This is a genomic window from Kibdelosporangium banguiense (genome assembly GCF_017876405.1).
Taxonomy (GTDB): domain Bacteria; phylum Actinomycetota; class Actinomycetes; order Mycobacteriales; family Pseudonocardiaceae; genus Kibdelosporangium; species Kibdelosporangium banguiense.
The window spans coordinates 1,256,092-1,484,694 of record NZ_JAGINW010000001.1 but is presented as its reverse complement, the minus strand read 5'-3'; the positions used below and the strand labels follow the sequence as shown (position 1 = coordinate 1,484,694).

212 protein-coding genes, 4 tRNA genes, 1 pseudogene and 1 riboswitch (2 of these 218 cut by a window edge) are annotated in these 228,603 nt (G+C 66.7%); of the genes and pseudogenes, 119 read left to right on the top strand and 98 right to left on the bottom strand.

The genetic code is table 11. The features are described 5' to 3' along the window. From JOF56_RS07030 to JOF56_RS07015, 4 genes are all read right to left on the bottom strand, one after another. A protein-coding gene (locus tag JOF56_RS07030) for an MFS transporter (protein WP_209635650.1) crosses the window boundary here: on the bottom strand, nt 1-92 show its beginning. It extends 1,024 nt beyond the left edge of the window; 92 of the gene's 1,116 nt are visible here — the first part of the coding sequence; the start codon lies at nt 90-92; the stop codon falls past the left edge of the window. 816 nt (nt 93-908) lie between these two features. Next, the gene (locus JOF56_RS07025) at nt 909-1,334 is read right to left on the bottom strand and encodes a hypothetical protein (protein ID WP_209635648.1); all 426 of its coding nucleotides are present in this window, start codon (nt 1,332-1,334) and stop codon (nt 909-911) included. Between the two features lie 489 nt (nt 1,335-1,823). Next, a tRNA-Arg gene (locus JOF56_RS07020) sits at nt 1,824-1,896 on the bottom strand. Nucleotides 1,897-1,974: 78 nt separating this feature from the next. Beyond that, nucleotides 1,975-5,202, bottom strand: a complete 3,228-nt coding sequence (locus tag JOF56_RS07015) for a penicillin acylase family protein (RefSeq protein WP_209635646.1) — start codon at nt 5,200-5,202, stop codon at nt 1,975-1,977. 223 nt (nt 5,203-5,425) lie between these two features. On the opposite strand from JOF56_RS07015, the gene JOF56_RS07010 reads away from it, so the two are divergent. Beyond that, complete coding sequence (locus JOF56_RS07010; RefSeq protein WP_209635645.1) at nt 5,426-6,073, top strand: response regulator; 648 nt, start codon at nt 5,426-5,428, stop codon at nt 6,071-6,073. On the opposite strand, the gene JOF56_RS07005 is transcribed toward JOF56_RS07010, so the two are convergent. From JOF56_RS07005 to rpmB, 3 genes are all read right to left on the bottom strand, one after another. Continuing rightward, nucleotides 6,074-7,600: a GGDEF domain-containing protein gene (locus JOF56_RS07005; RefSeq protein WP_307854960.1), complete on the bottom strand. Its 1,527-nt coding sequence runs from the start codon at nt 7,598-7,600 to the stop codon at nt 6,074-6,076. Nucleotides 7,601-7,780: 180 nt separating this feature from the next. After that, nucleotides 7,781-7,945, bottom strand: a complete 165-nt coding sequence (rpmG, locus tag JOF56_RS07000) for a 50S ribosomal protein L33 (protein WP_209635643.1) — start codon at nt 7,943-7,945, stop codon at nt 7,781-7,783. Beyond that, on the bottom strand, nt 7,945-8,181 hold the full coding sequence (gene rpmB / locus JOF56_RS06995) for a 50S ribosomal protein L28 (RefSeq protein WP_209635641.1): 237 nt from the start codon (nt 8,179-8,181) through the stop codon (nt 7,945-7,947). Before rpmB ends, rpmG begins: the two co-directional genes overlap by 1 nt. A gap of 64 nt (nt 8,182-8,245) precedes the next feature. Between rpmB and mrf the strand changes: the two genes are divergently transcribed. Then, nucleotides 8,246-9,370: a ribosome hibernation factor-recruiting GTPase MRF gene (gene mrf, locus JOF56_RS06990; RefSeq protein WP_209635639.1), complete on the top strand. Its 1,125-nt coding sequence runs from the start codon at nt 8,246-8,248 to the stop codon at nt 9,368-9,370. On the opposite strand, the gene JOF56_RS06985 is transcribed toward mrf, so the two are convergent. Then, on the bottom strand, nt 9,360-10,004 hold the full coding sequence (locus JOF56_RS06985) for a histidine phosphatase family protein (RefSeq protein ID WP_209635637.1): 645 nt from the start codon (nt 10,002-10,004) through the stop codon (nt 9,360-9,362). The two genes, mrf and JOF56_RS06985, sit on opposite strands and share 11 nt — an antisense overlap. A 15-nt stretch (nt 10,005-10,019) precedes the next feature. Continuing rightward, nucleotides 10,020-11,003 (bottom strand): SGNH/GDSL hydrolase family protein, encoded by a 984-nt coding sequence (locus JOF56_RS06980; protein ID WP_209648064.1) that lies wholly within the window; start codon nt 11,001-11,003, stop codon nt 10,020-10,022. 68 nt (nt 11,004-11,071) lie between these two features. On the opposite strand from JOF56_RS06980, the gene JOF56_RS06975 reads away from it, so the two are divergent. The 7 genes from JOF56_RS06975 to JOF56_RS06945 all read left to right on the top strand — a co-directional run bounded on the left by JOF56_RS06975 (nt 11,072) and on the right by JOF56_RS06945 (nt 18,480). After that, nucleotides 11,072-11,683: a trimeric intracellular cation channel family protein gene (locus JOF56_RS06975; protein ID WP_209635635.1), complete on the top strand. Its 612-nt coding sequence runs from the start codon at nt 11,072-11,074 to the stop codon at nt 11,681-11,683. 48 nt (nt 11,684-11,731) lie between these two features. After that, a complete protein-coding gene (locus JOF56_RS06970) occupies nt 11,732-12,430 on the top strand; it encodes a response regulator transcription factor (protein WP_209635632.1) in 699 nt (232 codons plus the stop codon). 71 nt (nt 12,431-12,501) lie between these two features. After that, entirely contained in the window at nt 12,502-13,824 is a 1,323-nt protein-coding gene (locus tag JOF56_RS06965) for a sensor histidine kinase (RefSeq protein WP_209635630.1), read from the top strand. A 19-nt stretch (nt 13,825-13,843) separates the two neighbouring features. Further along, nucleotides 13,844-15,565, top strand: a complete 1,722-nt coding sequence (locus tag JOF56_RS06960; RefSeq protein ID WP_209635628.1) for a hypothetical protein — start codon at nt 13,844-13,846, stop codon at nt 15,563-15,565. Nucleotides 15,566-15,702: 137 nt separating this feature from the next. Continuing rightward, nucleotides 15,703-16,665, top strand: a complete 963-nt coding sequence (locus JOF56_RS06955) for an ATP-binding cassette domain-containing protein (protein WP_209635626.1) — start codon at nt 15,703-15,705, stop codon at nt 16,663-16,665. Continuing rightward, nucleotides 16,662-17,465: an ABC transporter permease gene (locus JOF56_RS06950; protein WP_209635624.1), complete on the top strand. Its 804-nt coding sequence runs from the start codon at nt 16,662-16,664 to the stop codon at nt 17,463-17,465. The genes JOF56_RS06955 and JOF56_RS06950 overlap by 4 nt, the downstream gene beginning before the upstream one ends. 70 nt (nt 17,466-17,535) lie before the next feature. Continuing rightward, nucleotides 17,536-18,480, top strand: a complete 945-nt coding sequence (locus JOF56_RS06945; RefSeq protein ID WP_209635622.1) for a serine hydrolase — start codon at nt 17,536-17,538, stop codon at nt 18,478-18,480. Here JOF56_RS06945 and JOF56_RS06940 read toward each other — a convergent pair. The 4 genes from JOF56_RS06940 to JOF56_RS06925 are packed head-to-tail and all read right to left on the bottom strand — an operon-like array spanning nt 18,465 to nt 22,969. After that, the gene (locus JOF56_RS06940; protein WP_209635620.1) at nt 18,465-19,787 is read right to left on the bottom strand and encodes a glycoside hydrolase family 36 protein; all 1,323 of its coding nucleotides are present in this window, start codon (nt 19,785-19,787) and stop codon (nt 18,465-18,467) included. The two genes, JOF56_RS06945 and JOF56_RS06940, sit on opposite strands and share 16 nt — an antisense overlap. A gap of 5 nt (nt 19,788-19,792) precedes the next feature. After that, the gene (locus JOF56_RS06935) at nt 19,793-20,713 is read right to left on the bottom strand and encodes a carbohydrate ABC transporter permease (RefSeq protein ID WP_307854959.1); all 921 of its coding nucleotides are present in this window, start codon (nt 20,711-20,713) and stop codon (nt 19,793-19,795) included. Next, on the bottom strand, nt 20,710-21,663 hold the full coding sequence (locus tag JOF56_RS06930) for a carbohydrate ABC transporter permease (protein ID WP_209635618.1): 954 nt from the start codon (nt 21,661-21,663) through the stop codon (nt 20,710-20,712). Before JOF56_RS06930 ends, JOF56_RS06935 begins: the two co-directional genes overlap by 4 nt. Before the next feature lie 4 nt (nt 21,664-21,667). After that, nucleotides 21,668-22,969, bottom strand: coding sequence for an ABC transporter substrate-binding protein (locus JOF56_RS06925; protein ID WP_209635616.1), 1,302 nt, complete (start codon nt 22,967-22,969; stop codon nt 21,668-21,670). A 259-nt stretch (nt 22,970-23,228) separates the two neighbouring features. On the opposite strand from JOF56_RS06925, the gene JOF56_RS06920 reads away from it, so the two are divergent. From JOF56_RS06920 to JOF56_RS06910, 3 genes are read left to right on the top strand one after another with little or no spacing between them, the layout of a single operon-like run. Next, on the top strand, nt 23,229-24,062 hold the full coding sequence (locus JOF56_RS06920) for a DeoR/GlpR family DNA-binding transcription regulator (RefSeq protein ID WP_245378176.1): 834 nt from the start codon (nt 23,229-23,231) through the stop codon (nt 24,060-24,062). After that, complete coding sequence (gene galT, locus JOF56_RS06915) at nt 24,059-25,156, top strand: galactose-1-phosphate uridylyltransferase (RefSeq protein WP_209635614.1); 1,098 nt, start codon at nt 24,059-24,061, stop codon at nt 25,154-25,156. Before JOF56_RS06920 ends, galT begins: the two co-directional genes overlap by 4 nt. 57 nt (nt 25,157-25,213) lie before the next feature. Next, nucleotides 25,214-26,602: a S1C family serine protease gene (locus JOF56_RS06910; protein WP_209635612.1), complete on the top strand. Its 1,389-nt coding sequence runs from the start codon at nt 25,214-25,216 to the stop codon at nt 26,600-26,602. Between the two features lie 243 nt (nt 26,603-26,845). On the opposite strand, the gene JOF56_RS06905 is transcribed toward JOF56_RS06910, so the two are convergent. The 3 genes from JOF56_RS06905 to JOF56_RS06895 all read right to left on the bottom strand — a co-directional run bounded on the left by JOF56_RS06905 (nt 26,846) and on the right by JOF56_RS06895 (nt 28,207). After that, on the bottom strand, nt 26,846-26,995 hold the full coding sequence (locus JOF56_RS06905; protein WP_209635610.1) for a hypothetical protein: 150 nt from the start codon (nt 26,993-26,995) through the stop codon (nt 26,846-26,848). Continuing rightward, nucleotides 26,980-27,480 (bottom strand): MogA/MoaB family molybdenum cofactor biosynthesis protein, encoded by a 501-nt coding sequence (locus JOF56_RS06900; RefSeq protein WP_209635608.1) that lies wholly within the window; start codon nt 27,478-27,480, stop codon nt 26,980-26,982. The genes JOF56_RS06905 and JOF56_RS06900 overlap by 16 nt, the downstream gene beginning before the upstream one ends. Before the next feature lie 88 nt (nt 27,481-27,568). Further along, nucleotides 27,569-28,207: a TetR/AcrR family transcriptional regulator gene (locus tag JOF56_RS06895; RefSeq protein WP_307854958.1), complete on the bottom strand. Its 639-nt coding sequence runs from the start codon at nt 28,205-28,207 to the stop codon at nt 27,569-27,571. Between the two features lie 144 nt (nt 28,208-28,351). On the opposite strand from JOF56_RS06895, the gene JOF56_RS06890 reads away from it, so the two are divergent. Together JOF56_RS06890 and mscL are read left to right on the top strand one after the other, a co-directional pair. Continuing rightward, nucleotides 28,352-28,948 carry an SAF domain-containing protein gene (locus JOF56_RS06890; protein ID WP_209635606.1) on the top strand — a complete coding sequence of 199 codons (597 nt, stop codon included), beginning with the start codon at nt 28,352-28,354 and terminating at the stop codon, nt 28,946-28,948. A 31-nt stretch (nt 28,949-28,979) separates the two neighbouring features. Continuing rightward, on the top strand, nt 28,980-29,456 hold the full coding sequence (mscL, locus tag JOF56_RS06885) for a large conductance mechanosensitive channel protein MscL (protein ID WP_209635604.1): 477 nt from the start codon (nt 28,980-28,982) through the stop codon (nt 29,454-29,456). Between the two features lie 647 nt (nt 29,457-30,103). Here the strand turns inward: mscL and JOF56_RS06880 are convergent. Together JOF56_RS06880 and JOF56_RS06875 are read right to left on the bottom strand one after the other, a co-directional pair. Beyond that, nucleotides 30,104-30,427, bottom strand: coding sequence for an FmdB family zinc ribbon protein (locus tag JOF56_RS06880; protein WP_209635602.1), 324 nt, complete (start codon nt 30,425-30,427; stop codon nt 30,104-30,106). A 59-nt stretch (nt 30,428-30,486) separates the two neighbouring features. Then, on the bottom strand, nt 30,487-31,065 hold the full coding sequence (locus JOF56_RS06875; RefSeq protein WP_209635600.1) for a 5-formyltetrahydrofolate cyclo-ligase: 579 nt from the start codon (nt 31,063-31,065) through the stop codon (nt 30,487-30,489). A 24-nt stretch (nt 31,066-31,089) separates the two neighbouring features. On the opposite strand from JOF56_RS06875, the gene JOF56_RS06870 reads away from it, so the two are divergent. From JOF56_RS06870 to JOF56_RS06850, 5 genes are all read left to right on the top strand, one after another. After that, nucleotides 31,090-31,977 carry a UTP--glucose-1-phosphate uridylyltransferase gene (locus tag JOF56_RS06870; RefSeq protein WP_209635598.1) on the top strand — a complete coding sequence of 296 codons (888 nt, stop codon included), beginning with the start codon at nt 31,090-31,092 and terminating at the stop codon, nt 31,975-31,977. A gap of 15 nt (nt 31,978-31,992) precedes the next feature. Beyond that, nucleotides 31,993-33,216, top strand: a complete 1,224-nt coding sequence (gene glp / locus JOF56_RS06865; RefSeq protein WP_209635596.1) for a molybdotransferase-like divisome protein Glp — start codon at nt 31,993-31,995, stop codon at nt 33,214-33,216. 4 nt (nt 33,217-33,220) lie between these two features. After that, nucleotides 33,221-33,877: a GNAT family N-acetyltransferase gene (locus tag JOF56_RS06860; RefSeq protein ID WP_209635594.1), complete on the top strand. Its 657-nt coding sequence runs from the start codon at nt 33,221-33,223 to the stop codon at nt 33,875-33,877. A 153-nt stretch (nt 33,878-34,030) separates the two neighbouring features. Continuing rightward, on the top strand, nt 34,031-34,885 hold the full coding sequence (gene sepX, locus JOF56_RS06855) for a divisome protein SepX/GlpR (protein ID WP_209635592.1): 855 nt from the start codon (nt 34,031-34,033) through the stop codon (nt 34,883-34,885). Between the two features lie 41 nt (nt 34,886-34,926). Continuing rightward, nucleotides 34,927-34,999: transfer RNA gene (locus tag JOF56_RS06850), tRNA-Ala, on the top strand. Between the two features lie 497 nt (nt 35,000-35,496). Here JOF56_RS06850 and bla read toward each other — a convergent pair. The 4 genes from bla to JOF56_RS06830 form a co-directional block, all read right to left on the bottom strand. Continuing rightward, entirely contained in the window at nt 35,497-36,399 is a 903-nt protein-coding gene (gene bla, locus JOF56_RS06845) for a class A beta-lactamase (RefSeq protein WP_209635590.1), read from the bottom strand. Nucleotides 36,400-36,476: 77 nt separating this feature from the next. Next, nucleotides 36,477-37,367, bottom strand: a complete 891-nt coding sequence (locus JOF56_RS06840) for a serine hydrolase (RefSeq protein ID WP_209635588.1) — start codon at nt 37,365-37,367, stop codon at nt 36,477-36,479. Continuing rightward, nucleotides 37,364-38,164, bottom strand: coding sequence for a LysR family transcriptional regulator (locus JOF56_RS06835; RefSeq protein WP_209635586.1), 801 nt, complete (start codon nt 38,162-38,164; stop codon nt 37,364-37,366). The genes JOF56_RS06840 and JOF56_RS06835 overlap by 4 nt, the downstream gene beginning before the upstream one ends. Further along, nucleotides 38,164-38,778 carry a TetR/AcrR family transcriptional regulator gene (locus JOF56_RS06830; RefSeq protein WP_209635584.1) on the bottom strand — a complete coding sequence of 205 codons (615 nt, stop codon included), beginning with the start codon at nt 38,776-38,778 and terminating at the stop codon, nt 38,164-38,166. The genes JOF56_RS06835 and JOF56_RS06830 overlap by 1 nt, the downstream gene beginning before the upstream one ends. Nucleotides 38,779-38,841: 63 nt before the next feature. Here JOF56_RS06830 and JOF56_RS06825 point away from each other — a divergent pair, with 63 nt between their 5' ends. Beyond that, nucleotides 38,842-39,693, top strand: a complete 852-nt coding sequence (locus JOF56_RS06825) for an NAD(P)H-binding protein (protein WP_209635582.1) — start codon at nt 38,842-38,844, stop codon at nt 39,691-39,693. A gap of 4 nt (nt 39,694-39,697) precedes the next feature. On the opposite strand, the gene JOF56_RS06820 is transcribed toward JOF56_RS06825, so the two are convergent. From JOF56_RS06820 to JOF56_RS06795, 6 genes are all read right to left on the bottom strand, one after another. Next, a complete protein-coding gene (locus JOF56_RS06820; RefSeq protein WP_209635580.1) occupies nt 39,698-41,389 on the bottom strand; it encodes a sensor histidine kinase in 1,692 nt (563 codons plus the stop codon). An 84-nt stretch (nt 41,390-41,473) separates the two neighbouring features. Further along, on the bottom strand, nt 41,474-42,865 hold the full coding sequence (locus tag JOF56_RS06815) for a CYTH and CHAD domain-containing protein (RefSeq protein ID WP_209635579.1): 1,392 nt from the start codon (nt 42,863-42,865) through the stop codon (nt 41,474-41,476). A 9-nt stretch (nt 42,866-42,874) separates the two neighbouring features. Then, on the bottom strand, nt 42,875-44,218 hold the full coding sequence (locus JOF56_RS06810; RefSeq protein ID WP_209635577.1) for a HAMP domain-containing sensor histidine kinase: 1,344 nt from the start codon (nt 44,216-44,218) through the stop codon (nt 42,875-42,877). Beyond that, complete coding sequence (locus JOF56_RS06805) at nt 44,215-44,886, bottom strand: response regulator transcription factor (protein ID WP_209635575.1); 672 nt, start codon at nt 44,884-44,886, stop codon at nt 44,215-44,217. The genes JOF56_RS06810 and JOF56_RS06805 overlap by 4 nt, the downstream gene beginning before the upstream one ends. Then, entirely contained in the window at nt 44,876-45,016 is a 141-nt protein-coding gene (locus tag JOF56_RS06800) for a hypothetical protein (RefSeq protein ID WP_209635573.1), read from the bottom strand. Before JOF56_RS06800 ends, JOF56_RS06805 begins: the two co-directional genes overlap by 11 nt. Beyond that, nucleotides 45,013-45,378 carry a hypothetical protein gene (locus JOF56_RS06795; protein WP_209635571.1) on the bottom strand — a complete coding sequence of 122 codons (366 nt, stop codon included), beginning with the start codon at nt 45,376-45,378 and terminating at the stop codon, nt 45,013-45,015. Before JOF56_RS06795 ends, JOF56_RS06800 begins: the two co-directional genes overlap by 4 nt. Before the next feature lie 116 nt (nt 45,379-45,494). Here JOF56_RS06795 and JOF56_RS06790 point away from each other — a divergent pair, with 116 nt between their 5' ends. Together JOF56_RS06790 and JOF56_RS06785 are read left to right on the top strand one after the other, a co-directional pair. After that, nucleotides 45,495-46,439 (top strand): ATP-binding cassette domain-containing protein, encoded by a 945-nt coding sequence (locus tag JOF56_RS06790; RefSeq protein WP_209635569.1) that lies wholly within the window; start codon nt 45,495-45,497, stop codon nt 46,437-46,439. After that, nucleotides 46,436-47,203, top strand: coding sequence for an ABC transporter permease (locus JOF56_RS06785; RefSeq protein ID WP_209635567.1), 768 nt, complete (start codon nt 46,436-46,438; stop codon nt 47,201-47,203). The genes JOF56_RS06790 and JOF56_RS06785 overlap by 4 nt, the downstream gene beginning before the upstream one ends. On the opposite strand, the gene JOF56_RS06780 is transcribed toward JOF56_RS06785, so the two are convergent. Further along, on the bottom strand, nt 47,200-50,235 hold the full coding sequence (locus JOF56_RS06780) for an AfsR/SARP family transcriptional regulator (RefSeq protein ID WP_209635565.1): 3,036 nt from the start codon (nt 50,233-50,235) through the stop codon (nt 47,200-47,202). The two genes, JOF56_RS06785 and JOF56_RS06780, sit on opposite strands and share 4 nt — an antisense overlap. 16 nt (nt 50,236-50,251) lie before the next feature. Continuing rightward, nucleotides 50,252-51,703: a helix-turn-helix domain-containing protein gene (locus JOF56_RS06775; protein ID WP_209635563.1), complete on the bottom strand. Its 1,452-nt coding sequence runs from the start codon at nt 51,701-51,703 to the stop codon at nt 50,252-50,254. Nucleotides 51,704-51,828: 125 nt separating this feature from the next. Between JOF56_RS06775 and JOF56_RS06770 the strand changes: the two genes are divergently transcribed. Next, nucleotides 51,829-53,094, top strand: coding sequence for an aldehyde dehydrogenase family protein (locus JOF56_RS06770; protein WP_372447844.1), 1,266 nt, complete (start codon nt 51,829-51,831; stop codon nt 53,092-53,094). 42 nt (nt 53,095-53,136) lie between these two features. On the opposite strand, the gene JOF56_RS06765 is transcribed toward JOF56_RS06770, so the two are convergent. Continuing rightward, nucleotides 53,137-54,690, bottom strand: coding sequence for a beta-N-acetylhexosaminidase (locus tag JOF56_RS06765; protein ID WP_209635559.1), 1,554 nt, complete (start codon nt 54,688-54,690; stop codon nt 53,137-53,139). Between the two features lie 137 nt (nt 54,691-54,827). On the opposite strand from JOF56_RS06765, the gene JOF56_RS06760 reads away from it, so the two are divergent. After that, nucleotides 54,828-55,802 carry a hypothetical protein gene (locus JOF56_RS06760; protein ID WP_209635557.1) on the top strand — a complete coding sequence of 325 codons (975 nt, stop codon included), beginning with the start codon at nt 54,828-54,830 and terminating at the stop codon, nt 55,800-55,802. 243 nt (nt 55,803-56,045) lie between these two features. On the opposite strand, the gene JOF56_RS06755 is transcribed toward JOF56_RS06760, so the two are convergent. Further along, nucleotides 56,046-57,923 (bottom strand): propionyl-CoA synthetase, encoded by a 1,878-nt coding sequence (locus tag JOF56_RS06755; protein WP_209635556.1) that lies wholly within the window; start codon nt 57,921-57,923, stop codon nt 56,046-56,048. A 143-nt stretch (nt 57,924-58,066) separates the two neighbouring features. On the opposite strand from JOF56_RS06755, the gene JOF56_RS06750 reads away from it, so the two are divergent. Continuing rightward, complete coding sequence (locus JOF56_RS06750) at nt 58,067-60,217, top strand: serine/threonine-protein kinase (RefSeq protein ID WP_307854957.1); 2,151 nt, start codon at nt 58,067-58,069, stop codon at nt 60,215-60,217. A 92-nt stretch (nt 60,218-60,309) separates the two neighbouring features. Here JOF56_RS06750 and JOF56_RS06745 read toward each other — a convergent pair whose 3' ends face one another. Next, entirely contained in the window at nt 60,310-61,848 is a 1,539-nt protein-coding gene (locus JOF56_RS06745) for a dolichyl-phosphate-mannose--protein mannosyltransferase (protein ID WP_372447843.1), read from the bottom strand. A gap of 24 nt (nt 61,849-61,872) precedes the next feature. Here JOF56_RS06745 and rsmI point away from each other — a divergent pair, with 24 nt between their 5' ends. From rsmI to rsgA, 3 genes are all read left to right on the top strand, one after another. Beyond that, nucleotides 61,873-62,724 (top strand): 16S rRNA (cytidine(1402)-2'-O)-methyltransferase, encoded by an 852-nt coding sequence (gene rsmI, locus JOF56_RS06740; RefSeq protein ID WP_209635553.1) that lies wholly within the window; start codon nt 61,873-61,875, stop codon nt 62,722-62,724. A gap of 56 nt (nt 62,725-62,780) precedes the next feature. Beyond that, the gene (locus tag JOF56_RS06735; RefSeq protein WP_209635551.1) at nt 62,781-63,758 is read left to right on the top strand and encodes a glycoside hydrolase family 183 protein; all 978 of its coding nucleotides are present in this window, start codon (nt 62,781-62,783) and stop codon (nt 63,756-63,758) included. A 134-nt stretch (nt 63,759-63,892) separates the two neighbouring features. Further along, nucleotides 63,893-64,933, top strand: coding sequence for a ribosome small subunit-dependent GTPase A (rsgA, locus tag JOF56_RS06730; RefSeq protein ID WP_209635549.1), 1,041 nt, complete (start codon nt 63,893-63,895; stop codon nt 64,931-64,933). A 67-nt stretch (nt 64,934-65,000) separates the two neighbouring features. On the opposite strand, the gene JOF56_RS06725 is transcribed toward rsgA, so the two are convergent. The 3 genes from JOF56_RS06725 to JOF56_RS06715 form a co-directional block, all read right to left on the bottom strand. Further along, nucleotides 65,001-65,717 (bottom strand): ABC transporter permease, encoded by a 717-nt coding sequence (locus tag JOF56_RS06725; protein ID WP_209635546.1) that lies wholly within the window; start codon nt 65,715-65,717, stop codon nt 65,001-65,003. After that, nucleotides 65,710-66,657 carry an ATP-binding cassette domain-containing protein gene (locus tag JOF56_RS06720; RefSeq protein WP_209635545.1) on the bottom strand — a complete coding sequence of 316 codons (948 nt, stop codon included), beginning with the start codon at nt 66,655-66,657 and terminating at the stop codon, nt 65,710-65,712. Before JOF56_RS06720 ends, JOF56_RS06725 begins: the two co-directional genes overlap by 8 nt. 77 nt (nt 66,658-66,734) lie before the next feature. Further along, nucleotides 66,735-67,334: a PadR family transcriptional regulator gene (locus tag JOF56_RS06715; RefSeq protein ID WP_209635543.1), complete on the bottom strand. Its 600-nt coding sequence runs from the start codon at nt 67,332-67,334 to the stop codon at nt 66,735-66,737. Between the two features lie 18 nt (nt 67,335-67,352). Here JOF56_RS06715 and JOF56_RS06710 point away from each other — a divergent pair, with 18 nt between their 5' ends. The 7 genes from JOF56_RS06710 to JOF56_RS06680 all read left to right on the top strand — a co-directional run bounded on the left by JOF56_RS06710 (nt 67,353) and on the right by JOF56_RS06680 (nt 76,843). Further along, nucleotides 67,353-68,204, top strand: a complete 852-nt coding sequence (locus JOF56_RS06710; protein WP_209635541.1) for a TatD family hydrolase — start codon at nt 67,353-67,355, stop codon at nt 68,202-68,204. Between the two features lie 332 nt (nt 68,205-68,536). Then, on the top strand, nt 68,537-69,994 hold the full coding sequence (locus JOF56_RS59430; RefSeq protein WP_281065428.1) for a resuscitation-promoting factor: 1,458 nt from the start codon (nt 68,537-68,539) through the stop codon (nt 69,992-69,994). An 87-nt stretch (nt 69,995-70,081) separates the two neighbouring features. After that, a complete protein-coding gene (rsmA, locus tag JOF56_RS06700) occupies nt 70,082-70,924 on the top strand; it encodes a 16S rRNA (adenine(1518)-N(6)/adenine(1519)-N(6))-dimethyltransferase RsmA (protein WP_209635539.1) in 843 nt (280 codons plus the stop codon). A 99-nt stretch (nt 70,925-71,023) separates the two neighbouring features. After that, nucleotides 71,024-71,113: riboswitch (SAM riboswitch) on the top strand. Between the two features lie 195 nt (nt 71,114-71,308). Further along, complete coding sequence (locus JOF56_RS06695; protein ID WP_209635537.1) at nt 71,309-72,316, top strand: methionine ABC transporter ATP-binding protein; 1,008 nt, start codon at nt 71,309-71,311, stop codon at nt 72,314-72,316. Between the two features lie 47 nt (nt 72,317-72,363). Further along, nucleotides 72,364-73,329 (top strand): 4-(cytidine 5'-diphospho)-2-C-methyl-D-erythritol kinase, encoded by a 966-nt coding sequence (locus JOF56_RS06690; RefSeq protein WP_209635535.1) that lies wholly within the window; start codon nt 72,364-72,366, stop codon nt 73,327-73,329. A 44-nt stretch (nt 73,330-73,373) separates the two neighbouring features. Beyond that, nucleotides 73,374-75,134 carry an ABC-F family ATP-binding cassette domain-containing protein gene (locus JOF56_RS06685; protein WP_209635534.1) on the top strand — a complete coding sequence of 587 codons (1,761 nt, stop codon included), beginning with the start codon at nt 73,374-73,376 and terminating at the stop codon, nt 75,132-75,134. Between the two features lie 47 nt (nt 75,135-75,181). After that, nucleotides 75,182-76,843: a fatty acyl-AMP ligase gene (locus JOF56_RS06680; RefSeq protein ID WP_209635533.1), complete on the top strand. Its 1,662-nt coding sequence runs from the start codon at nt 75,182-75,184 to the stop codon at nt 76,841-76,843. Here the strand turns inward: JOF56_RS06680 and pth are convergent. From pth to JOF56_RS06650, 6 genes are all read right to left on the bottom strand, one after another. Next, nucleotides 76,840-77,421 (bottom strand): aminoacyl-tRNA hydrolase, encoded by a 582-nt coding sequence (gene pth, locus JOF56_RS06675; protein WP_209635532.1) that lies wholly within the window; start codon nt 77,419-77,421, stop codon nt 76,840-76,842. The two genes, JOF56_RS06680 and pth, sit on opposite strands and share 4 nt — an antisense overlap. Before the next feature lie 2 nt (nt 77,422-77,423). After that, a complete protein-coding gene (locus JOF56_RS06670; RefSeq protein WP_209648057.1) occupies nt 77,424-78,035 on the bottom strand; it encodes a 50S ribosomal protein L25/general stress protein Ctc in 612 nt (203 codons plus the stop codon). Between the two features lie 272 nt (nt 78,036-78,307). Then, complete coding sequence (locus JOF56_RS06665; protein ID WP_209635531.1) at nt 78,308-79,288, bottom strand: ribose-phosphate diphosphokinase; 981 nt, start codon at nt 79,286-79,288, stop codon at nt 78,308-78,310. Continuing rightward, a complete protein-coding gene (gene glmU / locus JOF56_RS06660) occupies nt 79,285-80,745 on the bottom strand; it encodes a bifunctional UDP-N-acetylglucosamine diphosphorylase/glucosamine-1-phosphate N-acetyltransferase GlmU (RefSeq protein WP_209635530.1) in 1,461 nt (486 codons plus the stop codon). Before glmU ends, JOF56_RS06665 begins: the two co-directional genes overlap by 4 nt. A 47-nt stretch (nt 80,746-80,792) precedes the next feature. Further along, nucleotides 80,793-82,415: a tetratricopeptide repeat-containing diguanylate cyclase gene (locus JOF56_RS06655; RefSeq protein WP_307854956.1), complete on the bottom strand. Its 1,623-nt coding sequence runs from the start codon at nt 82,413-82,415 to the stop codon at nt 80,793-80,795. A 146-nt stretch (nt 82,416-82,561) separates the two neighbouring features. Further along, nucleotides 82,562-82,632: transfer RNA gene (locus JOF56_RS06650), tRNA-Gln, on the bottom strand. 251 nt (nt 82,633-82,883) lie between these two features. Here JOF56_RS06650 and JOF56_RS06645 point away from each other — a divergent pair. After that, on the top strand, nt 82,884-83,843 hold the full coding sequence (locus JOF56_RS06645) for an acyl-CoA desaturase (protein ID WP_209635529.1): 960 nt from the start codon (nt 82,884-82,886) through the stop codon (nt 83,841-83,843). Nucleotides 83,844-83,906: 63 nt separating this feature from the next. Next, a complete protein-coding gene (locus JOF56_RS06640; RefSeq protein WP_209648055.1) occupies nt 83,907-84,500 on the top strand; it encodes a TetR/AcrR family transcriptional regulator in 594 nt (197 codons plus the stop codon). On the opposite strand, the gene JOF56_RS06635 is transcribed toward JOF56_RS06640, so the two are convergent. The 3 genes from JOF56_RS06635 to JOF56_RS06625 all read right to left on the bottom strand — a co-directional run bounded on the left by JOF56_RS06635 (nt 84,497) and on the right by JOF56_RS06625 (nt 87,706). Next, nucleotides 84,497-85,849, bottom strand: a complete 1,353-nt coding sequence (locus JOF56_RS06635; RefSeq protein ID WP_209635528.1) for a class I adenylate-forming enzyme family protein — start codon at nt 85,847-85,849, stop codon at nt 84,497-84,499. The genes JOF56_RS06640 and JOF56_RS06635 overlap by 4 nt on opposite strands. 39 nt (nt 85,850-85,888) lie before the next feature. Continuing rightward, entirely contained in the window at nt 85,889-86,416 is a 528-nt protein-coding gene (locus JOF56_RS60000) for a hypothetical protein (RefSeq protein WP_209635527.1), read from the bottom strand. Between the two features lie 84 nt (nt 86,417-86,500). Then, entirely contained in the window at nt 86,501-87,706 is a 1,206-nt protein-coding gene (locus JOF56_RS06625) for a PQQ-dependent sugar dehydrogenase (RefSeq protein ID WP_209635525.1), read from the bottom strand. A gap of 123 nt (nt 87,707-87,829) precedes the next feature. Here JOF56_RS06625 and JOF56_RS06620 point away from each other — a divergent pair, with 123 nt between their 5' ends. Beyond that, nucleotides 87,830-88,582, top strand: coding sequence for an enoyl-CoA hydratase/isomerase family protein (locus tag JOF56_RS06620; RefSeq protein ID WP_307854955.1), 753 nt, complete (start codon nt 87,830-87,832; stop codon nt 88,580-88,582). Nucleotides 88,583-88,589: 7 nt separating this feature from the next. Here the strand turns inward: JOF56_RS06620 and JOF56_RS06615 are convergent, their stop codons facing one another. Beyond that, nucleotides 88,590-89,159, bottom strand: coding sequence for a DUF3558 family protein (locus JOF56_RS06615; RefSeq protein WP_245378173.1), 570 nt, complete (start codon nt 89,157-89,159; stop codon nt 88,590-88,592). 27 nt (nt 89,160-89,186) lie between these two features. Further along, the gene (locus JOF56_RS06610; protein ID WP_209635519.1) at nt 89,187-89,585 is read right to left on the bottom strand and encodes a hypothetical protein; all 399 of its coding nucleotides are present in this window, start codon (nt 89,583-89,585) and stop codon (nt 89,187-89,189) included. Nucleotides 89,586-89,914: 329 nt separating this feature from the next. On the opposite strand from JOF56_RS06610, the gene JOF56_RS06605 reads away from it, so the two are divergent. From JOF56_RS06605 to JOF56_RS06560, 10 genes and pseudogenes are all read left to right on the top strand, one after another. Continuing rightward, a complete protein-coding gene (locus JOF56_RS06605; RefSeq protein WP_209635517.1) occupies nt 89,915-91,075 on the top strand; it encodes a hypothetical protein in 1,161 nt (386 codons plus the stop codon). Next, complete coding sequence (locus JOF56_RS06600; protein WP_209635515.1) at nt 91,069-92,520, top strand: vWA domain-containing protein; 1,452 nt, start codon at nt 91,069-91,071, stop codon at nt 92,518-92,520. The genes JOF56_RS06605 and JOF56_RS06600 overlap by 7 nt, the downstream gene beginning before the upstream one ends. Beyond that, entirely contained in the window at nt 92,504-93,262 is a 759-nt protein-coding gene (locus tag JOF56_RS06595; RefSeq protein ID WP_209635514.1) for a hypothetical protein, read from the top strand. The genes JOF56_RS06600 and JOF56_RS06595 overlap by 17 nt, the downstream gene beginning before the upstream one ends. Nucleotides 93,263-93,573: 311 nt before the next feature. Then, nucleotides 93,574-97,131 (top strand): transcription-repair coupling factor, encoded by a 3,558-nt coding sequence (gene mfd, locus JOF56_RS06590; RefSeq protein WP_209635512.1) that lies wholly within the window; start codon nt 93,574-93,576, stop codon nt 97,129-97,131. A gap of 161 nt (nt 97,132-97,292) precedes the next feature. Further along, nucleotides 97,293-98,024, top strand: a complete 732-nt coding sequence (locus JOF56_RS06585; RefSeq protein ID WP_209635510.1) for a nucleotidyltransferase domain-containing protein — start codon at nt 97,293-97,295, stop codon at nt 98,022-98,024. Nucleotides 98,025-98,045: 21 nt separating this feature from the next. Further along, entirely contained in the window at nt 98,046-99,056 is a 1,011-nt protein-coding gene (locus JOF56_RS06580; protein ID WP_209635508.1) for a SurA N-terminal domain-containing protein, read from the top strand. Next, nucleotides 99,056-99,751: pseudogene (locus JOF56_RS06575) on the top strand (nucleoside triphosphate pyrophosphohydrolase); the annotation flags it as partial. The gene JOF56_RS06580 and the pseudogene JOF56_RS06575, both read left to right, overlap by 1 nt. A 10-nt stretch (nt 99,752-99,761) precedes the next feature. Then, nucleotides 99,762-102,932 carry a S41 family peptidase gene (locus JOF56_RS06570; RefSeq protein ID WP_209635504.1) on the top strand — a complete coding sequence of 1,057 codons (3,171 nt, stop codon included), beginning with the start codon at nt 99,762-99,764 and terminating at the stop codon, nt 102,930-102,932. Between the two features lie 65 nt (nt 102,933-102,997). Beyond that, on the top strand, nt 102,998-103,528 hold the full coding sequence (locus JOF56_RS06565) for a TetR/AcrR family transcriptional regulator (protein ID WP_209635502.1): 531 nt from the start codon (nt 102,998-103,000) through the stop codon (nt 103,526-103,528). Beyond that, nucleotides 103,525-103,968: a DUF6653 family protein gene (locus JOF56_RS06560; RefSeq protein WP_209635500.1), complete on the top strand. Its 444-nt coding sequence runs from the start codon at nt 103,525-103,527 to the stop codon at nt 103,966-103,968. Before JOF56_RS06565 ends, JOF56_RS06560 begins: the two co-directional genes overlap by 4 nt. Here JOF56_RS06560 and efeB read toward each other — a convergent pair. The 3 genes from efeB to efeU are packed head-to-tail and all read right to left on the bottom strand — an operon-like array spanning nt 103,938 to nt 107,145. Further along, on the bottom strand, nt 103,938-105,182 hold the full coding sequence (gene efeB / locus JOF56_RS06555) for an iron uptake transporter deferrochelatase/peroxidase subunit (protein WP_209635498.1): 1,245 nt from the start codon (nt 105,180-105,182) through the stop codon (nt 103,938-103,940). The genes JOF56_RS06560 and efeB overlap by 31 nt on opposite strands. Beyond that, nucleotides 105,179-106,306 (bottom strand): iron uptake system protein EfeO, encoded by a 1,128-nt coding sequence (efeO, locus tag JOF56_RS06550; RefSeq protein ID WP_209635496.1) that lies wholly within the window; start codon nt 106,304-106,306, stop codon nt 105,179-105,181. The genes efeB and efeO overlap by 4 nt, the downstream gene beginning before the upstream one ends. Next, nucleotides 106,303-107,145 (bottom strand): iron uptake transporter permease EfeU, encoded by an 843-nt coding sequence (gene efeU / locus JOF56_RS06545; RefSeq protein ID WP_209635494.1) that lies wholly within the window; start codon nt 107,143-107,145, stop codon nt 106,303-106,305. Before efeU ends, efeO begins: the two co-directional genes overlap by 4 nt. 134 nt (nt 107,146-107,279) lie before the next feature. On the opposite strand from efeU, the gene JOF56_RS06540 reads away from it, so the two are divergent. The 8 genes from JOF56_RS06540 to JOF56_RS06505 all read left to right on the top strand — a co-directional run bounded on the left by JOF56_RS06540 (nt 107,280) and on the right by JOF56_RS06505 (nt 116,490). Next, nucleotides 107,280-108,065 carry a lytic transglycosylase domain-containing protein gene (locus JOF56_RS06540; RefSeq protein WP_209635491.1) on the top strand — a complete coding sequence of 262 codons (786 nt, stop codon included), beginning with the start codon at nt 107,280-107,282 and terminating at the stop codon, nt 108,063-108,065. 187 nt (nt 108,066-108,252) lie between these two features. Then, nucleotides 108,253-108,618 (top strand): YegP family protein, encoded by a 366-nt coding sequence (locus tag JOF56_RS06535; protein WP_209635489.1) that lies wholly within the window; start codon nt 108,253-108,255, stop codon nt 108,616-108,618. 127 nt (nt 108,619-108,745) lie between these two features. Beyond that, complete coding sequence (locus JOF56_RS06530; protein WP_209635487.1) at nt 108,746-109,246, top strand: hypothetical protein; 501 nt, start codon at nt 108,746-108,748, stop codon at nt 109,244-109,246. 128 nt (nt 109,247-109,374) lie between these two features. Further along, the gene (gene pstC, locus JOF56_RS06525; RefSeq protein ID WP_209635485.1) at nt 109,375-110,361 is read left to right on the top strand and encodes a phosphate ABC transporter permease subunit PstC; all 987 of its coding nucleotides are present in this window, start codon (nt 109,375-109,377) and stop codon (nt 110,359-110,361) included. Nucleotides 110,362-110,370: 9 nt separating this feature from the next. Further along, the gene (pstA, locus tag JOF56_RS06520; RefSeq protein ID WP_209635483.1) at nt 110,371-111,507 is read left to right on the top strand and encodes a phosphate ABC transporter permease PstA; all 1,137 of its coding nucleotides are present in this window, start codon (nt 110,371-110,373) and stop codon (nt 111,505-111,507) included. Between the two features lie 5 nt (nt 111,508-111,512). Next, a complete protein-coding gene (locus JOF56_RS59425) occupies nt 111,513-113,129 on the top strand; it encodes a phosphate ABC transporter substrate-binding protein PstS (RefSeq protein WP_209635481.1) in 1,617 nt (538 codons plus the stop codon). After that, on the top strand, nt 113,126-115,666 hold the full coding sequence (locus JOF56_RS06510; protein ID WP_209635479.1) for a hypothetical protein: 2,541 nt from the start codon (nt 113,126-113,128) through the stop codon (nt 115,664-115,666). The genes JOF56_RS59425 and JOF56_RS06510 overlap by 4 nt, the downstream gene beginning before the upstream one ends. Further along, nucleotides 115,663-116,490 carry a sortase domain-containing protein gene (locus JOF56_RS06505; protein WP_209635477.1) on the top strand — a complete coding sequence of 276 codons (828 nt, stop codon included), beginning with the start codon at nt 115,663-115,665 and terminating at the stop codon, nt 116,488-116,490. Before JOF56_RS06510 ends, JOF56_RS06505 begins: the two co-directional genes overlap by 4 nt. A gap of 1 nt (nt 116,491) precedes the next feature. Here JOF56_RS06505 and JOF56_RS06500 read toward each other — a convergent pair whose 3' ends face one another. After that, nucleotides 116,492-117,340, bottom strand: coding sequence for a phosphate ABC transporter ATP-binding protein (locus JOF56_RS06500; protein WP_209635475.1), 849 nt, complete (start codon nt 117,338-117,340; stop codon nt 116,492-116,494). 216 nt (nt 117,341-117,556) lie between these two features. Between JOF56_RS06500 and JOF56_RS06495 the strand changes: the two genes are divergently transcribed. Continuing rightward, the gene (locus tag JOF56_RS06495; RefSeq protein WP_209635473.1) at nt 117,557-118,540 is read left to right on the top strand and encodes a substrate-binding domain-containing protein; all 984 of its coding nucleotides are present in this window, start codon (nt 117,557-117,559) and stop codon (nt 118,538-118,540) included. A gap of 46 nt (nt 118,541-118,586) precedes the next feature. On the opposite strand, the gene JOF56_RS06490 is transcribed toward JOF56_RS06495, so the two are convergent. Next, nucleotides 118,587-118,964: a tetratricopeptide repeat protein gene (locus JOF56_RS06490; RefSeq protein ID WP_209635471.1), complete on the bottom strand. Its 378-nt coding sequence runs from the start codon at nt 118,962-118,964 to the stop codon at nt 118,587-118,589. Nucleotides 118,965-119,184: 220 nt separating this feature from the next. On the opposite strand from JOF56_RS06490, the gene JOF56_RS06485 reads away from it, so the two are divergent. From JOF56_RS06485 to JOF56_RS06425, 13 genes are all read left to right on the top strand, one after another. Next, nucleotides 119,185-120,600, top strand: a complete 1,416-nt coding sequence (locus tag JOF56_RS06485) for a zinc ribbon domain-containing protein (RefSeq protein ID WP_209635469.1) — start codon at nt 119,185-119,187, stop codon at nt 120,598-120,600. A 16-nt stretch (nt 120,601-120,616) separates the two neighbouring features. Continuing rightward, complete coding sequence (gene eno / locus JOF56_RS06480) at nt 120,617-121,903, top strand: phosphopyruvate hydratase (protein ID WP_209635467.1); 1,287 nt, start codon at nt 120,617-120,619, stop codon at nt 121,901-121,903. After that, nucleotides 121,904-122,365 (top strand): FtsB family cell division protein, encoded by a 462-nt coding sequence (locus tag JOF56_RS06475; RefSeq protein WP_372447842.1) that lies wholly within the window; start codon nt 121,904-121,906, stop codon nt 122,363-122,365. It begins immediately after the preceding gene. After that, nucleotides 122,366-122,866: a DUF501 domain-containing protein gene (locus tag JOF56_RS06470; protein ID WP_209635466.1), complete on the top strand. Its 501-nt coding sequence runs from the start codon at nt 122,366-122,368 to the stop codon at nt 122,864-122,866. Between the two features lie 215 nt (nt 122,867-123,081). Then, complete coding sequence (locus JOF56_RS06465) at nt 123,082-124,287, top strand: lytic transglycosylase domain-containing protein (protein ID WP_307854954.1); 1,206 nt, start codon at nt 123,082-123,084, stop codon at nt 124,285-124,287. A 19-nt stretch (nt 124,288-124,306) separates the two neighbouring features. Next, nucleotides 124,307-125,251 (top strand): Ppx/GppA phosphatase family protein, encoded by a 945-nt coding sequence (locus JOF56_RS06460; RefSeq protein ID WP_209635464.1) that lies wholly within the window; start codon nt 124,307-124,309, stop codon nt 125,249-125,251. A gap of 141 nt (nt 125,252-125,392) precedes the next feature. Next, the gene (locus JOF56_RS06455; RefSeq protein WP_209635463.1) at nt 125,393-127,057 is read left to right on the top strand and encodes a peptide ABC transporter substrate-binding protein; all 1,665 of its coding nucleotides are present in this window, start codon (nt 125,393-125,395) and stop codon (nt 127,055-127,057) included. Between the two features lie 83 nt (nt 127,058-127,140). Continuing rightward, a complete protein-coding gene (locus JOF56_RS06450; protein ID WP_209635462.1) occupies nt 127,141-128,067 on the top strand; it encodes an ABC transporter permease in 927 nt (308 codons plus the stop codon). Continuing rightward, a complete protein-coding gene (locus JOF56_RS06445) occupies nt 128,060-129,034 on the top strand; it encodes an ABC transporter permease (RefSeq protein ID WP_209635461.1) in 975 nt (324 codons plus the stop codon). The genes JOF56_RS06450 and JOF56_RS06445 overlap by 8 nt, the downstream gene beginning before the upstream one ends. Nucleotides 129,035-129,039: 5 nt before the next feature. Beyond that, nucleotides 129,040-130,086, top strand: a complete 1,047-nt coding sequence (locus tag JOF56_RS06440; RefSeq protein WP_209635460.1) for an ABC transporter ATP-binding protein — start codon at nt 129,040-129,042, stop codon at nt 130,084-130,086. Beyond that, nucleotides 130,079-131,077 carry an ABC transporter ATP-binding protein gene (locus JOF56_RS06435; RefSeq protein ID WP_209635459.1) on the top strand — a complete coding sequence of 333 codons (999 nt, stop codon included), beginning with the start codon at nt 130,079-130,081 and terminating at the stop codon, nt 131,075-131,077. The genes JOF56_RS06440 and JOF56_RS06435 overlap by 8 nt, the downstream gene beginning before the upstream one ends. A gap of 16 nt (nt 131,078-131,093) precedes the next feature. After that, nucleotides 131,094-132,857 carry a S8 family serine peptidase gene (locus JOF56_RS06430; RefSeq protein WP_307854953.1) on the top strand — a complete coding sequence of 588 codons (1,764 nt, stop codon included), beginning with the start codon at nt 131,094-131,096 and terminating at the stop codon, nt 132,855-132,857. Next, entirely contained in the window at nt 132,854-134,557 is a 1,704-nt protein-coding gene (locus tag JOF56_RS06425; RefSeq protein ID WP_209635457.1) for a S8 family serine peptidase, read from the top strand. Before JOF56_RS06430 ends, JOF56_RS06425 begins: the two co-directional genes overlap by 4 nt. Nucleotides 134,558-134,609: 52 nt before the next feature. Here the strand turns inward: JOF56_RS06425 and JOF56_RS06420 are convergent, their stop codons facing one another. The 3 genes from JOF56_RS06420 to JOF56_RS06410 are packed head-to-tail and all read right to left on the bottom strand — an operon-like array spanning nt 134,610 to nt 136,178. Beyond that, nucleotides 134,610-135,044, bottom strand: a complete 435-nt coding sequence (locus JOF56_RS06420) for a type II toxin-antitoxin system VapC family toxin (protein ID WP_209635455.1) — start codon at nt 135,042-135,044, stop codon at nt 134,610-134,612. Next, entirely contained in the window at nt 135,026-135,442 is a 417-nt protein-coding gene (locus JOF56_RS06415) for a hypothetical protein (RefSeq protein WP_209635454.1), read from the bottom strand. Before JOF56_RS06415 ends, JOF56_RS06420 begins: the two co-directional genes overlap by 19 nt. 34 nt (nt 135,443-135,476) lie before the next feature. Continuing rightward, nucleotides 135,477-136,178 carry a uracil-DNA glycosylase gene (locus tag JOF56_RS06410; RefSeq protein ID WP_209635452.1) on the bottom strand — a complete coding sequence of 234 codons (702 nt, stop codon included), beginning with the start codon at nt 136,176-136,178 and terminating at the stop codon, nt 135,477-135,479. Nucleotides 136,179-136,211: 33 nt separating this feature from the next. On the opposite strand from JOF56_RS06410, the gene JOF56_RS06405 reads away from it, so the two are divergent. From JOF56_RS06405 to JOF56_RS06360, 10 genes are all read left to right on the top strand, one after another. Continuing rightward, on the top strand, nt 136,212-137,651 hold the full coding sequence (locus JOF56_RS06405) for a S10 family peptidase (RefSeq protein WP_209635450.1): 1,440 nt from the start codon (nt 136,212-136,214) through the stop codon (nt 137,649-137,651). Between the two features lie 88 nt (nt 137,652-137,739). Beyond that, nucleotides 137,740-138,384, top strand: coding sequence for a DUF4129 domain-containing protein (locus JOF56_RS06400; RefSeq protein ID WP_209635449.1), 645 nt, complete (start codon nt 137,740-137,742; stop codon nt 138,382-138,384). After that, nucleotides 138,381-138,845, top strand: coding sequence for a hypothetical protein (locus JOF56_RS06395; protein WP_245378171.1), 465 nt, complete (start codon nt 138,381-138,383; stop codon nt 138,843-138,845). Before JOF56_RS06400 ends, JOF56_RS06395 begins: the two co-directional genes overlap by 4 nt. 5 nt (nt 138,846-138,850) lie before the next feature. Beyond that, nucleotides 138,851-139,831: an AAA family ATPase gene (locus tag JOF56_RS06390; protein ID WP_307854952.1), complete on the top strand. Its 981-nt coding sequence runs from the start codon at nt 138,851-138,853 to the stop codon at nt 139,829-139,831. Beyond that, the gene (locus JOF56_RS06385; RefSeq protein WP_209635448.1) at nt 139,828-141,165 is read left to right on the top strand and encodes a DUF58 domain-containing protein; all 1,338 of its coding nucleotides are present in this window, start codon (nt 139,828-139,830) and stop codon (nt 141,163-141,165) included. The genes JOF56_RS06390 and JOF56_RS06385 overlap by 4 nt, the downstream gene beginning before the upstream one ends. After that, nucleotides 141,162-141,665: a hypothetical protein gene (locus JOF56_RS06380; protein WP_209635447.1), complete on the top strand. Its 504-nt coding sequence runs from the start codon at nt 141,162-141,164 to the stop codon at nt 141,663-141,665. Before JOF56_RS06385 ends, JOF56_RS06380 begins: the two co-directional genes overlap by 4 nt. Nucleotides 141,666-141,737: 72 nt before the next feature. Next, on the top strand, nt 141,738-143,066 hold the full coding sequence (locus JOF56_RS06375) for an NAD(P)/FAD-dependent oxidoreductase (protein WP_209635446.1): 1,329 nt from the start codon (nt 141,738-141,740) through the stop codon (nt 143,064-143,066). Nucleotides 143,067-143,147: 81 nt separating this feature from the next. Then, nucleotides 143,148-143,221, top strand: a tRNA-Leu gene (locus JOF56_RS06370). Nucleotides 143,222-143,469: 248 nt separating this feature from the next. After that, nucleotides 143,470-143,847 carry an ankyrin repeat domain-containing protein gene (locus JOF56_RS06365; protein WP_307854951.1) on the top strand — a complete coding sequence of 126 codons (378 nt, stop codon included), beginning with the start codon at nt 143,470-143,472 and terminating at the stop codon, nt 143,845-143,847. Nucleotides 143,848-143,884: 37 nt separating this feature from the next. Next, nucleotides 143,885-144,598 carry a zf-HC2 domain-containing protein gene (locus tag JOF56_RS06360; RefSeq protein WP_209635444.1) on the top strand — a complete coding sequence of 238 codons (714 nt, stop codon included), beginning with the start codon at nt 143,885-143,887 and terminating at the stop codon, nt 144,596-144,598. A gap of 87 nt (nt 144,599-144,685) precedes the next feature. Here the strand turns inward: JOF56_RS06360 and JOF56_RS06355 are convergent, their stop codons facing one another. From JOF56_RS06355 to JOF56_RS06330, 7 genes are all read right to left on the bottom strand, one after another. Then, complete coding sequence (locus JOF56_RS06355) at nt 144,686-147,052, bottom strand: HAD-IC family P-type ATPase (RefSeq protein WP_209635443.1); 2,367 nt, start codon at nt 147,050-147,052, stop codon at nt 144,686-144,688. A 100-nt stretch (nt 147,053-147,152) separates the two neighbouring features. Next, complete coding sequence (locus JOF56_RS06350; RefSeq protein WP_209635442.1) at nt 147,153-147,476, bottom strand: hypothetical protein; 324 nt, start codon at nt 147,474-147,476, stop codon at nt 147,153-147,155. A gap of 18 nt (nt 147,477-147,494) precedes the next feature. Beyond that, nucleotides 147,495-147,779 carry a hypothetical protein gene (locus tag JOF56_RS06345; protein WP_209635441.1) on the bottom strand — a complete coding sequence of 95 codons (285 nt, stop codon included), beginning with the start codon at nt 147,777-147,779 and terminating at the stop codon, nt 147,495-147,497. A 35-nt stretch (nt 147,780-147,814) separates the two neighbouring features. Then, on the bottom strand, nt 147,815-147,946 hold the full coding sequence (locus tag JOF56_RS59420) for a hypothetical protein (protein WP_281065427.1): 132 nt from the start codon (nt 147,944-147,946) through the stop codon (nt 147,815-147,817). A 64-nt stretch (nt 147,947-148,010) separates the two neighbouring features. Continuing rightward, the gene (locus JOF56_RS06340; RefSeq protein ID WP_209635439.1) at nt 148,011-148,442 is read right to left on the bottom strand and encodes a hypothetical protein; all 432 of its coding nucleotides are present in this window, start codon (nt 148,440-148,442) and stop codon (nt 148,011-148,013) included. Nucleotides 148,443-148,505: 63 nt separating this feature from the next. Beyond that, entirely contained in the window at nt 148,506-152,063 is a 3,558-nt protein-coding gene (locus JOF56_RS06335) for a S8 family serine peptidase (protein WP_209635437.1), read from the bottom strand. Nucleotides 152,064-152,137: 74 nt separating this feature from the next. Beyond that, the gene (locus tag JOF56_RS06330; protein ID WP_209635434.1) at nt 152,138-152,542 is read right to left on the bottom strand and encodes a hypothetical protein; all 405 of its coding nucleotides are present in this window, start codon (nt 152,540-152,542) and stop codon (nt 152,138-152,140) included. Nucleotides 152,543-152,561: 19 nt separating this feature from the next. On the opposite strand from JOF56_RS06330, the gene JOF56_RS06325 reads away from it, so the two are divergent. The 4 genes from JOF56_RS06325 to JOF56_RS06310 all read left to right on the top strand — a co-directional run bounded on the left by JOF56_RS06325 (nt 152,562) and on the right by JOF56_RS06310 (nt 156,958). Next, complete coding sequence (locus tag JOF56_RS06325) at nt 152,562-153,320, top strand: MerR family transcriptional regulator (protein ID WP_209635432.1); 759 nt, start codon at nt 152,562-152,564, stop codon at nt 153,318-153,320. A 90-nt stretch (nt 153,321-153,410) separates the two neighbouring features. Continuing rightward, a complete protein-coding gene (locus tag JOF56_RS06320) occupies nt 153,411-154,370 on the top strand; it encodes a dienelactone hydrolase family protein (RefSeq protein WP_209635431.1) in 960 nt (319 codons plus the stop codon). 108 nt (nt 154,371-154,478) lie between these two features. Continuing rightward, nucleotides 154,479-156,170 (top strand): SDR family oxidoreductase, encoded by a 1,692-nt coding sequence (locus tag JOF56_RS06315; protein WP_209635429.1) that lies wholly within the window; start codon nt 154,479-154,481, stop codon nt 156,168-156,170. Next, complete coding sequence (locus tag JOF56_RS06310; RefSeq protein WP_209635427.1) at nt 156,167-156,958, top strand: alpha/beta fold hydrolase; 792 nt, start codon at nt 156,167-156,169, stop codon at nt 156,956-156,958. Before JOF56_RS06315 ends, JOF56_RS06310 begins: the two co-directional genes overlap by 4 nt. A 74-nt stretch (nt 156,959-157,032) precedes the next feature. Here JOF56_RS06310 and JOF56_RS06305 read toward each other — a convergent pair whose 3' ends face one another. From JOF56_RS06305 to JOF56_RS06290, 4 genes are all read right to left on the bottom strand, one after another. Next, the gene (locus tag JOF56_RS06305; RefSeq protein WP_209635425.1) at nt 157,033-157,866 is read right to left on the bottom strand and encodes a coiled-coil domain-containing protein; all 834 of its coding nucleotides are present in this window, start codon (nt 157,864-157,866) and stop codon (nt 157,033-157,035) included. A 291-nt stretch (nt 157,867-158,157) separates the two neighbouring features. Then, nucleotides 158,158-158,550: an SCO5389 family protein gene (locus JOF56_RS06300; RefSeq protein WP_209635423.1), complete on the bottom strand. Its 393-nt coding sequence runs from the start codon at nt 158,548-158,550 to the stop codon at nt 158,158-158,160. 42 nt (nt 158,551-158,592) lie between these two features. After that, on the bottom strand, nt 158,593-159,570 hold the full coding sequence (locus JOF56_RS06295; RefSeq protein WP_209635421.1) for an ATP-binding protein: 978 nt from the start codon (nt 159,568-159,570) through the stop codon (nt 158,593-158,595). A gap of 71 nt (nt 159,571-159,641) precedes the next feature. Beyond that, nucleotides 159,642-160,724 (bottom strand): polysaccharide deacetylase family protein, encoded by a 1,083-nt coding sequence (locus JOF56_RS06290; RefSeq protein ID WP_209635419.1) that lies wholly within the window; start codon nt 160,722-160,724, stop codon nt 159,642-159,644. A gap of 227 nt (nt 160,725-160,951) precedes the next feature. Between JOF56_RS06290 and JOF56_RS06285 the strand changes: the two genes are divergently transcribed. The 4 genes from JOF56_RS06285 (at nt 160,952) to JOF56_RS06270 (ending at nt 164,235) form a co-directional block, all read left to right on the top strand. After that, nucleotides 160,952-161,761 (top strand): Bax inhibitor-1/YccA family protein, encoded by an 810-nt coding sequence (locus JOF56_RS06285; protein ID WP_209635418.1) that lies wholly within the window; start codon nt 160,952-160,954, stop codon nt 161,759-161,761. 109 nt (nt 161,762-161,870) lie between these two features. After that, nucleotides 161,871-162,245: a hypothetical protein gene (locus JOF56_RS06280; protein ID WP_209635416.1), complete on the top strand. Its 375-nt coding sequence runs from the start codon at nt 161,871-161,873 to the stop codon at nt 162,243-162,245. Further along, nucleotides 162,242-163,585 carry a hypothetical protein gene (locus JOF56_RS06275; RefSeq protein ID WP_209635414.1) on the top strand — a complete coding sequence of 448 codons (1,344 nt, stop codon included), beginning with the start codon at nt 162,242-162,244 and terminating at the stop codon, nt 163,583-163,585. Before JOF56_RS06280 ends, JOF56_RS06275 begins: the two co-directional genes overlap by 4 nt. Further along, nucleotides 163,582-164,235, top strand: coding sequence for an ESX secretion-associated protein EspG (locus tag JOF56_RS06270; protein WP_209635412.1), 654 nt, complete (start codon nt 163,582-163,584; stop codon nt 164,233-164,235). Before JOF56_RS06275 ends, JOF56_RS06270 begins: the two co-directional genes overlap by 4 nt. Here JOF56_RS06270 and JOF56_RS06265 read toward each other — a convergent pair. Beyond that, a complete protein-coding gene (locus JOF56_RS06265) occupies nt 164,225-164,533 on the bottom strand; it encodes a DUF397 domain-containing protein (RefSeq protein WP_209635410.1) in 309 nt (102 codons plus the stop codon). The two genes, JOF56_RS06270 and JOF56_RS06265, sit on opposite strands and share 11 nt — an antisense overlap. Beyond that, nucleotides 164,530-165,399 carry a helix-turn-helix domain-containing protein gene (locus JOF56_RS06260; RefSeq protein WP_209635409.1) on the bottom strand — a complete coding sequence of 290 codons (870 nt, stop codon included), beginning with the start codon at nt 165,397-165,399 and terminating at the stop codon, nt 164,530-164,532. The genes JOF56_RS06265 and JOF56_RS06260 overlap by 4 nt, the downstream gene beginning before the upstream one ends. Nucleotides 165,400-165,663: 264 nt before the next feature. On the opposite strand from JOF56_RS06260, the gene JOF56_RS06255 reads away from it, so the two are divergent. Then, on the top strand, nt 165,664-165,963 hold the full coding sequence (locus JOF56_RS06255; protein ID WP_209635407.1) for a hypothetical protein: 300 nt from the start codon (nt 165,664-165,666) through the stop codon (nt 165,961-165,963). 48 nt (nt 165,964-166,011) lie between these two features. Here JOF56_RS06255 and JOF56_RS06250 read toward each other — a convergent pair whose 3' ends face one another. From JOF56_RS06250 to JOF56_RS06240, 3 genes are all read right to left on the bottom strand, one after another. Then, nucleotides 166,012-167,232 carry an acetyl-CoA C-acetyltransferase gene (locus JOF56_RS06250; protein ID WP_209635405.1) on the bottom strand — a complete coding sequence of 407 codons (1,221 nt, stop codon included), beginning with the start codon at nt 167,230-167,232 and terminating at the stop codon, nt 166,012-166,014. An 83-nt stretch (nt 167,233-167,315) separates the two neighbouring features. Beyond that, nucleotides 167,316-168,092 carry an SGNH/GDSL hydrolase family protein gene (locus tag JOF56_RS06245; protein WP_245378170.1) on the bottom strand — a complete coding sequence of 259 codons (777 nt, stop codon included), beginning with the start codon at nt 168,090-168,092 and terminating at the stop codon, nt 167,316-167,318. A 71-nt stretch (nt 168,093-168,163) separates the two neighbouring features. After that, nucleotides 168,164-169,108 (bottom strand): DUF6119 family protein, encoded by a 945-nt coding sequence (locus JOF56_RS06240; RefSeq protein ID WP_209635402.1) that lies wholly within the window; start codon nt 169,106-169,108, stop codon nt 168,164-168,166. A 97-nt stretch (nt 169,109-169,205) separates the two neighbouring features. On the opposite strand from JOF56_RS06240, the gene JOF56_RS06235 reads away from it, so the two are divergent. From JOF56_RS06235 to JOF56_RS06210, 6 genes are all read left to right on the top strand, one after another. Then, nucleotides 169,206-170,399: an amidohydrolase gene (locus tag JOF56_RS06235; RefSeq protein WP_209635400.1), complete on the top strand. Its 1,194-nt coding sequence runs from the start codon at nt 169,206-169,208 to the stop codon at nt 170,397-170,399. A gap of 37 nt (nt 170,400-170,436) precedes the next feature. Then, entirely contained in the window at nt 170,437-171,807 is a 1,371-nt protein-coding gene (locus tag JOF56_RS06230; protein ID WP_209635399.1) for a cystathionine beta-synthase, read from the top strand. Nucleotides 171,808-171,869: 62 nt separating this feature from the next. Beyond that, nucleotides 171,870-172,817: an RDD family protein gene (locus tag JOF56_RS59415; RefSeq protein ID WP_209635396.1), complete on the top strand. Its 948-nt coding sequence runs from the start codon at nt 171,870-171,872 to the stop codon at nt 172,815-172,817. Nucleotides 172,818-172,945: 128 nt separating this feature from the next. Continuing rightward, nucleotides 172,946-174,124: a hypothetical protein gene (locus JOF56_RS06220; RefSeq protein WP_209635394.1), complete on the top strand. Its 1,179-nt coding sequence runs from the start codon at nt 172,946-172,948 to the stop codon at nt 174,122-174,124. A 157-nt stretch (nt 174,125-174,281) separates the two neighbouring features. Beyond that, on the top strand, nt 174,282-174,971 hold the full coding sequence (locus JOF56_RS06215) for a hypothetical protein (RefSeq protein ID WP_209635392.1): 690 nt from the start codon (nt 174,282-174,284) through the stop codon (nt 174,969-174,971). Nucleotides 174,972-175,101: 130 nt separating this feature from the next. Beyond that, nucleotides 175,102-176,259, top strand: a complete 1,158-nt coding sequence (locus tag JOF56_RS06210) for a cystathionine gamma-synthase (RefSeq protein ID WP_209635390.1) — start codon at nt 175,102-175,104, stop codon at nt 176,257-176,259. 12 nt (nt 176,260-176,271) lie between these two features. Here the strand turns inward: JOF56_RS06210 and JOF56_RS06205 are convergent, their stop codons facing one another. The 3 genes from JOF56_RS06205 to hppD form a co-directional block, all read right to left on the bottom strand. After that, on the bottom strand, nt 176,272-176,517 hold the full coding sequence (locus JOF56_RS06205; RefSeq protein WP_209635389.1) for a hypothetical protein: 246 nt from the start codon (nt 176,515-176,517) through the stop codon (nt 176,272-176,274). Between the two features lie 137 nt (nt 176,518-176,654). Beyond that, nucleotides 176,655-177,740: a family 1 glycosylhydrolase gene (locus JOF56_RS06200; protein ID WP_209635386.1), complete on the bottom strand. Its 1,086-nt coding sequence runs from the start codon at nt 177,738-177,740 to the stop codon at nt 176,655-176,657. An 83-nt stretch (nt 177,741-177,823) separates the two neighbouring features. After that, on the bottom strand, nt 177,824-179,026 hold the full coding sequence (gene hppD, locus JOF56_RS06195; protein ID WP_209635384.1) for a 4-hydroxyphenylpyruvate dioxygenase: 1,203 nt from the start codon (nt 179,024-179,026) through the stop codon (nt 177,824-177,826). A gap of 210 nt (nt 179,027-179,236) precedes the next feature. Between hppD and JOF56_RS06190 the strand changes: the two genes are divergently transcribed. The 3 genes from JOF56_RS06190 to JOF56_RS06180 are packed head-to-tail and all read left to right on the top strand — an operon-like array spanning nt 179,237 to nt 182,711. Next, nucleotides 179,237-179,710 carry a MarR family winged helix-turn-helix transcriptional regulator gene (locus JOF56_RS06190; protein WP_209635383.1) on the top strand — a complete coding sequence of 158 codons (474 nt, stop codon included), beginning with the start codon at nt 179,237-179,239 and terminating at the stop codon, nt 179,708-179,710. After that, complete coding sequence (locus JOF56_RS06185; RefSeq protein WP_209635381.1) at nt 179,707-182,232, top strand: MFS transporter; 2,526 nt, start codon at nt 179,707-179,709, stop codon at nt 182,230-182,232. The genes JOF56_RS06190 and JOF56_RS06185 overlap by 4 nt, the downstream gene beginning before the upstream one ends. Next, the gene (locus JOF56_RS06180) at nt 182,223-182,711 is read left to right on the top strand and encodes an Lrp/AsnC family transcriptional regulator (protein ID WP_209635379.1); all 489 of its coding nucleotides are present in this window, start codon (nt 182,223-182,225) and stop codon (nt 182,709-182,711) included. The genes JOF56_RS06185 and JOF56_RS06180 overlap by 10 nt, the downstream gene beginning before the upstream one ends. Before the next feature lie 34 nt (nt 182,712-182,745). Here the strand turns inward: JOF56_RS06180 and greA are convergent, their stop codons facing one another. Both greA and JOF56_RS06170 read right to left on the bottom strand, forming a co-directional pair. Beyond that, nucleotides 182,746-183,243, bottom strand: coding sequence for a transcription elongation factor GreA (greA, locus tag JOF56_RS06175; protein WP_209648049.1), 498 nt, complete (start codon nt 183,241-183,243; stop codon nt 182,746-182,748). Between the two features lie 170 nt (nt 183,244-183,413). Continuing rightward, the gene (locus tag JOF56_RS06170; RefSeq protein WP_209635378.1) at nt 183,414-183,875 is read right to left on the bottom strand and encodes a DUF4307 domain-containing protein; all 462 of its coding nucleotides are present in this window, start codon (nt 183,873-183,875) and stop codon (nt 183,414-183,416) included. 126 nt (nt 183,876-184,001) lie between these two features. Between JOF56_RS06170 and mca the strand changes: the two genes are divergently transcribed. From mca to JOF56_RS06155, 3 genes are all read left to right on the top strand, one after another. Beyond that, nucleotides 184,002-184,883 carry a mycothiol conjugate amidase Mca gene (gene mca / locus JOF56_RS06165; RefSeq protein WP_209635376.1) on the top strand — a complete coding sequence of 294 codons (882 nt, stop codon included), beginning with the start codon at nt 184,002-184,004 and terminating at the stop codon, nt 184,881-184,883. Further along, nucleotides 184,880-185,152 (top strand): hypothetical protein, encoded by a 273-nt coding sequence (locus tag JOF56_RS06160; protein WP_209635374.1) that lies wholly within the window; start codon nt 184,880-184,882, stop codon nt 185,150-185,152. Before mca ends, JOF56_RS06160 begins: the two co-directional genes overlap by 4 nt. Before the next feature lie 111 nt (nt 185,153-185,263). Next, a complete protein-coding gene (locus JOF56_RS06155) occupies nt 185,264-185,779 on the top strand; it encodes a DUF3455 domain-containing protein (RefSeq protein WP_209635372.1) in 516 nt (171 codons plus the stop codon). Here JOF56_RS06155 and JOF56_RS06150 read toward each other — a convergent pair. Together JOF56_RS06150 and JOF56_RS06145 are read right to left on the bottom strand one after the other, a co-directional pair. Further along, on the bottom strand, nt 185,776-188,286 hold the full coding sequence (locus JOF56_RS06150) for a polynucleotide kinase-phosphatase (RefSeq protein ID WP_209635370.1): 2,511 nt from the start codon (nt 188,284-188,286) through the stop codon (nt 185,776-185,778). The genes JOF56_RS06155 and JOF56_RS06150 overlap by 4 nt on opposite strands. After that, nucleotides 188,283-189,674 (bottom strand): 3' terminal RNA ribose 2'-O-methyltransferase Hen1, encoded by a 1,392-nt coding sequence (locus tag JOF56_RS06145; protein ID WP_209635368.1) that lies wholly within the window; start codon nt 189,672-189,674, stop codon nt 188,283-188,285. The genes JOF56_RS06150 and JOF56_RS06145 overlap by 4 nt, the downstream gene beginning before the upstream one ends. Nucleotides 189,675-189,735: 61 nt before the next feature. Between JOF56_RS06145 and JOF56_RS06140 the strand changes: the two genes are divergently transcribed. The 3 genes from JOF56_RS06140 (at nt 189,736) to JOF56_RS06130 (ending at nt 193,821) form a co-directional block, all read left to right on the top strand. Beyond that, entirely contained in the window at nt 189,736-191,727 is a 1,992-nt protein-coding gene (locus tag JOF56_RS06140) for a thioredoxin domain-containing protein (RefSeq protein WP_209635365.1), read from the top strand. A gap of 100 nt (nt 191,728-191,827) precedes the next feature. Then, complete coding sequence (gene abmR / locus JOF56_RS06135; protein ID WP_209635363.1) at nt 191,828-192,397, top strand: ATP-binding transcription factor AbmR; 570 nt, start codon at nt 191,828-191,830, stop codon at nt 192,395-192,397. 521 nt (nt 192,398-192,918) lie between these two features. Continuing rightward, complete coding sequence (locus JOF56_RS06130) at nt 192,919-193,821, top strand: class I SAM-dependent methyltransferase (protein WP_209635361.1); 903 nt, start codon at nt 192,919-192,921, stop codon at nt 193,819-193,821. A 69-nt stretch (nt 193,822-193,890) separates the two neighbouring features. On the opposite strand, the gene trhA is transcribed toward JOF56_RS06130, so the two are convergent. Next, nucleotides 193,891-194,517: a PAQR family membrane homeostasis protein TrhA gene (gene trhA, locus JOF56_RS06125; protein WP_209648048.1), complete on the bottom strand. Its 627-nt coding sequence runs from the start codon at nt 194,515-194,517 to the stop codon at nt 193,891-193,893. A gap of 232 nt (nt 194,518-194,749) precedes the next feature. On the opposite strand from trhA, the gene JOF56_RS06120 reads away from it, so the two are divergent. After that, the gene (locus JOF56_RS06120; RefSeq protein WP_307855772.1) at nt 194,750-195,511 is read left to right on the top strand and encodes an isoprenyl transferase; all 762 of its coding nucleotides are present in this window, start codon (nt 194,750-194,752) and stop codon (nt 195,509-195,511) included. Between the two features lie 55 nt (nt 195,512-195,566). On the opposite strand, the gene JOF56_RS06115 is transcribed toward JOF56_RS06120, so the two are convergent. Together JOF56_RS06115 and JOF56_RS06110 are read right to left on the bottom strand one after the other, a co-directional pair. Next, the gene (locus JOF56_RS06115) at nt 195,567-195,830 is read right to left on the bottom strand and encodes a hypothetical protein (RefSeq protein WP_209635357.1); all 264 of its coding nucleotides are present in this window, start codon (nt 195,828-195,830) and stop codon (nt 195,567-195,569) included. A gap of 349 nt (nt 195,831-196,179) precedes the next feature. Further along, nucleotides 196,180-196,467 carry a hypothetical protein gene (locus tag JOF56_RS06110; RefSeq protein ID WP_209635356.1) on the bottom strand — a complete coding sequence of 96 codons (288 nt, stop codon included), beginning with the start codon at nt 196,465-196,467 and terminating at the stop codon, nt 196,180-196,182. A 658-nt stretch (nt 196,468-197,125) separates the two neighbouring features. On the opposite strand from JOF56_RS06110, the gene phoH2 reads away from it, so the two are divergent. Beyond that, on the top strand, nt 197,126-198,523 hold the full coding sequence (gene phoH2, locus JOF56_RS06105; RefSeq protein WP_209635354.1) for an RNA 5'-3' helicase PhoH2: 1,398 nt from the start codon (nt 197,126-197,128) through the stop codon (nt 198,521-198,523). A 41-nt stretch (nt 198,524-198,564) separates the two neighbouring features. Here phoH2 and guaB1 read toward each other — a convergent pair whose 3' ends face one another. Both guaB1 and JOF56_RS06095 read right to left on the bottom strand, forming a co-directional pair. Next, entirely contained in the window at nt 198,565-200,004 is a 1,440-nt protein-coding gene (guaB1, locus tag JOF56_RS06100) for a GMP reductase (protein ID WP_209635352.1), read from the bottom strand. 37 nt (nt 200,005-200,041) lie between these two features. Then, nucleotides 200,042-201,550 carry an ATP-dependent DNA ligase gene (locus JOF56_RS06095; protein WP_209635350.1) on the bottom strand — a complete coding sequence of 503 codons (1,509 nt, stop codon included), beginning with the start codon at nt 201,548-201,550 and terminating at the stop codon, nt 200,042-200,044. Between the two features lie 319 nt (nt 201,551-201,869). On the opposite strand from JOF56_RS06095, the gene JOF56_RS06090 reads away from it, so the two are divergent. The 3 genes from JOF56_RS06090 (at nt 201,870) to JOF56_RS06080 (ending at nt 204,794) form a co-directional block, all read left to right on the top strand. Continuing rightward, complete coding sequence (locus JOF56_RS06090; RefSeq protein WP_209635348.1) at nt 201,870-202,379, top strand: PH domain-containing protein; 510 nt, start codon at nt 201,870-201,872, stop codon at nt 202,377-202,379. Then, complete coding sequence (locus JOF56_RS06085) at nt 202,376-203,863, top strand: PH domain-containing protein (RefSeq protein ID WP_209635346.1); 1,488 nt, start codon at nt 202,376-202,378, stop codon at nt 203,861-203,863. Before JOF56_RS06090 ends, JOF56_RS06085 begins: the two co-directional genes overlap by 4 nt. A gap of 163 nt (nt 203,864-204,026) precedes the next feature. Continuing rightward, nucleotides 204,027-204,794, top strand: coding sequence for an SCO2207 family protein (locus JOF56_RS06080; RefSeq protein WP_307855771.1), 768 nt, complete (start codon nt 204,027-204,029; stop codon nt 204,792-204,794). Between the two features lie 7 nt (nt 204,795-204,801). On the opposite strand, the gene pdxR is transcribed toward JOF56_RS06080, so the two are convergent. Next, complete coding sequence (gene pdxR, locus JOF56_RS06075) at nt 204,802-206,208, bottom strand: MocR-like pyridoxine biosynthesis transcription factor PdxR (protein ID WP_209635342.1); 1,407 nt, start codon at nt 206,206-206,208, stop codon at nt 204,802-204,804. 47 nt (nt 206,209-206,255) lie between these two features. On the opposite strand from pdxR, the gene JOF56_RS06070 reads away from it, so the two are divergent. After that, entirely contained in the window at nt 206,256-207,134 is an 879-nt protein-coding gene (locus JOF56_RS06070; RefSeq protein WP_307854949.1) for a DMT family transporter, read from the top strand. Here the strand turns inward: JOF56_RS06070 and JOF56_RS06065 are convergent. After that, complete coding sequence (locus JOF56_RS06065; protein ID WP_209635340.1) at nt 207,076-208,470, bottom strand: class II fumarate hydratase; 1,395 nt, start codon at nt 208,468-208,470, stop codon at nt 207,076-207,078. The genes JOF56_RS06070 and JOF56_RS06065 overlap by 59 nt on opposite strands. A gap of 78 nt (nt 208,471-208,548) precedes the next feature. On the opposite strand from JOF56_RS06065, the gene JOF56_RS06060 reads away from it, so the two are divergent. Next, nucleotides 208,549-209,520 (top strand): NAD(P)/FAD-dependent oxidoreductase, encoded by a 972-nt coding sequence (locus JOF56_RS06060; RefSeq protein ID WP_372447841.1) that lies wholly within the window; start codon nt 208,549-208,551, stop codon nt 209,518-209,520. Between the two features lie 200 nt (nt 209,521-209,720). Here JOF56_RS06060 and JOF56_RS06055 read toward each other — a convergent pair whose 3' ends face one another. After that, the gene (locus JOF56_RS06055; RefSeq protein ID WP_209635338.1) at nt 209,721-210,188 is read right to left on the bottom strand and encodes a MarR family winged helix-turn-helix transcriptional regulator; all 468 of its coding nucleotides are present in this window, start codon (nt 210,186-210,188) and stop codon (nt 209,721-209,723) included. Nucleotides 210,189-210,235: 47 nt separating this feature from the next. On the opposite strand from JOF56_RS06055, the gene JOF56_RS06050 reads away from it, so the two are divergent. Next, nucleotides 210,236-210,649: a PPOX class F420-dependent oxidoreductase gene (locus JOF56_RS06050; RefSeq protein WP_209635336.1), complete on the top strand. Its 414-nt coding sequence runs from the start codon at nt 210,236-210,238 to the stop codon at nt 210,647-210,649. On the opposite strand, the gene JOF56_RS06045 is transcribed toward JOF56_RS06050, so the two are convergent. The 4 genes from JOF56_RS06045 to glpX all read right to left on the bottom strand — a co-directional run bounded on the left by JOF56_RS06045 (nt 210,639) and on the right by glpX (nt 213,848). Beyond that, complete coding sequence (locus tag JOF56_RS06045) at nt 210,639-211,145, bottom strand: L,D-transpeptidase (protein ID WP_245378169.1); 507 nt, start codon at nt 211,143-211,145, stop codon at nt 210,639-210,641. The genes JOF56_RS06050 and JOF56_RS06045 overlap by 11 nt on opposite strands. 71 nt (nt 211,146-211,216) lie before the next feature. Further along, the gene (locus JOF56_RS06040) at nt 211,217-211,870 is read right to left on the bottom strand and encodes a L,D-transpeptidase (RefSeq protein WP_209635334.1); all 654 of its coding nucleotides are present in this window, start codon (nt 211,868-211,870) and stop codon (nt 211,217-211,219) included. Nucleotides 211,871-211,967: 97 nt separating this feature from the next. Further along, entirely contained in the window at nt 211,968-212,678 is a 711-nt protein-coding gene (locus tag JOF56_RS06035) for a S1 family peptidase (RefSeq protein ID WP_307854948.1), read from the bottom strand. Nucleotides 212,679-212,795: 117 nt separating this feature from the next. Continuing rightward, a complete protein-coding gene (gene glpX / locus JOF56_RS06030; protein ID WP_209635332.1) occupies nt 212,796-213,848 on the bottom strand; it encodes a class II fructose-bisphosphatase in 1,053 nt (350 codons plus the stop codon). Between the two features lie 99 nt (nt 213,849-213,947). Between glpX and JOF56_RS06025 the strand changes: the two genes are divergently transcribed. Continuing rightward, nucleotides 213,948-214,532 carry a DUF4245 domain-containing protein gene (locus JOF56_RS06025; RefSeq protein WP_209635330.1) on the top strand — a complete coding sequence of 195 codons (585 nt, stop codon included), beginning with the start codon at nt 213,948-213,950 and terminating at the stop codon, nt 214,530-214,532. On the opposite strand, the gene JOF56_RS06020 is transcribed toward JOF56_RS06025, so the two are convergent. Genes JOF56_RS06020 through JOF56_RS06005 form a run of 4 tightly spaced genes read right to left on the bottom strand, consistent with a single transcriptional unit; the run spans nt 214,529 to nt 216,912 of the window. Continuing rightward, nucleotides 214,529-214,735, bottom strand: a complete 207-nt coding sequence (locus JOF56_RS06020; protein ID WP_209635328.1) for an exodeoxyribonuclease VII small subunit — start codon at nt 214,733-214,735, stop codon at nt 214,529-214,531. The genes JOF56_RS06025 and JOF56_RS06020 overlap by 4 nt on opposite strands. Further along, nucleotides 214,732-215,112 (bottom strand): sugar ABC transporter substrate-binding protein, encoded by a 381-nt coding sequence (locus JOF56_RS06015; protein WP_307854947.1) that lies wholly within the window; start codon nt 215,110-215,112, stop codon nt 214,732-214,734. The genes JOF56_RS06020 and JOF56_RS06015 overlap by 4 nt, the downstream gene beginning before the upstream one ends. Next, the gene (gene xseA, locus JOF56_RS06010) at nt 215,102-216,364 is read right to left on the bottom strand and encodes an exodeoxyribonuclease VII large subunit (RefSeq protein ID WP_209635326.1); all 1,263 of its coding nucleotides are present in this window, start codon (nt 216,362-216,364) and stop codon (nt 215,102-215,104) included. The genes JOF56_RS06015 and xseA overlap by 11 nt, the downstream gene beginning before the upstream one ends. Beyond that, nucleotides 216,361-216,912 carry a lipid droplet-associated protein gene (locus JOF56_RS06005; RefSeq protein ID WP_209635324.1) on the bottom strand — a complete coding sequence of 184 codons (552 nt, stop codon included), beginning with the start codon at nt 216,910-216,912 and terminating at the stop codon, nt 216,361-216,363. Before JOF56_RS06005 ends, xseA begins: the two co-directional genes overlap by 4 nt. A gap of 80 nt (nt 216,913-216,992) precedes the next feature. Here JOF56_RS06005 and JOF56_RS06000 point away from each other — a divergent pair, with 80 nt between their 5' ends. Further along, nucleotides 216,993-217,949 (top strand): 4-hydroxy-3-methylbut-2-enyl diphosphate reductase, encoded by a 957-nt coding sequence (locus tag JOF56_RS06000; protein WP_209635322.1) that lies wholly within the window; start codon nt 216,993-216,995, stop codon nt 217,947-217,949. A 539-nt stretch (nt 217,950-218,488) separates the two neighbouring features. On the opposite strand, the gene JOF56_RS05995 is transcribed toward JOF56_RS06000, so the two are convergent. Beyond that, nucleotides 218,489-219,397, bottom strand: coding sequence for a DUF6542 domain-containing protein (locus JOF56_RS05995; protein WP_209635320.1), 909 nt, complete (start codon nt 219,395-219,397; stop codon nt 218,489-218,491). Nucleotides 219,398-219,607: 210 nt separating this feature from the next. On the opposite strand from JOF56_RS05995, the gene JOF56_RS05990 reads away from it, so the two are divergent. After that, the gene (locus JOF56_RS05990; protein WP_245378168.1) at nt 219,608-220,090 is read left to right on the top strand and encodes a DUF4240 domain-containing protein; all 483 of its coding nucleotides are present in this window, start codon (nt 219,608-219,610) and stop codon (nt 220,088-220,090) included. A gap of 7 nt (nt 220,091-220,097) precedes the next feature. Here JOF56_RS05990 and rmuC read toward each other — a convergent pair whose 3' ends face one another. Then, the gene (gene rmuC / locus JOF56_RS05985) at nt 220,098-221,033 is read right to left on the bottom strand and encodes a DNA recombination protein RmuC (protein ID WP_307854946.1); all 936 of its coding nucleotides are present in this window, start codon (nt 221,031-221,033) and stop codon (nt 220,098-220,100) included. Between the two features lie 181 nt (nt 221,034-221,214). On the opposite strand from rmuC, the gene JOF56_RS05980 reads away from it, so the two are divergent. Next, on the top strand, nt 221,215-222,366 hold the full coding sequence (locus tag JOF56_RS05980) for an exonuclease SbcCD subunit D (protein WP_209635316.1): 1,152 nt from the start codon (nt 221,215-221,217) through the stop codon (nt 222,364-222,366). Beyond that, nucleotides 222,363-225,320 (top strand): AAA family ATPase, encoded by a 2,958-nt coding sequence (locus JOF56_RS05975; protein ID WP_209635314.1) that lies wholly within the window; start codon nt 222,363-222,365, stop codon nt 225,318-225,320. Before JOF56_RS05980 ends, JOF56_RS05975 begins: the two co-directional genes overlap by 4 nt. A gap of 8 nt (nt 225,321-225,328) precedes the next feature. On the opposite strand, the gene JOF56_RS05970 is transcribed toward JOF56_RS05975, so the two are convergent. Both JOF56_RS05970 and JOF56_RS05965 read right to left on the bottom strand, forming a co-directional pair. Next, entirely contained in the window at nt 225,329-225,832 is a 504-nt protein-coding gene (locus JOF56_RS05970) for a methylated-DNA--[protein]-cysteine S-methyltransferase (protein WP_209635312.1), read from the bottom strand. Then, a complete protein-coding gene (locus tag JOF56_RS05965) occupies nt 225,829-227,256 on the bottom strand; it encodes an AlkA N-terminal domain-containing protein (RefSeq protein WP_209635310.1) in 1,428 nt (475 codons plus the stop codon). The genes JOF56_RS05970 and JOF56_RS05965 overlap by 4 nt, the downstream gene beginning before the upstream one ends. Before the next feature lie 116 nt (nt 227,257-227,372). On the opposite strand from JOF56_RS05965, the gene ychF reads away from it, so the two are divergent. Further along, a complete protein-coding gene (gene ychF / locus JOF56_RS05960; RefSeq protein WP_209635308.1) occupies nt 227,373-228,452 on the top strand; it encodes a redox-regulated ATPase YchF in 1,080 nt (359 codons plus the stop codon). Nucleotides 228,453-228,520: 68 nt separating this feature from the next. Continuing rightward, nucleotides 228,521-228,603: the 5' end (the start) of an ArsR family transcriptional regulator gene (locus tag JOF56_RS05955; protein WP_209635302.1), read on the top strand. The gene runs 505 nt beyond the window's last position; 83 of the gene's 588 nt are visible here — the first part of the coding sequence; it begins with the start codon at nt 228,521-228,523; its stop codon lies beyond the right edge, outside the window.

Sequence of the window (228,603 nt, the reverse complement as noted above, 5' to 3'; positions counted from 1 at the left end):
GCCCCCAGCTCCGGCAGCATCGTCGTCGTGATCCCACCCGCGAACGGCCCCAGAAACCCGCCCGCATACAGCGCGACCTTCCTGCCCCTCACGCCCCGGGCTCATCCCACGTCTTCACAGCCCTCGATCTTGCCACCTCGCCCGCGGACCTCCCCGCACAGATCCCGATGACTTTGGTAGCGGTTAAATATGGATCACAGAGTCTTCGATGTTTTTGTTCGAAATACTTCCTGTGGCAGCGCGAAACCGCTTGGTGTGCAGTTCGTTTGCGAACATAATCAAGACAGCGGTGCAAGCGTGAGCGTTTCAGCAGCTTGGGACGTCCCCTTGTGGGTGAACCTGTAACTGATAGTACGATGTGAGGAGACCTTCCACGTTAAACTACAGTCAGGTGATTCAGTGCGAACACTTCCTTGGGTGCTCCTCGCGATTGCCTCGATCGCCGCGCTCCTGTCCTGGGCGGATCTGTCTGTTGTGCAACGCTCGGACCGGATTGCTTTTCTACTGTGCATCGGCGCAATAATAGCCGCGATTAATGCTGTTCCCGGAAACGCAAAGAAGGGAGACGGATAGAAAGGTCGCGCCTTACCTGAAAGTTGCTCATGCTGCTCAACAAAGTTGCTCCGCATAGAGAAGGGCTGCTGTCTGGGCTTGAACCAGCTCGACCAGAGCCGGAATCTTCTGGCCAGAGTGAGCGGTGCCGAAGGCGTCAGACCTAGGTACGGCTCTGACCAGAGGAAACGCGAACCAGTCATGCCCCGGAGAGGCGTTCCGGGGGGCGCATTGGGGGCGCTGGTGAGCCGGAATGCCTTTGTGCCGCGCGGTAAAGAGCAGATGTGCGGTCACACCAGCCATGAGAACCTAACCGCTGAAAATGCTGTGAACAGGGCAAACGTCGGTCGCTTCTGTCACGCGACCTCGTGATCTTCCGGCATCATTCCTCGCTTCATGAAGACGGTGAGGGCAACCTCGGCGGCCGAGCGGAGCTGCTCCCACTCGGGAAGTGCTTGAACCTCAGAGAGCGGCGGGTAGTCATCTGAGAGGGCGTCGGCTGCCGCCTCCCAGGCCACCTGAAACTGGCACACTGCGTCAACCTCAGCGGCGTCGTAGACGTCCAGGAAGTCAAAGTTGTGTCTGGGATCCTTCGGGAACCAGTCCTCCCACTGGTTGATGACCTCGTACGGCACATGCACGATCTGCACGTTCCGTTCGTACTCCTGTTGGTCATCAAACGACGCAGCCACCTCGAGATACTCGATGATCCGATTGCGGTGACGCTGCAACACCACCCGGACAGTGGGCCGCTCTCTCGCTCCTGCGTCGTCTTCGGGCATGGCACAAGTTTGTCAGAGACCGCTCGTTCATACATGGACTACTCCGGCCTACGTCCTGAAAGGCCATCAACCTCCGTAAGACCAACATCACCCTGCGCGATCCGGGATCAGCGTGGTCTGAAGCACCGCGCACGCACCACACCGCGCCCGGTGCCGATCCCGCCCGAACTGGTTGCGATCCTGCGCACCCATCTCGCCACATTCGGCACGGACACCGACGGTCGGCTGTTCCGTGGCGTACGCGGGGGCGAGGTGCCCGTGCGGGTCTACAACGCGGTATGGCGCAAAGCGCGGACGGCCCGTTCACACCGGACGCGGTCGCTCAACGGCTCATACAGGAGGCCATGCGGGCCCCCGAAACTTGGGGGCGTATTGGGGGCGAACACCCGGATTCGTCCGGTCCGGGCTGGACACAGCCGGACAACGTGTTAGCGGCCCCCTACCGGCATTGCTGCTGGTAGGGGGCCGTTTCGCCCGGTGAAAGACGAGTGCCCCCGGCAGGAATCGAACCTGCGACACACGGTTTAGGAAACCGTTGCTCTATCCCCTGAGCTACGAGGGCTTGTTCGCGAACAGTGTACGGGTGTTCGCGAACACGTTTCAGGGTGACCCCGAGGGGCGGGGTCACCCTGTCGTGGCTCTAGTGGGCGTAGAGCTCGAATTCGTAGAGGGAGTAGCCCCATTTTGTGCCGCGTTGTTCGCCGGTGAAGCGGACGTAGCGGGCGTCGGTGGTGGGGAAGGCGGCTATGTCTGTGCCGCCGTCTCCGGTGGTGGTCGAGTAGACGGGGCGCCAGGTTGTGGCGTCGGGGGAGACCTCGATGCGGTAGGCGCGGCCGTAGGCGGCTTCCCATTGCAGGACTGCGCGGGAGACCGGCTGGACTGAGCCCAGGTCCACGGTCAGGGACTGGTTGTCGCTCCAGTCGCTGGCCCAGCGGGTTTTCAGGTTCGCGTCCACGGCGTTGCCCGCAGGGGAGGGGTAGGCGCCGGTTTCCGCGCTGGTGGCCGTTGCCGTCTTACCTTGTGAGAGGTTGGCGATGTTGAGGCCGCGGCGGGCTGGGAACTCCACCACCTGCTGGAACGTGGGGCGGTTCTGCCAGGTGATCTTGTCGTGGGTGATGCCGCCCAACGGGCTGTGGACGATCGAGTCCGCGCACCACTGGTCGCCTGCCCCGCAGCTCGCGTCGCCTGGGTAGACCTGGTTGACCGGGGCCGCCGCTGCCTGGGTCAGGGTCGAGAGCAGGACCTGGCGGCAGCCGGAGACTGTTCCGCCGCCACAGTATTTCTGGGGCAGCGGGCCGGCGACCTGGTCGCCCAGGATCGAGCGGATGTCCTTCTGGACGTAGCCCCACCAGCCGTACTGGAACGACGAGCCCTTGTGGGGCTGTCCACTGTGGAAGTCGGGGGTCCCGTTCTGGAAGCCGGACGGCGACTCGTTGATGCCGATCGAGCCCACCAGGGCGTTGTAGGCCGCGTCCCCGAGGCCTGGCTGAAACTGGCCCTTCACCAGCAGGGGCCACCACGCGTCGAGGGTCTTGATCGCGTCGGCGTTCGCGTACTTGTGGCTGCTCTGCGCGGTCTCCTTACGCAGCGACCCCTGGGAGATCCAGGTCTTGAGAGAGGTCACGATGCGAGCCTGGTTGGCGTCGGTCACCGGCTGGCTTTCGATGACACGCAACAGGTACGGCAGCACGCGTTCGGCGCGCAGGTCAGCGAGGGCCGCCTCGGCCATGGCCTGGGTCAGGTTGACGCGGGTGACCTTCTTGCCGCCGGAGATCATCGCCTTCACGCGGGCGTCGAGCAGGTCCACGCGGTGTACGGCGCTCTTGTCGTAGCCTGCGGCCGCGTAGTCCTTGGCCTGGCCGTTGTTCCAGCTGACGAAGTAGTCCTGGTTGACGGCTTGCGGGTGTTCCGCGAACGGCGTGTAGGACGCGGTGTTGGTGGCCGGGACCCAGTTGTTCCACTCGTACGCGGGCTGTGCCCAGATCGGCATGTTCGGGTCCACGGACGCCTTGCGCGACGGGTTGGCGCCGGAGTTGAAGTACGCCGTGTCCTTCGAGTCCACATAGAACCAGTTGAACGTGTAGTTCACGTGTGAGGCCGCTTGCTGGAAGGCCTGCGCCGACGTGATCACCGACGGGTCGTTGAACTCCTGGAACCCGATGATCGAGTCGATCTCGTGCTGGTAGGTCGACCGGAGACTGGTGTACGCCACCGGTTTCCCGCCCACTGTGGCGCGGTGGGTGATCGGGCCGTATGCGGTGCGGTAGCTCACGAGCCGGTACGAACCCTCGGCGGTGCCGTCGGCGACCGTCGGCTTCCAGGCGTTCTTACGCTCGATCGTGTCGATCGGGGTGCACACTCCGCGCAACATGTAGTGCGTGGAGGCCTTCGTCGGCGCGTTGCCGCTCGGGTCGCACAGCTCGACGGCGTACGTGTCGATGATGTCCTGCGCCGAGGTGGTCGCGCTCCAGGAGTAGTCCTGGCCACGGCCCAGCAGCACGTAGAAGCTGATGCCGGCGAACGAGGCGCCACGCGCGCTGATGCCCGGCCCCTGAAGTTCCTGCAGGATCAGCAACTGCGGAGCGAAGTAGCCGGTCTGCGGCCCGAACACGGCGACCGGGTTGCCGCTGGCGGTGTGCTGACCGGACACCACGAGCGCGTTGGACATGCCGTGCTTCTCGCTCAGCAGGTTTCCTGGCAGCACGCCGTCGTTGAACATGCCGCGGGCGGCTTCCTGACCGGCGGGCGCCGCGACCTGGACGGTGGCCGGGTCGGCTGTGCCTGCGGAACCTGTGGGGTCGTACACGAGTTGCTGCGGTGTCACGGAACCCTTGTCGGGCATCGCGAGGCCCTGCGGGTTGGCGGGCTGCTTGCCGTACGGGAAGCTCTGGCCGTTGTGCAGGGTCTGGATCGCCTCCGGGTCGTTCTGCGCCCGGAACGCCTGCCAGGCCTTCTCGCCTTCGGTCGCGCCGTACCGCTCGTTGAACGCCATCCGGGTGATCGCGGACTGGACCTCGCCGCCTCCGCCGCCACCGAACTGCGCGCCCACGACCGAGGCCAGGATCACCAGGTCGGGCAGGGTGAACGGGTCGATCTTGCCGGCGTTGGTGATCGAGTCGATGTGCCCGGTGAGTACGTACTCGCCGGGGAAGTACCGGCCGTTGTACGACTGCTGGATGTAGAGGTTGACGCCGTCGACGTAGGAGCGGGCGTCAGCCAGAGCCTGGGCGCCGCGGGGACTCGACGCCGCCGCGCGCTCGATCTGGGCCTGCAGTTCCGCCTCGTTGTACGGCGCCGTCTTGAAGAAGTCCTGCTCGAGCTGCCGGTTGGACGGCGCGCCGCCGGCGAACGGGGTCAGTTGGCCCCGGCCGACCCGGCGGAACAGGTCCATCAGCCACAGCCGGTCCTGCGCCGCGGCGTAACCGGCGCCGAACATCGTGCCCGCCCGGGTGGTGCCGGTGACGTGCGGTATCCCGAGCTTCTTGTCACGCACGATCGTCACGTCCGAGCGCGGTTTGACGGTGCTCTCGACCTGGTCGGCGGCGACGCCGTAGGAGGAGTCGTTGAAGAACTGGCCGATCTTGTCCGTGGTCAGCCCGGCGGCGCCGGATGCCAGGGTGTCGTATTTGGCCAGTTGGTCGGACGCGTGCGCGGGCCTGGTGCCCAGCAGCTTGTGCGCCAGGATGTCGGCCAGCGTGGCGTTGCCGTTGGCTCCGGGCGGCAGGATGTCGGCGCACTGGCCGAGGCAGTAGTCGTTGGATGCGGCTGCGACTTGGGTCTCAGCGACGCCTGTGGGGGCGGCGGCTACGAGGCCGGCGGTGGCGGTCGCGAGAGTGGATAAGGCGGCGACTAGCAAGCGTCCGCGCATTGCAGGGCTCCTCTCAGGCGTGACGTTGAGCACGTTACCCTCGAGTAAACATATTGCGAAAGACCCTCATGTTTAACCGTCCGCGACGGGCTACGCTCGCTAAGTAGAGAAATGTGACCCGTTAGGGATTGACCTTCAACCTATTGGGTGAGAAAAAGGGCCATTGGACTCCGTCCGGCCGTAGGAACCGGCCTGACAGGACCCGACCGGGGAGGCGCCAAAGGTGATCAAGGTGATGCTCGCGGACGACGAGGACCTCGTTCGTTCGGGACTTCGGACGATCCTGACCAGCGCGGGGGACATCGAGGTGGTCGCCGAGTGCGACGACGGCCTGCACGTGGCCGACCTCGCCAGGCAGCACCGGCCGCACGTGGCCCTGCTCGACATCCGGATGCGGTCCGCGGACGGGCTGTTCGCACTGCGCCGGCTGCGGGCCCTGCCTGAACCCCCCAAGGTCGCCATGCTCACCACGTTCGACGTGGACGAGTACGTCACGGAAGCGCTGCGCATCGGCGCGAGCGGCTTCCTGCTCAAGGACACCGAACCGGCGGTTCTGGTTCGTGCGGTCCGGGACCTGGCGGCCGGTGGGGCTGTGCTCGACCCGGGTGTGGCTGCCCGGGTGTTGTCGACCGTCGCTGACGGTGAGCGAGCGGCCGAACCCGCGAGGCGCCTGCTGGCGTCGTTGTCCGAACGGGAGCGGGAGGTCGTCGGCCTGATCGGCCAGGGCCTGTCCAACGCCGAGATCGGCAGCGCGTTGCACCTGTCCGAGGCGACCGTCAAGGGGTACGTGTCCGCCGTGCTCGGCAAGATCGGCGCGGTCAACCGGGTCCAAGCCGCGCTGGTGGCCTACCGCGGTGGCCTGATCGCCTGATCAGCCGACGGGCGGGCTCATCGCCTGGTCGAGATCTGGCCATTCGACACGGTTACGGCCGTTGCGTTTGGCCAGGTAGAGGGCTGTGTCCGCGGCGGCGAAGAGATGTTCGAGGCTGCCGTGGCCACTTGCCACGCCGATGCTCACGGTCGGGCGGCGCGCCGCGCCAAGCCTGGACCGCCAGTCGTGCGCGTCCACCGCCGCGCGGATCCGCTCGGCCACGGCGAAGCCGAGGTGCCCGTCGCCGACCAGCAGAATGATGAACTCGTCGCCGGCCCACCGGGCGACGAGGTCGTTCGCGCGGGTCTCGCCGCGCAGCAGATCCGCGATCTCCCGCAGCGCACTGTCGCCGACCGCGTGCCCCGCGTCGTCGTTGATCTCCTTGAACCAGTCCACATCGATCAGCACGAGCCATGGCGTGCAGTTGATCGCCGCCGCCCCGGCGAGCACCTCGGGCGCGGTGCGCTCCAGACCGAGCCGGTTGGTCAGACCGGTCAGCGAATCCCGCACGGCGGCCGCCTGCGCCACGCTCGCCAGCCGCTGGGCCTTGATGGCCAGCCGCCGTTGTTCGAGCGCCTGGCCGAGGCCTTCCTGCATGGTGGCCATCGCGGTGTGCCGGGCGCTGACGTTGCGGCGCAACGCCGTGGCCTCACCGGCGAAGTCGTCGAGCTCGGCGCAGATGTCGGCGAGGTCGGCGGAGAACCGTTGCAGCAACGAGGTGTCGTTGGTCAGCTCGGCCTGCCGGACGGCGTTGCTGGCGTGTGTCCGGGCTTCGACCAGCGAACCCTGGTCGCGCCGGATCATGGCCAGGACCCAGTTCCCGACCGCGACACTCCAGCGGTCACCGTGCGACACCCCGGCCTCGAGGACCTGCTTCGCGACTTTCTCGCCCTCGGCGAACTCCCCGCAGCCGACCAACGCGGCCCCGTACGCGCCAAGCACTCCCCGTTGTATCTGTTCGGACACGTCCGGCAACGCGAGGCCTTCGGCGAGCGCGGTCCGGGCTTCGGTGAACAGCGGCGGCGCTTCGGCAGCCGGACCGTCGAACGCCATGAAGTTGAGCGTCCCGCCGAGTTTCTGCAACGCGACGGCCAGCTCCACGACGTCGTCGCAGTCCCGTGCCACGTCGACTGCCTGCCGGAGCAACGTCAGGGCGGCCTGTGCGTGCCCGATTCCGTTGAGCAGGTAGCCCAGGTAACCCATGGCCCGTGCGGCCAGCGGCGCGACAGGCTGCTCGGCGTCGATGTCGGTCCAGCCCTCGGCGGCCAGTTCGAGCGCCAGCGGGATCCGGCCCAGCCGCCACGCCGTGATCGCGCGGCCGGTCAGGATCGCGGCCCGGGACCAGTGGTCCAGGTCGGCCGGGATGATCTCCAGTGACTTGTCGAACTTCGCGCCGGCCTCGGCGTGGCGGGCAGTGTTCAGCAGCAGGCGGATCTCCAGGTCCTCCCGGAGGATCTCACCGGCCCTGTCCTGCTCGTCCTGGTCCAACCCGACCTCGGCAACCTGTGTAGCTAGCCCCTCACGCACCCCGCCGTGAAGATTACCCGGACAAGCACAGGGACTGGGCCGCGACGGACCAACCGTTTGATCTGTAACTCTTTCGGACTAACCGGCGCGTGGTCCGTCCGGCCGTCAGGGCCGCCGCCTGATCCACTGTGGACCAAGCGTTTGCCGTGGCGGAAGGGGTTCCTACGCGAAAGTCGCAAATCATCGTTCCTCGCGGAACTCGACGTGCCGCCGGGCGATCGGGTCGAACTTGCGCAGCACCATCCGATCGGGATCGTTGCGCCGGTTTTTCCTGGTCACGTAGGTGAACCCGGTGCCGGCCGTGGAGCGGAGCCGGACGATGGGGCGGATTTCGTTGCGGGCCATCAGATCTTCATTCCCTTCCGGCGCAACCGGGCGACCACGGCCTCGATTCCGTCACGGTCGATGGTCTTGATGCCCTTCGTGGACACCGTCAGGGTGATCGTCCGGCCTTCTGATGGCAGCCGGTAACGGCGCCGTTGCACATTCGGGTCCCAGCGTCGCTTCGATCGCTTGTGGGAGTGCGAAACGCGGTTGCCGAAGCCCGGTCCGCGCCCGGTGATCTGACAGATCGCCGACATCCAGCCTCCTGAAAATGACACCCATTTTCATTTAAGATAGCATGTCGGGGACGAAGGGAGTCACATGCCGGTCCCACTGGTCGTTGTCGTGGGCCTGCCGAGAAGGCAGGTTGCCTCGGTCGCAACGAGACTGATGCGTGCCGAGCCTGGTTCTGTCCTGCTGCGCCATGATTTGAGCGGAATCGGCGAAGGTTTCGTCGTGCGCAGGCAAAAGTCCGGGCAATGGCAAGAAGTCGCCCATCTTCAACTCGAGCACGGTTGTGTGTCCTGCACGTTGCGAGAGGACCTGCTGCCGCTCGTGGCCCAGCTCGCCGGGCGCCCCGGCGTCACCCGGATCGTGGTCCACCTGGACCCCACAATGGAGCCCGAGCCGGTCTGCTGGGCGATCCGCGATCTACCGGTGAGCGTGCAGGGCGTGGTCACCGTGGTGGAAGCGGCGACATGGCTGGCAGACGCGACCGGTGACGAGGAGTTGGCGGAGCGTGGTTTCGGTGTGGCCGAAGGAGATGACCGCACGGTCGCGCAGGTCGCGGTCGGGCAGGTGGAGATGGCCGACGCCATCGTGCTGGCCGATTCGGGCGCCGATGCGTGGACGACCGCGCGCACTATCGCTGTCCTGCAAAGAATCGCACCATTGGCGAAGCGTGTTCCCTTCGCCGAAGCGGCGGACGCGCTGCGAGACCTGCCGAGGGAGGCCAGGCGCGGCCGGATCGACCGCTGGTTCGACCCGCTTCTGCGTGGGCAGCCGCCGTTGGAACAGGACTGTGGCGTATCGCTGACTGTCTTTCGTGACCAACGGCCGTTTCACCCGAGGCGACTGCACGACGCGATCGGCACGCTGCTGGAAGGAGTCGTTCGTGCCCGCGGCCGGTTCTGGCTGGCCGGCCAGCCCGACGTGGCGCTGTGGTTCGAGTCGGCGGGCGGTGGGCTGCGGATCGGCCAGGGCGGTGCCTGGCTGGCCACAATGGACGATTGGGCCGGTCAGTGCCGGCAGCGGACCGCGAAGGCGTCGCTCGACTGGCATCCGCGGTTCGGCGATCGCGTGCAGGAGCTGGTGATCGTTGCTCACCACGCGCTGCCGGACGAGATCACCTCGGCGTTGCAGGCAGCGTTGCTGACCGACGGCGAGCTCGCCGAAGGGGAAGCAGCCTGGCTGCGATATCCGGATCCCCTTGTGGCTATTGAGTAGTCCCGTCCGGCGACGGCCGCCACTGCGGGAACGGCCGGTCCAGACTCCACTTCTTGTCCTGCAATGTCAGGATTCTCGGCTCGACCTGGTTCGGATTGGACAGTGACTCGAACAGGTCGATGCTCCACGAGAACACCCGTCGGCACAGCAGGCGCATGGTCAGGCCGTGCGTCACGAGCAGCAAAGTCGACGGATGCGCCGCGTCCTCACGCACCCTTTCCTTGAGCTCGGCGAGGAAAGCGGCCACCCGGTCGTCCACATCGGCCCCGGACTCGCCGTGCGCGAGGCGGTAGAAGAAGTGCCCGAACTCGTGCCGCTTGAGCTTCTGGATCTCCTGCTCGACCGGGTCCTGCAGGTTTCCCCAGTCCTGCTCACGCAAGCGGGGCTCGGCGACCGTGCGCGTCACGATGTCGCCGAGCCCCAGCAGCTCCAGCGTCCGCTGCGTCCGGACATACGGGCTGACATAGACCGCCACAGGCCCGTCGCCGAGCAGCTCGCGCACACCAGGCCCGGCGGCGCGAGCCTGCTCCTCACCACGCGCGGTCAGCGGCAGCGCATGGTCGGGAATACGGCAGTACGCCAACTCGTCGACGTTGCCGAGGCTCTCGGCGTGTCGTAACAGGATGATCCGCACCATGACATCGTGCCGTCACCTACCGGCGCCTGCCTTGGTGAGCCGGGTCACGGTCGACTTGTCGCCAATCACGGACTTGGCAATCGAGCGGGGCATCTCGCGTTTGCCGGCCGTGGCACGGGCACCGAGAGTCTTGCTGATCTCGTTGGCCACACCGACCATCCCGGCCTTGAACGGGTGGTACTTGATCGCGGCGAGAAGGTTGTTGTCCTTGCCCTGAATCCACGCGGACTGCCCGGCGCACGCGTCGTGGCCGAGCGACGCGGGATACATGTCGACAAACGTGGTGCGTCCGTCCGCGTTCGCGGCGGTCTCCAGCGCGTTGTTGAGGGCCTGTTCGACCTCGTCGAGCCAACGAAGGTCCCCGTCGGCGATCGGCAGCACGTTCGGGCACGTCCCTGTCGGCGGCACTATGCGCGGATAGCCGACCAGGACGACCTTCGCGTCCGGCGAGCGCTCGTGGACACCGCTCAGCACGGCCCGAACGCGGTCCCCAGTCATGGCGACCTTCTGTTGCATCGTGTCGACGCCGTTGACCGTGAACTCGTTGCGGCACGGCGAACCGGTGGGATCGGAGGACCGTAGCTCGGGGCATCGGCTTGTCAGCGTGCCGAACACGCCGAAGTCGTTGCCACCTATGCCGATCGTCACCAGGTCGGTGTCCGCGCGCAGGAAGCTGAACTGCGGCGGGTGCGTGCCGAACGGGAGCGGCGGTGTCTGCGGCTGCAGCATGTTGGTGGTGTCCGCGCCGCCGCAGCTGCCATCCGTGTACGACGGCAGCCCGAGGTTGTCGGCGAGCCAGGCGGGGTAGTTGTTCGTCGAGGTGTAGCAGGCGAGCCGGTCCAGGCGCGGCCACGGGATGCCTGGCCCGGAGGTGTAGGAGTCGCCGAGGGCGACGTATCTCTCGTACTGTCTCTCATACTGCGAGGCGGCCGATGCGGTCGGGGACACCAGGAGCAGACCGAGCAAGGCGGCCATGATCACGCGCAGTGTGTTCACAGTCACACTGCATCACCGTGGATGGCATATGTCCAGGTGGATCCCCCGGTCGGAGCTACTTTTAACCCGTGTTGTTGACAGTGCTTGACCTGGCTGGGATCGCGGTGTTCGCGGCTTCCGGTGCGCTGGCGGCCGTCCGGGCCAGGCTGGACACGTTCGGGGTAGTCGTGCTGGGGATGACGACCGCGCTCGGTGGCGGGATCATCCGTGACGTCCTGCTCGGCATTCATCCGCCGGCCACGTTGCGGGACTGGCGGTATCTGCTGGTCCCGGTCGTCACATCGCTCCTGGTGTTCTGGCTGCATCCGCAGGTCGCCCGGCTGCGCCGCGGGGTGCTGCTGGCGGACGCCGTCGGGCTGGGGCTGTTCACCGTTTCGGGTACAGCCACCGCACTTGCCCACGGCGTGCCGACGTACACCGCGTGCCTCATCGGAATGACTGCTGGTATCGGCGGCGGTGCGCTGCGTGACGTGCTGCTTCGAGAGATCCCCATGGTTCTGCGCAAAGAGATCTACGCCCTGGCCGCGCTGGCCGGAGGCGTCGTGGTGGTCGTCGGCGACCAACTGCGTCTTCCCGGCGCTCCGGTCGCGATCGCGGGTGCTGTCCTAATCGTGACCATTCGTGTTCTTGCGCTGTGGCGCAGGTGGAACGCTCCTGTCGCGCGAGGTATTGGTACCTGATTAGGCGTTTCTCAGGCGTATCTCAGTCCGGCAGGTAACACTGACCTCATGCGCATACTCGTAGTGGACGACGACAGGGCTGTTCGTGAGTCCCTTCGGCGGTCGCTGCAGTTCAACGGATACCAGGTGGAGACCGCGAGTGACGGCCAGCAGGCACTCGACACGATCGGGAGCGGCGGCCGGCCGGACGCGATGGTGCTCGATGTGATGATGCCGAGGCTGGACGGCCTCGAAGTGTGCCGGCAGCTTCGCAGCACCGGTGACGACCTGCCGATTCTCGTGCTGACCGCGCGCGACTTGGTATCCGACCGGGTTGCCGGTCTGGACGCGGGGGCCGACGACTACCTGCCCAAGCCCTTCGCGTTGGAGGAGCTGCTGGCCCGGCTGAGGGCGTTGCTGCGGCGGACCGCGGCCGACGCGGCGGCGGCCGAGAAGCAGGAGCCGTCGCTGAAGTTCGCCGACCTGGAGCTGGACCCAGGCACCAGGGAGGTGCGCCGGGGCGACCGCTCGATGAGCCTGACCCGTACCGAGTTCTCCCTGCTGGAGCTGCTGCTGACGCATCCCAAGCAGGTGCTCACGCGCGGCCGGATCCTCGAGGAGGTCTGGGGGTACGACTTCCCGACCTCCGGCAACGCGCTGGAGGTCTACATCGGTTACCTGCGCCGCAAGACCGAGGCGGCCGGTGAACCGAGGCTGATCCACACCGTGCGAGGCGTCGGATATGTGTTGCGGGAGACGCCGCCGTGATCTACGCCCCGCACGAACCTGGGCGCCGGCAACGTTTTTCGCTTCGAAGTCGAGTAACCCTCCTGGCCGCGATGTGTGTGGCCGGGGCGGTGGCGCTCGTCTCGCTGGGGGCGTACCTCACGGTGTCGCGCAACCTCTACGACCAGGTAGACCAGAACCTCAGAGACCGCGCGACCAACGCGTTGAGCGGCCACAACGTGGACATCGACGGTGGCACGACGATCCCCGCGTTGTTCGCCGCGCTCAACGACGTCAAGTTCACCGTCATCGACGACGACGGCAACCAGGTCATCCGGGTACCCGGCCAGGTGCCGCCGTACGGCGCGGACGAACGTGCAGTAGCGGCCGGCACCAGGCAGGAGTACACCCGGACCGACGGACGGACCGACAGCCGCGTCTACTCGATCCGGATCCAGGTCGGCAATCAGCCGGCGGCTTTGGTGGTGGCACAACGCCTGCAGCCCACCAAGGACCTGCTGACCGATTTGGCGCTGGTGCTGATCCTGATCAGTGGCGCGGGCGTCGTGGTCGCGGCACTGGCAGGCACCGCGGTGGCCAGAACTGGGTTGCGGCCGGTGGAAAGGCTGACTCGGGCGACCGAACGGGTGGCCAGGACCGGTGACCTGCGGCCGATCCAGGTCAGCGGTGACGACGAACTCGCACGTCTGACACACAGTTTCAACACCATGCTCGGCGCGGTCGCCGACGCCAGGGACCGGCAACGCAGTCTGGTCGCCGACGCCGGGCACGAGCTGCGGACGCCGCTGACTTCGTTGCGTACCAACCTGGAACTGCTGATGGCCTCGGAGGCGCCGGGCGCCCCCACACTGTCCGATCAGGACAAGGCCGAGATCCAGGACGACCTGCGCGGCCAGCTCGACGAGCTCACGCAGCTGATCGGCGACCTGGTCGAGCTGGCGCGTGAAGAGGGCGCACAGGCGGTGTGGGAGCCGGTCGAACTGGTGGAGGTCGTCGAACAGGCGCTGGACCGGGCCCGGCGGCGGGCCGGGGACATCAAGTTCGAGGTCTCCCTGCAGCCATGGCGATTGATCGGTGACACGGCCGCTTTGGAACGCGCTGTGCTGAATTTACTGGACAACGCGGTGAAGTTCAGCCCGCCTGACGGGACAGTGCGAGTACGGCTGGGTTCCGCCGGAGACGGGTTCGCGGTGCTGGAAGTCGCTGACGAGGGCCCCGGAATCGCCGAGGAGGACCTGCCCCGCGTGTTCGACCGCTTCTACCGTTCGCAGGAGGCGCGGACACTGCCAGGTTCCGGACTCGGACTGGCGATCGTGCAACAGGCCGCGCTCCGGCACGGTGGTGAAGTGCTCGCCGGACGCTCACCCGAGGGCGGCGCGCTGTTCAGCTTGCGACTGCCGGGAATGCCGGGGTGAACGACTAGAGTGCTGCGGCATGGCCGTGGACACGATCGACGCGACTCTGCACGAGATCGACAAGTGGGCCGGGCGCGCCGGCGTCGGGGTCGACGCGCGTGACCTGCGGCTTCTGCTGGAACTGTCGCGGGATCACCTGGCGCACGAGCAACCTGGCGCGTTCGCGCTCGGCGACCTCGACGAGCTGCTGCTGGAGGTCATCCCGGAAAACGTGGTGCTCGACAGCCCGGAGCACGCCCGGGACGTCATCCGTGCGGCGTCGACCCTGCTTGCCTTCCTCGACGACACCAATCGCCTGCCGCACAGCCAGATCGAGGCCCTCGACGCCGAACTGGAGGAGGCCGGCCCGGAGTTCTTCCAGGCCGTGATGTCGCCGGAGGAACTCGCGGAGCTCTTCGAGCCGGACGACTCCCTGGTGACGATCCTCGAGCAGTTCGGCGTGTCCCCGGACGACATACCGCCGATGCGCCTGCCGGACCACGCGGAACTCGCGGCCGCGGCACGGCAGAGCAAGCTGATGAACCAGGCGCACAAGCTCGGTGAGTGGACCGGCGACGGCCGTGCCCTCACCGAACGCGGCGATCTGACCCCGGACGACATCGTCAGCGCCGCGGCGGTGCTCGGTATCGAACTGTCCGATGCCGAAGCCGCGCCCGAGATCGCATTGCTGGTGCAGCTGGCGGATTTCACCGGCTTCGCTCAGTCCCCTGAGGATGACGGCGGCACGCTGATGCGTGGGGACGCGCTCGATAGCTGGCCGGATGGCGACGACGAGACTGTCATCGCGCTCTGGCAGAGCGGGCTGGCTGTCACTCTCGGGTTCGCGCTCGACTGGCTGGTCGACGTGTACGACGGGGAGATCGAGTTCGAAGGTGTCGGCGCGACCGCTTTCCTGATGCTTTTCCTGAGCCGGGACGAGGGGATGCCGATGGCGGCGCTCACGTCCCTGATCGAGGAGAGCGCTGAGGACCGGCAGATGCTTCAGGCGTGGACCGAGCAGCACGGCGATCCGGCGCGGACTCTCGTCGAGCAGTTGGTGCTACTAGGTGCGGCGACAGTGTCCCATTCGGACGGAGAAGACGTCATCCGGCTGACCCCGCTCGGGCTGAGCACGATGCGCGACGAGCTCATCGACAGCGGGGTGGACGTTGCGCTGTTGCCGCCCGTGACCGAGATGACCGCGGCGGATCTCGTCGGGCTCTCGAGCGTGCTGACCGAGGCCCAGATGGCTGCAGAACTGGGGCCTTGGCTGGAAAGCCGGGGCCTGCAGGACGGCGCCCGCGATCTGCTGACGGTCGCGTCGGACAGTGGTGGGGCCTATCGGGTGTGGGCGACGAGCGCTGTGATGGACCTCGGTGCCGAAGCCGATCCGGTCTGGCGGAGTGTTCTGGATGATCCGGCGCTGCGTCCATACGCGAAACTCGCGCTGGCCGGGAGCGCCGGCTACAAGCAGCCGGACGACGTCCCTGCCGAGTTCGCGTTGACTTTCCAAGAGCGTGCGTGGTTCACCATCGACGCGATCGCGCTGATCGTGGCGGTGCCGTCGGATCACACTCCGCTCGCCATCGCCGCCGCGCTGTCCATGGCTCCCAAGGACATCCTCGACAACATGTGGCGGCTGCCGCACCCTCAGGTGATCCCGGTGCTACAGGCGGTAGGCGACCTGCACCCGGACAAGAAGGTCGCCAAGCACGCCCGGACGGTGGCCAACAAGGCGTCCAGTTATCACTCACAAGGGTGATCTGTCCGGCTCTTTCCCCAGGTGAGCGCCGCTGAACAGGGTTGTCCGGAGAGATCCTCGACGGGAACTGGGCAGCTTTTGTCGGTGGGTGGGTGCAGGATGACCCGCATCACACCGAACGCTTGGGGAGCGGACAGATGGCAAACGCGATAGTCGCGGAGGGCCTTGTCAAGCGCTATGGCGACATCGTGGCGCTCGACGGTCTGGATCTGGAGGTGCCGGAAGGCACCGTGATGGCTTTGCTCGGCCCGAACGGGGCAGGCAAGACAACAGCGGTGCGGGTCTTCACGACGCTGCTACCGCCTGATGGGGGCAAGGCGACCGTCGCCGGCCTCGACGTGGTCGTTGAGGCCCGGCAGTTGCGTTCGCGGATCGGTGTTTCCGGCCAGTACGCGGCAGTCGACGAGCACCTCACCGGTTTCGAGAACCTGGACATGGTCGGGCGCCTCTACCACCTGGGCGCCAAACGCAGTCGTGAGCGCGCACGTGCACTACTGGAACAGTTCGACCTGGTGGAGGCCGGCGACCGGCCGGTGCGGACGTACTCCGGCGGCATGCGGCGCCGTCTCGACCTGGCCGGCGCGCTCGTCGGCAACGGCAAGGTGCTTTTCCTGGACGAGCCGACCACCGGGCTGGACCCGCGCGCCCGGTTCGGCCTGTGGGACGTGGTCGAGGCGCTGGTCGCGGGTGGCGCCACCCTGCTGCTGACCACGCAGTACATGGAGGAGGCCGAGCGGCTCGCCGACCGGATCGCGGTGATCGACCACGGCAAGGTGATCGCGCTGGGCACGGCCGACGAGCTGAAGGACCAGGTCGGCGGCGAACGCCTCGAACTCGTCCTGGCCGACGCGGCCGATCTGGACACAGCGCACACCGCGCTGCAGCCGGTCGCGGTCGGTGAGATCCAGACCGACACGACATCACGCCGCATCACGGTGCCCGTCTCCGGCGGTTCCGCGGTGCTCATCGACGCGCTCGGCCGGTTGTCCGAGCAATCGGTGAAAGTCAAGGACGTGGGTCTGCGAAGGCCCACACTGGACGACGTCTTCCTGGCCCTGACCGGGCACGAAGCCGTTGTGGGGGAAGGGGAACAGGCATGAGCCCGGTGGCAATGGCCTTCAGCGACGGCATGACGATCGCCCGCCGCAACCTGATCAAGATCAAGCGTGTCCCGGACCTGCTGGTCTTCACCACGTTGTCGCCCATCATGTTCGTGCTGCTGTTCGCCTACGTGTTCGGCAGTTCGATCTCCATCCCCGGAGTGTCCTACCGGGAGTTCCTGATGGCCGGGATCTTCGTGCAGACAGCGGTCTTCGGCGCCACCTGGACCGGCCTCGGCCTCGCCGAGGACATCCAGAAAGGCATCATCGACCGGTTCCGCTCTCTGCCGATGGCCCGTTCGGCCGTCCTGGTCGGACGCACCACAAGCGACGTTGTGATCAACCTGATCAGCCTGGTCGTGATGTCCCTGACCGGCCTGATCGTCGGCTGGCGAATCCACACATCGATCGGCGAAGCGCTGCTCGGCTTCGTCCTCCTGCTGCTGTTCGCCTACGCGCTCTCCTGGATGATGGCCGTCGTCGGGCTCTGGATCCGCAGCCCCGAGGTCTTCAACAACGCCAGCTTCATCGTCATCTTCCCATTGACCTTCATCGCCAACACATTCGTGCCGTCGAGCAACCTGCCCGGCCCGCTGAAGGTCATCGCCGAGTGGAACCCGGTCTCCGCCATCACCCAGGCATCCCGCGACCTCTTCGGCAACACGAACCCCGGAATGCCCGCCCCCGACGCCTGGCCCCTCCAGCATCCAGTTCTTGCCACATTGGCCTGGACGGCGGTCATCCTCCTCATTTTCGTCCCGTTCGCGATCAGGCGTTACCGCAAAGCCGTCAGCCGCTGAGACTCGAACAGAAATCAAACCGACAGGTTCTTCTCACCTGTTTCCCAGTCGGGGTCCATAGCTTGGACTCGTGTCCCAGCTGGCCAATAGAGCCCTCCTCAGCGGCTTCTTGTTGGCCGCGGTCGTGCTGGTGGCGCCTACCCCGGCGATGTCGGTGACCCCGGCCGACCCCGCAGTCGCCGAGGTGGCGCCGCCGCCGATCACGCCCGCGCCGGACACGACTGCGCCGCAGGCGGCGCCGACGCCCGACCTCGCCCTGACGGCTCCGGAGCCGCAGCCGGCCAGGCCGGACTACGCCGCCGCGATGCTCGAAGCGGCCAAGGGTGCGGTGCCCAACGGCATCACGTTCGGGATGGCGGTGCTCGACCTGCAGACCGGGCAGCTCGCGACGACCGGGTCCGAGCAGTTCTATTCGGCTTCGCTGAGCAAGCTCATGCTCGTCGTCGACATGCTCGACCGCGATGTCCCGCTCACCTCGACCGACCACCGGTTGATCACGCAGGCGTTGAGCGCGAGCGACGACGACGCCATGAACTCCTTATGGATCAAGTTCGACGGCTACAACGCGATGACCCGCGTAGCGACGTCGTTGGGCATGGCTGATACGAGGACCACTGCCGACCGCAGCCAGTGGGGCGAGGTCGTGGTGTCCCCGGCCGATTTCGCCCGTCTCTACCAGCACATCATGAACGAGATGACCGACGACGACGAAGCGGTCATCGAGACCGCCCTCAGCGCGGCGACTCCCGAGGCCGCCGATGGCTTCGACCAGTACTTCGGCCTGCTGGGAGGGGCGCTCAAAGCCTTCGCCAAGCAGGGCTGGATGTACTACGGCAATCGGCTTTACCTGCACAGTGCCGGCGTGGTCATGAACGGCGCTGACAGCTACGCCGTCGTGCTCATGTCAACGCAGCCCCCGTCCAGCGGCCCCGCCCGAGCGAACCTCACCTCCATCGCCGCGTCGATGCAGCAAGCCATGACCTCCACTGAGGCGCAGACTCAAGGGATGAAGTAGCGCGGCACTGGTTCGCTGAGCAACCGTCGTGTTGTCTCAAGACCCCACTCGTCAAGCTGATCGAGACCGTCCGACGAGCCGCGTAGCCCGCCGTACCGCGAGACGTGCTCGGCCCACTCCTCACGCTGCTCAATCCCAGGACGAGCCACGATGCAGTCGGGATCGTTGACCCAGAATCGCCCATGCTGGAACGCCCGCGAGACGCCGTTGAGCACAGCACCCCATTGCCCGGGCATGGAGATGTCCTCGTCACGAGGCATGTACGTCGGCGCGATGTCCGGGCTCACCCGCATCGCGTCCACGAGCCCGATCGACGGCAGTTGCGGAGCACCACAACCCAGCAGATACGCGTCCGGCCCGATGGCTTCGCGAATCAGCCGGAGCGCGCTCCGGTAGGCCTCGATCGGCGAGACATCGCTGTATCGCTTGCCGTACAAAGCCCCCGCGTAAATGAAGTCGATCTTGTGAAAGTCGATGCCCCAGCTGCGGAACGTGCTGTAGACCTCGGTGAGGTACTCGGCCGCCCCAGGATGCGTGCTGTCCAACGCGTACAGATCCTGGTTCCAGTTGTGGCCGGCGCTCACGGGTGAGTCGTCGTAGTTACGCACCAACCAGTCCGGGTGCGCGGCCGCGACTTGTGACTGCGAGCCAACGAGAAATGGCGCCGTCCAGATCCCGGCGCGCCGCCCGGTGTCCCGGATTCGCGTGAACAGGCCTGGCACGTCGGAGAAATCCGGGGACGGGATCAGCCAGTCGCCGATCTCGGCCTGGTAGCCGTCATCCACCTGGACGACGTCGATCGGCAACGAGTCCATCAACGCCAGGTTCGTCACCACGTTCGCCTCGGTGACCTTGGTGAAGTACTGGTACCACGAGCACCAGATCGTCGGCGCGGGCCGGGGCGCCACCAACCCGAGCGACGAGACCACGGAATCGGCCCACCGGGCCAGCGCTTCCTGGATCGACCCGGCGAAGGAGTACACGACAACAGGTTCCGAAGCCGTGACGACGGCTCGGGACTCTACAATGGACACATCGATCGCCGGTACCGAGCCGAGCGGATCGGCCGAGGCGATCACGTGGATCGGGCCGTCGCCCGGGTCCACCGCGATGAGGCCTTCACCGCGGTAGACCGAAGGCGCGGGCAGGGATTCCGCTCGCCACGCACCGATCCGCCGGTTGTCGCTGGCGGGCCGGTGCGGCGGCGTGCCCACCGGGTAGGACGTGGACGGCGACCAGGACTGCCAGCCCTGTTCGTGGACGACGGCGCGGGATGGATCGATGGGGATCTCGGTGACCGGCCGCACAGGTATCAGCCTTTCGTTGATCCTAGGGTGAGCCCGCCGACGAACTGCCTTTGCAGCGCGAAGAACACGACCAGACAGGGGATCGCGACCAGCAGTGACCCCGCGGCCAGCAGGTTGTAGTCGGTGAAGAACTGGCCCTTGAGGTTGGACAGCGCCGAGGTGATCGGCATCTTGTCACCGGTCTGGATCAGCACGATCGCCCAGAAGAAGTCGTTGTATATCCAGGTGAACTCGAGGGTCGCCAGTGCGCCCAGCGCCGGCCGGCACAACGGCATGATGACCTGCCAGTACTGCCGGAACACCCCAGCGCCGTCCACCCGGGCCGCCTCGGTCAGCTCGTGCGGGATGGTCTTCATGTAGTTGCTCAGCACGAACGTGCAGAACCCGGCCTGGAACGCGATGTGGATCAGGATCAGGCCCAGTTGCGTGTCGAGCAGGGTCTCCTTGTAGTTGATCCATTCCGGCACCGGGATCAGCCGGAACAGCCGGTACAGCGGCGTGATGATGACCTGCTGCGGCAACAGGTTGCCCGCGGTGAACAGCATCAGCAGCGCCAGGTTGAACTTGAAGCTGAACCTCGTCACGCCGAACGCCACGAACGAGCTGAACAGCAGCGTGATGATCAGCGCCGGGATGGTGATGACCAGCGTGTTGAGGAAGTAGTTCGGCAGGTCCGCGGTGGACCACGCCTTGCTGAAGTTGCTGAGCGTCAGCTCCGACGGGATCGAGAAGTACCCGTTGGCCGACGTGTCCTCGTAGGTCCGCAGTGACGCGAACACGGTCCACAGCAACGGTGCCAGCCAGATCAGGCACACCGCGATCAGGAAGGTGTGCAACGCGATCCGGCTGGCCCGCAGCTTCGCGGACTTCTTCGCGCGCTGGGGCGCCCCGGATGAGACCGGTGTCCGGTCCAAGGTCGTGGTCACGCGCGATCCTCCCGCCGGAACACCTGGACCAGGTAGGTGATGATGAACCCGAGCGAGATCACCAGCAGGATCACCGCGAGCGCGGAGCCCCAGCCGATCCGGCTGGACTCGCCGATGATGTTGTCGGTGATCAGCACGGAGACCAGTTCGAGCCCGTTGCGGCCGCGGTTGATCGCGTACACGATGTCGAACGCCCGCAGGCCCTCGATCACGGTGATCACCAGGACGATCACGTTGATCGGCTTGAGCACCGGGAACGTGACCTTCCAGAACGCCTGCCACGCGCTCGCGCCGTCGAGTGCGGCGGCTTCCTTCAGCGACGGGTCGAACGACTTCAGCCCGGCCAAGTACAGCAACATCACGTAACCGGTGTGTTTCCAGCCCGCCGCCACCAGCACGGCGTAGATGTTGATGTCTGAGTCACCGAGCCAGTCGACCGGATTGTCGTTGGCGATTCCCAGCAGGTTGTTGACCAGGCCGAGGTTCGGCTCGTACATCAGCTGCCAGATGAAGCCGACCATGGCCAGCGCCAGCACCACCGGCAGGTACAGGATGGACTGGTAGATCTTGGTGAATCTGAGTTTGCGATCCAGCAGCACGGCCAGCAGCAGCCCGAAGCTGGTCGGCAGGACCAGCAGGAACACCAGCCAGATCAGGTTGTGCTGCACGGCCGGCCAGAACCGCGGGTACGCGGTGAAGATGTCGGCGTAGTTGCGGATGCCGACCCACTTGATGGTGTCCAGGTCGCCGATGCCGTCCCACGAGGTGAACGACAGCAGCACCGAGGAGACCGTCGGTACCCATACCAGCGCGAGGTGCAGCAGGGTCGGGATGCCGACCATCAGTATCAGCACGATCCGGTCGGTGCCGGACAGCGCCGTGGCCCGGCGCCGCCCCTTGCGGGCAGGCGGCGTCGGGTCCGTGCGAGGGGTGTTCTGCAGAACGGTCATTACTTCACTTCTGGAAGTACTGCTTGGCCTGGCCGGCGATCTTCTTCACCAGCCCGTCGACGTCGTTGGGGTTCTTGATGAAGTCGTTCACGCTGTTGATCGCGACCTCGCTGGCGAAGCCCGGGTCGGTGTCGCGGTCGAGGAACTGCGTGATGTGCTTGGCGTCGTTGACGAACTTCACGCACTTCTGCTGAAGCTTGTTGTACGACGCGGCATCCGCCTTGTTGCTGGCGGCGATGCTCGTCGGGTCGGACTTCAGGTACGTCTGCTGGGCCTGCGCGGTGGAGATGTAGGTCAGCAGCTTGTCGGCGTTGGCCTTGTCGCGTGGCTTGACCGCCTGGCAGAAGCCGTCGATCGGGGCCTCGATGGTGTCCTGGCCGTGCGCGGGGTCGATCTCCGGGAAGGCGAAGAAGTCCAGGTCGTCGAGCTTGCCGCCGGTGCTGAACTGCTGGCCGATCTGCTGTGAGCCGATCACCATCATCCCGGCCTCGCCCTTGAGCACCGACTGGGCCGCCTCCTGCCAGTCGCGGCCGAGCGAGTTCGGCTGGTAGAACTCCATCAGCCGCTTCCAGTTGTCGAAGGTGGCCTTGACCTTCGCCCCGGCCCAGTCCTCCTTGCCTGCCATCAGGTCGACGTGGAACTGGTAGCCGTTGGTCCGGAAGTTGATCTGGTCGAACGTGCCCAGCTGCGGCCAGCCGTTCTTCTGCCCGGCGGCGATCGGGGCGATGTTGTTGCCCTTCATCTTGCCGGCCAGCGCGATGAACTCGTCGAACGTCTTCGGGACGGTGTAGCCCTTCTCCTGGAAGACGCTCGGCCGGTAGAACACCGCCCACGGGTACGAGTAGAACGGCACGAAGTACTGCTTGCCGTCGTCGCCGGTGGACGCTTCCTTCTGTGCCTTTGTGTAGTTGCCCTCCAGAGACTTCCACAGCTCGGAGATGTCGCCCACCAGTTGCTTGGAGGCGAAGAACCGCAGCCGGAAGCCGGCGAACCAGGACCACACGTCGTCCGCCCCGGCCTGCAGATAGTTGTTGATCTGCTGCTGGAACGCCTCGTGGTCCTTGGTGTTGATCTCTACCTGCAGGCCCTGCGACTGAGTGAAGGCCTTCATCACCTCGTCGAGCGCGCCCTTGGGCACCGCGTCGGAGTAGTTGGAGCCAAGCTTGACCGGTTGGGTGCTGCCGCCGCCACCGCCGGGGGAGCCGGAGTCACCGCAGGCGGCGAGGCCGGGAACGGCCGCGAGACCCATGGTGGCGAACAGTCCCCGTAAGGCTGTTCTGCGCCCAATCGTCGACTCGAAGTTCATGTATCGCTCCAAACCCACGGACTCAAACAAGAGTGCTCACAATCTGGTATCGACGGTAGGTTCTGTCAACCCCCGTTACGGACCTGTTAACCCCCACCGGATGACGTTTCAAGCTGCTGAATCTCCGGCTGGTGGGAGCTCATATCGGAGGTACCGGAGAGCGGGACATCGAACAAACTCTGCCGAGTCGGATGTTTGAGTATGTTGCGTTGTCGCCTATGCTCACGACGGGTGCGTGTCGTCGTGACAGGCGACCGGCATGGACTGGAAGGGGTACACGGTGCTCGCGCGGCAGCGGCAGGCGATGATCCTCGAAGAGGTGAAGAAGACCGGCGCGGTCCGGGTCAGCGACCTCGTCGACCGCCTTGGCGTGTCGGACATGACCGTCCGCCGTGACCTCGAGGTGCTTGCCCGGCGTGGCCTGGTCGAGAAGGTCTACGGCGGGGCGACCGCCGTGGTCGGGCGCAGCACGGACGAGCCCGGCTTCGAGGCCAAGTCCGTGCAGCAGCTGCCCCAGAAGGAAGCCATCTCGTCGATCGCCGCGACGCTGGTCAAACCGGGTACCGCGATCGGGCTGTCCGCGGGCACGACCACGTGGACGTTCGCCCGTTACCTCGACGACGTGCCAGAGCTGACCGTGGTCACGAACTCGATCCGGGTCGCGGACGTCCTGCAGCGCAACGAACGTCCAGACAGGACAGTCGTCCTCACCGGCGGGGTGCGCACACCGTCCGACGCTCTTGTCGGCCCGGTCGCGGTGCACACGTTACGGTCGTTGCATCTGGACATGGTGTTCCTCGGCGTACACGGCATGGCGGCCGGCCCGGGACTGACCACACCGAACCTGAATGAGAGCGAGACCAATCGCGCCCTGGTGGAAGCCGGCGGACGGCTGGTCGTGCTCGCGGATCACACCAAGTGGGGAACTGTCGGGATCTCCACCATCGCCGATCTGGAAGACGCCGATGTACTGGTCACCGACGATGGATTGAGCAAGGAAGGCCGCGAGTTCCTGGCCGAGCGGGTCGGCGAGCTGATGATCGCCGACGTCGACGAGAACGGGATCTCGGGCACGGGAGGGGAAACTGCGTGAGGCGTACCGCGACCCGGCTGGCAGATGGCCGGGAGATCGTGTATTTCGACGACACGCCGGACGCGCCCGAGCGCACCGCGGCTGACACCAGGGATCTGCCGCCGTTGCAGTCGAGCTCGGAGATCCGGCGGGATCCGTTGACCGGGGAGTGGGTCGCGATGGCCGCTCATCGGCAGACCAGGACGTACAAGCCGCCGGCCGAGACGTGCCCGCTGTGCCCGAGCGTGCCCGGCAGGCCGACCGAGATCCCCGAGTCCAGCTACGACGTCGTGGTGTTCGAGAACCGGTTCCCGTCGTTCTCCCACGGTGTGCAGGACTTCGGCGGCAACGGTCTGTCCACTGTGGATGGCATGGAACTGGTCGCACGGGCGCCTGGGCGTGGCCGGTGTGAGGTCGTCTGCTTCACCTCGGACCACAACAGCTCGTTCGGAGAGCTGACCGTGCCACGGATTCGCACCGTGATGGACGTGTGGGCCGACCGGACCGAGGCGATGTCCGCGATGCCCGAGATCGCGCAGGTTTTCCCGTTCGAGAACCGCGGTGAGGAGATCGGCGTCACGCTCAGCCATCCGCACGGCCAGATCTACGGGTACCCGTTCATCACGCCGCGTACCGAGCGGATGCTGGAGGTCGCTTCGTCCTATTTGGACAAGCATGGCCGTCCGGTCATGGGCGATGTCCTTGCCGCCGAACGTGAAGCAGGCACGCGCCTGGTCGAGACGTCCGAGCACTGGACCGCGTTCGTGCCCGCGGCCGCACGCTGGCCGGTCGAGGTGCATGTCGTGCCACACCGGCAAGTTCCTGATCTTCCCGCGCTGACCGAGGAAGAACGCGACGACTTCGCCGGCCTGTACGCACGTGTGCTCAAGCACCTGGACTCGTTGTACGACCGTCCGTTGCCTTATATAGCGGCATGGCACCAGGCGCCGGTCGGTGAAGGGCGTGACCTGGCGTGGCTGCACCTTGAGGTGTTCTCCATCCTGCGGACCAAGGACAAGCTGAAGTACCTGGCCGGATCCGAGTCCGGAATGGCGGTGTGGATCAACGACGTCACGCCCGAAGCCATCGCCGAGCGGCTGAGGAACGCCTCTTAGAAAACACAGCGGGTTCATCTCAGGCGGCTCTCAGGAGTAACCGGCAAGCTACATGCCATGACCGAGAACAGCCCCGGCCCGCAGGACGCCCCGCGCCAGAACGCACAGGGATCCGAGTGGGAGCGCCCCCGGGACACCCCGCCGCAGCAGCCGGAAGCCCAGTGGCAACCGCAGCAGCGGGAGGCTTCGCCGGAGGCTCAGCCGGACAACACGGCCGAGAATCTCGCTGAGACCGGCGAACCGACGCCGCCACGGCCATGGTCGCCGCAGGATCAGCAGCCTCAGGTGATCTTCGGTGCGGCGGCGCAGGGCGGGCCTTACGTACCGCCGCAGACGACCCAGACGTACCCGACGCCGCCACCGATGCCCGCTGCGCCGCCACGTCGTGCCAGTGGCCTCGTCGTCGGCGTCGCAGTGCTCGCGTTGCTTGTCGGTGGAGGTGCGGGTGCGCTCGGCGGGTACCTCGTCGCGGACCGCACTGCCACGCAGGCGCCGTCCGCGCTCGACGTACCCAAACCGGCGCAGCAGGCAGCCAACGCGCCGGACGGCACGGTCGAAGCCGTCGCCGCCAAGGTATCGCCGAGCGTCGTGCAACTGCGTACCCAGAGCGGCGAAGGCTCCGGCTTCATCATCCGTGCCGACGGCCTGATCATCACGAACAACCACGTCATCGAACAGGCCGCGAGCGGCGGCACGCTGAAGGCGGTCTTCCCGGACGGGCAGACGGCGGACGCCACCGTCCTCGGCCGCGACCCGTCCTCCGATCTCGCCGTGGTGCAGGCGAAGGGCGTGTCGGGCAAGACTCCGGTCACCCTCGGCCGGTCGGACGACCTCAAAGTCGGCCAGGCCGTGGTCGCGATCGGGTCGCCGTTCGAGCTCTCCGGCACCGTCACCTCCGGCATCGTCAGCTCGCTGCACCGCCCGACCAGGGCAGGCGGCGAGGACGGATCCGAGGCCACGGTGATGGACGCGATCCAGACCGACGCCGCGATCAACCCGGGCAACTCCGGTGGCCCGCTGGTGAACATGGCCGGTCAGGTCGTCGGTATCAACTCCGCGATCTACAGCCCGGGCACAAGCGCTCGCCAGCAGGGCGGCTCGGTCGGCATCGGCTTCTCCATCCCGATCGACCAGGCCCGCCGAACGGCGGACGAGATCGTCAAGACCGGCAAGGCGAAGCAGACCGTGCTCGGCGTGACGGTGAAGACAGCCGCAGCCGGTGGCGCCCAGGTCAACGACGTCACCGCGGGTGGCGCCGCGCAGCAGGCCGGCCTCGCCGCAGGCGACATCGTCACCAAGATGGACGACCGCCGGATCGACACGTCCGACGCCCTCGTGGCGGCGGTCCGGTCCAAGGCGCCTGGCGACAAGGTGAAGCTGACGATCGGAGACGGCTCCCGCACGGTCGAAGTGACCTTGGGCGGCCAGCCCGTACCGGGTAACTAGAACGCTCGGCCGTTGCAGGGCGGCCGAGACCAACTCCATGGGGGAGAGCCGTTTCGTGAGTGGCCTGCCGGCCACTCACGAAACGGGACACAACTACAGACTCCGATCCAGTCGGGTGGATCGGAACGCCGATTTCCTCGGGGAGATCGGCCTCCCGGCTCGCTGCCCCCGAGCCGGTGAATAGCCGGGCCGCACGCGACAGATACCCCCTCGTCTGTCGTCGTGCGGCTCCGGCATTCGGTGCTAACCGTGGTGGGGCGGCTTGTTGCGCAGATACCAGTCCTCTTGCTCCGGATCTGGCTCGCGTTCGTCCTTCGTGGTCTCCGGCAGGACATCGCCGAAGACCTCGTCAAGTTTGCGGCGACGTTCCTCGTCGCTCAGTTCCCGTCCCATCCCGACAGCTCCCCGATCACGTAGGGGACCAGCGAGGACAGCGTCGCCATGCCATCCCGCACGGCCGCGCGCGAGCCCGCGAGGTTCACCACCAGCGTGCTGCCCGACACGCCGACCAAGCCACGCGAGATGCCCGCGTCGACAGCGCCCGCAGCGAGGCCGGACGATCGAAGCGCCTCGGCGATGCCCGGGATCCGGCGGTCCAGCACGCCCTGGGTGGCGTCCGGCGTGACGTCACGCGGCAGCAGACCGGTGCCGCCGACGGTGACCACGAGGTCCACACCGCCGATCACAGCGGTGTTGAGCGCGTTGCGGATATCCACGACCTCGCCGGCGACGGCGACCGTGCCATCGACGATGAACCCGGCCTCCTCCAGCAGTTCCGTCACAAGCGGACCCGGTGAGTCTTCGTTCTCACCGTGCGCGATCCGGTCGTCGACGACAACAATCAGAGCCCTGCCCAGCCGCTGCGCGCTGCGTTCCATGGCCCTAAACATATCCGTATCGAGATCGGACCGTTTCATGACGTCTCACCCACCCGGGATGTGACGGGATGGTAACGGTGTCGCGGTGCTACCGGTCGGCCACCCGCTTGACCTTGGCCCGGAAGGCCCGGCGGGCGACCGGCCCGAGATCGTCGACCACTTCCACCAGCACAGCCAGTTGGTCGAGGGTGTCCAACGCCTGTCTGGCGCCCTGCGGATCGACACCTTCGAACAGCTCGAGACCGACAAACCCGGCGGACACCGCGCGCGCCAGCCCACCGATGTCAAGTAGATCTTTTACGGGTGAGCCGGCCATGACCCGGACAAGCACCTGTTCGACAGCGGTCGTCCACAACGCCAGGGCGGCGCCCGTGGCCTTCGCGAGCTCCGGGTCGTTCTGTGAGCCGGCGAGCAACTGGGCGAGAACCTTCACGTTGCCGATCTCGGCCTGACCGGCGTGCAGCTCGCGGCCGGTTGCCAGCAGTTCCTGCAGAGTGGTGACCTTGTCCAGGCGCGGCTGGTAGGCCGTCACCGTGGCCTGCGTGTGGACCATGCAGGCCTCGCTGAGCAGGTCGTGGACGCTGCCGAAGTGATAGAAGACAAGCGCTTGGTTGACCCCTGCGGTCGTGGCGATCGTGCGGGCGGAGACACCGCTGATGCCATGGGTTCGGATCGTCTCGACGGCTCCGTCGATCAGCTTCTGCCGGGTCTCTGACACGGCGTCCACGCTATCGACTCCCTGAAACGCTCAGCGCCATCCTGTCAAGTCGAACCTGCGCGAAACACCCCACTTATCCACAGGCACCCCACTTGTCCACAGTTGGCGTCGTCCCCCTGTCGGGCAGCTTGGCCCGCTGGCAGCGTGGACGCCATGACACCCCGACTGATCCGGACACTGCGAGCCAAAGGCTGGGCGCGCGCAGTGGCCATCCGTCGGATCGCGGCGGCCGCACTGGTGGTTGCGGCCGTTTTCATTGCGCTACGCCCGAACCACGCTCAGGAGGCTCCCATGCTCGTCGCCGATCACGACCTCGCTCCCGGCACGGTTCTGTCCACATCAGACGTCAAGGTCATCCATGCCCCACCGTCTTTGATCCCCCGCAGAGCCCTCACCGACCCATCGGCCGCCGCGGGCCAAGTACTCGCAGGCGCGGCCTCGACCGGCGAACCCATCACCTCCACCCGTCTCCTCGGTCCTGAGAACACTCGCCTCGCCGCTGGACTACCCGACGCGTCCGCCGTCCCGGTCCGGCTCGCGGACCCAGGTGTCGCAGACCTGCTCGTCCCGGGCTCGAAGGTGGACATAGTCGCACCCGACCAGGCGGTACTCGCCTCAGACGCAACCGTGGTGACCGTCCGGCCCGGCTCAGCCCAGGGCCGTCTGGTCGTGGTCGCCTTACCCAGGGACATCGCGCCTCGCGTAGCGGCGGCGTCACTCACGCGGGAGGTGACCGTTACCCTCCGGTGAAACTTGTCCGGCTATGCGAGGGAGTCATGCCGTGCTGAAGGGTTTCAAGGACTTCATCATGCGCGGGAACGTCATTGAGCTGGCGGTCGCGGTGGTGATCGGAACAGCGTTCACCGCCGTGGTCACCTCAGTGGTCAACGGGATCCTCAATCCCGTGATCGCCTCCATCGGCGGCTCGAACGTGACGGGTCTGTCGTGGACCATCGTCGAGGGCAACGCCAAGTCCACCCTGGACTTCGCCGCCGTGCTTACCGCGATCATCAACTTCATCCTGATCGCCGCGGTGGTCTACTTCGCCCTTGTCCTGCCCATGAAGAAGATCCAGGAACGCCGCAAGCGCGGCGAGGAGCCCGGCCCCTCCGAACCCACCCAGGTCGAGGTCCTCATGGAGATCCGCGAGCTGCTGCGCACCCAGCAGCAGTCCCGCCCCGGCCAGGCCCCCACCCACCCAGGCCCCGCCGCCCCACCCCAGTCCGGCCCCGGCCAGTACGGCGGCCCCCGCCGATAGCCCACACTGCTGCTTGACAACTCCAGAGCGAATCCAGAAACACTGCAGGGCTCTGCCCCAACCAGAGCCCTGCAGCTGAGGCAGCCAGCTCAACCGCTCACCTCGGCCCAGCATCCATGCGGTGGAACCTCATCCTGCGGTTCCACCGCCGCCACCACGATTCCGCCACCCGAGATCGAAAGGTCAGGCTCTGGCTTCGGCGTGTCGTCGCGGTGTGCTCTACGCCGATGAGATCCGATATCCAGATGGTGGTGGCCTGACCGCACAAGCGCAAGCCAAACGTGAGGCGATGCGGTGCCTTGGTGGCCGTGCCGGCCAAAGGATGGCCGTCGCATATGGACCTTGCACTACTGCTACTTCGCGCTCAAGGGCCACCACGAGCGTCGTGTGTCCCGCTGTCACGCTTGGACGATCGTTGTCGGAGTAGTGCGAGCGCCGGTGACCACACCCAGCACCTCATCGATCGGTTGAGCCCGTTCGTCCCAGACTGGTCACCAACTCTGACGCAACCCGGTCATACACCATTTCCGCCACAGGGAAAGCGCCCAAGCTGCGCCTGTGGCTCCTCACCGATGCCGGGGCAACCTCGCTACCCCCGGATATGCCAAAGCGCCGCAGCCCCGGAGGACTGCGGCGCCTGGAAAACCTCAAGAAGCCTTGGCCGCCGGAGTGCTGCTGCTGGAAGTCGATTCCGACTTGGTGCCCGACGACGAGGAAGAAGTAGACGAGGTGGACTCACTCGACTTGCTGGAGCTCTTCTCGGTGCTGCCTGCGGAGGCGGTGCTGGTGCTGCCGGAGCGGCTGTCGGTGCGGTAGAAGCCGCTGCCCTTGAAGACGACGCCGACTGAGCCGTAGAGCTTGCGCAGTTTGCCGGAGCACTCGGGGCATACCGTGAGCGAGGGGTCGGTGAAGGCCTGCACCTGCTCGAACCGGTGGTCGCACACCGTACATGCGTACTGGTAGGTCGGCACGGGCTTCTCTCCTTCTACAGACCTCTCCCGAGTCGATTAGCAGTATATCAGGGAGAGTGCTAACTCCTGGACAGTTCGATCATGCCCTGGCCGGGCGTCAGGACGGCGGTCATCCTGACGTCGTGCTCGTCGAAAGGCAAGCGGGGCAGGAACTCCTGGTCGCGGACCATGGCGACCAGCCTGGCTTGCGGCGTGGCCAGCACGAGTGAGCGGTCATAGTGACCAGCGCCACGTCCGAGGCGGACTCCGGTCTGGTCGATGGCCAGGGCGGGGACGAAGACCAGGCCGGCCGACGCGATCGCTGCTGGTCCGAGGCGTGGGCCGGTTGGTTCGAGCAGTCGGTGCGGCCCCGGCTGCAGGGTGCCGTCGTAGACCGCCCAGTCCAGGGGTGCGGCTCCCGTCACCACGGGAAGGAGCACTTGGACGTCCATGGCGAGCAGGTCGTCGAGCAACTCGCGGGATCCCGGCTCGGTACCCACCGGGACATAGCTGCATACCGTCTGGCCTGCGTGAACGAGCTGGCGAGCGAATCCGGCGATCGCGGCCGCCTCGAGAGTTCGCTGTGCGGCGGTGACCTCTTTGCGGGCGGCGGTCAACTGGGCGCGCCATTGCGTCTTGGTGGCGGGCGAGACAGTCACGCCTTGAGGTTAGGCTCACAATCCATGAGCCCGTCGCTCGCATTCAAGACAGCAATCGTGCCCGCCGCAGGGCTAGGCACACGTTTCCTGCCCACGACCAAGGCTGTTCCCAAGGAGCTGCTGCCGGTCGTCGACACCCCGGGGATCGAGCTCGTCGCCGCCGAGGCAGCCGACGCGGGCGCGTCCCGCCTGGTGATCGTGACCTCGCCGGGCAAGGACGCCGTGGTCGACTACTTCCGGCCGCAGCCGGAGCTCGAGGCGACACTGGCCGCTCGCGGCAAGTCCGCGCTGCTGGAGAAGGTCCGCCGGGCACCCTCGTTGCTGACCGTGGAGACCGCCATCCAGGAACAGGCTCTGGGCCTGGGCCACGCGGTGGCGTGCGCGGAGCCGAACCTCGACGGTGACGACGACGCGGTCGCCGTCCTGTTGCCGGACGACATCGTGTTGCCGACCGGTGTGCTCAAGAAGATGGCGGACGTCCGGGCCGAGCGGGGCGGGAGCGTGCTGTGCGCGTTCGACATCCCGCGGGACCAGATCTCGGCGTACGGCGTGTTCGATGTGGAGGACACGGCCGACGAGGACGTCAAGATCGTGCGCGGAATGGTCGAGAAACCGGCCGCCGAGGATGCGCCGTCGACCTTTGCCGCGGCCGGCCGGTACCTGCTTGACCGGGCGATCTTCGACGCGTTGAAGCGGATCACGCCGGGGGCCGGTGGCGAGTTGCAGCTGACCGACGCCATCGCCCTGTTGATCACCGAGGGCGCGCCCGTGCACGTGGTCGTTCACCGGGGCGGACGTCACGACCTGGGCAATCCTGGTGGGTTCCTGCGTGCCGCCGTGGACTTTGCACTCGAAGACCCCGAGTATGGGCCCGATCTCCGTGAGTGGTTGCGGGATCGCATTCAGGACTAGTACGGGGCCGGGTGGATGAGGTCAGTCGACGAGCAGCTCGCCAGGGCACTAGCCGCCGCGGTGCGGCCCGCGCCCGTGCGTGTGGCGATTTCCGAGGCGCAGGGGCTGCTCTGTGCGGAGGAGGTTGTGGCCGAACACGCCCTGCCAGGGTTCGACCAGGCAGCGGTGGACGGTTACGCGGTGCGCAGCGTCGACGTGCAGTCGGCCGGGCGGGAGCCGGTCGTGCTCCCGGTGGTCGGCGAGATCGCGGCTGGGTCGCGCCAGCCGCGTCGCCTCCAGCCCGGCCAGGCCGTCCGTGTGGATACCGGCGCGCCGCTGCCGACGTTGGCCGACGCGGTCGTCCCGCTCGGCTACACCGATGAGCACCCGGCCAGGGTCACCATCAACCAGCCGGTGCCGTCGGCTGCTTATGTCCGGCGGACCGGAGAGGACGTCCAGACCGGCGATGTCGCTGTCCGCCGGGGCGCGACCATCGGCGCGGCGCAGGTCGGCCTGCTCGCCGCGGTCGGCCGGGCCAAGGTGCTCGTCTATCCGCGGCCGCGGGTGTCGATCGTCTCGATCGGCGACGAACTGGTGGACATCGATCGTGCGCCGAGCCAGGGCCAGGTCTACGACGTGAACTCGTACGCCTTGGCCGCGGCCGCCCGGGACGCGGGCGCGGAAGTCACCCGAGTCGGCATTGTCAGCCCTGACCAGCGGCGAGTCCGTGAAGTCGTGGAGAGCCGGCTGCTGCTGGCGGAAATCGTGGTGTTGGCGGGTGGTGTCGGTGGAACCACAGGGGATGAGGTTCGTGCCGCACTGTCGGAGCTCGGTGAGCTGGACATGACCCGGGTAGCCATGCATCCGGGGTCGGTTCAGGGGTTCGGCCGGCTCGGCCAGGACGCCGTGCCGACGTTCGTCCTGCCGGCGAACCCGATGAGCGCGCTCGTCGTGTTCGAGGTCCTGGTCCGTCCCCTGATCCGGGCCGCGCAGGGCAAACGCAACCCGCGCCGCCGGATCGTCTCGGCGAAACTGCTGTCGCCGATCTCGTCGACGAAGGGGCGGCGCGGATTCCTGCGCGGGCAGTTGCTGCGGGACGAGAGCAACGGGCAGTACTTGGTCCAGCCGCTCGGACTGTCCGGTGCGCACCTGCTGGCGTCGCTCGCGGAGGCCAACTGCCTCGTGCTTGTCGACGAGGAGACAACCGACGTGGCGGTGGGTGACGAGGTGCAGGTCAGCTTCCTCGCCCAGCGTGGGTGACGTGATGGACAGGCCCGGTCCGCAAGGCCGGCACCCAGGTTGGCCGGCCAGGCTCGGACCGCTCCAGGTGCCCGCCGGGCTCGTCGCCGTCCGGGGTCCGCGGCTGCTCGACGGCTCGGCCTGGAGCAAGATCCGCTTACGGGACCGGGAGCACCTGGAGCGCTGGGAGCCGACGGCGCCCGGCACATGGGACGACCGCAACGCCACTCTGGCCTGGCCGGGCCAGTGGTCCTCCCTGCGGGCGCTGGCGCGCCGGGGCATGACCCTGCCCTTCGTGATCACAGTGGACGGTCAGCTGGCCGGCCAGGTCACGGTCGGCAACGTGATCCGGGGCTCGCTCTGCTCGGCCTGGATCGGCTACTGGGTCGCCTCCCACGTCGTCGGCGGCGGCGTGGCGCCTGCGGCGGTCGCCCTGGTGGTCGACCACTGCTTCATGCTCGCCGGTCTGCACCGCATCGAGGCGACAGTCCGTCCGGAGAACACCGCCAGCCTGCGGGTTCTCGAAAAGCTGGGGTTCCGCCAGGAGGGGTTGTTCCGGCGGTATCTCGACGTCGCGGGTGCGTGGCGTGACCATCTGGCCTTCGCCCTGACGGCGGAAGACGTACCAGATGGACTGGTCTACCGGCTGCTCGCTGACGGCCGCGCCACCATCCCCCAATAGGGGGAACTTTGTTGCGCCCCATCGCACATCCACCGCATGAAAACGCCTGAAAGGACCTTGCGCCCGAAGATCGCACACGGCGCGCCTCCGTCACACCTGTGACTGTTGTGACTAGCGTGGTCAATTGCAACGGATCGGGGGAGGTGACGAAGCATGCCGAGCTCACTCATCGTGGTGGCGCTCGTCGTGGCGTGGCTGGTCGTCCTCGTCCCGATGATCGTTCGCAAGCGTCAGGAGATCGCCAGGACCGCGGACTCCGCACTGGCCGCCCGGGTCGTGCGGAAAGGCGGGGCCGAGGAGGCCGACATGCGCGACGCCGACCTGATCGACGCCGAGGACGTCGCCGTGGTCGAAGACGGTAATGATTCGACTACGGAACCGGACCAGCCTCTCGACACCACGCTCGAAGCGGACGATCGTGACCACGTGGACACGGACACCGTCTCCGACGCCACCCACCACGCACCCGCCCGGCGATACCGGCCGGGCCGGGGCGGCTTCGACCCCGAAGCCGCCGCTCTGACAGCGCGCGCGAAATACGCGTTCCGTCAGCGCGTGGTCGTCGCCATGCTCCTGCTCGCCGTCGGCAGCGCAGTAGTAGCCGCCGTCATGTACCCGATGGCCTGGTGGGGCCATGGGGCGGTCGACCTCGGCCTCATCGCCTACCTGAGCTACCTCAGGCGCCAGGTCCGCATCGAGGAAGAGATCAGGCAACGCAGACTGGCCCGAATGGCCCAGGCGCGCCGCGCCCGCCCTCAGGAACAGCCAGCGGACTACCACCACATCAACGCCTACTCAGACGAGTACGACGACGACCGCTACAACGACGAACCGGCAACCACAGAACGCTCCGCCGACGCCCCAACAGCCGTAGCGGTCACCCACAACCCACCCCCACGCATCACCCACCCCCACGCAGTCGTGGTCGACATAGACGACGAAGACCCAGCATTCGACGAACTGGACGACCCCGACAGCCTCCGCTACCGCCGAGCAGTGGGGGAGTGAAAACCCGCTCCGCAAGCCCTGTTATGCTTGCGGAGCACCAAGGGGCTGTAGCGCAGTTGGTAGCGCGTCTCGTTCGCATCGAGAAGGTCAGGGGTTCGATTCCCCTCAGCTCCACGTCGTCAGGGGATCCGTGTCCGCGGAAAGCGCGGGCCGGGTCCTCCGTCATTATTTTGGGGGGCCGAGCCCCCCAAGCCCCCACGGTGCGGTTGGTGCTGAACCAGCGCTGGGCGCGTTGCGTTTGGACTAGTGCGTCTTGGTTTTAGCATGTTGCGCTTCCGCCCGCCGAAGGTGAGATTCGCCCTCGACCAGAAGCGCGTTTAGCGCAATAGAGGGCTGCTTCGAGGGGACCCGACGCAACCCACCTGTCCCACGACGGCGATCCCCCACTCCTCCTCCTGGCGGTCTGCCCGCCGGCGAGGCAAACAATCACCAGCAAATACCCAAGGTGAAGCACCTGGCAGAAACCCAAAGGCAAAGCAGCCAGGAACAACCAAACGTGAAGCACCCAGGAACAACCCAAGGTGGGGAACAGTCGCAAGCAGAGATGCGAGGGGAGCAGAGGGAAGCAGGTGCTGGAGAAAGGGAGCGAGAGGACTGTCGGGAAAGGATGGTCAGGAGAGGGAAGTAGCGGCGATGCGGGCGGTTTCTGCCAGCAAGGCGTTGTCGGGTTTGGTGTCCTCTTTGGCTTTGGGGGTTTTGTCGGTGAGGATGGCGATCAGGATGGGGGTGTCGGGGGTGGGCCAGGTTATGGCGACGTCGTTGGCGGAGGCGTAGGAGCCTGTGCCGGTTTTGTCGGCGGTGGGCCAGGTTGGGGGAACACCTGCGCGGATTCGGGTGGCGCCGGTTGTGTTGGCCAGGAGCCAGTCTTTGAGCTGGGTGCGTTCGGCTGGGCCGAGGATGTCGCCCAGTACCAGGGATTTGTAGGCGTTGCCGATGGCCAGGGGTGTTGTGGTGTCTCGTTCTTCTCCGGATGGGACGACGTTCAGGTCGACTTCCCAGCGGTCGAGGCGCGTGGCGGGGTCGTTGATGGAGCGGGCGAACTCGGTGAGTTTGGTGGGTCCGCCGAGTAGTTTGAGGAGCTGGTTGCCTGCGGTGTTGCCGCTTTTGGTGATGGCGGCGTGGCAGGCCTCGGAGACGGTCATGCCGGTGGCGAGTTTCTCCGTGCTGACGGGTGAGTTGGGGACCAGGTCGGCTTGGCTGTAGGTGATCCGCTGGTCGAAGTAGCCCGTGCTCAGCGGGTGAGCTTTCAGTAGTGCGCCGCAGGCGTAGCCCTTGAAGACCGACAGGATGGCGAATCGTTCGTCCTGCCGTTGGGACAACGACTTTCCCGTTGAGACGTTCACCGCGTAGACCCCGAGCCGGGCGTCGAACTTGGTTTCCAGGTCCTTGAGCTGGGCGACCCAAGGCTCGGGTGCCGTCGTGGTGGTTGGGGCAGGGGCGAGTGGAGCTGCTGGAGTGGCGCTGCAGGCAGCGAGTGGGACGGCAACGAGCGCGGCTAGGAGTCGGTTGATCATTCGCACTTCACTACCGAATCATCGTTCGAGCGATAGCGCCAATACGAGTTCGGCGCCTTCTCGATAGCGGATTGCTATCAGAGACGGCCTGATCGGAGGTCTGTGACGGCGATCCGGGCTGCCTCGGCGATGGCGGCGTCGACTGCGGGCAAGGCGAGGTCGGCGCGCGCCGCGAACGTGAAGACCGAGACGGCGATGGGCACCTCGCCGGGAAATGTGACCACCGAGACCTCGTTGCGGATGGCGCCGATGGTGCCGGTCTTGCCGGAAACCCGGACGCCGGCGTAGGGGAAGCCGGCGCGAATCCGGTGCGACCAGACCTGCTTTCCCAGTAACTGCCGCATGAACGAGCACTGATCCGGGGATGCGGCCGTGTCGGACCAGATCAACGAAAGCAGCCGGGTCATTTCACGAGGTGTTGTGGCGCTTGTGTATGCGGGATCGTAGGCACTCACGGTCCGGGCCAAGTCGTTGTCGGCGAGCAAGGCGAAGGCCTGTGCGGTGCTAGATGTCCCCGTCTCCCGCATCAGGGTGGCTTCGATGTCGGCCGTGCCGCCGACGATCCTGGTGTGCGGAAAACCCATGTCCAGCAACATCTTCTGCAGGAACGGCAATCCGACACGGCCGAGGATCACGTCGGCTGCCGCGCTGTCGGACACGGCGATCATCGAGCACACGAGGTCACGCCAGGACAGCGTGATCGGGTCGAGAAACGTCGCGATGCCAGTCGGCCCAGGCGTGCAGGAGGCCGGATTGATCCGGACCGGCGCGTGAGGATCGACTGTGCCGGAATCGAACTGTCGGCACAGGGCGACGAGCAACGGCAGCTTGTACACCGATGCCATGACAACGAGTTCGTCCGCGCCGATGTCGATTTCCCTTGTGGGCGAAGCAACGAGTGGTATCGCGTGCAACCACCCGTCCGTGCCGGCGTCCTGGAACACAGCGCGGATCTGCTGGGTGATCATGCGAGTGCGGCTTCCAGGGCCGAGCGAACGTCAGCGGCAAGTGAGCGCCACACAAGCCGGACCCGCAATCCGAACTCCGCTGCGGGAAGCCGGGCGATACCAGGAGCCTGCAAGAAGGGATCAGTGGTGATGCCGAACGCCTGACCTGTGGCAACGGCTGCCACTACCTCGCGGTCGTTGGAAGCCGCGAGAAAATCCGGATCCAGCCCCGAAGCTCGCAAGGTGTCAGCGAGAAGGTCGAACGCCGCAGTGCCATGGCTGCGAGGAATGGTTGCGCACGACAATCCTCGGAGGTCCTCTCGCCCCGAGGGTACGAGAAACCACGATGGAACCCTGATCACCGGCCCGCATTCCAACGTGTTGACCAGTGCTGGATGGTGCACCACAGCGCAGTCGAGCTGCCCGGACGTGACCGCCTCGATCAGCTCCACGGTGGCGGCCGTCGTGACCACAACAGCCTTGGGTGCGCTGGAGACCATCGCAGCCAAATGGAAGGCGCTGAGCTGACCGATCACGCCGACCCGGACGGCCTGATCCCGCAACCGTCCGGCGGACGCGGCGAATTCCGAGGCCGAGGACAACAATGAATAAGCCTGTGGAAGCAGCGAACTACCCGCTGGGGTCAGGCCCACTCCACGGGAACCGCGGTGGAACAGCTCGACACCAAGTCGGCGTTCCAGCCGCTGAACCCCCTGGGAAACCGGCGGCTGCGTCATCCCGAGCCGCTCGGCCGCCCGGCCGAAATGCCCCTCCTCAGCCACGGCGACGAAGAACCCCAAGTGCCGCAACAAATCCATCAGCGAGGCCCGAGCCTGCCGACGAGGTCGCGGACGAACTCGACGTAGCGCTCCTGGAACTCAGGATCGGACACCTCCACACCGAACAGTTTGCGGACCAGGTCCGGCATCACGATCGGCCCGGAGGTCACGCCCATCAGGCCGATCAGCAGGCAGCGTGGGTCGATCCCCGGATCCAGTTCACCCGCCTCCTGCCGGGAGATGAAGCCGGACAGGTCCTGCTCCGGTTCTTCGTCCGGTTCGGTCTCGCCGGCGGCGTAACTCAGCCCGCGCCAGATCATCAACCGGGCGCCACGCGGGTCGGTCAGCAGTTCGCGGACGTACTTCTCGGAGATGGCCTGTGCGGAGTTCTGTGGGTCGTGGAACGTCGCCTCGTGGTTCAGCCACTCCCGCTGCAACGCCCGGTAGAGGCCTTCCTTGCCGCCGAAGTAGTAGTTGATCAGCTGCTTGTTCACGCCTGCCCGGGCGGCGATCTCGTGGACCCTGGCGCCGGCGTAGCCCTTGGCCGCGAACTCGTCGAAGGCGGCTGACAACAGCTGCCGCCGGGACCGCTCGGCGTCCGCCTGACGCTCTTGCGGCGCTGGTGAGCGCCTTGGTTTCCCTGGTTCCCGCACAGCGTGAGGGTATCAGTCATCTATTTGGTTGACACCGTTTGACAGATGGTTGAAGCTGGGGTCATGACAATCCTGGTAACCGGGGCGACCGGCAACGTCGGCGGCTCCGTTCTTCAGCAGCTCCTGCAGACAGGCGCTCAGATCCGCGCGACCTCACGCAACCCGCTGACCGCGGGCCTGCCTGAGTCCGTGGACGTTCGCGCCGCCGACCTCGCCGACCCCGGCAGCTTCAAAGAGGCCCTTGAAGGCGTCGAGAAGGTGTTCCTGTTCCCCAGCCCGGCCGGTATCGAGGGCTTTCTCGAGGTGGCCAAAGCCGCGAACGTGCGGCACATTGTGGCGTTGTCGTCGCTGGCCGCGGCCTACCCTGGCGACAACGACTCACCGGTCCGGATGATGCACCTGACCGTCGAGCACGCGATCGAGAAATCCGGTATCGACTGGACTTTCGTACAGCCAGGTGCGTTCGCCACCAACACCCTGGCCTGGGCGCGGTCCATCCGGCAGGACGGCGTCGTCCGGCTGCCGTTCCCCGACAGCCAGAGCTCTCCGATCCACGAGTACGACATCGCTGAAGTCGCGGTGGCCGTCCTGCTCAACGACGGTCACACGTCGGCGAAGTACCGGCTGACCGGCGGGGAGTCGATCACCCAGCACCGGCAGGTCGACCTGATCGGCGAGGCCGTCGGCCGCTCGCTCAGGGTCGAGGTGCAGACCCGGGACGAGGCCTACGAGGATCTGCTCAAGCAGTTCGGTCAGTTCGGTTCGGCGAAACTGGTCAACAGCCTGCTGGACATGACCGAGGCCGCCGTCGACCACCCGGGCGACCTCGAGACCGGCGTCCAGGACGTGCTTGGCCGTGAACCACGCACGTTCGCCGAGTGGGCTGTGGACCACAAGGCTGATTTCGCCGGTTAGCCGATCAGCTACTGGGGATCCTGACTGTCGCGACGGTGGGCCCACCGACCGGGCTGACCAGTTCGAACGTTCCGTCGAACGTGGCCAGCCGGCGATGCAGGCCACGCAGGCCGGTGCCGGCGTGCGTGCTGGCCCCGCCGCGACCGTCGTCGATGACAGAGACACTGAGCACGCCGGGATCGTGTCGCATGTGGATGATCACGTTCTTGGCGTCGGCGTGCTTGGCCGCGTTGACGAGCAACTCGCAGACGGCGAAGTACACCGCTGACTCCACCGGTGCGGCCGGGCGGACGGCCAGCGAGCCCTCGACAGTCACTTTCAACGGGCTGTCCAGGGCGAGCGCGCGGATCGCGTCGCCCAGGCCGCGTTCGGCCAGTACCGGCGGGTGAATGCCCCGGACCAGGTCCCTGAGCTCGGTCAGCGCCTCGGCTGAGGCGGCTTTTGTCTTGGCCACCAAGGATTTGGCCGCTTCCGGATCCTGGTCGATCAGCCGCTCCACCGCCCCGAGATGCAGACCGAGCGCGACCAGCCGTGCCTGGGCACCGTCGTGCAGGTCTCGTTCGATGCGGCGAAGTTCCGCGGCCTGCGCGTCGGTGGCATCCGCCCGCGTCGCTGTGAGTTGCTCGACTCGGTGCGCCAGCAGGGCCTTGGCCGTCGGTGCGAGCAACCATCGGGAAACCTTGGCCTGTAATCGAAGTACGGGGCCGGGCAGGAAGATCGCGGCGGGCACGGCCGCCAGACCGACGAGGAAGTCGACCGCTGCCGAAGCCAGGTCACGCCACGTGGCCACGTCGGTCATCACCCAGCGGTACCGCGCGCCGCGCAACATTGCCTTGGGAGTCTTATAAAGCTGACGGCCATGCCGGTACATGCCGTCCGGGCGGGGCGCCGGAGGCACTGGTTGGGGCAGGTACGGCGAAGCGATCAGGATGCCTGACCAGCTGCCGACGAGGTGCCGTCGCCGGCTGGTCAGCTCCCGGTTCAGCAGCATGATCGGCACCCACGCCACGATCCACAGACCCCACAGGTGAACGGGTGCGCCGACGATCAGGCTGCCCGCCCCGAGCACCACGCCGGCCAGCGCCATCAGCCAGTTCGCCGCCACGTACCCGAACTTCTCGAAGTGCAGGCGGAACTTCACCCAGAACTGGAACATCCGGCCGTCGCTCTTGGGCTCCAGCAACACCGCTGTCCAGCGGTCGTGCAGTCCGACGAGGTACGGCGCCGCGAAGAAACCCGCGAGCACCAGCGGGATCGAGGCCACCCACCACGGCGTGACCAGCGACCAGATACCGAGCCCGATCAGGCCGGGCGCCAGCGCGGCCAATGCCGTGCCCACGAAGAGGTTCGTGACGAGCCAGGTCACGTCCCGGTGCGACGCCGGGTCGTCGCCGATCCATTCGAGCCGCCGATCGAACTCGTTCCACCAGGACGGCTTGTCCACGAGCCGCTCGCCGACCTTGTAGAGCCCATCCTCGTCAGGTTCGGGCGGCGGGAGTGGCGCCCGGTAGACAGCTTCGGTCGATACTCCGCTCAGCCGCCGGGCGAGATTGGTGAACCGCCGCACGCTTTTGAGCACGGCTGGCCCGCTCAACACCAGGGAGACGCCAGCGATGACCCACACGAACACGAAGGGACAGGCGATGGCCACCGCGAGCAGCGCCACACTGCGCGCCAACGCCTTGACCTGTCGCATCCCGCCTCCTCGATGGTCCGTCCCCAGTGTGACGGACCATCGAGGTCAGGCGCATTGCTCGCAGGTGTAGCCGCAGGGGTGGGCCTAGCCCCACCTCATCTCCCGCTGCGCACGCTCCGCGACCGCCTCCTCGCGGCCGTGCAGCAGGCCGAACGTGAAGCCGTTCTCCCCGGCGGCATGCGCCTGCATGCCAAGCGCTCGCAGCAATGGCCGTGCGACCACGCTGTCCTGGTATTCGCCGCCCTGCTTGGTGAAGGTCTTGGCGCGTTTACGGGCCTTGTCCGCTGGTTTGCCCAGCACGGGGACGGCCAGTTCCAGTCCGTAACGGACTCGCTTGGCGGCTTTCCGGGCGCGGTGGATCTCACCGGCGTTGAATCGCCTACTGATCTTGCGCTCCGCGCGGGACAGGTGTTTTGGCAGCTCTTTGCGGGCCCGGCGGTTGGCCTTCTTGGTCGTCGGCGGGGCGGTCACGAGGGTCTCCAGCCGATCCAGCAGCTGGAGGTAACGCTTGCTCCGCAACGTCTGCAGCACAGCCTTGCGGGCTTTTTCCTGCTCTGGAGCGAAGTGCCGCGTCAGCCGTGCCTCGACCGGGCCCACCACCAGCTCGGTGGGCAGCGTCGAAATGGCCGCACGCATCCGTTCGTGCTGCACTTCCAGGTCACGCGCCGTGCTCAGCCGCTGGCCGAGCCACTGCAGTTCGGCACTGAGATCACCGATTGGGATGAGCTTTGCGTAGACACGCAGAGCGCTGCGTAGCCGCCGCGTCGCGACCCTCAACTGGTGCACCGCGTCGTCCGCGTCCTGGCGCACCAGGACGTCGTAATGCTTGATCTTCTCCACCTGTTCGGTGACGTAGGCCATCACGGCCTTGCCCGCCCGTGCCTTGCGGTCCGGACGCTCCGGCTTCGTGCTCTTGGTGTCGAGCACCCTGGCGAGCTTCGAAGGCGCCTTGGATCGGTGGAAACCGGCTGAGCGCAACGGTTTCTCGGTCCGGTCGAGTACTGCCGGATCGCCTTCGACCTCGATCTCGCGCCAGCTGACGGCATCCGAGCCGCAGGCCGCGGCGGTGACCTGGTCGTCGGTCAGCTCGGCGAGCAGTTTCCCTTTCTCACCGACGATCTCCCAGCGTGTCCGCTCGGTCTTGATCTGCGCGACCGGCTGTAGTTTCGCGCCGCGTGTGTAGCCCAGTGTCAGATCGGTGAACTGTTTCGGCGGATCGGTCTTTCCGTTGAGCGGTATGTGGATCTCGTCGCGCGTGTCCTTGCCTGCGGGCACTTTCAGGTGCCAGCCCTCGTCCTCGCCGCCTTCCCGTCGGCGCAGGGTCAGCCCGCTGCGGATCAGCCTGAGGTCGGCGGTGTCGTAGTAGACCGCGTCGAGAGTCTCGCGCTGCGGTTCGGCGACAACACCCGGCAGCTCAGGGATTTCGGCGTCGGAATCGGCCTCGTACTTCCGTTCGATCTCACGCTGGGTTCGCATCGGTTTGGGTTACCCGGCGAGCATGATCGTGAAACTGGCGCCACCCTCGGGCGCGGGCCCGGCATGGACCGTGCCGCCCATCCGGGTGACCAGGCCGTGCACGATCGCCAGACCGAGCCCGGTGCCGACCGGTCGCACGCCCGCGTACCGCCGGTACAGCGCGCCCCGATCGAACGCCACTTGATAGTCCTCTTCGGACAGTCCGGGGCCGCCGTCCCGGACCTGGAACACCGGGTTCGGGCTGAGGGCCAGCACAATCGGCTGGCCGGACGGGGTGACCCGCAACGCGTTCTCCATCAACCCGTCCAGAGCCTGGCGGAGCCGCCGCGGGTCGGTGTTGGCGAGCACGGGATGCTCGGGTATTTCCGCGCGGAACGTCACGCCTTCGCGGGCACAGCGTGCGGACCACACGTCTGCTGCCTCTCGCGCCACGCCGGTCAGGTCGACGCGGGTGATGTCGAGCCGGAAGTCGTCGGCGGACAGCCTTGCCAGGTCGAGCAGGTCACTGACCAGTCGCTCGAGGCGCTGGGCCTCGTTGCAGATGGTCCGGCCGACGTCTGCGGCGTCGGCGCCGGTCACCACGCCGTCGGCCAGCGATTCGGCGAACCCGCGGACAGCCGTCAGCGGGGTCCGCAGTTCGTGGGATACCGACAGCAGGAAGTCCCGTTGTCGGGATTCACTGCGCTGCAACGCATCCGCCAGCTCGTTGACCGACCCGGCGACGTCAGCGACCTCACGCGGGCCTTCAACGGGAACGCGCAGATCCCGACGCCCGCCGCGCATGGTGTGCGCGACCTGCGCGGTCCGCCGCAACGGCCGGGCGAGCAGGCGACCGAGCACAATCCCGGCCAGAGCGGCGACGAGGAGACCGATTCCCAGTCCCAGCAGGATGTTGCCGATCAGACTGCGAACGGTCGATCGGTCCGCGGACGGCTGCTGGACCAGCACGAAGCTGCCGCGCGGCACGTCACGGGCCTCCACCAGGTAGGTCCGCCCGCCGGACTCGACGATCTTCGACACCTTCCCGCCGTCGACAGCCTTGGCCTGCTTGGCTGCCGCTACCGCCTCCGGAGTGCCGGTGACCAGGCCACGCTGGCCGACGCCGACCACCGATATCCCTTGCCCCTCAAGGATGTCCACGACCCGGCGGCGGCCGACCAGACCGCCGCCCTGCTCCGCGATCTGGGCGGCGATCACGTCGGCCTGGTTGGCCAGCACGCGCCTGGTCACGTCCCGTGATGTCGTGGTGACCAGCCGGAACAGGATCAACCCGGCGACCAGCGCGGAGATCCCGGCCACCGCCAGGCACAGCACGGTGATCCGGCCGGCGAGCGTGGCCCGCGAGCGGCTCACCGTGACTCCGCCGAGTATCCGACCCCACGGACAGTCCTGATCGGACTTTCATCGCCGAGTTTGGCGCGCAACTGGGCGATGTGCACGTCCACAGTCCGGGTGCCGGCCGCGGCCTGATAGCCCCAGACCGCGCTGAGCAGCTGTTCCCGCGAGTACACCCGTGCGGGCGTCCGCATCAGGTGCTCGAGCAGATCGAACTCGGTGGAGGTCAGCGCGACCTCCCGGTCACCAGCCCACGCCCGGCGCTGGTCGACGTTCAACCGAGTCGCCCCGACCGCCAGCACCTCGCTCACCGGTGCGCCGCGCCGCAACACGGTCCGCACGCGCGCAACGAGCTCGCGAGGGCTGAACGGCTTCGTGACGTAGTCGTCGGCGCCCATCTCAAGGCCGAGGATCCGGTCGACTTCGTCGTCCCGAGCGGTCACGAACAACACCGGTGTCCAGTCCTCCGCGGCACGCAACGTGCGGCAGACCTCGATGCCGTCCATCCCCGGCAGGCCGATGTCCAGCACGACAGCGACCGGCCGCAACCGCCGTACCGCCGCGAGTGCGCCCGGTCCATCTGTCTCCACGTGCACGCCGAACCCGTCCCGGCGCAGGTAAAGTGCGACCAGGTCGGCGATCGAGCGCTCGTCCTCGGCAACGAGCACCAAGCCTTTAGGGCTCATTCAGCTCCGACTCGACACTGTTGAGTGTGGACTCGATGGAGTCTAGGTCACCGGCCGGCGGTGCTTCCTCCTTCACGCAGCCCGTCATCAGCAACCCGAACAGTGCGAAGACCACGGCCAGGCGTCTCATTTGCCACAGTGTTTCTGTTTGTAGGCGTCCAGCTTGGCCAGTGCGTCACGCAGCAGGCCGACGCGCTGCTCGCGGTGGTCGGCCTTGCCGTTCAGCCAGTCGGCCTGGGCCTCGTTGCCCGCAGCCTTCGCGCGTTCGGCGCGGGCCCGGAGGTTCGCGGTGGACCCGACGACCTTCGCGTCGCCTGTGATCCGGGTCAGCATCTTGTTGGCACGTGTCTCCAGCTTGGGAATCCGCTGGTCACAGACCTTTTGCACGTCGAACGAAGGCTCGGTGGCCTGTGCCGAGGCTGCGGTGGTGAGTGTGGTGAGGGCGATTGCGGTCGCGCCCCCGAGGGCGGCTAAGCGATGCGTCCATTTCATGCGGCCAACTCTGACGAGCGCCGGTGAGCGAGGTGTCCGGGTTGTGTTCGGGTTGTGTAAGGACGTGTCAGCGCGGGCTCAACGAAATGAAAGCGGTCCTGGCGAGGCTCTGGGCCATGAGAACCTCCGCGATCGCGGTGACCGGGCTGCGCAAGTCGTTCGGTGAGCAGGTCGTGCTGGACGGCATCGATCTCGATGTCGCCGAAGGCACGGTCTTTTCGCTGCTCGGCCCGAACGGCGCCGGCAAGACCACCGTAGTCAAGATCCTGTCCACCCTCATCTCCGCCGACGGCGGCCAGGCGCGCGTCGCCGGGCACGACGTCGCCGCCGAACCTGATTCAGTCCGCGCGGCGATCGGCCTGACCGGCCAGTTCTCGGCTGTCGACGGCCTGCTCACCGGTGAGGAGAACCTGCGGCTGATGGCCGACCTGCGGCATCTGAGCAGGCCGGAGGGCCGGCGCCGCACGGCTGAGCTGCTTGAGCAGTTCGACCTGCTCGACGCGGCCGGCAAGTACGTCGTGACGTACTCCGGCGGTATGCGCCGACGGCTCGATCTGGCGATGACGCTGGTCGGCAACCCCAGGGTGATCTTCCTCGACGAGCCGACCACCGGCCTGGACCCACGCAGCCGCCGCACGATGTGGCAGATGATCCGCCGGCTCGTGGCGGACGGCGTGACGATCCTGCTGACCACGCAGTACCTGGACGAAGCCGACCAGCTCGCCGACCGGATCGCGGTCCTGGACCGCGGCGGGATCGTCGCGCAGGGCACTCCCGCCGAGCTCAAACGCCGCATCCCCGGCGGGCACATCCGGCTGCAGTTCGCCGATGTCACCGAGCTCGACAGGTCTGCCTCGGTGTTCGGCATGGCCACTCGCGACGACGACGCCCTCACACTGCAGGTACCCAGCGACGGTGATGTCCAGTCGCTGCGGTCCGTGCTCGACCGGCTCGATCAGAACCTCATCCACATCGCGGGCCTGACCGTGCACACACCTGACCTCGACGACGTCTTCTTCGCCCTGACCGGCCACACGACCGAGAAAGAAGCAGCGAAATGAGTTATGCCATCGCTGACGCGCGCACGATGTTGCGACGGCAGTACAAACACGCGATCCGATATCCGGCTGTCGCGGTGAGTTCACTGTTCCTGCCGTTGATGTTCCTGCTGTTGTTCGTTTACGTCTTCGGCGGATCGATGGGCGGTGGCCTGTCGGCCGGGTCATCCTATGTGGACTATGTGGTGCCGGGAATCATCTTCATGTGCATCAGTTCCGGTGCGGCCCAGACCTCGGTCGGCGCCGCCTCGGACATGACCGAAGGCATCATCTCGCGGTTCCGCAGTATGTCGATCTCGCGTGCCTCGGTGCTCACAGCACATGTCCTGGCGAACGTGATCCGCACGATGGCCGCCATCGTCTTCATGCTCGCGGTGGCGCTGCTCATCGGGTTCGCGCCGACGGCAGGTGTGCTGGAATGGCTGGCCTTCCTCGGCGCAGCCACCCTGTTCTCGCTGATGATCAGCTGGCTGGCGGTCGCGTTCGGGCTGAACGCGCGAAGCCTCGAGACGGCCAACGGCGCCTCGCTTCCGTTACAGTTCCTGCCGTTCATCAGCAGTGCTTTCGTGCCACCGGAATCGGCCTCGGCGGGTGTGCGGTGGTTCATGGCGAACCAGCCGTTCACCCCGATGATCGAGACAATCCGGGGACTGCTGCTGGGTGCCCCGATCGGCAGCAGCCTGGTGGTCTCGATCGGCTGGGCCGTCGGATTCTCGGTGATCGGCTACCTGTGGGCGAGGAAGCTGTACAACCGCGAAAGGGTCTAGCCGAGAGTTGCCTTGGCGATCTCCGGCAGATCTGAGGGCGCCGCGTTGCGGCCGCGTTGTGCTGCCTCGGTGAACAGTTGCTCGCCGAGTGCGGCACGCGCTTGCTCTTTGACTCGCCGCGCATCGGGATGGGAGAGATCAGGTGTGCCACGGATGGCGTCCGCGGCGGCCAGGAGCCGGGCTGACTCCGCTGGTTTCCCTTGGCGCAGAGCAAGATCCGCGATACCGACGACAATGTGGGCGATCAGGATCGAGTTCGGTGTGCCGAGCACCATGTCGAGTGCGAACGCGTGCCGCTCCCGGGCGGCGTCCAGATCGCCTTGCTCCGCGTGCAGGTATCCCTGCTGGCCGGCGACCGCGACGCGAATTCCCCAGTTGATGCTCACGTGCCGCGCCAGGACCTCGGCCTTGGCCAGCAGGTTCCGCACGGCGTCGAGATCACCGGCCCACCGCATGACCTCGGCCTTGCCGTAGGCCACAGTGGCCTGTGCCGACGGCACCCCGAGCTTCGCCGCTTCCCGTTCAGCCTGTGTCAAAGCGGTGGTGCACGCCGCTGTGTCGCCGAGCTGCCAACGCAACTGGGCCAGCTGTATCCAGCTCAGCACCATGTCCTCGTTCGCCCCGAGTTCAGCCGCGGCCTGCACAGCCTGTTCGTGATGGGTGATCGCAGCCGCGATATCGCCGCGCCAGGCGACCAGACTGGCCAGGTTGGTCAGTGCGAAGGCATACCCCCACCGGTCGCCGATCACGTGAAAACCCGATACGGCGGCGTCTAGATCGGACTCGACCTCGGCATGCCGATGACCCATCGATAGCCTGATGGCCGCGCGCTGCAACCGCGTCGCCGCCTCGACCCACGGGTCCTTGTCGGGTTCGGCTGCCGGACCTGTGCCCGAAATGACGTGGTGGACGTGCCAGACCAGGCGCAGCAACGGGTATCTGGACTCCTGGTGCCCGGCGAATCTCTGTGCCTCAGCGAGAAATTCGGTCGCCTGATTGGCATCGACGTTCCCGGCCAGCGACAACAACGCTGCCACCGCGTAGGCAGCGGCTCGGGTTTCCTCGTCAGCGCCAGGCAGTGCGAGGGCGGCGGTGGTCAGGTCCACGCCTTCCTCCTGATGACTGCTGAGCCACCAGTACCAACCTGCGGTCGCTGCCAGCTGTGCTGCGGTTTGTGCCGCGCCGATCGCGATGGCGTTACGCAGGGCGGCGTTGATGTTGTCGTGGTCGGCGGTCAGCCGGGCAAGCCAGGTCAGCTGGTCCGTACCACGAAGGCCCGGGTCCGCGGTTTCCACCAGACCAAGGAAGTACTTGGCGTGTGCTTGCCGCGTCTGGCCGAGTTCACCGGCCTCGGCCAGCTTTTCCAGGCAGTAGGCCTTGATCGTTTCCAGCATCTGGTAGCGCTCACCGGGTACCAGCAAGGACTTGTCGGCCAGCTCAGCGAGTACATCCCCGCCGCAGACCTGTTCGGCCGCTTCCAGCGTCGCGCCGCCGGAGAACACCGCGAACCGGCGCAGCACAGCACGTTCCCGGTCCGACAGCAGCTCCCAGCTCCAGTCGACCATCGCCCGCAGCGTCTGATGCCGGGGCAGGGCGACCCTGCTGCCACCGGTCAGCAGCTGGAACCTGTCGTCGAGGCGGCTTGCCACTTGAGCCGGAGTCATTGTGCGCAGCCGTACCGCCGCCAGTTCGAGCGCCAATGGCATGCCGTCCAGTGCACGGCAGATCCGCACGACGTCCTCGACCGTCTGCTCGTCGACCACGAACCCTGGCCTCATCGCGCTTGCCCGGTCGCTCAACAACCGGACCGCGTCCGACGACATCGCCGTGCCGATGTCGGAGTTGTCAGGTGGCAGTGCGAGAGGCTCGACTGGCCACAGCGCCTCGCCTGTGATGTTCAACGGTTCCCGGCTGGTCGCCAGAATCCGCAGCCTCGGACATTCACCCAGCAGTCGTTCCGCAAGCGCGGCGGCAGCGTCGATCACGTGCTCGCAGTTGTCCAGTACCAGCAACGCGTTCCTGGTGCTCATCGCGGCGGTCAGCCGGTCGATCGGCTCACCTTTGGGGATGAGCGCCCCCTCTCGCAGGCCCACTGTGCCCAGCACGACCTGCGCGAGGTCGTCGCCGGCCGTGACCGGGGCGAACTCGGCCAGCCACACGCCGTCGGGCGTCTGGTCGAGCAGTGTCCTGGCCACCTCGATGGCCATCCGCGTCTTCCCAGTCCCGCCCAGCCCGGTCAGCGTGGTGAGCCGATGGTCGCCGACCAGTTTCCGGACCTGGCTGACGTCGTCGCCGCGCCCGACGAATGTCGTCAGGCCAGTGCGGATGTTCGTCTTCGGCCGTTGTTCGGCCCGCAGGATGGATGTGTGCAAAGCAGACAGTTCAGGTGACGGATCGGCGCCCAGTTGCTCGGCAAGGGCTTCCCGCGTCGTCTCGTAGACCGTGAGAGCTTCGTTGGCCCTGCCGGACGCGGCCAGCGCGCGCATCAACGCCCCAGCCATGCGTTCCCGCAGGGGATTGTCAGCCATCAGGGCCGTCAGTTTTGCCGTCGGATCTTCGCCCAGCCTGAGTTCTGCCTCGGCGCGGTCTTCGATGGCGGTCAGTCGTAGTTCGTTGAGCCGCGTGATCCGTGGCTGGAAGAACTCCTCGTCCGCCACGTCCTGCAAAGCGGGGCCGCGCCACAAGCCGAGGGCTTCCCGCAGCAGCCGGGACTTGGTGGCGTCGTCCGCGGATCGTGCGGCTGTGACAAGGCGTTCGAAGCGGGTCGCGTCGACCTCGTCGGGGTCCAGCGCCAGCCGGTAACCGGCCGGTTGGGACTCGATCGGCAGATCCGCCTTGCGCAGCCGGGAAACCAGGACTTGCAGAGCGTTCGACGCCTTCGCCGGTGGGTCCTGCGCCCAGACACCGTCGATCAGGCGGCTCATCGACACCACCTGGCCGGGTTCCAGGGCGAGCGCGATCAGCAGCGCGCGCAGCCGGGCACCGGCCACCGCACCGGTGACCGCGAGTGGGCCGAGAATCCCGATCTGCACGGACCTGATTGTGCCGTCAGTCGTCGGTGAGACAGAGCCGGAGCTGCGATTCCACCCAGCCGCGCCGCGGATCGGTCCCCGGCAGGCTCCGGGCCAGGGCTTCCAGCGCTTCCTGGTCCGGCGCGGCCCGCACGTACGTCCACAAGGTATCCGGGTCGCCGCGTTCGATGACCAGTCTTCGCAGGTGCGTGAGCGTCAGTTCGCGCTCGGCTATGATGCCCGGTGCGTTCGAGCGCGGCAGCAACGGTCCACGCCACAACGCGACCGCCTCCCGGACCTTGCGCTCACGCAATGGCTTGCGCACGTTGATGAAGTCCGCGTCCACCTCGGCTTCCAGCCGGTAGGGCTTGGTGCTGACCACCGAGGCGCCCAGTTGCGTGCGCAACCTATGAATCTCCGCGCGGGCGGTGACCGGGTTGCCGGATTCGCCGTACAGCGTCAGCGCCAGCTGCTCGGCGGTCATCCCCTTGGGGTTCAGGGCAAGCAACGTCAGGATCTCGGCATGCCGCAGCGTGAGCGGGATTTCGCGGCCGTCCAGCAGCACGGCGGTCTCGTTGGCACCGAGGAAGGGGAGCGACAACAGCTGCTGGCGTCGCCGCGATGTGCCGGAGGAGAGCCGGAGCAGGTAGCCCTCGGCGAGTGGCTCGAGCGTCGCTTCCCGGCCATCGGGCAGCCACAGCGTGCCGCGTTCGCCTGAGATGTCCACTCTGGACGGAATGCCGGTGCACGACTCGGCCGCGACCACCCGCCCGCTGCTGCTGATCAGGGCACCGGGCTCACCCCGCAGGCCGGCCAGGTGACGCAGGTTGCGCAGTCGGAACCGTTCGTTCCGGACTGTCATCATCACCTGGAGCTGGCTTTCGGCCAGCTGCGCCGCGGTGGAGACCAGGGCGAGCGTTGACGGGTGCATTGTGGACATTGGGCCGGTGACATCGATGACACCCAGCATCGCCCCGGTGTCCGGATCGTGCACCGGCGCGGCGGCGCATGTCCACGGATGGTACGTATGCACTAGATGTTCTGTTGCATGTATCACTACCGGACTGTCCATTGCCAGGGCAGTGCCCATCGCGTTGGTGCCGATGGCTTCCTCGGTCCAGCGGGTTCCCTCGGTCAGCAGCACTTTGTCCGCCCGGTGGCGAACTTTCGCACTGCCCTCACGCCACAGCAGGTGCCCGCCCGCGTCCGCGATGATCATGACGTGTTCGGCCTCGTCGGCGATGCTCACCAGCATGGCCCGCAACGTCGGCAGCACCGCTGCCAGCGGATGATCCTCCCGTAGGTCGGCGATCTCGTTCTCGGCGTAGACAACCGGTGGCTCACCGTGTTCAGGATCGACACTCGCCGCGAGCGATCGTTGCCACGAAGCGGAAACCAGCGCCCGGATGGCCTTCGCCGGCGAGCCCGCGGGCAGCACACCGTCCCGCAACTGGCTCACCAGGTACGCGTACGAGCCTGGATCAGTCATGTCCCACGCCTATGCAACGTCTCTGCAACCCGGAGTCTTCTACCGTCCGGCTCTTGTATCCATGAAAGCATGCCGGGGAGGCGTGAAGCATGAGTAGATACGCCGCGCCAGGACAATCGGGGAGTATGACGCGGTTCGCCACCCGCTACGACCATTTCATCGGCGGGGACTACGTGCCGCCATCGGCGGGCAGATACTTCGCCAACACCACGCCGGTGACCGGCCAGGTCTTCACCGAGGTCGCCGAAGGCACCGCGGACGACCTGCACCGGGCCCGCCAGGAAGCCCTGGGCGCGGCGGCGGCATGGTCGAAGACGGCACTCGCCGAACGTGCGGTCATCCTCAGTGAGATCGCCGACCGCATCGAGGACAACATCGAAGTCCTGGCGGTGGCCGAGAGCTGGGACACTGGCAAGCCCGTCCGCACGACACTGGGCGCCGACTTGCCCTTGGCATCAGATCATTTCCGTTATTTCGCGGGCGCCATCCGGGCAATGGAAGGCGTACGGTCCGAGGTCGACGGCGACACCGTGGTGCACGGTTTCCGTGAGCCCCTAGGTGTGGTGACTCAGGCCGTCTCCTGGGACTACCCGTTGCTCGGTGCGGCCTGGGTGCTGGCGCCCGCGCTGGCGACCGGGAACACAGTGGTGCTGAAGCCCGCGTTGCAGACTCCGGCGTCGGTGCACGTGCTGCTGAGCGTGATCGCGGACCTGCTGCCACCCGGCGTGATCAACATCGTCAACGGCTGCGGCGGATCGTCGGTCCTGGGCGTGGGGCCGTCGATCTTCTTCGCGGACCTCGAAGGTGCCCTGCAGTCGCGGGCGCTCGACGCGTTCGCCTCCGGCACCTCGACGGCCGCCATCCAGCATGGCCGGTACGAGCAATTCCTCGATGCGGCGTTGGGGCGTGTCGGGGAACTCGTCACCGGCCACCCACTCGACACGCGAACAACGGTCGGCGCCCTGGTGAGCGCCGACGAATGGGCGAAAGCCCTGTGGCATATAGACAATGCCCGCCGGTCCGGTGCGATGATCCGGTCCGGTGGCGGCCGGGCGTCGCTGACCGGTGAGCTGGCCGGCGGTTATTTCCTGGAGCCCACAGTGATCGAAGGCCGGGTTTCGGTTGCCGGGCCGTTGATCGCGGTCGCCCGCTTCAACGACTTCGACGACGCGGTCAAGCTGGTCAACGACCTGCCTCCGGCCGGTGGAGTCGCTGTCTGGTCGCGGGACTGCGGTGTCGGTTACCGGGCGGGCCGTGCCGTCAACGCGACCCGCGTCTGGGTCAACACGGATCACGCGCATCCCGCCGAAGCCGCCTTCGGCCGCGAGAACCGCAACGGTCTTCTGGCGCAGTACTGGCGCGAAAAGCGCCTGCTGGTCAACTACTCCTGACCTCCGCCGCCCCCGGCAGCCCGCTGCCGGGGGCGGAGGTTTCTAACTGTGCCAGGCGATCTTCGGTGACGGGTAGAAGGTCACGCCTTGGACCTTCCAGCGGTCGCCCTGGCCGGCCAGCCTGCCACGGAACGACTCCCAGTCGTGAGTCGAGGCCGGTGACCAGCCGAGTTCGGCGATCGCGGGCAGCCGCGGGAACGCCATGAACTCGATGTCCTTGATGTCCTCCAACGTTTCCGACCACAGCGGTGCCTCGACACCGCGGACTGATGCCTCGGGCACGTCCTTGACGAACGAGCCCGGGTCCCAGTTGTACGCCGTGTCCACTTCGATGAGGCCGGCCCAGTCCTGGCCGAGCGGGGTGTTCTCGTCGTACTTCATGTCCAAATAGGACTTGTGAGCCGGTGACATCAGGATCTTGTTGCCGCGCTGGGCCGCGGCGGCGACGTCCTCGTCGACATCGTCGGTGCCCCAGTACTGCGGAACCGCCGAGGCCGGGGGCACCGACTTGACGAATTCGTGCCAGCCGGTGACCTTCTTGCCGTGCTTGGCCACGATCGGCAGCACACGTTGCATGAACTTCAGGTAGTCGGCGGGTTTGGTGGCGTGCGCCTCGTCGCCGCCGATGTGGATGTACTCGCCCGGTGTGAGGCTGGCGAGTTCACCGATCACGTCGTCGATGAACTTGTACGTGATCTCCTTGTCGATGCACAGCGAGCTGAACCCGACATCCGTGCCGGTGTACAGCGGCGGCGCGATGCCGTTGCAGTTCAGTTCCGCGTACGACGCGAGCGCCGCGTTGGTGTGCCCGGGCATGTCGATCTCGGGAATGACGGTGATGTACTTGGACTTCGCGTACGCCACCAGGTCGAGGTACTGCTTCTTGGTGTAGTAGCCGCCCGGCCCGCCGCCGACCTCGGTGCTGCCGCCGTAGCTGGTCAGCCGCGGCCAGCCGGGGATCTCGATCCGCCAGCCCTGGTCGTCGGCCAGATGCAGGTGTAGCCGGTTCACTTTGTACTGAGCGATGTCGTCGATATAGCGCTTGACTTCGTTGACACTGAAGAAGTGCCGGGACACGTCCAGCATCGCGCCGCGGTGTGCGAACCGCGGGAAGTCGACGATCCTGCCGCCGGGCACGGTCCAGTTCGCGCGCTGGCGGTTCTTGCTCTCGATTTTGGCGGGCAGCAACTGGCGCAGTGTCTGGGTGCCTGCGAACAGACCGGCCGCGGTCTTGGCCCGGATGACAACCGAGTCGCGGCTGACCCTCAGTTCGTAGCCCTCTTGCCCGACGCGTGGATCCGCGCCGCCGAGCAGCAGGGAGATGCCGTGGTTGGGGTACCAGGCGGGCACGACGGGTAACGGATAGCCGGTGGACGGCCTGAGCACGCCCGCCAGTTGACGGCCGATCGCGGCGGCTTCGGCAGAGCCGCGCTCGGTGCTGATGACGGTTGTCCAGTTCAGCCGAAATGCCTGCCGTGCATCCGGTGACACAGACGCCGGAGCGGGGATGACATCGGTCAAGCTCTTGGCCGCGGACGCCGGCTCGGCGGTCGCGGAGGGTGAGAACGCAGCCGCGGCGACGGTTGTGACCGCCATGGCCGCAAGGAATCGACGAACTTTCACAAAGCCTCCCGAACTCCTCCTGGCGGCGACCAGATAAGGTATAGACCACTCACCCACCCGTCACAACGGCCGATTGTCTTTCCGGGGCAGGGGATGAAACGCTGTCTCGCGTGTCGCGATCTCGTCGAGCCGGTGTTCTGGTAGCCGCGTTGTTGTTCACAACCGCCTGTGGCCCACGTTCGGTGACCCCCAGTGCACCCGTGGACCTGCCTGCCAAGCCTGCGGACTTCGTCGAAGTGTTCACCTGGTCGCAGGGCGTCCCGGAAGGCGCGAAACCGCTCTCGGCAACGTTCAGCGGCCCGCATTTCTCCTACCAGTTCGGCGCGCTCGCCACCCGCCCGACCATGGACGAGACAAGCGGCGGCCTTGAAGGCGGCCCGGCCAAGGCAGCGCCCGGCCACGAGTTCCTCGTGCTCTACCGGCTGCAGGGCGATGACACATTCGCGCCACCACCCGAGGCCCCACTGACAGTCGAAGTCGTGGTCGGCGCGGCCCGCAAACGCTTGCCCAAGCCTATGCAGCGCGGCACAGGCCTGATCGTGAGCGTCCCCCTCGGCGGTGACGCAACCCTCGAGGTCACCGACGACAAGCCGTACCAATACAGCATCCGCAACAGCAACGGGCCTGCTCCTACCTCCGCGCCGAGCGCAGCCTCCCGCACCAGCGCCTCATCGTCCAAGGTCCGCTGGCAGAACGGCGACTACCAAGCCCAGGCCGCCTATCAAGGCGTCCGTACCTCCGGCCCGCTCGCCGTGACCGCGGCCTTAGGCGAGCGCGCCGAACTCGCCAACGAGCTTCCCGGCGTCGGCCCCGCAGCCGCCAAACAGACCTGGCTCCGCCTGCCCGACGCCAAGATCAACACAAACGACGCCGACCTGAAACTCGACCTGGCCCGCAGCTTCACCCTCACCCTGCCCACCGGCACAAAACTGAACGCCCGCCCCAACACCTCGGGCCTGCTCTTCTCAGTGCCCGAACCCTTCACCGGCGCGACCCTGACAATCAGCCCGGAATTCCCGGCCTCCAGCACCGCGAAATGGTCGACCCGCCCTCAGTCGAAGGAAATTCCCCTCGCCACCAGCTGATCCTCGCCTCGGCCCTGCGGAAGTTCCAGCACTACATGTGCCCTTACTCGGGCAGAGGACGGCCACGGCCCCCCGTTTTCCAGCCTATCGATGGGGTCTGACAGAAATAGGGATCGCAGGCGGTGATGTGCCGATTCTGTGGACAACTCACTGCCTGTGGACAACTTGGGTTTGTGGATCTTCAGGGCGCCGTTTCTGCCGGACTCCGCCGACAGGCTGGATTGTCGGGGGCCGGAGGCCTGGTCAGGGGCCCAAAATCGGGCGCAGGATGGGGCGTAGCGCGTCGAGGACGGCTGGGTCCTCGATGGTTGACGGGACTGGTTCGTTGCGGCCGTCGGCGATGCCGCGCATGGTCTTGCGGAGGATTTTGCCGGAGCGGGTTTTGGGGAGACCAGGGACGATCGAGACGTCCCGGAAGGCGGCGACCGGGCCGATGTCGCGGCGGACGGCTGCGATCAGCTCGTCGCGCAGTGCGGCCTCGTGGACCTCGACGCCGGCCTTCAGGACGACGAAACCGCGTGGAAGCTGGCCTTTCAAGGCGTCATGCACGCCGATGACGGCGCATTCGGCGACGGCCGGGTGCGCGGCGAGTACTGCCTCCATCGCGCCTGTGGACAGGCGGTGACCTGCGACGTTGATGACGTCGTCGGTGCGGCCCATGACATAGACGTAGCCGTCGGAGTCGATGTAGCCGCCGTCGCCGGTCAGGTAATAGCCGTCATAGGCCGACAGGTATGAGGACACATATCGGGAATCGTCGCCCCACAATGTGGGCAAGGTGCCTGGTGGCAACGGCAGTTTGATGGCTATGGCGCCCTCTGAACCCGCGGGGAGCTGATTGCCCGCTGTGTCCAGGACCTGCACGTCATAGCCCGGCACCGGCACGGTGGGGGAGCCGGGTTTGATCGGCATCGGCTCGAGGCCGCGCAGGTTCGCGCAGATCGGCCAGCCGGTTTCGGTCTGCCACCAGTGGTCGATCACGGGCACGCCGAGTTTCCCGGTCGCCCAGTGGTACGTCTCCGGGTCCAGCCGTTCGCCCGCCAGGAACAGTGTGCGGAACCTCGACAGGTCATACTGCTTCAGCAACTTCGCGTCCGGGTCGACCCGCTTGATCGCCCGGAATGCCGTCGGCGCGGTGAAAAGCGCTTTCACGCCATGCTCGGCGATCACGCGCCAGAACGCGCCCGCGTCGGGCGTGCCAACTGGCTTTCCTTCGTACAGCACCGTAGTAGCGCCCACCAGCAACGGCGCGTACACGATGTACGAATGCCCGACCACCCAGCCGACATCTGACGCGGTCCAGAAAACATCACCAGGACCGATGTCGTACACCGCTTGCAGTGACCACGCGAGTGCGACCGCGTGCCCGCCGTTGTCCCGGACGACGCCTTTCGGGCGGCCGGTGGTCCCCGATGTGTAAAGGATGTACAACGGATCCGTTGCGGCCACCGGTACGCAGTCGTGGGGCGACGCGGTGGCCACGATCGCGTCCCAGTCGACGTCGCGCGGCCCCATTTCCGCTGGTGACTGCGGGCGCTGAGTGATTACGACGTGGTCAGGCCGGTGCTCGGTCAGCGTCAGCGCCTCGTCGATGATCGGCTTGTAGGCCACGACCCTGGCCGGTTCGATCCCGCAGGACGCCGCGACGATCACTTTCGGCTTGGCGTCCTCGATCCGGCTGGCCAGCTCTTTCGGCGCGAAACCGCCGAATACCACGGAGTGCACCGCGCCGAGCCGGGCGCATGCCAGCATCGCGACCACGGCACGTGGCACCATGGGCATATAGACGATCACACGGTCGCCCTTGCCGACTCCGAGGCCGGCGAGTGCGCCCGCGAACACGGCGACCTCGTCGCGCAGTTCACGATATGTGAACGATGCTTGAGTGCCGGTGACCGGCGAGTCGTAGATCAACGCGGTCCGGCCGCTGTCGGCGTGCCGGTCGAGCGCGTTGAAGCAAGTGTTCATCATCGCGTCGGCAAACCAGCGGTAGAACGGCGGGTTGCTGGCGTCCAACGCGCTGACCGGCGGTTTTACCCAGTCGATCGTCTCTGCCGCGGCGAGCCAGAACGCGTCCGGGTCGGTCAGGCTGTGCTGATGCGCGTCCAGGTAGGCACCCATGGAGTCACTCTGCCACTCGGGCAACCTGGTTGCCCATGGTGCGTCTGGTGGACAAGGGGCCACGGTTGCCTAACCGCTCCAGCGCCGCTGGACATATGGTGGGTTAGTGCTCACATCGGGTGAGTCATTACAAGGAGGGGACCGTGGACGGGTTCGTACGAATGGCAGCGGATCTGTTGTCGTTCGCGCATACCGTCTTTGGACCTGGCTTCTGGCCAGGTGAGTGGGTGTGGGCGACGATGGCCGCCGGGTTCCTCGTCGCCTTGTTCCCGATTCTTGCCTCGTTCTCCGTGGCGGTGATCCGCAAGGGCACAGGCAACGCGTACAACTTGGCCACGATCACGGTGTTCGCGCTGATCGGCCTGGTGTTCGCCCTGGCCCTGCCGTGGCTGATGGCCAACGGGATCTCCACGATCTTCCGCTCGGCGGCGACCGGGGAGTCGACCTACGGCCTGACCGGGCTGGGCGCGTCGTTCAGCACCGAGCAACACGCGCTGATCGGCACCCAACAGGAGTTCCTGGGCCGTGGCCAGAACGTCTACGAGGCGCTGACCAGGCCGCAGGGCGGCATCTCGTATGCGCTCAACCTGGGCAAGCTCGTTGTGCTGCCGGGTGTCGCGGCGCTGTTTGTGATCCTGCAGGCGCGGGCGGCGTTCCGGCGCGGGCCGACCTGGCCCGGCCGGTTCATCTGGGTGTCGTTCATCGCGTTCGCCGTGCTGAGCATGACGGTGTCCGCGAACGTGGCGTTCCTGCTGTGGATCGGGTTCGTGCCGGCGACGGTTCTCGGCCTGATCCCGATCCTGGTGATCGGGCCGCCGAGCTGGGCGACGATCAACCGGTCGGTGCAGGAGAAGCCGCCGCCCGAGCAGGTGCAGCCGGCCGCGCAGAACCAGCAGTCACCCCATCAGCCCTCCCAGCAGAAATCGCAGATGCAGCCGCACAGTCACCAGAACCAGCAGCCGTCGCAGCAGAAACCACCGCCTTATGTCCCGGAGCCGGTGCCGCCGCCATACCGGCCGGAAGGCCTCGCACCGCAGTTGCTGTCCGGGCAGGCGCCAGGACAGGAGCTGCTCAGCGGCCAACAACGGCCGTCAAAGCTGGCTGACACGCCTGGACCGTTGCCGTTCCCGCTCGGCGGTGGCGCGCCGATGCCGCCGCCGGTGAAGCCGCCGACTCGTGCGATGGCCGGGTCGAACATTTGGAAACAGGGCGGTGGCCGGTTCCAGAAGATCAAGGCGCTGGGTCACGGTGGATTCGGCACGGTGTGGCTCGCGATGGACACGCAGCTCGACCGCACCGTGGCCGTGAAGCTCGCACATGCGCCCGACGCGGAGACCGAGCAGCGCATGTTGCGCGAGGCTCGCGCGTTGGCGGCTGTGCGTCACCCGAACTGTGTGCGCGTGTACGACATCGTTGAGGACGAGGACGGCCTCGGCATCGTGATGGAGTACATCGAGGGCATGCCGTTGGCCGACGCGGTTCACGACATCGGCAAGCTCGACGACCTGGCAGCGGCGCGTCTCTGGGTGACCATGGCCGGAGCGCTCTCGGCCGCGCACGCCAAGGGCGTGCTGCACCGCGACATCAAGCCGTCGAACATCATGATCGACCCGTCCGGCATGCCGCACCTGATCGACTTCGGCATCGCCCGGTCGAAGGGTGACTCGACGCTGACCAAGACCGGCATGATGGTCGGCACTCCCGACTTCCTCGCGCCGGAAACAGCGGCCGGCTCACCCGCGACGCCCGCGTCCGATGCCTGGCAGCTCGCTGCGACCGTCGCCTACGCGCTGACCGGTGAACCCCCGCGCGGCACGCGTGACAACCCGATGGCCGCCCTGATGGCCGCCGCGAAGGCCGAACGCATCACCCACCTGCCCAACAACAGCGTCCACGCCCGCCTGCTCTCGGCCGCCCTCGGCCCAGACCCGGCCGGCCGGCCCACGCTGGACACCGTGATCAGGCAGACCGGCGGGTGGCTCAGCAAGGGCGGCCACGCCGAGGACGGGCCGGTCACCAAGGTCGTCAAGCGTGAGGACCTCGGCCTCGACCGAACCAAGGTGACCAGGCCGGACGGCGAATCCACCAAGTTCGCCGATCCCGAACGCACCCAGGTCGCCAAACCGTCGGGAAAGCCGCCGATCGTCCCGGACCTCGACCGGACTCAAGCGGCCCGCTCCTCCATGAAGCCGGTCCCGCCGCCAGTCCAGCAGCAACAGCCCCCGGCACCGGACCTGGAACGAACCCGCCCCACCCAGAAACGCCACAACCCCACCAAGCGTTTCGGCATGTGACGCGGCCCCGCCGCCACCCAAACGCAAAATAGATGCCCCCAATGCCACATTGGGGGCATCCGATGCTACGAACGCCACATTGGGGGCAAAGCTCAGCGCCAGGAGGGGAGCCAGAGTTCGGCCTGCCAGCGGGCGTTGGTGATCGAGTCGCCGTTGAGGATCGGCCACAGCCAGATGAAGTTGGCTACCACCAGGCCTACGTAGATGGCGACCACCAGCAGTCCGGTGCCGCGGCGTTCGTAGCCGGCTTTGGCGGTGCCGAGGATCTGCCCCAACGGCAGGACCAGGCCCAGGACCAGGAAGGCCGAGACCGGGGTCATGTAGAAGAAGTACATCTGCCGGTCGAGGTTGATGAACCAGGGCAGCAGGCCGGCCAGGTAGGCGACCAGGACCGCGGCGTAACGCCAGTCCAGGCGGCCGATCATGCGCCAGAGGGCCCAGGCGATCATGGGCAGGGCGAGCCACCACATCGCCGGGGTGCCGATCAGCATCGTGGCGCTGACGCACTGGGATTCACCACAGCCGGTGGTTGTGTTGTCCCAGTAGTAGAGCATCGGGCGCAGGCCCATCGGCCAGGTCCACGGCTTGGACTCCCAGGGGTGGGGGTCGTTCGGCTTGGTCGTCAGGTGCTCGTGGAAGTTCAGGACGTTGCCGGAGTAGTCCCACAGGGAGCGCAGCGCGCTGCCGGTCAGGTGCCGGTCCACGGCGGTCTCGCTGCCGAACCAGGCCCACCAGGTGGCGAGGTAGACGAGCACCGGTACGAGCAGCAGGGCCCACAGGCCCGGCAGCAGGTCACGCCACAGGGCGCCGATCCACGGGTGACGGACCCCGGCGGAGCGGCGGGCGGTGGCGTCCCAGATCACGGTGAGCAGCCCGAATGCCGCCACCCAGTAGAGGCCGCCCCACTTCGAGGCGCAGGCCAGCCCGAGGCAGGCCCCGGTGGCCAGCCGCCACCAGCGGAAACCCAGTCGTGGCCCGTAGATCGAGTCGTTGACCCAGCCTTCGCGGACCGTGATCGCCAGGCGGGAACGCATCTGGTCGCGGTCGAGCAGCATGCAGCCGAACGCCGCGAGCACGAAGAACGCGATGAAGATGTCCAGCATGCCCGTGCGGCTCATCAGGTGCAGCACGCCGTCGCTGATCATCAGGATTCCGGCGATCGCGCCCAGCAGGGTCGAGCGGGTCAGCCGGCGTGCGATGCGGATGACCATCAGCACCATCAGGGTGCCGAGGATCGCCGCGGAGAATCGCCAGCCCCAGCCGTTGTAGCCGAACAGCCACTCGCCGATGGCGATGAGCTGCTTGCCCAACGGCGGGTGCACCGTCAGTTCGTAACCCGGGTTGTCCTCGTACCAGCCGTTGCGGAGCATCTGCCACGCCTGAGGCGTGTAGTGCTTCTCGTCGAAGACAGGGGTGCCGTTGTGCGTGGGGAAGCCGAGGTTCTGCAGCCGCACGATCCCGGCGATTACCGTGAGCACGCCCGCGACCAGCCAACTGCGGAGCCTGTCGGTCGGCATGGGTTTGCCGAGCAGGCTTTCGGCTGGATCGGCACCCGATGCTGTGATCCGGGTCGCCTCCTGCGCCGCTGGGTCGTCCGACCGGCGGTCGGACCCGGTCACGAGGGCAGTCACGCGCCCGATCGTAGGGTGAGCGATGTGAACCCCGTATCCGGTTCGGGTCGACTGGTGCTCGCAGCCACTCCGCTCGGCGATTCACGTGACGCGTCGCCACGCCTCATCGAGGCTCTGGCCGGGGCGGATGTGATCGCGGCCGAGGACACCCGTCGGCTGCGCAATCTGGCCACAGCGCTCGGTGTGTCGCCGAGCGGCCGGGTGGTGAGCTTCTACGACGCCGTGGAGACATCGCGGATCGCTGGTCTGGTCGAGGCCATGCGGGACGGCTTGACCGTGCTCCTCGTCACCGACGCGGGCATGCCGAGTGTCTCGGACCCCGGCTACCGCCTGGTGACCGCGTGCATCGCCGAGGACCTCCCGGTCACATGCCTACCTGGCCCGTCGGCGGTGACGACGGCGCTGGCTGTGTCCGGGCTTCCTTGCGACCGCTTCACGTTCGAAGGCTTCGCACCTCGCAAACCGGGCGAACGCGGCCGATGGCTGGCGGAATTGCGCCAGGAGAAGCGCACAGCGGTGTTCTTCGAGTCGCCTCACCGCTTGGCGGACACCCTCGCTCAGGCCGCGGAGACGCTTGGCGACGACCGGCAGGCGGCCGTGTGCCGTGAGCTGACCAAGACGTACGAGGAGGTCCGCCGCGGCGGACTCGCCGAACTCGCCGAGTGGGCAGCCGAGGGCGTCCGTGGCGAGATCACCGTCGTGCTCGCGCCTGCCCCGCCCGTCGAGGACGATCTGGACACCTTGGTCGAGCGGGTCCGCGCGCGGGTGGAGGCGGGCGAACGCCTCAAGACCGTGGTCGCCGAGATCGCCGAGACTTCCAGCGTGAGCAAGAAGGTTCTGTACGACGCCAGCCTGGCCGGTCGCCAACAGCCCTAAAGGCATCCTGACCTGGGCGATTAGCGGGCTGGGCGCGCCGCACGTAGCTTGGTCGGATGGTCCGAGTGCTGGGGACGCGGGAGATCGCGCCTGTCACCGGCGCGGTGACGCGCAGGTTCGGTATCCACGCCACTGACCTGGGGATTCTGTGGGACAACGGGCAAGGCAAGCTGCTCGCGGCCTTTGGCGACACCTACGGCGTGGGGTGGGGCGGAAACGGGGCCGGTCCGGCGAAAGGCTCTGACTGGCGCTGCAATGCCCTCGCGTACTCCAGTAACCGTGACCTGGACACTGGGCTCCGGTTCGACTCAGTTGTGGCGCGGGCGGACGGCATGGCGGCGCAGATCCTGGAGCGGGATCGCCAGGCGGACGAGAACACCGTGATCCCGAACTCCGGCATCGCGGTGGGCGGCTACAACTATTTGCACTACATGTCGGTCCGGAAGTGGGGACCGGCGGGCAAGTGGGACACGAACTACGCGGGCATCGCCGTGTCCGTCGACGGTGGCGATACCTGGACCAAGCCGCCGGGCGCGCGCTGGCCGAACTCACCCAAAGGCGATCACCCATTCCAGATCTGTGCGTTCGCCGCCGAGGAAAGGCATGTCTACCTCATGGGTACGACAAACGGCCGATTCGGCCCCGCCTACCTGGGCAGATGCGGCCGGTACGACGTGCTGAGCCCGGCTGCGTACGAGTACTGGTCGGACGGGGAATGGATTCGGGATCCGTACCGGGTGACCCCGGTCATCCCGGGGCCGGTCGGCGAGCTGTCGGTCGAGTTCAACAACCACTTCGGCCAGTGGATCGCCCTGCACTTGGACGAGGATCGTGCCGCGATTGTCTTGAAGTGGGCGGACAAGCTGACCGGTCCTTGGTCCCAAGGCCAGGTCGTGGTCGACGCGAAGGACTATCCGGCGCCTTACGGCGGCTATATCCATCCCTGGGGCAACGACGGCAAGGACATCTACTTCACGCTGTCGCAGTGGGGCCCGTACAACGTCACCCTCATGCGCGCGGAGCTGGCGCGATAAATCGGATGCGGCTGCGGTGAGAGCCCGCTAGAGTCGCGGACAACTTCGAGAGGAAGGGGAGGGATAAGTCATGGCTGTCTTTGTCGATGACGCACGTCTGCTTCCCGGTACTTCTCTCGAAGGGTTCACCTCCGTTGACCTCGCTTGACCTCACCACCCTCGGCTGGGACGACGCGTTCGCCGCCGAGCTGCCCGAAGGCTGCACGCCCGGCAAGGTCGCCCGCGTCCATTCCAGCGGCGCTGTTGTCATCGTCGATGGCCAAGAGCGGCACATCGAGTATTCGTCGCGCATCACATTGCCTTGTGTGGGTGACTGGGCCGCGATCAAGGACGGCACCATCCTCACGATATTGCCCCGCCGGACCGCGCTGGTCCGGGGCGGCGTGGCCGAGGACTCCCTCAGCCAGACCCTTGCGTCCAATGTGGACGTAATCTTCGTGGTCGAGCCCTCGTCCTTGGAGGGGCGCCGGGGCGACCCGAACCTCGGCCGGATCGAGCGATTGCTCGCACTGGCCTGGGAAAGCGGCGCGCAGCCGGTCGTCCTGCTGACCAAGTCGGATCTGGTCGGCGAACGAATCGGCGAGATCATGTCGGACGTCTTGAGCGCCGCGCCCGGCGTCGACGTGCACGCGGTCAGCTCGATGACGGGCGACGGCGTCGAGATTGTCGCTTCGTACCTGGGAATCGGCCGGACGGCGGTGCTCGCCGGGCCGTCCGGTGCCGGAAAGTCCACTTTGGTCAATGCCTTGGCCGGGACGACTTTGATGCAGACGCAGGAGGTTCGCGCGTCAGACGGCCGTGGCAGGCACACGACCGTGCATCGGGAACTGCTCGTGCTGTCGCGCGGTGGCCTGATCATCGACACCCCTGGCCTGCGGCGAGTGTCGCTGGCGACAGGCGGCGAAGGCCTCGAGTCGGTGTTCTCCGACATCGAGGAGCTCGCTGAGCAGTGCCGGTTCGACGACTGCGCGCACATCGGCGAACCCGGTTGCGCGGTGATCGAGGCGATCGAGACCGGCGAACTGCCGCAACGCCGCCTGGACAGCTGGTTCAAGCTGAACCGCGAAGCCGAGTGGATCGCCAGCCGCACCGACGCGCGACTGCGCCAGGAACGCGCTCGCCAGTGGCGGACCATCCACAAGGAAATGCGCCGCGCCGGCCGCAACCGCCCGTGAAGTTTTGCCCCCAAAGTGGCTTTCGGAGCATTGAGCGCTCCCAACGCCACTTTGGGGGCACCCCCGGTCAGGCGTTGGCGCGGCGGAACGTGCGAGTGCCCCAGGTGACGCAGACCAGCACGAGAGCGACGGACACGATTCCGCCGACGAGCACCGAGCTTGATCCGTAGTCTCCGGCGATCGCGGCCCGGACGCCGTCGGCGATGTGGCTGAACGGGTTGATCCGCGACAATGTGTACAGCCAGTCGGGTCCTTGGTTCATCGGCAGCAGCACGCCGGAGAGCAGCAGCAACGGCATCACGGTCGAACTGAGCACCGGCGCGAACGCGTACTCATGGCGCAGCTTCAAAGCCAGTGTGTACGACACCGACCCGATGGAAATCCCTAGCAGCACAGCGAAAGCCAGCCCGACAAGGACGTCGCCGAACGACGCGCGGAATCCGCCGATGGTGGACAGCGCCAGCAGCAGCGAGCACTGCACGACCAACAGCAGCACGTCGTGCAGAACCCGGCCGAGCAGCAAGGAGGCCCGGCTGACCGGAGTCACCCGCATCCGTTCCAGCGCGCCGGACCGGATCTCCGGGATCAGTGTGAACCCCGCGTAGGCGGTCCCGAACAGACCCATCTGGATGATCAGGCCGGGCACGAACCACTGCCACGAACCGATCAACGGCCCGAACAGCGCCAAGAACAGCAACGGCTGCATGAGCCCGAACACGATCACCACAGGGCTGCGTAACGTCGGCCCCAGTGCGCGCCGGAACACAAGAAATATGTCACGCATGGCTTTCCTCCCGCAGTGAGCGCCCGGTCATGGTCAGGAAGACGTCGTCCAGCGTCGGCCGGTGCACCTGGATCGACAGCAGCGAGGCGTCCGCCTGGTCCAGTTGACGCAGCAGCAAAGGCAATACGGTGTCGCCCTTGGCGACGCGGAACCGCACGGTGTTCCCATCGACGTGAAGTTCTTGCGCGCCATCGACTTTCGCCGCGATCTCGGCGGCCGCGGCCGGTGCGCCGGTCTCGAACTGCACAAGATCGCCCGCGACCTGGTTCTTCAGCGAGTCGGGCGTTCCCTCGGCGACGATCTTGCCGTGGTCGATCACCAGGATCCGGTCGCACAACGCGTCGGCCTCGTCCAGATAGTGCGTGGTCAGGAAGATCGTCGTGCCGGTCGCGCGCAGGGAACGGATGCGGTCCCAAAGGTTGCTGCGGCTCTGCGGGTCCAGGCCGGTGGACGGTTCGTCCAGGAAAAGCAGTTCGGGTGAGTGGATCACGCCCATCGCGATGTCCAGGCGGCGTTTCTGACCGCCGGAGAGCTTCCCGGCCGTGCGCCCGGCGATCTCCGTCAGGTCGAAGCGCTCCAGTAACTCATCGGCCCGGCGCCGCGATTCGCCTGCGGCCAGGCCGTAGAACCGGCCCTGGAGCACAAGTTCCTCAATGACTTTCTGTTCGTCGCCGGAGCTGTGACCCTGGGCGACGTAACCGATCCGCTTGCGCACACCGGCGGGATCGCTCAGCAGATCGCAGCCCGCGACAACGGCTTCGCCGGCGGTCGGGCGCAGAAGCGTGGTGAGCATGCGCAGTGTGGTGCTTTTCCCGGCGCCGTTCGGGCCCAGGAATCCGACAAGTTCGCCGCGCGAGACGTCGATGTCCACTCCTTGGACCGCGTCGACTGTGTGTCCGCGGGCCCGGAACTGGCGCGCGAGACCGCGTGCCTTGATCAAAGGAGTCCTCCCTTATTAGCTAGTCAAGTTTGACTAGCGAGAGGGTGGCATGAACCGTGGTTGCTAGTCAAACTTGACTAGCGGGGTGGTGACCCGAAAGCGGGTTCGTTCTCGCCCGCGAACGTGTACTCGCCGCCCTGGACCCGGTCGATGAAGTCCCGTAGCCAGGCCGCTTCCGCCTCCGTGGTGGCGAACCAGTACTGGAACATCTCGCGGATGTGCGGCGGCTTGCCGGGCTCGCCCTCGCTGCCGGCGATGGTGCTGTCGATCAGCAACTGCGTCTGACCGGCCGTCGCCTGAACCTGCTGCAGACGGGATTTCAGCAGGAAAGCCAGAGTGTTCCGCTCCAACGTGGTCACGAACGGCAGCGCCGCGTTGAACATCGCCGGCCCGGCGTCGACGTTGCTGACGGCATCGTTGAGCAGGTAGAAGAACTCGCCTTCGCCCTGTTCGGTGATCCGGTAGACGACCCGGTCGGGCCCGAGGTCGCTTGAGGCTTCGACGGCCTCGAGCAGGTTGTCGGCCGCCAGCTTCTTCAGCGCGTGGTAGATCGACCCGGGCTTGGTGTTGGCCCACTTGTCCGCCGCCCACAGCTGCAGGTCCTGCCGGACCTGGTAGCCGTGCGCCTCACCACGCATCCGCACCACGCCAAGGACAAGCATTCGAGTCGCTGACACGTTATTAGGCTATGTCCGGTGACACTACGAAAGGGCGAGCGCCCGCCGCTGCCCGAGCCGCTGCCGGTCCCGACAGTCGACGCGCACACGCACTTGGACGCGTGTGGAGCGAAGGACGCCGCGGGCGTTGCGACGATCGTCGATCGCGCCGAGTCGGTGGGCATCGCACGCGTTATTACTGTCGCTGATGATCTCGACGCCGCGATCTGGGCGGCGGACGCCTCTGAGTGGGATGACCGCGTGTTCGCCGCGACTGCTGTGCACCCGACGCGGACGTCCAAGTTCGGCGATGAAGAGAAAGCAGTGCTGGAACAGCTCGCGACGCGTCCCCGGGTCGTGGCGATCGGGGAGACCGGCCTGGACTACTACTGGGACTATTCGCCGTCCGAGGCTCAGCGCGAGGCCTTCCGCTGGCACATTGACCTGGCCAAACGGGCCGGCAAGCCGCTGATGATCCACGACCGCGACGCGCACGACGACATCATGCGCATCCTGCATGAGCAAGGCGCGCCCGATCGGGTGGTTTTCCACTGCTTCTCCGGCGATGCGGAATTCGCCCGAAAGTGCGTCGATGCCGGCTATGTCCTGTCGTTCGCCGGAGCTGTGACGTTCCGCAACGCCAAGGACCTGCAGGCCGCTGCCCAGCTGGTTCCCCAAGATCAGCTGCTGGTCGAGACCGACGCGCCATTCCTCACGCCGCACCCGTTCCGGGGCCGGCCGAACGAGCCGTACTGCGCCGTCTACACCCTGCGGGACCTGGCAGAACTCCGTGGTGAGGATGTGGGTGACCTGGCTTGCGCCGTCCGGGCAACGGCTGAGCGCGTCTTTTCACTGCCGTCTGTGACATCCCACGATTCGAGCGGTGAGTGACTCACCCGTTCGGCGCAACAGATGCATCTTTTGTGGTGTGGTGCAAGTCACAAGATGCGTCGGGATGTTTGCGCAACCTCCCGGGACCCGTTACGGTCCCGTGACCGTACCCAGTGGGCGTCAGACGGGGTACAGCCCGCAGTCGAAGCCAGCGTGCGTCGGGGCCGGAGTCGATCCGGAAAACGTCGGTGGTGGCTAAGGGAGTCGGACTGAAACGACAGGCGTGAACCCCGCGCCGGACGTACACGGAGGAACAGCCAGGCCGTAGTCGCTGGACCAGTTCAAGCAACTGCGCGCCACTGTGTCGGCTGCGCCTCCCGGAGGAACGACCCTTGACTGATAGTGAGAAACAGAGCCACAACGGCTTTGACATCGACACCGACTGGTTCACGCCCGTAGCGCAGCCGGCTGTCGCCACCGCCACGCTGGACAGACCCGAGTACGACTACAGCGACTCGCTCGAGGTCGTTCCCCAGGACATCTACGCGGCGCTCGGTCCCCAGGCCGATGAGCTGATGGCCTCCGTCGACGTGGACGTCGACGAGCTGATCCGGCTCATCAACGCCGAGACCACGCTGCTGCCGCCGATCCTGGACGTCCCGGACGACCTGTCCGGCGACCGGACGATGGGCAAGCCGCAGACCGAGCGCGAGCCCGCCGGGCTGCTCACCGCGGTCAAGAAGTGGAAGCGGACTTTCCTCAAGGGCACCATCGCGGCTGTGCTGCTGTCGCTGACCGGTGGCGGTGCCGCCGCGATCGCGATGAACAAGTCCATCACGGTCGACGTGGACGGCGTGGAGCACAACGTCCGCACGTACGCCGGCACGGTCGGCGAGGTCCTCGAGGACGAGGGCATCGCGACCGGTGCGCACGACTCGCTGAGCCCGTCGCCCAGCGCCGCTGTCGGTGACGGCGGCAAGATCGTTGTCCAGCGCGGCAAGCTGCTGAAGTACAACGTCGACGGCCAGGCCAAGGAGTCCTGGGTCCGCGCCCGCACGCTCGGCGACGGCCTTCGTCAGGCCGGCGCGCCGATGGAGGGCGCCAAGATCTCCGACGACCTGAACAAGTCCCTCCCGATGGAGGGCATGACGGTCGACATCCGCACGCTGAAGAACGTCATGGTCTACGACGGCGGCAACGAGGGCCGTCAGGTGCAGACCACCGCGATCACGATCGACGAGCTGCTGCGTGAGATGCAGACGTCGCTCGGCCCGCAGGACGCGGTCACCCCGGGGTCGGACGTCAAGATCCTCGACGGCGCCGAGGTGCGGATCAGCCGCAGCGGCGTGACCGTGGTGAACAAGACCGAGGCCGTGCCGCCGCCGGTCGAGGAGATCAAAGACCCGGAGATGGCCAAGGGCACCCAGCAGGTCATGGAGCCTGGCGCCCCCGGCGAGAAGATGGTGACCTGGCGGGTCACGATGAAGGACGGCAAGGAGACCGGCAAGGAGAAGCTTGGTGAGAAGGTCACCAAGGAGCCGGTCAAGAAGGTCGTCAAGGTGGGTACGAAGGCCCCGACGCAGCCCGTCATCTCCGACGGCGAGGTCTGGGACCGGCTCGCGCAGTGTGAGGCCACCGGCAACTGGGCCATCAACACGGGCAACGGCTACTACGGCGGCCTGCAGTTCGACGCCGGCACGTGGCGGTCCAACGGCGGCACCCAGTACGCCGCGCTGCCCCACCAGGCCTCCCGCGAGCAGCAGATCGCCATCGCGACCAAGGTCCGCGACGCGCGTGGCGGCTACAGCGCCTGGCCTGGCTGCGCCAAGAAGCTCGGCCTGCCCCGCTAGTCAGTTCGTCCCTTCGCCCCCAAAGTGGCTTTCGGAGCATCCAGTGCCCCCAACGCCACTTTGGGGGCGAATGCGTAAGCTCGTCTGGTGACATCGCTCCTGGGACCGGCTGAGGTTCGGCGGCTGGCCGGTGAGCTGGATGTGCGGCCCACCAAGAAACTTGGCCAGAACTTCGTGCACGACCCCAACACCGTCCGGCGGATCGTGACCACCGCCGAGCTCAGCCCGGACGACGTCGTGCTGGAAGTCGGCCCCGGCCTGGGGTCGTTGACGCTCGCGTTGCTGCCCGCGTGCCGCGAGGTCGTCGCGGTGGAGATCGACCCCGTTCTGGCCCGCAAGCTGCCCGAGACGGCCGCAGAGCGCGCGCCGGAGGGCAAACTGACCGTCATCGAGGCCGACGCCATGCGCGTCACCCGGCAACAGTTGGGCGAGCCGACGGCGCTCGTGGCGAATCTGCCGTACAACGTCGCGGTGCCGGTTGTGCTGCACCTGCTGTCGATCCTGCCGAGCTTGCAGACGGCTCTGGTGATGGTGCAGGCGGAGGTTGCCGACCGGATGGCCGCGGGGCCCGGCAGTCGGACATACGGCGTGCCGAGCGTCAAGATCGCCTGGTACGCCGAGGCGAAGCGGGCCGCGACAGTGCCCCGCTCGGTGTTCTGGCCGGTGCCGAACGTCGACTCGGCGCTTGTCCGTATGATCCGCCGGCCGCCGCCCGCGGAAGTCGACCGCGAGCAGCTGTTCAAACTGGTGGACGCGGCGTTCGCGCAACGCCGTAAGACCCTCCGGGCCGCGTTGGGGACGTGGGCTGGATCACCGGCGAAGGCCGAGGAGATTCTGACCCGGGCTGGGATCGATCCGTCGCTTCGCGGCGAGCAGCTCACCGTGCGCGATTTTTCTCGCATACTGGAAGCGTCCGGCCACTATCTGTGAAACCTCAGGCCACCACGTTCCGCTGTTGGTGTGACTTACCAAACGGATACCCATGGTGGCCCTTGCGGAACGGCCGTCCTGTGGGTTTGAATGCAAGTGCATCCATCCCGAGCGGCCGAGAGACCAGGCTCTTAGACGCCGCAGCAACCACCCACCGTGGGCAGGTGCTACCGCCTGGAGCGATGGAGGAATCCGTGGTCGCCAAAATGCTCACGCAGCGCCGGGTGATAGATCAGGGCAGGCGGACTGTTACCGCATGTCGTAGCCACACAGCCTGATCTGCCAACTACACCCGGAAATTCGCCCCCGTCCCAACAGGACGGTCCTTTGAGGACGTCGGCAGGCCGTCACCGTGGCCGCGCCGTGTGCTGCGCTGGAGTAACTGTGATCACCCTTGAGAACGTCAGTAAGTCCTTCCTGAGCCGGACCGGCAACGTCACCGCGCTGGACGGTGTGTCGCTGGACGTGCCCGCCGGAGCCGCGCTGGGCGTGGTCGGACCGGCCGGCGCCGGTAAGTCCACTTTGGCCCGTTGCGTCTCGCTGCAGGAGCGTCCGGACGCCGGTGTGGTCCGTCTTGACGGCCTGAACACCGCGACCCTCGACACCCGTTCCCTGCGCGCCACCCGGCGTCAGATCGGTTTCGTGGGCGGAGAAGCCCAGCTTTTCAAGCAGCGCACCGCCGCGGGCAACATCGCACTGCCGCTTGAGCAGTCCGGTGTGGACGGTCCGCGGCGGCGGGCGCGAGTCGGCCGGCTGCTCGACCTGATCGGCCTGACCGAGAAGGCCGCCGCCTACCCGGACGACCTGACCGAGGGGCAGCGTCGACGGGTGGCGGTGGCTCGTGCGCTCGTCGGTGAGCCGGGCCTGCTGCTCGCCGACGACCCAACCGCGAACCTCGACGCTGACGGCACTGCGGGCGTGCTCGCTGTGCTCGACCGCGCGCGGGCCGAGCTCGGCGTCACGTTGCTCGTCACAACGCAGGACAACAGCGTCGTCCGGCGCATCTGCGACGACGTCGCCCTGCTTGACGGCGGCAAGCTGCTCGAGCACGGCAACCTGTTCAACCTGCTGCGTGACCCCGACAGCCGGGCCGTCCAAGCGTTGCTGCCGTCTATCGAAGGTGGCGCGTCTGTGCACCAGGACCGCGTGGCCGATGTCGTACTGATCGGGTTCGCGGCCGTGGGCGCGTTGCTGCCGGAGGCCACAGCACGCTTCGGCACGCAGGTGTCGGTGATCGGCGGCGGCCTGACCAGGCTCGGGGAGACCCCGGTGGCCCGTTTCCGCATCGGACTGCGTGGTGAACGCGCTGACGCTGCGTTGGCATGGATAGCTGACCGTGGCGCGATCGTGCACCAGCCGCTGTCCGGTCCGCAGGGCGTGGTGGCTGCTTAAGCATGGAGGCGAACGACGGCGAGCGCGCTCCCACGTAGGCTGCTCTTGTGCTCGCTGTCGTTCCGCCTCCTGTGACCGTTCGTGTGCCTTCGAAGGTCAATCTGCACCTCGCCGTAGGTGAAGCACGACCTGACGGCTATCACGAGCTGAGCACGGTGTTCCAGGCGCTCTCGCTGACCGACGAGGTCACAGTCGCTGTCGCTGACGAGCCCGGCGTCGAGGTGATCGGCGAGGGCGCGAGCGAGGTCCCGACCGGGCCGAGCAACCTGGCCTGGCAGGCGGTGCAGGCCCTGGCCGAGCACGTCGGCCGGGACCACACCGAACCCAAGATCCGCGTGGTCATCCGCAAGGGCATCCCGGTCGCGGGCGGCATGGCGGGCGGCAGCGCCGACGCGGCCGCCGTGCTGGTAGGCCTGGCGTCGCTGTGGCGGCTGGAGATCGGCCGCGACGAGCTGGCAGGCGTGGCCGCGAAACTCGGCAGCGACGTCCCCTTCGTCCTGCAGGGCGGAACCGCGATCGGAACCGGCCGCGGCGAACAGCTGATCCCGGTACTGACCCGGCACACATTCCACTGGGTGATCGCCTTCGACCGGCGCGGCCTGGCGACCCCGAAGGTCTTCGAAGAGCTCGACCGCCTGCGCGGCGACGGCGACCCACCCCGCGTCGGCGGCGTCGAGCCCGTCATCGAAGCCCTCGCCTCCGGAGACCCCCGGCAACTCGCCCTGCTGCTGGGCAACGACTTGCAGTCAGCCGCGATCTCCCTGCGCCCAGGCCTGCGCCGAACCCTGCGCGCAGGCGTGAACGCCGGAGCCCTCGCCGGCACCGTCTCCGGCTCCGGCCCAACATGCGCTTTCCTTTGCTCCGACGGCGAATCCGCCCTCCGCGTCGCCGCCGAACTAGCCGGCGCCGGCGTCTGCCGCACAGTCCGCGTCGCCCACGGCCCAGTACCAGGCGCCCGCGTCATCGGCGGCGACGAAGCACCCCGCCCCACGCCACCCGAGGTCCACGCCTAATACCCTCGGACGGGTAGCAGTACTTACGAGGGAAGCGCGGGTAGATGGCCAATCTGGTCAATCTTGAGTCGGTGAGCAAGTCGTATGGGGTCCGGCCGCTGCTGGATGCTGTCTCGTTGGGGGTGGGGGAGGGCGACCGGATCGGGGTCGTGGGCCTCAACGGGGGCGGGAAGACGACGCTGCTTGAGGTGCTTGCCGGGCTTGAGCCTGCGGACAGCGGGCGGGTGAGCCGGACGAGGGATCTGCGGGTGGCGGTCGTCACGCAGCGGACGGATCTGCCGCCGGGCGGGACTGTGCGCAACGCTGTGCTGGATCCGTTGGGGTTCAACGCCGATCATGAGTGGGCCGCTGATGCCCGGGTGCGGGCCGTGCTGGACGGGATCGGGATCACGCAGCTGGGGCTGGACTCGCCGGTCGACCGGATGTCCGGGGGTGAGCGGCGGCGGGTGTCGTTGGCCGCGGCTCTGGTGCAGGAGCTTGACCTGGTGATTCTGGATGAGCCGACGAACCATCTGGATATCGAGGGCGTGCGGTGGTTGGCGGACCATCTGCTGGCGAGGCGTACGGCGCTCGTGGTGGTGACGCACGACCGTTGGTTCCTGGACACGGTGTGTTCGCGTACGTGGGAAGTGCAGAACGGTCGAGTCGAGCAGTACGAAGGTGGTTACGCGGACTGGGTGTTCGCGCGGGCTGAGCGTGCGCGGTTGGCAGACACGCTGGAGGAGAAGCGGCGCAACCTGGCGGCGAAGGAGCTTGCGTGGCTGCGTAGGGGTGCGCCTGCGAGGACGTCGAAGCCTAAGTACCGGATCGAGGCCGCGGAGGCGTTGATCGCGAACGTCCCGCCGCCGCGTGACTCCGTCGAACTGCAGGCGTTCGCCAAGCGGCGCCTGGGCAAGACCGTGATCGAGCTTGAGGACGCGAGCCTTTCCATCCCGGATCGCACGTTGCTGGATCACGTGACCTGGCGGATCGGGCCCGGCGACCGCGTTGGGCTGGTCGGGGTGAACGGCTCGGGCAAGACGACTCTGCTCAAGCTTCTGGCCGGTGAACTGGACCCGGAAACGGGCAAGCGCATCCAGGGGTCGACGGTCCGGCTGGCGTACCTGAGCCAGGAACTCGCTGATCTGCCTGGTGAGTTGCGGGTGCTGGAAGCGGTCGAGGAGATCGCGCGCCGGGTGACCCTGGGCAAGCAGGAGATGTCGGCGTCGCAGCTGGCGGAGAAGTTCGGCTTCCCGCCCAACCGGCAGTGGACGCCCGTCTCGGACCTGTCGGGTGGCGAGAAGCGCAGGCTCCAGCTGTCGCGGCTGCTCATGGCTGAGCCGAATGTGCTGTTGCTCGACGAGCCCACGAACGACCTGGACATCGACACGCTCCAGCAGCTGGAAGACCTGCTGGACTCGTGGCCGGGCACGCTCGTGGTCGTCTCGCACGACCGGTACCTGGTCGAGCGTGTCTGCGACGAGGTCTACGCGCTGTTCGGCGATGGCCGCGCGAAGCACCTTCCCGGCGGCATCGACGAGTACCTGACCCGCCGCGCGGCCACACAGGCCCCTGAGGCTCCCGTCAAGGCTACGAAGCCACGGTCCAGCGCGGCGGACCAACGGGCGGCAGGCAAGGAGCTGCAGCGGCTGGAGCGCATGCTGGACAAGCTCACCAAGCGCGAAGCCCAGCTGCACACGGAACTGGCTGAGGCCGCGACGAACCCCGACCGGCTGCTGGCGCTGGACGCCCAGCTGCGCGACCTGCTCAAAGAGAAGGACGAGGTCGAGGAACGCTGGTTGGAGCTTGCCGATAGTGCCGAGTAACCGATTCTGTCGCTGGCGCACAGGGAACACCATTTAAAGTCGGCCTTATGAGTCGGTTCGTGGACAAACTGCTGGACACCGTCGCCACCCGCGGCCAGGTCAAGGGGATCATCACCGGCGAGCCGGACGTACCAGTCCGCCGCACGTGGTCTGAGGTGCACGATCAGGCCCGCAGGATGGCCGGTGCGCTGGTCGAAGGCGGGCTGGCGCCCGAGAGCGCGGTCGCGGTGCTCGCCGGGGACCCGGTGCTGATCGCCCCGGCGATCCAGGCTGTGTGGCTGTCCGGTGGCAGCGTGACGATGTTGCACCAGCCGACGCCGCGTACGGACCTGGCTGTCTGGGCCGAGGACACGTTGCGTGTGCTCAACATGATCGACTCGAAGCTGGTGCTGCTGGGGTCGCCGTTCGATCAGCTCGCGCCCGTGCTGACGCAGCACGACATTCCCTATCGGTTGCTTACCGATCTTCTCGACGGCCAGCCGTTGGCCGAGCCGGTTGCGGTCGGCGAGGACGTGCACGCGTTGCTCCAGCTGACCAGTGGGTCGACCGCGGACCCCAAGGCGGTCCGGATCACGCACGGCAACCTGATGGCCAACATCGGTTCGATGGCCGACAAGGCGGCGTTGGACTGGGAGAACGACACGATGGTGTCGTGGCTGCCGCTGTTTCATGACATGGGCATGGTCGGCTTCCTGACCGTGCCGATGACGCTCGGCATCGAACTGGTCAAGGTCACGCCGCCGGACTTCCTGCGCGCGCCGCTGTTGTGGATGGACCTGATCAGCCGTTACAACGCGACGATCACCGCCGCTCCGAACTTCGCGTACGCGATGGTCGGCCGGCGCATGGGCAACGCGGAGGACGGCGCCTACGACCTGTCGACGCTGAGGCTCGCGCTCAACGGCGCGGAACCCATCGACGCCGTCGCGGTCAAGAACTTCACTGACGCCGGAGCCAGGTTCGGAATGCCCGCGGAGTGCGTGTTTCCGGCGTACGGAATGGCCGAGTGCACGCTCGCGGTCTCGTTCGCGCCGCTGTTCACCGGTCTGACGTTGGACTACATCGACGCGCAGGCGCTTGAGGTGGACCGTAAGGCCGTGCCGGTTGAGCCGGAGGACGGCGTGCGGTCGTTCGCGTTGCTGGGCAAGCCTTTGCCGGGTATCGAGGCGCGGATCGTCCAGGAGGGCAACGTCGCCGGCAACCGTGAGGTCGGTGAGATCCAGCTTCGCGGCGAGGCCGTGACCCCGGGTTACCTGACTGTCGACGGGCCGAGGTCCATTCAGGACGGGGACGGCTGGATGTCCACAGGTGACATCGGCTACCTGGTCGACGGCCAGATCGTGGTCTGTGGCCGGGAAAAGGACGTGATCATCCTCGGCGGCCGCAACATCTACCCGACCGACATCGAACGCGCGGCAACCGCTGTCGAAGGCGTCCGTGCCGGCAACGCGGTGGCTGTCCGGCTGGACGCGGGCAGCAGGCGAGAGCGGTTCGCGGTGGTCGTGGAGTCCAAACTGGCGGGCGACTCGGCTGAGGAATCCAGGCTGCGCAAGCAAGTCGCGGGCCGTGTGTTCGAAGCTGTCGAGGCCCGCCCAGTAGCAGTGCTTGTGCTGTCACCGGGTTCGTTGCCCAAGACGCCTTCCGGCAAGCTCCGCCGCGCGGCAGCGGGCGAGCAACTCGCGGAAAGCATCCGCCGCAACGAGTCCTAGTTCGCGTGGAAGGTGTTCTGCGCGGCTTCCAAGCCGTTGTTCACCAAGGCCTCGGTCGCGTCGGCGGCGCGATCGAGGATGAACGGCAGCTCCTTGCGTTCGATCACTGAGAAGTCCTTGAGCACGAAGTCCGCCGGGTCCATCCGGCCCGGCGGGCGGCCGATGCCGATCCGGACGCGGTGATAGTCCTTGGTGCCCAGGGATTTGGTGATCGAACGCAGGCCGTTGTGGCCGTTCTCACCGCCGCCGAGTTTGAGCCGGACCGTGCCGAAGGGCAGATCCAGTTCGTCGTAGAGCACGACGATGTCGGCGGGGTCGACTTTGAAGAACCGGGAGACGCCCGCGACAGGCCCGCCGGAGACGTTCATGAACGAGCGGGGCTTCATCAGCACGACCCGCGTACCGCCCAGACGCCCTTCCAGGACGTCGGCCAAGCCCTTGTGGGCCTTGAACTTCCCGCCTACCCGGTCAGCCAGCTCGTCCAGCGCGATCGCGCCGACGTTGTGCCGGTTGGCGGCATAGCGAGGGCCGGGGTTGCCGAGGCCAACGATCACCACGGTCCCCGGCCCTTCGGTCATGCTCAGGCCTCTTCGGAGTCCGCGGCGTCGTCAGCCGGCGCCTCGCCTGCGTCACCCTCGAGCTGCTCGGCGGTCGGCGCGGCGTTCACGGCCACGACCAGCGCCTCGCCGTCGGTCGCCAGGACGGCGCCGGCGGGCAGGGTCACCTGGGAGGCCAGGATCTGGGTGCCGGCCGCGGCGCCCTCGATGGAGACCTCGATCTGCTCGGGGATGTGCAGCGCCTCGACCTCGACGGTGATCGTGGTCAGGTCCTGCACGACCAGCGTGGAGGCGGCCGGGTCGCCGGTCAGCACGATCGGGACCTCGACGCTGACCTTCTCGCCGCGCTGCACCAGCAGCAGGTCGACGTGCTCGATGTAGTTCTTGATCGGGTGGGTCGTGACGGTCTTGGTCAGCGCGAGCTCGCTGCTGGAGTCGACGTCGAGCGTCAGGACGGCGTTCTGGCCGTGCTCACGGACTACACGGGCGAACTCGAGCGCCGGCAGGGCCAGGTGCTTCGGGTCGGAACCGTGGCCGTAGAGCACCGCGGGGATCTTGCCGGCGCGGCGGGTACGGCGAGCGGCGCCTTTGCCGAATTCGGTACGCGACTCGGCGGCAAGACGGACCTCGGACACGGTGATGCTCTCCTTCAACACAAAAGGCTAAGTGGGGTCGTCACCGCGGCGGAGGCAGGCGTGAAGACACACGGCTACCAGACCAGCCGCGTCGATCACGCCAAGCCCTTGGGAGAGCCTGGCCTCGCCGAGACAACCCGGATAGTTTACGCCAGCTTCAACCGATGGTCTTCATCGGGGCAGTGTTTGATTGCCTCGCTTCGCTCGGCGACCAAGCCGAAGGGGCATGGAAAAGGCCCGCGCACAGCACGGGCCTTTCCGCAGTGAGAACCTCAGGCGTTGCCGTCGAAGAGGCTCGTGACCGAGCCGTCCTCGAAGACCTCCTGGATCGCGCGGGCCAGCAGCGGCGCGATGGACAGCACGGTCATCCCGGGGAACCGCTTGGCCTCCGAGATCGGCAGCGTGTTGGTGAAGATGACCTCACGGGCCTTGCAGTTGGCCAGCCGCTCGGTGGCCGGGTCCGACAGGATGCCGTGCGTCGCGGCGATGACCACGTCCGACGCTCCCGCGTCCAGCAGCGCGTCGCAGGCTTTGACGATCGTGCCACCGGTGTCGATCATGTCGTCGACCAGGACGCAGAGCCGGCCGGCTACCTCACCGACGACCCGGTTGGCGACCGCCTCGTTGGGCTTGAGCGGGTCGCGCGTCTTGTGGATGAACGCGATCGGCCGGTCACCCAGCTGGGTGGCCCACTTCTCGGCCAGCCGCACCCGGCCGGAGTCCGGCGAGACGACCGTGATGTCCGAACCGCCGTAGGTCGCCGAGATGTGGTCGGCCAGGATCGACTGGGCGAACAGGTGGTCCACCGGACCGTCGAAGAAGCCCTGGATCTGCGCGGTGTGCAGGTCCACGGTCATGATCCGGTCGGCGCCCGCGGTCTTGAACATGTCGGCGATCAGCCGCGCGGAGATCGGCTCGCGGCCCTTGTGCTTCTTGTCCTGCCGGGCGTACGGGTAGAACGGCATGATCACGGTGATCCGCTTGGCCGACGCGCGCTTGAGCGCGTCCACCATCAGCAGCTGCTCCATCACCCACTGGTTGATGGGCGTGGTGTGGCTCTGGATCACGAAGGCGTCGGTGCCGCGCACGGACTCGTTGAACCGCACGAAGATCTCGCCGTTGGCGAAGTCGTAGGCCGCCTGCGGGGTGATCTGCACGTTCAGTGCCCGCGCCACTTCCTCGGCCAGCTCCGGGTGAGCACGGCCGGAGAAAAGCATCAGGTGCTTTTTCGGTGTCCCGGACTTGGCGTTCATGACTGCTCCTCGAGCTCTTGTGCGGCGAGTGCCGCCTCGGCAGCTGGGGTGCCTGGGCGTTTGCGCACGACCCAGCCTTCGAGGTTGCGCTGTGGCCCGCCTGAAACGGCGAGCGCGCCCGGTGGGACGTCCCGCCGGATCACGGTTCCGGCGCCGCTGTAGGCGCCGTCCCCGACTGTCACCGGTGCCACGAACATATTGTCCGAGCCGGTGCGAACGTGCGACCCGACGACCGTGCGGTGCTTGGTCACACCGTCGTAGTTGACGAAAACGCTTGCGGCGCCGATGTTCGAGTGCTCGCCGATGGTCGCGTCGCCGACGTAGGACAGGTGCGGGACCTTGGTTCCGGTCCCGATCTCGGAGTTCTTCACCTCGACGAACGTGCCGATCTTGCCGCCGGCGCCCAGCGAGGTACCGGGCCGCAGGTACGAGTACGGGCCCACGGACGCGCCTGCGCCGACGACGGAGTCGGAGCCATGGGTACGGATGACTTTCGCCCCCTCGGCCACGGTCACGTTGGTCAGCGTCGTATCCGGGCCGATGATGGCTCCCTCACCGACGCTGGTCGAACCACGCAGTTGGACTGACGGCTCGATGACCACGTCACGGGCCAGCGTCACGCCCGCGTCCAGCCAGACACTGGCCGGGTCGGTCATGGTGACCCCGGCCCGCATCCACTGCTCGGTCAGCCGCCGGTTGAGCTCGGCGCCGAGCCGGGACAGCTGCACCCGGTCGTTCACACCCTCGACCTGCCAGGGGTCCTCGCACACGAGCGCGCCGACGCCACGGCCGTCGGACCGTGCGATGCCGAGCACGTCGGTGAGATACAGCTCACCCTGGGCGTTCTTGGAGTCCAGCCGTGACAGCCCGTCGACCAGGACGGCCGCGTCGAACGCGTAGATCCCGGAGTTGATCTCGGTGATCTCGCGCTGTTCGGGGGAGGCGTCCTTGTGCTCGACGATGGACACGACAGCACCCGATGCGTCTCGCACGATACGTCCGTACCCCGTGGGGTCCGAGACAATCGCGGTCAGCACGGTCACCGCGTCGCCGGACGCGGCGTGCGCGTCGAGTAACGCAGACAAGGTCGAGGTCTCCAGCAACGGCACGTCGCCATACGTGACGAGCACCGTTCCGGTCACTTCGCCTGGCAGCTCCGCGAGACCGCACGACACCGCGTGCCCGGTGCCGTTCTGTTCGGCCTGCACTGCCGTGGTCACCTTGCGGTCCAACGCGGTTGTCAGGCCTTCGAGGTGCGCGGACACCGCTGCACGGCCATGGCCGACCACGACCACCAAGTGGACCGGGTCAAGTCCTGCCGCTGCCCGCACGGCGTGCTCCACGAGCGGCCGCCCTGCGATCGGATGCAGCACCTTCGGCGTGGACGAACGCATCCGAGTGCCCTCGCCTGCGGCGAGTACAACGGTGCTGAGCTGGGCGTTCCCACCCTGGGGCATCAGCGATCTCCCTGCGGAATCCGTACGGATAACACCAGGTGACGATCCTACGTTGCCTCCGGGATGGACCACGCGGGGTCATCGATAACCCGTCCGGACTGCGCGGTCTCCGTGCTCATGGTCACAGCAGCGACACCGTTGCCACCACTGCGTTTCGCTTCGTACATCGCCGCGTCGGCCCGTGCGAGCGCACGCGCCGCAGTTTCCTGCGGACGCAACGCGACCACACCGACGGACAACGTCACACCGTGCGAAAGGTCTGCCGGTAGCCGGGAAACCGCGGACACCGCGCGGTTGAGCGCGGCTTCGGCGGCGTGCAAAGGCGCGCCCGGCAACAACACGACGAACTCGTCACCGCCGTATCGCGCGACCATGTCGCCGCCGCGCAACGCGTCACGCACAGTGCTGGCTATGACACGAAGGACATCGTCGCCTTCGGCGTGTGAGTACTGGTCGTTGACTTCCTTGAACCCGTCGAGGTCTACGAGCGCCAGCGCGAGCGGGTGGTTGTTGGGCGACGCGGAGAGCGTCTCCAGACGGTCGTCGAGCGCGCGACGGTTCGGCAACCCCGTCAACGGGTCCTGCAGTGCCTGACGCTCGGTCTCGCCGTGCTTACGGGTCAACCGTTCGTGTTCGCGGCGTGTGTTCAGAGTCGAGATACGAGACTCACGCATGTCCCACAGCTGCGCTTCGAGCTCCTGCGCGTAGCTCTCCAGCGCGCTCATCGTGCGCTCGCCGCCGTCCGGCCCGGACAGCCGCGCGAACTCACGCACCAGGCACAGTCGCAGCGTCGGCTCGGTCGGGTCGCCCTCCAGGCTGACTCGCGCGTCCGCCAGCACGTCCACGGCCTCGGCGACCAGGCCGGTGTGCTCGAGGCAACGAGCCAGCGCGATCGCTGTGATGATCAGCTCGCGGGCGTACTGCGCAGTCGGTTTGAGCTTGAACAGCAGCTCGACGTGGTCCGCCGACGGCTGCGCCAGCGCGTGCGCGGCCGCGACGACGTGCACCTGCTCGGCGGCGGAAAGCTCGGCGCGGCGCGGGAACAACGACTCGCGGAACGGCCCTTCCACCGCCTGGGCGATCGCCGCGGCGGTCTGGAACCGGTCGCCGGCCTGGTCGTCGTCGCCGATGCGTTCCAGCCGCAGGCCCCAGCCGACGAGCATCCGGATCCGGTTGATCATGTGCACGGCGATCTGGTGCGGCCCGGCGCTCTCCCGGATGCACCGGTGTGCCCGGTTCATCACCTGGTCGGCTTCCTCGTACACACCGAGCTGGGTGAGCACGAGGCCGATGTCCATCAGGGTGGAGGCCAGCAGGATGTCCCACTTGCGACGGCCGAGCATCACGTCCGGGGTGAGGTCGTCGTCGAGCATCGCGAGTGCGACCGCGGCCTCCGACAGCGCGATGTCCTCCGCGGCCTCCATCAGCATCATCCGGCCGTGCAGGGCGTGCGCGTCGGCTTCCAGGACGACGAGACCGTGGCGCCGCGTGTGCACCATCATCTCGTCGAGCAACGGCTGCGCTGTGCCGGCCAGGCCGGAGGTGGTGAGTCGGACGGCTACGGCGGAACGCAACAGCTGGGCGACCATGCGCGGCTCGCCGCGATGCTGTGCCTCGGCCAGCATCTGGTCGACCTCGTCGACGTTCTGGACCTGCTCTTCGCGTCCCACGCTCTGCGTGATCGCCAGTAGTTCACTGGCGCGACCGACCAGCCACGCGTCGGACTTCTCATCCAGCGCGGGCGGGTGCTCCTCGTCCGACTCGTTGCGCAGCGGTGCACCCCCTGCCCATCAACCGTTTTTTCGCTTTGAGACCGCTCCGCCGCCAGGGATCGAACCTGGACCATCAGAACCAAAATCTGAGGTGCTGCCTTTACACCACGGCGGATCAGAGCCCGTGAGGGCTCACGGTTGGACATCGTCGCACGAGTGGGGTTGGGCAGCGAGAGACACCCGGTGGATTTTGTCCGGCAGGACTACCCGAATGGGCGTTAGCAGGGTCACACCCGGGTATTCGCGAGACGTGGTACGGCACTCGTTTATCCCCCGCAGGCTGGCGCTTCGAGTCGCTGACAACCTACCCTGTCGTAAGTTACGTTATCGTAGGTAAGGCTGACCTAAGCCACATGAGGTGGGCGAATGACAACAACCCTCGACAAGTCCGAGGAGCAGGCGTCACCGAGCGACGGCCCGAAGCCGCTGTTCGAAGGCAAGCGCAATCTTGCGACGCAGATCGCGGTCTACATGTTCATCGTGCTGCCCTTCGCGGCGCTGATCGCGGCCGTCCCGCTGCTGTGGGGCTGGGGGTTGAGCTGGCTCGACGTGGGCCTGGCCCTGTTCTTCTTCTACTTCAGCGGCCTCGGTGTGACCGTGGGCTACCACCGGCTCTTCACGCACAACTCGTTCAAGGCCAAGCGGCCGATGCGGATCATGCTGGCGATCATGGGCAGCATGGCGGTGCAGTCCCCGCCGATCACCTGGGTCGCCGACCACCGCCGCCACCACGCGTTCTCCGACCGTGAGGGCGACCCGCACTCGCCGTGGCTGTTCGGCACCTCGCCGTGGGCCCTGGCCCGCGGTTTCTGGCACGCGCACATGGGCTGGATCTTCGAGCGTGACGTGACCAACAAGCAGCGGTTCGCGCCGGACCTGATGGCCGACAAGGACATCGTCCGGGTCAACAAGCTCTTCGTGCTGTTCACCGTGCTCACGTTCCTGCTGCCCGCGCTGATCGGCGGGCTGGCCACGTGGTCCTGGTGGGGCGCGCTGACCGCGTTCTTCTGGGCCGGCTTCGTGCGCGTGGCGATCCTGCACCACGTGACCTGGTCGACCAACTCGATCTGCCACATGATCGGCGAGCGGCCCTTCAAGAGCCGTGACAAGGCCGCGAACTTCTGGCCGCTGGCGATCCTGTCCTTCGGCGAGTCGTGGCACAACCTGCACCACGCCGACCCGACCTGCGCCCGGCACGGCGTGCAGCGCGGCCAGATCGACACTTCCGCCCGGCTGATCTGGATCTTCGAGAAGTTCGGCTGGGTGTACGACGTGCGCTGGCCCACCGAGCAACGCCTGGCCCGCCTGGCAGTCGGCAAGGATTAGTTCGCTTACTGTAATCGGGTGAGACGTAACCAGCCAGGAGCGCCGACGACCGCGCGCGTCCGGATGACCGGAACGCAGCGGCGTCGGCAGCTTCTGGACGTAGCCCGTGCGCTCTTCGCCGAAAAAGGCTTCGACGGCGCCTCGGTCGAGGAGATCGCGCACCGGGCAGGCGTGAGCAAACCCGTTGTCTACGAACACTTCGGCGGCAAGGAAGGCATCTACGCGGTGGTGGTCGACCGCGAGATGGACGAACTGCTGACCGCGATCACGGCCTCGTTGTCGGAGGACATGCACCCCCGCACGCTGCTCGAGCACGCGGCCGGGGCACTGCTGGACTACGTCGACACCTCGACCGACGGCTTCCGGATCCTGGTCCGCGACTCCCCGGTAGCCAGTTCAACCGGCACATTCTCCAGCCTGCTGTCCGACATCGCCAGTCACGTAGAACACATTCTCGGCGTGCATTTCAGCTCCCGCGGCTACGACCCCAAGCTGGCCGGTCTCTACGCGCAGGCCCTCGTCGGCATGGTCGCGCTCACCGGGCAGTGGTGGCTGGACGTCCGTAAACCCCGCAAACACGAGGTGGCGGCCCACCTGGTCAACCTGGCCTGGAACGGCCTGTCCCACCTGGAACACAAACCGCGGGCGCACCGCTAGCCGAGCAGGGCCTTCTTGTCGGGCTTGCCGCTGGGGGCGACCGGGACCTCGTCAACGAAGGTGATCGTCGTCGGGACGCTGTCCGGGCCGAGCTCGTCTCTGACCAAAGAGGACAGTTCGTCGATCGAAGGTTCCCGTCCTGCCAGGGGGATCACGAACGCGTGCAGGACCTCTTCAGGGCCGAGCACGTATGCCTGATCCACATCCGGGTGCTGGGCGAGCACGCGTTCGATCGGGCCCGCGTACACCGGATAGCCGTTGACGATCACGACGTCCCGGGTGCGGCCGGTCAGATAGAGGTAGCCGTCCCTGAGCTCGCCGAGATCACGCGTACGAACCCAGCCGTCGACGACCACTTCGGCTGTCTCGGCCGGGTTTTCCCAGTACTCACGCATCATCCACGGGTTGCGGGCCCACACTTCGCCGTCCCGGATCTCGATCTCCACTCCGCCCTGCAGGCGCCCGACGGAGTCCTGGTGACCTTCTTCCGGCGTGAGAATCGTCAGACCGTTGGTCTCACTCTGCCCATAGCCTTGGTACACAACGGGTCCGAGGCGTTGCTGGGCCTCGGCGAGGCGGTGCGGTGTCAGGGGGGAGCCGGCGACGATCATGCCTTGCAGGCTGCTCATGTCGAGTGGGTTGTCCCGCAACGAGTCCAGCATCGCGTACAGCCTCGGCACGTTCATGATGGTGAACGTGATCCGCAGCGACGAGAGCACATCCGGGAAACGTAGTTCCTCGGGAATCACGGCGGTTCCGCCGTGCAACAGGCAAAGCGCCAGATAGTCCTGCACGACAACGCTTGCGAGGCTGCCGAACAGGAGATACCGATCGCATGCCGCCGCCAGCCGGATGGTCGCCGCATCCCAGTTGTCAGGATTCCAGTTGTAGTGCGCGGAAAGCGCGCCATACGTCTGCACGCAGCCCTTGGGGAGACCGGTGCTCCCGCTCGTGTAGACCAGCCGCGCCACATCCCCCGGACGAGACGTCAGGATCAACGGCTCGTCCGGCGTGTCGAGCAGCTCCGGGAGTTTCGCGTCCGTGACGACCAGGTCCAGCCCGTCGCTGAGCATGTGGTCCAGCTGCTTGTCGCTGAACCCAGGCCGAATCCCCACAACCCGCGCGCCCAACGCCCACGCCGCCAGGTAAGCGGCCAGCGCCTCAGGCGTCACGTCGGTGATCATCGCGACGCCCGAGCCGCGCTTGACCCGGGCTACCCGCATCCCGGCCGCGATCCGGCTGGTCAACCCGAGCAGTTCGGCCCGGGTGACCTCGCGTGAGCCGTGTTCCACGGCGATCTTCGACGGCTCGGCACGCAGCGCGGCGAAGACCGCGTCAGGGAACGACATGGCGTCACCCTAGTGACTGCCCGGGGCCGCGGAAACTTGTCAGGCGACCCAGATCTTGAGGCCGCTCATGTACCTGCCTGCGCCCACGGAGCCCGCGACACCACCCTGGCACTTCGGGACCTGCTGCCAGTCGTACCCCTGGCCCCTTGCGGTGTAGCAGAGGGTCACACCGGATCCGGTGACTTTGAGGGCTTCCAGCCGCCGCGCCTGTCCGACCGTCCCGGCCTGCTGCAGGTTGCACTTTTGGCTTTCCCAGCCGATGTCCTGCAGGTGCGCCTCGTAGCAGACGCCGGCGCCACCGCCGTTCACGCCGATCATCACAGCCTCGATCCGCTTGTCCCACGGCCACTCGGCGCCGGCCTCCTCGCCGTCGCAGACCGTGCCCAGCCAGTTGTGATCTTGAACGTGCACGCTGTAGCAGACACTCACCGCGCCGGAGGCCAGCCGCTGGTCGAGTTCCGCGGCGGCTTCGGCCTCGGTCAGTCCCTGGGCGGCCGCCGCCGGCGCGACCAGCACTGTCAACGCCGACAAAAATCCAATAAGGACAGTGAGCAGCTTCCGGTTCACGTGAACCTCCCATTCAGGACCTTTTCCGACCTTATCGTCAGACGGCGCATGGGAAGAGGGGGTTCAGCGTGGCCGGAAACCGGACTAGCCGCGCGTAACCCTCAGCAGCTTGTCGTCGGTGCCATTGGAGGTCGTGATGTACAGGGCGCCGTCCGGCCCGGTCCGCGCCGCACGCAGCCGCCCGAAAGCGTCGTTGAACTCCGGCGGGATGGACACCGACTGGACCTTCCCGGCGTCGTCCAGCTTGAACAGCATCGCCTTCGCGCCCTTCAACGCCGTCACGACAAGCGATCCGTCCAAGTCGCCCCATTGCGTTCCACTGAGGAACGCCGCGGCGCATACGGCCTCGGTTGTCTCGCCGGACTCCCATAGGGCTGGTACGGCGTCCGGGAAGCGCTTCAGATCCGTCATGGGGACGCTCTCGTCGTAGCTGTTCTCCGTTCCGCCCTTCGACGGATCCCAGCCATAGTTCTTGCCCGAGATCTCGATGTTGATCTCGTCGTTCTTGTCCGGTCCGTGCTCGGCCGTGATGATCTGCGCACTGCCCGGCCGGACCGCGACGCCCTGCACATTGCGGTGACCGTACGTGTAGACGCGCTTCTCGTTGGCGTTCTGCGCGTTGATGAACGGGTTGCCAGGAGCGGGGCCACCGGTCTTGATGTCCAGCTTGAGGACCTTGCCGCCCAGGTTGGTGCGGTCCTGCGACGGCTTCGGGTTCGCCGTGTCGCCCGTACCCACGAGCAACGAACCATCAGGCGCGACGGTCGGACGGCAACCTGAGTGCCGACCACCACGCGCAACGGGCAGACCCGACAACAGCACACCTACGCGCTCCGCGCTCCGACCGTCAGGTGACAGGCGCCAACGGATCAGCCGGATGTCCTTCGCGGCGCCGTTCTCCTTGTACGTCTGGCATGTGATGAACTGCCGCGTCTGGGCGAAGTCCGGCTCCAGAACCATGCCCATCAGACCGCCCTCACCGGCCACGAGCACATCGCTGAAATCGGCCTGGACCTGCGTGACCTGGGCGCCCGGCTTGGTCGACGAGATCAGCGCGAGCTTGCCCGGCCGCTGGGTGACCAGGACCTTGCCGTCGGGCAGGAAGCCCATGTCCCAGCCGTGCTCAAGCCCGCCCGCGACAGTCTCGATCTTCAGCCCGGGAGCGATCGCCTTCGCCGCTGAGCTGGCCGGACCCGGCGAGTTCGGTGGCGCCGGGATCTGCCCGGCGGAAGGTTCGGAGCAGGCAGTCAAGGTCGCCGCGGTGACAAGCAGCAGGCCGATCCGTCGCATGCGGACAGGATGCGCCAGCGAGTGTCCGCTCGCTGTGTGGTTTCGGGCAAAAAGGTCGTGACCATGTCACGTCAGTGGCGGGCACCATGTCTGATCAGGGGCGCGGCATGGCAGGGTGATCGGGTGCACCTGAGGTTGGAGACGGCGGGCGCCGTGGCGACGTTGACCATCGACCGGCCGGCCAAGCGCAACGCGATGAGCCTGGAGATGTGGTCGGCGATCCCGGGACTGCTGGCCGAGGCCGAGCAGGCCCGCGTCCTGCTGATCCAGGGCGGCGAGCACTTCTCGGCGGGCGCGGACATCAGCGAGTTCGCCACGCTGCGGTCTGGTGCGGAAGGCGCGACTCGATACAGCGACGCAGTGCACGCGGCCGAGCGCGCGATTGCGGAGTTCTCGCGCCCGACGGTCGCCGTGATCAACGGCTTCTGCATCGGCGGTGGGTGTGAAATCGCGCTGGCGTGCGATCTGCGGATCGCGGCGGACGACGCCCGGTTCGGGATCACCCCGGCCAAGCTGGGCATCGTCTACAACTTCACCTCCACCAAGCAGTTGGTCGACGCGGTAGGCAAGGCCTGGGCCAAGCAGATCCTCTTCACCGGCGAGATCATCTCCGCCCGGACCGCGCTGCGGATCGGCCTGGTCAACGAGCTGCACCCGGCGTCCGAGCTGCCCGCCCGCGCGAAGGAACTCGCCGAGACGATCGTGAGCCGCTCCCAGGTGAGCCTGACCGGCGCGAAGACAATCATCAACAAAATCGCGAACAACGAGCCTGAGGACGACAGCGTCCACGCGCTGTACGACGAGGCCGTGCACAGCGCCGACTACGCCGAAGGAGTTCAGGCCTTCCTGGGCAAGCGGCCCCCGAACTTCCAGTGACCGCGATTCAACCGGTCGGCAGCTTGGGCTCCACCAACCGGGCGACTTTCAGCGCTATGTCGCACGACTTCTGTTCGTCGCCGCCCGCGGTTCCCTGAGTGTCCACTCTGGACGTATTGGTCAGCTCGATCGAGATCGCGCAGGTGTCGATTCCGCCGATGGACTGAAGTGCTTTGCGGTTGCCGACCGTCACCGGTTTGGGTGTACCCCTGGCGACCAGGTCGTCCAGTCCCAGCTCGTCGAAGATCGCCACACTCATCGTAAACCCCTTGGCTTCGGTAAACCTGCAGGCACGGGCTTTGTTGATGGTCTCTTCCTTGCTTGGCCCGGCTTGTAGCTCGGCTACTTCGGTGGAAGTCAGCAGTGAGCATGGTGCGACATCCGCCATTGGCCCTTTCGGTCTGTTCGCTGCGCCCCCGGTGTCTGCTGAACGGCTTGGCGTGCTGGGAAATGGCCCGCCTGCAGTTGTTGATCGAGGGGTTGTTACCCCGGCTGTGGGGACACCGGTCGCCTGATCGGAACATGCTGTCAACGCTGCCAAGAGTGCGAGGACCAGTACTGGCCTTCTCGGAACCATCTACACCCCTCGGTTGCTCGGTGGCGCTCAGGTCGAGATGTTCTTGAGGTTACCGCGAGTAGCCTCCTCTGTCCGTTCGTACTGGTCCATGGCCAATTGGATGCCCTCCCGAGCTTTGTGCAGCGAATCACGGAGCGCGAACAGCTGGGTGATGAATCCTTGATCATCATTCGCGACCTGCTGTGCGAAGGGGCCTATGACCTTTGCCGCGTTGGAAGTCCCGAGCTTCCTGTCTTGTTCGAGCAGTCTGATCCGATCTGATTGATCGTTTATCCAGTCCTGGAAACCGTCGATCGCCTTCAGTAAATGATCACCTCCTTCTCTGCTGATCTCGAATCCGCCTTGAGCTGCCAATTTTGCGAATTCGATCATACTTGTCATGATCGAACCACTGGCTGCCTTGCCGCCTCCGTCGTCGATTTTCACCGTCGTCCCCTCGTCGGCTGACAAACACCGTATTCGAATGATTACCGCGTGTACCGCCGGTGGGACGTAACTCTTGTGTCACGGGTTCCGGATGACCATGGATGCCCTTTTGTGAATTGCCGTTCTCGAATTGAAGATCGATATTCGGCTTGACTGAACCCTGTCCTTGAAATGTCAAGAAGTGGCGTCGGTGTTAGCCCGAACGTGTGCCTGCCGGGTAACTCTTGTGTCACGGGTTCCGGATGCCTGGACGAACTTGGCGCCGAGCCGCCACCCCGAGCGTCGATCATGCGATCCTCATGGGGGAACACAGCTTCTGAGGGGGTCCTGTGGCCGGCGAACCCACTTTCACCATCATCGACCCACCAAGATCGAGCTTCCGGCGGAAACGGTTCTTGTTCCCGTTCGGTCTCGCTGTTGTCATTTCTCTTACGTGTGCCATCGCGCTGTACGCATCCGGTGCGGTGTCGATGCCGTTCACCGCTGTCGTCGAGGCATTGATGGCATCCAAGGCCGACTTCTTCAAGGACGAGCAGGTCAAGCGGATCCTGATGCGGCAGGGCGTCCAGGTGCACATCACCGACTCGGGCGGCTCGCTCGACATCCCGGACAGCAAACTGAAGAAGCCCAACGAGTACGACTTCGTGATGCCGTCCGGTCAGATGGTCGGCGAGTCGGTGAACGAGACGTACGGCGGCCAGCGCTTCTACACGTTCAGAAGCCCGTTGGTCCTGGGTGCTTTCCGGGAATATGCCGAAGCCCTGAGCAAGGCGGGTGTGGCTGAACCGCAGACCGGCAGTCAGGGCATGTACTTCACCGTGGACATCGTGAGGTTCTCCGCATTGGTGGGTTCGCCGGAACCACAGACGTGGAGCAGATACGGGGTGGCCAATACCAATCAGATGATTGTGCAGTCGCCAGATCCGTGTCAGTCGTACTCAGGCGCGGCCTATGTCGGGCTTGTCGCCTTCGCGGCCAACGAGAGCAAGACGATGACAGCGGCATCCGTGCCCGCGCTTGCAGAGAAGATCGGGCCGGTGCTGACGGTCGAGGGCCAGCACGAGAACGGGCTGGGGTTCAAGTTCTTCCAGCCGGAGGGCCGTGCGTCCGCGCCGGTCGCGGTCTTCTATGAGCACCAGTATTTCTCGTACCAGCTCAGGAAGCTGGAACAGACCGGCCGGATGGACGACGACCGGGTCCTGCTCTATCCCAAGGCCCGGCACACCACCGAACCGTGGCTGGTCTCGTTCTCCGACAAGGGCGAGCGGGTCGGCTGGCTGATCAACAACAACGCCGATCTGCGCAGGCGGGCGCTGGAGCTGGGCTTGCGGGTGTCCGGGCCGGAATCGCTGGACGACCTGCTCGCCGAACGCGGGGTTGCCCGGCCGCAGCTGAGCGAGACCGAGTCGTTCATGCCGAAGTCGGCCGATCTGGCCAGGCTGATCAGCACGGTCTTCGGGTGCAAGCAGCTCGAAGAAGTGCCATGGTGAGAATCCTGGTCGTTCTGTTGCTGGTGCTCGCTGGTTGCACGCTCACCGGGAACGAGCCCACGACGTTGACCGTGCTGGCGAGCTCCGAGCTGGCCGACCTCACGCCGGTCCTGGAGGATCTGCGCCGCGACACCGGAGTCGAGTTGAAGCTGGACACGAAAGGAACTGTCCAGGCCAGCGACGATCTCGCCACCGGCAATGCGAAACAGGACCTGGCGTGGCTGTCGACCAACCGCTATCTGAAGCTGAGGTCGACGCAGTTGCCGCTGTCCACCAGCACGATGATGTCTCCGCTGGTGATCGGCGTGAAACCGGCGAAAGCCAGGCAGCTCAAGCACAAGGGCCCGCCGTCGTGGGCGGATGTCGCCGCGAGCGCGGGCATCGGCGAGCTCAGGTTCGGCATGGCCGATCCCCGCAGGTCGGGCAGTGGACTGGCCGCGCTGATCGGCGTGGCGACGGCCGCGGCGGGGACAGGCGCGGCTCTGCGGCCTGAGGACGTCAAGTGCGACAAGCTGCAGTCGTTCCTGGTGGGGCGGCGGGACTTCGACGCCGGGCAGTACCCGGCCAGACAGGACGAAGTCGACGCGGTGGTGACACACGAGTCGGAAGTGTTGTCCCTCAACGCATCCGGCAAGCTGCGCGAACAGCTGGAAGTGATCTACCCGCGGGACGGGATCGTCCTGCTGGACTACCCGTTGATGCTGCTCGATCACCAGAAGCGGGCGGCATACGACAAAGTGGCCGACTGGCTGAAGTCGCGGGCAGCCCAGCGCGCGATCATGGAGAAGACCTTCCGCAGGCCACTCGACCCGGACATGCCGCGCACCGGCATGCTGCGCGAGCCGCTCGGGACGGCGTTGTATTTCCCTGGCACACAACAGGTTCTGGACACCTTGTTGGCCGCGTACGATCGCGCGGGCCAAAGCGGCAAGGTGGTGTTAGCCCTGGATTTCTCGGCTTCGATGCGTGACGCCCGGATCGCCGGACTGCGGCAGGCGTTCGCGACCCTGACCGGCAACGGCGGGTTCGACCAGTTCCGGCTCGGCGAATCGGTGACCGTGATCCGGTTCGCCGGTCAGATCCTGGAAGAACGGACGGTGACGATCGGTGGTCAGGCCGATCTGGACGCGCTGCGTGACGTCGTGGCGTCCGGGGGACTGGCCGGCGGCACGGCGATCTGGTCGGCCCTGGATCGCGCCTACCAACTGGTGCAGGACGGGACCGTCGTGCTGATCACCGACGGCGAGAACAACGCGGGCACGAGCAAAGAGGCGTTCCTGGCCGCGCGCCCGAAGCTGCCCGCGCCGACGTTCGTGATCCGGCTGGACGCGGCGAATCCCGCTCAGCTGGCCGAAGTGACAAGTCTGAATGGCGTGACCACCGTGGATTCGTCGACCGAGTCCCTGCTGGAGGCGGTGAAACAGATCCGTGGGTGTCGACAGTGAGCTGTGGTGGTCGGTCTGGTGGCCCTGGGTGGTCGTGCTGGTCGTGGGGGTGGCCGCTCTGATCGCCGGGGGCTGGACGTTCATGGTGGCGCGCCGGGCTCGCCATCGGTTCGCGCCCGTCCGCACGGTGCGGGGATCTCCGTTCTACTTGGATCAACCCGAAGTCGAGGGCATCTGCCGGGCCAACACGCTTGTCGGCCTGGTGGCCAAGGAGGTCACACGCACGGTGGGCGTCACCAAGGACGGCAAACTCGCCCTCCCGGGCGCGTCGCTGGACGTCGGCAAGGCCACGTCCTCGCAGATCGTGGAGACCTACATCGAGAAGAAGGAAGCGATCGATGTCGTGGGCGTGCTGCTGAACGCGCTGGACGACGGCGCCGAACTGCTGCACGCGAACCTGGGCAACCGCACGATGGAGCGCGGCGCCGCGCTCGAGCGAGCCATGGCCAAGACCGGCGAGGCGTCCGGCCGGCTGCACAAGCTGAAGTCGTATGTGCTGGTCGAGGGCGAGTTCCAGTACGCCGAGGACGGCGACGGCTCGGTGATCTTCAAGGCACCGATCGGCAACCCCGCGGACCCGGGCGACAAGTCACGGATGCGGGTGGAGTGCGAGGAAGCCTGGCTGGTCAAGAAGGACAGAGCCACATCCAAGGTCCCGTTCGACGCGGTCTGCTTCGGCCGGATGCTGCCGTTCTGGGAAGAACCGGAACTCACGATCAGGCCGATCGTGATATTCCACTGACCATCACCGGTGAGTCACTGCCGATGCACCGACGGTAGGCGCGCGACTTCAGGGTTCCGAACCTCACGATTCGCCACTTTCGGGTGACGTCAGGTACGGCGGCTTTGTCGCGCCGGTCGTTTACGCGCCGCAACACGCCCGACATCGCCCCAGCCAGGCTGTGCTGGAGCCCACAGCGAAGTTGTCGGTTGCGTGGGGCGGGGTGGAAATGGCCGGCTTTGGCGACAAAGCCCGTCCGAGCGGAGCGAGGACCATCAACACCGGCCGACGTAAGCTGGGTGGGTCCGACTCTTCGGCAAGGGGAAGCTTCCGTGACTCACGCGCCTTTGGCTGGTTTGTTGGCTGGCCTGTCCAACGATCCCGCCGTCAGTGCTGTCGCCGAAGCCGCCGGCGCGCCGCTCTATGAACTAGAGGGCCCGTCTGCGGTGCGCCCGGTGGTGGCGGCGACGCTTGCTGCCCACTCGACGGTCCTGGCCGTCACCGCGACGGGTCGTGAGGCTGACGACTTGACGGCTGCCCTAGGCGATTTGCTTGGGTCTGAGTCGGTTGTCAGCTTTCCTTCGTGGGAGACGTTGCCGCATGAGCGCTTGTCTCCGCGCGCGGACACGGTTGCTCAACGACTGTCGGTTTTGCGGCGGCTTGCGCATCCTGAGGGGCCGCCGATCAAGGTCATCGTCTCGACCGTTCGCAGCCTCATCCAGCCGATGGCGCCCGGCCTTGGCGAGCTTGCCCCTGTCCACCTGGCGACCGGCGCCGAGCACGATTTCGACGCGTTGATCGAACGGCTCACCGAGATCGCCTACTCCCGGGTCGACATGGTCGAGAAGCGTGGCGAGTTCGCAGTTCGCGGCGGCATTCTCGACCTGTTCCCGCCGACCGCCGAGCATCCGTACCGGATCGAGTTCTGGGGCGACGAGGTCAGCGAGATCCGGCCGTTCTCCGTCGCCGACCAGCGGTCGCTGTCCACCAAGGTCACCGAGGTCACGGCTCCGCCTTGCCGTGAGCTGCTGCTCACTGACGACGTGAAGCGTCGCGCCGCCGACCTGGCGACCGACCACGCGGGTGACGCGCACCTGGCCGAGATGCTCACCAAGCTCTCCGGCGGAATCCCGGTCGAGGGCATGGAGGCGCTCATCCCGGTGCTGTGCGTGGGCGAGTTGGAGCTGCTCACGGACGTTCTGCCGGACGGTTCGCACGTCCTGGTGATCGACCCGGAGAAGATCCGCACGCGTGCGCACGACCTGGTCCGCACTGGTCAGGAGTTTCTCGAGGCCTCCTGGATGGCCGCGGCCGGTGGTGGCAAGGCACCGATCGACCTGGGTGCTTCGGCCTATCGCGACCTCGGCGAGATCGTCGGGCACGCCCGTGAGACCGGCCGTCGCTGGTGGACGTTGAGTCAGCTCACCGGCTCCGAAGGTGTTCTGTCCCTTGGTGTCAGGCCGGTCGAGTCGTATCGCGGCGACATCGAGCGCGCGTTCACAGACCTCCGCGCGCACACCGCTGCCGGTGGCGCGGCCGTGCTTGTTGTGCCTGGTACCGGTACTGCTCAGCGCGCTGTCGAGCAACTCGGCGAGGCTGACGTCCCGGCGCGTTTCGCTCCGGACGGTCTTGTCGAGGCGCCTGCGACAGGTGTGGTCACGGTTGTCCGTGGTGCCTTGGAAGACGGTTTCATGGCGCCGGATTCCGCCCTGGTCGTGCTGACCGAGACCGACCTGACCGGCGGACGGCACGGCACGTCCACAAAGGACATGTCGGCCAAGATGCCTTCCCGGCGGCGCAATGCCGTCGACCCACTTGCTCTGAAGACCGGCGATTATGTCGTGCACGAACAACACGGCATCGGCAAGTACATCGAGATGGTGCAGCGCACTGTCGCCGGCGCCACTCGTGAATACCTTGTCCTGGAATACGCCTCGTCCAAACGCGGCCAGCCGGGTGACCGGCTTTTTGTTCCCACCGACCAGCTTGACGAGGTCTCCCGTTATGTCGGCGGCGAGTTGCCGACGTTGAACAAGCTCGGCGGCTCGGACTGGAAGAACACCAAAGCCAAGGCGCGCAAGGCGGTCAAGCAGATCGCGGCCGAGCTCGTCCAGCTCTACGCGGCCCGCCAGTCCGCTCCTGGCCATGCTTTCGGTGCGGACACGCCGTGGCAGCGCGAATTGGAAGACGCCTTCCCGTTCACCGAGACCGTCGACCAGATGGCCGCGATCGACGAGGTCAAAGCCGATATGCAACGCGGTGTCCCGATGGACCGCGTGATCTGTGGTGACGTCGGCTACGGCAAGACCGAAATCGCTGTGCGCGCGGCATTCAAGGCCGTCCAGGACGGCAAGCAGGTCGTCGTCCTTGTGCCGACCACCCTGTTGGCCCAGCAGCACCTGAATACGTTTGCCGAGCGCATGCGGTCATTCCCGGTGAACGTCAAGGGTCTGTCCCGGTTCACCGACCCGATGGAATCCGAAAAGGTCATCGCGGGCCTGGCCGACGGCGAGGTCGATATCGTCATCGGCACGCACCGTCTGCTGCAGACCGGAATGCGTTACAAAGACCTCGGTCTGGTGATTGTCGACGAGGAGCAGCGCTTCGGTGTCGAGCACAAGGAGCACATCAAGGCGCTGCGTACGCACGTCGACGTGCTCACCATGTCCGCCACGCCGATCCCGCGAACGCTGGAAATGTCGCTGGCGGGCATCCGGGAAATGTCCACGATCCTGACCCCGCCGGAGGACCGGCACCCGATCCTCACGTATGTCGGCGGTTATGACGACAAGCAGGTCGGCGCCGCGATCCGCCGCGAGTTGCTGCGCGACGGTCAGGTCTTCTTCGTGCACAACCGGGTTTCTTCCATCGAGCGTGCCGCCAAACGCATTCGCGAGCTCGTTCCCGAGGCCCGTGTGGTCACAGCACACGGCCAGATGAACGAGGACAGGCTTGAAAAGATCATCCAGGGCTTCTGGGAACGTGAACACGACGTCCTGGTGTCCACCACGATCGTCGAAACCGGTCTGGACATCTCCAACGCGAACACCCTCATCGTCGAACGCGGTGACTTGCTCGGCCTCGCTCAGCTCCACCAGTTGCGCGGCCGCGTCGGCCGTGGCCGTGAACGCGGGTACGCCTACTTCCTGTACCCGCCCGAGGCGCCTTTGACGGAGACCGCGCACGATCGCCTCGCCACCATCGCCCAGAACACCGAGCTCGGCGCCGGTATGGCCGTCGCCATGAAGGACCTCGAAATCCGCGGCGCCGGCAACATCCTCGGCGCGGAACAGAGCGGCCACATCGCCGGCGTCGGCTTCGACCTCTATGTCCGGTTGGTGGGCGAGGCCGTCGAGGCCTTCCGCAAACACGCGGGTGCCGACGCCCCCGAAGGCGAGGAGGATCTCGCCGACGTCCGCGTCGACCTGCCCGTCGACGCCCACATCCCGCACGATTACGTCCCCGGCGAACGGCTCCGTCTCGAGGCCTACCGCAAGATCGCCGCCGCCCGCGACGCGGACGAACTCACTGGCGTCATGGAGGAACTCAAGGACCGCTACGGCGCCCCACCCCTGCCCGTCGAACGCCTCTTCGCCGTCGCCACGTTCCGCCAGACATGCCGCACCCACGGCGTCACCGAGGTCACCACCCAGGGCAGCTCAATCCGCTTCACCCCCCTCGACCTGCGCGACAGTCAGCTGGTCCGCCTCAAACGGCTGCACCCCAAAGCCACCTACAAAGCCGTCACCAACACAATCACCGTCCCCCGCCCCACCGAGGGCCCAGCCGGCGGCCGCATGGGCGCCCCCGCCCTCCGCGACAAGGACCTCCTGGACTGGTGCACCAAGTTCCTCGAAGGCCTCGTCATCACCCCAGCCCCAGTCAGCTGACATATGCCCCCAACGTGGCTTTCGGAGCACTGAACGCTCCCAACGCCACTTTGGGGGCACAGCCGATTCCCAGGTGGGGGCACACCACTCGATGGATAGAAGTGCTGCCACTATGGCCGTTAGTGGCCACACTTTTGTCCACGGATGAGGGGGCCGGCTCCATGTTCGATGCTGCCTTCCGAGACGAGGTCGAGTCTGTCCTCATCGGGTTGGCCGAGAAGGATGCCCGGATCACTGCGGCGGCGGTCGTGGGATCGCGTGCTCACACGGCTGGTGATCGCTGGTCCGACATCGATCTGACGTTCGCTGTCGAGGCGGATCCGGTCACGGTGCTTGACTCGTTGGCGGGGGAGTTGGGTTCGCGGTTCGACGGCATCGCGCTGTTCGATCTGCAGGCGGGGCCGATCGTTTACCGGGTGTTTCTGCTGCCGGGTGGTCTGCAGGTTGATCTGTCGGTGACTCCTGCCGAGGATTTCGCGCCTCGGGGCGACACTTTCCGGCTCCTGTTCGGGCAGGCGAATGAGGCGGTGATGCCGCCGCCGAGGGATGATGCCGACACGTTCGGGCATGCCGTCCACCACGCGGTTCGAGCCCGGGTCTGCATTGAGCGGGACCGCCTTCTCCAAGCGGAGTACTGGATCAGCAGCCTGCGCAACGAGACCCTGGCCTTGGCGAGCAGGCGTGCCGGTGTTCAGGACTGGCACGCACGTGGAGCCCACCTTTTACCTGCGGAACTTCAGGGGCGTTTTGCCGATGCCCTGGTCCGGTCACTCGACCGGGCTGAGGTTGAGCGCGCCCTGGGCGTGGCGATCTCTCTGCTCCTCAAGGAGGGGGACCCGGGGCCGGTGCTTGTGGAGCGGCTGATCAGCCTGGCCCCGGTCGGGCGACCTTGAGCTCTGTGAGAAGGTGTGACTGTGACGACTGCCATGCGCCGCCCTGCGAAGTTCGCCGCTGTGCTCACCGCGGCAGCCGTGCTTGTCGCTGGGTGTGGCTCCGGGGCCAACAAGGCCAACGCCGCCGCGATCATCGACGGCCGGACCATCTCTGTCGACGATATCCAGTCGCGTGTGGAGAAGGTCATGAAGGGCAACCAGTTCGCGCAGCAGCTGCAGCAGCAGCACAAGCTCGATCTGTTGTCCCGCAGCATCCTGACGCGTGAGGTCAACTACGAGCTGACGGCTGTGGCCGCGCAGCGGGAGAACCTCCGGGTCGACGAGGCCGCCTTGGCGCAGCGCGTGGTCGAGCGGGCGCAGCCTCAGCAGCAGCCGGATGCCACGGCCATCGAGGCCAATCTGGACAAGGCCACCGACGAGGCGTTCGACGAGCGGGAAGTCGCCCGCAACGAGCTGCTGTCCGAGGAGCTGGCGAAGTCGTATCTGGGCCGGTTGCAGATCACGATCACCGGCGCCATCGTGCGTGGCACGCAGGCCAAGAAGCAGGCGCAGGACCTGGCCAAGCAACTGGCCGAGAACCCGGCCAAGTCCACCGAGATCGTCACGCCGCTGCAGAACGACGCGGCCGTCGACTTCGAGATGAGCCTGATCACAGGTGTCCTGGTCGCCCAGAGCGCCGGCTTCGAGCTCGCCACGACCCCGATCGTCAGCGCGCAGGCCAACACGGTCGTCGCTTTCTCGCTCGCGCCGCACATGCTGCAGAACCAGGGCGAGAACCTGTGGTTCGTCGCGTTGATCAAGAACCGCAACCCGAACGGCACGCTGCCCGAGCGGGAGCGCGAGGCCGCGGACTCGGTTCCGCCGGAGCTGCTCAACAAGATCGGCCGCCGCCTGGTCAGCCAGTACATCGGCGACATCAAGTTCGAGATCGGCCCGCGCTACGGCGTCTGGGACCCGATCGGCAACAACGTCGCGCCGCGCGCCGAAGAGGTCTCCGGCTACCAGTACACCGCCCGCGTCGCGAAGCCGTGACACCAGGCGAGAAGCTGCTCGAAGCGGTGGCGGTGATGAACCGCCTCCGCTCACCCGGCGGATGCCCGTGGGACGCCGAGCAGACGCATGATTCCCTGCGTAAGTACCTCATCGAAGAGTGCTTTGAGCTGATCGAGGCGATCGAGGACGGCGACCGCGCCGCGATGCGCGAAGAGCTCGGCGACGTCCTCCTGCAGGTCCTGTTCCACGCGCGTGTCGCCGAAGAGGACGCGGCGGACCCGTTCGGTATCGACGAGGTGGCCGAGACGCTGGTGGCCAAGCTGGTGAGCCGGCACCCGCATGTGTTCGCGGGCGGCGACCCCGCCGTGCGGGACTCGTCCACCCAGCAGCAGCGCTGGGAAGAGCTCAAGCAGCACGAGAAGAAGCGCGAGTCCAGTATCGACGGTGTCGCGCTGGGACAGCCGGCGCTGGCGCTGGCCGCGAAACTCGCGCAACGCACGACTCGGGCAGGCTTCCCGGCCGATCTGCTGCCGTCCGGCACGAGCCCCGCCGAGCAGCTGTTCACCATGGCCGCGGCCACGAAGATCGCGGGCGAGGACCCGGAAGGCGAGGTCCGTGCGGTCGCGCGGAAGTTCGCCGAAGACGTCCGAACGGCCGAACGTGCGGCGAAAGATGCCGGAGTGGAACCCTCGACTATGTCGGATGACGATTGGCGACGCTTCTGGCCCCGGTAAGTTGGGTCGAGTGAGTAACGCCTACCTGCGGTTTCCCCACATCAACGGTGAACTGGTCACGTTCGTGGCCGAGGACGACGTTTGGCTCGCGCCGCTGGACGGCGGCCGTGCGTGGCGAGTCTCGGCCGACCAGGTCCCGGTCACCCGGCCCCGGATCTCGCCGGACGGCCGGCACGTCGCCTGGACCAGCACGCGGGACGTCGAACCCGAGGTGCACCTCGCCCCGATCGACGGCGGCCCGAGTCGCAGGCTCACGTACTGGGGAGCGGTCAAGACCTCGGTGGTCGGCTGGAACCCCGACGGCGACGTGCTCGCGATCAGCGCCGTTGCGCAGGCACAGTTCCGGCGTACCTGGGGATACGCGGTTCCGCTGGAAGGCGCGCCCCGGCAGTTGCCGTACGGCCCGATCGGCGATATCGCGTACAGCGCGGGCGGTGGTGTCCTGCTCAGCAGCAGGATTTCGGTGGAGCCCGCGTGGTGGAAGCGTTACCGGGGCGGCACGGCCGGACGGCTCTGGGTGGACCCGGACGGGTCCGGGGAGTTCACTCGCATTCTGTCCGATGTGGACGCTTCGTTGGTCTCGCCGATGTGGATCGGCGGGCGCATCGCGTTCCTGTCCGACAAGGACGGCGTCGGCAGCCTCTACTCGTGCCTGCCGGACGGTTCGGACGTTCAGCGGCACACCGACCAGCCGTTCTACGCGCGCAACGCGTCGACCGACGGCACGCGGATCGTGTACCACTCCGCGGGTGACATCTGGATTCTCGACAGCCTGACCGACAAGCCCCGTCAGTTGACGGTCAAGCTTGGCGGGCCGCGGGTTTCGCGCCAGCCGTATCCGATCTCGGCTCGTTGGTCGCTAGGTGACGCGTCGCCCGACCACACTGGACGGGCCAGCGCGGTCGAGGTGCGCGGAACCGTGCACTGGTTGACTCACCGGGACGGTCCGGCGCGTGCTCTTGGTGTCGAGCCTGGTGTTCGTGGGCGGCTTCCGCAGGTCCTTGGCACGACCGGGCACGTCGCGTGGGTCACCGATGTCGAAGGCGACGACGCGCTGGAGATCGTTCCTGTTGAGGGCGGTGCTCCTCGCCGGATCGCGTCCGGTCAGCTGGGTCGTGTGCTCGAGCTCGTCGCGGCGCCTGATGGGCGGCGCGCCGCTGTTGCCTCGCACGATGGCCGGGTCCTGCTCGTCGACATCGAGTCCGGTGAAGTCCGCACGGTGACCCAGGCTCGTGACGGCGACGCGAGCGGTCTGCAGTTCTCACCCGATTCCGGCTGGGTCGCCTGGTCGCATCCCGGGCCGGTGCCGTTGCGCCAGATCAAGATGGCCGACACCACCAATCTGTCCGTTGTGGACGTTACGCCGTTGCGTTTCGACGACACAGAGCCGGTTTTCACCTTCGACGGGAAGTACCTGGCGTTCCTGTCGGAGCGGAGTTTTGACCCGCACTACGACGTGCACGTTTTCGACATGTTCTTCACCGGTGGGTCGCGGCCTTACCTCGTGCCGCTGTCCGCGACCACGCCTTCGCCGTTCGCGCCGCAGTCGCAGGGCAGGCCGGTCGGGGATGCCGACGACGACAAAGAGTCCTCCTCGGAGGAGGAAGAGACTCCGCGTGTGCATGTCGACGTCGAGGGAATCGCCGAGCGGCTGGTGCCGTTCCCGGTGCCCGCGGCGAGGTATTCGCACCTGTACCCCGCCAAGGACGGCGTGCTGTGGATGACCCGGCCGATGTCCGGCGAGCTCGGCCACGACCTGGCCGGCACCGACGACAGCCCGCCGCGGCCGTCCCTTGAGCGTTTCGACTTCGAGAAGCGGCGCGCGGAGACGCTGGTCGAAGGCCTCGACCAGTTCTGGATCAGCGGTGATGGCAAGCGAATCGTCGTGCACGACGGCCGCTCGCTGCGTGTCCTGCCGTCGGAACACAAAGCTGACGACGACAGTTCGGACAATGTGGACGTCGACCTGTCCCGGATCAGGGTGACGGTCGACCCGTCGGCGGAATGGCTGCAGGCCTACGACGAGGCCGGTCGCCTGATGCGCGACCACTTCTGGCGTGGTGACATGGGCGGCGTCGACTGGGCCGGCGAGCTCGCGCGCTACCGGCCGCTCGTGTCGAATCTCGGTTCGTACGACGATCTCGTCGACCTGATCTGGGAAGTCCAGGGCGAGCTCGGCACTTCGCACGCGTACGTCTACGAGGTCGCGGACTCCGCCGATTCCCGTGTGCGCCTTGGTCTGCTCGGCGCCGACATCGCGCCGGACCCGGAAGGCGTCTGGCGGGTGACCAACATTCTGCCGAGTGAGACCTCCGATCCGGAGGCTCGCTCGCCACTGCGTGCGCCCGGCGTCGGCGTGCGCGCGGGCGACGCGCTCCTCGCTGTCGACGGCCGTCCAGTCGGTCCTGGCGGTCCCGCGTTACTGCTGGCCGGCAGCGCATCGAAGCCCGTCGAACTCACTATCGGCCCGGCAGCCGGTGGCGCTTCCCGCCGCGTGGTCGTCGTTCCGCTGCTGGACGACACCCCTTTGCGTTACCACGCTTGGGTTGCCGACCGCCGTGCGCACGTCCACTCGGTCTCCAACGGCCGTGTCGGCTACCTGCACGTCCCCGACATGGTCGCGGCCGGCTGGGCCCAGCTCCACCGCGACCTGCGAACCGAAATGCGCCGGGACGCCCTCGTGGTCGATGTCCGCGAGAACCGAGGCGGCCACCTTTCCCAACTGGTGGTGGAAAAACTCGCCCGCAAAGTCGTCGGCTGGCAAACCGGCCGGGACGGCGTCCGCGTCGAGTCGTACCCCCAGGACGCCCCACGCGGCCCCGTCATCGCCGTCGCCGACGAACAAGCCGGCTCCGACGGCGACATCGTCAACGCCGCCATCAAAGCCCTTGGCATCGGTCCCGTCGTCGGCATGCGCACCTGGGGCGGCACGATCGGCATCGACAGCCGCTACCACCTCGTCGACGGAACCACCGTCACCCAGCCCCGCTACGCGACCTGGCTCCAAGGCCCCGGCTGGGGCGTCGAAAACCACGGCGTCGACCCGGACGTCGAAGTCCCCACCACCCCCATGGACTACGCCGCGGGCCGCGACCCCCAACTCGACACAGCCATCCGCCTCGCCCTCGAAGCCCTGGAGACAAACCCACCGGCCACCCCACCACCCTTCCCGGGCCAGTAGCTGAACGGCTGTTCAGGAAACTGAACGGTTTGACGATCGGCCGGTGGCGGGTTCAGCCTGGGTAGGTGGATTCCACGGGAGATCTGACGGCGCGGGCGAGGATTCGGGACGCGGCGTTGCGGCGGTTCGGCGTGGATGGGTTCGCGGCGACGACTGTGCGGCGGGTTGCGTTGGATGCCAGGGTTTCCGCTGGTTTGGTGGTGCACCATTTCGGGTCGAAGCAAGGGCTGATCGAGGCGTGTGACGCTTACGCGATCGAGTTTTCGCAGGCGGCGCAAGAGCGTGGCGAAGCCGTTGACGGCAGTGGGGACGTGCTGGGGTATCTGGCTCGGTCGATGGTCGAGCGGGCGGGGACCACGGCGGCGATGTTCGACGAGATGGTTGTGCGGACTGAGCGGGAACTTGGCCGGACCGGTGCGCGGGACTGTGCTGATCCGAAACTGAGGGCTGCCGTGATTGTGAGCCTTGAGCTGGGTGGATATGCCATGAGGACGCAGCTGGCCCGATATCTCGGTGTGGATCCGTCCAGCCGCGAGGGATTTGCGCGGCTGGGTGAGGTGATCGGCGATGTGCTGAGGAAAGGACTCTATCCGTGAAGGACGAAACCTGGCGCAGGCACGCCAATCCGTGGAGTGTGTGGACCCGGTTCGCCGCCATTCCGCCGCTGATTCTGGCGATCTGGAGCCGGGCGTGGATCGGGTGGTGGTGCCTGGTGCCGCTGGCTGTAGTCATCGCGTGGCTGATCATCAACCCGAGTGCCTTCGCACCGGTCGACGAGCCGAAGCGGTGGACTGAGCGAGGTATCTACGGTGAACGTATCTGGGTGCGGGACAAGGACATTCCCGGCGAGCACAAGAGAATCCTCATGCTTCTTCTTGTGCTCGCCGGGATCGGCGCCGCGTTGCTCGCGCTCGGGCTGGTGACACTGAACGTCTGGCCGACGGTCTTCGGGGCGACGCTTGTCGTCATCACTCAGCTGTGGCGGATCGACCGGTTCGCCACGCTTTACGACGCGAAGAGCGTTTCGCCCCAGTAGCCGCCCTCGCGAACGCCAGGTGGGACGGCGAAGTGGCCGGAGCCGTTGTGTTCCAGGTATTCCATCATTTCGTCCTTGGCGGAGAGGGACATTTGCATGGGGACGAACTGTTTGGGGGTGTTGCGGTTGAAGCCGATGAAGAACAAACCGGCGTCCAGGTGGCCGAAACCGTCCGAACCGTCGGTGAAGTTGTAGCCACGCCGAAGGATTTTCACTCCGCCCAGGGATTGGGCTGAGGCAAGCCTGATGTGGGCGACGTCGGGGATCGTGGGCAGGCCGCCCGCGCCACGCACGTGGAAATCCGGTTCGTCGAACTCGTCGACCTGGCCGAGTGGGGCGCCGACTCCTTTGTTGCGGCCCACTATTGCTTCCTGCTCGGTCAGGGACGTCCGGTCCCAGATTTCGATGTGCATCCGGATTCGGCGGGCCACCAGGTAGGTTCCGCCGGTCAGCCAGGCTGGGCCGTCGCCTGACGCCACCCAGACGTGTTCCTGCAAAGCCGCTGTGTCCTCGGCTTTGATGTTGCGGGTGCCGTCCTTGAAACCGAAGAGGTTCCGGGGCGTGGCCTGGGCTCGGGTGGTCGAGGAGGTACGCCCGAAACCCAGTTGGGACCAGCGGACCGCGACCTTTCCGAAACCGATCCGGGCCAGGTTGCGAATCGCGTGCACGGCGACCTGGGGGTCATTGGCGCACGCCTGGATGCAGATGTCGCCGCCACTGCGCGCGGGGTCGATGTCATCGCCGGGGAATGACGGCAGATCGATCAAAGCCGGTGGCCGCAGGGACGACAACCCGAAGCGGGAATCGAACAACGACGCCCCGAACCCGATTGTCAGGGTCAGCGCCGATGCGGGCAGGCCGAGTGCCTCGCCGGTGTCCTTCGGCGGTGCCTCAGGAGAACCGCCGACCGCGCCGCGATCGGCGGCCTCCAGACCCGAAGTCATCCGGGCCGCGGCCTCGGTCCACGCCTTCAACAGCGAGACCAGTTCGGCGCGGTCACGGGTTTTCACGTCGAAAGACACGAAATGCATCCGGTCCTGAGCGGGCGTGATGATGCCTGCCTGCACCGGGCCGTGGAACGGCACTGCTTCTGCGGAAGCGGAAACTGGTGCGACAGCGGGAGACTCACCCAGCAGCTGAGAGCCGACCGCACCCGCGGCCACGCCGGCGGCGCCTGCGCCGACGAGGCCGAAGAGCTGGCGACGGGTGGTCACTTGGTGGTCACCACTTCGGCGACCTTGCTGACCGGCTCGCCCAGTGCGTCGACCGCTTCGGCGAGCTCCTTCTTGTCGGCCTCGGTCAGGTCTGTGTACAGCTTGAAGCCGTCGCCCGCACGGTGCTTCTCCAGCAGCTTGTCCAGGTCACCGAACTTGGCGTCCAAAGTGGAGGCAAGAGCGGCGTCCCGTTCCTGCACCAGCGGTCGCAGTGCCGCGACCGCCGCCTGGGAGCCGTCGACATTGGACCGGAAGTCCCACAGGTCGGTGTGCGAGTAGCGGTCCTCCTCGCCAGTGATCTTGCCGGTGGCCACCTCGTCCAGCAGTTCCTTCGCGCCGTTGGCCAGCTGCACCGGCGTCAGTTCGACTGCCTTCGCCTTGCCGACAAGGTCTTTGATGTCCGCCAGCAGCTGGTCGGCGATCTTGGCGGAGTCCGGCTGCAGGCCGCTGACCCACAGGTCGCGCTCCAGCCGGTGGAACCCGGTGAACTCCTGGCCGGGTTCGAGGCCGTCCTCCCGGGCGTCGATCTTCGGGTCGATGTCGCCGAAGCTCTCGGCCACCGGCTCGATGCGCTCCCAGTAGATCCGGGACACCGGGTACAGCGCCTTGGCCTCGTCGAGGTTGGCTGCCTTCACCGCGTTGACGAACTCGGTCGTCTTCGCCTCCAGCGAATCCGTCTGCGAATTGACGTATCGCTGGTAGCTCTTGGTCGCCTCGGCAAGCTTGGCGTTGGCGTCCACGGCCTTGGTCGCGCCGCCGGAGACCGTGAAGTCCGCGCGGATCCCGTCGCCCTTCATGCCGGGTTTGCACGCGGTCTGGAACCTGCCCGCCTCGGCGACCTCCACGATCAGCCGTCTGGTCAGGCCCGGCCCGATGTTCTCGACCTCGCCCATGATCCGGTCGCCCTCGCCGTAGAGGTAGAACTCGGTCACCTTCGAGCCCTTGTTGTTGACCTCGAAGGTGATGTTGCCGGCGTCGGCGGCGTTACGCGCGACCTTGCACGCGTCGTCGCTCGCTTCGACCGGGATCGGGCCGCCCGCGGCGGGTGGGGCCGCGTCCTGACCGCTGCAGGCGGCCAGCAGAACCAGGGGTGCCACCACGGTAAGTGCGGCGCGAACGTTCACGAATTGCTCCTAACAAGGCCCGGTCGGGCGGTTTTCTCTTTACGGGGCCACAGAAAGATCGTCATGACGACGGCGACGTAGCCGACCCACGCGATGGCCTGCAGTACGGTGGTCTGCTCGGAGTAGTTGAAGATCCCCTTGAGCAGCGTGCCGTACCAGGACGACTCCGGGATCGGCCCGGACAGGTCGAACGCCAGGGTGCGCAGGCCCGGCAGGAATTCCGCCTCCTGCAGGTCGTGAATGCCGTACGCCAGCACTCCGGCCGCGACGATGATCAGCGCGATCCCGGTGTATTTGAAGAACTTGGCGAGGTTCAGCTTCACGGCACCCCTGTAGAGCAGGAATCCGAGCACGATCGCCACGGCGATCCCGATCAGGAAGCCGATCAGCGGCTGCGCCGAGCCGACGCCCGCGGTCTGCACGGCGGCGTAGAAGAACAGGGATGTCTCCAGCCCTTCCCGGCCGACGGAAAGGAATGCGACGACGATCACGGCGATCGGCCCGAGGCGCACCGCGTCGGACAGTTTGCCGCGCAGGTCGGCCGCGATCGTGCGCGCCGTACTGCGCATCCAGAAGATCATTCCGGTGACGAGTGCCACCGCCAGGATCGACAGGCTGCCGCCGACGAGTTCCTGGGTCTCGAAGCCCATGTTCGCCGTGCCGTAGGTCAGCGTGAACCCGATCGCGACCGACAGCGCGACGGCCGCGCCCACGCCGGTCCAGACCCATTTCAGGGCTTTGTGATCACCGGTTTTCACCAGGAACGCGATCAGGATGCTGACCACCAGAGCGGCCTCGAATCCCTCGCGTAGCCCGATAAGGGCGTTACTGAAAACCACCCGATTCCTTCCAGCGAACTCTGACAGTCGACTGAATTTAGGTAAGGCTGGCCTGGCTTGTCCAGTGCACTGCCGGGATGGTCCGAAAGATCCGCTTCAAGCTCTGAGTCCGTCTGGTGCGTACCCTGGACTGGATGCCTTCTCCGTCTCCTCTCGCCGCGGCGGTCCCGCCTCCACCTCGGCCCCGTCGCCGCAGTCGTGTGCCCAAACTGCTGGTCATCGCGTTGCTGCTGGTGGGGATGGTCGTGGCGACGTACTTCGTGCTCATGGACATCGACCTGCCGGGACCCAAGCAGCCCGAGTTCCCGGTGCCGGAGATCAATGCCGAGGCGCGGGTGGCGGTGCCCTTTCAGGCGCCACCGGTCGACATGGCCGCTGTTCCCGCGATGGCGCGCAAAATGGAAATTCCCGAACGGGTACTGATGGCGTACGCCAGGGCGGAGGAACGCCAGCGCGCGGCCACACCCCGCTGTGGAATCTCCTGGACCCTGCTTGCCGGAATCGGCCGCAAGGAATCCCGGCACGCCCGCTTCGGCGGTGCCACGGTCGAAGCCGACGGAAAACTCAGCAAGCCGATCATCGGTATTCCCCTGAACGGGTCACAGGGTGTCCGGGCGATCAAGGACACCGACGGCGGGGAACTGGACGGAGACGTGACCTGGGACCGGGCCGTCGGCCCGATGCAGTTCCTTCCGGCGACGTGGAAACGTTGGGCGGTAAGAGCGAGCGGTGACGGTGCGCCGGCCGACCCGCAGAACATCGACGATGCCGCCGCTTCGGCCGCGCGGTATCTGTGCTCCGGCGGCCGGGATCTGACCAGCGGTCGCGGCTGGTGGGCCGCTGTGATGGCCTACAACACCTCAGTCGACTACGCGCGTGAGGTCTTCTCCGGTCAGGACGCCTACTCCAAAGCGGTGTAGTACATCGATTGATCCATTCGGGTACGGCAGTTCGTGGCCTGTTCGGCGGTACGCGTACCCCTCGTTACTGGTAGTTAACCCGATGCGCGTGTGGCGTTCACAACTTGCATACGTTGGCGTCTACCCATGGGATGAATTCTCTGGCGCGGCGGCGAATCGGCGAGAAGTTCGCCGCCGGGGAGGGGACATGGCGAGATTCCAGTGTTTCCGGACCGACTCCACCGGTGTCAGATGGCGTCTGCTCGGCGGCAACAACCGGGTGCTGGGAGTGTCGGTGCGTGGGCACGTGGACCAGGGTGCCGCGGTACGAGAGGTGGACGCGATACGTGAGGACGCGGCCGACGGGCGATTGGAGTTCGAGCGATCGACGTCCGGCCACTGGTGGTGGCAGCTGTCGGTTTCGGACGTCGCGATAGCGCGTTCCGCGCAGGGCTTCGCTCGCAAGATCGATGCCGACCTCGCGGCCAAGCGATTCATGCGGCGGGTCACGGAGGCGTCCCTGGACTCCTCGGTGATGGTGTTCCAGCCAGGCCACCGAGGCAGGCTGACTTAAGACGAGATGAACGCACCGACTCCCGCCTCTGGCAGGCGCACGAACACGGCGCGGCACGGGTTTCCCTTTCACCACAGGGAAACCGAAGATTCCGTGGCGCACTTGCGCGTGTGGCGAAGGAGGAATCATGAAGAGTCGTCTCGTCTCGGGGATCGTAGGTGCCCTGCTCGCGCTGGGTCTCACGGCCGCGCCCGCGGTGGCGGAGACCACTTCGCAGGAAAGCTCCTACTACAAAGGAAAGACCGTCGTCACGGTGGACCCGGGGGCTGTCACAGCCTTCGGGTTCTTCAACATCAGAGTCGACGCGTTACGTCCGGCCTCGGGTGCCTCACCTGCGTACACGTTCCCGGTCCAGCGCAACCGGCACGGCGTCACTGAGCTGGCCGGCGGCCTGCAGTTCACCGCGAACGACAAGTGCCTGGCGGCGTACGCGCCGGTCGTCAACACCAAGACCGGCGTGGTGAAGGCCTGGGTGAGCAGCGGCGGCAAGATCGATCTGTTCTCCCTCAACGGCCAGAGCCTGGTGCTGACCGACGCGGGAGCCAAGGCGCTCAACGATGGCCTCGGCTTCACCGGCCTGTTCTCCGTGGGCTTCGTGTTCGGCACGTACGCGACCACTGGTGTCTGACTGATGTAAAGGCCGTGTGGCCGCAGCGGCACGTTGGGTGTGCGTTCACCTGACGTGCCGCATCTGGTCATAACCATTGGTTTCCCTTGCTCCGACAGGGGAACCGGATTCTGGAGGACTGCTCACTGATGACCATGGACGTCGACCGGCCCCGTCCGGTACGGCCATCAGTACCGCTGTCCGACCGGGTCTTCCGGGGCGTGGTGCGCGCGGCCGGCGTGGCCGTGCTCGTGATCATGGGTGCGATCGGCCTTTTCCTGACCTTCCAGGCGATTCCGACGCTGCGTGAGTTCGGCTTCGGTTTCTTCACCGAGCCGTCGTTCGTGCCGGACAAACCAGAGCTGGGAATCGCGGCGGTCGCGCTGTTCACGCTGCAGGTCGCCGGTGTGGCGATCACGGTCGCGTTCCCGTTGGCACTGGCGACAGCCTTGTACATCTCGGAATACGCACCCGCCCGGCTCAGACGCACGCTGGTGGCGTTGCTGGACCTGATGGCCGCGATCCCCAGTGTGGTCTACGGCCTGTTCGGGTTCGTGTTCCTGACACCGCAGATCATCTACCTGTCCCGCTGGCTGTCGGACTACCTGGGCTTCCTGCCGTTCTTCCACGTGAACACCGATGTGAACGCGGCGGTATGGGAGCAGTCGATGTACACGTCGTCGCCGTTCATCGCCGGTGTCGTGGTGTCGATGATGGTGCTGCCGTTCGCCGCGTCGATCATGCGTGAGGTGTTCTCGCAGGCGCCGATAGGAGAGCGGGAAGGCGCGCTGGCACTGGGTTCCACGCGCTGGGGCGTGATCCGGTCGGTCGTGCTGCCGTTCGGCAAGGGCGGGATCATCGGCGGCACGATGCTCGCGCTGGGCCGTGCGCTCGGCGAGACGATCGCGGTCGTGATGATCCTGGCGCCGGTCTTCGACATCAGGTTCCGCGTGCTGGAGAACGGTGGCGTGACCGTCTCGTCGCTGATCGCCCTGAGGTTCGGTGAGGCCACGCAGGCGCAGCTGTCCGCGCTGCTGGCCGCCGGTCTGGTGCTGTTCCTGTTCACGCTGGCCGTCAACACGGTGGCATCGATGATCGTGGCCCGCACCCGCAGCGGGTCGGCCACCGAGATCTGAGGGGAAACAGTGGCAGCGCCAACGATCGACCCAGCCACGGCAGACAAAGCGGTGCAGGAAACCGTGGCGATGACTGTGCAGATACCGGAACCAGTCGACGACGAGCCGCGCAAGCGTGACCTGCGCGGCAGGACGCTGGACGACGTGGCCGCCGCGCTCGGCTCACTGGTCGGCGCGCTTGGCCTGGTCTGGGTGCTTTACGAGAACCTGCTTCCGACATCTGGCCCACTCGGGTTCTTCGTGTCCTGGTTCTTCGTGTTCGTGCTGCTGTACGCCGGGGTCACGGCGATGCGTCATCCCCGCACGGTGATCGCCGACCGGGTGGCCGCCGCGGTGATCCAGGCGTTCGCCGGGCTGGTCGGGCTCGCACTGCTGCTTGTGGTCGGGTACACGGCCTTCCGGGGTGCAGATGCCCTGGGATACAGCAACTTCTTCACCACAGACCTCAGCGGCGCCGGGCCGCTCGACCCGCTCACGTCCGGTGGCGTGCTGCACGCCCTGGTCGGCACGCTGGTGGAGATCATGATCGCGATCGCGATCACGTTGCCGCTCGGCGTCGGATGCGCGGTGTACCTCAACGAGGTCGGTGGCCGGTTCTCCCGTGTGGTCCGGACCGTCGTCGAGGCGATGACCGCATTGCCGTCCATTGTGGCCGGTCTGTTCATCTTCACCACAGTGCTGCTGATGGCCGGGCTACCGCGCAGCGGACTGGCCGCGTCACTGGCGATCAGTGTGATGATGCTGCCGATCATCGCGCGGTCCGCCGAGGTTGTGCTTCGCGTCGTGCCTGGTGGCCTGCGGGAGGCCAGCCTTGCGCTCGGTGCGTCGCAGTGGCAGACGGTCTGGCGCGTCGTGCTGCCGACCGCGCGCCCTTCCCTTGCCACAGCGTTGATCCTGGGCATCGCACGCGGCATCGGCGAGACGTCACCGGTGCTGCTCACGGCCGGATACACCACATACCTGAACTTCGACCCCACTTCGGGCCCGATGGTGTCGCTGCCGCTGATGACCTATCAGCTGTCGCGCTCCTCCGAAGCGGTGGACCAGTCCCGGGCGTTCGGCGCCGCAACGATCCTGCTGCTCGTCGTGTTGCTGTTGTTCGTGATCGCACGCCTGGTGGCGCAGCGGTCGAAGACCGGAAGGTAACGATGATGAACCGGCCAACCCGGCTCACGCGCTTGCTGGCGACGCTGGCCAGCGGCGTGCTGCTGGCCCTGACGGCCGCGACGGGGCCGGCGCACGCCCAGAGCTACGTGCCGATCGACGGTTCCGGCTCGACGTGGAGCGCCAACGCGATCAGCCAGTGGATCGCTGATGTCAAGAGCTTCGGCATGCCGGTGAACTACAGTTCGGTCGGCTCCAGCCGCGGCCGGCAGGACTTCGCCAACAAGCTCACGCACTTCGGCGTCTCGGAGATCCAGTACGGCATCAAGGACGCCAACGGCAACACCGACGGCCCGAACAACCGCGCCTACGCGTACATGCCGATCGTGGCCGGTGGTACCGCGTTCATGTACCACTTGACCATCAGTGGCCAGCTGGTACGCAACCTGCGGCTGTCCGGCGCCACGATCACCAAGATCTTCTCCGGCAAGATCACCAACTGGTCGGATCCCGCGATCACCGCGGACAACAACGGCCGCGCCCTGCCGTCGAAGAAGATCATCCCGATCGTCCGCTCGGACGGCTCGGGCACCTCGGCCCAGTTCACGCTGTGGATGAGCAAACAGCACGGCGGCATCTGGGGTACGGGGATGACGTCGTACTTCCCGCAGTTCACCGGATCGGTGGCCAAGAGCAGTTCGACCGAAGTGGCGACGTACATCTCCGCCCAGTACGGCGAAGGCGCGATCGGCTACGTCGAATACTCCTACGCACGGGCGCAGAACTACCCAGTCGCGAAGGTGCTCAACAACGCGGGCTACTACACCGAGCCGACGGACTCCAACGTCGCGGTGGCGCTGACCCAGGCGAAGATCAACCGGGACAACCCCAACGATCCGTCCACCTACCTGACCCAGCAGCTGGACGGCGTCTACAACAACGGGGACAAGCGGACGTACCCGCTGTCGTCCTATTCGTACATGATCGTTCCGACTGCTGTCGACGGCAAGATGAACGAGGCGGCAGGCAGGACGCTGGGCGCCTTCTCGTACTACTTCCTTTGCCAGGGCCAGCAGAAAGCCGGTCCCCTGGGATATTCGCCGTTGCCGTTGAACCTCGTGCAGGCCGGTTACGAGCAGGTGCACAAGATCCCGGGTGCGGAGAAGAAAGGGCTGGACGCCGGCGGGTGCAACAACCCGACTTTCGATCCGGCCAGCCCAGGCTCCAACAAGCTGGCCGCGACCGCGAAGTTCCCGGAGGAGTGCGACAAGACCGGTGCCGGGCCATGCGGTGAAGGTGGCGGCGGTGGCGGAGGCGGCAACGGCGGTGGCAATGGGAACAACGGCGGTGGTGGCGGCAACGGTTCCGGTAACGGCGGGCCCGGCGGCACCGGCGATCCCAACAATCCCAACGGCGGCGATGGTACGCAGATCGACCCGATCACCGGTGAGGTGATCGGTGGCGACAACGGCAACGGCGGATCCGGTCCGGGATCGAGCGGGGTCGCGACCGAACTCGCGGCCGGCCGGGCCGGCACGGAGACCGCGATGGGCGTGCTCGCCGCGATCGAACTTTTGCTTGTCCTAGTGGTTCCCGCGATCGTCGCGCGAACTGTCAGCAAACGGCGCGCGATCCGTGCCGAGCAGGAGGGGACCTGGAGATGAATGCCACGAGGTTCACCCGGGCATTACCGTGGCTGGCGCTGTCCGGCGTGGTCACCATGCTCGCCGCCGGGCTTGCCCTGCTGCTGCCGGTGACCGCGGCCGGTCAGCCTGCCTCGACCGCTGTCACCGAGACGCGCCAGATGCCGACCGACTACAACTACACCGCTCCGGCGGGCACGACCTACAACGCCTCGGTGACGGTGTCGCAGACCAAGGATCTGGTGCGCCAGAAGGTCAAGGTGTCCTGGTCCGGGCTGCGGCCGACCAACGGTGCCATCGGTGCGGCGAACTATCCCGTGGTCGTGCTGCAGTGCTGGGGCAACAAGGACCGGGTGACCCAGCAGACCTGCTGGAACGCCGGGCCCGGTGTCGGCGTGGAGAAACTCAACGTGGTCTTCGCCGACAAGGGCACCTTCGATCCCGCTGTCTTCGGCCCCGCGCCGAGCCGGGACACCTCGATGCCGTTCAAGGCCAGGGACGACGGCAAGCTCTACAATGGACTGGCCACGAGCGCGGGCTGGCCGGACGGGCAGGTGGTCAAGACCAACCCGACGGCGTACTCGATCGCGACCGCCAACGCGGTGCTGCCCAACTCATACCAGGGCTTCACGAACGCCGACGGCACCGGCGAGACGGACATCGAGCTGCTCACCGGCTTCGAGAACCCGCACCTCGGGTGCAGCAGCACGGCTGCCTGCTCGCTGGTGGTGGTCCCGATCGGTGACCCCGTCTGCAAGCCGGACAGCGCGTTGCCCGCCAACATTCGCGGGCAGTGCCGCGCGGGCCGCGTCACCGGACGCCTTGCCTCGCACTGGATCTCCCCGGCCAACTGGTCCCGGAAGTTCGCGTTCGACCTGTCGTTCCGCGAGTCCCCGACCTCGTGTGCGATCGACTCCCGGCCGGAGACCGGCTTCTCCGGGTCCTTCTACGCCTTCCAGGTGCTCAACAACAGTTGGCGGCCGAAGTTCTGCCAGGACAAGAAACTCTTCCGGCTGGGCTACACCGCGCTGAGCGACGGTGAGGCACGCGGCCAGTTCGCGGGCGCGCTGACCGGAACCTGGCAGGACGGGACGACAAACGCGTTGCTCACCTCCAGACCGGTGGAGGGTGAGCTCGCCAAACCCACTGTGTACGCGCCGGTCACGGTCAGCGGGGTGGCGGTGTCGTTCGTACTGGACGACCAGAACCTCAAAGAGGTCACCGAACTGAACCTCAACGCCCGGCTGCTGGCCAAGATGATCACCCAGTCCTACCGGTCGACCTCAGTGATCAGCGGGGAGCATCCCGGCTTGAAGGGCAACCCGCGCTGGTGGGGCGAGGACCCTGAGTTCCGGGCGCTGAATCCGCACATTCCCGCCGACGCGTTGTTCGCCATCAACAGGGACGGCTCGAACTATCCGGTCATCTCGCTCGGCGATCTGGACTCGATCTACGCGCTGACCGCGTACATCGCCGCCGACAAGGACGCGGTCGCGTGGCTGAACGGCGCCAACGACGGGCACGGCATGTTCGTCAACCCGAAGTTCCACGAGTACAAGCTGCCGGTCGGCCTGCTTGAACTGCGAGACGACTTCAAGGACTCCAACCCGGGCAGCCCTGTCTACGGACAGTTCCTGCTGTCGGCCTACGCCAACGTCGCGGACAGCATCTACAACGCGGCGGTCGCGGTCGCGCAGGCGTGGCCGTACGCGGGCCTCAGTCAGTCCTGTGTGGACCCGGCCAAGCCGGAGACCTGTTCGCTCAAGCGGGTGGACCAACGGCAGACCGGTGGGTTCCGGGCCATGCTGGCGATCACCTCGCTGGCCGACTCGAAGGTGTTCGGCCTGCGGCAGGCGGCGTTGCAGACCGCGCCGGGCAAGTTCGTCAAGCCGGACGACTACTCGCTCGCCCTGGCACTGCGTGGCACCAAGCTGGACGAGAAAACCGGCGTGCTCAAACCGGACTTCCCCAAGATGCATCCGAACGCGTACCCGGGGATGTCCGTTGTGTACGCGGCGATCCCGACAACCGGCTTGAGCGCGACGACTGCGCGCGACTACGCGAAGTTCCTGGACTACGCGGCCGAACCCGGGCAGGTCCGGGGGAATGCGATGGGCCAGTTGCCGGACGGATACGTGCCGTTGAGCGACCCGCTGCGGGAACAGACCCGCAACGCGGCAGTGGCCGTTCGTGAGCAGAAAGGCCAGGTGCCAGCACCTCCGCCAGGGCTGGTCGACGACCCCGCAGGCGGTCTGCTGCCACCTCCCGGCGACAACACGAACAACATCGCAGGCAACGGCAACAGGCCGGCCACTTCCACACCGGCTTCGACCACACCGCCGCCCCCGGCGACCTCGACGACCGCACCGCCCACTGTGGACAAGGCGTCGACCACCATCGCGACCCGCACCGACTCGTCCGGCTTCGCCAAGTGGGTACTGCCCGGCCTGCTCGGCGTGGGTGCGCTGGCCGGGTTGATCGCGTTCGGCGCGACGGTCTGGACCCAGCCGCAGCACCCGGTTCGCCGTGCGCTGCGCGCGGCCCTGCGACGGTCATGACCAAGACACGAGTGTTGACACAGGCGTTGATCGTCCTGTCGGTCCTCGCCTTCGGGTTCGCCGGGTACCTGCTGGTCCTCTCGCCGGTTCAGCAGGACCGCAGCCAGACAGTGCTGTACGCGCAGGCCCGCCAGTCGCTGGCCGAGATCAGCATGCCGACCGGCGGGAAGATCGACGCCGGGACACCGGTGGCATTGCTGGAGATCCCCGGCCTGGAAATGTCACAGGTGGTGGTCGAGGGCACAGCGGGCAGTGAGCTCGCGAAGGGTCCCGGGCACCGGCGGACGACGCCGTTGCCCGGCCAGCCCGGCGTGTCCGTCCTGATGGGCCGGGCGGCGACCTATGGCGCGCCGTTCAAGGAGATCGGGAAACTCCAGCAGGGCGACGAAGTCAACGCGACAACCGGCCAGGGCCGGTTCACCTATCGCGTTGACGGTGTGCGCAGGGAAGGCGACGCGACACCACCTGTACTGGCGCGTGGCGGAAGCCGGATCATGCTTGTCAGCGCCGAAGGTGGCGACCTGACCGGGCCGGAGCGGACGGTCTTCGTGGACGCCACGCTCGTCGGCGATGCAGCGGCCGCGCCGGGCGGCCGTTCACGCACGCAGCTTCCCGAAGAGGAATTCCTGGCCAGGGACAGCTCTGTGCTGATCGAGCTGGTGCTGTGGCTGCAGGCACTCGTGCTGGCCGTCGGAGCCTTCGCGTGGGCCCGGATCCGTTGGGGCCGTTGGGAAACCTGGCTGGTCGGCGTGCCCGTTGTGGTGGCCGCGACCTGGCAGGTGTACAGCACGGGAGCAGTGGCCCTGCTCCCGAACCTCTTGTAGTTCAGCCGAACCGGCCGTTGACGTAGTCGGCGGTGCGCGGGTCGACCGGGTCGTTGAACATCATCTCGGTCGGCCCCGCCTCGACGATCAGGCCCGGCGTGCCGGCCTCGGCCAGGAAGAACGCGCAGTGCTGGGAAACCCGGGCGGCCTGCTGCATGTTGTGGGTGACGATCACGATCGTGACCTCGTGGCGCAGCTCCGCGATCGTCTCCTCGATCCGCCGGGTCGAGGTCGGGTCGAGCGCTGAGCACGGCTCGTCCATCAGCAGCACGTCCGGCCGGACCGCGAGCGACCGCGCGATACAGAGCCGCTGCTGCTGACCGCCCGACAGTGCCCCACCAGGCTGTTTGAGCCGGTCGCGGACCTCTTTCCACAGCCCGGCTTTGGTCAGGCACTGTTCGACCAGGTCCATCCGGTCGTTGCGGGACACCTTGGAACCGGTCAGCTTCAGCCCCGCGGTGACGTTGTCAGCGATGGACATCGCCGGAAACGGGTTCGGTTTCTGGAAGACCATGCCGATCCGGCGGCGGGTCTCGGTGATCCGGCCGCCCGGCTCGTAGATGTCCACACCGTCGAGCAGGACCTCGCCGGCCAGCGCGGCACTGGGCACCAGTTCGTGCATCCGGTTGAGAATGCGCAGAAACGTCGACTTGCCGCAGCCGGACGGCCCGATCAGCGCCGTCACGCTGCCCGCCGACATGGTCAGCGAGACCCGCTGCAACACCTTGTGCTTGCCGAACCACGCCGAGATGTCGACCGCTTCCAGTTCACTGCCCTGAAAGGCCGGCTCGACGGTTCTGCTTGCGGGATCGACCAATGACTCCGACACGGCACTCCTTTTCGGACACATTCCTCAAGGCCGCACGATATGCCGGTCGCCGGGCCGGCCGGTGAACAACGGGTTCACGGCGCATGGCCCCCTCGCCGGTTTGTTGCGCGTTAAGCAGCTAGGCGTGTGGCGAGAAACCAGTCTTCGCATGGTCATGGTGGTCCGGGTCGCGGCGCTGCGCAACGGTTAGGACAGCCCCGATCGGGGCAAACCTTTTGAAGGACAAGGAGATTGTTGATGCGCTCCATCCTAGGGAAGGCGGCGGTCACCATCGGTGCCGCGGCGGCAGTCGTGGGCCTCGCTGCTGGCAACGCGGTCGCCGACCCGGGCTCCACGCCGCTCAGAGGGGACATCGTCGGTGTCGGCTCGGACACCACTCAGGGTCTGGTGCAGGCGCTGGCCGACGGCTACAACGCCGCGCACGCCCGGCCGGAGAACTGGGTGGCGTCGTGGGACGCCTTCGGTGAGGGCCTGCCCACCACGATCGCGGTGAAGGAGAACTCGAACCCGGCCACGTTCACCCGGCCCAACGGCTCGAGCGCCGGCATCACCGCCCTGATCAACGACGGCGACGAGCACGACATCGACTTCGCGCGGTCCTCGCGCTGGGTCGGCACCAACCCGGCTGAGGCCAACTACCGGTTCCTGCAGTTCGCGCGGGACGGCCTGACCTACGCCACCGCCACCACCTCCAACGTGCCGGCCACCAAGACCACGCTGGAGCTCAACGACATCTACAGCCGCAACATCGGCAACTGCGTGCCGCTGGTCAAGCCGTACATCCCGCAGAACGGCTCCGGCACCCGGACGTTCTTCCTGGCCAGCATCGGCCTGTCCGCGCCGGGCACCTGCGTCACCGTGTCGCAGGAGCACGACCCGAGCGTCGTCGTCGGTGACCCGAACGCGATCGCGCCGTTCTCGGTGGCCCGTGGCTGGGGCGTCGCAGGCCTGAAGCTGAACGACATCAACGACGCGTCCCGCCCGGTGGGTCTCCCGGCCAACCTGGTCGCCAACGACACCCCGCCGAACGGCTCGCTCGCCTCCATCCGCGTGTACGACCGCGGCGTGTACAACGTGGTCCGCAACGCCGACGCCGATCTGCCCAAGTACGCCAACGTCTTCGGCCCGGACGGCTTCATCTGCACCGAGGGCGCCGACATCATCACCGCCCAGCACTTCCGCCTCGCCGAGCCGGAGAACTGCGGCTCGCACGTGAAGTAAAGCCCTCACACAAGACCGCCCCAGCCTCCCGCTGGGGCGGTTTTGCCTATCCGACGTCGTCGTTGAGCGCGATCCGCGCGTTGACCTCGCTGAGGGCCTCTTGGTATTCCGGCACCGGGTTCATCGCCGCGGCCAGCCTGAACTGGCGTCTGGCCTCCATGAACCGGCTTTGCCGTTGCAGCGCCCGCCCCAACGCGAAGTGCGCGTAGTGATCGGTCGGGTCGAGCTCGATCACCTTGCGGAACGCCTCCTCCGCCCGGCGCAGCTGAGCCGAGCCCAGGTAGGCCCGTCCCGCCAGCAGTTGCACGCTCGGCTTGTCGGCCTCGGCCTCGAGCACCGGGGCCAGCGCGGCCAGCGCGTCCAGCGGTCTGCGCATGGCCACCAGCATTTCTGCCTGCCGGAACGCCGCCACCATGTCGCTCATGATCGCGTCACGTTACTTGGCATTGGCCTGTTGTTCGACTGCCGTCCGGGTGGCGGGACCAATCTCACCTCCGCAAAGCGTGCCTTCAGCAGGCGTATCGCCGGGCACGACTAGTCTAGGCGGGGGAGAAGGCAAGAGCTGGGAGCAACTGCCGGTACCGGTCTGTTGATCGGACCTGGCCAGTGTTGTCCCTGATGAGCGGAGGGGAGGTGTGTTTCTGGTGAAGGTCACTCGTATCGCGTACAGCTCGTATCTGAACGCGGGTAAGTTCGGGCGGCTGGTCGAGCAGGCTGCTCGCCTGGGACGGGTGCGGTCGCTGGTGTGGGATCTGTGTGGCTCGATCGCCGGTGTGGGCCGGTCCGATCGGCAGATCCGCGACGCGTGGATGGCTGACGGCACTGCGAAGGGGTTCGGTGTGCCTGCGAATGCGTGGAAGGAGACTGTGCGGGACGCGGTGGCCGATATCCGGGCGCACCGAGAAGCCGCGAAGGTGCACGTACGCCGCGCGATCCACCGCCGCGACCTGCCTGAGGCGGAGCGGAAACGGCTGTACACGCTGCTCAAACGGGACCGATGGACAAGTGATCCTTTGTTGCGGCGATGGATGCGCCGGCATTGGCGCCGGGGCCGCAACCACACTGCGAATCAGATCATCATCCGCTCGGACAAGGTGCGCACGTTCACGCTGGCCGAGGGGGGCAAGATGTGGCTGGCGGTTCCTGGCTTGACGCCACATAAGAGCGTCGCGGTCCCGCTGGACACCACTCAGCCACCGTCAGGGACGCTGCGGGTAATCCTGCGCGGTGGCCAGGCCGAGGTGCACTACCAGGTCGACGACAAGGCACTGAAGTCTGCGCACCGCCCCGCCGGCCAGGCTGCCGTTGGGGTGGACAAGGGCTACAGCGAAGTACTCACCGACTCCGATGGCGAGCACCACGGTCCCGAGTTGGGGGTACTGCTGCGGGAGCGCTCCGACCTGCTCAGAGCACGAAACGCGCGACGAGCGAAGCTACGGTCGATCGCCAACAACGCCGCTGAGCGCGGCCAGCACCGCAAGGCGGAGCGGATTCGACGCAACAACCTCGGTACTGTCAAGAAGCATCGGCAGCAGCGCCGCTGGGAACAGCGGGTCCGCACAGTGACATACCGCGCGGTGAACGCTGTGGTCGACAAGGCCGCGGTCATCGTCGCTGAGGACCTCACCAGATCATTCGTGCCCCGAGCGGGTGGGGCGAATACCAACCGGCGGCTGGCAGCCTGGACGAAAGGCCTCACCGCCGAGGCGCTCACAAACGTGTCGGACCGCAGAGGTTCTGCGGTGCGGCTGGTGAATGCGGCCTACACGTCGCAAGTGATACCTGGAACCAACTCCTTCGGGATACGGTCCGGGGATCGGCTTCACTGCACAGGGTGCGGGGTCGTGTGGCAAGCGGACCACGCCGCTGCGATCAACATCCTGGATCGAGCCGCCGATCCCGACATCGGCCTGCGGACACCGCACTGGCGGGTCAAGCAGATCATCCAGGAACGCGATCGCCAACGGTCCAGACTGCCGGACCAGGACTCCAACATCGCGGGTCACCGCGGGTGTGGAGAGCGAACCATCCAATCCCTACAGGCTCTGATCAAGGAATAGGAAGCAGGGACGACCAGTGGCGGTAATCGAGCAGGTCGGCGCACGCGAGATCCTGGACTCGCGGGGTAACCCCACCGTTGAGGTGGAGGTCGCGCTGGACGACGGCACCCTGGCCCGTGCGGCCGTTCCGTCGGGTGCGTCGACGGGTGAGCATGAAGCCGTCGAGTTGAGGGACGGCGACAGCAACCGTTACCTGGGCAAGGGCGTCGAGAAGGCGGTCACGGCCGTGCTCGACGAGATCGGGCCGGAGCTGACCGGGATCGAGGCCGTCGAGCAGCGCGTGGTCGACCAGAAGCTGGTCGACCTGGACGGCACGCCGGACAAGTCCCGCCTCGGTGCGAACGCCATTCTCGGGGTCAGCCTCGCGGTGGCCAAGGCCGCCGCGGAGTCCAGCGGCCTCGAGCTCTTCCGTTATGTCGGTGGCCCGAACGCGCACGTTCTGCCGGTGCCGATGCTCAACATCCTCAACGGTGGCGCGCACGCGGACACCGAAGTGGACATTCAGGAGTTCATGATCGCGCCGATCGGCGCGGAGTCCTTCCGGGAGGCGCTGCGCTGGGGCGCGGAGGTCTACCACTCGCTGAAGTCCGTGCTCAAGAGCCGGGGACTGGCCACCGGCCTGGGCGACGAGGGCGGCTTCGCCCCGAGCCTGGGCAACAACCGCGAGGCGCTCGACCTGATCCTGGTGGCCATCGAGAAGGCCGGCTACCGGCCGGGCCGTGAGATCGCACTGGCCCTGGACGTCGCCGCCACCGAGTTCTTCGCCGACGGCGCATACACGTTCGAGGGCAGCAAGCGCAGCGCGGAGCAGATGACCGCGTACTACAAGGAGCTGGTGGACAACTACCCGCTCGTGTCCATCGAGGACCCGCTGTCGGAGGACGACTGGGACGGCTGGGTGCGGATGACCGCGGAGCTCGGCGAGCGCGTGCAGATCGTCGGCGACGACCTGTTCGTGACCAACCCGGAGCGGCTGGAGGAGGGCATTTCCCGGCGCGCGGCCAACGCGCTGCTGGTGAAGGTCAACCAGATCGGCACGCTGTCGGAGACACTGGACGCTGTCTCCCTGGCCACTTCCTTCGGCTACAAGAGCATGATGAGCCACCGGTCCGGCGAGACCGAGGACACCACCATCGCCGACCTGGCCGTGGCCACCGGCGTCGGCCAGATCAAGACCGGCGCGCCGGCCCGCAGCGAGCGGGTCGCCAAGTACAACCAGCTGCTGCGGATCGAGGAGACCCTCGGTGACGCGGCCCGTTACGCCGGGGACCTGGCGTTCCCGCGCTTCAACCCGGAGAACTGAGTGACTGAACCCGGCGGCGATCAGGAGCGTCCGGAGCGGGCGCCGCGCAAGCGGCCTGCCCCGCGGCGGAGCCGGTTCACGCGCGGGTTCATGGGGCAGACGACCACACGGCGGGCCGCCATCCTGGCGACGATCGTGTGTGCGTTGGCGTTGTCGATCGCCGTCCCGCTGCGTACGTACCTGTCGCAGCGGGACGAGGTCGCGGCCCAGGAACGTCTTCAGGCCGAGCGGCGTGCGCTCGTGCAGCGGCTGGAGGAGCGCAAGGCGCAGCTGGCCGACCCGGCGCAGATCCAGGCCGAGGCACGGCGCAGGCTGCGGTACGTCATGCCCGGCGAGACGCCGTACATGGTGCAGCTGCCTGGTGATGTGGGCGTCGAGTCGGGCCGTCAGCCGACCGCACCGGCCGGCCCGGAGCAGCCGTGGTTCCAGTCCCTCTGGAATTCGATTACAGAGAGCAGATAGGTGCAGTTTCAGCCAGTCACCGACGAGGACCGGGCCGCGGTCAAGGCTCAGCTGGGCCGTGAGCCCCGTGCGTTGCGTGCGGTCGCCGCCCGGTGCCCGAGTGGTCATCCCGCGGTGGTGCAGACCAGTCCACGGTTGGAGGACGGCACGCCGTTCCCCACGCTCTACTACCTCACGTGCCCGCGGCTGACATCGCTGTGCAGCACGCTCGAGGCCGAGGGCGTGATGAAGGAAATGACCCAGCGGCTGTCGGAAGATCCCCAACTGGCTGCCGATTACGAGAAGGCGCACGTCTCGTACCTTGCGGAGCGTGACGCCATCGAGTCGCTCGGAACGCAGGTCAGCGCAGGCGGTATGCCCGGCCGTGTCAAGTGCCTGCATGTCCACTTGGCGCATGCCCTGGCCTGCGGACCTGGTGTGAATCCATTCGGCGACGAGACCTTGCAACGGATCAGTGGCCGGTGGCCGTCTGGAGATTGTCAGCCAGATAACAACGGATGACATGTAACTGTCAGATGACTATGAACTTCGGCCGTACAGACCAAAGGCCCGTGAAAGTTCCCCTCGGATGAGGCAGGCTAGGGGCCGAGGCATCACAGGTCGCAAGAGGAGTCGAGAGTTCCGGGGAGGCCGGGTCCGTGTCGTTCGCGCCTTTGAACAGGGCTGCCCGACGTAAGGTCATGCGCTTTTTGCGGCGCAAGCGAGGGGTCGCGGCGGTGGCGGCCTTGCTCTTGCTTGTGCCGGCTGCGCTGGCCGGCGACACCATGTCGGGCTGGGGGACGACCGAACGGCCGGTGGTCCCGTTGGCCAACGGCCTCGGCCGGGGTTTCTTCGGTATCGACCTGGAGGACCTGGGTGCCAGCGGTGAGCTGCCGGAGGTGAGCCAGCTCTCCCAGGAGTTGCAGCGCCTGGCGTCCGACCCGGCCGCGCTGGCCAACGCGGGCGACCCGTTGAGCGTGCCGACCGGTGTGCTCGGCATCCCGGGCCCGTCGCTGGCCGCCTACAAGAAGGCCGAGCAGTTGCTCGCGGCCCAGATGCCCGGCTGCCACCTGACCTGGCCCCTGCTGGCCAGCATCGGCCGGATCGAGTCCAACCACGGCAACAGCGGCCAGGTCGACTCCAAGGGCAACACGCTCGAGAAGATCCTCGGCCCGGTCCTGGACGGCAACGGCTTCGCCGCGATCCCCGACACCGACGGCGGCACGTACGACGGCAACGAGCAGTGGGACCGTGCGGTCGGCCCGATGCAGTTCATCCCAGCCACGTGGCGGACGTACGCGGCCGACGGCAACGGCGACGGCGTCTCCAACCCGCACAACATCTACGACGCGGCGACCGCGGCGGGGAAGTACCTCTGCGCGGGTCCGGTTGACCTCAGCAATGCGCAGATGCGCTACCAGGCGGTGTTCCGCTACAACCACTCCGACAGCTACGTGACCACGGTCCTGCTCTGGGCCGAGGCGTACGCGAAGGGCGTCACCGAGATCCCGCCGGGCCTCGGAACAGGCACCGGAACCGGTAGTGGCACCGGTGGCACCGGCAGTGGCTCGACGGACACCCAGAACCAGGCTGCCGGCCCGCCGCCGCCGGAGCCGATCCAGACCACCCCACCGCCGCCACCTCCACCCCCACCGCCGCCACCGCCCTCGACGACCCCGGCCGATCCGCCGACGCTCGGCCCCAAGCCGACGGCATCGTCGGTGACACGCCCGAGCACCCCGCCGACGTGCGAGTCCACCACGCCGACGTCCGGCGCCGCGACCTCGGCGTCCGCGCAGCCGAGCGGGCAATCGGCCGGGCAGTCGCAGTTGTCGGGTTCCGGGTCGCCGTCCTCGTCGGCCGCGGCGCCGGACGGGCCGGTTCCCCAGGGTGCGCCGGTGCCGCCCGACCCGTGCAAGCCGGATCCCAAGCCAAGCAACTAAGCCCTAGTAGATTGGCGGCATGCCAAGGGTTGCCGCCATCGATTGTGGGACTAACTCGATCCGTTTGCTCGTCGCGGACGTGACCAAGCGCGATGACGGCACATCGTGGCTGCGTGACGTCCACCGCGAGCAACGGGTCGTCCGGCTCGGCCAGGGCGTGGACGCCACCGGGATGCTCAACCCGGAGGCCTTGGAACGCACGCGGGTGGCGCTCGCGGACTACACGGCGATCCTGCGGCGTAAGGGCGCGGAGAGCGTGCGCATGGTTGCGACGTCCGCGACGCGTGACGCGAGCAACCGGGACGACTTCTTCGACATGACCCGGTCGGTGCTGGGCGTACCGGCCGAGGTGATCTCCGGTGACGAGGAGGCCACGCTGTCGTTCACCGGGGCGGTCGGTGACCTCGACCCGGATGACGGCCCGTTCCTGGTCGTCGACGTCGGCGGCGGTTCCACCGAGCTGGTCCTGGGCACGTGGGACGGTGTGAAGGCGACGCCCAAGGCGGCCAAGTCGACCGACATCGGCTGTGTCCGGATCACCGAGCGTTGCCTGAAAAGCGATCCGCCCACGATCGATGAGATCGCTGCCGGGCGAGAACTCGCCACACAGGTCCTCCAGCAGGCCTTCGACGTCGTCCCGGTGGCCGAGGCCAAGACGTGGATCGGGGTCGCCGGGACAGCCACGACGATGGGCGCCATCGCTCTGGATCTGCCGCAGTACGACTCCGAGGCCATCCACCTGTCACGGGTGTCGCGCGAGACGATCGCCGCCACGAGCGACCGGCTGCTCAAGCTGAATCACGACGAGCGGGCCGCGATCCCGGTCATCCACCCGGGCCGGGTGGACGTCATCGCGGGCGGTTCGCTGATCTTCCAGGTGCTCGCCGAACAGCTGCCGCACATCCAGGAACTCACCGTCAGTGAACACGACATTCTGGACGGTATTGCCCTGTCCCAACTCTGAGGTGTTCGGAACTTTCGACCTCCCCCAATCGGAGTAATTGGCTCACATCGTGACGCCTTTGTGACTACGTGCCCAGCCGCGGTCCAGTTAACGTCCTCTCACACTGCGGGATCTGATGCAGGTTGGTACTGGAGGAGTCACATGCGCAAACCACGGCTGGTGGTGCTGACGGCGACGCCGTTGGCGCTCGCGCTGGCCCTGTCGGCATGCGGAAGCGGCGGCAGCGGCACGAGCACGAGCAACACACCGAACGCTGGTAGCGGCAACACGAACGGTGCGCTCTCGATCTACGGCACGGAGCCGGAGACGGACATGCTGCCGGCAAACGCCACCGACGCCGGTAGCGCGAAGATGCAGGAGGCGATCTACTCGAAGCTGGTCGGGTTCAAGCCCGAGGACGGCGCCACCTACAACGAGGTGGCCGAGTCGATCCAGTCCCCGGACTCCAAGGTCTGGACGATCAAGCTCAAGAAGGGCTTCAAGTTCCACGACGGGACCGAGGTCAAGGCCAAGAACTTCGTCGACGCCTGGAACTGGGGCGCCAACTCCAAGAACGCGCAGCTCGCGGCGTCCTTCTTCGAGGACATCCAGGGCTACAAGGACGTCCACACCGAGGACCCGGACGGCCCGAGCGGCCCGCAGAAGGCGCCAGCCCCCGCGACCGACAAGATGTCCGGCCTGAAGGTCGTCGACGACCTGACCTTCGAGGTCACCCTCAACGGCCCGTTCTCGGTGTTCCCGTCGAAGATCGGCTACACCCCGTTCGCGCCGCTGCCGGACAAGTTCTTCGCCGACCCGGAGGGCTTCGCCAAGGCCCCGATCGGCAACGGCCCGCTGAAGTTCGTCTCGCGTACGCCCAACACGGACATCAAGCTCACCCGCTTCGATGACTACAGCGGCACGAAGAAGGTCAACTTCAAGGACCTGACGATCAAGATCTACGCCGCGCAGGAAGCCGCCTACAAGGACCTGCTGTCGGACAACCTGGACTTCATGGAGGCCCTGCCGCCGTCAGCCAAGGCCGGTGGCAAGTACGAGAAGGACCTGGGCGACCAGGTGCTGAAGGCCAACCTGCTGTCGGTCAGCGCGCTGGCCGTGCCGGAGTACGTCCCGGCGTACAAGAACCCGGACGTGCGCAAGGCCATCTCGATGGCGATCAACCGTGAGCAGATCACCAAGACCGTGCTGCAGGGCACGTACGTCCCGGCCGACGGCCTGGTGCCGGAAGGCATCGAGGGCTACGAGAAGGGCACCTGTGGCGAGGCCTGTGTCTACGACCCGGCCAAGGCCAAGGCGCTGTGGGACACCGTGAAGGGCAGCTTCCCCGGCAAGATCACGATCATGTCCAACGCCGACGGTGGCCGCAAGGAGCCGCTGGAGGCCGCGTGCAACAGCATCAAGAACGCGCTGGGCGCCGAGTGTGAGTTCCTGCCGGCCACGAACTTCGGCCAGTTCCGTCAGGTCGTCAACGGCCGCCAGCTGACCGGCCTGAGCCGGTCCGACTGGTCCGCGGACTACCCGTCGATCGAGAACTTCCTGGTCCCGATCGTGAAGACCGGTGGCTCGTCCAACGACGCCAAGTACTCCAACCCCGAGGTCGACAAGCTGCTCGAGCAGGCAGGCACCACGGCCGACAAGGCCGCGTCGATCAAGCTGTACCAGCAGGCCTCGAAGCTGGCCATCAAGGAGCTGCCCAAGATCCCGACCTGGGTCGAGAAGGGCATCGGCGCCCGCTCCAAGAAGCTGTCCGCCGCCCAGCTCAACTTCAAGCGCCAGCTTGAATATTCGTCGGTAGTCGTCAAGTAGCATTCGCGGCCAATCGGGCCCTGTCCGGAACTCTCGGACAGGGCCTCTTGGCGGTTTAGCTCCCACCACTTAGGAGTGGACGCATGGGTCGCTATGTGCTGCGACGCCTATTGCAGTTCATCCCGGTCTTCCTCGGGACGACGTTTCTGATCTACACGCTGGTCTGGGCGGTTCCGGGTGACCCGTTCGCAGGCAAATGCGGCGACCGGCAGTGCCCGCAGGACTTCGTCGACGCGATGACCGTGAAGTACGGCCTGGACGACCCGCTTATCCTGCAGTACTTCGGGTACCTCGGGAAGGTGTTCACCGGCGACTTCGGCCAGACCTTCAACGGCAACTCGATCGGCGAGCTGATCGGCAACGCCTACCCGATCACGGTCCGGCTGGCGCTGATCGCGCTGCTGATCCAGATCGTCATCGGTGTCACCGCCGGTGTGCTGACCGGTCTGCGGGGCAAGGGTTTCCTGGACAACCTGGTGCTGGTCTCGACACTGTTCCTGATCTCGCTGCCGGTGTTCGTGACCGGTTCGATCCTGCAGATCGTGCTGGGCAACGAGTGGGGCATCATCGAACCGACGGTGTCGTCCGAAGCGACATGGGGCGAGCTGATCGTGCCCGGCTTCGTGGTCGGCAGCATCTCGATGGCCTACATCACCAGGCTCACCCGCACCAGTATCGCGGAGAACAGACGCGCGGACTTCGTGCGCACCGCGATCGCCAAGGGCCAGCCCACCCGCCGCGTGGTCGGCGTGCACCTGCTGCGCAACTCGGCCATCCCGGTCATCACGTTCCTCGGCACGGACCTTGGTTCGCTGATGGGCGGGGCGATCGTGACCGAGGGCGTGTTCAACATCCACGGCATCGGCGGCCTGATCTTCCGCAGTATCGCGGACAAAGAGGGCTTCATGGTCACCACGATCGTGGTGCTGCTCGTGCTGGTGTACTTGATCATGAGCTTGATCGTCGACTTGCTCTACGCCGTTCTCGACCCGAGGATCCGATATGACTGACCCCGGCTCCGTCGGCGGCGGCCCGGCGCTGGAGGACTTCGCCAGCCACGAGGCCACTGACCTGGCTGCCGTTGACGACTCCGCGCAGCGGCAGCGAAAGCCCCGCAGCCTGTGGGGCGACGCGTGGGCGCAGTTGCGCCGCAAGCCGATGTTCTACATCTCCGGTGTGATCATCGTCTTCATCGTGCTGATGGCGTTGTTCCCCAGTATTTTCACGTCCAAGCTGGCCGACTGGAACAACCTGGACCTGCAGAGCCAGCCGCCCAACGGCGACGCCTGGTTCGGCTATTCCTTCCAGGGCTACGACATCTGGGCCCGTGCCATGCACGGCGCACGGGCGTCGCTGCTGGTCGGCCTCCTCGCGACGATCCTCACGGTGATCATCGGCTCGCTGATGGGCATCATCGCCGGCTTCTACGGCAGGCTGACCGACTCGTTCATCTCCCGGTTCGGTGACATCTTCGCCGGACTGCCGTTCGTGCTCGGCGCGATCGTCATCCTGACCACGCTCAACCCGCCGGGCACCAGTCCCGGTGAGGCCACGATCGTGATTCAGGTGGTGCTCTCGATCGCGGTGCTGTCGTGGCCGGTGTCCATGCGCATCATGCGTTCGGCGACGATCGTGGCCAAGCAGTTGGACTACGTGAAGGCGGCGCGGGCGCTGGGCGCGAGTACGCCGCGGATCATCTTCCGGCACATGTTCCCCAACACCGTGGCGCCGGTGCTCGTCTACGCCACCATCGCGCTCGGCGCGTTCATCGGTGTCGAGGCGACGCTGGCCTATCTGGGCATCGGGGTGCGGCCACCGGTCGTGTCCTGGGGCGTAATGATCAACGACGCCAAGGACTACGTGCAGACCTCACCGCACGAGCTGCTGTTCCCAGCCGCCCTGGTGACCATCACGGTGCTGGCGTTCGTCATGCTCGGCGACGCGGTGCGCGACGCCCTCGACCCGAAGTCACGGTGAATCGAATGTCCACAGTGTACGACGGAGAAAAGGGCGAGTTCGTGGTGTCAGACGAGGCCCGGTCGGACACCGCGCCGCTGCTGGAGGTCAACGACCTGCGGGTGGAGTTCCGGACCGGCGACGGGGTCGCGAGTGTCCTCAACGGAGTCTCGTATCACGTCAACGCCGGTGAGACGCTTGCCGTGCTGGGCGAATCCGGCTCCGGCAAGAGCGTCACCGCGCAGACGATCATGGGCATCCTGGACACGCCGCCCGCGGTGGTTCTCGGCGGCGAGGTGAAGTTTCACGGCGAGGACCTGCTCAAGGCCAAGCCGCAGCGGCGGATGGAGGTCCGCGGCGAAGGCATCGCGATGATCTTCCAGGACGCGCTCTCCGCGCTGAACCCGGTGTTCACCGTGGGATTCCAGATCGAGGAGCAGCTCAAGGTCCGCCGGGGGCTCTCCAAGGCCGACGCCCGCAAGGCCGCGGTCGAGCTGCTCGACCTGGTCAAGATCCCGAACGCCAAGGGCCGGGTGCGTAACTATCCGCATGAGTTCTCCGGCGGTATGCGGCAGCGCGCGATGATCGCGATGTCGCTCGCGCTCGACCCGGAGCTGCTGATCGCCGACGAGCCCACCACCGCGCTGGATGTCACCGTGCAGGCCCAGATCATGGACCTGCTGCGCGACCTGCAGCAGGAACGCGACATGGGCCTGATCCTGATCACGCACGACCTCGGTGTGGTCGCCGAGGTCGCCGACCGGATCGCGGTGATGTACGCGGGCCGGATCGTGGAGCAGGCCGACGTGTTCTCGCTGTTCCGCAATCCCGGCCATCCCTACACCGAGGCGCTGCTGGCGTCGCTGCCCCGGATGGACCTCAAGGGCCAGGAGCTGACGGCGATCAAAGGGCTGCCGCCGAGTCTGGCGAACATCCCGTCCGGCTGCCCGTTCCACCCGCGTTGCCCGCGTGTGGTGGACCGTTGCAAGCAGGAAGTACCGGAGTTCCACCGGCTGTCCGGCGGCAGGTTCTCCGCGTGCCACTTCGCCGAGGAGATGGTGAGCAATGGCTGAGGCGATCCTGCAGGTCAAGGACCTGGTCAAGCACTTCCCGGTCCGTCAGGGCGTGCTGTTCAAGCGTACGATCGGGCACGTCAAGGCGGTCGACGGCGTCTCGTTCGACCTGCTCAAGGGCGAGACCCTCGGTGTGGTGGGCGAGTCAGGCTGCGGAAAGTCCACTTTGGCCCAGGTGCTGATGCGCCTTGAGCCGCCGACCGGCGGGACCGCGCTGTTCGAGGGCCGCGACATGTTCAAGATGCGCGGCGCCGAACTGCGCAAGCTGCGCCGTGACATCCAGATCGTGCTGCAGGACCCGTACACCTCGCTCAACCCGAGGATGACCGTCGGCGACATCATCGGTGAGCCGTTCGAGATCCACACCGATGTGGCGCCGAAGGGTTCCCGCGAGGGCAAGGTCCGGGAGCTGCTCGACGTGGTCGGGCTCAACCCCGAGCACATCAACCGGTACCCGCACCAGTTCTCCGGCGGCCAGCGCCAGCGCATCGGGATCGCCCGGGCGCTCGCCCTGCGCCCCAAAGTGATCATCTGCGACGAGCCGGTGTCCGCATTGGACGTCTCCATCCAGGCGCAGGTGATGAACCTGCTCGGCGAGTTGCAGCGTGACCTCGGACTGTCCTATGTGTTCATCGCACACGATCTGTCGGTGGTCCGGCACCTTTCCGACCGGGTCGCGGTGATGTACCTGGGCAAAGTTGTCGAAATCGGTACAGAGGACGAAATTTACGGCCAGCCGTCGCATCCGTACACGCAGGCGTTGCTGTCGGCCGTGCCCGTGCCCGATCCGCAGTTGCGTGGCCGCCGGGAGATCATCCGATTGACCGGTGACGTACCAAGTCCGATCAATCCACCCTCCGGATGTCGGTTCCGCACACGGTGCTGGAAGGCGCAGGATATCTGCGCAGAACAGGAACCAGAACTTGTCACCCGGGTGGCGGGGCACCCGAGCGCCTGCCATTTCGCGGAGGCGCAGGTCGTAGTTCCGTAGAAACGAGGGAGAATTCGTGAGACGCAAGAGAGTGTTGGTAGCAGCGTTACCGTTGCTGGCCGCACTGACTGCTGTCACCGCGCCGGCCGCGTCGGCGCTTCCGTCACTGTCGGGCAAGAAGGTCGAATACAACGTTCTCGCCGCGGACGGTGTGAGCGTCGATTCGATCGAATTCGCCGCCAAGCAGGCTGGTGGCGAGGTTGTTTCCCGCAACGCCGTGGTCGGCCTGATCACGGTTTCCGCGCCGGAACAGGGGTTCACCGAGCGCGTCAGCAAGGCACACGGCGTGTCGGCGGCCGCCCGGACCCGGTCGGTCGGCACGGCGCCGAAGGCCAAGCCGGCCCCGAAGCCGGGCGTGGTGGAGAAGGAACAGACCGGCAAGGCCGCGTCGGCCAGCCCGGCCCTGCAGAAGGCCGCCAAGGCCAAGGTCAAGGCCCGCACGCAGGCGCAGACGCAGTCGGTGGGCATGGACCCGCTGGACAGCAACCTCTGGGGTCTCACGTCGATCCGCGCCGACCTTGTGCGTGACCGCACGATCGGTGACAAGCGCGTCAAGGTCGGCATCCTCGACACCGGTGTGAACGGCACGCACCCCGACATCGCGCCGAACTTCGACCGCGCGCTGTCGCGCAACTTCGCCAAGGACATCCCGTTCGACGAGCTTGGCCAGGTAGTCGACGGCCCATGTGAGTTCCGCGGCTGCGTCGACCCGGTCGACTGGGACGACAACGGCCACGGCACGCACGTCGCCGGCACTATCGCGGCCGCCGCGGACGGCTTCGGCCTGTCCGGCGTCGCGCCGGGTGTGTCGATCGTGAACATCCGTGGTGCGCAGGACTCCGGCACCTTCTTCCTGCAGCCGGTCGTCAACGCCATCACGTACTCCGGTGACGCCGGGCTCGACGTGGTCAACATGTCGTTCTTCGTCGACCCGTGGCTGTACAACTGCGACAACAACGCGGCCGACTCGCCCGAGCAGCAGGCCCAGCAGCGGACCATCAAGACCGCGATGAACCGCGCGCTGGACTACGCCTACCGCAAGGGCGTGACCCAGGTCGTGTCGCTGGGCAACCAGCACACCGACCTCGGCAACCCGCTGCCGGACGCCTCCAGCCCGAACTACCCGGCGGGCACCACGCACCCGCGCACCATCGACAACACGACGTGCCAGTCCTTGCCGATCGAGGGTGTGCACACCGTCGGCGTCAGCTCGTACGGCCCCTCGGGTGCCAAGGCTGACTACTCGAACTGGGGCACCGAGCAGATCTCCGTGTCGGCGCCGGGTGGCTACGCCCGCGACTACTTCGGAACTCCTTGGTTCAACACGATCGAGAACCGGATCCTGTCGACCTACCCGCGTAACGTGGCGCTCGCCAACGGCCACATCGACGCCGCAGGCAACGTCACCCCGGCCGGTCTGGCTGTGGGCGTGAAGAAGGACACCAAGCCGGACGGCACCCCCGCGTTCTACCAGTGGCTGCAGGGCACGTCGATGGCGTCGCCGCACGCCGCCGGTGTCGCGGCTCTGATCGTCAGCCAGTTCGGCAACTACGACGCCCGTGGTGGCGTCACGCTGAACCCGGACCGTGTTGAGCGTGTGCTGCAGGGCACCGCGACCAAGACCCCGTGCCCGACGCCCCGGACCGTCGACTACATCAAAGAGGGCCGGGATGCGACTTACACGGCCACCTGCTTGGGTGGACCGGACTTCAATGGTTTCTACGGTGCCGGCCAGGTGGATGCCCTGCAGGCCGTAGTGAGTGGAGCAGACTACCTATGAGAAAGACACTGATCGCCGCTTCGGCTCTGCCGTTGCTGCTGACTCTTGTGGTCACGCCGTCGGTCTCGGCGCAGCCCAAGCTGTCCGGCGACTCGATCGAGTTCAACGTGCTGACCGCCGACGGTGCGTCGGCCGCGTCCGCTGAGCAGGCCGTCAAGGCGGCCGGCGGTGTGGTCGTGGAGCGCAACGACGCGGTTGGCCTGCTGACCGCCAAGGCGCCCGCGAACGGCTTCACCGAACGGCTCGCCAAGTCCAACGCGGTGCTGTCGGCCGCGAAGGTCCAGTCGATCGGCCAGGCTCCCGACCGCGCGGCCAAGAAGCGCAAGGACGCCGCGATCGAGAAGGACCGCGGCAACGGCAACAAGGCACAGAACAAGGCGAAGACCCCGGTCGGCCTGGACCCGCTGGACGAGCAGCTGTGGGGCCTGAAGTCGATCCGCGCGGACCTGGCCCGGGACAAGACCATCGGCGACAAGCGCGTCAAGGTCGGCATCCTGGACACCGGCGTGGACGGCAAGCACCCGGACATCGCGCCGAACTTCGACCGCACGCTGTCGCGCAACTTCACCAAGGACATCCCGTTCGACGAGCTCGGCCAGGAAGTCGACGGCCCGTGTGAGTACCGCGGCTGCGTCGACCCGGCCGATGTGGACAACGGCGGCCACGGCACGCACGTCGCCGGCATCGTCGCGGCCGCGGCCAACGGCTTCGGCCTGTCCGGTGTGGCCCCGGGTGTGTCCATTGTGAACATCCGTGGTGGCCAGGACTCCGGCTACTTCTTCCTGCAGCCGGTCGTCAACGCCCTGACCTACGCGGGCGACGCCGGCCTGGACGTGGTCAACATGTCCTTCTACGTGGACCCGTGGCTGTACAACTGCGACAACAACCCGGCCGACACGCCGGAGCAGCGCAAGCAGCAGCGGACCATCAAGACCGCCGTGTCCCGCGCCCTGCGCTACGCCCACGACAAGGGCGTCACGCTGATCTCGGCCTACGGCAACGACCACACCGACGCCGGCAAGCCGTTGCCGGACGCCACCAGCCCGGACTTCCCGGCCGGCACCGCGCACGACCGCGACATCGACAACGCGACCTGCCAGTCGATGCCGTCGGAGCACCCGAACGTGCTCAACGTGTCGTCCTACGGGCCGTCGGGCGCCAAGTCCGACTTCTCCACCTACGGCCTGGAGCAGATCTCGGTGTCCGCGCCGGGTGGCTACCGCCGCGACTACTTCGGTACGCCGTGGTTCAACAGCCTCGACAACATGATCCTGTCCACCTACCCGCAGAACGTGCTGGTCAGCGAGGGCTTCGTCGACGCGGCAGGCAACGTCACCCCCGACGGTGCCGCAGTCGGCGTGCTCAAGCTCGACAGGCCAGGCGCCTACTACCGTCCGCTGCAGGGCACCTCGATGGCCGCCCCGCACGCAACCGGCGTGGCCGCCCTGATCGTCAGCCAGTACGGCAAGTACAAGGGCAACGACGCCAGCCTCGACCCGAACAAGGTCGAGAAAGTCCTGGAAGGCACCGCGACCGCGACGCCTTGCCCGACCCCTCGCACCGTCGACTACCTCGACGAGGGCCGTCCCGCCGACTGGACCGCCACCTGTGAGGGCGGCCTGGACTTCAACGGCTTCTACGGCCACGGCCAGATCGACGCCTACCAGGCAGTCGTAGGCGGCGCGAAGTTCCTGAAGTAACTCAGTAGTTGCCCGGATGCCCTCTCGAGCCCTGGCTCGAGAGGGCATCGGCCTACACGTGGACGACCACGACCCTGTGTTCCTTGGCGGAGCCGGGTTCCTCCACCAAACTGTTCATGTCGTCAGGATCGCTGGTGAGCAAAACGACCGGACGAGGCTGCTGCAGCGCGGTCGCCGCGACTATGGCGTCGATTGCGCCACGGTGACCGGACAACCCTGTAGTCCCAAGCAACTCACCAGCCGCTCGTCCCAGTTCGGGAGACACTGGCGCCACTACGATCCGGGAGAGCACGCGATGAACCAACGCATCGCGAGATCCTCCGCGAAGAACCTCCGTCAATGTGACAGCGCTGACGACAACTCTGGCGCGGCGGACACGCGCGGTCTCCAAGTGCGCCCGTGCACGGAAATCTCCGGAGGCGAGCTTCGACAAGCCCTCGCTGTCGAGAACCAGCGTCCCTCCCGCGGCTATTCGACGTCCGGCCATGCCGCACCAGCCTCCGCCAGGAACTCCTCCGGCACAGGGCCGTACTCCACTTCGAGCAATGCGGCGAGTTCGGCCAGGAGGTCCAGCTCCAGCTGCCGGGCAACCGCCTCGGTCACGTACTGACTGAACTCACCACGGCCCACCCGCTGTTGCACGGCCATCGTCAGCTCTTCTGGCATCGAGACGCTGACCTTGCGTGCCCGGCCGAGGGCGCGCACGTTCCCTGTCGCTCCGGAAGCAGCTGACTCGACCCGCTCGAGCAGCTCCTTGAACTCGGGCGCCACCTTGCCTAAGTCATGGATGAAGCCCAGTAGACGTGCGAGCTCCGCTGTCGGCTGTCCGTGGCCGCCGAGCGAGCTCGCACCCTCGTTGATCGGCTCATGAGGCAGTGCGGTCATATGGTGATGCTACCACCGGTAGTAACATTGCGGCCTATGTTAGGCGGGCGTACTGCTTGGCCTGGGTCAGTACGTCCTCGACCATGGCTGGGGTGAGTCTGCCGGTGAAGGTGTTCTGCTGGCTGACGTGGTAGCAGCCGAGCAGGGTGAGGTCCGGGCCGTTGTCGTTGGCGGGCAGAGTGACCGCGACGCCGTGGCCGAACTTCGGGCGGGGCAGGGGAATCTGCCAGTTGGCCAAGGCGGGTAGCAGGGCCTGCCAGCCGAAGGCGCCGAGAACCACGATTGTGCGCAGGGTGGGGCGCAGCAGGGCGAGTTCGCGGATGAGCCAGGGGCGGCATGTGTCGCGTTCGCCGGGGGTGGGTTTGTTGGCGGGTGGGGCGCATTTCACGGGTGCGGTGATCCGGACGTCGTGCAGGGTCAGGCCGTCGTCGATGTGGGTTGCGGTTGGCTGGGAGGCGAGGCCGACGGCGTGCAAGGCGGCGTAGAGGACGTCGCCGGAGCGGTCGCCGGTGAACATGCGGCCTGTCCGGTTTGCTCCGTGGGCGGCTGGGGCGAGGCCGACTATGGCTATGCGGGCGTCCGCGGGGCCGAAGCCCGGTACTGGCCTGCCCCAGTAGTCCCAGTCCCGGAACGCGGCCCGTTTCTCCAGGGCGACCTGTTCGCGCCAGCGCACCAGGCGGGGGCACGAGCGGCAGGAGGTCACCGCGCGGTCGAGTTCGTCCAGGGAATCCAGCATGATCCAGGATTGTCCACCACATAGGGTGCGTATATGGCAGAAGTGCAGGAGCAGCCCAAACCTGAAGATCCCGTGGACGACCTGGTCACCACCAGCCATACGCTGGGTGATCTGTCGTATACCGCGACCGCGGGACGGGTGGTGCTGCGACGAGAGGTCCTCACTGACGGCAAGTTCGACGGGAATCTCGCCAAGGCCGAGGTTTTCCTGACCAGCTACACAATGGACGGCGCCGATCCGGCGCGGCGGCCGGTGACGTTCGCGTTCAACGGTGGCCCCGGGTCGTCGAGCGTGTGGCTGCACCTGGGGGTGTTCGGCCCGCGTCGCGTGCTCGCCGGAGACGCGGGTGACCTCGCGAAGCCGCCATACGAGCTCGTCGACAACCAGGAAACTTTGTTGCGGCACAGTGATCTGGTGTTCATCGATCCGGTGTCCACTGGCTACTCGCGTGCGGTGAAGGGGGAGAAGCCCGGCGAGTACCACGGTTTCGGGCCGGACCTGGAGTCGGTCGGCGAGATCATCCGGTTGTGGACGTCGCGTAACGAACGCTGGCTGTCACCAAAATTCCTGGCCGGTGAGTCCTACGGGACGCTGCGCGCAGCCGGGCTGGCGGAACATCTGCAGTCGCGGCACGGCATGTACCTCAACGGGATCATGCTGATCTCGTCCGTCCTCGACTTCGGGACGATCGATTTCAACGAGGGCAACGACCTGCCGTACGCCCTGTTCCTGCCGACCTACGCGGCCATCGCACACTACCACGGCCTGCACGGCGATCGCCCGCTTGACGAGCTGCTCGCCGAAGCCGAGGAGTTCGCCAGCCGCGACTACCCCTGGGCGCTGGCACAGGGTTCCCGTCTCGCCGACCGTCAGTCTATTGTGGAACGTATCGCGGCGCTGACCGGACTCTCGGCGGACTATGTGGACCGCGTGAACCTCCGGATCGAACACGTCAGGTTCTTTACCGAGCTGCTGCGCTCCCGCCGTCAGGTCACCGGTCGGCTGGACGCCCGATTCCTGGGGTGGGACAACGACTACGGCCGGGAACTGTTCAGCGAGGACCCGTCCTACACGGCCATTCTCGGCCCGTACACCGCCGCGCTGAACCACTACGTCCGGGCGGAACTGAACTATGCCAACGATCTGCCGTACGAAGTCCTGACCGGGAACGTCCATCCCTGGTCCTACAAGGAATTCGAGAACGCTTCCGTCACCGTGGCGAACAAGCTGTCGGCCGCGCTGCGCGCGAACCACAACCTGAAGGTGCACGTCGCTTCGGGCTACCTGGACGGCGCGACGCCGTACTACGCGGCCGAGCATGTCCTCGCGCACCTCGCGATTCCCGAGCAACTGCGCGCCAACATCGAGACCAAGTACTACCCGGCCGGTCACATGATGTACATCCACGAACCCAGCCGGCTGGCCCAGTCCGCGGACCTGGCCGCCTTCGTGCAGAACGCTTCCAACCGCTGAGCGGATCCTGGCGGGCCGATCCTGATCGGGCCCGCCAGGCCGGATTTTCCGGGTGGGCATATCGGCATCTGTTTGGGATGCTCGGTGGATGAAAGTCAGGCTCGCGGCTTTGCTCGCGGTGGGGGCGCTGCTTCTGCTGGCGGTACTGGCGGCCAGGGGGACCTCGGGGATACCAGTTGGCACGCCTGCCCCCGGCCCGCCGACGCCGCCACAAGTCCAGGGATTGCCCATTCCGGAGGCGCCGTCGATCTCGTCGGAACCGATCGCGTACGGCGCGATCGTGCTGATCATCCTGGTCGGTATCGCGGTCCTGCTCGGGCTGGCCATGCTGATCTCGATGCTGACGGGGATCAGGTTGCGGCGCAGGCAACGGCGAACGAGGCTGCAGCAGCCGCTCGACGAGGACAGCGGGATGACGGGGGAGCAATGGCTGGCCACGGTCACCAAGCGAGCACTGGCTGAGATGGACCAGAAAATGGGCGGGCCACCGTCGGACGCAGTGATCGCGGCCTGGGTACGGCTGGAGGAGTCCGCGGCGGAGACCGGCACCCCGCGGGAGCCGCATCAGACGCCGACCGAGTTCACCGCCGCCGTCCTCGCCGGTCACACCATGGACGCGGAAGCGTTGGGGGAGCTGAAGAATCTCTATCACCGGGCGAGGTTCGGCGAACCCGGCTCGGTCACCCAGGCCGATGCCCGCCGGGCCCGTAGCGCTCTGGAAAAGATCTCATGAGGCCACTGCACTCGATTCTGACCGCGCTGGCCACGGGCCTGGTCGCGTGGGCGGTCGCCAAGTGGCTGATGGTCCTGCCGGTGTTCTGGGCCGTCACGGTCGCGTTGCCGGTCATGGCGTGCACGTTCGTGGCCACGGCGCTCGCCGGGGTGGCGGCGCCGACGTGGAAGTCGATGCCGGCCAAGCCCGAATCACTGACCGCGCACCAGGCCAGTGTGCTGTCCAGCAGGCTCGCCGGGGTTGCCAAGGATCCGGGCAGGTACACCTCGAAGATGCAGCCCAGGCTGCGCACGCTGGCGCAGTCGGTGCTGCGGCACCGGCACGGCGTGGTGAGCCTGGCCGATCCACGGGCCCGGGACCTGCTCGGCACGGAACTACACGATCTGATCACCAAGGCGGACGCGAAACTGCCGTCCCCGCACCGGCTGGCCCAGCTGCTCAGCCGTCTGGAGGAGAAGTGACCACGGTGTCCACATCAGACGTACAAATAGGACTTGACATCGACACGATCGCGGCCGAATGCCGTGCGGTGCTCGACGCGGTCGGCACGGTCGTCGTCGGCCGGGAACGCACCACCCGCCTGGCTCTTGCCGCGATCCTGGCCGGCGGCCACGTTCTGCTGGAAGACGTGCCAGGGCTGGGCAAGACGTTGCTGGCCCGCAGCCTCGCGCAGGCGCTGGGCCTGGACTTCCGCCGCCTGCAGTGCACCCCGGACCTGCTGCCGGCCGACGTGACGGGCTCGTACCTCTACGACCCGACCGAGCGGGAGTTCAGCTTCCGCGCCGGCCCGGTGTTCACCGGCCTGCTGCTGGCCGACGAGATCAACCGCACACCGCCGAAAACCCAGTCCGCGCTGCTGGAAGCCATGCAGGAAAAGCAAGTCACGGTCGAAGGCCACACGCATCCGCTGCCGAGTCCGTTCCACGTCCTGGCAACCGCCAACCCGGTGGAGTACGAGGGTACGTACCCGCTGCCCGAGGCCCAGTTGGACCGTTTCCTGCTCAGGCTGGACGTCGGCTACCCACCGGCCGAGGAGGAAGCCGAGGTGCTGCGCCGCCGGCTGGCCCGGCGCCGCGAGGAGACAAAGGTCGATCCAGTCGTCGACGCCGAGCGCGTGCGACGGCTGCAAGCCGGTGTCGAGCTGGTGGACGTCGACCCGGACGTGTTGCGGTACTGCGTCGACCTGGCCTCCGCCACGCGGCAGCACCACGCCGTGGAGATCGGCGCGTCACCGCGCGGTTCGCAGGCGTTGCTCCTGGTGTCGCGCTGCCTCGCGGTGATGGACGGCCGCGAGTACGTGCTGCCGGAAGACGTGAAGGAGTGCGCGGTCGCCGCGTTGGCACACAGGCTGACGTTGCGTGCGGAGACGTGGAGCACCGGCACGACCGGCGTCCAGGTGGTCAACGAGTTGCTCGGTGTGGTCCCCGGTCCGGCGAGCACCAGATGAGCGTGCGCGTTCTGCACTGGCTCAGGGCGCAGCTGGACACTGACACCTGGCGGAACACCGACGCCATGTACCGCGCGGTGGTCGTCGGTGTCGGCCTGGTCGCGGCCGGGGTGCTCGCGCACTCCCTGGAGATGGTCCTCATCGGGGCGCCACTGCTGATCAGCCTCGTGCTGGCGGCCAGATCGCCGACCGGTGAGCCGGTGGTCCACCCGCCCGCGATGCCGAGGGCGACCGAGTCCGGCCAGCACACGGAGGCCGTGTTCGACATTGAAGCAAGTCCGGGCGTGGAGCTCGTTGCCCTACGTGCGCCGTACGGCCGTAAGCGGGGCATCGGCCATGTGCACCTCCTACCGGGAACCGTTCAGGAGGTCCGGACCGAACTCGCGCACGCCGGTTGGGGAGAAGGCGTCGACCTCAGGCCCGACCGGCTATTCACCGGACCGGACGCGTTGCGTGTGTACGGCCCGATCGTCGGCCGTGAGGGCCGCCGGACTGTGCTGCCGCCGGTCGTCCCCCTGCCTGCGGGGCCGCTGCCGCCACGACCCGCCGGGTTGGTAGGCGTGCACCGATCGCCGCGCCCAGGCGACAGTACTGAACTGCGTGACATCCGCGTGTTCCAGCCAGGTGACCGGCTGCGTCGTATCGACTGGCGGGTCTCGCTGCGTGCCGCTGCGTCCAATGGCGGGGTCTTGGCGCCCAACCTGCTGCATGTCCGGGAGCGGCACGCGGAGGCCGACGCGACGCTGGTGATCGCGCTCGACACACAGGTGGACGTCGGCGCCGAACTGGCTGACTGGGCGCTGGCCGTGCCGGGCAGTGGCGTGCGTGAGGGCGGCAGTCTGGACATCGCGGTGCGCGCGGCGAGTTCGCTTGCCGCGAGCTACCTGCGGCAGGGCGACCGGGTCGGGCTCGTCGACATGGGACGCCCGCAGCTGAGCGTGCCGCCCGGTTCCGGGTCACGCCAGTTGCTCAAGATCAGGCACCAGCTGGTGATCTGTTCCCGCTCCGCGGGATGGGCGCCCCGGCCGGTCCTGCGGCCTCAGCAGGCGCCGCCGGGCGCGCTCGTGATCGTGCTCTCACCGTTCCTCGACGACGCGATGGTGGATCTCACCGCGACGGTCGTCCGGCGGGGAACCCGTGTGCTGGCAATGGATCTGCTGCCGGACCCGTTGGTCGCGGTGGCGAAGGACCCCTGGGGAGAGGTCGTGCTCAAGGTGTTGCGGACCGAACACGAAATGCGACTGGAAACGTTGCGGCAGCACGGAATCCCAGTGCTGAAGTGGGGCGATGAGGCGTCCGCCACACTGCGCGGGCTCGCCCGGGGCCGGCGGTGAACCTCACCGCCGGGATACCGGCCTGGGTACTGCGCGGCGTGGTCGGCTGCGCGGTGGTTCTGATCATGGTTTTGCTGGCGGGCCAAGGGGTTTCCTGGCTCCCGGTCGGACTTGTCGGATTGTTCGGCGTACTGACGGTGCTGGCGCCCGCGTCCCCGGCACCCTCGTTCGTGATCATCGCCACGGCGGTGTGCCTGGCGGTGGCGTCCGAAGATCCTTTCGGTATCGGTGTTCTCCTGCTGTTGCCGCTGGTCCACCTCGTCCACATCGGATCCGCGGTGACCGCTGTGATTCCCGGCACTGCCCGGGTGCACCTGGCCGCGCTGCGGCCGGCGGCGGTCCGGTTCGTACTCGTGCAGGTGCTGGTCTTCGCACTGGCCGGGGTGGCCGCGCTGGTGCCGAAAACCGTTACACCAGCGGGATTGGAGATCGCCGCGCTGATCGGCGTGGCGGCGCTGGCGCTGCTGGCCGCCCGGTTGATCATGAAGCGTCCACAGTGAACACGCGCGACCGGCGTCACACCTGACCAGGGGCGACGCGCGGCGGTGACGAGATGGTGCGACGATGGGCGCATGGCCAAGGGCAAAAAGCAGCCGAAGCGGATTCTCATCGTCGGCGGTGGGTATGTCGGGCTGTACACCGCGTTGGGCCTGCAGCGGAAACTGCGGTCGCTCGAAGCGTCGGTGACGGTGGTCGACCCCCAGCCGCACATGACCTATCAGCCGTTCCTGCCGGAGGCGGCAGCCGGCTCCATCGAGCCGCGGCACGTGGTCGTGCCGTTGCGCAAGGTGCTGACTCGTTGCCACGTGCTGACCGGCCGGGTGACCAAGATCGAGCACGCGGCCAAGAAGGTGACCGTCGAGTCCATCGACGGGCACACCGACGAGGTCGAGTACGACCTGTTGATCAACGCGGCCGGCTCCGTGTCGCGGCTGCTGCCGATCCCGGGCCTGGAAGAGCGCGGCATCGGCTTCAAGACCGTCGGCGAGGCGATCTACCTCCGCAACCACGTGCTGTCCCGGCTGGACCTGGCCGCGTCGACCACGGACCCGGAGCTGCGGCGCAAGCTGCTGTCCTTCGTCGTGATCGGCGGCGGGTACGCGGGCGTCGAGGCGCTGGCCGAGCTCGAGGACATGGCCCGCTACGCGATCCGTTACTACGACACCATCGACCGCAAGGACATGCGGTGGGTGCTCGTCGAGGCGACCGGCCGGATCATGCCCGAGGTGAGCGCCAAGATGGGCGTCTACACCGTCCGGGTGCTCGAGAAGCGCGGCATCGAGGTCTTCCTGGAGACCCGGGTCAAGTCGCTGGAGGACGGGCACGTGGTGCTCGACGAGGGCACCGAGTTCGAAGCGGACACGATCATCTGGACCGCGGGCGTCAAGGCGAACCCGATGCTGGCCAACACCGACCTGCCGCTGGACCAGCGCGGCCGGATCCGGTGCACGGCCGAGCTGCAGGTCGAAGGCCTGCCGGACGTGTGGGCGGCCGGCGACTGCGCCGCCGTTCCGGACCTGTCGCGCACCGCCGAGGACCCGACGGCGACATGCAGCCCGTCGGCTCAGCACGCCGTGCGCCAGGCCAAGCGGCTGGTTCCCAACGTGCTGGCTTCGCTGCGCGGGAAGCAGCAGCGACCCTATGTGCACAAGTATCAGGGCTCTGTGGCCTCTCTGGGGCTCTATAAAGGTGTTACCGATGTGCTCGGGGTGATCCGGCTCAAGGGGTTCCTCGCGTGGGGCCTGCACCGGGCGTACCACCTGTCGCGGATGCCCACGTTCAACCGCAAGGTCCGGATCATGTTCGACTGGCTCGGCGCTTTCGTGCTGCGCCGCGAGGTGATCTCGATGGGACAGCTTCAGGATCCGAAGACCGAATTCATCCGGGCAGCCAAGAGCTGACCGGACCAATTCATTGGGCCAGGCGGATGAGTTGTAGCAAAGTGGCTTCGAAGGGAGCGCCGGAACGCTTAGGCTTCCTGCGCCCCCGTAGCCCAACAGGCAGAGGCAAGCCCCTTAAAAGGGTTGGAGTGCCGGTTCGAATCCGGTCGGGGGCACTGTGAGCGGGTAGTTCACGTCCGTGAAACGCGACGGATGTGGGCTACCCGTTCTCATGTCCGCCGCAGCTGGATACACGGCGGGCGATCGACCGAAAGCGCTCCGTATTGATATCACTTACGGCTTACAAACGACGACTCGTCGTATTCACGCGACGCAAATTATTTCCAAAACGTTACCCGCGAATCAGTGGCCCGGTCATGGGATGGTTGTGCCGAGGTCAGCGGGGTGTGCCACCCTGGTCCGAGTGGGAGATCAAGAGCTCGCCGGCCGCGCCTTCGACGCGGCCCGTTGCGGTGACGCCCCGGCGCTCGAAGAGCTGGTCGGAGCCGGAATCCCGGTGAACCTGTCCAACGAGGCCGGCGACACACTGATCATGCTGGCCGCGTACCACGGACACGCTGCCGCGGTGTCCTGCCTGGTCAAACTGGGCGCGGACGCGAACAAGGCCAACGACCGCGGCCAGACCCCGATAGCGGGAGCAGTGTTCAAGGCCGCGGACGAGGTCGTCAAGGCGCTGCTCGCCGGCGGCGCGGACCCGTTCGCCGGCACCCCCTCAGCGGTGGACACAGCCCGCATGTTCGGCCGCGCCGAGCTGCTCGCCCTGTTCGAACGCAAGGGTTGATGGGAACTCAAGCCGCGATCCGCGCGACTATGTAGGCATGGACTGTGGGACTTGCATACAGGCCCTGTCCGCCCGGCTGGACGGCGAGGACTCGCCGATGCCCCCGGCTGAGGTCGACGCGCACCTCGAGACATGCCCGGACTGCCCCGCCTGGTACGAAGCCGCGGCAGCCCTGAACCGGCGTGTCCGTGTCCGCGAATTCGTACCCACACCGGATCTGGTCGACGCCGTACTGGCGGAGCAGGCACCGCGGGCACGGCGGCCTGTCGCGCGGATCCTGCTTGCCGGGGTCGGCATGATCCAGCTGCTGCTCGCCGTGGCTCAGCTCTTCGGTACTTCGGTACACACCGGTCACGGCGGAACCCTCACCGGGCATCTGGTCAGTGAGGGAGCCGCCTGGAACCTCGCACTCGGCCTGGCCATGCTGGCCGCCGCTTGGCAGACCCGCCGGGCCAGCGGCCTGCTGCCCGCCGTAGCCGTGTTCGTCGGCGCGCTCATAGTCTTTTCGCTGGTGGAGGCCACTACAGTCGGTGTTCCTGCATCCCGCCTGCTGTCTCACATTCCGCTGCTGGCCGGGGTTGCGCTGCTGTACCTCGTGCAACGGGAGCATCGGCGGGGTGGCGATCCCGCGCCTACCGCCCGGCACGACGACGAGCCTGTGCGTTCCGCTTCTGGCTCTGATGAGGATCGCCGGTCTGGTCCTACCCACCCGTGGCTCCGTCCCGCCAGTCAGGATCGGCACGCTGCTTAAGTTTGCTCACTCGCCTGTGATTGCGGCTCCTCATCTGTTGAGAGATATGCCCTCGCCGGGCGGGCAAACGGGGCAAGCCCATTCCTCCTACTGCGCGGTTGTGGGTTCTGGGTCCTGTTCTGGGATCAGGTTGGTGAAGCGGCGTTGGATCCACCAGACGATTTCGACCAGGAGGACGCCGATGGCGGCTGTGGTCAGGGCGAGGGTTGTGTGGGCGGTGTTGGTTGGGTCGAGGGCGAAGAAGCGTTGGGTGAAGGGGAGGACGAACAGGAGGAATGACGCGCCGGTCATCAGGGCGATGAGGGCGATCTTCCACCACTTGTATGGGCGGGCGACTATGGCCAGGACCCAGAGGGCGACGATCATCAGGGTGATCAGCGCTGTTGTTCCTGCTTGTTCGTTGGTGGCTGTGGTGCGGACGAGCATGTATGAGACGAAGGTTGCTGTGGCGATGATGGCGCCGGCTGGGATGGCCATGCGCATGACGCGGGCGACGAAGCCTGTGCGGGCGCGTTCGTTGTTGGGGGCCAAGGACAGCACGAATGCTGGGATGCCGATGGTGAACCAGGCGATCACTGTTACGTGCCTGGGCAGGAATGGGTAGTTGACCTGGGCTATGCCGACCATCAGGGCGAGCAGTACGGAGTAGACCGTTTTGGTGAGGAACAGGTTGGAGACGCGTTCGATGTTGCCGATCACGCGCCTTCCTTCGCCGACTACGTAGGGCAGAGTGGCGAACTTGTTGTCCAGCAGGACTATCTGGGCGACTGCGCGGGTGGCTGGGCTGCCTGAGCCCATGGCTACGCCGATGTCGGCGTCTTTGAGGGCGAGGACGTCGTTGACGCCGTCGCCTGTCATGGCGACTGTGTGGCCGCGGGATTGCAGGGCGCCGACCATGGCGCGTTTCTGGGCTGGGGTGACGCGGCCGAAGACGCCGGTTTCCTCCACGGCTGTGGCGAGTTCGTCCGGGGAGGAGGGGAGATTGCGAGCGTCGACTGGGTGTGCCGAGTTCGGGAGGTCGAGGGATCCCGCGACCGCGCCCACCGACAGGGCGTTGTCGCCGGAGATCACCTTCACTGTCACGTTCTGTGAGGCGAAGTAGTCCAGTGTGGACTTCGCGTCCGGGCGGACCTTCTGCTCCAGCACCACGAGTGCTGCCGGGGTGACCACGCCTGGTGCGTCGGGGGAGTCCACGGCGATGTCTGTGCGGCCGAGCAACAACACCCGCAGGCCCTGGGAGCCGATGCGTTCGGCTTCCGTGCGTTCGGCACTTTCGGGCGGGAGCAGGACATCCGGGGCGCCGAGGACCCAGTTGCCGTGCTCTGCGAAGGAAGCGCCGCTCCACTTTCTGGCCGAGGAGAACGGGGCGACCGCAGTGGACTGCCAGCCCGGGGCGGCTGGGTAGGCCTCGCCGATGGCCAGGAGTGAGGCGTTGGGGCGGGCCTCGGTGCGTACGAGGGCGGCCAGGGCATGCGAGATCGAGGCGTCGCCGTTGGAGCTGATGACCTCGGACAGGCGCATGCCGTTCTCGGTCAGTGTGCCGGTTTTGTCCGCGCACACGACGTCCACGCGGGCGAGGCCCTCGATCGCGGGCAGCTCCTGGACCAGGCACTGGCGTTGGCCGAGCCGGATGACGCCGACGGCGAAGGCGATGCTGGTCATCAGGATGAGGCCCTCGGGCACCATCGGCACCAGGGCGGCGACCATTCCGCGCAGCGCGTCGGCGAGGGACTCGTTGACGTTGAACAGCTGGTTGTAGATGGTCAGCGCGCCCGCCGGGATCAGCAGGAACGTGATGAACTTCAGGATCTTGTCGATGCCGGAGCGCAGTTCGGACTTGACCAGGGTGAACTTGCTGGCCTCCTCGGCCAGCTTGGCCGCGTACGCGTCGCGCCCGACTTTCGTCGCGCGGTAGGCGCCGCCGCCCGCGACCACGAAGCTGCCGGAGAGCACCTGGTCGCCGGGGTGTTTCACGACCGGGTCGGACTCACCGGTCAGCAGTGACTCGTCGATCTCCAGCGCGTCCGCGGTCAGCACCACGCCGTCGACCACGACCTTGTCACCGGGACCCAGCTCGATCACGTCGTCGAGCACGACCTCGTTGGGCGCCAGCTCCACCGAGACGCCATCGCGCCGCACAGTCGGTTTGGCCTGGCCGACGATGGCCAGTTTCTCCAGGGTGCGCTTGGCCCGCAGCTCCTGGATCATGCCGATGCCGCTGTTGAAGATGATCAGCAGGCCGAACATGCCGTCCAGGAAGTAGCCGGTCGACATGATGATCGCGAAGAGCACGCCGTAGATGGCGTTGATCCTGGTGAGCACGTTGGCCCGGACGATCTGGCCGACGGTCCGGCTGGCCCGCGCGGGCACGTCATTGGTCTGGCCGGCGGCAACGCGCTCGGCGACCTCGGCTGCGGTCAGGCCGTTGGTCAAGGCCCTGGCGTCGATCGACATGGACCTGACAGTAGGCCCACCCACCGACAGTCCGCGTCAGCCCTGGGTAGGACCACCCCTTAAGGGGGACGGGCCTGCCCTGGGGCGGACCCGCCGTAGGTCATTTCACCTGGTATGCCCGGATGATCGTCTGGGAAACCGTGTTTCCGTCCGGATCGGACGCGCTGGTACGGACCGAGACCGAGCCCTGGTCGACGGGCTCCGGATATCCGGAATGACCAGCGGAGTCCGAGAACATCGGCAACGCCACCATGATCTGGTCGCCCTGCCGGTACGCGTGGTTCGACGACCGGCGGAACGGCGGTGCCGGCCCGGCCAGGTTCGGCCCGGCAGCCTTGTTCCAGGCCGGCGAACGGTGTTCTCCCGGCTGATAGGTCACCGACTCGTGGTCGAGCCGGTAGGTCAGCCCGTTCTTGCCGGTCACCATCAAATAGTGCAGCCATTACACACCGGCCGAGTAGTACTCGGTCTGCTTGCCCGGTATCGCGACCGCGGCGGGATACCGATAGGAGTCCAGCACCAGGTCGCCGGACTTGGCGACGTGTTCCTTCACTCCGTTCCCCCAACCGCCGTGATACGTGGCTTTCACAGTCGCGAGATCGCGATTGCGCACGCGATAGCGGACGTCGGCCGGAATCCCGCCGGGATGCGGGAAAGCGAGCTCATATCTGTATCCCGTTCCGGTGAGCTGGGCGCGGGCATAGTGTGTGAAGAGAGTGCTTTTCACCGGAACGGTATAAGTGGCGTCGCTCAATGGAGTGGTCATTTCGACGCCGACATTGCCGTCGTCGAACCGGATACCGGTCGCTCCCGCGGATCGCTGGGCACCGTGTGTTCGTCCACTTCGGCCTTGATCTGGTTGCCACGCCTGGCATCCAGATCGGCGACACTCATCCGCGACGGTATCGGTTGTCCGGCAACAGGAGTGCGGAATGCCGTCGTCCGGCGGTCTTGTTCTTCAGCACCGTGACAGCGGAAGCCCGCCGAGCTCGCGGGTCACCTTGCCCAATGCCTTGGCGCCGCTGGATTCCACGAGCAGCCGGATCTCCGGCGTCCGGGCGTCGTCGTACCCCTGCTTGATCAATCCGGTTACGTCGAACAGCGCGCGATCAAGCTTGCCCGAACGCACCAACGGCGCCACGGCCATTGGGATGACCGTGACGCCGTTGGGCCCGGAATGCTTGAGAAATCCGTGTTCCGCACCCGCTGCTTCGACCTGCACGTCCCATTTGCCGCCGCGCTGGGCGACGGTGACCCGGTCGCCGGTGATCAGCGTGACGGTCTTCGGTTCTGTGGCAGGCGTTTCAGTCGGTGGTTGCGCGGCGGCCGGTGTTGTGACCGCCGCGCCCACCAGTGCGGCCAGCACGGCCACACTGATACTTCTTCGCATACTGACCCCTCAGTTTCATCCCCCACTCACCTGAGCAGACGGATGCAAAGGGCCCAGGCTGCGTCATTTCACCCGATATGCCCTGATGATGGTCTGGGTTACCGAGTTGCCGTCCTTGTCCGAAGCGCTCGCGCGTAGCGACACGAATCCGGACGTCGGGTTTTGCACGGCGGCCCACCAGGAGTTGTTCACCCTCAGCAGTGGGACCTGCTGCCAGGTCTGGCCGTCGTTATAGGACACCTCGACCTTGTTCGGCTCGGCTTTGCCACCCTGCGCACCAGGCTGGCGGTCGACCCGGACCGGCACGGCGAACAGTGCACCGCGGGGTGCGTGGTTGGTCATGTCGAGCTTGGGGTCGAAACCGATTGTCAGCAACGGCAGTGGTGCGGCAGCCGTGGTGTTCCCGGACCGGAAAGCCCATTCCGCACTGACCTTTGTGGACAACGGCCAATCCGGGTTGTCCCGGTTGGCCGCGGTGGTGAGCCGGTAGTTCGCCGCGCCGGTGGGAACCGTGAACTGTCCGATGCCGGGCTGTCCGCTGCGGGCGATCTCCTTGTCGCCGGCGTAGAGCACGGTCTCGCCGGTGTCCGCGAAACCGGAGTGTCCCGCGGAGTCGGAGAACAGCGGGAGCTTGGTGTTGATCACGTCGCCCTGGCGGTACGCCAGATGCGGCTCAGGCGAGAAGAAGCCCGCCGATCCGGTGATGCCCGGCCCGATCACGGCCTTGCCCCAGTCCACAGTGGCCTTCTCACCAGCCTTGAACGTCCGCTTGGCCGCCTCGTACTGCTGCGCAGCACCCCCTGCTATCACAGTCGTGGAGTTCTGCCACACGGCAGGCGAGAAGTACTCAGTGCGCTCCAGAGGCAGCGGAGTCGCCGTCGTCTCGAGCGAGCCCTCCAGGTCGTACTTCCCGTCGGTGGCGAACGCCGTCACGTAGCCCATGCCACCGTCCCCAGGGGTCCGGTAGGTCGTCTTCACCGTCGCCAGGTCGCTGTTGCGCGGCCGGTAGGTCACGTCCGCCGGAATGCCTCCGTAGCTGGGGAACACGAGCTCATAGTGGTGCGGGCTCGCAGGCAGACCGGTCAACGTCGCTGACGCGTTCGGCAGCTTGGCCAGCCGGGCGCCTTCGGGGCCGAATGCGACGGCCATGGGCAGCGGCGGCGCCTCCATCTGCCGCGCATCGGCGTCGGAGAAGTAGAACAGTACGGAGTTCGCGCCCGCTTCGGCGATCGCCCGTGCCCGTGGACTGAGTTCGAGTTCCTCGCCGGCGCCCAGAGTGAACACCGCGAGCTTGCCCTTGAGGTCGGCCGCGGCTATCTCGGCCGGTGTGGCGTGCCCGACGTTCACGACCGGCAGCGCACGAGCGTCCGTGGTCTGTGGCGAACCTGGTGCCCAGTCCACCGGGACGTCGAACGACTCGGGTTTGTCGGCCTTCAGCCTGACCAGGGGCCGTTCGAGCTTCATCCGGTTGAAGTAGCGGAACTCCTTGACGGACTTGGTGGTGGGTACGGCGTAGAGGTGATAGTCCGGCATGCTGGTGAACCACTGGGTGTAGTAGCCCACCCCACGGGCTCCCGTGTCGGCCACCATCGCGTTGGTCCAGGAGAACTGACGGGCGTCCTTCTCCTCGGCCTGCACGCTGACCTTCTTGCCCTGCCGGGCATCCAGCGTGACCACAGTGTCCTTGCGCAGATCGACCTCCGGCTCGGCCACCTGCGTGTTCGACCGCTGGTACTGGCCGGGGACCGGCGTCTCGATCGCGCCCATCACGGCGTACCGGCCCGGTGCCAGCCGCGCTGTGCTGTTGTTGCCCATAAGGTCGAAGTCGTCCTGGCCGCTGTCCAGCCGAACCCAGATCGCGCTGCCTCGCACTTTGCCCGTGTTGCCGTCTCGGTCGATGAACTTGGTCGTGAGGTCATAGCTTTCCGGCTCTTTGTACGCGCTGACCGGCGTCTGGATCACCGTGTCACCGCCCTTGGCGACGAGCCTGCCACCGTGGACACCCAACTGGACGGCCGTATGGTCGAAGGTGACCGTCACCGTAGCCTCGCCGTTGGCAGGCACCGTGATCGTGTCGACATTCGTGCGGAACGCCGGGTTGTCCATGCTCAGCTGCAGCGAAACCGGTGCGCTGCCGATGTTCCTGTACGTGATCGGCTTGCTCAGCGCAGGCCCGTTGTGCGGGTACCTGGCGACACCCAGAGTCAGGCTTCCCACGCTGGGCACGACCGTCTGGCTGGACGCCCGGCCGACGTCCAGCCGACCCGCGCCCTGCTGGTAGATCGTGGCGTTGACGGGGTTCGCGCTGCCCATCAGCACGGCCTTGATCTGCTGACCGGTCCAGTCCGGATGCTGCGCGGACAGGATCGCCGCGCCACCGGCGACGTGCGGCGCCGCCATGGACGTACCGGACAGCCTGGCGTAATTGCCCTCGACCGCGCGATCCGCAAGCGTGCCCTCGGCACGCGCCGCCACGATGTCCTCACCAGGCGCCGCGATGTCCGGTTTGGCGGCGTTGTCACCAAGCCGGGGACCAGGGTTGCTGAACGTGCTGTATTTGTCCTGTTTGTTCACGCTGGCGACGGCCAGTGCCGCGTCGGCGGACGCCGGGCTCGCGACGCGGTTGCGCGGGCCGTCGTTACCCGCGGAAACCACGAACAACATGCCCTTCTCGGCCGAGAGCAGGTTGATCGCGATCTCCAGCGGGGTGGTGACACCGTTTCCGGGGCCGCCGCCCAGGCTCATGTTCACGATCTTGGCGCCGCTGTCCGCGGCCCACTGCATGCCCGCGAGGATCTCGTCGTCCATGCAGAAGCGGTTGCCGCAGACCTTGCCGATCAACAGGTCCGCGCCCTTGGCGACGCCGGTGTACTTGCTGCCGCGGCCCGCGATGGTCGAAGCCACATGCGTGCCATGGCCGACCTTGTCGACAATGCCCTGCCCGGTGAAATCCTTCTCACCCTTGACGATCCCGGCAAGGTCGGGATGCTTCGGATCGTAACCGGAATCCAGGACCGCGACCGTCGCGCCCGCGCCGGTGTGCCCGGTCTGCCACGCGGCGGGCGCGCCAACCTGCGGCACGCTCACGTCCAGCGACGGGCGACTCCTGCCGTTGAGCCAGATCTTGCTCACGTCGGCCTTGCCGAACAGGTCCGTGGCCTTGTTCTTCGGCGTGGCCACCGCCGACAGCTGGGCCGACGGCAGCTCACGCGTGACCTTGCCGAGCGTCCGAGCGGCCTTGGACTCGACCAGCAGCGGGATCTCGGCGGTGTGGGCGTCGTCGTATTCCTGTTCGATCAGCCCGGTCACGTCGAACAGCCTGCGATCCAGTTTGCCGGCCTGGATCAACGGCACGGCGACCGACGGGATCACCGTGACGCCCTTGGCACTGACCGATTTGATGAACTGCACCGGTCCAAGTCGTTTGGCCGGTTCGACTTTCGCGTCCCAGTTGTCCCCTTTCTTGGTGACTGTCACCTTGTCGCCGGTGATCAGGGTGACCGTTTTGGGCGCCTCAGCGGGCGCCGGAGTGGCGGATTGTTGCGCGGCTGCCGGTAAGACGGCGACACCGCTGGTCATCACGGCGAGGGCCGCCGTGAGTATCAGACCGCGTTTGTGCACAGGTTGCCCCTTGTGACATTGGCTTGTACTTCCCCAGCGCCTCTATCACTCTCAAGGGGGACAACAGGTTGCCGTCAGTTCGTGGCTTTCTGACGACTCTGCCTGGTGATCGCGCCGATCAGCAACAGCAGGCAGCCGCCCGCGGTGTTCCAGAAGCCCTGCCTGAACTGGGATGCGAGTGCTTCGACCTGCATCTGCTGACCGAGGTAGACCGCGAACACGGTCAACGCGACGAGCGTGCCCAGCGCCATCAGCCAGCGCCGTCCGATGATCAGTCCGGTCATCGCCAGCACGGCCGCGAGCACGATCGGCACGAAGAACGAGTTGACCATGTCGGTGGTCGTGGCCGTGACGCCGTTCCACAGCTCGCTCAGCGGGATCTGCCGGCCCTGCCGGTCGCCGTACCAGGGCAGGAACGTGCTGTAGACGACCGCGGCTGCGCCAGCCACGGTGGCCAGTATCGCGATCACTGTGCGCATGACCGCTTAGCATGCCAGCGTGGCTGAGTATCGGATCGACGACCTGGCCCGGGTGAGCGGAACGACTGTCCGCAACATCCGGGTGTACCAGGATCGCGGTCTGCTGCCCGCGCCGATCCGCCGAGGCCGGACCGCGATTTACACCGACGCGCACCTGTCGCGGCTGCGGCTGGTCACCAACATGCTCGGCCGTGGGTACGCCTTCGCCCAGATCGGCGAGATGCTCGCGGCGTGGGAGTCCGGCCGTAGCCTCGCCGACGTGCTCGGCCTGGAAGAAGCGATGGGCGTGCCGTGGTCGTCCGACGTGCCGACGACGATCACTGTCCGTGAGCTGCGCAGGCTGTTCGGCAAGCAGCTCACGGTGGCCAACACCCGCAAGGCCCTTGAACTGGACCTGCTGCGGCGGCAGGGCACGAGTTTCGTGGTGCCCAGCCCGCAGTTGCTGGCCGCCGGGTACGAGCTGGTCAAACTCGGTGTGCCACTGGACGAGGTGCTCGAACTCGCGGGCGTGCTGCAGCACGAAGTCGACCATGTGGCCGGATTGCTGGTCGGGCTTGTGCGGCAGTACGTGCTGGACCCGAAGGGCGCGGATTGGCTGCCCAGCGGCGCCGAGGTGCCGTACTACGCGGACGTGCTGCGGCGGCTGCCGCCAGTCGTGATCTCCGCGCTGACGGCCGCGGTGGCCCGGTCGACCGCTCGCGTCATCCCCGACATGGTCGGCGATCGGCTGGAAGCCCTGATCAAGCGCACCGCGGTTTCCGGCGACAAGCTGTCGTAATCGACAGCAATCGCGTCAGCGGTTGCCGCCGCTCCGGCACTTCACCATGCTGGCCTGGGTGAGGCGCGCCATCCGTGATGGGAGTTGCCGATGACCGAGTTCGAGAAATATGTGGTCGAAGAACATATCGAGGACTTCAACGACCGCGTGATCAGCAGGCGCGAGCTGATCCGCCGGGTCACCCTGATCACCGGCAGTACGGCGGCGACGATGGGCCTGCTGACCGCCATGGGCTGCAGTGCCGAACCGACCGGCGCGCCGGTGTCGCCGACCGGGCGGACCACGGACAACCCGCAGGAATTCGCCACCCCACCGGCCCAGCCGACTCAGGACGGGATCACGGTCCAGGAGAACGACCCGCGGATCAAGGTCTCCAATCTGGTGGTGCGGGGAACCGACGGCGTCAACCTGATCAGCTATCACGCATCACCCGCCAGTGGCGCATCCGCAGGCGGAATTCTGGTGATTCACGAAAATCGCGGCCTGGTCCCGCACACCAAGGATGTCGTCCGGCGGGTGGCCACTGCGGGATTCCAGGCGCTGGCAGTGGATTTGCTGTCCCGCGACGGTGGTGCGGACAAGCTCACCGATTCCGCGGCGTATTCAGCGGCTCTGAGCAAGCGTCCGGTCGACGCCATGGTCTCCGACGTCCGGGAGGCACTCGCCGCGCTGTCCTCGGCGGGCAACGGCGACAAGATCGGGATGACCGGGTTCTGCTTCGGCGGCGGGATGACATGGAACTCGCTCGCCGCGGGCGTGCAGATGAAGGCGGCGGTGCCGTTCTACGGGCCTGCGCCAGCGAACGTCGCCGCGCTGGCCAGCGTGAAGGCCGCGGTGTTCGGGGTCTACGCCGAGAAGGACGCGCGGATCACCGGCTCCAAGGACGCTGTCGAAGCCCAGCTCAAGCAGAGCGGCCAGCCGTACCAGGTGACCGTCTACCCAGGCGTTGACCACGCGTTCCACAACGACACCGGGGCCCGGTACAACGCGGCTCAGGCTGAGGCTGCATGGATCGCGACGATCGAGTGGTTCCGTCGTCACGTGATCTGATCTTACTCGCGGTAACCGTGTTTGACCTGCGAAAACACTGTTCAGGCATTGCGAGTGTGTCAACGGCCGTTGTAACGTTTCTCGTTGTCAGCGACGACGGGAGCGGCCATGGGTGTCCGGACAGTCAAGTCGGGTGAGGTGTCGCTGGCTGTCTACGAACAGGGCGACCCCGCCGACCCGACAGTGCTGCTCGTACACGGCTATCCCGACAACCACACGATGTGGGACGGCGTGGCCGCTCGGCTGGCCGAGCGGTTCCACGTCGTCAGCTACGACGTGCGCGGCGCCGGAGCCTCCTCGCGGCCCCGTGAGGTCTCGCAGTACGCGCTCTCGCACCTCGCCGACGACATGCTGGCCGTCGCGGACGCAGTCAGTCCGTCGGCGCCCGTGCATGTCGTCGCGCACGACTGGGGTTCGATCCAAGCCTGGCACGCGGTCACCGAGCCGCATTCACGGTTTGCCTCGTTCACCTCGATTTCCGGGCCGTGCTTGGATCACATCGGGTACTGGACCCGCAAACGGCTGTCCCGGCCCACGCTTGGCAACCTGCGGCAAGTGCTGAAGCAGCAGCTGCATTCCTGGTACATCCTGGCTTTCCATGTGCCTGTGCTGGCTGCCTTGGCGTGGCGGCTGGGCGTCGGCAAACAGATCGCGCGGATCGAAGGCCTGTCCCGCGTGCCGGCCAAGGCCGACGGTATCGACGGGATGAAGTTGTACCGTGCCAACATCTTCCAGCGGACAGGCGCACCCGAGCAGCGCCGGACCGAAGTGCCCGTTCAGGTGATCATGCCGACTCGTGACCGTTACATGATGCCTGCGCTGCTTGAGGATCTTCAGCAGTGGGCGCCACGCTTGTGGAAGCGCAAGGTGATCGGCAAACACTGGGTCGCCGCACAGCGGCCGGCCGTGATCGCCCGGATGGCCGAGGAGTTCATCGCGCACGTTCTCGGTGAACCCGTGACGAGGGGCTTGCAACGCGCGCAGGCGCCGGACTCCTTTGAACACAGGCTTGTCGTGATCACAGGCGCGGGCAGCGGCATCGGCCGGGCCACGGCGCTGGAGTTCGCCGCGCAGGGCGCGGACGTGATCGTGACGGACATCGACCTGTCGACCGCGGCTGAAACCGCTTCTTTGATAGGGCCTTCCGCGTCGGCCTACCAGTTGGACGTCACCGACGAATCCGCTGTGCGCCGCCTGGCCGATACTGTGGCTCTCGACCACGGTGTGCCGGACGTGGTCGTGAACAACGCGGGAATCGGCGTGGCCGGTCCGTTCATGGACACGTCCCCAAAGGACTGGCAGCGCGTGGTGGACGTGAACCTGCTTGGTGTGGTGCACGGATGCCAGGCATTCGGCGAGTTGATGATCGAGGCGGGGGAGGGCGGGCACATCGTGAACATCGCTTCCGCCGCGGCCTATACGCCGTCTCACGTTTTGCCCGCGTATTCGACCACCAAGGCCGCGGTCCTGATGCTGTCCGAGTGCCTGCGCGCCGAAATGGTCCCGCACGGTATCGGCGTCAGCGCGATCTGCCCGGGTCTGATCGACACATCCATAACGCGGACAACAACCTTTGTCGGAGTATCCGCCGACGAACAGCAATCACTGCGGGACCGGTCGGCCAAGGCCTATCGCCGCCGCAACTTCCCGCCGTCCCGCGTCGCCACCGCGATCGTCGGTGCGGTGAAAGAAAACCGGGCCGTCGTCCCGGTGACCGTCGAGGCGAAAGCCGGGCTGCTGGGATCCCGGTTAGCGCCCGGAATCATGCGGCGACTCGCCAGAATCGGGGTGTCCCAATGAAGATCTCCTACACACGACGCGGTTCTGGAAGCCCGCTGGTACTCCTGCACGGAATCGGCCACCGATGGCAGGCCTGGCAGCCCGTGCTCGACAAACTGGCCACGGCACACGATGTGATCGCATTGGACCTGCCGGGTTTCGGCAATTCGCCGTCGTTGCCCGAGCCGTACTCGGTTTCAGCCGCGGTCGAGGCCGCGGTGGAGACATTCAGGGAATTCGGGATCGAACGTCCGCATCTGGCGGGAAACTCGCTCGGGGGCATGCTCGCGCTGGAGCTGGCTTCCGCGGGGCACGCGAGTTCGGTGACCGCTTTGGCGCCCGCCGGGTTCTGGTCTTCGGCGCGGGCGCGCAGCTGGGCCTTGCGGATGTTGTCGGTCATCCGGGCTTCCGGGCGATTGCCGGAGCGGACCCGTGTCGCGGTGATGTCCCGCAAATCCTTGCGGATGGCTTCCGGCAGCCTGCTTTTCGGGCATCCGTCCCGGGTCCCGGTCGAGGCGATGCTCGGAGATCTCGCGGCCATGGCTGCCGCGCCTGGATTCGATGCGGTGGCACGGGCCGGGCGTGACTACTTCTTCACCAGTTCGGCGCCGACGGTTCCGGTGACTGTCGCGTGGGGAACCCGGGATCGGATTCTGTGGCCAAGCCAGGCTCGGCGGGCCGCCATGCTCTTGCCCGCGGCCAAGCATGTTTCTCTGCCCGGATGCGGGCACGTTCCCATGCATGACGAGCCTGAGGTAGTTGCCCGGCTCATCCTGGAGACCTGTGCACAGGCTTCCGTGAGGTCCTAGCTGTGTGCCCCCAATGCCACATTGGGGGCATCAGATGTCCCCAATGTGGCATTGGGGACACAGCCAAACCCGGCTCAGCGAGTCGTTTTGCCCGAAATGATGTCGGCCTCGGTGTCGAGGGGCTCCAGGAGATTTGAGCTCTTGGAGAGCAACTCGCCGGTTTCCCGCAACCGCTCGGAAACCCGTTGCCGCAGCGTGGTCAGCTTGTCGATCTTGGCTTGGGCCTCGGTTGTCCGGCGTTCGGCTTCCGTGGTGGCATCGGCGACGAGTTTGGTGGCTTCGCGTTGGCTGGAGATCCGGCGGTCGGCGACCTCTTGGTCCAGTGCTGCCCTGCGGGCGGTCATGGCGGATTCGAATTCCTGCTCGACCTGCCTGTGCTGGGCGTCGGCCTGCTCGCCGAACTTGCTGCGGCGGGCCTCGGCCTCGGCGGACATGGAGGTGAGCTGGTTGCGGAGTTCTTCCAGGGCGGCGGCGTGGTCGCTCTGCATCTGGGTCTGTTGGGCCTCAAGGTCCGCCACAAGGAACTCGTAGCGGCTGCGTAGGGCCGCAGAGGCCTTCTGTGCAGCGGCGAAGGACTGTTCGGCCGCGGCCTGGGCGCGGGCGGTTATCTCGGCGGCTTCGGCCCGGGTGACGTCCAGCATCACACGTAGCTGCTGGTGGACTTCGTCTGTCGCTCTGAGTGGCTGGGTGGTGCCGGTCGCCTGTTCGCGTTGTGCGGCCAGTTCCGCGCGCATTTTCTCGACTTGCTGTGTCAGCGAGGCCACTTGGGACCGTGCGGAATCCCGGTCGGCGGTCAGCATCCGCAGGTTGGATTCGAGATTGGACACATGCTTCTGAACCTGCGCGCGGTCGTACCCGTGGCGGACCACGTCGAAACCGAGCGGTAGAGGGGCATCGGCGGGGGCCATGCCGCGAGATTACCCGCTGTGTCCAGATCTACCAGTGGAACCCGCGGGTGAGTCGCACCAGAGCGGCCATGTCGGCCGCCTGATCGGGTGATTTTGCCGGGACGGCGTAGATCTTGTCCGGCCTGATCATCGGACTACGCACCAGGGGCATAATCAGTCAGATCGCACGAATACGCATATGCGTGCCCGTCGGCCGCGACGATTTCCCGCCTACTTCCTGTACCCCCAATGTCCCGTCAATGTCCCGTTGGTTGCGTCGCATGCGACCAACGGGACATTGGGGGCGAAAAATCAGCAGTCGCGCAGCTCAGGGCTTTGGTTGAGCAACTGGCCCCGGGGCGAGATGAACGCGCGGTAGCGATCACCGTCCACAGCGGACGGCAGGAACGCGGCGACGCGGTGACAGTTCTGGAAGCTGAGCTTCACACCGAAATGCCGTTCCAGACCGCCGCGGATCGCATCGGACGCCAGCGCACGCAGCAACTGGCCACGCTCGGCCTCGCTGGGCGGTGGTGTCTCGTTGTCGGCGAACTCGGCGGCGTCCTGCTTGGCACGCGCCGCGACATCGCTGATCAGATCCCATGCGTACGGCAGGGACACACGGACGCAGTTGACGAATTCGGCGTCGGTGACCTCGCCCCGCTCCGCCTTCTCCAGCAGCGCGGTTGGCACGTCCAAGGACATGGATACCTCCGGGAATCTGCGAGGGGTTCTGCGAGTACTTGCTTACCCAGCGTTGACGCCCGAGCCTGCCAGCGGGACCGCCCCAAGAGTGAACTCCGGGTCGATCTGCTCGGCCAGGTCCCGGCCGGTGCGCTCGTTGGCCCAGGCGTGTGCGTTGCGGAGGTGGAACTCCGCGGCCTGCTGCTGGTAGCGCGCCCAGTCTTTGCCCGTCGTGTCGACGAGTGCCTGCATGACTCGCAGGGCTTCACGGTTCTCCGGCTCGAAGGCGTCGATCGGCCTGACCTCGCCGCGCTCGGCCGCACGCACGTGCTTGGACCGCGTGATCCAGGTGAGCAGGTCGTCGCCGACCTCGTCGCGCAGGAACGCCAGGTCCTCGTCATCGGAGATCTTGTTGCCGACAACCGCGACCTTCACGCCGAAGTCCTTGGCGTAGCCCAGATACTGGCGGTAGACCCCGATGCTGCGCACGGTCGGCTCACAGACCAGGAACGTCACGTCGAACCGCGTGAACAGGCCGGACGCGAACGAATCGGCGCCCGCGGTCATGTCCACGACGACGTACTCACCCTCGCCGTCGACCATGTGGTTGAGCATCAGCTCGACCGCGCCGACCTTCGAGTGATAACAGGCGACGCCCAGGTCATCCTCACCGAACGGGCCCGTCACCGCGAGGCGTACCCCATCGATCTCGCGCACACAGGCGTCGTAGATCGGGTTGTCCTCAACGACCCGCAGCAGCCGCGACCCACGTCCGGCGGGCGTGGTCTTGACCATCTCGCTGGTGGACCCGATCCGCGGGTTGTCGCCCCGCAGGTAGTCCTTGATCAGCGGCAGGCGCTCGCCAAGCGTGGGCAGTGCGAGGGTTTCCGGCTCGGACGCGCCCAGCGCGCCGGCCAAGTGCTGGTTGATGTCGGCGTCCACGGCCAGCAGGGGCCGCCGCGCGGCGCCGAGGTGACGGAGGAACAGCGAGGCCAGCGTCGTCTTCCCGCTGCCACCTTTACCGACGAAAGCGATCTTCACCCCGACATTGATATCGGTTTTCATTATCTATGCGCAACTCGAGATGGAACCTGTCACCCGGTCGAGGCTCATCACGTTTGCGCGGCGGGCTGCTTACGCAACTGATCCAGTACGGCCGGATCCTGCCTTTCCATCCACTTGATCACCTCGGAGAACGTCGTGCACACGGTCTCCGGTTTGCCGCAGACCTCGCCCATGAACTGTTCGCCGGCGACGCCGAAGCCGCCGCCGGCCCAGTCGTTGAAATGGTTGCCGATCACGAGGGGCGCTCGGTTGCCGCGCAGCACGGCGTCGTACGCGGCGCGGTACACCTCGAGCGTCGCGCGGGCGAACTCGTCGCGCTTCGACTTGTCGTCTTTGGAGTGGTTCAGGGCCTCCCAGAGGCTGTAGTCCGTCATTGTGACCTTTTTGTTGCCCACGGCCGGCATCCGGACCATCGGCAGGGAGAACTCCCAGATGCCTTTGTCCTGCGCGGGCCAGAGCATGCCGTCGGAGACCTGGCTGGAGTCGTAGGTCATGCCGCGGCTGATCATCGCGGCGAACACGGCGTCGAATTTGCCTTCCAAGCAGGGCGTCCGGCCGCCCTTGACGGCTCCTGCCTCGACTTGCAGGCCCTGCACACCGGCCTGGTCGATGAACCGGGAGAACTGCTGCAGCTCCAGCTGCCACTGCTGGGTGGTCCACTTGTCGGTGCAGTAGTGGCCGTTGTAGTGCGTGGCTATCTCGATGCCGCGCTGCTGGGCGGCGTTGAGGTCGGCGATCCGGGTCCGGACGTCGTCCTGGCTGCCTCCGAACGAGATAGACGACTGGCCGGCCGCGTGTCCTGGCGCCGTGTACTGCTTCTTCTGGTCGTCGGCCAGAAGGTAAACACCTGACAAAAAGGCTGTGAAGCGTGCCCCTGTGCGCCCGCTCAGCTCCAGCAGCCGGGTCCACTGGTCGTGGGAGCCCGCGCCGTCGTAGGAAAACAGCACGAACTGGGGTGGTCGTTCACCCGGTCCGAGCTTGCGGTTCCAGTCCTGGGGGGCGGCCTGGATCGCCGCCGGTGGCGTCTCGTCGGGCCGTTGTGTGCCGATGACCAGCAGGATCACGAACGTCGCGACGAGTGCCAGGGCAAGCGTGATCGGCCGCCAGTCCCTCACTCTGCGCGCATCCATCACCCAGAAGGTAGACGCCCGCCTTGCTGGTGTTACGACCGCATATAAACCGCTGGGTGATCGGCTAAACGGCACGCGTCGCCCCCAGGGGACCGGTTAGGCTCCCGTTCGCCCTGGTCGATTTGGCCGGATCGATCAGAGTAAAGTCTGCTTTACCCGACGGGAACACACGGGCGCTTCCGGCCGTTGGACCCGGTGAAGGCCACAACAGGCCCATGGAGGATCAGGTGCGTTCTTCGAGCAACCCCGCGTTCCGCAACTTGGCGACCCGCGGAAACGCCGGATACGCGGGCTTTGGCAGCCCGCAGGGCTACCCCCAGGGCGGGGTACCCGGATACGGAACCGACCAGGCTCCGCCCACATCGGCCGATCGCCCGATCACTGTCGACGACGTCGTGATGAAGACCGCCACCACGCTGGGCACTGTCCTGCTGGTGGGCATCATCACCGCCGTCGTGGTGCTGAACGACCTGACGCTGGCGGTCCCGCTGGCGATCGGCGGCGGCATCGTCGGGTTCATCCTCGGCCTGGTCAACAGCTTCAAGCGTGAGCCCAGCCCGCCGCTGATCATGCTGTACGCGGTGGCCGAAGGTGTGTTCCTCGGCGCCATCACCGGTGTCGTGCAGCGGTTCCTGCCCGGCGTGGCGCTGCAGGCGCTGCTGGGTACCGGTCTGGTGTTCGGCGTGATGCTGGTGGTCTACAAGACCGGCGCGGTCAAGGTCACGCCCAAGCTGACCAAGTGGATCATCGGTGTGACCATGGGCGCCCTGGCGCTCGTGCTGGTCAACCTGGTGCTGTGGATGTTCGGTGTCGACATGGGCATCCGGAGCAACGGCCCGCTGGCCGTCATCTTCAGCCTCGTGATGATCGGTCTGGCGGCGTTCTGGCTGCTGCTGGACTTCGACCAGGCGGATCAGATGATCCGCCAGGGCATGCCGGCGAAGTTCGCCTGGTACGCCGCGTTCGGCCTGACCATGACCCTGGTCTGGCTGTACGTCGAGATCCTGCGTCTGCTCTGGATTCTCAACAGCGACTGACCCGAGTGAGTGAGGAAAGCCCGGCGAGAAGTTCGCCGGGCTTTTTTCTTTTCGATGGGAACCCGGCGCCCGTCCCGCTGCTCTTGCAGGGTGAGCAGAAGGGGGTGTCATGGCGAGCAAGATGGTTCCCGCACCGCCCAAGAACCTCGTGGAGGCGGCGAGCGCGGGCGGTTTCATGGTCACCGAGGAGGGTGGCCGGCCGATCATGGACGCGATCAGCAAGGTCCGTGCGGAGCTTGAGGCGCACCGCAAGACCCTGCAGCAGATCGACCGCGAGCCGTACCTGAGCAACACGCCGGGCGGCAAGTTCGTCTCGGATCACGACCGGCTGGTGGCTGCGGGCGACGAGCAGTCGCTGCGTGAGGTGCTCACCCAGGCCGAGCAGGTGCTCGACGATCTGGAAGCCGGCATCAGCACGGCGATGGACAGCTACGAGAGCTCCGACGAGAACAGCAGCGGCCTGATCAAAGGGTCGAGCGCATGACAGAGAAAGAGCAGAACCTCGCAGACTCCTTCCGCAAGCTGCACAAGGCCCAGGAAGACCACGCCGGTGACAAACCCGGCACCAAGAGGTACGCCGCCGATCAGAAGAAACTGGCCGAGCAGGAAAAGAGCCTGCACAAGAAAACCGAGAGCCAGGGCGAGCGTCTGCAGGAAGGCGCGGAATACCGGGAACTGGGGGACGCGCCCAGCCCGAACTATCTCGGGTACTCGCACGAGGCCCTCAAGGCGATGGTCGAAGGCCGCAACGACCCCGGTCAGGTCGGCACAATCGGCTCGTCCTGGACCAAACTCGGCAACGCCTTCGTGGAACTCGGTGACGCACTGGTCAAGTCGGTCACGAAAAGCGCGTCGGAATGGCAGGGAACCAGCGCGGACAAAGCCCGTGAGTTCACCGGCCAGCTGGGCAACTGGTTCAACTCGGTGGCCCAGGGCGCGCAACTCGCAGGCAACCGGCTGACCGCGAAAGCCCAGCTGGCCGCGGACATCAAGAACAGTCTGCCGCCGCCAGTGGACTTCTCGATGTCCGACGCTTTGCAACAGGCGAACCAGCAGACAGACCCCGCCGCCCAGCAACAGGCGATGTCCCAATTGCGCGAGAACGCGGCCGCGCAGGAAGCAGCGCACCGGCAGGCCGCGGAAATGGTCGAGAAATACGACAAAGCGCTGATCGACTACGCGGCCACCATGCCCGCGTTCGCCCCACCGCCCACAATGGCCGGTTCCCCACCGCCAAACCAGAACCTCGTCACGCAACTCGACGCACCACAAGGCGTCAACCAGCCGGACAAGCTGGACGAAGTGCAGCAGAACCAGATCCCCGGGCCCAATTCCAGTGTGCCGCAACGCGATTCGGGTACACAGCAGCAGCAACCGACTCCCGTGAAACCCGTCGACATGCCCACAGTGCGGCCGGGTGGCGTCACAACCCCGGATTCCAGCACAAGCCAGCAGAATTTCCAGCCCATGTCGTCGACCTATCAGCCAGGTAGTTTCGGCTCGGGGTCCGGCTTTTCTAGTGGCAGCTCGTACTCGCCGAGTGGTGGTGGCGGCGCCGGATTCGCCGCGCCACTGCAGAACCCGGGTGCCCGCGCAGGTTTCGCCACGCCAGGCCCTGAACGCGTCGCACCTGGAGCATCAACTGCTGCCCGCACAGGTGGCCCCGCCGGCCGCCCCGGCGCGTTCGGCGGCATGCCAATGGGAGGCCAAGGCAAAGGCGAGGACGACTACGAACACACCCGCCCGGAATACCTGGTCGAACCGGACCCGAACGAAATCTTCGGCACGGACGAGCAAACCTCGAAACCGGTGATCGGAGAATGATGTTCACCCTGTCACTGGCGGCCGTGGACATCCTGCGAGAGCAACTCGGCCTGGAATCGTCAACGTACCCATTCACGGTGCCATACAACGGAGTGACTCAGGAGGAACGCTCCCGAATCCGCGCCGCGGTACTGGAGGACTTGGAAGAACGTGGCCTCGCCCACCGAGGAAACCCCGCACCAGAAGTCGAATCCGCTCTGAAAACCATGGCCCACCACAACACCGCGCTCGCAATGGTCGGCATCTCAGACACAGAGGAGTTCCGCGTCCTCGTAGCCGGCACAACATCCCGCGCAGTCCGCCTCCGCCAAACCGGCCAACTCCTCGCAGTCGACCAAACCGACGGAGTAATCCGAGGCATGATCGACCTGCTGCCCGACGAAAAACCCGGCCCAGGCCAATCAGTAACCTTCACCGCAGGCGAACCCTGCGACCAAGCCAGCGCATATCTGAACAGGCCCCGCCACCGCTTCGGCCAGCTCAGCCTCTCCACCGGCACAGGCACAAAGAAAACCTGGCCCATGGAACTAACCTGGTTCGACACAGACGCCGGCCGCTACATCTCCTACGCCCGCAACAACTGGATCACCTACACCCCAGCCACCCGCACCCGAATAGCCAACATGCTCGCCCCGCTGATCACCGACTGAACCTTTGCGGTTGCTCGGCGAGGAATGCTGTCCATGCCCGGATGCCGAAGACCAACGCCGGACCTTCGGCATCCTTGCTGTCCCGCACTCCAGCGGTGTCGTCGCTCACGGCGACTTCAACGCAGTCGCCACCCTCGCCGTTGCTGAAGGTGCTCTTCCGCCAGACGGGGTCCTTGCTGTCGCGGATGCCGATCAGTTCGGGTGTGACTGCGACTTCGACGCACTCGCCGCCGTTGGGGCCGCTGAAGCTGCTCTTGCGCCACGTGGCTCCGGTTAATGCCGAGGGGGTCGATTTCATCGGAAATCCTTTGCTCGCTTGGCGATGAAGGTGAAGCTGTCTTCAGGGGTGATCGCTTGAGCGGCCAGGTCCGCGAAATCCTTGAGGAACAGACTCAGCTCTTCTGGCTTCTCCAGGAACAGCCCACCGTTCTGATTTTCCAGATAGACCGCCCCCGGGTCACCCTTCTGCGGAAAACCGAGCCAACGGAACGAGCCTAGAGAGCCTCGGTGGCCGGAGTTGGCGAACGGCATCACCTGGACCGTGACGTTCGGCAGTTCGGTGAGCGCGGCCAGGTGGCGCAGTTGGACCCGCATGGTCTGCACATCGCCGATAACACGCCGAAGCACAGCCTCATCGATGATCGCGTGCACCCTCAGCGGGTCAGTCTTACGGTGCAACGCTTCCTGCCGACGGAGGCGGGCGTCAACCTTACTGAGTACGGCTTCATCCGAGCCGGTGTAGCGAAGCATCTCCTCTATGTAAGTCTTACTTTGCAAGAGGCCAGGGACGTAGCCCATGTCCCACGAGAGGACCTCCCGGGCGCCCCACTCCAGGCCCACGTAGAGCGAGAACCAGCCGGGGATCGCCTGGTTTCCGTCCCACCAGCCTTTCTGCTTGGACAGGTCGCACACCTGCAGGTACCAGTCCACCCGCTCGTCCGGCACACCGAGGAACGGCAGCAGCACCTCCAGGTCCGGGCCGTTCATCGGATTGCGCATGGTCTCGATGTGCACGATCTTGGTGGCGTTGCAGCGCAGCCGTTTGGCGAGGTCGGACTGTGTCAGTCCAGCGGCCTCACGCAGCCGGCGAATTTCCTGTGCCAGCCACCGCCTGCCCACGGTCGGGCTGAGCATGGGCGGTTGAGCCGCCGAGTCCCTGGGCACCTGTGTCCCTTCCTGATCATCCGTGGTGGTCCGACGGCTGGTCCGCGCCGGAGCCTGGACTGCGTCTCGATCTTCGCCCGGACCGTCCGGGAGGCGGAGTCCGTGCCGACCAGCGTGGCAAGTCTTGTGGATCAGGTTTGCCGGATGGCATCTCGTTCACTCGAACGGGCACTCTTTCAGTCGCACGGTTATCGAGCGAGACTGCTGCGGTCATACTCGCTCAGTAATACTTACTGAGCAATGTTTACAGGGGAGGGATTCCCGGTGCGGCTCGCCTACGTGCTCTGCGAATCGAAGAACCGAGGAACGATGGGCCAGCGGTACGAGGTCGGTCACGTGTTGCCAGTCGATCCACTGGAGACACAGTTGGAGGAGCTAAGGCAGGGTCTACGCCCTTGGGCGCTGGAACGGTTGACGACCGGCATCGCCCGGGATGGCTGGTACGCGGCCTTCCTGACCGAACTCGACGACAACAGCAGATTCGACGCCTGCACCGCCCTGCACATCGAAGAAGTCGTCTGGTGCCAGGAGACGGAGTACGTCCCGAAAGCCGAACAGCCGTGACAAAGAAAATGCCGCGACGGGAGGCCCCGTCGCGGCAGGCAAAGAAACTCAGCTGAGGCGTTCGAGGACCATGGCCATGCCTTGGCCGCCGCCGACGCACATCGTCTCCAGGCCGAACTGCTTGTCGTGGTGCTGGAGGGAGTTGATGAGGGTGGTGGCGATGCGGGCGCCGGTCATGCCGAAGGGGTGGCCGACGGCGATGGCGCCGCCGTTGACGTTCAGGCGGTCGATGTCGATGCCGAGGTCTCGGTAGGAGGGGATGACCTGGGCGGCGAAGGCCTCGTTGATCTCCACGAGGTCGATGTCGCCGATGGACATGCCAGCGCGAGCAAGCGCCTGCTTGGAAGCCTCCACCGGGCCGAGACCCATGATCTCGGGGGAAAGACCTGAGACACCGGTCGACACGATCCGGGCCAGGGGCGTGATGCCGAGCGAAGCCGCCTTGGTGTCACTCATGATCACCAGGGCTGCCGCGCCGTCGTTCAGTGGGCAGCAGTTGCCGGCGGTGACGCGGCCGTCGGGGCGGAAGACGGGCTTGAGAGTCGAGGTCTTCTCGTAGGTGACGCCTGCGCGGGGGCCGTCGTCGGCTGAGACGACTGTGCCGTCGGGCAGGGTGATCGGGGTGATGTCCTTGGCCCAGAAGCCGTCGGCGATGGCTTTCTCGGCCAGGTTCTGGGAGCGCACGCCGAAGTGGTCCATGTCCTCGCGGGTGACGTCTTTCAGCAGTGCGAGGTTTTCCGCGGTCTGGCCCATGGCGATGTAGACGTCCGGGATCTGGTCGTCTTCGCGCGGGTCGTGCCACTCGTCGGAGCCGTGTTCGGCGGTTGCGGCTGTCCGGGCCTTGGCGTCGGCGAACAGCGGGTTGTGGGTGTCTGGCCACGAGTCGGAGCTGCCCTTGGCGAACCGGGAGACGGTCTCGACGCCTGCGCTGATGAACACGTCGCCTTCGCCTGCCTTGATGGCGTGGAAGGCCATCCGCGCGGACTGCAGGCTCGACGCGCAGTAGCGGGTGACCGTGCACCCGGGCAGGTGGTCGTAGCCGAGCTCGACGGCGAGCACCCGGCCCATGTTGAAGCCCTGCTCACCGCCGGGCAGGCCGCAGCCCAGGATCAGGTCGTCGATCTGCGCCGGGTCCAGCTGCGGCACCTTGTCCAGCGCCGCCCGCACGATCTGCACTGCCAGGTCGTCGGGCCTGATGTCGACCAGCGATCCCTTGCCGGCACGTCCGATCGGCGACCGGGCGGCCGAGACGATTACGGCCTCGGGCATGGCATAGCTCCTTTGCTGCCGGAAAAGCACCGGAAGTTACTCGCCAGTCAGCTTAGGCCTGCGACGCCACTTCGCCACGGGAGCTAGGTCACTCGGACAGCTGTACACAGCGGCGCGAGCAGAATGTTCGCCGCGTGGCGGTAGCCGGCGCCGTTCGGGTGGAACCTGTCCGGGCTGAAGAGTTCTGAATGCCGAATGTGGAATTCAGGTGACACCAGGTCTGCCACGGACACGGCGACGCCGCCGGCGCGGTGGACAGCGCGTTGCTGAGCCTTCGCGAGCATCCGTCCCCAGCGGCGCACGACGGTCCGGAGGGGCTGCGGAATCGGCCTGATGGTGCCGAGGTCGGGGCAGGTCGCGACGACGACGGCCGCGCCCGCGGTCCGCAACCGTGCGACCTCGATGCCCAGGAGGGCGGCGGATGTACGCACCCGCATCTTTCCGGTCACGTCGTTGCCGCCGATGATGACGAGTGCGACATCGGGTGGGTCGGCGACGGCCTGGTCGACCTGGGTGATGAATGTCCGCGTGTTCGCGCCGACGCGTGCGTACGTCTTGAGCTGCACGGGCCGTCCACATTCCTCGGCCAGGCCGCGTGCGAGCAGGACGCCGGGCAGGTTCGAGGCATGTTCGGCGCCGAGCCCGGCGGCCAGCGAGTCACCGAGCACGGCGAACCGCAGGGGGTTCGGGCCGGGCCCGGGATACGTCCCGTCCGCCAGGTGGGGGTCCTTTGTGGGCCGTCCGATCAGGGTGCGGGCCCGCTTGCCCTGGCCGGTGAGCAGCCCGTACATCACCCCGGACAGTCCGCCGAGCGTGCCGACGGTCATGGCGGCGATACGCATGTTCCGCAATACACCCATGATCGCCTCCCCGCGTCGCCCCTGATCCATTAATACATGGATCTCACGAGGTCATGCACCCATATGCGCCCCTACTTGGGGTCCCTTACGGGCAGACTTTCGTTACGGGGTTCGGGCACATTTCCCGACGGGATCGGCTGGCGGGCGAACGCGACCTCGAATCCGCCGGCCTGGATGCGGTCGATGTGGTGCAGCAGACTGACTTTGCTGAAGAACGGCAGCTGGCCCGGGCGAGAAGTCGCCAGCGCGTAGACGAACCGCGGTTCGCGTGCCACCGCGGAGGGCCAGTTCTGTTGGTGGATCCCGGTCAGTTCGGCCTGGCATGTCGGCCATTCACGGTAACGCTTGGCGGTGGCGCTGCCGCGCGCGAACGACGGCGTGGTGAACACGAGGTCCATGTCACGGGTGAGCAGATCGGCATGGTGGGCAAGGGAAACGTGCGGATGCAGCGTCAGTTCCCCGGTGATGTCCGGGATTCCGGCCAGCTCGCCCTCCAAATGCGCTGAGTGGAAGCGATCCACGAGGAACCAGCGGTCATCGGCGAGGACGTAGAACTCGCCGCGGTGCCACAGTTCGGCTTGTTTGTAGTCGTTTCCCGCCGGCAGCCCGGCGCGCATCCGTTGCGACAACGTCAGATTCAGCTGCCATATGACGTTCGAGCTCGCCGGGACCGCGTGAATGATGTCCAGCAAAGGAACTTCCGCACGGTAACGCGTCGACATGTACCGGGCGAGTAACTCCGCCAGCAGCCCCGGCAACGGTTGCCGTGGCGTCACGTGCACCGCGTGGGAGCTCGTCATGCCGCGCACAAGACCGTCGTGCGCGAGGGCGCGCGTCCACTCGTCGGATAGGCCGATTGCGCGCAGGTACCGCGAGTTCGCGGCTACGCGTATGCCGAAGTCGGGCACGAGCAGTTCCCGAGGCGGTGCCCAGCCGACAGCGAACTGCCGGTCGCCGACGGAATGCAGGTCGGATAGGTCGGACCGGTTCAGTAACAGGTGCACGCTCAGTGCCATGCGCAACACCCCCTGTAGTTGAAACGATACGGACCGCGACCCGGTTTCCCTGTGATCCGGAAGGGTGAAACCGCAGCTCACCAGTAGAGTCGCCGCTGTGTACACGGACTTGGCCGACTTCTACCGGGATCTGCATCAGCACCCGGAGCTGTCCAGGCAGGAACACCGGACCGCCGAGCGCGTGGCGCAGGCACTCGCGCCGCTGGGCTATGAGGTGACAACAGGCGTCGGCGGTACGGGCGTGGTCGGCATGCTGCGTAACGGCGAAGGTCCCACAGTCATGCTCCGCGCGGACATGGATGCGTTGCCGCTCGAAGAGAAGACGGGTCTGCCGTACGCGAGCAAGGTCCCGGGCGTGATGCACGCGTGCGGCCACGACATGCACGTGACCTGCCTTGTCGGCGCGGCGCGGAAGCTCAGCGAGACCAAGGACACCTGGGCGGGCACGGTCATGCTCGTGTTCCAGCCTGCCGAGGAGGTCGTGGGCGGCGCGCGCGACCTGGTCGACGACGGCCTCTTCGAGCGGTTCGGCAAGCCGGAAATCGTGCTGGGACAACATGTCGGGCCGTTGCCGGCCGGCATGATCGGGCACGGCAGCGGCCCGATCATGGCCGGTGCCGACTCTGTCGACGTCACCCTGTTCGGCCGCGGCGGGCACGGCTCCAGGCCCGAGACCACGGTGGATCCGATCCTGATGGCCGCGCACATCGTGACGCGTCTGCAGGGGATCGTGGCTCGGGAGGTCACTCCGAGCGAGACGGCCGTGGTGACAGTCGGCAAGCTGCACGCCGGCACCAAGGAGAACATCATCCCGGATACCGCCGAGCTGGGGATCAACGTCCGGACGTACTCCGCGGCAAACCGTGACCTGGTCAAAGGCGCGATCGAGCGGATCGTCCGGGCTGAGGCGGTGGCGAGCGGCGCGCCCAAGGAACCCGAGTTCAACTGGCACGACAGCGCGCCGATCCTGGTCAACGACCCCGAGTCGACCGCGAAGACGGTGGCAGCGTTCGTGGAGAACTTTGGTGCCGATCGGGTGATGCAGATGCCCGTGATCACCGGCAGTGAGGACGTTGGCGTGTTCGGCGAGGCCGCCGGTGTGCCGACGGTGTTCTGGTTCTGGGGTGGCCTGGAGTTCGAGGTCGTGATGGAGGCCCTGCAACGCGGCGGTATCGCGGCGCTGCCGAGTAACCACTCGTCGGTGTTCGCGCCGCTCGTGGAGCCGACGCTGACCACGGGTGTGGAAGCGCTCACCCTCGCGGCCCGCACCTGGCTCGGGCAACCGCGTTAGGCTGGGAAAAGTCGCAGCGCCCTCGAAGGAGACAGTGGTGGATTACGTCGAGCATGTCGTCGATCTGATCGGCGACACGCCGCTTGTCCGGTTGAACGTGGTCACCGAGGGCGTCCAGCCGCTGGTCCTGGCCAAGGTCGAGTACGTCAACCCGGGCGGCAGCGTGAAGGACCGGATCGCCGCGCGGATGATCGAGGCCGCCGAGAAGTCCGGCGAGCTGCGGCCCGGCGGCACGATCGTCGAGCCGACCTCGGGCAACACCGGCGTCGGCCTGGCCATGGTCGCGCAGCGCAAGGGTTACCAGTGCGTGTTCGTCTGCCCGGACAAGGTCAGCGAGGACAAGCGCAACGTGCTCAAGGCGTACGGCGCCCGCGTCGTGGTCTGCCCGACCGCAGTCCCGCCGGAGCACCCCGACTCCTACTACAACGTCTCCGACCGGTTGGTCCGTGAGATCGACGGCGCCTGGAAGCCCAACCAGTACGCCAACGAGAACAACCCGCTGAGCCACTACGAGACCACCGGCCCGGAGATCTGGAAGCAGACCCAGGGCCGGATCACGCACTTCGTCGCCGGTGTCGGCACCGGTGGCACGATCTCGGGCACCGGCCGGTACCTCAAGGAGGTCTCCGGCGGCAAGGTCAAGATCATCGGCGCGGACCCGGAAGGCTCGGTCTACTCGGGCGGTTCGGGCCGTCCGTACCTGGTCGAGGGCGTCGGCGAGGACTTCTGGCCGGAGACCTACGACAAGTCCATCTGCGACGAGATCATCGAGATCTCCGACGCGGACTCGTTCACCGTCACCCGGCGCCTGGCCCGCGAGGAGGCGCTGCTGGTCGGCGGCTCGTGCGGGATGGCCGCGGCGGCCGCGATCAGGCTGGCCGAGCGGTGCGGCCCGGACGACGTGATCGTCGTGCTGTTGCCCGACAGCGGCCGTGGCTATCTGTCGAAGGTGTTCAACGACAGCTGGATGGCGTCGTACGGATTCTTGCCGCCCGAGCACGCCGGCGGCACGGTCGGCGATGTCCTGCGTCGTAAGGACGGCCGTATCCCTGAGCTCGTGCACGCACACCCGACAGAGACGGTCGCGGACGCGGTTTCGTACCTGCGCGAGTTCTCCGTCAGCCAGATGCCGGTCGTCAGCGCGGAACCGCCCGTGATGGCCGCGGAGGTCGTCGGCGCAGTCAACGAGCGTGACCTGCTGGACGCACTGTTCGCCGGGAAGGCCTCGTTGCACGACCGTCTCGACAAGCACATGACCGCGCCGCTGCCGACGATCGGCGCCAACGAGCAGATCAACGTCGCGATGAAGGCCCTGGCCGACGCGGACGGCGCGCTCGTGCTCGTCGACGGCAAGCCCGCGGGTGTCGTGACCCGCCAAGACCTGCTCGGATACCTGGCCGGAAACTGAGCGTTACCCCCGATCGGTTAGCGTGTCGCGACCCAAGCGCCGAACCAGGGGGTAGACGCCAGATGAGTGCTCCGCAGCCACCGAACCAGCCGCCACCGCCAGGTCAGCCGCCCATGCAGCCCCAGTCCGGGCCGTTCGCGGCGCCTGACCGGACGGTCGCGATCGGTGGTCCCGGTGCTCCGGCTATGGCCGGCAATGCCGACGCCACCCAGGTGGTCTCCGGCCATGACCAGCCGGAGAGGACGCAGGTCGTGCGGCCCGGCGCCACGCCGCCGTCCGGGGCGATGCCGCAGCAGCCCGAGGCGACCCAGGCCATCCGTCCCAACGGCGTCCAGCCCAGCGGGCCCCAGCCGCAGCCTGGCTTCGGCCAGCCGCCCGCCGGTTACCAGCAGCCTTACGGCCAGCAGCCGGGATACCCGCAGCCGCAGGGCCAAGGGTTCGGCCAGCAGCTCGCGCAGGCGCCTGGCTACCCGCCCCAGCAGCCGGGATACCCGCCTCAGCAGCCCGGCGGTTACGGCTACCCGCAAGGTGCGCCCTACCAGTACGGCGGGCCCTACCAGTACGCGAGCTGGGGACAGCGCTTTGTCGGTGGACTGATCGACTACGGCATCACCGCCGCGATCATGGGCGCCGTCATCGGCGCGGCGGCCGCCAGCGGCGCCTACGCGTTGATCGGCCTGGCGTCGCTGGTCAACCTGTTCAACGTCTTCTACAACATCTGCTACCTGGGCGGGGTCAAGGGACAGACGTTCGGCAAGAAGGTCGCGGGCATCAAGCTGATCCGTGAGGACAGCGGGCAGCCTGTGGGCTACGGCCTGGCGTTCGGCCGCGCCATCCTGCACATCGTCGACGCCCTGCCGATTTACATCGGTTTCTTCGCGCCGCTCTGGGACGCCAAGCGCCAGACGTTCTCCGACAAGATCGTCAACACGCTGGTGGTCGTCGCGCCCAAGGCCGACCAGGGCTATCCCGTGCCCCAGCAGTACGGACAGCCGCCGCGGCAGTGGTGAATGGGCTTTCACCACGCCCAGGTCGATTCAAGCGGGTTGAATCAGACAGGTCGAATCACACACATCGCCTGCGTATCGACTAGCGTTACACCTGATCGCAAGGTCCAGGCCAAGGGAGTTGTTACCCAATGAGTGCTCCGCAGCCGCCGAACCAGCCATGGCAGGGCGGCCAGCCCCCGCAGGAGCCGCAGGCCGGTCCGCAGCAGGAACCCGAGCGCACCCAGGTCCTGCAGCCCGGCCAGCAGCAGCCGGCGCCGCAGCAGCAACCGCAGGATCCGGGGCCCGAGGCGACCCAGGTCGTCCAGCCAGGTCAGCAGGCCCAGGGCCAGCCACAGGGCGAGTCGACCCAGATGGTGCCGCCCGGATCCATGCCGCCGCCCGCGCCGCAGTACGAGCCGCCGCCCAGCGCGAGCGACCAGCCGCCGTCACCGCCCCAGGGCTTCCCCGGTCAGCCGCCGCAGCAACCGCAGCAGACCCAGGTGATCGGCCAGTACGGCCAGCCGTCCCAGTTCGGCCAGCCCTCCCCGGGCCAGCAGCCGCCGCACCAGCCGCAACCAGGCTTCGGCCCGCCACCCGGCTACCAGCAGCCAGGCGCCTTCGCCCAGCAGCAGGGCTTCGGCCCGCCGCCCCAGTTCGGCGGCCAGGGCACAAACAGCCAGGTGCTCACGACGGGTGTCGCTGGTGTGGCTGCCCTGCTCGGCCTGCTCGCCGCGATCTTCACGTTGGTCGACTTCGGCGACCTCAGCAAGTACTCCGACGCCTATGCCCAGTTCGGCGGCTCGCGCGCTGCTGCCAACGCGCCGAACCCGACGCTCATGTGGATCCTCGCCATCGTGTCGCTGCTGGGTGGACTCGGCGCGATCGGTGCCGGCGTGATGATCTTCCTGAAGAACAAGATGGGCGCCATGCTGCTGCTCGTCGGCGGCGGCCTGATGGCGCTCGGCGGACTGCTCTGGCTGATCATCGTCGGCGGTGACTCGACCGAGCTGTTCTTCTTCCCGATCATGGCCCTGATCGCGGGCATCATCGTGGCAGCACTCGGATCCCTGCAGTTCTTCCCTGGCACCAAGGCATGGGTGGGTGCCGGTGGTTCGGCGTTCGGCCCGCCGCAGACCGGTGGTTACCAGCAGCCGCCGCCTCCCGGTTACGGCCCGCCCCCGGGTTACGGCCAGCAGCCGCCGCCTGGATATGGCCAGCAGCCACCACCTCCAGGCTTCGGCCAGCAGCCCCCGCCGGGCTACGGCCAGCCGCCGCAGCAGCCGCCACCCGGTTACGGGCAGCAGCCGCCGCCACCGCAGCAGTGGTAGAGACAAAGGGGCGTCCCAGCCGGGGCGCCCCTTTGTCGTCGAATCCTGCCCGATGGGGCTAAGACTGCAGGCCAGGGACTCAACACAGGCCGGATTGTCATACCACTGGCCTATCGTTCGTCTCAGATCGATCCGGCCCGCGGTTTGGGAGACAGTCGTGAGCTATCCACAGCAGGGCGGTTACCCGCAACAGCAGCCCTACCAGCAGCAACCGGCCCCAGCCGATCGCGGGACAAACCCGTTCACCGCCGTTCTGGCGGCCCTGCTCGCCCTGTCCGTGGCCGCCTTCGAAATCGTGGTGCTGGTCCGGGCCTTCGACATCCTCAACTTCTCCAACCTCGACAACCAGCCAACCGAAGTCCTGGTCATCCTCGGCGTCGAAGCCCTGGCCGCCCTCATCCTGGTCCTCGGCGCCATGTTCACCTTCGCCCGCAAAATGGCCGGAACAGTCCTGATCGTGATCGGCTCGATCCTCGCCCTGGCAGGATTCTTCCTGTTTCCCATCCTCGGCAAGATCAACCTTGGGCTGTACCTCGAACTCGTTTTCGACTTCGGCAATTCCCAACAGGTCTTCCAAGCGCTGATCCTGATCGTGTCGCCGCTCGCTCTCCTGGTCTCCGTCCTGCCACCGACCCTGAACCACCTGCGCAGTGACGACTACGACCCTTATTCAGGTGGCGGACCCGGCTCCGGCGGTTTCCAGCAGCCAGACTTCCCGAATATTCCAGGTTTCCAGAGCCCGCAGATCCCCAACGTTCCGGGTTTCCAGACTCCTCAGGTGCCGAATCTCCCCAATATTCCCCGGCCTCCTCAGATGCCGGGCGGGCCACAGCTGCCTAACTGGTGAATTTCGGTTAGGTGTCGTGCGGCTAGGCCTTGTTGGCGACGGACGGTCATGCGAAGGTGGCGGATCGCGTCCATGTGGGTGAGGTGTCCCACGATCTGGTCGCCTGATTGGATCGACGTAAGCTTGCTGTATGTCAGAAGACGACTCCAGGCTTGGGTTTGAGACTCGGGCCATCCATGTGGGGCAGCGGCCGGATCCGAGGACCGGGGCTGTTATTCCGCCGATCTATGCGACCTCTACCTTCGCTCAGGATGGTGTGGGTGGGCTGCGTGAGGGTGGCTACGAGTACTCGCGTACTCGTAATCCCACGAGGACTGCTCTGGAGGAGTGTCTGGCTTCGCTGGAGGGGGGACGGCACGCGTTGGCGTTCCCGTCCGGGATGGCCGCGAGTGATGTCGCGTTGCGCACTCTGCTTCGGCCCGGCGATCACATCGTGATTCCGGACGATGCTTACGGTGGCACGTTTCGGCTGGTGGACAAGGTTTTGGCGCTCTGGGGGATCGAGCACACGCCGGTGCATCAGGCTGACTTGGCTGCTGTCCGGGCCGCGATCAGGCCGAACACCAAGGTGATCTGGGTCGAGACGCCGACGAACCCGTTGCTGGCTATTTCTGACCTCGCCGGTTTGGCTGTGATCGCGGCTGAGGCGGGGGCGCGGCTGGTTGTGGACAACACGTTCGCCACTCCGTACCTGCAGTCGCCGTTGGGGTTGGGTGCGGATGTGGTTCTGCACTCGACGACCAAGTACCTCGGTGGCCACTCGGATGTCGTGGGCGGTGCGCTGATCACTTCCGACGATGAGTTGCACGAGCAGTTCGGGTTCCTGCGGAATGCTTCCGGTTCGGTGCCTGGGCCTTTTGACGCGTGGCTGACTCTTCGGGGTGTGAAGACGCTCGCGGTGCGGATGGAGCGGCACTCGGACAACGCTGAGCGGATCGTCGAGGCTCTCCTCGGTCACCCGCGGGTTGAGCGTGTCTACTACCCGGGCCTGCGGGAACACCCGGGCCACGAGATCGCTGCCAAGCAGATGCGCCGGTTCGGGGGCATGGTTTCGTTCACGGTCGCGGGCGGTGAGCAGGCCGCGCTGGATGTGACCTCGCGGACGAAGCTGTTCATCCTGGCCGAGTCACTTGGCGGGGTCGAGTCGCTGATCGAGCACCCGCACAAGATGACGCACGCCAGTGTCGCGGGCTCGGAGCTTGAGGTGCCCGACAACCTGATCCGCCTGTCGGTCGGTATCGAGGACGGCACTGACCTGGTGCAGGACCTGCTTCAGGCGCTTGCCTAGAAGAAGAACCGCTTACTGCTGCATGAACGCCGGCTCGCCCTTCGGGGCAGCCGGCGGTTTCGGCTGTGCGGGCGGCAACTGGCTGGAGTCCACACAGCCGCCGATGAGCTCGACATAGCCGTCACGCTGCACGTACTGGCCTGGGCTGGCACAGCCGGCGCTGGTCGCGCTGAACACGGCGACCCCTGCCAGCGCCGCGGCAGCAGCCAACGCGCCGACCAGTGGCACCATTCCAGCGGCCCGGGTCACGCCTGCCATTGCTTACTCTGCCCCTCGTCGGCGACTACTCGTTGTCGCTGAGAATACCCGGCTGATGACGCGAATGCGCCGATGCGGCCACAATGACAGGATTCCTTAAGGGAAGCTGCGGTTTTGATGATGTACCGCCGGAATGTTCACCGTACCGGCCGGTAGTCGGCGGCCAGGCCGCCGGTGACGATCTCCCGGTAGGTGTCTACCGCGTCCGTGGGCTGCCTGGCCAGCGCGGGATCTGTTTCCACGTCCACTGTGTACAGACCGAACCGGGGCCGGTAGGTGCCCCACTCGAAGTTGTCGGTGAGGCTCCAGTAGTTGTAGCCGATCACGTTGACGCCCTCGGACTTGGCGCGCAGCATCCAGTACACGTGGTCACGCAGATGGTCCGACCGGGTGTATCCGTCTGCCCGCGAATGGCCGTTGTCCGTGGGCATCCCGTTCTCGACGATGTACAACGGCAGCTTCGGGAACCTGCGCGCGTAGTGCCGTAGTGCCCGGTAGATCCCCTTGGGTTCGGGGTCGATCCGGTAAAGCTGCCCGCTCGCGCCGTGTACCGCTGTGAGATTTCCCGGAACGACGTCGTAGTAATAGTCGATCCCGACGAAGTCGATACTGTCGGTCACCCAGTCGAGAAAGCCGATATCCACCAACCGGTTCACCACCGGGATGTAGGCGACGTTGCTGGACACCAACGCATCCGGATCCGCCTCGTGGATCAGCCGGTACGCCCGCTTGTGCGCCTGGACCATGCGCGCGGGCATCATCGGGCTGAACGCGCCCTGCCTGATCTCGTGTGCCATGTAGACAGTCGGCTCGTTGAAGGTGATCCAGATCGTGCCATTCCCGGCGTAGCGTTTCACCACACGGTCGGCATTACGCAGCCACAGCTCGACCATTCCGGGATTACGCCAGCCGCCGGTCCACGCCGGATATACCCAGTGATCAAGGGTGATCATCGGTCGCATTCCGGCATTACGGACATGGGCGATCACGTCGTCGTAGAAGTCGAAATCCCACTCGCCGGCCACCGGCTGAACCCGTGCCCATTCCACGCACACGCGGAAAACCTGCACACCGAGATCGGCCGCGAGCTCGATGTCCTGCGGGTAGCGATGCAGGAAGTCCACCGAGTCGTGGTAACCGGACGCGAACCGGCTCCAGTTGCTGTCCGGAGCCGAGCCCTCGGACTGGTACCCAGCGCCGGCCACACCCCACAGGAAGGACATTCGCTCACGTTACTGAAGGGATGTGCCCCCAAAGTGGCTTTCGGAGCATCCAGCGCTCCCAACGTGGCTTTCGGGGCGTACCGTCAGAGGTTGCCGCGGCGTTCCTGCTCGCGCTCGATGGCCTCGAAGAGGGCTTTGAAGTTGCCCTTGCCGAAGCCCAGTGAGCCGTGGCGTTCGATCAGCTCGTAGAACACCGTCGGCCGGTCGCCGATCGGCTTGGTGAAGATCTGCAGCAGGTAGCCGTCCTCGTCGCGGTCGACCAGGATCCGGTACTCCTTGAGCGTCTCGATCGGCACGCGCACGTTGCCGATGCGGGCGCGCAGCTCCGGGTCGTCGTAGTACGAGTCGGGAGTCTCGAGGAACTCCACGCCGGCCGCGGCCATTGCTTCGACGGTTGCGATGATGTCGTTGGTGGCCAAGGCGATGTGCTGGACGCCGGCGCCGGAGTAGAACTCGAGGTACTCGTCGATCTGGGACTTCTTCTTGGCGATGGCCGGCTCGTTGAGCGGGAACTTCACCCGGTGGTTGCCGTTGGAGACCACCTTCGACATCAGCGCCGAGTAGTCCGTGGCGATGTCGTCGCCGATGAACTCCGCCATGTTCACGAAGCCCATGACGCGGTTGTACCACTCCACCCAGTAGTCCATCTTGCCCAGTTCGACGTTGCCGACGCAGTGGTCGACGGCCTGGAACAAGCGCTTGGGCGAACCCGCCGGACGCTGGATCGTGCTCTCCCGGGCGATATAGCCCGGCAGATAGGGACCGGAGTAGCGGGAGCGGTCGATCAGCGTGTGGCGGGTCTCGCCGTACGTCGCGATCGCGGCCATCCGCACAGTGCCGAAGTCGTCGGAAACGTCGTGCGGCTCCTCCAGCACGGTCGCGCCCTGCGCGCGTGCGTGCGCGATGCACTGGTCGACGTCGCCGACCTCGAGTGCGAGGTCCACAACGCCGTCGCCGTGACGACGGTGGTGGTCGAGCAGCGGGCTGTCGGGGGCCACGCCGCCGTTGATGACAAACCGGGCCGAGCCCGATTTGAGCACAAAGGACTTCCTGTCCCGGTTGCCGGTTTCCGGGCCGGAGTAGGCGATCAGGCTCATGCCGAACGCGGCCTGGTAGAACCACGCGGTCTGGGTGGCGTTGCCGACGACGAAGACGACGGCGTCCATCGACTTCACCGGGAACGAATCCCTGGCGGAGTCGTAGTCCACCAGGCCGACGAGCTGCTTGAGCTGATCGAAGCTCACATCGTCCAACTGCGATTCTGGGCGCCCCAGGGTGTCGGTCATGGTCGCCAGGATTGCCCTGGCGAGGCAGGTTGAGCAAGTGATTGGGAAACAGCTGGACAAGCTGTCCAGTAAGGACCGGGAGGCACTCCGAATGTTGTGCAATACGACCATCATCACTCTTCCTCAACTTGCACAGCGCGGGTAAGAAGCGAATGCTTGGGTCAGACAACTAGTTGTAAAGACCAAGCATTTGTGGCGGAGCACGGGGTCATGGCTGACCATGCGCAGGACCTCGCCATCGCCGAGGAACTGGCCCACCAGCTCGCCCGGTTGATCACCCTGACCGGACGCGCCAAGGCCCAGTTCGCCACGGTGGCGACCGAAGGAATCGAGCGGGCGGCGTACGCGCTGCTCGCCCATCTGGTCCGGGAAGGACCGAAACGGATCACGGCGCTCGCTGACGCCGTGCACTCCGACACGTCGACAGTCAGCCGGCAGACCAGCGCGCTCGTGGCTCACGGCCTGGTCGAACGCAAGGCTGACCCGGAGGACGGGCGGGCCTGCCTGCTCGTGGCCACGGACGCGGGCCGGGGCACCTTCGACCGCGCCAAGGCGGAGCGCACCAGGCACATCGTCGCGCTGATGGCCGACTGGCCGCAGAGCGAGCGGCGCACGCTGGTGATGCTGCTCGACCGCCTGAACACAGATTTCGAGAACTATCACCCAGTGGGGGAACCCCGATGACCGAAACCGCCGTCGCGCCCACGGCGCCGCCGGCCGGCACCCAGCTGTCCCACCGCCAGATCCTGGTGATCCTCAGCGGACTGATGCTGGGCATGTTTTTGGCCGCACTGGACCAGACCATCGTCGGCACGGCGATCCGGACCATCGCCGACGACCTCAACGGCCTGAGCCTGCAAGCGTGGGCGACCACGGCGTACCTGATCACGTCGACCATCACCACGCCGATCTACGGCAAGCTGTCGGACATCTACGGCCGCAAGCCGTTCTACCTGCTGGCCATCTCGCTGTTCGTGATCGGGTCGCTGGCCTGCACGTTCTCCCAGTCGATGTACGAGCTGGCGGCCTTCCGGGCGCTGCAGGGCCTGGGTGCGGGCGGTCTGATGTCGCTGGCGTTCACGATCATCGCCGACATCGTCTCGCCGCGGGAACGCGCCAAGTACCAGGGCTACTTCATGGCCGTGTTCGGCACGTCCAGCGTGCTGGGCCCGGTGCTCGGCGGCTTCCTGGCCGGCCAGACCGACATCGCGTCCATCGCGGGCTGGCGCTGGGTGTTCCTGGTCAACGTGCCGATCGGCGTGATCGCGCTGTTCGTGGTGGCCAAGGTGCTCAACGTGCCGCACGAGCGGCACGACCACAAGATCGACTGGTGGGGCGCGCTCACCTTGATCATCGGCGTCGTGCCGTTGCTGATCATCGCCGAGCAGGGCCGCGAATGGGGCTGGGGCTCTGACCGGGCGCTGCTCTGCTACGTCGTCGGCGCGGTCGGGCTGATCCTGTTCGTGGTCATCGAGGCGAAGATGAAGGACGCCGCGCTGATCCCGTTGCGGCTGTTCCGCAGCTCGACGTTCTCCATGGTGATCATCGCCGGGGTGATCCTCGGTGTCGGCATGTTCGGCGGGATCACGATGGTGCCGCAGTACCTGCAGATCGTGAAGGGCGAGACGCCGACCTCGGCGGGCCTGCTGATGCTGCCGATGATAGTCGGCATCATGATCGCTTCGATGACCTCGGGCCAGATCACCTCCCGGACCGGGCGCTACAAGATCTTCCCGATCATCGGCAGCCTGTTCCTGATCGCCGGGATGGGCCTGTTCTACACGATCGAAGTGGACAGTCCGGTCTGGCACACCATGCTCTACATGGGAATCTTCGGCATCGGCCTTGGCCTGTCGATGCAGACCCTTACGATCGCCGCGCAGAACGCCGCGCCGGCAAGGGATATGGGCGTCGCGACCGCGTCGGCCACGTTCTTCCGGCAGATGGGTGGCACGATCGGTGTCGCGGTGTTCCTGTCCGTGCTGTTCAGCACGGTCGGCGACAAGATCCGCGACGCCTTCACGCGGATCGCGCCCACACCTGGCTTCCAGGCGGCGCTGACCGATCCCAACGTGCTGGCCAACGCCGACAACCGGCAGGTCATCCAGGGCCTGCAGGGTGGCGGTGTCGGCAACGTGCTGCAGGATTCCTCGTTCCTGCAACGGATCGACCCGCGGCTGGCCCGGCCGTTCCTGGAGGGCTTCACCGACTCGATCCAGATGGTGTTCCTGATCGGGATGGGCGTGATGATCCTCGCGTTCGTCGTTTCCTTGTTCATCAAGGAGATCCCGCTGCGCAGCGGCAACGCCATGCAGGCCGCGATGGTCGAGGGCGGCGAGGCGCTGCTGCCCGAGACACCGCCCGAGAAGGCGGGCAGGCACGTCAAGCCGGAGACCAACGGCGAGATCACCGGCCCGATTCCCGTTGTCGGGCAACTGGATGGGCACCAGGTCCACGGTTTCGTGCAGAACGGTGAAGGTGTGGCGGTCGGTGGCGCGGTGCTCACGCTGATCGACCACGAAGGCAAGCAGGTCGCCCGCGGCAACACCGACCCGGCCGGCCGGTACGTGCTGAACGCGCCTGCTGAAGGCGGTTACGTGATGATCGCCTCGGCACCTGGACACCAGCCGCACGCCTCGGCGCTGAAACTGCACGCCGACCCGGTCCTGCTGGATCTGACCCTGGTCGGAGCGGGGGAGATCGTCGGCTTCGTCAACGCCGCCCAGACCGGGCAGCCGGTGCCGTCGGCGACCGTCATCCTCACCGACCGCGGCGGCCACGTGGTCAGCTCACATCCGAGCGCGTCCGACGGCAGCTACCGGTTCACGAGTGTCGGCGCGGGCTCGTACACCTTGGTGGTCAACGCTTCCGGGTATCGGCCTTCGGCGGTTCCGCTGGCTGTGCCCGAGGTGGGGGAGGTCCGTCAGGACATCCAGCTCACCAGTGGGGCCGAGTTGTGCGGCATCGCTCGCAACCACCGGGGCCTGCCGGTCCCGGAGGCACGCATCACGGTCGTGGACAAAGAAGGCGCCGTCGTCAGTGTGACTTCGACCGACGATGACGGCCGATACAAAATCACTGACTTGGCCGAAGGGGAATACACGGTTATCGCAAGCGGGTACGCGCCCACAGTGGAGCATCTCCGGCTGGGTGACGGTGAGCACCTCAAGCACGACGTGACCCTAGGCTTCGAGGAGTGGAAGTAGATCAGATCGACGCACTGGACGCCCGGCTGCTGCTGTTGCTGACCGATGAGCCGCGGCTGGGCGTCCTGGAGTGTTCCCGGCGGCTGGGTGTCGCCCGGGGGACGGTGCAGGCGCGGCTGGACCGGCTCAACCGGACCGGGGTGCTCTCCGGGTTCCCGCCCGCGTTGTCGCTGGAAGCGATGGGTTACGGGCTGACCGCGTTCGCCGTGCTCGAGATCGCGCAGGGCCGTCGTGGCCCGGTCACCGAGGGCCTGGCCGCGATCGACGAGGTCTGCGAGGTGCACGCGACCACCGGCCAGGGCGACCTGCTCGTGCGCATGGTCGCCCAGTCCAACGAGGACCTCCAGCGGGTGATCGACGAGGTGGTGAACGTCGCCGGGGTCAAACGGATGTCGACCTCGATCGCGTTGTCCACGCCGATCCCGCTGCGCTCCCGCCCGCTGCTCGAACGTGTGGCCGGAAAAACAAAACCCTCGTGAGCGCCCAGGCCGGGCACTCACGAGGGGGACAAGGCTATGCGCTGTACGGAACGGCCTTGATCAGTGTGACCTTCTGGGAAGCGCCGCTGGGCAGCTCGTACTCCCTGGTCTCGCCTTCCTTCGCGCCGAGCAGGGCGCGACCGAGCGGGGACTCGGGGGAGTAGACCTCAAGTGCGCCCTCGGCGCCTTCCTCCCGGGTGGCCAGCAGGAACTTCTCTTCCTCGTCGTCGCCCTCGTAGCGGATGGTCAGCACCTTGCCGGGCTCGGCCAGCCCGTCGTTGGCGGGAGCCTCGCCGACCTTGGCGTTGCGCAACAGCTCCTGCAGGTGCCGGATACGGGCCTCGGCCTGGCCCTGTTCCTCGCGTGCCGCGTGGTAGCCACCGTTTTCCTTGAGGTCGCCCTCTTCACGGCTGGCGTTGATCTTCGCGGCGATGACCGGGCGGTTCTCGATCGCCTCGTCAAGCTCCTGCTTGAGGCGGCTATAGGCTTCCTGGGTCAGCCAGGTCACCTTGCTTTCGCTCACGGTCACCAACTCCTCGTCCAGCTCCCGGGGCCCGCGGATGCGGGTCGGTTTTTTCCGGACCATGGGGCCCAGAACGTCAAAACACGGCCCGTCAGGGGCCGTGCCGGTATAAGAGGATAACACGATCAGTAGTGATCATGTGTCCGTGATGTCCGATTTGCCGCCTTTCGGCTTAGGTTTCACTCCGTTGGCCGTGCCTCCGAGTTCTGCACTGTGAGGTAGGGCGGCACGTCGTAGGAACAGCCGAAAACGTCGGCGGTCACCGGCTCACCGGAGCTTTTGATCACTGTGGAGATCGAGGCTGCTTCGGGAGGGATATAGACCTCTTTGCGACCGCCTTCGGAGCCGTCGAGCACTCTCGCGCGCACCACGCACATGGCCGGTCTCGATGGGGTTTCCCTGGTCACCGTGAACGTGATCTTCACGGAGTCCGTGCCAACCGGACTGAATGTGGTCCGTTGCGCCTCGATCGGCGCGCTGCCCAGGTTCTGGTAGGCGATGTACGCGATCGCCGAGGCGAGTAAAAGGCCGGCCCCGGGTAGCACCCATCTACGCCAACGGCCGACGGGCTTGGCCGAAGCCCGCGAGCCGTAGCGTCCCTCGGGCAGTTCACGCCCGGCGGAGGTGACGCGGCTCTCCAAATCAGGGTCTCCCGATCAGCGGTGTCGGACCCACCGGGAACAATGTGGGTCACGTACTTGTCGAGTATGCGTGGGGGCTCGAGGCGCGAGCACGCGGGGTACACGAGAGAGGGACCAGAAGAGGTCATGGCTGAGCAGCTGCGGTTGATGGCGGTACACGCACACCCGGACGACGAGTCGAGCAAGGGCGCCGCGACCATGGCGAAGTACGTGGCCGAGGGGCACGAGGTCATGGTCGTCACGCTGACCGGCGGGGAGCGCGGCAGCATCCTCAACCCGGCCATGGAGCGGCCCGACGTCCTGGAGAACATCACCCAGATCAGACGCGAGGAGATGGCCGAGGCAGCCAAGATCCTGGGCATCCAGCACCGGTGGCTCGGTTACGTGGACTCGGGCCTGCCCGAAGGCGACCCGCTGCCGCCGCTGCCGGACGGCTGTTTCGCGCTGGTCCCGCTGGAGGGGCCGACCGAGAAGCTGGTCGAGGTGATCCGCGAGTTCCGGCCGCACGTGATCGTCACCTACGACGAGAACGGCGGCTACCCGCACCCGGACCACATCCGGTGCCACGAGGTCTCGGTGGCGGCTTTCGAGGCGGCCGGCGACCCTGAGCGGTTCACCGGCGCGGGCGAGCCGTGGACGCCGTTGAAGCTCTATTACTCGCACGGTTTCTCCCGCCTGCGGATGCAGCGGATGCACGACGCGATGGAGGCCCGCGGCCTGGAATCGCCGTACAAGGAGTGGCTGTCGAAGTGGGACCCGGACAAGGGCGACGTGGCCGACCGCGTCACCAGCCGGGTCGAGTGCGGTGAGTACTTCCACGTCCGGGACGATGCGTTGCGGGCGCACGCGACCCAGATCGACCCGAACAGCCGGTGGTTCGTCATACCCTTGGAGCTGCAGCGCGAGGTGTGGCCGTTCGAGGAGTACGAGCTGGCCCGCTCGCTCGTGGACACGACTCTGCCGGAGGACGACCTGTTCGACGGCATCACGGAGAAGGTGACCGCATGACGTTCACGGCTATGGTGGCGCAGCCGCCACCGATGCCCGACGACCCCGGCGGCCGCGGTGAGGACTTCGGCAAGTCCTCACCGGTCGGTCTGCTTGTCCTGCTGGTGTTCCTGGTCGCGGTGGTGTTTCTGGCCCGCTCGATGAGCAAGCACCTCAAGCGCGTCCCGGCCAGCTTCGACGAGGAGCCCGCGGGCAAGCATGAGGCACCCGACGGCGACGAGGAACCCGCTGCCGAAGAGAAGCCCCAGGAACAGAAAAACGGCGCTTAGTAGCCACGATCGGGTGACGCCAGCCCAGAGGTGAACCGGGACGGCATCATCTCCGTGTGGGGGGCGGTCGGCGAGGGACGCCGACCGGAAAACCCAAACGGAGTCACCAAAATGAGTCGGGTACGCAAGGTTTCTGTTGGTATAGCAGTCGCTGCACTGGCCGCCATCGGCGTGGGTGCCGCAGCGCCGGCGAGTGCGCATTCCCAGCCCAAGGTGCCGGACGTGCTCAAGGTGCCGGACGGCAACAAGTTGCTCACCGTGATGCCCGCTCGGGGCGTGCAGACCTACCAGTGCACGAACAACGCGTGGACGTTTGTCCAGCCTGATGCGATTCTCACCAATCACGGCCGCCCTGAGGTACTGCACTCCAAGGGTCCGGTGTGGACGTCCGTACTCGACGGCAGCTCGGTGACTGCCGCCGCCGTGGCCAATTCGCCTGTCCCCAATGCCATTCCCGAGCTGCTGCTCAAGGCCACGGGCAACCGTGGCCCCGGCAAGCTCGCCAAGGTCACGTTCATCCAGCGGCTGAAGACCACGGGTGGAGTGGCCCCCACTGGCTCGTGCAGTGAGGGCGTCACCGCCTCGGTGCCGTACACCGCCGACTACGCCTTCTACAACCCCGCCTAAAGGCGCGGGTCGACGGGCTCGGATTCAAGGGCCAGTACGGCGAATACGCACTCATGGACGCGCCACAACGGCTCGCCGCGGGCGACCCGGTCCAGCGCCTCCAGGCCTAGGGCGTATTCGCGGGAGGCCAGTGAACGCTTGCGGCCGAGATTGCGCTGGCGCAGGCGAGCGAGGTGGTGGTGCTCGGTGTAGTCCGGGCCGTAGATGATCCGCAGGTACTCACGTCCTCGGACCTTCACGCCCGGCTGCACCTTTTCCACCAGGTTGGCGGCCGGTTTGACCACCATTCCCTCGCCGCCTGATCCGGTCATCTCCTCCCACCACTCGATCCCTTTCGCGACCGCCTGTTCGTCGTCTGTATCGACGAACAGGCGCTTCGTGGTCGTGAACAAGGACGGGTCCGCGGCGGCCAGCCGGTCCGCGATCTCCAGGTGCCATGCGTGTGGTCTGGTCGCGAACGTCTGGCCTTCCGCGGCGAGCACCTGGAACGGCGCCAGCTTGACACCGTCCAGGCCTTCCGTCGGCCAGTAGTAGCGGCGGTAGGCCTGGCGGTATCCGTCCGCGTTGTTCGCGCGTGACTGCGTTTTCGCCAGCAGTTCGGCCACGTCGACGCCTCGTGCATCTGCTTTGGACAGTTCGGTTATGGCCGCGTCCAACGCGACCGACGACGCGGCACCGACCGGGGCGTACTGCTGCATGATCAACCCGGCTGCCTTGGCACTCCATGGCATCAGCTCGGTGTCCAGCAACAACCAGTCGGTCTTCAGCTCGTCCCACAGGCCGGTCGCCGCGGTCCGGATGCGATCGAGCAACTGCTCGGTCAGGTCCGGGCCGAAGAACGAGCGGCCTGTCCGGGTGTGGACGGCACCGCCGCCGTCGATCCCGAACCTCGCCTTGCCGTCGTCTCTGCACACCAGCACGACCGCGCGCGAACCCATGTGCTTCTCTTCGCACACAACGTGTCGCACGCCGTCGCTGCGGTATCCGGCGAAGGCCTCGGCCGGGTGCTCCAGCATTCCGGGGAGTGCTGAGGTCGCCGTCGGGCTCATCGTCGGCGGCAGGTACAGCAGCCACCGCGGATCGACCGCGAACCGGCTCATCACCTCGATCGCGGCCGCTGCCTGCTCCTCGCGGACCGTGATCCGGCCGTGGTGCTCGGTCTCCACGATCCGCCGGCCGATCACGTCGTCCAGGTTGAGCACGTCCGGCTCCCGCTGAGTCGCGACCTGCGCCACCAACGGCCGCACCGGCTCGTACCAGACCTTGTGCGCGTCAACGGAAACCACTTCCCGCTCCGGGTAACGCAATGCGGTCAGCTTGCCGCCGAACACACACCCGGTGTCCAGGCACATGGTCCCGTTGACCCACTCGGCTTCCGGGGTCGGAGTGTGTCCATACAGGACCATTGCCCGGCCGCGGTAGTCGTTCGCCCACGGATAACGCACTGGCAGTCCGTACTCGTCGGTCTCTCCGGTGGTGTCGCCGTACAGCGCGAAACTGCGCACCGCTCCGGACGCACGGCCGTGGTAGTTCTCTGGCAGGCCGGCGTGCGAGACGACTAGCTTGCCGTCATCCAGAACGTAGTGCGCGACCAGGTCGCTGCAGAACTTCTCCGCGCGCTTACGGAACTCCTCGGACTCCGCGCCCAGCTGGTCAAGCGACTCGGCGAGCCCGTGCGTGACCCGGACCTTACGCCCGCGCAACGCTCGCACGAGCTTCTGCTCGTGGTTCCCGCAGACGCACAAGGCGTTGCCTGTTTCGACCATGCCCATGGCCAGGCGCAACACACCGGGCGTGTCCGGGCCGCGGTCGACGAGGTCGCCGACGAACAGAGCCTTGCGGCCCTCCGGGTGACTAGCGCCGACGGCACGTCCCTCGACGTCCCGCTCCAGCACGTAACCCAGTGTGCCGAGCAGCTCCTCAAGCTCAGCGCGGCAGCCGTGTACGTCCCCGATCACGTCGAACGGCCCGGTCTCCGACCGCTTGTCGTTCAGCAGCGGCTCGATGACGACTTCGGCAGCCTTGACCTCTTCGGGCGTGCGCAGGACGTAAACGCGCCGGAAGCCTTCCTTCTCCAACGACCGCAACGACTTTCGTAGGTCGTTGCGGTGCCTGCGGATCACGTGCGCACCGAAATCCCGGTCCGGCCGTGCCGCGTTGCGCTCGATGCACAGCCCTTCGGGCATGTCGAGCACGATCGCGACCGGCAGCACGTGGTGCTGCTTGGCCAGCGCGATGAGCTGGCCGCGCGGTGTTCGCTGCACGTTCGTCGCGTCGATCACGGTGACTTTGCCTGCGGCCAAGCGCTTGCCTGCGACGTAGTGCAGGGCGTCGAACGCGGCCGCCGAGGCGGACTGGTCGTTCTCGTCATCCGCGACCAGGCCTCGGAAGAAGTCGCTCGACAGGACCTGGGTGCGCGCGAAGTGCTTGTGGGCGAAGGTGGACTTGCCGGATCCCGAGGCGCCGACCAGCGCGACCACCGCCATGTCTGGAATGGACAGTTTCATCGGGACACCTCGAAGACGGCGAGCTTGGTCGGTGGGCCTGCTTCCGGGTCGTCGTCGCCGACTGGAAGGTAACGGACGGTGTAGTCGTAGCGTTCGGCCACGCTGTCTGCCCAGGTGCGGAACTGTGCGCGCGTCCACTCGAAACGGTGGTCGGCGTGCCGCAGTTTGCCTTCGGGCAGCGTGGGGAACCGAATGTTGTATTCGACATTCGGTGTGGTGACGATGACAGTCGCCGGCTTCGCCGCGCCGAAAACGCTGTGTTCCAACGCGGGTAGCCGGGGCTCGTCGACGTGCTCGATGACCTCCATCAATACAGCCGCGTCGAAACCAGCCAGCGACTGGTCGACGTACGTCAACGCCGATTGCCGCAGTGTCAACCGTTGCCGCACCCGCTCAGGAGTCCGCTCGAACCTCCTGGCCGCGACCTCAAGTGCCCGCGCGGACACGTCAACGCCCACGATCTCGGTGAACGACGGCTCCTTGATCAGCTCACGCAGCAGGGCGCCGCCACCACAACCAAGGTCAAGCACCTTGTGTGCGTTGACCTCCTTCAGCACTGCGATCACGCTGTCCCGGCGCTGCCAGGAAAGCGGCACCGGACGGTCGGGCTGCTCGGCCACAACCGGCTCTGCCAGGGCATTGTCGAGTTCGTCCGCATCGGTCTCGTCGGCTTCGGCCAAGCGGCTCAACGCAAACCGGACGTAGGCCGGGCGATGTGCGAGATACCGCTGGCTGATCAGCTCACGCGAAGGGTGGTCCGCGAGCCAGCCTTCACCCGCGCGCAGCAGCTTGGTGACCTCTTCCTCGGTCACCCAGTAGTGCTTCGCGTTGTCCAGCACCGGCAGCAGCACGTACAGATGCCTCAGCGCCGCCGAGACATGCATGGTGCCGGTCAGCTTCAGGTCGACGTACGGCGAGTCGCCCCCGAACACCGCGTCCAACGGCACGGTGGTGATTCCGACCTGCCAGCCCAGCGGCTCGAACAACCTCCTGACCAGGTCCGGACCGCCCCGCGACGGCAGCGCGGGGACGTGTACGCGCAGCGGGATCGCGGTGTCGGCGAGTTCCTGCCGGGTGCCTGCGATGCCGTTCATCGCGGTCCGGAACACCGTGCCGATCGCCACCGCCAGCATCGACCCAGCTGCGTACGGGCGGTCGTTGACGTACTGGTTCAGCGTGAACGCGCGGTCGTGCCGGCCACGCACGAGCTCGATCGGATCGATGTCGAGCAGCAACGCCGCCGTGCATTCGCTGTCGTTCGCCGTGGGGTAGAACACGTGTGCCGTACCGGCCGCGACCGTGGAGGACTGCGCCCGCTCGGGATGCTTGTGCAGCAGGAAGCCGAGTTCGGTCGCGGGCTCGTGGGTGGTGGTCAAGGTCATCAGCACGGGCCGATCCTCCCGGATATGCCGGCAACCTTCACCTTGTTTGCGGAACTAGGCTGGCGGCATGGCGAACCGACTGGCCCAGGCCACGAGCCCGTATCTGCTGCAGCACGCCGACAACCCGGTCGACTGGTGGCCGTGGTGCCCGGAGGCGTTCGCCGAGGCCGTCGAACGGGACGTGCCGGTGCTGTTGTCCATCGGTTACGCGGCGTGCCACTGGTGTCACGTGATGGCGCACGAGTCGTTCGAGCACGCCGAGACCGCCGAGCTGATGAACCGGCACTTCGTGAACATCAAAGTGGACCGTGAGGAGCGGCCGGACGTCGATGCGGTCTACATGACCGCGACGCAGGCGATGACCGGGCAGGGCGGCTGGCCGATGACGTGCTTCCTGACGCCTGCCGGCGAGCCTTTCCATTGCGGCACTTACTACCCGCCTTCACCGCGCGGCGGCATGCCCTCGTTCAAGCAACTGCTGGCGGCGATTGTCGAGGCCTGGAACGAGCGATCCGACGAGGTCCGTACAGCCGCCGGTAAACTCGTCGCTTCGTTGGCGAAGCACTCCGCCGTGCTTCCCGAGTCCGCTGTGGACACTTCGGTGCTCGATGGTGCTGTCGTCTCACTGCTCGGGGATTTCGACCGGCACAACGGCGGATTCGGCAACGCGCCCAAGTTCCCGCCCTCGATGGTGCTGGAGTTCCTGACCCGGCACCACGAGCGGACCCGGTCCGTGGAGTCGCTGTCCATTGTGGAGGCTACGGCGGACGCGATGGCCGGTGGCGGGATCTACGACCAGCTCGCCGGTGGCTTCGCTCGATACAGTGTGGACGCGCAATGGGTCGTGCCGCACTTCGAGAAGATGTTGTACGACAACGCTTTGCTGCTCGGCGTGTACACCCATCTGGCCCGGCTGACCGGCAGCGCGGCCTATCGTCGGGTCGCGCAGGAGACCGCCGGGTTCCTGATCCGCGATCTGGGCACGCCAGAGGGCGGGTTCGCGTCGTCGTTGGACGCGGACACCGAGGGCGAGGAGGGCCTGACGTACGTCTGGACCCCGGCTCAGCTGGTCGAGATCCTGGGTGAGGAAGACGGCGTCTGGGCTGCCGAGCTGTTCGGCGTGACGCCCGAGGGCACGTTTGAGCACGGCACGTCCACGCTGCGGTTGTTGCGCGAGCCGGAGGACCCGGAGCGGTTTGCTCGCGTGCGTTCGGCATTGTCCGAGGTGCGGGCCACACGGCCGCAGCCTGGCCGTGACGACAAGGTGGTCGCGGCTTGGAACGGGCTCGCGATCACAGCATTGTCCCAGGCCGGCGCCCTCTTCGAGGTTCCGGAATGGATCTTGGCGGCGCAGCGGGCGGCCGCGCTGTTGCTCGACACCCACCTCGTGGACGGTCGGCTGCGCCGCACTTCACGCGACGGTGTGGCCGGTCAGTCTGCCGGAGTCCTTGAGGACTACGCGTGCGTCGCGGACGGTCTGCTTGCCCTGTATCAGGCCACGGGGGAGCAGCGGTGGCTCGACGCGGCCGTCTCGCTGCTTGATTCCGCTCTGGACCGGTTCGCCGACAAGTCCGCAGCCGGAGCGTTCTTCGACACCGCTGACGACGCCGAAGCCCTGGTGCACCGGCCTGCGGATCCGTCCGACAACGCTTCGCCGGCCGGCGCTTCGGCGTTGGCGTCTGCCCTGGTCACGGCGTCGGCTCTGGTCGGCCACGAGCGGGCCGGGATCTATCGCGAGGCTGCGGAGCAGGCAGTGGCTCGGGCTGGGCTACTGGCCTCGCGGGCGCCCCGGTTCGCCGGGCACTGGCTCAGCGTCGCCGAGGCTCTTGCCCAGGGTCCTGTGCAGATCGCGATCGCGGGCGCTTCGCCCGAGCTGCTCGCGGCCGCTCTTCACAAGGCGCACGGCGGTGCCGTCGTGCTCGCGGGCGCGCCCGACTCGTCACCGCTGCTGGCGGATCGCCCGCTGATCGACGGGCAGCCCGCGGCTTACGTGTGCCGCGGGTACGTGTGCGACCGCCCGGTGACGACGGCGGACGAGCTCATCTCCTCGCTCAGCTGAGAGCGAATTTTCTGCCCCTTCTCGCACTACACGCGTAGCTTGAGTAGTGGTGTAATGATGTAATCAAGCTACGGAGCTGCTCATGTTTGGAGTACGGCACATGGCACGTGGTTGGCATGGCGGTCGCGGACGCGGCGGTTGGCAACAGGCGGACCTGCCGTCCGCCGACGACGCGGCGGCCTGGCTCGCCGGGCGGCTGCCCGACGGCTGGTTCACCGAGCCGCCGACGGTCTCGGTGGACCGCGAAGAGATCATCATCGTGGGCGAACTTGCCCCGCTCGAAGGCGAGTTCGAGGACGACGCGGCGCGTGCGGCGGCGGAGTCCGGCCGGATCAGCCGGTGGCGCGAGGAGACCAGGGACGAGCGCATCGACATCGCCCGTCAGGCCGAGCACCGCTACGGCCGCAAGGTCGCCTGGGGCGCCAAGCTCGGTTCGAGCGAGGAACTGTTCACCACGCTGTCCGCGCCGGTGATGACCCGGTTGCGGCAGCCCGAGCGGCTGATCCTGGACACCCTGGTGGACTCCGGCGTGGCCCGGTCCCGGTCCGAGGCCCTCGCGTGGGCCGTGCGGCTGGTCGGTGAGCACGCCGACACCTGGCTGGCCGAACTGCGTGACGCGATGTCCAAGGTGGACGACCTGCGCGCCAAAGGCCCAGAGTTCGAGGTCTGACAGCCGAAAACCCCCTCGCGTGGTGCGAGGGGGTTTCATTTCCTCGGCTTTCATTCACCGTTGCCTGAAGCATGAGCAGACGTGAGTCCACTCTGTCCAGACAGTCGACACCTTGCGGTACCGACGTTGGCCACACCAATGGTGTGGTCTTCCCGTGGCAGTACCCGCTGCCAGCACTGTGCTGGTCTTACATGGGTTTCCATCGGGCTGTCACGACGCAACTCGCCGCCACCCGGCTTCGCCGGGAAACCAGGTCCTCGATGAACCGGTTCGGTTCTCACCAACCCACCAGATTCCCTCGACAACAACCATAGCACACATGTTCGAGCTCGCAATTGCTCACACATCACCCGGACAGCTGCGAACCCCTCCTGTTCTGGTGTTACCTACGGAGCCGGCCAGGGCGGAGGCTGCATGACACGGTTGCCGATGTTTCCGCCTGCCGAATTCGCACACCGCGGGCGGAAAATGATCTGTACGTGCCGTCGTGGAAGGGGACCGTCGTTCGCTATTGTCCCGTAATGAGCCAGCTTCAAGATCGTTTCCGGCGGGGGCTGGGCCGTGCCCTGCATCGCGTTGCCGTCAAACTGCACGACCCGTACACCGAGCAGTTCGACCGGCTCGCCGGTCAGCTCGACCAGCTCAAGCAGGAGGTGACCGGTGACCTGCGCGAAGAGATAGTCCGCCAGGGCGACCGGGTGTATCACCGGGTGATCGAGTTCGAGATCCGCAGCAGGCGCGACCTCATCTACGCGGGTGATCAGGACGCGGCGCTGGAAAGCAACGTCTTCGCCAGGGAGCACATGGTCGGTGCCCGCCATTTCGGCAGCCACCGCGAGACGTTGGAGTACGCGCTGTCCCTGGCGCCCACCGGAGGCATGGCTCTCGAGTTCGGTGTGGCGACCGGCACCACGCTGCAGGTGATCTCGAAGGCCCGCGACGGCAAGGAGGTCTACGGCTTCGACTCGTTCGAAGGCCTGCCGGAGGCCTGGCTCAACGGAATGCCGGCCGGCGCCTTCGCCCGCGACGACCTGCCCGAGGTCCCGGGCGCGGAGCTGGTGGTGGGCCTCTTCGCCGACACCCTGCCCGGTTTCCTGGAAAAGCACCCCGGCCACATCGACTTCCTGCACGTCGACGGCGACCTCTACAGCTCGGCGAAAACAGTGTTGGAAAACTGCGGCCCGAGACTGCGGCCCGGCAGCGTCGTCCAATTCGACGAGTTCTTCAACTTCCCCGGATGGAAACGCCACGAATACCGTGCCTGGACCGAATACGTCGAACGGACCGGCATCGAATTCACCTACGAGGCCTACACCTACAACGACAACCAGGTGACCGTCCGCATCACCAACGTCCCCACCCAACCCAAACCCGCGGCCAAACGCCCACCCCGCACCGCCAAGGCCCCCGCCAACCCAGCCTGACCCTGCCAGAAGAAAGCACCAAGGCCGCCACCCCAACCGGGTGACGGCCTTGTCGGCAAAACAGGGGATCTACGGATACATCGCCAGCCAGATCGCGATGTAGTGGCAGATCGCGGCGAGGATGGTCGCGGCGTGGAAGAACTCGTGGTGGCCGAAGTGGCCGGGCCAGGGGTTGGGCCACTTGGTGGCGTAGAAGACCGCGCCGACTGTGTAGAAGAGGCCACCGGCCAGGATCAGGGTCAGGGCGGCGACGCCCGCGTGGTTGAGCAGGTCGGGCAGGACGAAGATGGCGACCCAGCCGAGGGCTATGTAGATCGGGGTGCCGAGCCACCGCGGGGCGTGCGGCCAGATCAGTTTCAGGGCTGTGCCTGCCAGTGCTCCGCCCCAGACCACCGACAGCACGACGATGCCTGTGTCGCGGGGCATCGCGAGCAGGGAGAACGGTGTGTAGGTGCCGGCGATGAAGATGAAGATCATCGAGTGGTCGAGGCGCTTCATCCACGCCCGGGTGCGCTCGCTCTCCCACCAGGTCCGGTGGTAGAGGGCGCTCACACCGAACAGGCCGAGCACTGTGGCGCCGTAGATCGATGTCGCGAGGGCGGCCGTTGCGGAGACGGTCGACGCCGCCAGCGAGATCAGCGCGGCGCCGGTGGCTATCGAGACGAAGAACGACCAGAAATGGAGCTTCCCCCGCATGCTCGGCTTGTCGGCAGCCGTCGGCCGTTCGAGTGTCGATGCGGTCACGAGTCCAAAGGTTACGGGACCGTAGGTTGCGTTGACAGTGCCGTGCCCCACTCCACAGTGACTTCACAGGTTTACCGTGCGCTACAACCGATGCACATGAGGCATAGGCCACGCGGGTGAGCGCTCGCGAAACATCCGCGTACCCTCAATGGACGTGGCTGGTCGAAGTTGGATTCGCAGGCGCGTGGCCGATGTCGTGTACCGCCTGTACGAGTGGCGGTTGTCCGATCAGGTGAAAGGCCTCAAGCGGCCCCGGCATGTCGGCGTGATGCTCGACGGCAACCGGCGCTGGGCGCGGGCGGCCGGCTTCACCGACGTGGCCGACGGGCACCGGGTCGGCGCCCGCAAGATCGAGGAACTGCTCGAGTGGTGCCAGGAGTCGGGTGTCGAGGTCGTCACGCTGTGGCTGCTGTCCACCGACAACGTCAACCGGCCGGACTCCGAACTGGTCCCGTTGCTGGAGATCATCGGTGACGTGGTGGACGAGCTGGCCGAGCCGGGCCTGCCGTGGCAGCTGCGCATCCTCGGCGCGCTGGACATCCTTCCCAAGGAGACCGCGGAGCGGCTGACGGCGGCCGCGGCGCGTACGAAAGGCCGCACCGGGCTGAAGGTCAACGCCGCGGTTGGTTACGGCGGCCGCCGGGAGATCGCGGACGCGGTGCGCAAACTGCTGCAGACACACGCCGAGCAGGGCACGACGATCGAGGAACTCGCGGAGGTCGTCAGTGTCGACCACATCGCCGAGCACCTCTACACGTCCGGCCAGCCCGACCCTGACCTGGTCATTCGTACCTCGGGGGAGCAGCGGATGTCGGGCTTCCTGCTCTGGCAGTCCGCGCACTCGGAGATGTGGTTCTGCGAGGCCTATTGGCCGGACTTCCGGCGAACCGACTTTCTGCGGGCCATGCGTGACTATGCCATCAGGCATCGCCGCTTCGGGTCGTGAAAGTACGCGAAAAAGGCCGGGAACCGCGGTTCCCGGCCTTTTCTATTGGACGACGTCAGTCGTCGATGCCGCCGGCGGCGCAGCTGTCGACGATCTGCGGGGACAGCACCGGCACAGCCGCGCCCAGCACGCCCACGTTGTTGTTGCAAACACCGGCGATCACGTTGACGTTGATGTCCTTGGCGATGTCGATGTCGTTCAGGTTGACCAGGCCGACCTGGCCGTTGTGCGCGGAGTTGATGTCCGCGGCGAAAGCCGGGGCACCCAGCATCAGCAATCCGGCCGCGGCGGCGGCGATCACACCAGCCTTCTTCAACACTTTGACACTCCTAGAGTCCATGGCGGTTTGTGGAGAAATCTTGCTGCCCTCTGCGTTGCAGAACCTACTCCGGTTTCGCAAGGCTGGGGTGGCGCATTCCACTATCGTGTGATGCGATTTCGGAAATAACCCCTATTCGGTTGACATTGATATTGTTCCGGCGTGTTGCCGGGATCGCACTTGTGAGCATCTTCCTGCGGAAACGCTGGGACAGGCTCAGTGGGGGATGACTGGCTGTAATGGCGTCACTCGATAGCATGACGGTGTTTTCGGTGCACAAAAAAGCGCGGGGTGGACCCGGGAAACCCGGTTCCACCCCGCGCGGGAGTTACCCTGTCGGGGACTTCAGTCAGTCGCCGTCGACGATTCCGCCGGCCGCGCAGCTGCCGGTGATCGACGGGGACAGGATCGGCACAGCGCCGCCCAGGACGCCGACGTTGTTGCCGCAGGCGCCGACAACGCCGTTGACGTTGATGTCCTTGACGATGTCGATGTCGTTGAGGTTGACGATGCCAACCTGGCCGTTCTTGGCGTTGTTGATGCCGTCCATGCCGTGGCTCTCGCCGGCGAACGCCGGGGCGCCGAGCATCAGCAATCCAGCCGCGGCGGCGGCAACCACACCAGCCTTCTTCAACACTATTCCCACACTCCTGCAGTCGGGGTCTTTCGAGAACCAGAGATGTCCCGCTGTTCTCTGCGGAGGAACTTACTCGGCATATCTTCGGATTACCCAGCGATGTCCACGATTGTGTGATCCATGAATGGCAAATATCCCCTGAAACGGTGGCGTTGATTTTTTCGTCCAACTGCGGCGAGTCCTGCGAGCGCTCCGCGTTCTGCCTGCTACGCAGGGCGACGACCGCAGTTCAGGGTGGTCCGGTCGGTCCTGACGGTCCACATCGGAAACTACTTTCGGTGATCATCATCCCCTGTAAGGAGGATGTTCGAAGGGTGACCCAGCAGCGGTCCGGAACTCAGTGCACCCCCTCTGAACTGCGGTTTCGTCACTCCGGATGGGACGATCGAGGGCTTTGGCGGGGTGTCGGCTCGATGACGACTTGGCGAATCACCTGTGTGGCAGCCTGCGCCACCCCCTACAACGCAGGTAGCTTTCGAATTGACGGGTCGTGCGCATGCGGCTCGTCCCGGGAGGCCCTGGTCGTGGCAGTGATGAGCGCGAGAGGGCCGGCACCGGGCCCTCGTCGGCGAACCGCCTGAGCGGATCGCCGGACCAGGGGCCAGGACCGGCCCAACGAGGAAAGCGGACGCCGTGCCGCGTTCGTCAGGGAGTTGCCGTGACCGCACCGCGTTCGGCCAGGCGTTCTGCCGGCCAAGGTTCTTCCCGCAGTTCCTCCCGCGGCGCATCGCGTCGTACCACCCCCACCCGTCACGTCTACGTGCTGGACACCTCCGTACTGCTCTCGGACCCCTGGGCGCTGACCAGGTTCGCCGAGCACAGCGTGGTGCTCCCGCTCGTGGTGATCAGCGAACTGGAGGGAAAGCGACACCACCCCGAACTGGGCTGGTTCGCCCGAGTCGCCCTGCGCATGCTGGACGACCTGAGGCTGCGGCACGGCCGGCTCGACAAGCCGGTGCCGATCGGTGACACCGACGGCACGCTGCACGTCGAGCTCAACCACTCGGATCCGGCAGTGCTGCCGGCCGGGTTCCGCACCGATTCCAACGACGCCAGGATCCTGGCGTGCGCGCTCAACCTGGCCGCCGAGGACGCCGGCCAGATCGTCACCCTGGTCACCAAGGACATCCCGCTGCGGGTGAAGGCCGCGGCGTGCGGACTCAGCGCGGACGAGTACCGCGCCCAGGAGGTGACGCCGTCCGGGTGGACGGGGATGACCGACCTTGAGGTCTCCCAGGAAGCCGTGGACGCCCTGTATGCCCAGAACATCGTCGACCTCGCCGACTACGGCGTCGACGAGGCCGCTGAGTTGCCGTGCAACACCGGTCTGCGGTTGCTGGCCGGCACGTCCAGCGCGCTCGGCCGGGTCACCCAGGACAAGCAGGTCCGCCTTGTGCGTGGCGACCGCGAGGTCTTCGGCCTGCACGGCCGTTCGGCCGAGCAGCGCGTCGCGCTCGACCTGCTGATGGACCCGGATGTGGGCATCGTGTCACTCGGCGGCCGGGCAGGCACCGGGAAGTCGGCGCTGGCGCTGTGCGCCGGCCTGGAGGCCGTGATGGAGCGCGGCCTGCACCGCCGTGTGGTGGTGTTCCGGCCCGTCTACGCGGTCGGTGGGCAGGAGCTGGGCTACCTGCCGGGTTCGGAGAGCGAGAAGATGCAGCCGTGGGCACAGGCGGTGTTCGACACCCTCGGTGCCCTGGTGAGCCCGCCGGTGATCGAGGAGGTCCTCGACCGCGGCATGCTCGAGGTCCTGCCGCTGACACACATCCGCGGCCGGTCGCTGCACGACTCGTTTGTCATCGTTGACGAAGCCCAGTCACTGGAGCGCAATGTGCTGCTCACGGTGCTCTCGAGGCTCGGCACAGGGTCACGCGTGGTCCTCACGCACGATGTCGCCCAGCGCGACAACTTGCGCGTCGGACGACACGACGGCGTGGCCGCGGTGATCGAGAAGCTCAAGGGGCACCCGCTGTTCGCACACGTCACGCTGACGCGTTCGGAGCGGTCGCCGATCGCGGCCCTCGTCACCGAGATGCTGGAGGACTACCCAGGCTGAGGTCCGGTGCGCCGGGCCCGGTCCAGGGCCTGGCGCGCGGATCACCAACCGCCTGGCAACGGCCGTCCTTCGGCGAAACCGGCCGCCGACTGGATGCCGACCACAGCCTTCTCGTGGAACTCCTCGAGCGTGTGCGCACCGGCGTACGTGCACGACGAGCGGACACCCGAGCAGATGCTGTCGAGCAGGTCCTCTACGCCTGGACGCGCCGGGTCCAGCCGCATCCGGGACGTGGAGATGCCTTCCTCGAACAGCGCCTTACGAGCGCGGTCGAAGGCGTTGTCCGTACGCGTGCGTGCGCTGACGGCCCGTTTGGATGCCATGCCGAACGACTCCTTGTACGGCTGGCCGTTCTCGTCGTGGCGTAGGTCGCCAGGGGATTCCAGGGTGCCGGCGAACCACGAGCCGACCATCACACTGGCCGCCCCGGCGGCGAGCGCCAGCGCCACGTCACGCGGGTACCGGACGCCGCCGTCCGCCCAGACGTGTTTGCCCAGCTCGCGCGCTGCCTCAGCACACTCGAGGACCGCGGAGAACTGCGGCCTGCCGACGCCGGTCATCATCCGGGTCGTGCACATCGCGCCCGGCCCGACGCCGACCTTGATCACGTCCGCGCCCGCGTCGACCAGGTCCCGCACACCCTCAGGCGTCACGACATTGCCCGCCACGAGCGGCACCTCGGGGTTGAGCGCCCGCACCGACTTCAGCGCGGACAGCATCTTCTCCTGATGCCCGTGCGCGGTGTCCACGACCAGCGTGTCCACTCCGGCCGCGAGCAGCTCCTTGGCCCGTGCGGCCACGTCGCCGTTCACGCCGATCGCTGTGGCGATCCTGAGCTTCCCGTTCGCGTCCACGGCAGGCGTGTACAGCTCGGCCCGCAGCGCGCTCAGCTCGGTGAGCACGCCGGCCAACCGGCCTTGCGAGTCCACACCGACCGCGATCGGCGACGTACGGCCGTGCAGCTGGTCGAACACCCGGCGCGGCGCCATCTCCAAGGCGAACGTCGGCACGTTCGGGTCCATGACATCGCTGACCCTGGTGAACCGGTCCACTCCGGCACACGCGGCCTCGTCGACCACGCCCGTCGGACGACCCTTCTCGTCCACGACCACCACCGCGCCGTGAGCCCGCTTCGGCAGCAGGTTCAGCACGTCCGCGACCGAGTTGCCCCCGGTCAGCACCAGCGGCGTGTCCCAGACCGTGTGCCGCGACTTCACCCAGGCGACGATCTCCGCCACCGCCCGCGGGTCGACGTCCTGCGGCAGGACGACGAGTCCGCCACGCCTGGCCACCGTCTCGGCCATCCGGCGGCCGGCCACCGCCGTCATGTTGGCCACCACGATCGGGATCGTCGCGCCCGTGCCGTCAGGAGTGGACAGGTCCACGTCGAACCGGGATTCCACGCCCGACCGGTTCGGCGCCAGGAAGACGTCGTCGTAGGTCAGGTCGTAACCCGGGCCATGCCCGTGCAAGAACTTCACTGGACCTATTGTGCGCGGTCTGTTCTGAAGTTGTGTGTCAGATGCCTCCCTTGCCTGGTAGAAGGGCACGGACGGCGTCGATGGTGTCGGCTTCGGCCGGGTCCTTGTCCGGGCGATAACGCACAACTCGGGCAAAACGCAGCGCCACGCCGCCCGGGTAGCGCGTGCTGACCTGGGCGCCGTCGAGTTCGATCTCCACGACGAACTCCGGCCGGACATGCACGACCCAGTCCCCGGCCTGCGACTGGATCTCCTGCAGCGCCTTGGTCTGCCAGGCGAGCAGCTCGTCGGTCATGCCCTTGAAGGTCTTGCCCACCATGATCGGCGGCCCGCCGTCCGGATCGCGAGCGCCGAGGTGCAAGTTGGACAGATATCCGGTGCGCCTGCCGTGGCCCCACTCCGCGGCAAGCACGACCAGATCGAGGGTGTGCTCGGGTTTGACCTTCTGCCAGGACTTGCCCCGGCGCCCGGCCGCGTACAGCGAATCGAGCGCCTTCACCATCACGCCTTCGTGCCCGGCTTCGAGCGAATCGGCCAGAATCTGTTCCGCATCGGTCCTGCCGCCGGGAATCACGTGCTCCCCAACAGCTTTGTGCAACGCCTCATTGCGCTCACGCAACGGAGTGTCCAGCAGATCGACACCGTCCAGATGAAGGCAATCGAAGAAATACGGCCGCAGCAACAGTTCCCGCTGCGAGGTCGCCCCGAACCGGCTCATGGTCTCCTGGAACGGCCGGGGTTTGCCGTCGTCGGTGAGTGCCAGCGTCTCCCCGTCGAGCACAACTGTCCGGCACAGCAGGCCACGCACCAGATCGACCAGTTCCGGCACGCTTTCGGTTATCTCCCTGAGGGTGCGGGTGTACACGTGCACGTCGTCGCCGTCCTTGTGGACCTGAATACGCGCACCATCCATTTTGTACTCGACGATGTACTCGCCCAACTCGGCCAGCGCGCTCTCCAGAGACTCCGCGGGCGACGCCAGCATCGGCCGGACCGGCCGCCCGACCTCAAGCTTGAACCCCTTGAGCTCCTGCTCACCACCGGTCAACGCCGCCACAGCCGTCACCGTCAACCGTCCACACAACATGAACGCACGCCGCACCGCCTCACCAGGCACTTCAGCAGCCGAGGCGATCGCGTCCAGCATCACGCCCTCCAACGCGCCCTGCCGCAACTCACCCGTCATGAGCCTGCGCAGAAAGTCCTGCTCCTGTTGCGTGGCAGCCGTGAACAGCTCGGTCAGCAGATCGACCCGCTTCTGCGCCGACCCCTTGCCCGAGGTCCTGGAAAGCTCCTCGAGAATCGAGTCAGTCCGCTCAACAGTCAGTTCCGGCACGTCACTCGGCGTCGCCGCGAGGTCATAGAGCGTCCGCCAACCGGCCCCGGTCCGCCCCTGCCGCGGCGCCCCCGCCAGGAACGCCACCGCCGGCTCGATCGCCCCCGGCCCAGCCTGGGCCAGCAGCCCAGCCAGGGCCTTGACCTTCGCCAGCCTCGACCGCGTCCCCGCGACCGCGGCCGAGGTGGTGACAACGTCTGCGAGCAGCATGAACCCATCCTGCACTGTGTTGGATTGTCCTCGCTTCGCTCGGACGGGCTTTGTCGCCAAAGCCGGTCATTTCCACCCCGCCCCACGCGACCGACAACTTCGCTCAAGGCTGGTCGCCGCCGTGGCTGGGGCGATGTCGGGCGTGTTGCGTTGCGTAAATGACCAGCGCGACAAAGCCGGGCTGTGACGTGTCGACTCCCTGCGGGGGCGTAATGATCCGCGCGACAAAGCCGCCTGGCCGGAAGTCCGACTTTGGTCGCAGCGGTGCGCTACTTGGGGTGAATGGTCGGCGTCGGGGTGGGCGGGCATAGTGGGAAAGGTGAGTCAAGCGATCGCCCACAGGCTTCAGTTGCGGCTGCGTCCACCGGCCAACCAGGTGCATCCGCGGGCTGTGCTCTGGTGGGCGTTGCAGAGCGCGGCCTTCTGGGTGGCGCTGCTGGTCGGTGGTGGGGTGGCGTTGTTCTTCACCGGTGCTCCACTGTGGCTGGTCCTGATCGAGGTGGCGGTGGGGGTCGTCGCGGTTGTGGACCTGCTTGTCGAGCCGCGGTTGCAGTACCGCGCGCATCGTTGGGAGGTGACGGACCAGGCTGTCTACGTGCAGTCGGGGGTGCTGACGAGGGAGTGGCGGATCGCGCCGTTGTCCCGCGTGCAGACGGTGGACAGCGAGCGCGGGCCGCTGCAGCAGTGGTTGAAGCTGGCGACGGTGACGGTCACGACGGCCTCGGCGAGTGGGCCTTTGAAGATCAGAGGGCTGGGCCAGGATGAGGCTGCCGCGTTGGTCGACCGGCTGACGGCGGTCACCGAGGCGACGCCGGGGGACGCGACATGACCGAGACGTGGCAGCGGCTGGACCGCAAGACCATTTTTGTCGCCCCGCTGATGCCGCTGCTTTCGGTTGTCGGTGTGGTCACGCTGATTGTCCTGGTCCGGGGGTGGGATCGGGTCGGTTTCTGGGAACCGGCGATCACCGGGGGCATCGCCGTGGCCCTGTTCGTCGGCAACGCGTGGCACTGGAAGACCACGCGTTACCGGATCACGGAGACGCACGTCGAGTTGCACAGCGGCATGATTGTGCGCAAACACCGTTCGCTGCCGAAGGATCGGGTGCGTGCGGTCGACATGTCGGCGGATTTCTTCCACCGGTTGTTCGGATTGTCGGTCGTCACGATCGGCACGGGCAGGCATGTCGCCGAATCCGACGACGAACTCAAGCTGGAGGCCGTGTCAGCGGCTGAGGCCGACCGGCTGCGGATGCTGCTGTTACGGAAAGCGTCTGTGCCACAACAGGTTGTGCGCAACGGCACGCTGTCGAAGTTCGACCGGAGCTGGTTGCGGTACGCGCCCTTGACGTTCTTCGGGTTCCTGGCCGTTGTCGTGCTGGTCGGTGGTCTGTTCCAATTGGCCCGGATCGTGGACATCGAGCTCTGGAAGACCGGCCCGATACAGGGGCTTTTCCATTGGTACGAGCGATCGCCGTTGATCCTGTCGATCGCGATCACGGCTGTTGTGGTCCTTGTGCTGACCACGTTGCTGTCGGTCCTGGTGTACGCCGTGTTCTACTGGGGCTTCGAGCTGACGAGAAGCGACGGCACGCTTCGTGTCCAGTATGGACTCATCACCAGGCGATCGGTTTCCATTGAGGAAAAGCGGTTGCGTGGAATCCGGCTGGACGAACCGTTGCTGTTGCGCGCGACCGGGGGTGCGCGCGTCAAGGCGGTCGCGACCGGGCTGGGCAAGAAGAAGAGCGACGACGACAAGTGGGAACTGGACGCGGATCTCCTGCTGCCGCAGGCCCCTCAGTCCGAGGCGGCCAAAGTCGTGACCGATGTCCTGCGTACGTCACCGCCGCCGACCGCGGCGCCGTTGGTCAGGCACCCAGCCGCGGCTGCCCGCCGCCTGATCATGTGGCACACGATCGCGGCCGCGGTCCCGGCGATCACGCTGGGCATCCTGTCCGCGCTCGACCTCACGCCGGACTGGATCTGGCAGCTGTTGCTGGTGCTCATCCCGATCGGCGCGTTGGCCGGGCTGGGGGAGTACCGCGGCCTCGCGCACGGCCTTTCCGGCGACTTCCTCGTCGTCCGGTGGGGCGTGATCCCGAGGTCCACGGTCGCGGTGCAGCGGACCGGCATCATCGGCTGGAACGTCAAGCAGACGATCTTCCAGCGGCGGGCCCGGCTGGTCACTGTCACCGCCACGATCGCGGCGGGCAGTGGTTCTTACGCCATCCGGTACGCCGACCAGAACGACGGTCTGCAAATCGCCGATTCGGCTGTTGAAGGCCTGATCAGACCCTTCTTGACGAAAGACTGAAAACTTCTCCGAATTGGTTGAACCATCGTTGTTACCCGTTCGTATCCAAGGGTGAGGCGCAGGGAAGAAGACCTAGGAGTGGTGTATGTCCCTGTTCAAGAACAACGGCCGACACCGAAAGCAAGCCACCATCGGTTTGGCGGCAGTGCTGGGTGTGGCCGGTATCGCAGCAGGCGCTATCGCGTTCAGTTCGGGTAGCAGCGAGGCCGCCGAGTCCTGTCAGGGGCTGGACACCGCTTTGCAGAACAACTTGACCTTCATCGCAGGTCAGCAGGCAAATCCGGACGCTCAGTCGCAGGCCCGGATCGCCAACCGGCAGGCTGTGGTCGACCAGATCCAGCAACGCCGTCAGGCCGCCGGCTGCACCGGCAACGTCGCCGCCGCCCCAGCCGGGGCGGGCGCTGCCGTGTCCGGTGAGTCCTGTGCTGGTCTGGACCAGGCCCTGAAGAACAACCAGAACTTCATCGCGGGCCAGCAGGCGAACCCGGACGCTCAGTCGCAGGCCCGGATCGCCAACCGGCAGGCCGTCATCGACCTGATCCAGCAGCGTCGTCAGGCCGCGGGCTGCAACGGCAACGCCGCACAACAGCCGCCCGCCCAGAACAACGGTGGCGGAGCAGCGCAACAACCTGTCCAGCAAACTCCGCCTGCCAACAACGGCGGTAACGCTGGTGGCCAGGTCGGTGAGACCGTCTGCGCCGGATCCACGGTGACTCTGTCCGGCGAAGGCGGCGCGCCTGCCGCGTCCAGCAACCAGTTCCCGCTCGGCACCCAACTCAAGGTGACCAACCTGGACAACAACAAGTCCACCACGGTCGAGGTCACCTCGGTGTCCGGCAGCTGTGCCCTGCTCAACAACGCGGCCTTCGAACAGGTCCGCGAGCCGGGCAAGTTCCTGATCCGCCGCGCCAAGATCGAGCGCGTCGGCTGAGACAGCGTCACCCGGACTCCTCACGAGCCGCTTGTGAGGAGTCCGGTGTGGCGGCGGCGAACTCCGTGACGGCGGCGCGGAGTCGGTCTGGGGTGAGCGTGGCATATCCGATTACGAGACCGGGGAAGATCGATTGGGTCGAGTAACCGGCCAAGGCGGGAGCGTTCACCCCGCGGGCGGCGAGCGCCTGCGACAGCAGGCGGTCGTCGATCCCGTCAGGTAGCCGGATGACCACGTGCAGCCCGGCCGCGATCCCGATCGGTTTCCAGTCAGGAAGCTTGTGCGCCAACGCTTCCAGCAACGCATCGCGTCGGCGGCGGTACAGCGCCCGGCTGCGTCGTAGATGCCTGTCGTAACCTCCGGATCGCAGCATCCAGGCCAGTGTTGCCTGTGGGAGCGTGGCGCATCCCATGTCAGAGAACCGTTTTCGAGCCACGATAGCCGTGTGCATCCGATCCGGTAGGACTGTCCAACCCAGACGTATCGCGGGTGCGAGTACTTTGCTGACACTGCCCTGATACGCCACTCGTGCCGGATCGAGCGCTTGGACAGCACCCAGGGCGGGCCGGTCGTAGCGGTGCTCGGCGTCGTAGTCGTCTTCGATGATCAGCCCGTCCACATCTCGTGCCCACGCCAGCAAAGCCCTGCGGCGCTCCGGATGTAGCACTGTCCCCAGTGGAAACTGGTGCGCCGCAGTGACGAGCACGGCTCGGCATGACGTCTTCGCGAGTTCGGTGACCTGCAGGCCGTCGTCGTCGACCGGCACCGGGACAGGCCGAAGTCCGTGCGCGACAATGAGTTCTCGTTCGCCCGGCAGGCAGGGATCCTCGACCGCGACGCTGTGATGCCCGGTCGTCCGAAGGTACTCGATGGTCAGCCGCAACGCGTCGGCAGCTCCGTTGGTGATCAGGATCTGGTCGGGAGTCGCCGAGACGGCCCGGACCCGGCCGAGGTAGCTCGCCAGTTCCGTGCGCAGCCCGATGAATCCGGCCGGGTCGGGATAGCCCAGGCTGTCATCGGACAGCTCCGCCAGTGCCGACCGGCTCGCCGAGATCCACTCCGCTCGCGGAAACGCTGCCAGCGCCGGGATTCCGGTCCGCAGGTCCAGCCGCCAAGCCGGTGCTCCCGGCTGCTGTGAAGGACGATGTTGTTCTGCCCCAAGCGATGCGACCGTCGTACCCGACCCGTGCCGGGCAAGCAGATAGCCCTCGGCCACGAGCTGGGTGTACGCCGCCGTGATCGTGCCCCGCGCGACACCAAGCTGACCAGCGAGATCGCGGCTGGACGGCAGCCTGGCGCCCGGCAGCAGCCGTCCGTCCCGGATCGCGTCCCGCAGCGCCGACTCGATCGCCCGGCCGCGTTTGGGCGCTTCCGGCAGGAGCAGCTCCCGCAAAGTGGTCCAGTTCTCGGCCATAGAAGTGGAGCTTAAAGCTGGACCACATCTCCGGCACCCTCGATCGGGTGAACAAGGCGATGGTGGGCGCGGCTTTCGCGTCTGTGCTGGTCGGGGCCTCGGTACCGATCACAGGCATGCTTGATGGCTATCCGGTCCTGGCCGGCCAGGCGATCCGGTACGGGATCGCGGCCGTGGCCCTGCTGATCTGGCTCAAAGGCAGACTTCCGATGCCCTCGGCGCGTGACATACCCGGCTTGATCGCCATGGTTGTCGCGGGCATGCTCGGCTTCAACGCCGCGATTCTGCTAGCCCAGCGGTACGCCACGCCCGGCTTCGTCGCGGCGATGCTCGGCGGTAGCCCGCTTGTACTCGCGATCGTCGTTCCCGCTTTGCGTGGGCGTCGGCCCAATGCTCGTGCACTCATCGGAGCGACGCTCGTCGTCCTGGGAGTCGCGGTCCTCACCGGGGGCGGTTCGTGGCACGGACCCGGGCTGGCGCTCGCCCTGCTCGTGCTCGTCTGCGAAGTGGCGTTCACTTTGGGCGGCGTGGGCGTGACTCGGCGGCTTGGTGCAACGGCTGCGTCCACTTGGGCCTGTATCGGTGCGGCAGTCGGCGGAGCGCTGATAACAACCGGAGAAAATGCGTGGTCCCGACCAACGTGGCGCGAACTTATCGCGTTAACAGTATTGGGAACTTTGGTCACCGCAGTCGCCTTCGTGCTCTGGTACACGGGCGTCTCGGTGCTCGGGGCGGACCGCGCAGGTGTCCTGATCGGCCTGATGCCGCTATCCGGACTGGGGGTCGCGGTGATCGTCGGTGCGCAAGCGCTGACGATCACCGCGCTCGGTGGCGCCGTGGTGGTGGCAGCCGGTTGTGTGCTGGGCCTCAGCGTCCGCGCGCCATCCGCAACACGTCCAGCGCCTGATCGAGTTGCTCGACGGTGAGTTTGCCGGACTCCACGTGGCCGCGCTCGAGCACGACCTCACGGATGGTCTTGCGCTCCTTCAGGGACTGTTTGGCGATCGAAGCTGCTTCCTCGTAACCGATGTAGCGGTTGAGCGGTGTCACAATGGACGGTGAGGACTCGGCGTACTCCCGCGTCCGGTCGATGTCCACTTCGGTCCCTTCGAGGACCTTGTCGGCCAGCAGACGGGACACCGCGGCGATCAGCCGGGCGGACTCCAGCACGTTGCGCGCGATCACCGGCAGCATCACGTTCAGCTGGAAATTGCCCTGGCTGCCGGCGAACGTGACCGCGGCGTCGTTGCCGATCACCTGTGCCACGACCATCATCGTGGCCTCGGAGATCACCGGGTTCACCTTGCCCGGCATGATCGACGACCCCGGCTGCAGGTCAGGCAGGTGCAGCTCGGCCAAACCGGTCCGTGGCCCGGAACCGAGCCAGCGGATGTCGTTGGCGATCTTGAACAGGGACACCGCGACCGCGCGCAGCTGCCCGGACGTCTCGACCACGCCGTCCTGCGTCGCCTGGGCCTCGAAGTGGTTGCGCGCCTCGGTCAATGGCAGATCCGTGGCCTTTGCGAGCTCGGCCGACACAAGCGCACCGAAGTTGTCCGGCGCGTTCAGGCCACTGCCCACGGCGGTACCGCCGATCGGCAACTCCGCGAGCCGGGGGAGCGATGCCTGCAGGCGCTCGACCCCGTAGCGGACCTGGGCCGCCCACGCACCGGCCTCCTGGCCCAGCGTGATCGGCACCGCGTCCATCAGGTGCGTCCGGCCGGACTTGACCACGTCCGCCCAGTCCGCCGCGCGTTTCTCCAGCGTGTGAGCGAGATGCCGAAGGGCGGGGATCACGTCCCTGAGCACGGCCTCGGTCGCCGCGATGCGGATCGTGGTCGGGAAGGTGTCGTTGGACGACTGGGACGCGTTCACATGGTCGTTCGGGTGCACGTCCCGGCCGAGCGCACGCGTGGCCAGGGTCGCGATGACCTCGTTCGCGTTCATGTTCGACGACGTGCCCGAACCGGTCTGGAACACGTCGATCGGGAAGTGGTCGTCGTGTTCGCCGTCGGCGACCTGCTGCGCGGCGGCCGTGATCGCGTCCGCGAGATCCGCGTCCAGGACACCGAGCTGCTTGTTCACCCACGCGGTGGCCGCTTTGAGCAAACCGAGCGCCCGGACCTGCGATCGTTCCAGGCCACGGCCCGAGATCGGGAAGTTCTCCACGGCGCGCTGGGTCTGCGCGCGCCACAGGGCGTCCACTGGCACCCGGACTTCGCCCATGGTGTCGTGCTCGATGCGGTAGTCACGTTCTGCCATGCCTTGAGTGTTCACCCTAGGCGGGTAGGGGCGCTCGTCGTAGGCTCGTGATCGTTCCCACCACCACGGGGGTGTCTGTTGACGAATGTCGACCTCTTGATCGTCGGGGCCGGTCCTACGGGCCTGTTCGCCGCCTACTACGCCGGCTTCCGGGATCTCTCGACCGCGATCGTGGATTCCTTGCCGGAACCGGGCGGCCAGGTCACCGCGATGTATCCGGAGAAACAGATCTTCGACGTCGCCGGCTTCCCAGCGGTCAAAGGCCGGGACCTGGTCGCGGCCCTCGTCGAACAGGCAGGCCAGTGGAAACCCACATACCTGCTGGGCCGCAAGGCAGCCACCCTCATGCCGCTCGACTCGGGCGGCTTCTCTGTAGGCCTGGGCGACGGAACGTCAGTGCAAGCCGGAGCAGTCCTGATCACAGCGGGCATGGGTGAATTCACGCCAAGGCCCCTGCCCGCGGGCAACGGCTGGCTAGGCCGCGGCATGGTGCATTTCGTCCCGGAGTTGGACGTCTACCGCGACAAGCACGTAGTCGTGGTGGGAGGCGGAGACTCAGCCTTCGACTGGGCCCTCGCCCTGCACCCGATCGCCGCGAGCGTGAAACTCGTACACCGCAGAGCAAAATTCCGCGCCCACCCACCGACAGTCCGCCAAGTCGAAGCCCTGGGCGTCCCGATCATCACCGACGCCGAGGTAACCGTGCTCCGCGGCGACCCAGTCGTGCAGGAAGTCGAAATCCTGGTGAAAGGCGGCGAACCCACAACGCATCCCGCCGACGTGGTCGTCGCAGCCCTCGGCTTCACAGCAGACCTGGGCCCCCTCGAATCCTGGGGCCTGAAACTCCGCCAACGCGCCATCGAAGTCGACAGCACCGGCAAAACCGCGATCGACAGAATCTACGCGGCCGGCGACGTCGCCAACTACCCAGGCAAAGTCAAACTGATCGCCACCGGCTTCGGCGAAGCCGCCACAGCAGTCAACAACATCGCCGTCGCCCTCAACCCCGAAGCCCACCTCTTCCCTGGCCACTCCAGCAACGAAGGCTGACTCAGCCTGGTCAAACTCGCTCTGCATCGAACGAACGGCACCACTCGCAAATCTAGTTGTCCACAACCCGCCCCAAACCCCCTCCACCCCCTCTGACCTCGATAGACTGGCAACGGGGTCGCCCCCTGGGATGGGCGGGGGATTGTTTGTCGGGGGATGGCGGGGAAATTCGGGCGTGGCTGGCGAGCGGGGCCCGCTTCTTACGCTGGGTCGGGGGTTTTGAGGGCGGAGACGACGGCGTTGGTGGCGTCGCCGAGGATTTCGATCTGTTCGCGGGTGAGGTGGTCGAAGAAGTGGCGGCGGACTGATTCGACGTGCAGGGGGGCGGCGGCCTCGATGGCTCGGCGGCCGGCCTGGGTCAGCAGGATGGTGGCGCCGCGGGCGTCGTCGGTGCATTCCTCGCGGGTGACGAGGCCGCGTTGCTGCATGCGGGTGACGTGGTGGGAGAGGCGGCTTTGGGACCACAGCATTCGCTCGGCGAGTTTTTTCAGGCGGTAGCGGTGGTCGCGTGCTTCTGACAAGGTCGAGAGGACGTCGTAGTCAGGCTCGGAGAGGCCGGACTGCTGGGCGAGCTCCCGATTCACCTGGGCGTTGAGCAATAAGAACATTCGGCGGTAGCCGCGCCAGGCGCGGTCCTCGGCCTCGTCGAGCCAACGCGGTTCGGACATGACCGACACTGTAGCGTTTGTTGACATGTCATGTAAGTTGTCGAAGCATGGACAAGCTTGAGGATCTGCTTCGGACGAGCCGGAAAGGCGTGCTTGTCACGATCAAGCGCGACGGCCGGCCGCAGTTGTCGAACGTGAGCTACGCCTTCCGGGACGGCGTGGTCCGGATCTCGGTCACCGATGACCGCGCCAAGACCAGGAATCTGCTGCGGGACCCGCGGGCCAGCTTCTATGTCACCAACGAGACCTTCCGCCGCTACGTCGTCGCGGAGGGCACGGCCACGCTGTCGGAAGTCCCGATGCAGCCGGACGACGAGGCGATGAACGAACTCGTGGAGCTGTTCCGCGACGTCCAGGGTGAACACCCGGACTGGGACGAGTACCGCGCCGCGATGATCGCCGACCGCCGACGGGTCGTGCGTATTCCGGTCGACCGGATCTACGGCCTGGCTATGGACTGACCTGCACCGGAGCCTTCGCCGTCAGTGCGTCGAAGAAGATCTTGGCCACTTCGGGGGACAGGTGCACACAGCCGTGTGACTGCTCGGAGAGGCTTCCTTCATGGAAGGCGATTCCGCCGGGCGCGAAGAACACCGAGTGCGGCATCGGCGTGCCATAGATGTTCGACGTGTGCACGGCGTCCTTCCACACCACTTTGAACTTTCCGACTGGGGTCTCATGACCCTGTCGGCCATGCGTGATCGGCACCGGGCCGTACTCCACGACGCCGTCACGCATCAGCCAGGCGAGATTCTGCGAAAGGCTTACGCACGCCCTGATCTCCGCGTCGCACGGCGGCAACGGCACCACCACAGGCTGCGGTTGCGGAGTGACAGTCGTGGACGTGGTGGTGGTGGTCACCGGGGGCACGATCGGTGCTTGCATCGCCACCGGAGCGGGTGGCGGGGAACACGCCGCGAGTAACAGCAACGAAAAGCTCAGCAGGGCAGAACGCATGAAAAACCTTTCCCTTGGCGCGTGCACTCAAACTCACGCGCCAAGGGAAAGGTTGGTTGCAAAGCAGATGGTTATCGCACGACCTCGACCTGGTCACCGACCGACAGCGCGCCGAAGTACTTCTGTGCCGCCGCCGGCGACAGGTGAATGCAGCCGTGTGACAGCTGCGACAGGCTGCCCTGGTGGAACGCGATGCCACCGTTGAAGAACACCGACCACGGCATCGGGGCGTCGTTGAAGATGCTGCTCTTGTGGTCCTTGTTCTTGAACTGCACCTTGAACGTGCCGGGCGGCGTCAGGTAGCCCTTGCGGCCGTGGGTGATCTTCACCGGGCCGTAGGTCACCTTGCCGTCCTGCATCAGCCACGACTGGTTGGTCGACAGCTTGATGCACGCTTTGGCCGCGGTGCTGCACGGTGCCTCGGTGGACTGCTCCGGCTTGGGCTTCGGCGGCGCGGGCTTGGGCGTGGTCTTGCTCGTGGTCGGCTTCGGCGGCGTCGTCTTGGTCGACGTGGGCGTCGAGGTGGACGTGGACGTCGGGGTGCTGCTCGGGGCCGACGTCTGCGTGGCCGTGGTCGCGGTGGTGGCCGGCGAGGAGCTCTCAGTCGAGACCGGCGCGGTCTGCTGCCCAGCGGCCAAGCCGATCGGCGTCGATGGCGACGAGCAGGCGCTGAGCACCGCTGCCGCGGCCACTGCCGCCCCCACAATCAGCTTTCTTACCCGCATTGTCGTTTCTCCCTCAACCGGTGATCCCTATGCCTCAAAGACGACTTGTGATCCCTCCAGGTTGCGTCCGGGTGGTCTCAACCGGATCTCGGTAATGTCACATGGTCTGTTGGGTAATCCAGTCCGTGTAGGCGAACACGTTGGTGTAGATGGACGGCCCGCTGCCGCAAACCGAACTGTCGTTGCCGGACCTGCTGGTCAAGCCGGCAAGACGCCATTGCGTGCCGTCTTTGACGATTTGCGGGCCGCCGGAGTCGCCGTAACAGGCGCCCGACACGGAACCAGGGCTGTCGGTGCACAGTTCGAGCGCGCCGTCGATGTCGAGGCAGCGGCCGACGGCGATGACCTGGGTGTCAAGCTGTTGCAGCACAGGCGCGGGACCGCACTGACCAAGCTGCGGGCATGTCTGCCCCCAGCCGAGCAACCTGGTCACGGTGCCGGGCGGGGCCGCGGCGATCGGGATCGGCGCCGACTTCGCGGGCAGGGCCAGTCTCAGCAGCGCGATGTCGTTTCCCGGTTTCACCCCGTCGAATCCGGAATGCACGACGACTTTACTGACCGGCAGAATCTCACCGCCCTTGGCCAGTTCGTTGCTACCGGCTCGGATTCGCATATCACCCGGTGGGTTGTTCTGTACGCAATGCGCCGCGGTGAGTACCCATTCGGGTTTGACCAGTGAGCCACCGCAGAAGTGCTCACCGTCGGCCTGCTGGACCGAGACCATGAAAACGTAGGGCTGATCGGCGTCTTTGCCGCCCACGATCGGCGTTGTCAGCAACACCAATCCGGCAAGGAAAGTGCGAAGCACCGCTCGAAACTACGCGGCGGGAGGAGAAAACGCGATCCGGCAGGCGAAGGAATCATTCGCCTGCCGGATCGCGGTCCGTCATTGAAATTCACCGGATCGGGTCATCCGGATGACTCTTTACGGCAATGGCGGCAGCAGGTCCTCGTCATTCTCGGCCTTGGCGTCGAAGTCGACCGTCGAGTACTCGCGCAGCTTGGTCAGCCGGTGGAACCCGTCGATCATCCGCACGGTCCCGGACTTGGAACGCATCACAATGGACTGTGTGGTGCAGCCGCCGGACCGGTAGTGCACGCCACGCAGGAGATCGCCGTCGGTGATTCCGGTCGCGCAGAAGAACACGTTCTCACCGCTGACAAGATCGTCGGTGGACAGCACCCGGTCAAGATCGTGGCCTGCGGCCAGCGCCTTCTCCCGCTCGGCGTCGTCCTGCGGCCACAGCCGGGCCTGAATCGCGCCGCCCATGCATTTCAGCGCGGACGCGGCGATGATTCCCTCAGGCGTGCCACCGATTCCAAGCAGCATATCGACACCGGTATTCGGGCGGGCCGCCGAAATAGCACCCGCGACGTCACCGTCGGAAATGAAGTGAATGCGCGCGCCGGCCCGCCGGACCTCTTTCACCAGCTGCTCGTGCCGCGCCCGGTCCAGGATGCACACGGTCACGTCGGAGACGTCGGTGTGTTTGGCCTTCGCGACCCGGCGGATGTTCTCGGCCACCGGCGCGGTCAGATCGATCACATCGGCGGCCTCCGGGCCCACCGCGATCTTCTCCATGTAGAACACCGCGGACGGGTCGAACATCGAGCCCCGCTCGGCCACCGCGAGTACCGCGATGGCGTTCGGCATGCCTTTGGCCATCAGGGTTGTGCCGTCGATCGGATCGACCGCGACGTCACAGGCAGGGCCGTTGCCGTCGCCCACCTCCTCGCCGTTGAACAGCATCGGGGCTTCGTCCTTCTCGCCCTCGCCGATCACCACGACGCCCTGCATGGACACCGTGCCGATCAGTTTGCGCATGGCGTCGACCGCCGCGCCGTCACCGCCGTTCTTGTCCCCACGGCCCACCCAGCGGCCAGCCGACATGGCCGCCGCCTCGGTGACCCTGACCAACTCCAGGGCGAGGTTGCGGTCAGGCAGTTCACGCCTGCCGCTGGCGTTGGGTGTCGTCATGTTTCCGCTCCCGGGTCTCGTCAGCGCGACCTGTCGATCCTCGCAGATCGGACCGGGGGCGCGGTAACGTCGAGTGACGCAGGCTGCAACCATGGAGGCGTGGCAGCCCAGGACCGATTCAAGACCAGCGCCCGCGACATGGTGATCTCCATGGTCGTGCTGGTGGTGATCATCGGCTCGATCGTATGGCTGACAAGGGGTTGCGAGTTCAGCCCGAGCGGCCCGACGGTCGACCCGGCATCGGCGCCGACCGTCGATGCGCCGAAGGAATTGACCAGCGCGGCGCGCCGGGTCGTCTTCCCGATCCGGGTGCCGGTCGTGCCTGGTGACTGGCGGTCGAACTCGTTCAACACAGTTCCCGTGGGCACCGGCGCGCAGGCCACCACGGCGGTGCGCGTGGGATGGATCACGCCGCCCGGCCACTACCTCCGGCTGAGCCAGTCGAACGCCCCGGTGGACCTCCTGGTGGTCATGGAGGCAGGCGGCGGCGTTTCGGCCGACAGCCGCGGGTCGGTCGACGTGGCCGGCACGAAATGGACCAAGCACCAGGGCAAGGGCAGCGAATCGTCCTGGGTCACGACCGTGGCCGGCGTCCAGCTGTTGATCACCGGCAGCGGTACCGAGGACGAGTTCCGGACCCTGGCCACCGCCGCGCAGTCGGCCAAGCCCGTCGAACGCCCTTAGGACTCCTTCTCAGCGGCCGCCAGGGCCGCTTCCACGCGTTCGCGGGCGCCGGCCAGGTGCCGGTCGCAGATCTTGGCCAGGGCCTCGCCACGCTCCCACAGGGCCAGGGAGTCCTCCAGCGACAGCCCACCCGCTTCGAGCTTGGCCACCACGTCCGCCAGCTCGTCGCGGGCCTGCTCGTAGCCGAGTTGCTCGTCGGTCACTTGATCAGGCTCCCCACACGCATCACCGCGGTCGCCACGGCCTCGTCGTAACCGATGAACGCCTCAGCGAACTCGGCGCCGTCGCGCTCGGCGACGGCCTCTTCGATCCGTTCCCGGGCCCGCGTGATCCTCGTGCGGTGCCGGGAACCGTCGCCGTACCACCACGCTGTGCCGGCGTAGAACGCCGTCGCGTCGGCCAGCTGGCGAAGCCTTTGGGGCAGGAGCCTGCGCCCAGGTGAGTCGCAGCCGCCGAGCAGCGCCGCCCAGCACTCAGTGGCGGCCGCATCAGCCTGTTCGGCACTTCGCCGTACCACTTCAGCGCCAGTGGTCGCCGCCGCGGACATCGTTGACGGGAGGAAAGCAGGTCTAGTCGCCACCGTCACCTCCCCTCCCCGGTTCGCCGCTCTGATCTTCGGACACGGTCGCGTGCACGGCGCCGTCACCGACCCGGACCCGCAGGCGGGTACCGGGTGACGCGTCGGTCACCGACCGTAGAACCCTGAGATTTTCATCCAGAGTGACGAATTGCACAACCGCGTATCCCCGGGCCAGCGTGGCGGCTGGACCGAGGGTCGTCAAGCGGGCTTTCGTCCCGTCGATCATGGCCCGTTCGTCCCGGATCCGCGAGATGATCTCCCGCCGGGCCCGGTCGCGGGCGTTACGGACCTGTTCAGCGTGCCTTTCCAGGGGTTTGAGCGGGTCGGCGAGAACCGGCCGGCTGCGCAGCTGATCGAGCAACCGGCGTTCACGATCCACCCAGCCGTGTAGTGCCCGGCGGGCCCGATCGCGCAGCGTGCGGATGCGCTGGATCTCCTCGGCGACGTCCGGAACCACACGCTTGGCCGCGGCCGTCGGCGTGGAACACCGGACGTCGGCGACGTGGTCGAGCAGGGGAGTGTCGGGCTCGTGGCCGATCGCGCTGACCACCGGCGTCCGGCAGCCGGAGACCGCACGGCACAGAGTTTCGTCAGAGAACGGCAGCAGGTCCTCGACGCTGCCGCCGCCACGCGCGATCACGATGACGTCGACAGTCTCGTCCCGGTCCAAAACCGACAGTGCGGAAAGGATCTGCGGCACGGCCAAAGCGCCTTGCACCGCAACGTTTTCCACCCGGAACTGGACCGCGGGCCAGCGAGCCGCCGCGTTGACGAGGACGTCGCGTTCGGCCGCCGAGGCGCGACCGGTGATCAGGCCGATGGTCTTGGGCAGGAACGGCAGCTTCTTCTTGCGGGAGCGGGAGAACAGGCCTTCCGCGTCGAGCAGGCGGCGCAGCCGTTCGATCCGCGCCAGCAGTTCGCCGATCCCGACCGCGCGGATCTCGTCCGCGCGCAAGCTGATCGTGCCCCGGTTCATGAAGAATGTCGGCTTCGCGTGCACGACGACGCGTGCGCCCTCGCTCAGCGGCGGCTGGAACTCACGCAGCATCTGACCCGAACAGGTGACGGTCATCGACACGTCCGCGGCGGGATCCCGCAACGTGAGGAACGCGGTCTGGTTGCCCGGCCGCAGCGACAACTGCGTGACCTGGCCTTCCACCCATACCGTGCCGAGCCGGTTGATCCACTCGGAGATCTTGCGGGCGACCGTGCGCACTGGCCACGGCTGCTCCGCCGAAGTCGGTTCGGTCACTGCTCACCAGGCGGGGACGCGGCCGAAACGGACGCGATACGCCGGGTCAGCATGCCGATGAACGACGGCCGCGCGGCGTTGCTCTCCTCATAGCGGAGTAAGTCCTCAAGCTCGGCGAGGGAGAACGTGCGCAGCCGGGCCCGCAGCTGCGGCAGCGACAGCTCGTCGTAGTTGGGCACGCCGGCAGGCGGTGGGACCTGTTCGGCCTCCGCGATCGCCGACTCCTCCATCTCCCACGGATCCGGCACGGCCGCGCCGTTGGTGGCAGTGCCGTTCGTCTCGGGCCGGCTCAGGTCGTACTGCTCGACGTCCTCGTCGAACGTGGCCCACTCCGGGGTCTCGTCGACCGGGCGGAACGACGCGAGCGCCTCATCGCCCTTGATGGCCAGCGCGGTGATCTCCTGCTGTACCCGCATGGACAGCTGCATTGCTTGACTGGCAACGGTTACCGGCAGGCCGACAAGCTTCTCCGGAAGTTCGCGCGCGCGCTCGATAGCGGTCGCGGCGAGGCCGGCGGCGACACGGAGCGGCAGCGGCAAAGACGTCATGCCGCATAGCCTGCCGCAGATCGGTCCTGATCCCCAACTGGGAGCCAGGTCACTTTCATCGTCGCCGTACCCTGGGTGGCATGAGCGATACGACCAAACGGGTACTACTGGCCAAGCCGCGCGGTTACTGCGCAGGCGTTGACCGCGCTGTGGTCACCGTGGAGAAGGCGCTCGAGACTTACGGCCCGCCGGTCTACGTGCGCAAGGAGATCGTGCACAACCGGCACGTGGTGGAGACGCTGCGGGAGCGCGGCGCGATCTTCGTCGACGAGACCGACGAGGTGCCCGAGGGCGCGCTGGTCGTGTTCTCCGCGCACGGCGTGTCCCCTCAGGTCCACCAGCAGGCCTCCGACCGCGGCTTGCGGACGATCGACGCGACCTGCCCCTTGGTGACCAAGGTGCACATGGAAGCGAAGCGGTTCGCCCGCGACGACTACGACATCCTGCTGATCGGCCACGAAGGCCACGAGGAAGTCGAAGGCACAGCCGGTGAGGCACCCGAGCACATCCAGCTCGTGGATACCGCTGAAGACGTGGACAAGGTCGAGGTACGCGACCCGTCGAAGGTCATCTGGCTGTCGCAGACCACGCTGTCGGTCGACGAGACGATGGAGCGGGTGGACCAGCTCAAGGCCCGTTTCCCGATGCTGTCCGACCCACCCAGCGACGACATCTGCTACGCCACCCAGAACCGTCAGGTCGCCGTCAAGGCGATGGCCGCGGAATGCGACCTGGTGCTCGTGGTCGGTTCGCAGAACTCCTCGAACTCCAAGCGCCTCGTCGAGGTCGCGTTGCAGGCCGGCGCCAAGGCCTCGTACCTGATCGACTTCGCGCACGAGATCGACGCGACCTGGCTGGACGGCGTGTCGACGGTCGGCGTGACCAGCGGCGCCTCAGTGCCCGACAACCTGGTCATGGACGTGCTGGCCTACCTGGCCGACCGCGACTACCTGGACGTCCAGGAAATCACCACGGCGAACGAGAAGATCGCCTTCGCCCTGCCACGCGAACTGCGCAAGGACCTCAAGTCCGTCTGACGTTGTGCTGAGGTTGATCCGGCCTCCCGCCGGATCAACCCACCTACGCGTCTGCATTCAACACTCACGCGCACACCACCTGAATTCAGCACGCAGCATTCCCGCATCCTGAATTCAGTATGCGCACTGAATCTTGCCTGTGTTCAGTACTGGTATTACGTGCACCCTGCATTCAGCATTCAGTCAACCTAAGTTCGATGCAGGATGGCCTGTATTCAACATTCAGCTCCGACTGGGTCGATGCCGGGCGGTCTGAATTCAGTACTCGGGCAACCTGAATTCAGTATTCAGTGTTCAGTCGAGCCGCCACCCTGTACTCAGCATGTAGTGCCCAAGGGCTTGGCGCCAGAGCCCGTGTGGTCTCCATTCAGTATTCGGGCCGCATTCGGGCCGCGATCTGTGTCCAGGCCACCTGCGTTCAGGTGACCTGTATTCAGTACGCGGCACTCGCGTGGCTTGTGGTTGGTTGGTCTGCATGCTGAATGCAGGGTGGTTTTCGCCTGCATTCAACATGCGTGAGAGGCACTACGTGGGGTTTGTCAGTCGCGGGGGCGGCGGCCTTGTTGGGGGCGGTCGCCCTGGTCGCGGGGGCGCGGGGGGTTGCGGCGGGGTGGGGCCTCGCTGCGGTTTCCGCGTTCGCCTCGGTCGCTTCGCTCACGGCGTTCGCCCCGGTCGCTACGTTCGCCGCGGTCTCGGTCGCGGTCGTCGCGTGAGGGGCGGCGTGGGGGTGGGCTCTGTTCGCGGCGTGTTGCCTGTGGGGGGCGCTGGCGGCCTCGGTCGCGTTCTGGGGCGCGATCACGGTCGTCGCGGTCCCAGTCGTCACGCGGGGGGCGTGCGGGCTTGCTGGGGCGCTCGTCGCGGTCACGGGCAGGCCTGCGTGGACGGTCGTCGTCGCGGTCGCGGTCGCGGTCTTTGTCGCGGCGGGGAGGACGGCTTTCCTCGGCATCTAAGCTGCCTGTGCCGCGCTCTGGGTTGCGCTGGGCGAACAGACGGATCACGCCGATCACGATCGTCGCCGCGGTCGCGCCGGCCATCCACGGGAATGAACTGGCGAGCGGGAGCGCGACCTCGAAGATCAGTTTCTTGCCGCCTGTCTCGGTGCTCTGCCCGGCCTCACGCGCCATGAACTGCACCGGGATGAACGTCACGGCGAAGATCAGCGGCGGCTGGACCATCGGCCCGAACAGGTTGCGCCGCTGTACGGCGAGCACTGCCAGCAGGCATCCGGCCAGGAACAGCGCGTGGTACAGGCCGAACGCGGTCAGTCTCTGGTCGTCGACCAGCCTGCCTTTGTCGACCACCGCACCGGCGACCGACAGCAGCAGGGCAACCAGGACGGCAGCCCACCAGGGCAGCCCGCGACGGCTGCCGAAGACGGGACGTTCGTCCCAAGCGGCCTCGGCCGCATCCGTGTCAAGATCGCTGTCGCGATCGCGCGTGGCGGTCACGCTTCCACACGGTAGACGCTCTCAAGTCATGCTTGACCGACCAGCCGCCACTAGCGCCCGGGTTTAGCCCGTTCGGTGTGATCCGGGCCACTCAACCGGCCCTTTTCTGGTACCCGATCAGGCGCTCACCTCCTCGTTCCGGTGTGGACCAACCCGCGATGACCAGGCCTGGCGGTGCCGGGACGGCACGCTCATGCCAGCGATGTCCCGATGGCCGGGCAACGGCCGCCCTATGCATCCGGCGCGTTGTGCCGGACCTGGCCGACAAGCTCCCGCGCCGTGGACACCCAGCAGTTCTGGGCACTGATCGACAACGCTCGCAGCCAAGTCGACGAGCCTGACGACGCCGAGGCTGCGGCCGGGCGGGCGGCCACGTTGCTCGCCACCCTCCCGGCCGACCAGATCGTCCCCGCCCAGCAGGTCTGCTACGACCTCATGGCCGACTCGTACCGCAATCCCCTGTGGGCAGCCGCCTACATGATCAACGGCGGCCGCTGCGACGACGGCTTCCGTGGCTGGCTGATCACCCAAGGTCGGGACGCCTTCGAGCAGGTGGTGGCCGACCCGGACTCGCTCGCCGACCCGTTCACGGTCCGGTACCCGGAGTTCGACCCCGACTGGGACTTCGACTTCGACGACAGCGCCGAACTGACGCGCCGCCTGACCAAGCTGGCCAAGCTTTACCAGGACTGAAGCACGGTTAATCGACAGTCGCCTCCTCCTCGCGTTCGACGGCGCCCGCAGTGATCTCGTCAGCGCGGCGGACGGAGGCGATCTGCGTCGGGCTTGCCGCGGCGTCGGTGAGTGGGGACACCGCCGCCCGGAAGCCTTCCAACGCGTCCAATTCACGCCGCCTGGCCGACAGGAACCGCTGCAGGTGCGTGCTTGAGAGGTTCACGGCGTCAATGGCTGCCCCGGCCATCCGGTGCGCGTTGGCGGCCTGCGCCCGGACAGCCTCGACGTCGGCGGCGAGCGCCCGCTCGGTGGCGGCGAACAACGCACCCGAAGCGACCACGGCGAAGCCAGTTGGCCCGCACAGGAACACACGCCGATCGAGCAACCAGCGCAACAGGTTCGGATCTGTGTCCAGTGCGGCGACGACCGCCGCGTCCGACGGCACGAACATGATCGTGCCGTAGATCGCGTCCGCCCACCGCTGATAGCCTTTGGCGGACAATTCCGTTGCGCGCGAACGGATATTGCGGACATGGACCCGCAGTGCGTCAAGTCTTTCGTCAGCGTCGTCGGTCTCCATGGCCTCCGCCCAGATCGCCATGGACGCCTTCGCGTCGACCGGTACCCGGCGGCCGTCGCCCACGAGCAGCACCAGGTCCGGCCGAGACGCGCCGCCGCCGGCCAGGTCGGTCTGCACAGTGAAGTGGATGCCCTCACGTAAGCCGAGCGCCCTGGCCGTCTCGACGAGCACTTGCTCGCCGAGCTCACCACGGCCGGAGATGGACGCGAACGCCACCTCGTAGCGCCGCAGCGCCGTGTGCTGCTCGTCGGAGCGTGCACGTTCGGCGGCGAGCTGCTGCATCGTCGCTTCCGTGCGCCGCATCCCATCGGTGTAGAGCTTCCATAGCGCGAATACCGCACCGATGAGCAGCAAGGCCAGTACAACCACTGCCCAAGCCACTGGAGTTCCCTTCCGCGAAGTTGGTCGTGACCAGCTTCGCACGGGGGTCCGACAGTTTTCGGTTGCCGCGCTGACCTGTCGCCCGGCCAAGCCCGCCCGAGCGGAGCGAGGGCAGGCAACACCGCAACACGCCGGGGGTGGTGTCAGGCTTTGGCGGCTGGTGGGCCTAACTTTGTCTTCCATGAGGTTGCTGCACACGTCCGACTGGCACGTGGGGCGGACCTTCCACGGTGCGGATCTGCTGGCCGAACAGGAATCGGTGCTGGGCGGCCTCGCGGACATCGTCGCTGATGAGCGCATCGACGCCGTGGTGGTCGCCGGCGACATATACGACCGCGCGGTCCCGTCGGCCGAAGCGGTGCAGGTGTGCGCCCGCGTGCTGGCGCGTATCCGCGACGCCGGTGCGCAACTGGTGGTCACGCCGGGCAACCACGATTCGGCGCCGAGGCTGGGCGCGTTCGGCGAGTTCGCCGCGGCGGGCGGGCTGCACCTGCGAACCAGGATTCCCGATATAGACCGCCCAGTGCTGCTGCGCGACGAGCACGGGGAAGTAGCGCTGTACGGAATTCCTTATCTGGAGCCGGAAGTCGCCAGGCATGGCCTCGGTATCGCCGAACGCGGCCACACAGGGGTGCTCTCCGAGGCGATGCGGCGTGTCCGGGAGGATCTTCAGACAAGGCAGGCGCGTTCAGTCGTCCTGGCGCACGCGTTCGTCACGGGCGGTGAGCCGTGTGACTCCGAACGGCCGATCGCGGTCGGTGGAGTCGAGCAGGTTCCTGGGTCGACGTTCGACGGAGTCGACTACGTGGCTCTGGGGCATCTGCATGGCGCACAACAACTTGCCGACCACCTGAGGTACTCGGGCAGCCCGCTGGCGTACTCGTTCTCCGAGGCGCGGCAGCACAAATCGGTGTGGCTGGTGGACATCGACAAGGCCGGGCTGTCCGGTGTGGAGCGACGGTCGCTGCCGGTTCCCCGGCCGTTGGCGAAAATCGAAGGCAGGCTTCAGGATCTGCTCACCGACCCGCGGCACGACGAAGTCTTGGAGCACTACCTGTCGGTCACCGTCACCGACCAGGTCAGGCCGGTGGACACGTTGCGGCGCCTGCAGGATCGCTTCAAGTACGCGGTGCACATGGAGTGGCAGCCGGAAGGCGGCCGGAACGGCGAGTCGTTGCGGTACAGCGAGGCTGTTCGTGGCCGCAGCGACCAGGAAGTCGCGTGCTGCTTCGTCGATGACGCACGCGGAAGTGAGCCGACGGAACGTGAGCGCGGCTGGCTGAGGGACGCGCTGGAGACCGTGATCGCAGCTGAGAGCGAGAAAGAGCGATGAGGCTGCACAGTTTGGAGGTCACCGCCTTCGGCCCGTACCCGGGGACCGAAGTGGTTGACTTCGACGTGCTCGGCGCGGACGGTTTGTTCCTGTTGCACGGAGAAACTGGTGCCGGCAAGACAACGTTGCTCGACGCCATCGCCTTCGCCCTGTTCGGAAAAGTCCCGGGCGTACGCAATGACGCGCGCCGGTTGCGTTGTGACTACGCGGACAACGACACGCTGACCGAAGTGAAGCTCGAGCTTTCCGTGCAGGGGTACCGGCTCCGGCTGGTGCGCAGCCCGGAATACGAACGGCCGAAGCGGCGTGGCGAGGGAACCACGAAGCAGCAGGCCAGGGCCTCGCTGACGTGGGTCGGGCAACCCCCGGGCGGCTACGACCGGGACGGCCTGATCCGGATCGACGAGGTCAGCCGGACAGTCGAGCGGTTGCTCGGCATGAGCGCGGAACAGTTCTTCCAGGTCGTGCTGCTGCCGCAGGGTGAGTTCGCGCGGTTCCTGCGGGCGGACACCCAGGAACGCGAGCAGTTGCTCGAAAAACTGTTCGGCACGTACCGGTTCGCGGACGTGGAGCGGTGGTTCCGGGACCGCCGCACAGAATGTTTCCGAGATCTTGAAAGCCGCCGGGCAGGCGCGATGCGGCTGGTCGCGCGGGTTGCCCAGGCCGCGGGCGAAGAACCGCCGGAGGATCATTCGGCTGACGACGAATGGCTCGGTGTCGTGGCCTCGCGGTTGCGCGAGGCCGAGGACGCCGCTCGGGAGAAGGCCAAGCAGGCCGGAGTGGCAGCGGCCACGGCCGAGCAGGAGATGACCAAAGCTCGCGAACTGGCTGACCGCGTACGCAGGGTTCGTACAGCGCGTGCCGAACTGGCCGAATGTGAGCGGCTGGCACCGCAGCAACAGGCATGGATCGCCGAACGGGCCAAGGCCCGGCGGGCGGTGCCGGTGGTGGTCGCGAACCGGGGCGCCGGGCAGTTGGAGGTGGAGCTCAAGCACGCCGAACGGGCCGAGGAAGAGGCGACCGTCGCTGCTAAGAAGGCGGGATTCCACCGGATCGACGCGGACGAGTCCTCTCTGCGTGCCGAATCGGCCCGGCTGACCGAGGAGGCGGGCGGCCTCGCGCAACTGCTGGAAGACGCCAAGCAGCAGAAGAAAGCGAAGCTGCGGCTGACAAAGCTGATCAACGACGGCTGGGCGGCCGAGGAGAAGGTCACCAGTCTGGAAGCCGACCTCGTCGCCTTGCCGGAGAAGCTCAAGGTGGCCAGGGAACAGCTTGTGCTCGCCAGCGAGGCCGCGGCGCGGCTGGACGGCCTGAAGGCCAGGAAGGCCGAGCTGACCGAACGAGCCAAACTCCGCGAGCGCCTTGGCGACGCGGAAGAGAAGGTCAAGAGCGCGGAAGCCGTGATGCGCAAGGCCATCGACGCGCACCAGCAAGCCCGTGACCACTCGCTCACGATCAGGGCAAGGCGGCTGGACGGTATGGCTGCCGAACTGGCGAGTCAGCTCGCGGTCGGTGAGGCGTGCCCAGTCTGCGGTTCGGCTGACCATCCCGAACCCGCCCGGCCCGTGCCAGGTGCCGTCAGTGAGGCCGAAGAAATCGCGGCCGTAGCCACCGAGCAGGAATCCCAATCGGAACGCGGCAAAGCGGAACGTGCTCACCAGGCGGCCATCGCCGACCTGACAGCGTTGCAGGAACGGCTCGCCGAGAGCGACGAGACGGCTGAGCTGTCCGAAGTGGACAAGCTGCTGGCGGAGACCGCGGCGCTGGCAGCCAACCGGGAACCGCAACGGGAGCTCGTGCGTGACCTGGACAAACGATCCGCGAACATCTCGGATCTGTTGTCGGCGGCCAAAGAGGAACTCGCCAGTCTCCGGACCGAACGTGAGCAGCTCGGCAAAACCGTTGAGATGCGCCAGAAACGGCTCGATCCGGCCCGCGGCGAGTACTCGGACGTGCGCGTACGCCGTGAACACCTGCTCCTGTCCGCGGCAGCCGTGACGGAGTTGCTGCGTGCCCGCGGCCAGCGTGAACAGCTCAAGGCCCGCCTGACGGCACAGCAAACCGAGGTGCACGAAGCCGCGATAGCAGCAGGTTTCACTGAAGTGGCCCATGCTCTCGACGCGGCCCGCGACGAGCTCAGACTGGCCGAGCTGGATCGTATGACCAGCGAACTCGACAACCGCGCGGCCGCGGCGAAAGCCGTCCTGGCCGAACCCGACCTCGCCGACATCAACCCCGACAGCGCCATCGATCTGGACAACGTGGCAGCCGCACTGGCCACGGCCCGCGAGGTCGCCGACGCCGAAGTCGCCGTGCTGCGCGAATCCGAACGCCGGTCCGCAGACGTCCGCGCCCTCGCCGCCCGCCTCCGCGCCGAATGGTCAGCCCTCGGCCCCATCGAGTCCGAATACGCCGAACTCAACGCCCTGACCGACATAGTCAACGGTCGCGGCCAGAACACGCGCCGGATGTCACTCCGGTCCTACGTCCTCGCCGCCCGCCTCGAGGAAGTCGCCGTCGCCGCAACGGCCCGTCTCAGCCGCATGAGCCAAGGCCGCTACTCCTTCGTGCACTCCGATGCCCGAGGTTCCCACGGAACTCGCGGCGGCCTCGGCCTCGACGTCCTCGACGACTACTCAGGCAAGGTCCGGCCGGCGAAAACGTTGTCCGGCGGCGAATCCTTCCTCGCCTCCCTGTCGCTCGCCCTCGGCCTCGCCGACGTCGTGGCAGCGGAGACCGGCGGTGCGCTTCTCGACACCCTGTTCGTCGACGAAGGCTTCGGCACCCTCGACCCGGACACCCTCGACGAAGTCATGGACACCCTGGACGAACTGCGCGCAGGCGGCCGGGTGGTCGGCCTCGTCTCCCACGTCGAGGAACTGCGGCAACGAATTCCTGTGCGCCTGCGGGTCCGTAAGGCCCGCGCTGGCTCCAGCCTCGAAGTCATCGCCTAGAACAGGGCTTACGGCAAGGGGCTGACGGTTTCGTGGTCCAGCAGCCAGCGTTTGGCCGGTACGCCCCAGCGGAAGCCGCCGATGGAGCCGTCGGTGCGGAGAACTCGGTGGCATGGCACGAAAAGCGCGGCCGGATTCCGGGCGCAGGCGGTGGCTGCGGCGCGCACGGCTGCGGGACGGCCGGCGAGGTCGGCGAACTGCGCGTACGTCACGGGTTGACCGGCGGGCACGGTCCGTAGGACCTTCCAGGCCTGCTGGATGAACTCGCCTGAGCGTTGGTCCACCTGAATATCCTCGATTGCATTCAGGTCGCCTGAATGATAGGCGCGGATCGCGGCCGTGATCGCACCGAGCTCGGAGCGTTCGGTCACCTCGGCAGGCCGCAAACTGGGGTGGATCAACGGGATCAGCGTGTCCACGTCGCCGGTCCAGCCTGAAGCGAGGACCGCGCCATCCGCGGCGACGACAGCGGTGAACGGCCCGATCGGGGTGTCTACTGTGGAGTAAATCATGATGCCTTCCAGAGGTGCATTCCCGCGTACGAACGCCAAGGCCGCCATGCTGCTGAACGGTCGGCGAGGTTGGAGATCCCGAGCTTCGAGGCGCCGTTGCGCAAAGCGACGTCGCCGGGGAGCAGGATGTCAGGCGCGCCGAGCACCCGCATCCGCACATACCCCGACGTCCAGGGCCCGACGCCGGCGAACGACTCCAGTTTGGCGGCGAGCTCGTCAGGATCAGCACCAACGTGCACATCCAAGTCACCTGCCGCGATGGCGGAACTGACAGTGATGACAGTGTCGATGCGTTTGCGCGGCCCGGTCAGGACCTCGGAGCCGTGCTCCGCGATGGCCTGAGCGGTCGGAAAAAGTGTGGTGAGTTCACCGTCAGGTAGTACCAGACGCTCGCCGAGGGCATCGGTGAGCCTGCTGAGTGTCGTGCGTGCCGCCGCCACCGAGATCTGCTGGCCGATCAAAGCCCGCAACACGATCTCGGAGCCGTCCACGCTGCCCGGCACACGAATCCCAGGCGTCAGGGCGACTGAAGGTGCGAGGGCAGGGTCTGCGGCGAGCACCTCGTCCACAGCACACGGGTCCGCGTCCAAGTCGAACAACCGTCGCAACCGTGACACTGCGCTGCCTAGGTCGCGCATGTCGGACAAGCGGAGCGTGCAGTCGATGTGGTCTGCCTGCGGTATCAACCGGGCTGTGCCGGTGCCGTGTGACAGCCGAAGCGTCCGTGCATACTCCGTCGTCACTTCCTCAACACCGTCAACCGCACGGGCGCTGAGGAACGAGATCAGGTCGGACGCGTCAAACGGCTTACGGAACGCCAGCCGAAGGCTCACCTTGCCTGCGGTGGACACCGGGCGGCGACGCTTGGCGCCGACTCGAAGCTGAGTCGGAGTAGTCCCGAACACCGCGCGGATTGTGTCGTTGAACTGGCGGATGCTGGCGAACCCGGCTGCGAACGCGACGTCCGCGAACGACAGGGGCGTGGTCTCGATCAGCAGCCTCGCCGAGTGCGCGCGATGTGCGCGGGCCAGCGCCAACGGGCTCGCGCCGAGCTCGGCCGTGAGCATCCTGGTGACGTGCCGCTCGGAGTAGCCGAGCCGGGTCGCCAGGCCGGTGACGCCTTCCCGCTCCACGATCCCGTCGGAGATCAGCCGCATCGCGCGTCCGGCCAGGTCAGCCCGCAGATTCCACTCCGGCGAACCCGGCACCGCGTCCGGCAGGCACCGCCTGCAGGCGCGATAGCCGGCTGCCTGGGCAGCGGCCGCGGTCGCGTAGAACTCGACGTTGCGGCGTTTCGGAGTGGTCGCCGGGCACGACGGGCGGCAGTAGATCCCGGTCGTGCGGACCGCCAGGATGAACTGGCCGTCGAACCGGGTGTCCCGGGAGGCAACGGCGCGGTATCCGCGCTCCGTGTCGACGAACATGACATCGAGCCTACGTGCGGGAACGTCCCCTGACTGGCGGAAAACGGACGGTGCTGTCGGCCCTGCGTCCGCTGTGCTGCCGGGCCTGGTCAGGGGGACCTTTAGACTGGATTCCCGTGAGCCTCACCCTTGGTATCGTCGGCCTCCCCAACGTCGGCAAGTCGACCTTGTTCAACGCGCTGACCAACAACGATGTACTGGCGGCCAACTACCCGTTCGCGACGATCGAGCCCAACGTCGGCGTCGTCCCGCTGCCCGACCCGCGGCTGGACAAACTCGCTGAAGTGTTCTCGTCGGAACGGACCGTGCCCGCCGTGGTGTCGTTCGTGGACATCGCCGGCATCGTCAAGGGTGCGTCCGAAGGCGCGGGCCTAGGCAACAAGTTCCTGGCGAACATCCGTGAGGCCAACGCGATCTGCCAGGTGATCCGTGTGTTCGACGACCCGGACGTGATTCACGTCGACGGCACGGTGGATCCGTCCAGCGACATCGAGACGATCAACACCGAGCTGATCCTCGCGGACCTGCAGACGCTCGACAAAGCCGTGCCACGCCTGGAAAAGGAGGCCCGCACGCGCAAGGAGGCCCGGCCCGCGCTGGATGCCGCGCTCAAAGCACGCGACATCCTCAACACCGGCCGGACCCTCTTCGCCGCACAGTCCGAAGTGGACCCAGACCTGCTGCGCGAGCTGAGCCTGCTGACCCTCAAGCCGTTCCTGTACGTCTTCAACGCCGACGAGTCCGTGCTGGCCGACCCGGCCCGCCGCGCCGAGCTGGAGAAGCTCGTCGCCCCAGCCGACGCGGTGTTCCTCGACGCCAAGGTCGAAGCCGAACTGCTGGAGCTGGACGAGGAGTCCCGCCGTGAGCTCCTGGAGTCCATCGGCCAGGACGAACCCGGCCTGTACTCGTTGGCCCGCGCCGGTTTCCACACCCTCGGCCTGCAGACCTACCTGACCGCCGGCCCCAAGGAATCCCGCGCCTGGACCATCCGTCAAGGCGACACCGCCCCCCAGGCCGCCGGCGTCATCCACACAGACTTCGAACGCGGTTTCATCAAGGCCGAGGTCGTCTCCTTCGACGACCTGATCGCCGCCGGCTCCATGGCCGCCGCCAAATCCGCCGGCAAAGTCCGCATGGAAGGCAAGGACTACGTCATGGCCGACGGCGACGTGGTCGAGTTCCGCTTCAACGTCTGACCTAGCCGTTTCAGTGATGTTCTCTCACTAATTGTTACTTTCATTGGGCGCAGGATATACTGCGTCCAATGAAACCATCGCCGAGTCTGCTGCCGCTGTTGCGTTCGCGCATGCAAGGTGAGCTGCTCGCGCTTGTTCTGCTGCATCCGGA

Excerpts from the sequence above, each read along its gene's own strand:
- JOF56_RS06835 (WP_209635586.1), bottom strand. The coding sequence starts at position 38,164 with ATGGATTTGTTGCGGCACTTGGGGTTCTTCGTCGCCGTGGCTGAGGAG.
- JOF56_RS06505 (WP_209635477.1), top strand. The coding sequence starts at position 115,663 with ATGACCAAGACACGAGTGTTGACACAGGCGTTGATCGTCCTGTCGGTC.
- pstC (WP_209635485.1), top strand. The coding sequence starts at position 109,375 with ATGACCATGGACGTCGACCGGCCCCGTCCGGTACGGCCATCAGTACCG.
- JOF56_RS06625 (WP_209635525.1), bottom strand. The coding sequence starts at position 87,706 with ATGCGACGGATCGGCCTGCTGCTTGTCACCGCGGCGACCTTGACTGCC.
- JOF56_RS05970 (WP_209635312.1), bottom strand. The coding sequence starts at position 225,832 with ATGATTTACTCCACAGTAGACACCCCGATCGGGCCGTTCACCGCTGTC.
- JOF56_RS06635 (WP_209635528.1), bottom strand. The coding sequence starts at position 85,849 with ATGTCGTTCCCTGACGCGGTCTTCGCCGCGCTGCGTGCCGAGCCGTCG.
- JOF56_RS06005 (WP_209635324.1), bottom strand. The coding sequence starts at position 216,912 with ATGACGTCTTTGCCGCTGCCGCTCCGTGTCGCCGCCGGCCTCGCCGCG.
- JOF56_RS06050 (WP_209635336.1), top strand. The coding sequence starts at position 210,236 with ATGGACAAGCTTGAGGATCTGCTTCGGACGAGCCGGAAAGGCGTGCTT.
- JOF56_RS06280 (WP_209635416.1), top strand. The coding sequence starts at position 161,871 with ATGGCGAGCAAGATGGTTCCCGCACCGCCCAAGAACCTCGTGGAGGCG.
- JOF56_RS06250 (WP_209635405.1), bottom strand. The coding sequence starts at position 167,232 with ATGCCCGAGGCCGTAATCGTCTCGGCCGCCCGGTCGCCGATCGGACGT.
- JOF56_RS06405 (WP_209635450.1), top strand. The coding sequence starts at position 136,212 with ATGGCAGAAGTGCAGGAGCAGCCCAAACCTGAAGATCCCGTGGACGAC.
- JOF56_RS06450 (WP_209635462.1), top strand. The coding sequence starts at position 127,141 with ATGGGTCGCTATGTGCTGCGACGCCTATTGCAGTTCATCCCGGTCTTC.
- JOF56_RS06085 (WP_209635346.1), top strand. The coding sequence starts at position 202,376 with ATGACCGAGACGTGGCAGCGGCTGGACCGCAAGACCATTTTTGTCGCC.
- JOF56_RS06140 (WP_209635365.1), top strand. The coding sequence starts at position 189,736 with ATGGCGAACCGACTGGCCCAGGCCACGAGCCCGTATCTGCTGCAGCAC.
- JOF56_RS06240 (WP_209635402.1), bottom strand. The coding sequence starts at position 169,108 with ATGGCACTGAGCGTGCACCTGTTACTGAACCGGTCCGACCTATCCGAC.
- JOF56_RS06965 (WP_209635630.1), top strand. The coding sequence starts at position 12,502 with ATGTGTGTGGCCGGGGCGGTGGCGCTCGTCTCGCTGGGGGCGTACCTC.
- JOF56_RS06420 (WP_209635455.1), bottom strand. The coding sequence starts at position 135,044 with ATGGCCGGACGTCGAATAGCCGCGGGAGGGACGCTGGTTCTCGACAGC.
- JOF56_RS06765 (WP_209635559.1), bottom strand. The coding sequence starts at position 54,690 with ATGGCGGTCACAACCGTCGCCGCGGCTGCGTTCTCACCCTCCGCGACC.
- JOF56_RS06310 (WP_209635427.1), top strand. The coding sequence starts at position 156,167 with ATGAAGATCTCCTACACACGACGCGGTTCTGGAAGCCCGCTGGTACTC.
- JOF56_RS06755 (WP_209635556.1), bottom strand. The coding sequence starts at position 57,923 with ATGGGTGCCTACCTGGACGCGCATCAGCACAGCCTGACCGACCCGGAC.
- JOF56_RS06490 (WP_209635471.1), bottom strand. The coding sequence starts at position 118,964 with ATGAGCGACATGGTGGCGGCGTTCCGGCAGGCAGAAATGCTGGTGGCC.
- JOF56_RS06305 (WP_209635425.1), bottom strand. The coding sequence starts at position 157,866 with ATGGCCCCCGCCGATGCCCCTCTACCGCTCGGTTTCGACGTGGTCCGC.
- JOF56_RS05990 (WP_245378168.1), top strand. The coding sequence starts at position 219,608 with ATGGCCGGGCAACGGCCGCCCTATGCATCCGGCGCGTTGTGCCGGACC.
- JOF56_RS06535 (WP_209635489.1), top strand. The coding sequence starts at position 108,253 with ATGGCGAGATTCCAGTGTTTCCGGACCGACTCCACCGGTGTCAGATGG.
- JOF56_RS06460 (WP_209635464.1), top strand. The coding sequence starts at position 124,307 with ATGCCAAGGGTTGCCGCCATCGATTGTGGGACTAACTCGATCCGTTTG.
- JOF56_RS06355 (WP_209635443.1), bottom strand. The coding sequence starts at position 147,052 with ATGTCGATCGACGCCAGGGCCTTGACCAACGGCCTGACCGCAGCCGAG.
- JOF56_RS06925 (WP_209635616.1), bottom strand. The coding sequence starts at position 22,969 with ATGAACTTCGAGTCGACGATTGGGCGCAGAACAGCCTTACGGGGACTG.
- JOF56_RS59420 (WP_281065427.1), bottom strand. The coding sequence starts at position 147,946 with ATGAGTGTCGCCGATCTGGATGCCAGGCGTGGCAACCAGATCAAGGCC.
- JOF56_RS06905 (WP_209635610.1), bottom strand. The coding sequence starts at position 26,995 with ATGGGACGGGAACTGAGCGACGAGGAACGTCGCCGCAAACTTGACGAG.
- JOF56_RS06330 (WP_209635434.1), bottom strand. The coding sequence starts at position 152,542 with ATGCGCACAGTGATCGCGATACTGGCCACCGTGGCTGGCGCAGCCGCG.
- JOF56_RS06190 (WP_209635383.1), top strand. The coding sequence starts at position 179,237 with ATGGCTGACCATGCGCAGGACCTCGCCATCGCCGAGGAACTGGCCCAC.
- JOF56_RS06795 (WP_209635571.1), bottom strand. The coding sequence starts at position 45,378 with ATGAAATGGACGCATCGCTTAGCCGCCCTCGGGGGCGCGACCGCAATC.
- JOF56_RS06600 (WP_209635515.1), top strand. The coding sequence starts at position 91,069 with ATGGTGAGAATCCTGGTCGTTCTGTTGCTGGTGCTCGCTGGTTGCACG.
- pdxR (WP_209635342.1), bottom strand. The coding sequence starts at position 206,208 with ATGGCCGAGAACTGGACCACTTTGCGGGAGCTGCTCCTGCCGGAAGCG.
- JOF56_RS06000 (WP_209635322.1), top strand. The coding sequence starts at position 216,993 with ATGAGCGATACGACCAAACGGGTACTACTGGCCAAGCCGCGCGGTTAC.
- JOF56_RS06040 (WP_209635334.1), bottom strand. The coding sequence starts at position 211,870 with ATGCGGGTAAGAAAGCTGATTGTGGGGGCGGCAGTGGCCGCGGCAGCG.
- JOF56_RS06360 (WP_209635444.1), top strand. The coding sequence starts at position 143,885 with ATGGACTGTGGGACTTGCATACAGGCCCTGTCCGCCCGGCTGGACGGC.
- JOF56_RS06400 (WP_209635449.1), top strand. The coding sequence starts at position 137,740 with ATGAAAGTCAGGCTCGCGGCTTTGCTCGCGGTGGGGGCGCTGCTTCTG.
- JOF56_RS06900 (WP_209635608.1), bottom strand. The coding sequence starts at position 27,480 with ATGGAACGCAGCGCGCAGCGGCTGGGCAGGGCTCTGATTGTTGTCGTC.
- JOF56_RS06065 (WP_209635340.1), bottom strand. The coding sequence starts at position 208,470 with ATGGCAGAACGTGACTACCGCATCGAGCACGACACCATGGGCGAAGTC.
- JOF56_RS06950 (WP_209635624.1), top strand. The coding sequence starts at position 16,662 with ATGAGCCCGGTGGCAATGGCCTTCAGCGACGGCATGACGATCGCCCGC.
- JOF56_RS06910 (WP_209635612.1), top strand. The coding sequence starts at position 25,214 with ATGACCGAGAACAGCCCCGGCCCGCAGGACGCCCCGCGCCAGAACGCA.
- JOF56_RS59415 (WP_209635396.1), top strand. The coding sequence starts at position 171,870 with ATGAGTGCTCCGCAGCCACCGAACCAGCCGCCACCGCCAGGTCAGCCG.
- JOF56_RS06395 (WP_245378171.1), top strand. The coding sequence starts at position 138,381 with ATGAGGCCACTGCACTCGATTCTGACCGCGCTGGCCACGGGCCTGGTC.
- JOF56_RS06920 (WP_245378176.1), top strand. The coding sequence starts at position 23,229 with ATGGACTGGAAGGGGTACACGGTGCTCGCGCGGCAGCGGCAGGCGATG.
- JOF56_RS06510 (WP_209635479.1), top strand. The coding sequence starts at position 113,126 with ATGAATGCCACGAGGTTCACCCGGGCATTACCGTGGCTGGCGCTGTCC.
- sepX (WP_209635592.1), top strand. The coding sequence starts at position 34,031 with ATGCCGAGCTCACTCATCGTGGTGGCGCTCGTCGTGGCGTGGCTGGTC.
- glpX (WP_209635332.1), bottom strand. The coding sequence starts at position 213,848 with ATGACGACACCCAACGCCAGCGGCAGGCGTGAACTGCCTGACCGCAAC.
- JOF56_RS06800 (WP_209635573.1), bottom strand. The coding sequence starts at position 45,016 with ATGAGACGCCTGGCCGTGGTCTTCGCACTGTTCGGGTTGCTGATGACG.
- JOF56_RS06095 (WP_209635350.1), bottom strand. The coding sequence starts at position 201,550 with ATGCTGCTCGCAGACGTTGTCACCACCTCGGCCGCGGTCGCGGGGACG.
- JOF56_RS06130 (WP_209635361.1), top strand. The coding sequence starts at position 192,919 with ATGAGCCAGCTTCAAGATCGTTTCCGGCGGGGGCTGGGCCGTGCCCTG.
- JOF56_RS05965 (WP_209635310.1), bottom strand. The coding sequence starts at position 227,256 with ATGTTCGTCGACACGGAGCGCGGATACCGCGCCGTTGCCTCCCGGGAC.
- JOF56_RS06890 (WP_209635606.1), top strand. The coding sequence starts at position 28,352 with ATGACACCCCGACTGATCCGGACACTGCGAGCCAAAGGCTGGGCGCGC.
- JOF56_RS06955 (WP_209635626.1), top strand. The coding sequence starts at position 15,703 with ATGGCAAACGCGATAGTCGCGGAGGGCCTTGTCAAGCGCTATGGCGAC.
- JOF56_RS06665 (WP_209635531.1), bottom strand. The coding sequence starts at position 79,288 with ATGAACGCCAAGTCCGGGACACCGAAAAAGCACCTGATGCTTTTCTCC.
- JOF56_RS07025 (WP_209635648.1), bottom strand. The coding sequence starts at position 1,334 with ATGCCCGAAGACGACGCAGGAGCGAGAGAGCGGCCCACTGTCCGGGTG.
- glp (WP_209635596.1), top strand. The coding sequence starts at position 31,993 with ATGAGGTCAGTCGACGAGCAGCTCGCCAGGGCACTAGCCGCCGCGGTG.
- JOF56_RS07015 (WP_209635646.1), bottom strand. The coding sequence starts at position 5,202 with ATGCGCGGACGCTTGCTAGTCGCCGCCTTATCCACTCTCGCGACCGCC.
- JOF56_RS06375 (WP_209635446.1), top strand. The coding sequence starts at position 141,738 with ATGGCCAAGGGCAAAAAGCAGCCGAAGCGGATTCTCATCGTCGGCGGT.
- JOF56_RS06435 (WP_209635459.1), top strand. The coding sequence starts at position 130,079 with ATGGCTGAGGCGATCCTGCAGGTCAAGGACCTGGTCAAGCACTTCCCG.
- JOF56_RS06495 (WP_209635473.1), top strand. The coding sequence starts at position 117,557 with ATGCGCTCCATCCTAGGGAAGGCGGCGGTCACCATCGGTGCCGCGGCG.
- glmU (WP_209635530.1), bottom strand. The coding sequence starts at position 80,745 with ATGCCCCAGGGTGGGAACGCCCAGCTCAGCACCGTTGTACTCGCCGCA.
- JOF56_RS06585 (WP_209635510.1), top strand. The coding sequence starts at position 97,293 with ATGTTCGATGCTGCCTTCCGAGACGAGGTCGAGTCTGTCCTCATCGGG.
- rpmG (WP_209635643.1), bottom strand. The coding sequence starts at position 7,945 with ATGGCCCGCAACGAAATCCGCCCCATCGTCCGGCTCCGCTCCACGGCC.
- JOF56_RS05980 (WP_209635316.1), top strand. The coding sequence starts at position 221,215 with ATGAGGTTGCTGCACACGTCCGACTGGCACGTGGGGCGGACCTTCCAC.
- JOF56_RS06205 (WP_209635389.1), bottom strand. The coding sequence starts at position 176,517 with ATGGCAGGCGTGACCCGGGCCGCTGGAATGGTGCCACTGGTCGGCGCG.
- JOF56_RS06415 (WP_209635454.1), bottom strand. The coding sequence starts at position 135,442 with ATGACCGCACTGCCTCATGAGCCGATCAACGAGGGTGCGAGCTCGCTC.
- JOF56_RS06410 (WP_209635452.1), bottom strand. The coding sequence starts at position 136,178 with ATGCTGGATTCCCTGGACGAACTCGACCGCGCGGTGACCTCCTGCCGC.
- JOF56_RS06055 (WP_209635338.1), bottom strand. The coding sequence starts at position 210,188 with ATGTCCGAACCGCGTTGGCTCGACGAGGCCGAGGACCGCGCCTGGCGC.
- JOF56_RS06645 (WP_209635529.1), top strand. The coding sequence starts at position 82,884 with ATGACAACAACCCTCGACAAGTCCGAGGAGCAGGCGTCACCGAGCGAC.
- JOF56_RS06685 (WP_209635534.1), top strand. The coding sequence starts at position 73,374 with ATGGCCAATCTGGTCAATCTTGAGTCGGTGAGCAAGTCGTATGGGGTC.
- abmR (WP_209635363.1), top strand. The coding sequence starts at position 191,828 with ATGGCACGTGGTTGGCATGGCGGTCGCGGACGCGGCGGTTGGCAACAG.
- mrf (WP_209635639.1), top strand. The coding sequence starts at position 8,246 with ATGCCGGTCCCACTGGTCGTTGTCGTGGGCCTGCCGAGAAGGCAGGTT.
- JOF56_RS06870 (WP_209635598.1), top strand. The coding sequence starts at position 31,090 with ATGAGCCCGTCGCTCGCATTCAAGACAGCAATCGTGCCCGCCGCAGGG.
- JOF56_RS06540 (WP_209635491.1), top strand. The coding sequence starts at position 107,280 with ATGCCTTCTCCGTCTCCTCTCGCCGCGGCGGTCCCGCCTCCACCTCGG.
- JOF56_RS06320 (WP_209635431.1), top strand. The coding sequence starts at position 153,411 with ATGACCGAGTTCGAGAAATATGTGGTCGAAGAACATATCGAGGACTTC.
- JOF56_RS06770 (WP_372447844.1), top strand. The coding sequence starts at position 51,829 with ATGACGCGGTTCGCCACCCGCTACGACCATTTCATCGGCGGGGACTAC.
- JOF56_RS06315 (WP_209635429.1), top strand. The coding sequence starts at position 154,479 with ATGGGTGTCCGGACAGTCAAGTCGGGTGAGGTGTCGCTGGCTGTCTAC.
- JOF56_RS06615 (WP_245378173.1), bottom strand. The coding sequence starts at position 89,159 with ATGGTTCCGAGAAGGCCAGTACTGGTCCTCGCACTCTTGGCAGCGTTG.
- JOF56_RS05975 (WP_209635314.1), top strand. The coding sequence starts at position 222,363 with ATGAGGCTGCACAGTTTGGAGGTCACCGCCTTCGGCCCGTACCCGGGG.
- JOF56_RS06200 (WP_209635386.1), bottom strand. The coding sequence starts at position 177,740 with ATGTCCTTCCTGTGGGGTGTGGCCGGCGCTGGGTACCAGTCCGAGGGC.
- JOF56_RS06385 (WP_209635448.1), top strand. The coding sequence starts at position 139,828 with ATGAGCGTGCGCGTTCTGCACTGGCTCAGGGCGCAGCTGGACACTGAC.
- JOF56_RS06210 (WP_209635390.1), top strand. The coding sequence starts at position 175,102 with ATGTCAGAAGACGACTCCAGGCTTGGGTTTGAGACTCGGGCCATCCAT.
- JOF56_RS06440 (WP_209635460.1), top strand. The coding sequence starts at position 129,040 with ATGTCCACAGTGTACGACGGAGAAAAGGGCGAGTTCGTGGTGTCAGAC.
- JOF56_RS06530 (WP_209635487.1), top strand. The coding sequence starts at position 108,746 with ATGAAGAGTCGTCTCGTCTCGGGGATCGTAGGTGCCCTGCTCGCGCTG.
- JOF56_RS06150 (WP_209635370.1), bottom strand. The coding sequence starts at position 188,286 with ATGAAACTGTCCATTCCAGACATGGCGGTGGTCGCGCTGGTCGGCGCC.
- JOF56_RS06265 (WP_209635410.1), bottom strand. The coding sequence starts at position 164,533 with ATGAAATCGACCCCCTCGGCATTAACCGGAGCCACGTGGCGCAAGAGC.
- JOF56_RS59425 (WP_209635481.1), top strand. The coding sequence starts at position 111,513 with ATGAACCGGCCAACCCGGCTCACGCGCTTGCTGGCGACGCTGGCCAGC.
- JOF56_RS06970 (WP_209635632.1), top strand. The coding sequence starts at position 11,732 with ATGCGCATACTCGTAGTGGACGACGACAGGGCTGTTCGTGAGTCCCTT.
- JOF56_RS06840 (WP_209635588.1), bottom strand. The coding sequence starts at position 37,367 with ATGATCACCCAGCAGATCCGCGCTGTGTTCCAGGACGCCGGCACGGAC.
- JOF56_RS06455 (WP_209635463.1), top strand. The coding sequence starts at position 125,393 with ATGCGCAAACCACGGCTGGTGGTGCTGACGGCGACGCCGTTGGCGCTC.
- JOF56_RS06290 (WP_209635419.1), bottom strand. The coding sequence starts at position 160,724 with ATGGATGCGCGCAGAGTGAGGGACTGGCGGCCGATCACGCTTGCCCTG.
- JOF56_RS06445 (WP_209635461.1), top strand. The coding sequence starts at position 128,060 with ATGACTGACCCCGGCTCCGTCGGCGGCGGCCCGGCGCTGGAGGACTTC.
- hppD (WP_209635384.1), bottom strand. The coding sequence starts at position 179,026 with ATGACCGACACCCTGGGGCGCCCAGAATCGCAGTTGGACGATGTGAGC.
- JOF56_RS06825 (WP_209635582.1), top strand. The coding sequence starts at position 38,842 with ATGACAATCCTGGTAACCGGGGCGACCGGCAACGTCGGCGGCTCCGTT.
- JOF56_RS06860 (WP_209635594.1), top strand. The coding sequence starts at position 33,221 with ATGGACAGGCCCGGTCCGCAAGGCCGGCACCCAGGTTGGCCGGCCAGG.
- JOF56_RS06815 (WP_209635579.1), bottom strand. The coding sequence starts at position 42,865 with ATGCGAACCCAGCGTGAGATCGAACGGAAGTACGAGGCCGATTCCGAC.
- JOF56_RS06930 (WP_209635618.1), bottom strand. The coding sequence starts at position 21,663 with ATGACCGTTCTGCAGAACACCCCTCGCACGGACCCGACGCCGCCTGCC.
- JOF56_RS06155 (WP_209635372.1), top strand. The coding sequence starts at position 185,264 with ATGAGTCGGGTACGCAAGGTTTCTGTTGGTATAGCAGTCGCTGCACTG.
- trhA (WP_209648048.1), bottom strand. The coding sequence starts at position 194,517 with ATGCGGGGGAAGCTCCATTTCTGGTCGTTCTTCGTCTCGATAGCCACC.
- JOF56_RS06680 (WP_209635533.1), top strand. The coding sequence starts at position 75,182 with ATGAGTCGGTTCGTGGACAAACTGCTGGACACCGTCGCCACCCGCGGC.
- JOF56_RS06735 (WP_209635551.1), top strand. The coding sequence starts at position 62,781 with ATGGTCCGAGTGCTGGGGACGCGGGAGATCGCGCCTGTCACCGGCGCG.
- JOF56_RS06785 (WP_209635567.1), top strand. The coding sequence starts at position 46,436 with ATGAGTTATGCCATCGCTGACGCGCGCACGATGTTGCGACGGCAGTAC.
- rpmB (WP_209635641.1), bottom strand. The coding sequence starts at position 8,181 with ATGTCGGCGATCTGTCAGATCACCGGGCGCGGACCGGGCTTCGGCAAC.
- JOF56_RS06790 (WP_209635569.1), top strand. The coding sequence starts at position 45,495 with ATGAGAACCTCCGCGATCGCGGTGACCGGGCTGCGCAAGTCGTTCGGT.
- JOF56_RS06045 (WP_245378169.1), bottom strand. The coding sequence starts at position 211,145 with ATGCGTTCTGCCCTGCTGAGCTTTTCGTTGCTGTTACTCGCGGCGTGT.
- JOF56_RS06425 (WP_209635457.1), top strand. The coding sequence starts at position 132,854 with ATGAGAAAGACACTGATCGCCGCTTCGGCTCTGCCGTTGCTGCTGACT.
- JOF56_RS06270 (WP_209635412.1), top strand. The coding sequence starts at position 163,582 with ATGATGTTCACCCTGTCACTGGCGGCCGTGGACATCCTGCGAGAGCAA.
- JOF56_RS06160 (WP_209635374.1), top strand. The coding sequence starts at position 184,880 with ATGACGTTCACGGCTATGGTGGCGCAGCCGCCACCGATGCCCGACGAC.
- JOF56_RS06725 (WP_209635546.1), bottom strand. The coding sequence starts at position 65,717 with ATGCGTGACATATTTCTTGTGTTCCGGCGCGCACTGGGGCCGACGTTA.
- JOF56_RS06640 (WP_209648055.1), top strand. The coding sequence starts at position 83,907 with ATGACCGGAACGCAGCGGCGTCGGCAGCTTCTGGACGTAGCCCGTGCG.
- JOF56_RS06820 (WP_209635580.1), bottom strand. The coding sequence starts at position 41,389 with ATGCGACAGGTCAAGGCGTTGGCGCGCAGTGTGGCGCTGCTCGCGGTG.
- pth (WP_209635532.1), bottom strand. The coding sequence starts at position 77,421 with ATGACCGAAGGGCCGGGGACCGTGGTGATCGTTGGCCTCGGCAACCCC.
- JOF56_RS06275 (WP_209635414.1), top strand. The coding sequence starts at position 162,242 with ATGACAGAGAAAGAGCAGAACCTCGCAGACTCCTTCCGCAAGCTGCAC.
- JOF56_RS06500 (WP_209635475.1), bottom strand. The coding sequence starts at position 117,340 with ATGTGTCCGAAAAGGAGTGCCGTGTCGGAGTCATTGGTCGATCCCGCA.
- JOF56_RS06340 (WP_209635439.1), bottom strand. The coding sequence starts at position 148,442 with ATGCGAAGAAGTATCAGTGTGGCCGTGCTGGCCGCACTGGTGGGCGCG.
- JOF56_RS06775 (WP_209635563.1), bottom strand. The coding sequence starts at position 51,703 with ATGACTGATCCAGGCTCGTACGCGTACCTGGTGAGCCAGTTGCGGGAC.
- JOF56_RS06245 (WP_245378170.1), bottom strand. The coding sequence starts at position 168,092 with ATGGGTGTATTGCGGAACATGCGTATCGCCGCCATGACCGTCGGCACG.
- bla (WP_209635590.1), bottom strand. The coding sequence starts at position 36,399 with ATGATCAACCGACTCCTAGCCGCGCTCGTTGCCGTCCCACTCGCTGCC.
- mca (WP_209635376.1), top strand. The coding sequence starts at position 184,002 with ATGGCTGAGCAGCTGCGGTTGATGGCGGTACACGCACACCCGGACGAC.
- JOF56_RS06960 (WP_209635628.1), top strand. The coding sequence starts at position 13,844 with ATGGCCGTGGACACGATCGACGCGACTCTGCACGAGATCGACAAGTGG.
- JOF56_RS06185 (WP_209635381.1), top strand. The coding sequence starts at position 179,707 with ATGACCGAAACCGCCGTCGCGCCCACGGCGCCGCCGGCCGGCACCCAG.
- JOF56_RS06220 (WP_209635394.1), top strand. The coding sequence starts at position 172,946 with ATGAGTGCTCCGCAGCCGCCGAACCAGCCATGGCAGGGCGGCCAGCCC.
- JOF56_RS06300 (WP_209635423.1), bottom strand. The coding sequence starts at position 158,550 with ATGTCCTTGGACGTGCCAACCGCGCTGCTGGAGAAGGCGGAGCGGGGC.
- JOF56_RS06805 (WP_209635575.1), bottom strand. The coding sequence starts at position 44,886 with ATGAGCCCTAAAGGCTTGGTGCTCGTTGCCGAGGACGAGCGCTCGATC.